The sequence below is a fragment of the Streptomyces sp. NPDC043908 genome, from assembly GCF_056435525.1.
The window spans coordinates 1-228992 of sequence record NZ_JBWKEI010000007.1; the positions used below are offsets into that span (position 1 = coordinate 1).

194 protein-coding genes, 1 tRNA gene and 1 pseudogene (1 of these 196 running past the window's edge) are annotated in these 228992 nt (G+C 73.6%); 76 read left to right on the forward strand and 120 right to left on the reverse strand.

Annotated features, from left to right (window positions below; all coding sequences use genetic code 11):
* The 15 genes from AC069K_RS16850 to AC069K_RS16920 form a co-directional block, all read right to left on the reverse strand.
* Positions 1-200, reverse strand: a 200-nt coding sequence (locus AC069K_RS16850) for a flavodoxin-dependent (E)-4-hydroxy-3-methylbut-2-enyl-diphosphate synthase (RefSeq protein WP_478616745.1), incomplete at its 3' end; no start/stop codon positions are given.
* A gap of 4 nt (positions 201-204) precedes the next feature.
* A complete protein-coding gene (gene hpnH, locus AC069K_RS16855; RefSeq protein WP_358834415.1) occupies positions 205-1227 on the reverse strand; it encodes an adenosyl-hopene transferase HpnH in 1023 nt (340 codons plus the stop codon).
* 5 nt (positions 1228-1232) lie between these two features.
* Positions 1233-1889 (reverse strand): phosphorylase family protein, encoded by a 657-nt coding sequence (locus AC069K_RS16860; protein ID WP_478616748.1) that lies wholly within the window; start codon positions 1887-1889, stop codon positions 1233-1235.
* On the reverse strand, positions 1889-3883 hold the full coding sequence (shc, locus tag AC069K_RS16865) for a squalene--hopene cyclase (RefSeq protein WP_478616751.1): 1995 nt from the start codon (positions 3881-3883) through the stop codon (positions 1889-1891). Before shc ends, AC069K_RS16860 begins: the two co-directional genes overlap by 1 nt.
* Positions 3884-3991: 108 nt before the next feature.
* Complete coding sequence (locus tag AC069K_RS16870) at positions 3992-5095, reverse strand: polyprenyl synthetase family protein (RefSeq protein WP_365099903.1); 1104 nt, start codon at positions 5093-5095, stop codon at positions 3992-3994.
* Positions 5092-6474 (reverse strand): hydroxysqualene dehydroxylase HpnE, encoded by a 1383-nt coding sequence (gene hpnE / locus AC069K_RS16875; protein ID WP_478616755.1) that lies wholly within the window; start codon positions 6472-6474, stop codon positions 5092-5094. The genes AC069K_RS16870 and hpnE overlap by 4 nt, the downstream gene beginning before the upstream one ends.
* A 136-nt stretch (positions 6475-6610) precedes the next feature.
* A complete protein-coding gene (gene hpnD, locus AC069K_RS16880; RefSeq protein ID WP_478616758.1) occupies positions 6611-7561 on the reverse strand; it encodes a presqualene diphosphate synthase HpnD in 951 nt (316 codons plus the stop codon).
* Positions 7558-8451, reverse strand: coding sequence for a squalene synthase HpnC (gene hpnC, locus AC069K_RS16885; RefSeq protein WP_365099897.1), 894 nt, complete (start codon positions 8449-8451; stop codon positions 7558-7560). The genes hpnD and hpnC overlap by 4 nt, the downstream gene beginning before the upstream one ends.
* 429 nt (positions 8452-8880) lie before the next feature.
* On the reverse strand, positions 8881-9684 hold the full coding sequence (locus tag AC069K_RS16890; RefSeq protein ID WP_478616761.1) for an ABC transporter ATP-binding protein: 804 nt from the start codon (positions 9682-9684) through the stop codon (positions 8881-8883).
* Positions 9677-10558: an ABC transporter permease gene (locus tag AC069K_RS16895; RefSeq protein WP_478616764.1), complete on the reverse strand. Its 882-nt coding sequence runs from the start codon at positions 10556-10558 to the stop codon at positions 9677-9679. The genes AC069K_RS16890 and AC069K_RS16895 overlap by 8 nt, the downstream gene beginning before the upstream one ends.
* Positions 10559-10657: 99 nt before the next feature.
* Positions 10658-11542 carry a glycosyltransferase family 2 protein gene (locus tag AC069K_RS16900; RefSeq protein WP_365099893.1) on the reverse strand — a complete coding sequence of 295 codons (885 nt, stop codon included), beginning with the start codon at positions 11540-11542 and terminating at the stop codon, positions 10658-10660.
* Complete coding sequence (locus AC069K_RS16905) at positions 11539-12318, reverse strand: CDP-alcohol phosphatidyltransferase family protein (RefSeq protein WP_358835495.1); 780 nt, start codon at positions 12316-12318, stop codon at positions 11539-11541. Before AC069K_RS16905 ends, AC069K_RS16900 begins: the two co-directional genes overlap by 4 nt.
* Entirely contained in the window at positions 12296-13357 is a 1062-nt protein-coding gene (locus tag AC069K_RS16910; protein WP_478616769.1) for an iron-containing alcohol dehydrogenase family protein, read from the reverse strand. The genes AC069K_RS16905 and AC069K_RS16910 overlap by 23 nt, the downstream gene beginning before the upstream one ends.
* On the reverse strand, positions 13345-14082 hold the full coding sequence (locus AC069K_RS16915) for a phosphocholine cytidylyltransferase family protein (RefSeq protein WP_365099888.1): 738 nt from the start codon (positions 14080-14082) through the stop codon (positions 13345-13347). The genes AC069K_RS16910 and AC069K_RS16915 overlap by 13 nt, the downstream gene beginning before the upstream one ends.
* Positions 14079-15932 (reverse strand): DUF5941 domain-containing protein, encoded by a 1854-nt coding sequence (locus AC069K_RS16920; protein WP_478617475.1) that lies wholly within the window; start codon positions 15930-15932, stop codon positions 14079-14081. Before AC069K_RS16920 ends, AC069K_RS16915 begins: the two co-directional genes overlap by 4 nt.
* Before the next feature lie 439 nt (positions 15933-16371).
* Here AC069K_RS16920 and AC069K_RS16925 point away from each other — a divergent pair, with 439 nt between their 5' ends.
* The gene (locus AC069K_RS16925; protein ID WP_478616773.1) at positions 16372-17313 is read left to right on the forward strand and encodes a cation diffusion facilitator family transporter; all 942 of its coding nucleotides are present in this window, start codon (positions 16372-16374) and stop codon (positions 17311-17313) included.
* A gap of 187 nt (positions 17314-17500) precedes the next feature.
* On the forward strand, positions 17501-18094 hold the full coding sequence (gene idi / locus AC069K_RS16930; protein WP_365099886.1) for an isopentenyl-diphosphate Delta-isomerase: 594 nt from the start codon (positions 17501-17503) through the stop codon (positions 18092-18094).
* On the opposite strand, the gene AC069K_RS16935 is transcribed toward idi, so the two are convergent.
* Positions 18069-18569 (reverse strand): ATP-binding protein, encoded by a 501-nt coding sequence (locus AC069K_RS16935; protein ID WP_365099884.1) that lies wholly within the window; start codon positions 18567-18569, stop codon positions 18069-18071. The two genes, idi and AC069K_RS16935, sit on opposite strands and share 26 nt — an antisense overlap.
* A 131-nt stretch (positions 18570-18700) precedes the next feature.
* Positions 18701-19369 carry an HdeD family acid-resistance protein gene (locus AC069K_RS16940; RefSeq protein ID WP_478616778.1) on the reverse strand — a complete coding sequence of 223 codons (669 nt, stop codon included), beginning with the start codon at positions 19367-19369 and terminating at the stop codon, positions 18701-18703.
* Positions 19370-19445: 76 nt separating this feature from the next.
* Here AC069K_RS16940 and AC069K_RS16945 point away from each other — a divergent pair, with 76 nt between their 5' ends.
* The 3 genes from AC069K_RS16945 to AC069K_RS16955 all read left to right on the forward strand — a co-directional run bounded on the left by AC069K_RS16945 (position 19446) and on the right by AC069K_RS16955 (position 23898).
* On the forward strand, positions 19446-20201 hold the full coding sequence (locus AC069K_RS16945; RefSeq protein WP_478616781.1) for an enoyl-CoA hydratase/isomerase family protein: 756 nt from the start codon (positions 19446-19448) through the stop codon (positions 20199-20201).
* 393 nt (positions 20202-20594) lie between these two features.
* Entirely contained in the window at positions 20595-21458 is an 864-nt protein-coding gene (locus AC069K_RS16950) for an SCO6745 family protein (protein WP_478616784.1), read from the forward strand.
* Positions 21459-21525: 67 nt separating this feature from the next.
* Positions 21526-23898, forward strand: a complete 2373-nt coding sequence (locus AC069K_RS16955) for a Tex family protein (RefSeq protein ID WP_478616787.1) — start codon at positions 21526-21528, stop codon at positions 23896-23898.
* Positions 23899-24060: 162 nt separating this feature from the next.
* On the opposite strand, the gene AC069K_RS16960 is transcribed toward AC069K_RS16955, so the two are convergent.
* The 6 genes from AC069K_RS16960 to AC069K_RS16985 form a co-directional block, all read right to left on the reverse strand.
* A complete protein-coding gene (locus AC069K_RS16960) occupies positions 24061-25389 on the reverse strand; it encodes a glycosyltransferase family 2 protein (RefSeq protein ID WP_478616790.1) in 1329 nt (442 codons plus the stop codon).
* A gap of 474 nt (positions 25390-25863) precedes the next feature.
* Positions 25864-26994, reverse strand: coding sequence for a non-hydrolyzing UDP-N-acetylglucosamine 2-epimerase (gene wecB / locus AC069K_RS16965; protein WP_478616793.1), 1131 nt, complete (start codon positions 26992-26994; stop codon positions 25864-25866).
* Between the two features lie 134 nt (positions 26995-27128).
* Positions 27129-27821, reverse strand: coding sequence for a response regulator transcription factor (locus tag AC069K_RS16970; protein WP_358836522.1), 693 nt, complete (start codon positions 27819-27821; stop codon positions 27129-27131).
* Positions 27818-28951: a PAS domain-containing sensor histidine kinase gene (locus AC069K_RS16975; RefSeq protein WP_478616796.1), complete on the reverse strand. Its 1134-nt coding sequence runs from the start codon at positions 28949-28951 to the stop codon at positions 27818-27820. The genes AC069K_RS16970 and AC069K_RS16975 overlap by 4 nt, the downstream gene beginning before the upstream one ends.
* A 67-nt stretch (positions 28952-29018) precedes the next feature.
* Positions 29019-30656 carry an ABC-F family ATP-binding cassette domain-containing protein gene (locus AC069K_RS16980; protein ID WP_478616799.1) on the reverse strand — a complete coding sequence of 546 codons (1638 nt, stop codon included), beginning with the start codon at positions 30654-30656 and terminating at the stop codon, positions 29019-29021.
* A gap of 130 nt (positions 30657-30786) precedes the next feature.
* Positions 30787-31806: an oxidoreductase gene (locus AC069K_RS16985; protein ID WP_365099864.1), complete on the reverse strand. Its 1020-nt coding sequence runs from the start codon at positions 31804-31806 to the stop codon at positions 30787-30789.
* Between the two features lie 64 nt (positions 31807-31870).
* Here AC069K_RS16985 and AC069K_RS16990 point away from each other — a divergent pair, with 64 nt between their 5' ends.
* Positions 31871-32803, forward strand: a complete 933-nt coding sequence (locus tag AC069K_RS16990; RefSeq protein WP_365099862.1) for an FAD-dependent oxidoreductase — start codon at positions 31871-31873, stop codon at positions 32801-32803.
* Positions 32804-32812: 9 nt separating this feature from the next.
* On the opposite strand, the gene AC069K_RS16995 is transcribed toward AC069K_RS16990, so the two are convergent.
* The gene (locus AC069K_RS16995; protein ID WP_478616804.1) at positions 32813-34087 is read right to left on the reverse strand and encodes a M14 family metallopeptidase; all 1275 of its coding nucleotides are present in this window, start codon (positions 34085-34087) and stop codon (positions 32813-32815) included.
* Positions 34084-36078 (reverse strand): Xaa-Pro dipeptidyl-peptidase, encoded by a 1995-nt coding sequence (locus AC069K_RS17000; protein ID WP_478616807.1) that lies wholly within the window; start codon positions 36076-36078, stop codon positions 34084-34086. Before AC069K_RS17000 ends, AC069K_RS16995 begins: the two co-directional genes overlap by 4 nt.
* 192 nt (positions 36079-36270) lie before the next feature.
* Between AC069K_RS17000 and AC069K_RS17005 the strand changes: the two genes are divergently transcribed.
* Both AC069K_RS17005 and AC069K_RS17010 read left to right on the forward strand, forming a co-directional pair.
* Positions 36271-37761 (forward strand): M1 family metallopeptidase, encoded by a 1491-nt coding sequence (locus tag AC069K_RS17005; protein ID WP_478616810.1) that lies wholly within the window; start codon positions 36271-36273, stop codon positions 37759-37761.
* Between the two features lie 172 nt (positions 37762-37933).
* Positions 37934-38962, forward strand: coding sequence for a LacI family DNA-binding transcriptional regulator (locus AC069K_RS17010; RefSeq protein WP_478616813.1), 1029 nt, complete (start codon positions 37934-37936; stop codon positions 38960-38962).
* On the opposite strand, the gene AC069K_RS17015 is transcribed toward AC069K_RS17010, so the two are convergent.
* Positions 38925-39833, reverse strand: a complete 909-nt coding sequence (locus AC069K_RS17015; protein WP_478616816.1) for an oxygenase MpaB family protein — start codon at positions 39831-39833, stop codon at positions 38925-38927. The genes AC069K_RS17010 and AC069K_RS17015 overlap by 38 nt on opposite strands.
* A 208-nt stretch (positions 39834-40041) precedes the next feature.
* Between AC069K_RS17015 and sph the strand changes: the two genes are divergently transcribed.
* Positions 40042-41031 (forward strand): sphingomyelin phosphodiesterase, encoded by a 990-nt coding sequence (gene sph, locus AC069K_RS17020; protein ID WP_478616818.1) that lies wholly within the window; start codon positions 40042-40044, stop codon positions 41029-41031.
* 98 nt (positions 41032-41129) lie between these two features.
* Positions 41130-41873: a MerR family transcriptional regulator gene (locus tag AC069K_RS17025; RefSeq protein ID WP_365099848.1), complete on the forward strand. Its 744-nt coding sequence runs from the start codon at positions 41130-41132 to the stop codon at positions 41871-41873.
* Positions 41874-41979: 106 nt separating this feature from the next.
* On the opposite strand, the gene AC069K_RS17030 is transcribed toward AC069K_RS17025, so the two are convergent.
* Genes AC069K_RS17030 through AC069K_RS17045 form a run of 4 tightly spaced genes read right to left on the reverse strand, consistent with a single transcriptional unit; the run spans position 41980 to position 47750 of the window.
* Complete coding sequence (locus AC069K_RS17030; RefSeq protein WP_478616821.1) at positions 41980-44172, reverse strand: 3-hydroxyacyl-CoA dehydrogenase NAD-binding domain-containing protein; 2193 nt, start codon at positions 44170-44172, stop codon at positions 41980-41982.
* A 50-nt stretch (positions 44173-44222) separates the two neighbouring features.
* A complete protein-coding gene (locus tag AC069K_RS17035; protein WP_365099844.1) occupies positions 44223-45437 on the reverse strand; it encodes an acetyl-CoA C-acetyltransferase in 1215 nt (404 codons plus the stop codon).
* 19 nt (positions 45438-45456) lie between these two features.
* The gene (locus AC069K_RS17040; RefSeq protein WP_478616826.1) at positions 45457-46599 is read right to left on the reverse strand and encodes an acyl-CoA dehydrogenase family protein; all 1143 of its coding nucleotides are present in this window, start codon (positions 46597-46599) and stop codon (positions 45457-45459) included.
* Positions 46596-47750: a CaiB/BaiF CoA transferase family protein gene (locus AC069K_RS17045; protein ID WP_478616829.1), complete on the reverse strand. Its 1155-nt coding sequence runs from the start codon at positions 47748-47750 to the stop codon at positions 46596-46598. The genes AC069K_RS17040 and AC069K_RS17045 overlap by 4 nt, the downstream gene beginning before the upstream one ends.
* Positions 47751-48055: 305 nt before the next feature.
* Here AC069K_RS17045 and AC069K_RS17050 point away from each other — a divergent pair, with 305 nt between their 5' ends.
* On the forward strand, positions 48056-49210 hold the full coding sequence (locus AC069K_RS17050; protein WP_478617478.1) for a saccharopine dehydrogenase family protein: 1155 nt from the start codon (positions 48056-48058) through the stop codon (positions 49208-49210).
* Here AC069K_RS17050 and AC069K_RS17055 read toward each other — a convergent pair.
* Complete coding sequence (locus AC069K_RS17055; RefSeq protein WP_478616831.1) at positions 49207-49920, reverse strand: endonuclease V; 714 nt, start codon at positions 49918-49920, stop codon at positions 49207-49209. The two genes, AC069K_RS17050 and AC069K_RS17055, sit on opposite strands and share 4 nt — an antisense overlap.
* Before the next feature lie 51 nt (positions 49921-49971).
* Between AC069K_RS17055 and AC069K_RS17060 the strand changes: the two genes are divergently transcribed.
* Entirely contained in the window at positions 49972-50274 is a 303-nt protein-coding gene (locus AC069K_RS17060; RefSeq protein ID WP_478616834.1) for a YciI family protein, read from the forward strand.
* On the opposite strand, the gene AC069K_RS17065 is transcribed toward AC069K_RS17060, so the two are convergent.
* A complete protein-coding gene (locus AC069K_RS17065; protein ID WP_478616837.1) occupies positions 50271-51371 on the reverse strand; it encodes a WD40/YVTN/BNR-like repeat-containing protein in 1101 nt (366 codons plus the stop codon). The genes AC069K_RS17060 and AC069K_RS17065 overlap by 4 nt on opposite strands.
* Before the next feature lie 245 nt (positions 51372-51616).
* On the opposite strand from AC069K_RS17065, the gene ssgD reads away from it, so the two are divergent.
* The 3 genes from ssgD (at position 51617) to AC069K_RS17080 (ending at position 55118) form a co-directional block, all read left to right on the forward strand.
* Positions 51617-52033, forward strand: a complete 417-nt coding sequence (gene ssgD / locus AC069K_RS17070) for a spore wall synthesis regulator SsgD (protein ID WP_358833179.1) — start codon at positions 51617-51619, stop codon at positions 52031-52033.
* A 294-nt stretch (positions 52034-52327) separates the two neighbouring features.
* The gene (locus AC069K_RS17075) at positions 52328-53968 is read left to right on the forward strand and encodes an ABC-F family ATP-binding cassette domain-containing protein (protein ID WP_478616841.1); all 1641 of its coding nucleotides are present in this window, start codon (positions 52328-52330) and stop codon (positions 53966-53968) included.
* 175 nt (positions 53969-54143) lie between these two features.
* Entirely contained in the window at positions 54144-55118 is a 975-nt protein-coding gene (locus AC069K_RS17080; protein ID WP_358833177.1) for an acyl-ACP desaturase, read from the forward strand.
* 75 nt (positions 55119-55193) lie between these two features.
* Here AC069K_RS17080 and AC069K_RS17085 read toward each other — a convergent pair whose 3' ends face one another.
* Together AC069K_RS17085 and AC069K_RS17090 are read right to left on the reverse strand one after the other, a co-directional pair.
* Positions 55194-56822 (reverse strand): GMC family oxidoreductase, encoded by a 1629-nt coding sequence (locus AC069K_RS17085; RefSeq protein WP_478616845.1) that lies wholly within the window; start codon positions 56820-56822, stop codon positions 55194-55196.
* Between the two features lie 216 nt (positions 56823-57038).
* A complete protein-coding gene (locus AC069K_RS17090) occupies positions 57039-57305 on the reverse strand; it encodes a WhiB family transcriptional regulator (protein ID WP_358833175.1) in 267 nt (88 codons plus the stop codon).
* A gap of 227 nt (positions 57306-57532) precedes the next feature.
* Between AC069K_RS17090 and AC069K_RS17095 the strand changes: the two genes are divergently transcribed.
* Positions 57533-58279 (forward strand): IclR family transcriptional regulator, encoded by a 747-nt coding sequence (locus tag AC069K_RS17095; RefSeq protein ID WP_478616848.1) that lies wholly within the window; start codon positions 57533-57535, stop codon positions 58277-58279.
* Positions 58280-58404: 125 nt separating this feature from the next.
* Here the strand turns inward: AC069K_RS17095 and ligD are convergent, their stop codons facing one another.
* Positions 58405-59430 carry a non-homologous end-joining DNA ligase gene (gene ligD, locus AC069K_RS17100; RefSeq protein ID WP_365099825.1) on the reverse strand — a complete coding sequence of 342 codons (1026 nt, stop codon included), beginning with the start codon at positions 59428-59430 and terminating at the stop codon, positions 58405-58407.
* Positions 59431-59495: 65 nt separating this feature from the next.
* On the opposite strand from ligD, the gene AC069K_RS17105 reads away from it, so the two are divergent.
* Entirely contained in the window at positions 59496-60566 is a 1071-nt protein-coding gene (locus tag AC069K_RS17105) for an ATP-dependent DNA ligase (protein WP_478616852.1), read from the forward strand.
* A gap of 7 nt (positions 60567-60573) precedes the next feature.
* Here the strand turns inward: AC069K_RS17105 and AC069K_RS17110 are convergent, their stop codons facing one another.
* Genes AC069K_RS17110 through AC069K_RS17135 form a run of 6 tightly spaced genes read right to left on the reverse strand, consistent with a single transcriptional unit; the run spans position 60574 to position 75769 of the window.
* A complete protein-coding gene (locus tag AC069K_RS17110; RefSeq protein ID WP_478616855.1) occupies positions 60574-61632 on the reverse strand; it encodes a class I SAM-dependent methyltransferase in 1059 nt (352 codons plus the stop codon).
* Positions 61633-61653: 21 nt separating this feature from the next.
* The gene (locus AC069K_RS17115) at positions 61654-62835 is read right to left on the reverse strand and encodes a glycosyltransferase (protein WP_365099819.1); all 1182 of its coding nucleotides are present in this window, start codon (positions 62833-62835) and stop codon (positions 61654-61656) included.
* Positions 62832-63710, reverse strand: coding sequence for an alpha/beta fold hydrolase (locus AC069K_RS17120; protein WP_478616858.1), 879 nt, complete (start codon positions 63708-63710; stop codon positions 62832-62834). The genes AC069K_RS17115 and AC069K_RS17120 overlap by 4 nt, the downstream gene beginning before the upstream one ends.
* A complete protein-coding gene (locus AC069K_RS17125) occupies positions 63704-64057 on the reverse strand; it encodes an acyl carrier protein (protein WP_478616861.1) in 354 nt (117 codons plus the stop codon). The genes AC069K_RS17120 and AC069K_RS17125 overlap by 7 nt, the downstream gene beginning before the upstream one ends.
* Complete coding sequence (locus AC069K_RS17130) at positions 64054-68562, reverse strand: beta-ketoacyl synthase N-terminal-like domain-containing protein (protein ID WP_478616864.1); 4509 nt, start codon at positions 68560-68562, stop codon at positions 64054-64056. The genes AC069K_RS17125 and AC069K_RS17130 overlap by 4 nt, the downstream gene beginning before the upstream one ends.
* Positions 68563-68575: 13 nt before the next feature.
* Positions 68576-75769, reverse strand: coding sequence for an SDR family oxidoreductase (locus AC069K_RS17135; protein ID WP_478616867.1), 7194 nt, complete (start codon positions 75767-75769; stop codon positions 68576-68578).
* 783 nt (positions 75770-76552) lie between these two features.
* Here AC069K_RS17135 and AC069K_RS17140 point away from each other — a divergent pair.
* Together AC069K_RS17140 and AC069K_RS17145 are read left to right on the forward strand one after the other, a co-directional pair.
* Entirely contained in the window at positions 76553-77803 is a 1251-nt protein-coding gene (locus AC069K_RS17140; protein ID WP_478616870.1) for a DUF6801 domain-containing protein, read from the forward strand.
* Between the two features lie 140 nt (positions 77804-77943).
* The gene (locus tag AC069K_RS17145; RefSeq protein WP_478616873.1) at positions 77944-78924 is read left to right on the forward strand and encodes a COG1470 family protein; all 981 of its coding nucleotides are present in this window, start codon (positions 77944-77946) and stop codon (positions 78922-78924) included.
* Between the two features lie 52 nt (positions 78925-78976).
* On the opposite strand, the gene AC069K_RS17150 is transcribed toward AC069K_RS17145, so the two are convergent.
* Positions 78977-80026, reverse strand: coding sequence for a DUF6801 domain-containing protein (locus AC069K_RS17150; protein WP_478616876.1), 1050 nt, complete (start codon positions 80024-80026; stop codon positions 78977-78979).
* Positions 80027-80289: 263 nt separating this feature from the next.
* Between AC069K_RS17150 and AC069K_RS17155 the strand changes: the two genes are divergently transcribed.
* Positions 80290-81720 (forward strand): DUF6801 domain-containing protein, encoded by a 1431-nt coding sequence (locus tag AC069K_RS17155; protein ID WP_478616879.1) that lies wholly within the window; start codon positions 80290-80292, stop codon positions 81718-81720.
* Here the strand turns inward: AC069K_RS17155 and AC069K_RS17160 are convergent.
* From AC069K_RS17160 to AC069K_RS17240, 17 genes are read right to left on the reverse strand one after another with little or no spacing between them, the layout of a single operon-like run.
* The gene (locus tag AC069K_RS17160; protein WP_478616882.1) at positions 81692-82939 is read right to left on the reverse strand and encodes an HTTM domain-containing protein; all 1248 of its coding nucleotides are present in this window, start codon (positions 82937-82939) and stop codon (positions 81692-81694) included. The two genes, AC069K_RS17155 and AC069K_RS17160, sit on opposite strands and share 29 nt — an antisense overlap.
* Complete coding sequence (locus AC069K_RS17165) at positions 82936-83802, reverse strand: DUF5819 family protein (RefSeq protein ID WP_478616885.1); 867 nt, start codon at positions 83800-83802, stop codon at positions 82936-82938. Before AC069K_RS17165 ends, AC069K_RS17160 begins: the two co-directional genes overlap by 4 nt.
* The gene (locus AC069K_RS17170; RefSeq protein WP_365099797.1) at positions 83792-84370 is read right to left on the reverse strand and encodes a hypothetical protein; all 579 of its coding nucleotides are present in this window, start codon (positions 84368-84370) and stop codon (positions 83792-83794) included. The genes AC069K_RS17165 and AC069K_RS17170 overlap by 11 nt, the downstream gene beginning before the upstream one ends.
* Before the next feature lie 5 nt (positions 84371-84375).
* Entirely contained in the window at positions 84376-85125 is a 750-nt protein-coding gene (locus AC069K_RS17175; protein WP_365099795.1) for a hypothetical protein, read from the reverse strand.
* A 14-nt stretch (positions 85126-85139) separates the two neighbouring features.
* A complete protein-coding gene (locus tag AC069K_RS17180) occupies positions 85140-85727 on the reverse strand; it encodes a hypothetical protein (RefSeq protein WP_478616888.1) in 588 nt (195 codons plus the stop codon).
* 18 nt (positions 85728-85745) lie between these two features.
* Positions 85746-86315: a hypothetical protein gene (locus AC069K_RS17185; protein ID WP_478616891.1), complete on the reverse strand. Its 570-nt coding sequence runs from the start codon at positions 86313-86315 to the stop codon at positions 85746-85748.
* Between the two features lie 11 nt (positions 86316-86326).
* Positions 86327-86839, reverse strand: coding sequence for a hypothetical protein (locus AC069K_RS17190; RefSeq protein ID WP_478616894.1), 513 nt, complete (start codon positions 86837-86839; stop codon positions 86327-86329).
* 4 nt (positions 86840-86843) lie between these two features.
* Entirely contained in the window at positions 86844-88103 is a 1260-nt protein-coding gene (locus tag AC069K_RS17195; protein WP_478616897.1) for an MCE family protein, read from the reverse strand.
* On the reverse strand, positions 88100-89248 hold the full coding sequence (locus AC069K_RS17200) for an MlaD family protein (protein ID WP_478616900.1): 1149 nt from the start codon (positions 89246-89248) through the stop codon (positions 88100-88102). The genes AC069K_RS17195 and AC069K_RS17200 overlap by 4 nt, the downstream gene beginning before the upstream one ends.
* Positions 89245-90291 carry an MCE family protein gene (locus AC069K_RS17205; protein WP_478616903.1) on the reverse strand — a complete coding sequence of 349 codons (1047 nt, stop codon included), beginning with the start codon at positions 90289-90291 and terminating at the stop codon, positions 89245-89247. Before AC069K_RS17205 ends, AC069K_RS17200 begins: the two co-directional genes overlap by 4 nt.
* Positions 90288-91352, reverse strand: coding sequence for an MCE family protein (locus AC069K_RS17210; protein WP_478616906.1), 1065 nt, complete (start codon positions 91350-91352; stop codon positions 90288-90290). The genes AC069K_RS17205 and AC069K_RS17210 overlap by 4 nt, the downstream gene beginning before the upstream one ends.
* A complete protein-coding gene (locus AC069K_RS17215) occupies positions 91349-92383 on the reverse strand; it encodes an MCE family protein (RefSeq protein ID WP_365099781.1) in 1035 nt (344 codons plus the stop codon). The genes AC069K_RS17210 and AC069K_RS17215 overlap by 4 nt, the downstream gene beginning before the upstream one ends.
* A gap of 40 nt (positions 92384-92423) precedes the next feature.
* Complete coding sequence (locus AC069K_RS17220) at positions 92424-93740, reverse strand: MCE family protein (protein ID WP_478616909.1); 1317 nt, start codon at positions 93738-93740, stop codon at positions 92424-92426.
* Positions 93737-94606 (reverse strand): MlaE family ABC transporter permease, encoded by an 870-nt coding sequence (locus tag AC069K_RS17225; protein ID WP_478616912.1) that lies wholly within the window; start codon positions 94604-94606, stop codon positions 93737-93739. Before AC069K_RS17225 ends, AC069K_RS17220 begins: the two co-directional genes overlap by 4 nt.
* 1 nt (position 94607) lies before the next feature.
* The gene (locus AC069K_RS17230) at positions 94608-95426 is read right to left on the reverse strand and encodes an MlaE family ABC transporter permease (RefSeq protein WP_365099776.1); all 819 of its coding nucleotides are present in this window, start codon (positions 95424-95426) and stop codon (positions 94608-94610) included.
* Positions 95423-96460: an ABC transporter ATP-binding protein gene (locus AC069K_RS17235; RefSeq protein ID WP_478616915.1), complete on the reverse strand. Its 1038-nt coding sequence runs from the start codon at positions 96458-96460 to the stop codon at positions 95423-95425. The genes AC069K_RS17230 and AC069K_RS17235 overlap by 4 nt, the downstream gene beginning before the upstream one ends.
* A 14-nt stretch (positions 96461-96474) precedes the next feature.
* Positions 96475-97971 (reverse strand): DUF6801 domain-containing protein, encoded by a 1497-nt coding sequence (locus AC069K_RS17240; protein WP_478616917.1) that lies wholly within the window; start codon positions 97969-97971, stop codon positions 96475-96477.
* A gap of 806 nt (positions 97972-98777) precedes the next feature.
* On the opposite strand from AC069K_RS17240, the gene AC069K_RS17245 reads away from it, so the two are divergent.
* Positions 98778-100061 (forward strand): PucR family transcriptional regulator, encoded by a 1284-nt coding sequence (locus AC069K_RS17245; protein ID WP_478616920.1) that lies wholly within the window; start codon positions 98778-98780, stop codon positions 100059-100061.
* Here AC069K_RS17245 and AC069K_RS17250 read toward each other — a convergent pair.
* Positions 99997-101901, reverse strand: coding sequence for an AMP-dependent synthetase/ligase (locus tag AC069K_RS17250; RefSeq protein WP_365099768.1), 1905 nt, complete (start codon positions 101899-101901; stop codon positions 99997-99999). The two genes, AC069K_RS17245 and AC069K_RS17250, sit on opposite strands and share 65 nt — an antisense overlap.
* 236 nt (positions 101902-102137) lie before the next feature.
* Between AC069K_RS17250 and AC069K_RS17255 the strand changes: the two genes are divergently transcribed.
* Positions 102138-103136 (forward strand): urea transporter, encoded by a 999-nt coding sequence (locus AC069K_RS17255; RefSeq protein WP_478616923.1) that lies wholly within the window; start codon positions 102138-102140, stop codon positions 103134-103136.
* Positions 103137-103205: 69 nt separating this feature from the next.
* A complete protein-coding gene (locus AC069K_RS17260) occupies positions 103206-105284 on the forward strand; it encodes an MDR family MFS transporter (protein ID WP_478616926.1) in 2079 nt (692 codons plus the stop codon).
* Between the two features lie 54 nt (positions 105285-105338).
* On the opposite strand, the gene phsA is transcribed toward AC069K_RS17260, so the two are convergent.
* The gene (phsA, locus tag AC069K_RS17265) at positions 105339-107174 is read right to left on the reverse strand and encodes an O-aminophenol oxidase PhsA (RefSeq protein ID WP_478616929.1); all 1836 of its coding nucleotides are present in this window, start codon (positions 107172-107174) and stop codon (positions 105339-105341) included.
* Positions 107175-107240: 66 nt separating this feature from the next.
* Positions 107241-107657 (reverse strand): YchJ family protein, encoded by a 417-nt coding sequence (locus tag AC069K_RS17270; RefSeq protein ID WP_478616932.1) that lies wholly within the window; start codon positions 107655-107657, stop codon positions 107241-107243.
* A gap of 179 nt (positions 107658-107836) precedes the next feature.
* Here AC069K_RS17270 and AC069K_RS17275 point away from each other — a divergent pair, with 179 nt between their 5' ends.
* Entirely contained in the window at positions 107837-109618 is a 1782-nt protein-coding gene (locus tag AC069K_RS17275; RefSeq protein ID WP_365099758.1) for a hydroxysqualene dehydroxylase, read from the forward strand.
* Between the two features lie 58 nt (positions 109619-109676).
* Here the strand turns inward: AC069K_RS17275 and AC069K_RS17280 are convergent, their stop codons facing one another.
* Positions 109677-109913 carry a DUF397 domain-containing protein gene (locus tag AC069K_RS17280; RefSeq protein ID WP_067166531.1) on the reverse strand — a complete coding sequence of 79 codons (237 nt, stop codon included), beginning with the start codon at positions 109911-109913 and terminating at the stop codon, positions 109677-109679.
* Entirely contained in the window at positions 109914-110774 is an 861-nt protein-coding gene (locus AC069K_RS17285) for a helix-turn-helix domain-containing protein (protein WP_365099756.1), read from the reverse strand.
* A 184-nt stretch (positions 110775-110958) separates the two neighbouring features.
* On the opposite strand from AC069K_RS17285, the gene AC069K_RS17290 reads away from it, so the two are divergent.
* Together AC069K_RS17290 and AC069K_RS17295 are read left to right on the forward strand one after the other, a co-directional pair.
* Positions 110959-111426, forward strand: a complete 468-nt coding sequence (locus AC069K_RS17290) for an ATP-binding protein (RefSeq protein WP_365099754.1) — start codon at positions 110959-110961, stop codon at positions 111424-111426.
* Positions 111423-111851, forward strand: coding sequence for a hypothetical protein (locus AC069K_RS17295; protein WP_478616937.1), 429 nt, complete (start codon positions 111423-111425; stop codon positions 111849-111851). The genes AC069K_RS17290 and AC069K_RS17295 overlap by 4 nt, the downstream gene beginning before the upstream one ends.
* 81 nt (positions 111852-111932) lie before the next feature.
* Here AC069K_RS17295 and AC069K_RS17300 read toward each other — a convergent pair whose 3' ends face one another.
* The 4 genes from AC069K_RS17300 to AC069K_RS17315 form a co-directional block, all read right to left on the reverse strand.
* The gene (locus tag AC069K_RS17300) at positions 111933-112847 is read right to left on the reverse strand and encodes a LysR family transcriptional regulator (protein ID WP_358836951.1); all 915 of its coding nucleotides are present in this window, start codon (positions 112845-112847) and stop codon (positions 111933-111935) included.
* Complete coding sequence (locus AC069K_RS17305; protein ID WP_478616942.1) at positions 112844-114025, reverse strand: glycine C-acetyltransferase; 1182 nt, start codon at positions 114023-114025, stop codon at positions 112844-112846. Before AC069K_RS17305 ends, AC069K_RS17300 begins: the two co-directional genes overlap by 4 nt.
* A gap of 39 nt (positions 114026-114064) precedes the next feature.
* Complete coding sequence (tdh, locus tag AC069K_RS17310; protein WP_478616945.1) at positions 114065-115093, reverse strand: L-threonine 3-dehydrogenase; 1029 nt, start codon at positions 115091-115093, stop codon at positions 114065-114067.
* 237 nt (positions 115094-115330) lie between these two features.
* On the reverse strand, positions 115331-116053 hold the full coding sequence (locus tag AC069K_RS17315) for an MmyB family transcriptional regulator (protein ID WP_478616948.1): 723 nt from the start codon (positions 116051-116053) through the stop codon (positions 115331-115333).
* 304 nt (positions 116054-116357) lie between these two features.
* Between AC069K_RS17315 and AC069K_RS17320 the strand changes: the two genes are divergently transcribed.
* From AC069K_RS17320 to AC069K_RS17330, 3 genes are all read left to right on the forward strand, one after another.
* Positions 116358-117035: a helix-turn-helix domain-containing protein gene (locus tag AC069K_RS17320; protein ID WP_358834187.1), complete on the forward strand. Its 678-nt coding sequence runs from the start codon at positions 116358-116360 to the stop codon at positions 117033-117035.
* Between the two features lie 98 nt (positions 117036-117133).
* Positions 117134-118408 (forward strand): VWA domain-containing protein, encoded by a 1275-nt coding sequence (locus AC069K_RS17325; RefSeq protein WP_365099748.1) that lies wholly within the window; start codon positions 117134-117136, stop codon positions 118406-118408.
* Entirely contained in the window at positions 118408-119169 is a 762-nt protein-coding gene (locus AC069K_RS17330) for a hypothetical protein (RefSeq protein ID WP_478616953.1), read from the forward strand. The genes AC069K_RS17325 and AC069K_RS17330 overlap by 1 nt, the downstream gene beginning before the upstream one ends.
* Positions 119170-119176: 7 nt before the next feature.
* On the opposite strand, the gene pcaDC is transcribed toward AC069K_RS17330, so the two are convergent.
* The 4 genes from pcaDC to AC069K_RS17350 form a co-directional block, all read right to left on the reverse strand.
* Positions 119177-120322: a bifunctional 3-oxoadipate enol-lactonase/4-carboxymuconolactone decarboxylase PcaDC gene (pcaDC, locus tag AC069K_RS17335; RefSeq protein ID WP_478616956.1), complete on the reverse strand. Its 1146-nt coding sequence runs from the start codon at positions 120320-120322 to the stop codon at positions 119177-119179.
* Positions 120309-120830, reverse strand: a complete 522-nt coding sequence (gene pcaG / locus AC069K_RS17340) for a protocatechuate 3,4-dioxygenase subunit alpha (protein ID WP_365099956.1) — start codon at positions 120828-120830, stop codon at positions 120309-120311. The genes pcaDC and pcaG overlap by 14 nt, the downstream gene beginning before the upstream one ends.
* Positions 120827-121603: a protocatechuate 3,4-dioxygenase subunit beta gene (gene pcaH / locus AC069K_RS17345; RefSeq protein ID WP_478616960.1), complete on the reverse strand. Its 777-nt coding sequence runs from the start codon at positions 121601-121603 to the stop codon at positions 120827-120829. Before pcaH ends, pcaG begins: the two co-directional genes overlap by 4 nt.
* A 149-nt stretch (positions 121604-121752) precedes the next feature.
* Positions 121753-122556 (reverse strand): CoA transferase subunit A, encoded by an 804-nt coding sequence (locus AC069K_RS17350; protein ID WP_365099741.1) that lies wholly within the window; start codon positions 122554-122556, stop codon positions 121753-121755.
* 188 nt (positions 122557-122744) lie between these two features.
* Between AC069K_RS17350 and AC069K_RS17355 the strand changes: the two genes are divergently transcribed.
* Complete coding sequence (locus AC069K_RS17355) at positions 122745-123212, forward strand: MarR family winged helix-turn-helix transcriptional regulator (RefSeq protein WP_358834194.1); 468 nt, start codon at positions 122745-122747, stop codon at positions 123210-123212.
* 22 nt (positions 123213-123234) lie between these two features.
* Here the strand turns inward: AC069K_RS17355 and AC069K_RS17360 are convergent, their stop codons facing one another.
* The 5 genes and pseudogenes from AC069K_RS17360 to AC069K_RS17380 form a co-directional block, all read right to left on the reverse strand.
* Positions 123235-124635, reverse strand: coding sequence for an FAD-dependent oxidoreductase (locus AC069K_RS17360; RefSeq protein ID WP_478616964.1), 1401 nt, complete (start codon positions 124633-124635; stop codon positions 123235-123237).
* A 177-nt stretch (positions 124636-124812) separates the two neighbouring features.
* The gene (locus AC069K_RS17365) at positions 124813-126870 is read right to left on the reverse strand and encodes a phosphocholine-specific phospholipase C (protein ID WP_478616967.1); all 2058 of its coding nucleotides are present in this window, start codon (positions 126868-126870) and stop codon (positions 124813-124815) included.
* 173 nt (positions 126871-127043) lie between these two features.
* Positions 127044-128732, reverse strand: coding sequence for a cytochrome bc1 complex cytochrome b subunit (gene qcrB / locus AC069K_RS17370; protein WP_478616970.1), 1689 nt, complete (start codon positions 128730-128732; stop codon positions 127044-127046).
* Between the two features lie 455 nt (positions 128733-129187).
* Positions 129188-129571, reverse strand: coding sequence for a hypothetical protein (locus AC069K_RS17375; RefSeq protein WP_478616973.1), 384 nt, complete (start codon positions 129569-129571; stop codon positions 129188-129190).
* Between the two features lie 145 nt (positions 129572-129716).
* A pseudogene (locus AC069K_RS17380) lies at positions 129717-130820 on the reverse strand (helix-turn-helix domain-containing protein).
* A gap of 265 nt (positions 130821-131085) precedes the next feature.
* Between AC069K_RS17380 and AC069K_RS17385 the strand changes: the two are divergent.
* The gene (locus AC069K_RS17385) at positions 131086-131568 is read left to right on the forward strand and encodes a hypothetical protein (RefSeq protein ID WP_365099729.1); all 483 of its coding nucleotides are present in this window, start codon (positions 131086-131088) and stop codon (positions 131566-131568) included.
* Between the two features lie 93 nt (positions 131569-131661).
* Entirely contained in the window at positions 131662-132324 is a 663-nt protein-coding gene (locus AC069K_RS17390; RefSeq protein ID WP_478616978.1) for a class I SAM-dependent methyltransferase, read from the forward strand.
* 170 nt (positions 132325-132494) lie between these two features.
* Here AC069K_RS17390 and AC069K_RS17395 read toward each other — a convergent pair.
* Positions 132495-132582: transfer RNA gene (locus tag AC069K_RS17395), tRNA-Leu, on the reverse strand.
* A 320-nt stretch (positions 132583-132902) separates the two neighbouring features.
* On the opposite strand from AC069K_RS17395, the gene AC069K_RS17400 reads away from it, so the two are divergent.
* Together AC069K_RS17400 and AC069K_RS17405 are read left to right on the forward strand one after the other, a co-directional pair.
* Positions 132903-134177, forward strand: a complete 1275-nt coding sequence (locus AC069K_RS17400; RefSeq protein ID WP_478616981.1) for a DUF2254 domain-containing protein — start codon at positions 132903-132905, stop codon at positions 134175-134177.
* Positions 134178-134292: 115 nt separating this feature from the next.
* Entirely contained in the window at positions 134293-134751 is a 459-nt protein-coding gene (locus tag AC069K_RS17405) for a peroxiredoxin (RefSeq protein ID WP_478616984.1), read from the forward strand.
* 61 nt (positions 134752-134812) lie between these two features.
* On the opposite strand, the gene AC069K_RS17410 is transcribed toward AC069K_RS17405, so the two are convergent.
* Positions 134813-135751 (reverse strand): beta-ketoacyl-ACP synthase III, encoded by a 939-nt coding sequence (locus AC069K_RS17410; protein WP_365099953.1) that lies wholly within the window; start codon positions 135749-135751, stop codon positions 134813-134815.
* 419 nt (positions 135752-136170) lie between these two features.
* Between AC069K_RS17410 and fdhD the strand changes: the two genes are divergently transcribed.
* Positions 136171-137019, forward strand: a complete 849-nt coding sequence (gene fdhD / locus AC069K_RS17415) for a formate dehydrogenase accessory sulfurtransferase FdhD (protein WP_478616987.1) — start codon at positions 136171-136173, stop codon at positions 137017-137019.
* A 131-nt stretch (positions 137020-137150) separates the two neighbouring features.
* Here the strand turns inward: fdhD and AC069K_RS17420 are convergent, their stop codons facing one another.
* Positions 137151-137606 carry a MarR family winged helix-turn-helix transcriptional regulator gene (locus AC069K_RS17420; protein ID WP_478616990.1) on the reverse strand — a complete coding sequence of 152 codons (456 nt, stop codon included), beginning with the start codon at positions 137604-137606 and terminating at the stop codon, positions 137151-137153.
* Between the two features lie 105 nt (positions 137607-137711).
* Between AC069K_RS17420 and AC069K_RS17425 the strand changes: the two genes are divergently transcribed.
* Positions 137712-138644 carry a quinone oxidoreductase family protein gene (locus AC069K_RS17425; RefSeq protein ID WP_478616993.1) on the forward strand — a complete coding sequence of 311 codons (933 nt, stop codon included), beginning with the start codon at positions 137712-137714 and terminating at the stop codon, positions 138642-138644.
* On the opposite strand, the gene AC069K_RS17430 is transcribed toward AC069K_RS17425, so the two are convergent.
* Positions 138628-139665, reverse strand: a complete 1038-nt coding sequence (locus tag AC069K_RS17430; RefSeq protein ID WP_478616996.1) for a bile acid:sodium symporter family protein — start codon at positions 139663-139665, stop codon at positions 138628-138630. The two genes, AC069K_RS17425 and AC069K_RS17430, sit on opposite strands and share 17 nt — an antisense overlap.
* Before the next feature lie 274 nt (positions 139666-139939).
* On the opposite strand from AC069K_RS17430, the gene AC069K_RS17435 reads away from it, so the two are divergent.
* Positions 139940-140809, forward strand: a complete 870-nt coding sequence (locus AC069K_RS17435) for a LysR substrate-binding domain-containing protein (RefSeq protein ID WP_365099714.1) — start codon at positions 139940-139942, stop codon at positions 140807-140809.
* Here AC069K_RS17435 and AC069K_RS17440 read toward each other — a convergent pair.
* On the reverse strand, positions 140784-141752 hold the full coding sequence (locus AC069K_RS17440) for an Lrp/AsnC family transcriptional regulator (protein WP_478617000.1): 969 nt from the start codon (positions 141750-141752) through the stop codon (positions 140784-140786). The two genes, AC069K_RS17435 and AC069K_RS17440, sit on opposite strands and share 26 nt — an antisense overlap.
* Before the next feature lie 114 nt (positions 141753-141866).
* Between AC069K_RS17440 and AC069K_RS17445 the strand changes: the two genes are divergently transcribed.
* Entirely contained in the window at positions 141867-143351 is a 1485-nt protein-coding gene (locus tag AC069K_RS17445) for an MFS transporter (protein ID WP_478617481.1), read from the forward strand.
* A gap of 242 nt (positions 143352-143593) precedes the next feature.
* Positions 143594-145393, forward strand: a complete 1800-nt coding sequence (locus AC069K_RS17450; RefSeq protein WP_478617003.1) for an AMP-dependent synthetase/ligase — start codon at positions 143594-143596, stop codon at positions 145391-145393.
* Between the two features lie 103 nt (positions 145394-145496).
* Here AC069K_RS17450 and AC069K_RS17455 read toward each other — a convergent pair whose 3' ends face one another.
* Positions 145497-146501 (reverse strand): chitinase, encoded by a 1005-nt coding sequence (locus AC069K_RS17455; protein ID WP_365099706.1) that lies wholly within the window; start codon positions 146499-146501, stop codon positions 145497-145499.
* Between the two features lie 299 nt (positions 146502-146800).
* Here AC069K_RS17455 and AC069K_RS17460 point away from each other — a divergent pair, with 299 nt between their 5' ends.
* Complete coding sequence (locus AC069K_RS17460; protein ID WP_365099704.1) at positions 146801-147643, forward strand: aldo/keto reductase; 843 nt, start codon at positions 146801-146803, stop codon at positions 147641-147643.
* A 97-nt stretch (positions 147644-147740) separates the two neighbouring features.
* Here the strand turns inward: AC069K_RS17460 and AC069K_RS17465 are convergent, their stop codons facing one another.
* Positions 147741-148736 (reverse strand): class I SAM-dependent methyltransferase, encoded by a 996-nt coding sequence (locus AC069K_RS17465; RefSeq protein WP_478617008.1) that lies wholly within the window; start codon positions 148734-148736, stop codon positions 147741-147743.
* Complete coding sequence (locus tag AC069K_RS17470) at positions 148733-149719, reverse strand: cupin domain-containing protein (RefSeq protein WP_478617010.1); 987 nt, start codon at positions 149717-149719, stop codon at positions 148733-148735. Before AC069K_RS17470 ends, AC069K_RS17465 begins: the two co-directional genes overlap by 4 nt.
* 104 nt (positions 149720-149823) lie before the next feature.
* On the opposite strand from AC069K_RS17470, the gene AC069K_RS17475 reads away from it, so the two are divergent.
* On the forward strand, positions 149824-150714 hold the full coding sequence (locus AC069K_RS17475) for an NmrA family NAD(P)-binding protein (RefSeq protein WP_478617013.1): 891 nt from the start codon (positions 149824-149826) through the stop codon (positions 150712-150714).
* Positions 150715-150884: 170 nt separating this feature from the next.
* Positions 150885-151763, forward strand: a complete 879-nt coding sequence (locus tag AC069K_RS17480) for a sigma-70 family RNA polymerase sigma factor (protein ID WP_478617016.1) — start codon at positions 150885-150887, stop codon at positions 151761-151763.
* A gap of 36 nt (positions 151764-151799) precedes the next feature.
* Here the strand turns inward: AC069K_RS17480 and AC069K_RS17485 are convergent, their stop codons facing one another.
* Positions 151800-152111, reverse strand: coding sequence for a 4a-hydroxytetrahydrobiopterin dehydratase (locus AC069K_RS17485; RefSeq protein WP_329402471.1), 312 nt, complete (start codon positions 152109-152111; stop codon positions 151800-151802).
* A gap of 78 nt (positions 152112-152189) precedes the next feature.
* Between AC069K_RS17485 and AC069K_RS17490 the strand changes: the two genes are divergently transcribed.
* Entirely contained in the window at positions 152190-153203 is a 1014-nt protein-coding gene (locus AC069K_RS17490) for an NAD-dependent epimerase/dehydratase family protein (protein WP_478617019.1), read from the forward strand.
* A 229-nt stretch (positions 153204-153432) separates the two neighbouring features.
* On the opposite strand, the gene AC069K_RS17495 is transcribed toward AC069K_RS17490, so the two are convergent.
* Together AC069K_RS17495 and AC069K_RS17500 are read right to left on the reverse strand one after the other, a co-directional pair.
* Positions 153433-154545, reverse strand: a complete 1113-nt coding sequence (locus AC069K_RS17495) for a sensor histidine kinase (protein WP_478617022.1) — start codon at positions 154543-154545, stop codon at positions 153433-153435.
* Between the two features lies 1 nt (position 154546).
* Positions 154547-155287 (reverse strand): response regulator transcription factor, encoded by a 741-nt coding sequence (locus AC069K_RS17500; protein WP_478617025.1) that lies wholly within the window; start codon positions 155285-155287, stop codon positions 154547-154549.
* 116 nt (positions 155288-155403) lie between these two features.
* Here AC069K_RS17500 and AC069K_RS17505 point away from each other — a divergent pair, with 116 nt between their 5' ends.
* Genes AC069K_RS17505 through AC069K_RS17515 form a run of 3 tightly spaced genes read left to right on the forward strand, consistent with a single transcriptional unit; the run spans position 155404 to position 157456 of the window.
* Positions 155404-156123, forward strand: coding sequence for a glycosyltransferase family 2 protein (locus AC069K_RS17505; protein WP_478617028.1), 720 nt, complete (start codon positions 155404-155406; stop codon positions 156121-156123).
* Positions 156120-156800 carry a TIGR04282 family arsenosugar biosynthesis glycosyltransferase gene (locus AC069K_RS17510; RefSeq protein WP_478617031.1) on the forward strand — a complete coding sequence of 227 codons (681 nt, stop codon included), beginning with the start codon at positions 156120-156122 and terminating at the stop codon, positions 156798-156800. The genes AC069K_RS17505 and AC069K_RS17510 overlap by 4 nt, the downstream gene beginning before the upstream one ends.
* Positions 156797-157456 carry a methyltransferase domain-containing protein gene (locus AC069K_RS17515; protein WP_478617034.1) on the forward strand — a complete coding sequence of 220 codons (660 nt, stop codon included), beginning with the start codon at positions 156797-156799 and terminating at the stop codon, positions 157454-157456. The genes AC069K_RS17510 and AC069K_RS17515 overlap by 4 nt, the downstream gene beginning before the upstream one ends.
* Before the next feature lie 62 nt (positions 157457-157518).
* On the opposite strand, the gene AC069K_RS17520 is transcribed toward AC069K_RS17515, so the two are convergent.
* Both AC069K_RS17520 and AC069K_RS17525 read right to left on the reverse strand, forming a co-directional pair.
* The gene (locus AC069K_RS17520; RefSeq protein WP_478617037.1) at positions 157519-157947 is read right to left on the reverse strand and encodes a hypothetical protein; all 429 of its coding nucleotides are present in this window, start codon (positions 157945-157947) and stop codon (positions 157519-157521) included.
* The gene (locus AC069K_RS17525) at positions 157947-159107 is read right to left on the reverse strand and encodes a molybdopterin-dependent oxidoreductase (RefSeq protein ID WP_478617040.1); all 1161 of its coding nucleotides are present in this window, start codon (positions 159105-159107) and stop codon (positions 157947-157949) included. Before AC069K_RS17525 ends, AC069K_RS17520 begins: the two co-directional genes overlap by 1 nt.
* A 112-nt stretch (positions 159108-159219) precedes the next feature.
* Here AC069K_RS17525 and AC069K_RS17530 point away from each other — a divergent pair, with 112 nt between their 5' ends.
* Positions 159220-160662 (forward strand): glycosyltransferase 87 family protein, encoded by a 1443-nt coding sequence (locus tag AC069K_RS17530; protein ID WP_478617043.1) that lies wholly within the window; start codon positions 159220-159222, stop codon positions 160660-160662.
* Between the two features lie 2 nt (positions 160663-160664).
* Entirely contained in the window at positions 160665-161468 is an 804-nt protein-coding gene (locus AC069K_RS17535; protein WP_365099675.1) for a helix-turn-helix domain-containing protein, read from the forward strand.
* Here AC069K_RS17535 and AC069K_RS17540 read toward each other — a convergent pair.
* Positions 161458-161838 (reverse strand): nuclear transport factor 2 family protein, encoded by a 381-nt coding sequence (locus AC069K_RS17540; protein ID WP_478617048.1) that lies wholly within the window; start codon positions 161836-161838, stop codon positions 161458-161460. The genes AC069K_RS17535 and AC069K_RS17540 overlap by 11 nt on opposite strands.
* Positions 161839-162229: 391 nt before the next feature.
* Here AC069K_RS17540 and AC069K_RS17545 point away from each other — a divergent pair, with 391 nt between their 5' ends.
* Positions 162230-163318: a type III polyketide synthase gene (locus AC069K_RS17545; protein ID WP_365099673.1), complete on the forward strand. Its 1089-nt coding sequence runs from the start codon at positions 162230-162232 to the stop codon at positions 163316-163318.
* A gap of 24 nt (positions 163319-163342) precedes the next feature.
* On the opposite strand, the gene AC069K_RS17550 is transcribed toward AC069K_RS17545, so the two are convergent.
* The 6 genes from AC069K_RS17550 to AC069K_RS17575 all read right to left on the reverse strand — a co-directional run bounded on the left by AC069K_RS17550 (position 163343) and on the right by AC069K_RS17575 (position 169836).
* On the reverse strand, positions 163343-164923 hold the full coding sequence (locus AC069K_RS17550; RefSeq protein WP_478617051.1) for an alpha/beta hydrolase: 1581 nt from the start codon (positions 164921-164923) through the stop codon (positions 163343-163345).
* 155 nt (positions 164924-165078) lie between these two features.
* Positions 165079-165225 carry a hypothetical protein gene (locus tag AC069K_RS17555; protein ID WP_365099669.1) on the reverse strand — a complete coding sequence of 49 codons (147 nt, stop codon included), beginning with the start codon at positions 165223-165225 and terminating at the stop codon, positions 165079-165081.
* 62 nt (positions 165226-165287) lie between these two features.
* Positions 165288-165626, reverse strand: coding sequence for a hypothetical protein (locus tag AC069K_RS17560; RefSeq protein WP_478617054.1), 339 nt, complete (start codon positions 165624-165626; stop codon positions 165288-165290).
* A 124-nt stretch (positions 165627-165750) separates the two neighbouring features.
* Positions 165751-167133, reverse strand: coding sequence for an amino acid permease (locus AC069K_RS17565; protein WP_365099665.1), 1383 nt, complete (start codon positions 167131-167133; stop codon positions 165751-165753).
* 66 nt (positions 167134-167199) lie between these two features.
* Complete coding sequence (locus tag AC069K_RS17570) at positions 167200-169326, reverse strand: phage holin family protein (RefSeq protein ID WP_478617484.1); 2127 nt, start codon at positions 169324-169326, stop codon at positions 167200-167202.
* A gap of 105 nt (positions 169327-169431) precedes the next feature.
* Entirely contained in the window at positions 169432-169836 is a 405-nt protein-coding gene (locus AC069K_RS17575) for a hypothetical protein (protein WP_365099663.1), read from the reverse strand.
* 267 nt (positions 169837-170103) lie between these two features.
* Here AC069K_RS17575 and AC069K_RS17580 point away from each other — a divergent pair, with 267 nt between their 5' ends.
* Both AC069K_RS17580 and AC069K_RS17585 read left to right on the forward strand, forming a co-directional pair.
* Positions 170104-170874 (forward strand): MBL fold metallo-hydrolase, encoded by a 771-nt coding sequence (locus AC069K_RS17580; RefSeq protein ID WP_478617057.1) that lies wholly within the window; start codon positions 170104-170106, stop codon positions 170872-170874.
* Positions 170874-171530 (forward strand): DedA family protein, encoded by a 657-nt coding sequence (locus AC069K_RS17585; protein ID WP_478617487.1) that lies wholly within the window; start codon positions 170874-170876, stop codon positions 171528-171530. Before AC069K_RS17580 ends, AC069K_RS17585 begins: the two co-directional genes overlap by 1 nt.
* Before the next feature lie 119 nt (positions 171531-171649).
* Here the strand turns inward: AC069K_RS17585 and AC069K_RS17590 are convergent, their stop codons facing one another.
* Both AC069K_RS17590 and AC069K_RS17595 read right to left on the reverse strand, forming a co-directional pair.
* Positions 171650-172864, reverse strand: a complete 1215-nt coding sequence (locus tag AC069K_RS17590) for an aminotransferase class I/II-fold pyridoxal phosphate-dependent enzyme (RefSeq protein WP_478617060.1) — start codon at positions 172862-172864, stop codon at positions 171650-171652.
* Positions 172865-172988: 124 nt separating this feature from the next.
* Positions 172989-173696 (reverse strand): ANTAR domain-containing response regulator, encoded by a 708-nt coding sequence (locus tag AC069K_RS17595; protein WP_365099657.1) that lies wholly within the window; start codon positions 173694-173696, stop codon positions 172989-172991.
* 71 nt (positions 173697-173767) lie between these two features.
* Between AC069K_RS17595 and AC069K_RS17600 the strand changes: the two genes are divergently transcribed.
* Positions 173768-174970: a PAS domain-containing protein gene (locus AC069K_RS17600; RefSeq protein ID WP_365099655.1), complete on the forward strand. Its 1203-nt coding sequence runs from the start codon at positions 173768-173770 to the stop codon at positions 174968-174970.
* Here the strand turns inward: AC069K_RS17600 and AC069K_RS17605 are convergent.
* Positions 174882-175715 carry an RNA polymerase sigma factor SigF gene (locus AC069K_RS17605; protein WP_478617065.1) on the reverse strand — a complete coding sequence of 278 codons (834 nt, stop codon included), beginning with the start codon at positions 175713-175715 and terminating at the stop codon, positions 174882-174884. The two genes, AC069K_RS17600 and AC069K_RS17605, sit on opposite strands and share 89 nt — an antisense overlap.
* Positions 175716-175966: 251 nt before the next feature.
* On the opposite strand from AC069K_RS17605, the gene AC069K_RS17610 reads away from it, so the two are divergent.
* Positions 175967-176446 carry a CBS domain-containing protein gene (locus tag AC069K_RS17610; RefSeq protein ID WP_478617068.1) on the forward strand — a complete coding sequence of 160 codons (480 nt, stop codon included), beginning with the start codon at positions 175967-175969 and terminating at the stop codon, positions 176444-176446.
* A gap of 7 nt (positions 176447-176453) precedes the next feature.
* Here the strand turns inward: AC069K_RS17610 and AC069K_RS17615 are convergent, their stop codons facing one another.
* Positions 176454-177044, reverse strand: coding sequence for a TIGR03086 family metal-binding protein (locus AC069K_RS17615; protein ID WP_478617071.1), 591 nt, complete (start codon positions 177042-177044; stop codon positions 176454-176456).
* Between the two features lie 74 nt (positions 177045-177118).
* On the opposite strand from AC069K_RS17615, the gene AC069K_RS17620 reads away from it, so the two are divergent.
* Positions 177119-178636, forward strand: a complete 1518-nt coding sequence (locus tag AC069K_RS17620) for a bifunctional phosphatase PAP2/diacylglycerol kinase family protein (RefSeq protein ID WP_358990148.1) — start codon at positions 177119-177121, stop codon at positions 178634-178636.
* 45 nt (positions 178637-178681) lie between these two features.
* Here the strand turns inward: AC069K_RS17620 and AC069K_RS17625 are convergent, their stop codons facing one another.
* The gene (locus AC069K_RS17625) at positions 178682-179443 is read right to left on the reverse strand and encodes an MBL fold metallo-hydrolase (RefSeq protein WP_478617075.1); all 762 of its coding nucleotides are present in this window, start codon (positions 179441-179443) and stop codon (positions 178682-178684) included.
* Between the two features lie 240 nt (positions 179444-179683).
* On the opposite strand from AC069K_RS17625, the gene AC069K_RS17630 reads away from it, so the two are divergent.
* Together AC069K_RS17630 and AC069K_RS17635 are read left to right on the forward strand one after the other, a co-directional pair.
* Entirely contained in the window at positions 179684-180493 is an 810-nt protein-coding gene (locus AC069K_RS17630) for a methyltransferase domain-containing protein (RefSeq protein WP_478617078.1), read from the forward strand.
* Between the two features lie 24 nt (positions 180494-180517).
* Positions 180518-180865 (forward strand): VOC family protein, encoded by a 348-nt coding sequence (locus tag AC069K_RS17635; RefSeq protein ID WP_358836090.1) that lies wholly within the window; start codon positions 180518-180520, stop codon positions 180863-180865.
* A gap of 100 nt (positions 180866-180965) precedes the next feature.
* On the opposite strand, the gene AC069K_RS17640 is transcribed toward AC069K_RS17635, so the two are convergent.
* The 3 genes from AC069K_RS17640 to AC069K_RS17650 form a co-directional block, all read right to left on the reverse strand.
* The gene (locus tag AC069K_RS17640) at positions 180966-182951 is read right to left on the reverse strand and encodes a DUF5107 domain-containing protein (RefSeq protein WP_478617081.1); all 1986 of its coding nucleotides are present in this window, start codon (positions 182949-182951) and stop codon (positions 180966-180968) included.
* A gap of 135 nt (positions 182952-183086) precedes the next feature.
* Positions 183087-183635, reverse strand: a complete 549-nt coding sequence (locus AC069K_RS17645; RefSeq protein ID WP_478617084.1) for a GNAT family N-acetyltransferase — start codon at positions 183633-183635, stop codon at positions 183087-183089.
* 69 nt (positions 183636-183704) lie between these two features.
* Positions 183705-184142 carry a YdeI/OmpD-associated family protein gene (locus AC069K_RS17650; protein ID WP_478617087.1) on the reverse strand — a complete coding sequence of 146 codons (438 nt, stop codon included), beginning with the start codon at positions 184140-184142 and terminating at the stop codon, positions 183705-183707.
* Positions 184143-184384: 242 nt separating this feature from the next.
* On the opposite strand from AC069K_RS17650, the gene AC069K_RS17655 reads away from it, so the two are divergent.
* Together AC069K_RS17655 and AC069K_RS17660 are read left to right on the forward strand one after the other, a co-directional pair.
* The gene (locus AC069K_RS17655; protein WP_365099638.1) at positions 184385-185125 is read left to right on the forward strand and encodes a GntR family transcriptional regulator; all 741 of its coding nucleotides are present in this window, start codon (positions 184385-184387) and stop codon (positions 185123-185125) included.
* Positions 185126-185158: 33 nt separating this feature from the next.
* The gene (locus AC069K_RS17660) at positions 185159-186250 is read left to right on the forward strand and encodes an adenosine deaminase (protein WP_478617091.1); all 1092 of its coding nucleotides are present in this window, start codon (positions 185159-185161) and stop codon (positions 186248-186250) included.
* Positions 186251-186294: 44 nt separating this feature from the next.
* On the opposite strand, the gene AC069K_RS17665 is transcribed toward AC069K_RS17660, so the two are convergent.
* Genes AC069K_RS17665 through AC069K_RS17680 form a run of 4 tightly spaced genes read right to left on the reverse strand, consistent with a single transcriptional unit; the run spans position 186295 to position 191433 of the window.
* Positions 186295-187248, reverse strand: coding sequence for a S66 peptidase family protein (locus tag AC069K_RS17665; protein WP_478617094.1), 954 nt, complete (start codon positions 187246-187248; stop codon positions 186295-186297).
* A complete protein-coding gene (locus tag AC069K_RS17670) occupies positions 187245-189266 on the reverse strand; it encodes a S9 family peptidase (RefSeq protein ID WP_478617097.1) in 2022 nt (673 codons plus the stop codon). The genes AC069K_RS17665 and AC069K_RS17670 overlap by 4 nt, the downstream gene beginning before the upstream one ends.
* Positions 189267-189281: 15 nt before the next feature.
* A complete protein-coding gene (locus AC069K_RS17675; RefSeq protein WP_478617100.1) occupies positions 189282-190607 on the reverse strand; it encodes a M20/M25/M40 family metallo-hydrolase in 1326 nt (441 codons plus the stop codon).
* Positions 190600-191433: a M55 family metallopeptidase gene (locus AC069K_RS17680; protein ID WP_478617103.1), complete on the reverse strand. Its 834-nt coding sequence runs from the start codon at positions 191431-191433 to the stop codon at positions 190600-190602. The genes AC069K_RS17675 and AC069K_RS17680 overlap by 8 nt, the downstream gene beginning before the upstream one ends.
* A gap of 190 nt (positions 191434-191623) precedes the next feature.
* Between AC069K_RS17680 and AC069K_RS17685 the strand changes: the two genes are divergently transcribed.
* Positions 191624-192475, forward strand: coding sequence for a lytic polysaccharide monooxygenase auxiliary activity family 9 protein (locus AC069K_RS17685; RefSeq protein WP_478617105.1), 852 nt, complete (start codon positions 191624-191626; stop codon positions 192473-192475).
* A gap of 28 nt (positions 192476-192503) precedes the next feature.
* Here AC069K_RS17685 and AC069K_RS17690 read toward each other — a convergent pair whose 3' ends face one another.
* The 4 genes from AC069K_RS17690 to AC069K_RS17705 all read right to left on the reverse strand — a co-directional run bounded on the left by AC069K_RS17690 (position 192504) and on the right by AC069K_RS17705 (position 199095).
* Positions 192504-193229 carry a class I SAM-dependent methyltransferase gene (locus tag AC069K_RS17690; RefSeq protein ID WP_365099624.1) on the reverse strand — a complete coding sequence of 242 codons (726 nt, stop codon included), beginning with the start codon at positions 193227-193229 and terminating at the stop codon, positions 192504-192506.
* A 105-nt stretch (positions 193230-193334) separates the two neighbouring features.
* A complete protein-coding gene (locus AC069K_RS17695; protein ID WP_478617109.1) occupies positions 193335-195782 on the reverse strand; it encodes a SpoIIE family protein phosphatase in 2448 nt (815 codons plus the stop codon).
* Between the two features lie 134 nt (positions 195783-195916).
* Positions 195917-198400 (reverse strand): MFS transporter, encoded by a 2484-nt coding sequence (locus tag AC069K_RS17700; protein WP_478617112.1) that lies wholly within the window; start codon positions 198398-198400, stop codon positions 195917-195919.
* A 251-nt stretch (positions 198401-198651) separates the two neighbouring features.
* Positions 198652-199095 carry an SRPBCC family protein gene (locus tag AC069K_RS17705; RefSeq protein WP_365099620.1) on the reverse strand — a complete coding sequence of 148 codons (444 nt, stop codon included), beginning with the start codon at positions 199093-199095 and terminating at the stop codon, positions 198652-198654.
* 165 nt (positions 199096-199260) lie between these two features.
* Here AC069K_RS17705 and AC069K_RS17710 point away from each other — a divergent pair, with 165 nt between their 5' ends.
* The 3 genes from AC069K_RS17710 (at position 199261) to AC069K_RS17720 (ending at position 201352) form a co-directional block, all read left to right on the forward strand.
* Positions 199261-200307: an Rv2578c family radical SAM protein gene (locus AC069K_RS17710; RefSeq protein WP_478617116.1), complete on the forward strand. Its 1047-nt coding sequence runs from the start codon at positions 199261-199263 to the stop codon at positions 200305-200307.
* Between the two features lie 104 nt (positions 200308-200411).
* Positions 200412-200813, forward strand: a complete 402-nt coding sequence (locus AC069K_RS17715) for a RidA family protein (protein ID WP_365099616.1) — start codon at positions 200412-200414, stop codon at positions 200811-200813.
* Complete coding sequence (locus tag AC069K_RS17720) at positions 200810-201352, forward strand: N-acetyltransferase family protein (RefSeq protein ID WP_478617120.1); 543 nt, start codon at positions 200810-200812, stop codon at positions 201350-201352. Before AC069K_RS17715 ends, AC069K_RS17720 begins: the two co-directional genes overlap by 4 nt.
* 15 nt (positions 201353-201367) lie before the next feature.
* Here the strand turns inward: AC069K_RS17720 and AC069K_RS17725 are convergent, their stop codons facing one another.
* Positions 201368-201943, reverse strand: coding sequence for an adenylosuccinate lyase (locus tag AC069K_RS17725; RefSeq protein ID WP_365099612.1), 576 nt, complete (start codon positions 201941-201943; stop codon positions 201368-201370).
* A gap of 394 nt (positions 201944-202337) precedes the next feature.
* Here AC069K_RS17725 and AC069K_RS17730 point away from each other — a divergent pair, with 394 nt between their 5' ends.
* The 9 genes from AC069K_RS17730 to pssA all read left to right on the forward strand — a co-directional run bounded on the left by AC069K_RS17730 (position 202338) and on the right by pssA (position 213159).
* Positions 202338-204122 (forward strand): 3-hydroxyacyl-CoA dehydrogenase family protein, encoded by a 1785-nt coding sequence (locus AC069K_RS17730; RefSeq protein WP_478617123.1) that lies wholly within the window; start codon positions 202338-202340, stop codon positions 204120-204122.
* A gap of 97 nt (positions 204123-204219) precedes the next feature.
* Positions 204220-205056 carry a TetR family transcriptional regulator gene (locus tag AC069K_RS17735; protein ID WP_365099941.1) on the forward strand — a complete coding sequence of 279 codons (837 nt, stop codon included), beginning with the start codon at positions 204220-204222 and terminating at the stop codon, positions 205054-205056.
* A 371-nt stretch (positions 205057-205427) separates the two neighbouring features.
* Positions 205428-206765 (forward strand): crotonyl-CoA carboxylase/reductase, encoded by a 1338-nt coding sequence (gene ccrA / locus AC069K_RS17740; protein WP_358833645.1) that lies wholly within the window; start codon positions 205428-205430, stop codon positions 206763-206765.
* 14 nt (positions 206766-206779) lie between these two features.
* A complete protein-coding gene (locus AC069K_RS17745; protein WP_365099607.1) occupies positions 206780-208792 on the forward strand; it encodes a protein meaA in 2013 nt (670 codons plus the stop codon).
* Positions 208789-209754: an HpcH/HpaI aldolase/citrate lyase family protein gene (locus AC069K_RS17750; protein WP_358833647.1), complete on the forward strand. Its 966-nt coding sequence runs from the start codon at positions 208789-208791 to the stop codon at positions 209752-209754. The genes AC069K_RS17745 and AC069K_RS17750 overlap by 4 nt, the downstream gene beginning before the upstream one ends.
* A 4-nt stretch (positions 209755-209758) precedes the next feature.
* Positions 209759-210271, forward strand: a complete 513-nt coding sequence (locus tag AC069K_RS17755) for a MaoC family dehydratase (protein WP_478617129.1) — start codon at positions 209759-209761, stop codon at positions 210269-210271.
* 2 nt (positions 210272-210273) lie between these two features.
* On the forward strand, positions 210274-211479 hold the full coding sequence (locus AC069K_RS17760; protein ID WP_188272373.1) for an acyl-CoA dehydrogenase family protein: 1206 nt from the start codon (positions 210274-210276) through the stop codon (positions 211477-211479).
* A gap of 185 nt (positions 211480-211664) precedes the next feature.
* On the forward strand, positions 211665-212321 hold the full coding sequence (locus AC069K_RS17765; RefSeq protein WP_358833649.1) for a phosphatidylserine decarboxylase: 657 nt from the start codon (positions 211665-211667) through the stop codon (positions 212319-212321).
* Positions 212308-213159, forward strand: coding sequence for a CDP-diacylglycerol--serine O-phosphatidyltransferase (pssA, locus tag AC069K_RS17770; protein ID WP_365099602.1), 852 nt, complete (start codon positions 212308-212310; stop codon positions 213157-213159). Before AC069K_RS17765 ends, pssA begins: the two co-directional genes overlap by 14 nt.
* Before the next feature lie 355 nt (positions 213160-213514).
* Here the strand turns inward: pssA and AC069K_RS17775 are convergent, their stop codons facing one another.
* On the reverse strand, positions 213515-214669 hold the full coding sequence (locus AC069K_RS17775) for a glycerate kinase (RefSeq protein ID WP_478617134.1): 1155 nt from the start codon (positions 214667-214669) through the stop codon (positions 213515-213517).
* A gap of 144 nt (positions 214670-214813) precedes the next feature.
* On the opposite strand from AC069K_RS17775, the gene AC069K_RS17780 reads away from it, so the two are divergent.
* The 5 genes from AC069K_RS17780 to AC069K_RS17800 all read left to right on the forward strand — a co-directional run bounded on the left by AC069K_RS17780 (position 214814) and on the right by AC069K_RS17800 (position 223622).
* Positions 214814-216523 carry a BCCT family transporter gene (locus AC069K_RS17780; RefSeq protein ID WP_478617137.1) on the forward strand — a complete coding sequence of 570 codons (1710 nt, stop codon included), beginning with the start codon at positions 214814-214816 and terminating at the stop codon, positions 216521-216523.
* A 90-nt stretch (positions 216524-216613) separates the two neighbouring features.
* Positions 216614-217018 (forward strand): CU044_2847 family protein, encoded by a 405-nt coding sequence (locus AC069K_RS17785; RefSeq protein WP_365099596.1) that lies wholly within the window; start codon positions 216614-216616, stop codon positions 217016-217018.
* Between the two features lie 3 nt (positions 217019-217021).
* Positions 217022-219277: a VMAP-C domain-containing protein gene (locus AC069K_RS17790; RefSeq protein WP_478617139.1), complete on the forward strand. Its 2256-nt coding sequence runs from the start codon at positions 217022-217024 to the stop codon at positions 219275-219277.
* Positions 219274-220227 (forward strand): AAA family ATPase, encoded by a 954-nt coding sequence (locus tag AC069K_RS17795; RefSeq protein WP_365099592.1) that lies wholly within the window; start codon positions 219274-219276, stop codon positions 220225-220227. Before AC069K_RS17790 ends, AC069K_RS17795 begins: the two co-directional genes overlap by 4 nt.
* Positions 220228-220229: 2 nt before the next feature.
* Complete coding sequence (locus AC069K_RS17800) at positions 220230-223622, forward strand: SAV_2336 N-terminal domain-related protein (RefSeq protein WP_478617142.1); 3393 nt, start codon at positions 220230-220232, stop codon at positions 223620-223622.
* A gap of 26 nt (positions 223623-223648) precedes the next feature.
* On the opposite strand, the gene AC069K_RS17805 is transcribed toward AC069K_RS17800, so the two are convergent.
* The 5 genes from AC069K_RS17805 to AC069K_RS17825 form a co-directional block, all read right to left on the reverse strand.
* Positions 223649-224146 carry a methylated-DNA--[protein]-cysteine S-methyltransferase gene (locus AC069K_RS17805; RefSeq protein WP_478617145.1) on the reverse strand — a complete coding sequence of 166 codons (498 nt, stop codon included), beginning with the start codon at positions 224144-224146 and terminating at the stop codon, positions 223649-223651.
* Between the two features lie 11 nt (positions 224147-224157).
* Positions 224158-225627 (reverse strand): AlkA N-terminal domain-containing protein, encoded by a 1470-nt coding sequence (locus AC069K_RS17810; protein ID WP_478617491.1) that lies wholly within the window; start codon positions 225625-225627, stop codon positions 224158-224160.
* Positions 225628-226149: 522 nt separating this feature from the next.
* Positions 226150-226689, reverse strand: a complete 540-nt coding sequence (locus tag AC069K_RS17815) for an O-acetyl-ADP-ribose deacetylase (protein WP_478617147.1) — start codon at positions 226687-226689, stop codon at positions 226150-226152.
* Positions 226686-228101, reverse strand: a complete 1416-nt coding sequence (locus tag AC069K_RS17820) for a phytoene desaturase family protein (protein WP_478617150.1) — start codon at positions 228099-228101, stop codon at positions 226686-226688. Before AC069K_RS17820 ends, AC069K_RS17815 begins: the two co-directional genes overlap by 4 nt.
* Before the next feature lie 144 nt (positions 228102-228245).
* Positions 228246-228992 carry the 3' portion of an inositol monophosphatase family protein gene (locus tag AC069K_RS17825; RefSeq protein WP_478617152.1) on the reverse strand. The gene runs 90 nt beyond the window's last position, so the window shows 747 of its 837 coding nt (coding positions 91-837); the start codon falls outside the window, past its right edge; the stop codon is at positions 228246-228248.

Here is a 228992-nt window from a genome sequence, read left to right on the forward strand (position 1 = left end):
GACGCCGTCAGCTCCGCGATCTGCTGCAACGTCGCCCCGACATCCGACGTCCGCGTCGTCGTCATCGACTGCACCGACACCGGCGCGTCACCGCCAACCGCCACCGACCCGACCTGGATGCGCCGCGAGGGGCGGCGCTTCGCCAGGAGCCGGGCCGGCGGCGCGGGGAGGCCCAGCGCGACGGGCTCTCCGGTCCTCATCACGTCACCCGCGGTTTCCCCGCACGGTCTCGCGGACCGCGCGCAGCGACTCCTTGAGCGACCCCATGGTCGCGAGGACGGCGGTGGGCTCGTAGCCGCAGTGCGCCATGCAGTTGGCGCACCGGTCGTCCTTGCCCCGGCCGTACTTGTCCCAGTCGGTGTCCTCGACGAGCTCCCGGTAGGTGGGGACGTACCCGTCGCTCATCAGGTAGCAGGGCCGCTGCCAGCCGAAGAGCGAGTAGTTGGGGATCGCCCAGGCCGTGCACGGGAAGTCCGCCTTGCCCTCCAGGAAGTCCAGGAAGAGCGGTGAGTGGTTGAGCCGCCAGCGGCGGCGGTTGCCGCCGGAGAACGCCTTCTTGAACAGCTCGCGGGTCTGCTCGACGCCCAGGAAGTGCTCCTGGTCGGGCGCCTTCTCGTAGGCGTACGCGGGCGAGATCATCATCTCGTCGACCTGGAGGTCGTCGTTGAGGAAGTTGAGCACCTCGATGATCGTCTGGGGGGTGTCGGTGTTGAAGAAGGTGGAGTTGGTGGTGACCCGGAAGCCGCGCCGCTTGGCCTCCTTGATCGCCGCCACCGCCTCGTCGAAGACGCCCTCCTTCGCCACCGACTCGTCGTGCCGCTCGCGCAGCCCGTCGATGTGCACGGCGAACGCGAAGTACGGGGACGGGGTGAACTTCTCCAGCTTCTTGCGCAGCAGCAGGGCGTTGGTGCAGAGGAAGACGTACTTCCTCTTCGCCACCAACTGCCGCACGATCTCGTCGATCTGAGGGTGCATCAGGGGCTCGCCGCCCGCGATGGAGACCATGGGGGCGCCCGACTCCAGGACGGCGCCCACGGCCTGGGCCACCGGCATGCGCTGCTTCAGGACCCCGGCCGGGTGCTGGATCTTCCCGCAGCCCTCGCACTTCAGATTGCAGGCGAAGAGCGGCTCCAGCTCGACGATCAGCGGGAACTTCTCACGCTTGCGGAGCTTCTGTTCAAAAAGATAGGTCCCGACCCTGATGGACTGGCGAAGCGGCATGGCCATCTGGCTCACCTCCTGGGGAGCGGCAAAGAACGGTGCCATTCAAAGAAAGCGGGAAGGACGGCACGGAGAACACGGAAAGCCGATATTCCACCGCGTACCGTGCCGATACGGACGAGTTCATGTTCCGGAGCGTCCACGACCACCCGTACGGCCGCAACCGGACGCTCTCCGGCCCCGACGGCGCTCCACAGCGTCGCCGCGGACTCCATGTCCACGGCGATCGCCCCGGTCGCGCGCAGCTCGGCCCGTTCGTGACCACGCACCACGTGGTCGGAGCCGATGAGCGGACCGGTGTGCACGGTGCGACCGGGCAGCGCCGCGCTCAGCGCCTTGGCCAGCACCTCCGTACCCACGCAGGCGGTCGTGCCGCGCGGGTCGCGGGTCTCTTCGGCGACGACCAGGTCCCCGGGGTGCATCCCCGGGGCCAGGCCGGCGCAGAACCCGGAGGCGATCACGGCCGCCTCCCGGTTCGCCGCCGTGCCCAGGCCGCGCAGTACGGCCCGTTCGGCGGCCCGGGGCCCCATGCCGCTGCGCAGCACGGTCACCACCTGGCCGGGCGTCCGGCCCCGGCCGCCGCTGCGCAGTGCCAGCTCCTCGATGGTGAGCGCGCAGGCGACGAGCAGCGGCACCGGTTCCGGGACGGCGGCGGGGTGTACGTCCATCACTTCCCCTTGCGGCCGTTGAGGGAGAACGGTTCTCCGTGGACATAGCGGCCGAGCGCGGTGAGCGGGAACACCTGGCGATAGAGGTGGTAGTTGATCGAGAAGTCCCAGGGGAAGCCGGTGCCGGTGAAGTACGGCTCGTCCCAGGAGCCGTCCGCCCGCTGGGTCGCGGCGAGCCAGGCCACGCCCCGCTCGACCGCCCTGCTCTCCCGCCGCCCCGCCGCGAGGAGCGCCAGCAGCGCCCAGGCGGTCTGGGAGGCGGTCGAGACGCCGTGCCCGATCCACTCCTCCTCGCGGTAGGAGCGCAGGTCCTCGCCCCAGCCGCCGTCCTCGTTCTGCACCGACTCCAGCCAGCCGACGGCCCGGCGGATCGCCGGGTGCGAGGCGGGCAGCCCGGCGGCGGTCAGCGCCGGGACCACCGAGCCGGTGCCGTAGACGTAGTTGACGCCCCACCGCCCGAACCAGGCGCCGCTCGCCTCCTGTTCGGCCAGCAGCCAGTCGATCCCGCGCCGGGCGCGCGGCTCGTGGGCGCGGCCCTCGACGGCCAGCATCTCCACGACGTGCGCGGTGACGTCGGCCGACGGCGGGTCGATGACCTCGCCGAAGTCGCAGAACGGCAGCCGGTTGGGGAACGGGCTGGTGTTGTCGGCGTCGAAGGCGCCCCAGGCCCCGTTCTTCGACTGCATCCCGAGCGTCCAGCGCGCGGCCCGGCGGATCGCCCCCTCGACCCGCTCGGGGTCGGGGTGGCGCACCCGGCGCAGCGCGAGGATCACCTCGGCGGTGTCGTCGATGTCGGGGTAGTTGTCGTTGTGGAACTCGAACGCCCAGCCGCCCGGCGCCAGTCCCGGTTTCTTCACCGACCAGTCGCCCGGCCGGACGATCTCCTCGCCGAGCATCCAGTCGACGGCCTTGACCAGGGCCGGGTGGTCGGCGGGCAGCCCCGCGTCGGCGAGCGCGATGGTGGCCAGGCACGTGTCCCACACCGGGGACTGGCAGGCCTCGATCATCCGGGAGCCGTCCTCGCGCCACACCGCGAACCGGTCCAGGGATTCGAGGCCGGCCCGCATCACCGGGTGCTGGAGGTCGTAGCCGAGCAGATGCAGGGCGATCACCGAGTAGACGGCGGGCGGCTGGATGCCGCCCCAGCACCCGTCGTTCTCCTGGCGCTCGACGATCCAGCGGGCGGCGGTGTTCATCGCGGCCCGGCGCAGCCGGCGCGGGGCGAGGCGGTGGTAGAGGTGCAGCGCCTTGTCGAGCCGCTGGAAAGCGCCGTCCCAGCTGGCGACCGGGGCCAGGGGCTTCGCCGGGTTGGGGTCGCGCGCGTCGGTGTGCAGTTCGTCGAGCGCGAAGGGCGCGGGCCGCACCGGCCGCTTGGCGGAGACCACGGTGAGCGGCACGATGGTTTGCCGGGCCCAGCAGCCGAAGTCGTAGATGTTCAGCGGGAACCACGAGGGCAGGAAGATCAGCTCCGGCGGCAGCTCGGGGAGGTCGTCCCACTTCCACCAGCCGAACAAAGCCAGCCAGATCCGGGTGAAGACCCGGCAGGCGGCGATGCCGCCCTGGCTCCTGACCCACGACGAGGCCCGCACCATGTGGGGGTCCTCGGGCCGGTCACCGGCGAGCCGCAGCGCCACGTACGCCTCGACGGTGGCGGAGAGCTCGGGCGGGCCGCCGTAGAACGTGGCCCAGGTGCCGTCCTCGCGCTGCTCGCCCCGGATGTGGAGGGCGGCCGCGGCGACCGTCTTCTCGTCCTGGATGCCGAGGAACTGACGCAGCAGCAGGTCCTCGGCGTCCATGGTGACGTTGGTCTCCAGGTCGCCCTTCCACCAGCCGAGGTCGTCCTGTCCGGCGAGCAGGTGCTCCACCGCCCGGTCCACCGCCCGCCGGGCGGCGTCGAGCACCTCGTCCGCGCCCGGTGGCGGCGCGGTCGTCCCACTGGCCGCGGCGGCGGGGGGCCGCGTGGCCCCGGCGCTTCCGTCGGTCGTCGCTGTCATGGCTTCCCCTTAATGCAAGTGCAGTGCTACTTCTGCTGTGCTGGGGTCTCCGTCGGAGCGGCCCGTGGCGGGCCCCTCCGGCGACGTCGCGTCATATGCGAATGGTGATCATCTCTTCCGTACGACGACGAAGTCGGCCAGGGCGGTCAGCTGCGCCCGCACCCGCTCGGGCATGTCGACGGTGCCCAGCGCCTCGATCGCCACGGCGTGCTGCCTGCGGGCCTCCTGCGAGGTCCACTCCCGGCCGCCGGCCTCCTCGATGAGGGCGGCCCGGGTGGCGAACTCCTCCTCGGAGAAGGTGTCGAAGTCGTTGCTCTTGGCGTCGGCGGCGAGCAGCTCGCCCAGCCGCTCGGAGGCCGGGCCGCCCGCCGCGAGGGCCGCCACCACCGGCAGGGACTTCTTGCGCTGGCGCAGGTCGCTCCAGGTCTGCTTGCCGGTGGCCTCCGGGTCGCCCCAGATGCCGAGGAGGTCGTCGACGGCCTGGAAGGCGAGGCCGAGGTGGTAGCCGTACGCCTCCAGCGTGTCGGCCGTGCGGTCGTCCGCGCCGCCGAGGACCGCGCCGATGGAGCAGGCGCAGGCGAGCAGCGCGCCCGTCTTGTTGCCCTCCATCTCCAGGCACTCCTCGACGGTGACCCGCTCGCGGTGCTCGTAGGAGATGTCCTGGGCCTGGCCGTCGATGAGCTTGCGGCTCGCGGTGGTCAGCCGGCGCGTGGCGCGCCCGGCCTCGACCGTGCCGAGCTCCAGGAGGACCTCGTTGGCCAGCGCGAACAGCGCGTCGCCGACGAGGATCGCCTGGGCCGGGCCGTGCACCTTCCAGACCGTGTCGCGGTGGCGGCGCTGCTCGTCGCCGTCCATCAGGTCGTCGTGGAGCAGCGAGAAGTTGTGGACGAGCTCGACCGCGACCGCGCCGGGCACGCCGACCTCGGGGCCGGCCCCGGCGGCCTCGGCGGACAGCAGGGCGAGGGCGGGCCGCACGGCCTTGCCGCCGTCGCCGTCCGCCGGGTTGCCCTGGGCGTCGATCCAGCCGAAGTGGTAGGCGGCGACGGTGTCCATGGGAGCGGCGAGCCGCTCCACGGCCGTGCGCAGCACCGGCGTGGACAGCGTCCGTCCGCGCTCCAGAAGCGCGGCGACGTCCACGGTGTCGACAGCCGAGTTCGCCGAAGGCACAGTCGCCACGGTCTCTCCTCTAGTTCCAGTGCTGCTAAGGGTCATGCCGCCTCCTGAAGCGGATGGACGTGGGAGCGGCCGAGTACGCCGAGGGCCGCGCCCGCGGCGCTGAACCCGCTGCGTACCGCGCTCTCCATCGTCGCGGGCCAGCCGGTGGCGGTCCACGCGCCGGCCAGGTAGAGACCGGGCGCACGCGTGTGCGAGCCCGGACGCAGCCGTCCGACGCCGGGGGTGGGGGCGAACGTCGCGGTGCGCTCCCGGGTCACGAAGAAGTCCCGTACACCCGCGCCGCGCGCGGCGGGCAGCAGCCGTTCGAGCTCGGGCAGATAGCGCGCGCGCAGCGCGGCCACCGGCTCGTCGATCTCGTCCCCGGCGGCCGACTGGGAGACCGCCAGGTACTGGCCGCCGCCGGTGAGCCCGGAGGACTCGGTGCGGTCGAAGACCCACTGCACGGGCGTGCCGAGCGCGGCGAAGAACGGCTGCCGCAGCACCTTGCGGTCGTAGACGACGTGCAGGTTGAGGATGGGGGCGGTGCCGATGTCGAGCAGCTTGCCGGGGTCGTCGAGGGCGCCGTGGGGCAGCAGGTCGTGCGCCTCGCGCTGCGGGACGGCGAGGACGACCGCCTCGGCGTCCAGCGTCTCGCCGCCGGCCTCGACCCGCCACACGCCGCTCTCGGTACGGGCGAGGGACTCGGCCTTGGTACGGGTCTCGACGCGGACCCCGGCCTCGGCGAGCGCCTTGCGGGCCAGCGTGTCGTGGAGGTCGCCCAGCGGTACGTGCGCCCAGCCGATGTCGGCGGCGCCCGGCTCGGAGAGCAGCCCGGTCTTGAAGACCATCGCGGCGAGCCCCAGGGAGGCGTGCGGCGCGGTCGCGTTCAGGGTCGCCACGCCCACCAGGTCCCACAGGGCCTCGACGGTACGGGCGGACTGCCCGTGGCGGCCGAGCCAGGTGGCGAAATCCACCCCGTCGAGCGCCGGGTCGGCGGGGTCGAGGCCCTTGAGCGCGAGTGCGGCGCGCCCGACCGAGGCCCGCTCGGCGAGCGAGAGGTGCGGATAGGTGGCGAGGCTGCCGGCCAGGTGCAGCGGCACCGGCAGCGCGGTGCGGCGCAGCCTGCCGAGCCGGGGTCCGCGCGGGTGGGCGACGTCCAGGACGGGCACGTCGAGGCGGCGCTGGAGCGGCGCGAGGTGGGCGCCGCCGATCCGGTCGAGGAACCAGCGGTAGGCGGTACAGCAGCGCAGATAGACGTGCTGGCCGTTGTCGACGGAGAGTTCGCCGCGCCGGAAGGAGAAGGCGAGGCCGCCCAGCCGGGGGCGGCTCTCGACCAGGGTCACGGCCAGGCCCGCGCCGGCCAGTTCCAGCGCGGCGGTGACGCCGGCCAGACCTCCGCCGACGACCACCGCGCGTTCGGGCTGCGGGGTTGTCATGCGCCCTCCCCTTCGGCCGGGCCGGCGTCGTGCGCACACCGGGCCGTCGCAGTCAGGGACGCCCCGGCCGGGGCCGGGGTTGCACGCCCGGGGCACGTAAAGCTGCTCGGCCGCACGTCCAGGTGCCCATGGGCCATCAGGCGCGCCTCCTGGCGGTCTGCCGGGAGACGGTCCGGGTGTCGAGCCCGGACAGCCCGCGTACCGCCACGTACGCCTTCTCCCTGCCGGGCAGCGAGACCCGGCCGCGCAGCACGGCCTCGGGGTCGCGCTCGATGCGGTCGAGCAGCCGGCGGTAGATTCCGGCCATCGCGGCGACGCACGCGCCGCTGCGCCGGTCGAGCATCGGCAGCAGCCGGTAGCCCTCGGCGAACAGGGCGCGGGCCCGGCGCACTTCGAAGTGGACCAGGCCCGCGAAGTCGGATCCTGCGGGTGGAGTCGAGGTGTGGAAGCCCGCGGCGCACCCGAACTTGGCCAGGTCGTCGGCGGGGAGGTAGGTGCGTCCGTTGCCCGCGTCCTCGCGAACGTCTCTGAGGATGTTGGTGAGTTGCAGGGCCAGGCCCAGCGTGTCGGCGTACTCCGCGGCGCGCTCGGCGCCCGGTGCGCCCGGTTGTGTACCGAACACGCCCAGGGAGAGCCGGCCGATCGCGCCCGCGACACACCGGCAGTAGGCCCTCAGGTCGTCCCAGGTCTCGTAGGTCTCGCCGTGCACGTCCATGAGGACGCCGTCGATGAGCTCGTCGAGCCCGTCCAGCGGGATCGGGAAGCGGCGCGCCGCGTCCGCGAGCGCCACGGCCACCGGGTCGGTGTCGTCCTCCTCGACCGCGCCCCCGGCGATCCGGCCGAGCAGCGCGCGGGTGTCCTCCAGGCGCTGCTTCTTGGCCTCGGGGGCCAGGGCGCCGTCACCGATGTCGTCGACGCGCCGCGAGAACGCGTAGAGCGCGGACATCGCGTGGCGCTTGTCGGTCGGCAGCAGCCGGATGCCGTACGCGAAGTTGCGCGCCTGCTGTCCGGTCACCGCCTCGCAGTAGCTGTACGCGGCCTGTACCGGCGCGGACGCGTGTGCGTGTGGATCCACGGTCCGGCTCACCCCTCTCTACGCGCTCTACGCAACACGGCTCCCACTTCGCGCAGCAGACTGGACTTGGTGGGCTTGGGCGGTCCAGGGAGCACGTCGTGGCCGGCGGCCGCCACCGCGTCGAGCGCGGCGCGGCCCCCGGCCACGAATCCGGCCAGCAGCAGCCTGAGTCTGCCGTGGACGCTACCCACCAGGGAGGTGCCTTCATTCAGGAGCCGTGCGGCGCGTTCCGCTTCGAACGCGACCAGGGCGCGCACCGACGCGCCCCCGCTCGGGGCGGCCAGATCGGCCTCGGTGACATGGAACCGCTTCATGTCCTCGGCGGGCAGATAGATCCGGTCCCGGCCGAGGTCCTCGGTGACGTCCTGGAGGTGTTCGACGATCTGGAGCGCGGTGCAGACGGCGTCCGAGCGGCGGACGCGCTCGGGGCTCTCGGTGCCGGTGATCGCCAGCACCAGGCGGCCGACGGGATTGGCGGACAGTGCGCAGTACGCGACGAGGTCGTCGTAGGTCTCGTACCGTGCGACCCGCTGGTCCTGCCGGTTCGCCGCGATGAGGGCGAGGAACGGGTCGGGGGTGAGCGAGCGGCGGCGGACCGTGGGCTGCAGGGCCCTGAGCAGCGGGTGGCGCGGGGTGGAGTCGAAGACGCGGCGCAGATCCGCCTCGAAGGCGTCGAGCATCACGAGCCGGTCGTCCGCGTCGGCCGGGGCGAGGCCGAGGTGGCGGGCGTCGGCGCCGCCGGGCGCGAGGTCGCCGTCGCCGATGTCGTCGACCAGGCGCGCGTAGCCGTACACGGCCATCAGGTCGTCGCGCCAGGCGCGGGGCAGAAAGAAGGGGGCCACCGGGAAGTTCTCCGCCGTGGCCTTGTCGAGCGTGGTGCGCGAGGGGGAGTCGGTGCGCACGTCCCGGACACCTGTCACCGGGGGCCGCCCGGTACGGGAACGGCGGAAGTCTCGCGCAGGTGGAGATTTCCCGTAGCCATTGCCGTCACATCTCCCGTTCTACACCGCCGACCCAAAACATCCCATTTCGGACACGCCGCCGAGCCTCCCGAGTGGAGAACGGCTCCCGCGCGGGGTGCCCGGGGCGGTACCGCCCATCCGTCACGATCAACACCGGTACAGCTTACGTTGTACAACGCCTGACAACACGTCGGGGTGTTGCGCGCATTACAAGAACACTTCAATCCGCGCCAACCTTCCCCCGGCCCGGGCGACTTGACGCAGCCTTGACGTTCCGGCCCGTCATGAGCACCGCCCCCAGGGACGCGAAAGCCCCCGCCGGGGTTGATCGACGGGAGCTCTCGACGGCGTACGGGCGGTGACCGGGTGTCAGCGGCCCGTCTCCTTCTGGTAGGCCTTGACGACCTCGTCGGTCGGCCCGTCCATCAGGAGCTCGCCCCGCTCCAGCCAGAGCACCCGGTTGCAGGTGTCCCGGATGGAGCCGATGCTGTGGCTGACCAGGAACACCGTGCCGGCGTGCTTGCGCAGCTCGCGGATGCGCTCCTCGGAGCGGATCTGGAACTTGCGGTCGCCCGTGGCCAGCGCCTCGTCGATCATCAGGACGTCGTGGTCCTTGGCGGCGGCGATGGAGAACCGCAGCCGGGCCGCCATGCCGGAGGAGTACGTCCGCATCGGCAGGGTGATGAAGTCGCCCTTCTCGTTGATGCCGGAGAAGTCGACGATCTCCTCGTACCGCTCCTTGATCTCCTCCCGCGACATGCCCATGGCCAGGCCGCCGAGGATGACGTTGCGCTCGCCGGTCAGCTCGTTCATCAGCGCGGCGTTGACGCCGAGCAGCGAGGGCTGGCCGTTGGTGTACACCTTGCCCTTGGCGGGCGGCAGCAGTCCGGCGATCGCCCGCAGCAGGGTCGACTTGCCCGAGCCGTTGGTGCCGATCAGGCCGATCGCCTCGCCGCGGTAGGCGGTGAAGGAGACGCCCCGCACCGCGTGCACCTTGCGCATGCCGCGCGACTCGCCGGCGTCCCGCCGCACGATCCGGCTGAGCGCGGCGGTGGCGCTGCCCCGCCCGCCGCCCCCGCCGTTGACCGTGTACACGATGTGCACGTCGTCGGCGATGACGGTCGGGATGCGCTCGCCGCTCGCGTCGGCGATGCGGATGTTGTCCTCAGCCACGGCCGTACTGCTCCTCTGCCTTCCAGAAGTACACGAAGCCCGCGGCGCCCACCACGAGGGCCCAGCCGGCCGCCAGGGCCCACACGTGCGGCGGCAGGTTGTGGGCACCGTAGCCGTCGATCATGGAGTACCGCGCCAGGTCCATGTAGACCGCGGCGGGGTTCACCTGGAGGACCTGGGCGAGCCAGTCCGGCTTGCCCTGGAGGACCACCTTGATGCTGAACATGACGCCGGAGGCGTACATCCAGGTCCGCAGGACGAACGGCATCAGCTGGGCGAGGTCCGGGGTCTTGCTGCCGAGCCTGGCCATGATCAGCGCCAGACCGGTGTTGAAGACGAACTGACACGCCAGGACCGGCACCATCAGCAGCCACGACGCCATCGGCATGGTCCCCGACGCGACCACCACGAGGACCAGGACGATCATCGAGAACAGCAGCTGCTGGAGCTGCTGGAGCGCGAAGGAGATCGGCAGCGAGGCGCGCGGGAAGTGCAGCGCGCGCACCAGGCCGAGGTTGCCGGAGATCGCCCGGACGCCCGCCATCACCGAGTTCTGGGTGAACGTGAAGACGAAGATGCCCGTCACCAGGAACGGGATGTACACGTCCGAGGGGATGCCGCGCTTGGCGTTCATCAGCACGCCGAAGATGAAGTAGTAGACCAGCGCGTTGAGCAGCGGGGTGGCCACCTGCCAGATCTGGCCGAGCTTCGCCTGGCTGTACTGGGCGGTCAGCTTCGCCTGCGAGAACGACAGGATGAAGTGGCGCCGCCCCCAGAGCTGGCGGCAGTACTCACGCAGCCCCGGCCGGGCGCCGCTCACCGCCAGGCCGTGCTTGGCGGCGAGTTCCGCCGGGGACAGAGTTGTGTCACTCACAAGAGGAAACTTTCGCTTTCAAAGAAGTACGCCCGATGGCCGTGGGCCGAAGTGCCCGGGGCCGGACGGCCACGCCCGATGTGCTCCGACCCGAGAGTGTCAGATGACGGGCGGCCGGCCCAGCCGGGTCAGCCGCCAGACCGTGCGCCACTTCATGGGGCGGCGCGGACCGCAGGGAGTGGTCCAGCCCTCCTTGAAGCCGCCGAACCACGCCTTGAGGGCGGGCCCGGAGGGCTTCCTGGCGAGCGTGAGCAGCATCCAGACCCCCAGGTAGACGGGGACCAGGAGGGCCGGCAGGTTGCGCCGGGCCAGCCAGACCCGGTTGCGGGCCACCATCCGGTGGTAGACCGCGTGCCGGGAGGGCGCCGTCGTCGGGTGGTACAGGACCATGTCCGCGCGGTAGTCGATCATCCAGCCGGCGTCCAGCGCCCGCCAGGCCAGATCGGTCTCCTCGTGGGCGTAGAAGAACTCGTCGGGCAGGGCACCGACCTCCGCGAGGACCCTCGTCCGTACGGCGTTGGCGCCGCCCAGGAAGGTCGTCACGCGCGAGGAGCGCATCGGGTCGGAGGCGCGCAGCCGCGGGACGTGGCGGCGCTGGGTGACCCCGGTCTCCGGGTCCGCGATGCGGAAGCTGACGATGCCGAGCCTGGGGTCCTCGGTGAACGCGCGGCGGCACAGCTCGGCCGTGTCGCTGTTGGCCAGCAGCCCGTCGTCGTCGAGGAAGAGCAGGATGTCGACCTCGGCGCCGGACGGGCCGAACGCCTCGATGCCGACGTTGCGCCCGCCGGGGATGCCCAGGTTCTCGGGCAGCTCCACGGTCCGTACGCCCTCGGGGACGTCCGGGACCGGGGCGCCGTTGCCGACCACCACGACCTGGACCGGGTCGCCGTCCTGCTTGGCGACCGAGTCGAGCAGCGCGCGCAGTTCCTCGGGGCGGTTGCCCATGGTGATGACGACCGCGCCGACCTTCAGCGGGGCGCTCACTTGAGCCTGCTGGAGGCGAGGATGGACACCAGGTGCAGCACGCTCTGGAGCAGCGCGATGCCCGCGAGCACCGCGACGCCGAGCCGCGAGAAGTACAGGTCGCCGCGGGCGTGGTCGACCAGCGCCAGGACCAGGATCAGCAGGGACGCCTCGATGCCGAGGATCAGCCGGTGGAACTTGAGCGCCCCGGCGGCCCGGCGGGCCAGCGCCATGCCGGAGGAGCGCGGCTCCGAGGCCGTCTCCTTGACCGGGGGCTTGCCCTGCTGGTGGCGGGCGACGCCGACCAGGTCGGTCTCCGACTTGATCATGACGGCGCCGAGCGCCGCGAGGGTGCCGAGGAAGGCCCAGAGCCAGTCGATCCGCCCCGAGCCCCAGATGTCGGCCGCCCGCAGACCGAAGCCGACCAGGACCGCCGCGTCGCACACGTAGGCGGCGACCCGGTCCACGTAGACGCCGGTCATCGAGTACTGCTTCTTCCAGCGCGCCACCTCGCCGTCGACGCAGTCGAGCAGCAGGTACAGCTGGACCATCACCACGCCGAGCACGGCGCCCCAGATCCCGGGGACCAGCAGGGCCGGGGCCGCGAGGGCGGCGGCGACGGTCATCACATAGGTGAGCTGGTTGGGCGTGACGCGGGTGGTCACCAGGTGCCGGTCGACGCGCAGGGAGACCTCGCGCATGTAGAGCCGGCCGCCCCAGTGCTCGCCGCTCCGCCGGTCCTTGACGCCCGGCGGGTGCACGACCGGGCGGAGTTCAGCTACCGATGGCTTTTGCATAGTCGGCGTAAGCGTCCTTGATCTGGTCTGCGGACAGGTTGAGGTGTTCCAGGATCGTGAAACGGCCCGGCCGGGTCTGCGGCGCGTACGCCACCGCCCGGACGAACTCGTCGGCGGAGAAGCCGATCTCCTGAGGGAGCACGGGCAGGCCGTGCCGCCGCAGCACCTGGGCGAAGAGGCCGGACTTCTCGGCGGCGCCGCGCAGGTGCATGGCGAAGGCGGCGCCGAGGCCGACCTGCTCGCCGTGGAGCGCGGAGCGCTTGGGGTACAGCAGGTCGAAGGCGTGGCTGATCTCGTGGCAGGCGCCCGAGGAGGGCCGGGTGTCGCCGCTGATCGACATGGCGATGCCGGAGAGCACCAGTGCCTCGGACAGGACGGTGAGGAACTCGTCGTCGCCGACGCCGCCGGGGTGGCGCAGCACGGACTCGCCCGCGGTACGGGCCATGGCCGCGGCCAGACCGTCCACCGGCTCGCCGTTGACCCGGTGCGACAGCTCCCAGTCCGCGATGGCGGAGATGTTGGAGATCACGTCGCCGACGCCCGAGCGGACGAACCGGACCGGGGCCTCGCGGATGACGTCGAGGTCGATGACCATGGCGATGGGTGTGGGCACCCCGTAGGAGCCGCGGCCGTTGTCGTTGTCGAGGATCGACACCGGCGAGCAGATGCCGTCGTGCGAGAGGTTGGTGGCGACCGCCACCATGGGCAGCCCGACCCGCGCCGCGGCGTACTTCGCCACGTCGATGATCTTGCCCCCGCCCAGGCCGACGACCGCGTCGTACCGCTTGCCCTTGATGTCGTCGCCGAGGCGCACGGCCGAGTCGATGGTGCCGTCCGCGACCGGGTACCAGTCGGCGCCCGGCAGCACCGGCGCCAGCTTCTCGCTCAGCGCCTGGCCCGAGCCGCCGCTGACCGCGATCGCCAGCTTGCCGGAGGCCGAGATCCGCTGGTCGGCCAGGAGGCCCGCCAGGTCGTCCAGGGCGCCCCGGCTGATGTCGACGACGACCGGCGACGGGATGAGCCGGGTCAGTACTGGCACGCGATCTCACGGCCCTTCGCGAGGTCGTCGTGGTTGTCGATCTCGACCCAGGAGACCTCGCCGATGGGCGCCACGTCGACGGTGAAGCCGCGGTCGACGAGCTCCTGGTAGCCGTCCTCGTAGTAGAGGTCGGGGTCGCGCTCGAAGGTGGCCTTCAGAGCGTCCGCGAGCTCCTCGGCCGCCTCCGGCTCGATGAGGGTGACGCCGATGTACTCGCCGGTGGCCGTCTCCGGGTCCATCAGCTTGGTGATGCGCCGCACGCCCCCGCCGGGCTCGGTGATCACCTTCATCTCCTCGTCGGCGAGGCGCTTGACGGTGTCCAGGGCGAGGATGATCCTCTTGCCGTCGCCGCGGGCGGCCAGCAGCGTCTTCTCGACGGAGACCGGGTGCACGGTGTCGCCATTGGCGAGGATGACGCCCTGCTTCAGGACCTCACGCGCGCACCACAGGGAGTAGGCGTTGTTCCACTCCTCGGCCTTGTCGTTGTCGATCAGCGTGAGCGTGACGCCGTAGGTGGCCTCCAGCTCCTCCTTGCGGGCGTACACGGCTTCCTTGCGGTAGCCGACGACGATCGCGACCTCGGTCAGACCCACCGCGGCGAAGTTGGCCAGGGTGAGGTCGAGGACGGTGGTGTCGCCGTCGACGGGCACGAGGGCCTTCGGGAGCGTGTCGGTGTAGGGGCGCAGACGCCGTCCCGCACCGGCTGCGAGTACGAGGCCGATCATGCCGTTTCTCCTTCGTCATGTACTGCGGGGGCTCCGGAGGACACCCAGAAGCGGATGGACTCCACGACCACCAGGAGCGCCAGGGCCACCGCGAGGGCGGTGAGCGCCAGGGTGAAGTCCGTGCCGCGGCCGGCGAGGGCCGCGGCGAGCACCGCGACCACCAGCGTCCGCCCCTCGTGGCCGCCGGCCAGGCGGACCAGCAGGCGCGGCGGCGCGCCGGAGCCGCCCTTGATGCGGTAGACCGTGTCGTAGTGATGGTAGGCGACCGCCGCCACCAGTCCGAAGGCCGCGGGCAGGGCCCCGTCCACCTCGGAGCGGGCGGCGAGGGCCAGGACCGTGCCGTACTCGGCGGCCCGGAAGAACGGCGGCACCAGCCAGTCCAGGGCGCCCTTGAGGGGCGCGGAGACCGCGAGACCGGAGGTGATCGCATAGAAGACCGCCGCGACGATCATCTGGCGGCTGCCGAAGGGCTGGGTGAGCGCCACGGCCACCAGCGCCACGGCGCCGGCCGCGGCCACCACCGGGGCGGTCCAGGCGCCCTTGATCCGCAGACGGCTCGCCGCCACGAGCTCGGCGAGCGGCCCGCTGTCGGCCAGCTCCGCGAGGGCCAGCGCGGCCCGGTCGGTACGGGTGGCGCGGCGGCTCAGCGAGCGCAGCACCCGCCCGGCCGTGGTGTAGCAGGCCGCGAACGCGCAGCCGATCAGCAGCGCGTAGAAGACGGTCCGGGGGGTCGTCACCGCGGTGAGCACGGCGATCATCGCCCAGCGCTCACCGATCGGCAGCACGATCATCCGGCGCACCCACACCGTCCAGCCGACGGAGTCGAGCCTGTCGGAGAGGGCGGCGGTGGGGCTGGTGTTGCCGTCCGCGCCGGTGCCCACGACGTGCGCCTCGTTGAAGGAGAAGTCCACGACGTGGCGGCAGGTCTGGAGGACCATCGCGCCGAGCGCGAGCGCCCACACGTCGTCGGTGCCGCCGCCGCGGGCCGCGCCGATCGCCAGGCCCGCGTAGTACGCGTACTCCTTGGCCCGGTCGAAGGTGGCGTCCAGCCAGGCGCCGAGCGTGGAGTACTGGAGCGAGTAGCGGGCGAGCTGCCCGTCGGTGCAGTCCAGGACGAAGGAGAAGAGCAGCAGCACGCCGGCCGCCACGAAGCCGGCGCGGGTGCCGGTCGCCGCGCAGCCGGCCGCTATCAGCGCGGTGAGCAGCGAGGCGGTGGTGACCTGGTTGGGGGTCAGGCCCCGCCGCGCGCACCAGCGGGCGAGGTAGCGCGAGTACGGGCTGATGCAGAAGGTGGTGAAGAACCCGTCGCGGGACTTCACGGCGTTGCGCAGCCGGACGGCCTCGTCGTCCACCGCGTCCACGGCCCTGCGGGCGGCGAAGGCGGCCTCCGGCCCGACGGGCACGGTGGCCACCAGCGAGCCGAGCTCGGGGCGGTGCACGGCGACGCCGCCGTCCTGGAGGGCGGTGGCGAGGCGGTCGGTGAGGACACCGGTGCCGGTGGCGGGGGCGTTGACGGCGACCGCCGCGCCCCCTTCGGCGACGGCGGCGGGCCCGGTCCGGTCCGCGAGGGCGCGCGCGAGCGCGGGACGGGCCTCCGCCTGGACGGCCAGGGCACCGGGGATCGCCGCCGCCGGGAACCGGGGGTCGGTCAGGGCGAGGCGCAGGGCGTGCGTGTGGCCCACGAAGGACGGGTCGACCAGGGCGACCCGCTCACCGGGCGGAACCTCGGCGAGCAGGCCGGGCAGGTCCTCGGGCCGCTGGGCGGACCGTACGTCGAAGCCCAGCGAGCGCAGCTCGGGCCCGAGCTGCGACCCGGGGACCGGCAGGCCGGTCAGGATGGCGGTCGACAGACGAACTCACTCCTTGGAGCTGGCATGGCTGATGTCCGGCACCGGCCCGGAACAAGCGGCGGGCGGCGTGTCGGCAGAGGCTATCGGGAGGCTATCGGATGCGGGGAACCGGGAGTTCATCGCCTGTTTACGCCCCGATCGGGCCCTGCGGCAGGGGGCTGCCGCGTGGATCATCATCGTCGATCAAGGCCGCGCCCCACAAACCGCCCCCCGCTCGCGGGGACCGGGGGCACGCGCCGTCGCCCGCGCCCGCGCACCGCTGTGACCTGCGAGGCCTGTACACGGCTCGCACACACCCGGCAGCGCGGACATTTCCGCAGGTCAGAGCAGATGACAACGGTGTTCAGTGCCGTGTTGCCCCATACCCCCCGCCCGTAGTTCACTGACCCTCCGTACGCAGATCGCACAACCATGCCAAGAGTCTGAGAGGTGGCCTTCCATGGGGGCTGGGCACGACCACGGGCACGCGCACGGCGGGCCGGCGCCGACCGGGACGGCCGCCGCGGCGTACAAGGGACGGCTGCGGGTGGCCCTGGGCATCACGCTGGGCGTGATGGTGATCGAGATCGTCGGCGGCCTGCTGGCGGACTCGCTGGCCCTGGTCGCGGACGCGGCGCACATGGCGACGGACGCCCTGGGGCTCGCGATGGCGCTGCTCGCCATCCACTTCGCCAACCGCCCGGCCGGCCACAACCGGACGTTCGGCTACGCCCGGGCCGAGATCCTGGCCGCGCTCGCCAACTGCCTGCTGCTGCTCGGCGTCGGCGGATACGTGCTGTACGAGGCGGTGCAGCGGTTCGTCGAGCCGACCGACACCTCGGGTGCGACCACGATCGTTTTCGGCCTGATCGGCCTGGTCGCCAACATGGTCTCGCTCTCGCTCCTGGTCCGCGGCCAGCAGGAGAGCATCAACGTCCGCGGCGCCTTCCTGGAGGTGCTCGCGGACGCGCTCGGCTCCGTGGCGGTGCTGGTCTCGGCCGCGGTCATCATGACGACCGGCTGGCAGGCCGCCGACCCCATCGCCTCGCTGGTGATCGGCCTCATGATCGTCCCGCGTACGGTGAAGCTGCTGCGCGAGACGCTGGACGTCCTGCTGGAGTCGGCGCCCCAGGGCGTCGACATGAGTGAGGTCCGGGCGCACATCGTGGCGCTGCCGGGCGTCGAGGACGTCCATGACCTGCACGCCTGGACGATCACCTCCGGGATGCCGGTGCTCTCGGCCCATGTGGTGGTCAGCCAGGAGGTGCTCGACTCGGTGGGCCACGAGCGGCTGCTGCACGACCTCCAGGGCTGCCTGGGTGACCACTTCGACGTGGAGCACTGCACCTTCCAGCTGGAGCCGAGCGGCCACGCGGCCCACGAGGCCCGGCTCTGCCACTGACGGCCGCCCACCGGGCGACATCTCGCCCGTATGTTCGATGGTTCCGCGCCGGTGCGGCTGGGCACGATCCCTTCTTCGGCGGTGTCGCACACCCGGCGCATTACGGACATGCGCTGCCCGTCGAAGTGCGGACACGCCGCTTTTGTACGGCAGACTTGGCAGCCGAGGACCGAAGCGAAGGATGGTTATGCCGACCACACCAGCCACTACGGCGAGCAGCTCGTCGAACGGGACCGCCGAAGAGATCATGCTCGAACTGGTCGACGAGAGCGGCACCACCATCGGCACCGCGGAGAAGCTCTCCGCCCACCGGGCACCGGGCCTGCTGCACCGGGCCTTCTCGGTCTTCCTCTTCGACTCCTCGGGCAAGCTGCTGCTCCAGCGCCGCGCGCTCGGCAAGTACCACTCCCCCGGCGTCTGGTCGAACACCTGCTGCGGGCACCCCTACCCGGGCGAGTCCCCCTTCGCGGCGGCGGCCCGGCGCACCCACGAGGAGCTGGGCGTCTCGCCGTCGCTGCTCGCCCAGGGCGGCACGGTCCGCTACAACCACCCGGACCCGGAGTCGGGCCTGGTGGAGCAGGAGTACAACCACCTCTTCGTCGGTCTGGTGCAGTCGCCGGTGCGGCCGGACCCGGAGGAGGTCTACGAGACCGCCTTCGTCTCGCCGCAGGAGCTGGCCGCGCTGCACGAGCGGGCGACCTTCTCGGCCTGGTTCATGACGGTGCTGGACGCGGCCCGGCCCGCGGTCCGCGAGCTCACCGGGCCTGCCGCGGGCTGGTGACGCCGCCCGGGGCCGGGGCCAGCGGCAGGGCCACCCAGATGATCTTGCCGCCGCTCGCCGTCTGCTCGACGTCGCAGGCCCCGCCCGCCTCGTAGGTGATCTCGCGGACCAGCAGCAGTCCGCGTCCGCCGGTCTGGCCGTAGTCGGTCTCCAGCGCCTTGGGGCGGTAGGGGTGGTTGTCCTCCACCGAGACCCGGATCCACTCGGCGCCGATGGCCACCTCCACGGCCACCTGCGGGGAGAGCAGGGCCGCGTGCTTGACCGCGTTGGTCACCAGCTCGGAGACGATCAGGAGCAGGCCCTGGACGAGGTCGTCGTGGACCGGCACGCCCTGGCGGTGGAGCAGGTCGCGCACGGCGTGCCGGGCCTGCGGGACCGAGGCGTCGACGGCGGGGGCCGTGAAGCGCCAGACCCCCTCGTACGGGAACGGCCTGGCCGGTGCGGCGTCGGGTGGCACGCTCCCGCGGATCTCCATATTCCGGCACCCACCCTCGCAGTCGGCTGTCAGGCTCTTGGTCAAGAGTGGGGAGTGACCTGGTCCGGACCGGCGGACTGAACAGAAGTCAGCGTGTATCGACGCCTTCTGATCGCCATCGCCCGCCGATGTCACTTTTCAAAGCGTGCCTGATCGCGATCTGACGGCTTTGCCAGGGCTTGCGGGGGTGTCTGCGATACGGACGCACTCCCCCGGGCGTCCGCGCCCGCCCGTGGTTCGGTGACCAGACCCACGATGTGCCGTCCGCCGATGCCGAGCGCGATCAGGCCGAGACCGTCGAAGAGCAGCGCGAGCGAGAAGAAGCAGCCGATCACATAACGGCTGCTGCTCGGCCAGCTGGCGAGGACGAGCACCCCGAGCAGCACGCCGAAGGCGCCCTGGACCAGCGTCCAGCCCATCTGCGGCCCGCGCACCACGACGCTGCCGGCGAGCCGGAACACCCCGCCGGTGAGGAAGAGGAGCGCGGCGAACATCGTCAGCGCCTCGGCCGAGCCCTCCGGGCGGCGGATGACCACCACACCGGCCGCGATGTTCAGGGCCGCGACCACCACGCCGAGCCAGAAGTAGTTGGCGCCGCGCGACTGGATCGCGTGGGCGAGCCCGACCACGCCGCCCACCAGGAGCAGCCAGCCGAACAGGAGCATCGACGTCAGGGTCGCCACGCCCGTGTAGACGAGGCCTACCAGTCCCGCGAGCGCGAGGACCGCGCCGAGGACGGTCAGTCGGCCGAAACTGCGGCGGAGCTTCCTGCTGTCACGTGCGGATGCGGGTGCAACCATCAGCGTCTCCTCGTGGCATCGCCGGGTCGGCCCCCTCTTGATCATAGGAGCGGTCCGCCCGGATAGCATCCGGCGCATGGAGCCGCAGCTGGAGCACACCGTGGCCGACGGCGTGGCCACCGTCGTCATCAGCAACCCCGCCAAGCGCAACGCGATGACCGCCGCGATGTGGCGGGCGCTGCCGCCGCTGCTCGACGGCCTGGCCGCCGACCGTGCCGTACGGGCGCTGGTGCTGACCGGCGCCGGGCCGACCTTCTGCGCGGGCGCCGACATCTCCTCGCTGCGGGCGCCCGGCCCGGACGAGGACCCCCGGTCGCTCGCGGTGGACGCCGAGGAGGCGCTCGCCGCCTTCCCCAAGCCGACGCTGGCCGCCGTGCGCGGCCACTGCGTCGGCGGCGGCTGCCAGCTCGCGGCCGCCTGCGACCTGCGCTTCGCGGAGGAGGGCGCCTCCTTCGGGATCACGCCCGCCCGGCTCGGCATCGTCTACGCCTCCTCCTCAACCCGGCGTCTGACCGCCCTGGTGGGACCGGCGACCGCGAAGTACCTGCTCTTCTCCGGCGAGCTGATCGACACGGCGCGGGCGCTGCGGACCGGCCTGGTGGACGAGGTGCTGCCCGCCGGTGAGCTGGACAAGCGGGTGGCCGGGTTCACCCGTGTCCTCGCCGCCCGCTCGCAGCTGACCCAGGCGGCCGCCAAGGAGTTCGCGAACGGCCGCACCGACCGGGACGCGTACTGGAACGAACAGGCCCGCGCCAGCGGCGACACGGCCGAGGGCGTCACGGCGTTCCTGGAGCGCCGTGCGCCGCACTTCGACTGGAGCGCGTCGGGCTGAGCCCGGACGGGGCCGGGGGGCGGGGCTGAGCCGGGCGGTCGGCCGAGCCGGACGGGGCCGAGCCGGGCGGTCGGCAAAGCCGGACGGGGCCAAGCCGGACGGGGCCGAGCCGGACGGGGCCGAGCCAAGCCAGGATGTACGGCTCCGAGGCGGGCTGGGCCGGGCCGAGCAGGGCCGGGCCGGGTGGGTCCGAGCCGGACGGGGCCTGAGATGGACGGGGCCTGAGATGGATTGGCCCGAGCGGGGCGTCGTCGCAGCTGGGTGCTGCCGCGTCGGGCGTCCGCGCCCCGCCAGGCCGCGTCGCGGGGTGGGGGCGCCCCGTGCCCCCGGCCCCGGCGCGCCCGTTTCCCCCCGGGGCTTCACTCCGTACCGACCAGTCGGTAACGTGCGGGTATGACGTCTCTCCCGCCCCGCGCCGGCCGCCACTGCCACAACTCCGTCAACCCGCTGCACTCGACGGTCTACTTCTCCCCCGACTACCACGACGAGCTCAAGCAGCTCGGCGTGGAGGACGAGCGCGCGGCCTACTTCGCCGGGCGCGCCGCCGCCCTGGGCGCGGTCGGACCCGGCACCATCACCGCCACCTTCTACAACTTCAACCACGAGCTGGTCGCCCGCCACGTTCCGGCCGTGTGGGACATCGCCTCCCCCGAGGCGATCCTCGACGCCCGGCTGCGGGCCGCCGACCGCACCCTGCGGCGCCTGCTCGGGGACGACGTCGTGGCCTCGCCGGAGATGGCCGAGGCCGCCCGCCTCGCGCTGCGCGCCACCGAGGGCTGCACCCGCCACGCCCGGCCGCTGTACGCCGCCCACGCCGATCTGCCGGTCCCCGAGGAGCCGCACCTGGCGTACTGGCACGCGGCCACGCTGCTGCGCGAGCACCGGGGCGACGGCCACCTGATGGCCCTGCTCGACGCCGGACTCGACCCGCTGGAGGCGCTGGTCAGCCACACCGCCACCGGCAAGGGCATGGCACCGCGCTGGGTGCTGGGCTCGCGCGGCTGGCGGCGCGCGGACTGGGAGGCGGCCGTCGCCCGGCTGCGCGAGCGCGGCCTCCTGGACGCCGGGGGCGAGTTGACCGAGGCGGGCACCGCACTGCGCGCCGAGATCGAGGACCGCACCGACCGGCTGGACCTCGCCCCGTACGAGCTGCTCGGCGCCAAGGGCGTGGACCGGCTGACCGAGCTGGCCCGGGGACTGCTGATGACGGCGGTGGCCGCGGGGGCGTTCCCGGCCGACCTCATCGGCAAGGGCTGACCCCCTGTTGTCGGTGCCGCCTGCCACAATGGCGCCTTCAGGCTCTGCGAGAAGGCGGTACGGGAACGTGACGACGTCCATCGAAGGCAGGATCGCCGAGGAACTCGGCGTACGGGAGCGGCAGGTGAAGGCCGCGGTCGAGCTGCTCGACGGCGGGTCGACCGTGCCGTTCATCGCGCGCTACCGCAAGGAAGCGACCGAGATGCTCGACGACGCCCAGCTGCGCACCCTGGAGGAGCGGCTGCGGTATCTGCGCGAGCTGGAGGACCGCCGCACGGCGGTCCTCGACTCCGTACGCGAGCAGGGCAGGCTCACCGAGGAGCTGGAGCGGCAGATCCGCGCCGCCGACACCAAGGCGCGCCTGGAGGACATCTACCTGCCCTTCAAGCCCAAGCGGCGCACCAAGGCGCAGATCGCCCGCGAGGCGGGCCTCGAACCGCTGGCGCAGGGGCTGCTCACCGACCCGTCGGTGGAGCCGCTCACCGCCGCGGCCGCGTTCGTCGACGCGGACAAGGGCGTCGCGGACCCGGCCGCGGCCCTGGACGGCGCCCGCGCCATCCTCACCGAGCGGTTCTCCGAGGACGCCGACCTCATCGGCGAGCTGCGCGAGCGCATGTGGACCAAGGGCCGCCTGGTGGCGAAGGTGCGCGCGGGCAAGGAGGAGGCGGGCGCCAAGTTCGCCGACTACTTCGACTTCACCGAGCCGTTCACCGCGCTGCCCTCGCATCGGGTCCTGGCGATGCTGCGCGGCGAGAAGGAGGACGTCCTCGACCTCGTCCTGGAGCCCGAGGGCCCGCAGGACGCGGAGACCCCCGGCCCCTCGGCGTACGAGAACATGGTGGCGCGCCGCTTCGGCGTCGCGGACCGGGGGCGCCCGGGCGACAAGTGGCTGGCCGACACCGTCCGCTGGGCGTGGCGCACCCGGATCCTGGTCCACCTCGGCATCGACCTGCGGCTGCGGCTGCGCACGGCCGCCGAGGACGAGGCGGTGCGGGTCTTCGCGTCGAACCTGCGCGACCTGCTGCTCGCCGCCCCGGCCGGCACGCGCGCGACGCTGGGCCTGGACCCCGGGTTCCGTACGGGCGTGAAGGTGGCCGTCGTGGACGCCACGGGCAAGGTCGTGGCGACGGACGTCATCCATCCGCACGTCCCGGCGAACCGGTGGGACGAGGCGCTCGCCAAGCTGGCCCGGCTCGCCAAAGAGCACGCGGTCGAGCTCGTCGCCATCGGCAACGGCACGGCGTCCCGCGAGACCGACAAGCTCGCCGGGGAACTGATCGCCAAGCACCCCGAGTTGAAGCTCACCAAGGTGATGGTCTCCGAGGCGGGCGCCTCCGTGTACTCGGCGTCGGCGTTCGCCTCGCAGGAGCTGCCGGACATGGACGTGTCGCTGCGCGGCGCGGTCTCCATCGCCCGCCGCCTCCAGGACCCCCTCGCCGAGCTGGTGAAGATCGACCCCAAGTCGATCGGCGTCGGCCAGTACCAGCACGACCTCTCCGAGGTGAAGCTCTCGCGCTCGCTGGACGCGGTCGTGGAGGACTGTGTGAACGGCGTCGGCGTGGACGTCAACACCGCGTCCGCGCCGCTGCTCTCGCGCGTCTCGGGCATCGGCGCCGGACTCGCCGAGAACATCGTGGCGCACCGCGACGCCAACGGCCCGTTCCGCTCCCGCAAGGCGCTCAAGGACGTGGCGCGCCTGGGTCCGAAGGCGTACGAGCAGTGCGCGGGCTTCCTGCGCATCCGCGGCGGCGACGACCCGCTGGACGCCTCCAGCGTGCACCCCGAGGCGTATCCGGTGGTGCGCCGGATGGTGAAGACGACGGGCAGCGAGGTCGCGGCGCTGGTCGGCAACACGGCGGTGCTGCGGTCGCTGCGGCCGGACGACTTCGTGGACGACACCTTCGGTCTGCCGACGGTGACGGACATCCTGCGCGAGCTGGAGAAGCCGGGGCGCGACCCGCGGCCCGCCTTCAGGACGGCGACCTTCAAGGAGGGCGTCGAGAAGATCGGCGACCTGGAGCCGGGGATGGTCCTGGAGGGTGTGGTGACGAACGTGGCGGCGTTCGGCGCGTTCATCGACATCGGGGTGCACCAGGACGGTCTGGCGCATGTCTCGGCGCTGTCGGACAAGTTCGTGAAGGACCCGCGCGAGGTGGTCAAGCCGGGCGACATCGTCAAGGTGAAGGTCCTGGACGTGGACGTACCGCGCAAGCGGATCTCGCTGACGCTGCGGCTCGAGGACGAGACGACGGCGAACGCCTCGGGCGGCGGGCCGAAGCGGGAGCGGGGTGCGCGGCCGCCTCAGCAGCGTCAGCAGCAGCGGCGCGGGGGCGGTGACCGGGACCGCGGCGGCCGCCCGGCGCCGCCGCCCCCGGCGAACGGGGCGATGGCGGACGCGCTGCGCAAGGCGGGGCTGCTGGACCCGAAGGGGCGTCGCTGACGGCTCGACGGACGGTTACCTGCGGTGACCTCGGCCGCGGGTCCGCTGTGGCCGGCCGCGCGGTTCCCCGCGTGTCCTGAGCAGCACGGTGACCTCGGCTCCGGGTTTGCTGTGGCCGGCCGCGCGGTTCCCCGCGTCCCTTGGGAGGCGCGGGGGGATGGGTTACGCCTCCAGGGCCACCGGGCCCGTCGTGGACGGTTCCGCGTTGCGGCGGGTCTTGGCCCACCCGTTGCGGCCCCGGGCCGTGCGGACGAAGGCGCGCGCCGAGACCACGAAGAGGTGGTACGCGTACAGCCATAGCGCCACGCCCCACACCAGCGCCGTCAGGCGGGACGCGTCCGGGGCGTGGTCGCGCCGGTAGACCGGCCCCCACAGCACGAACGGGCCGATGGCCAGGGCCGCGAGCACCGGGGTGAGCGGCCACAGGACGAGCGGGCCGAGGCCGCCCAGGACCAGCATCGCCGCGGTCAGCGCGAGCGTCAGCAGATGCGCCACCGGCTGGCAGAAGGTGTACAGCGTCTCCAGCACGCCCCGGCCCCCGTAGTGCCGTGACGAGACGATGCGCGGGGCGTAGCGCACGCACTGGAGGTTGCCCTGCGCCCAGCGGGTGCGCTGGGTGAGCAGGCGGCGGGCGTGCGGCAGGCCCTCCTGGGAGACCCAGGTGTCGGCTATGTGGGTGATCCGGTAACCCGCGAGGATCATGTGGAGGCCGAGCTCGTAGTCCTCCAGGAGCGCCCCGCGCTGCCACGGGCGGCGCTCGGCGTCGGCTATCCGGTCGAGCGCGGAGAGCCGGGTGAACTGGCCGTTCCCCCCGAGGCCGACCGAGCCGGTGCGGACGCGCAGCAGCTGCATCCCGGCGTTGGAGACGGCGAACTCCATGTCCTGGACGCGGACCAGGAGCCGCGCGAAGGCGTTGGCGGCCCGGCCGCGCCCGGGCAGCGGACGCGGGTCGTCCACGTTCCGCATCCGCACACCGACCTGCACCCCGCCGATCCCCGGGTCCCCGAACGCGGCCGGGCCCGAGACCAGCTCCAGGGCGCGCGGGTCGAGCCGCCCGTCGGCGTCCACCACGCACACCACGACCCGGTCGCGGTCGGCGTCCTCGGCCAGGAACTCGCCGAGCTGGTCGTACGCGGCGTTCAGCGCGTCGCCCTTGCCGGTACGGGCGTGGGGGCGCACCCGGCGTACGAGGTGGACCCGGCGGTCGTCCTCCGCGAGCGCGGCGACGATCAGCCCGGTCCGGTCGTCGCTGTCGTCGTCGACGACCCACACGTGCGCGGCCGGGAAGTCCGCGCGCAACTGCCTGACGGTGGCCCCCACGACGGCCTCCTCGTCCCGGCAGGGCACGAAGAAGTGCCAGCCGAGAAGGGCGGGGTCGCCGGCCTCGGTCCGCCCCCGGTTGAGGTAGGCGTGCCGGGCCCCGGCCCAGTAGAGGAGGAAGCAGGCGAGGAGGAGGAAGGGGAAGAGATAGAGGAACAGGCTGTCCAGCATGGGGCTTTCCGGTGGGTCGGGAAGGGGGTGGAGGGGGGGCGGTTCGGGGGCGCGGGGCGGGCACCTGGGCGGCGTCCCGGGGCGCGGGGACCGGCGCGTGCGGCCGACCGCGACCGCCGGCGAACGGCCGGTGCGGTCCGCACGACGCGCTCGCGGTCCCGACGACGCGGCCCCGCTGAAGGGACGCGGGCAACCGTGGGGGGCTGCCCTCGCAGGCGAGGCGAACCGCGCGTGCGGACCGCGACCCGCTGACTAACGGCCGGTGTGGTCCGCGCCACGCGCTCGCGGTCCCGACGACGCGGCCCCGCTGAAGGGACGCGGGCAACCGTGGGGGGCTGCCCTCGCAGGCGAGGCGAACCGCGTGTGCGGCCCACCGCGACCGGGGACGCGCGGCCGACGCTGCCCGTGCGCTCGCGGTCCGGGCCGCCCCGTGAAGGGGCGCGTGCGGCTCCCCGCCGGGGCGCGGGCGGGTCGTTACGCCGCCGCGTGCAGCCCGGGTGCCGCGGTGGTCACCGCCTCCAGCAGCCCCACGATCCGCCGCGAGGCGCCCCCGTCCCCGAACGGGCTGGGCAGTGCCGCCAGACGCGTGCGACCGGCGGTGCCCAGGGCCAGCCCGGCGCGCGCGGCGCGTCCCAGCGCGGGCCCGAAGGACACCAGGGTCGCGAAGTCACCCATCGCCTCGGGCCGTTCGGTCGAGTTGCGGACCACCACCAGCGGCCGTCCGAGCACCGTGACCTCCTCCTGGACGCCCCCGGAGTCGGAGACGAGCAGCGCCGCGTGTCGCGCGAGGGCGAGGAACTCGCGGTATCCGAGCGACCGTGTCACCCGCAGCGGCGCGAGCAGCCCGGCCAGCCCCGCCGCCTCGACGCGGGCCCGGGTCCGCGGGTGCAGCGGCAGCACCACCGGGACGTCCGCCGCGAGCGCGGCCAGCTCGGTGAGGATCGCCCGCAGGGCCGCCGGGTCGTCGGTGTTCTCGGGGCGGTGGACGGTGGCCAGGACGAAGCCGTCCTCGGCGAGCCCCAGGTCCGCCAGGTACGCGGCCCGTTCCCCGGCCTCCGGGAGCTGTCCGCGGACCGCCTCGACCACCGTGTTGCCGGTGACCTCCACGCGCTCGGGGTCGACCCCCTCGGCCAGCAGGTTGTCCCGGTTCTGCGGGGTCGCCGCGCACAGCACGTCCGCGAGCCGGTCGATCAGGACGCGGTTGTGCTCCTCGGGCATGTTGCGGTCGTGGCTGCGCAGCCCGGCCTCGACGTGGACCAGCGGGATCGACCGGGCGTTGGCGGCGAGCGCGCCGGCGAGGGCCGCGTTGGTGTCGCCCTGGACGACCACCGCGAGCGGGGGCCGTGCCAGGAACAGCGCGTCGAGCTGGGCCAGGGCCGCCGAGATCTGTACGGCGCGGGGGCGGCCGCCGATGCCGGTGAGGTGGGTGGGCTCGGGGATGCCGAGGTCGGTGAGGAAGCGGCCGGAGAGCTCCTCGTCGTAGTGCTGTCCCGTGTGCACGACGTGCGCGGCGGGCCCCAGCAGCCGGATCAGCTCGGTGAGCTTGACCAGTTCGGGGCGGGTGCCGAGGACGAGGGCGATGCTGCGGGGCGGCAGTGCGGGCACGAGGACTCCAGGGAGGGACCGACCGGGACGTCCCCAAGGTCGCCTTCGCCCGTTGCCGGGACGGATCGCAGTCGGTTGCTCCAGGGTTGCGAAACCGGATATTCCCGTAATTCGGGACTTTCGGCCCGCGCGGCTCAGGGGCCTTGGTCCCCCCGGTAGCGGTAGCCCATCCCCCGCACCGCCTCGATCGGGTCGCACTCCACGCCGCCCGCCCCCTGCTGGAGCTTGCGCCGCAGGCGGAGGACCGCGAACTTCACCCGGTCCCGGCCGATGCCCTGCGGATCGTCCCAGACCTGGTCCAGGAGCTGGTCGGTGGTGACCACACGGCCCCGGTTGCGGACCAGGAGCTGGAGCAGGCGGTACTCGATGTCGCTGAGGCGGACCTCCTCGCCGTGCCACAGGGCGGAGCGGCGCTCGGGGACCAGGCGCAGCGCGTCGTCCTGGGCGGCGCCCGCCCAGCGGGCGGGGGCGGCGCGGCGCAGCAGGGCCTCGACCCGGGCGAGCAGCTCCTCGTTGCCGAACGGCTTGGGCAGGTAGTCGTCCGCCCCGGCCCGCAGGCCCCGCACCCGGTCGCTCTCGGCGCCGCGCGCGGTGAGCAGCAGGACCGGCAGGTCGGTCATGTCCCGGGTGCGCTCAAGGACCTGCCAGCCGTCGAGCCCGGGCAGGCCGATGTCGAGGAGCATCAGGTCGGGGCCGTCGGCGAAGAGGCGGCGCAGCGCCTCGCGGCCGTCGGCGGCGGCCGCCACCTCGTATCCGGCCCGGGTCAGCAGCACCCGCAGCGCGGTCGCCACGTCGGCGTCGTCCTCGACGACGAGGATCCGCGTCACGGCGCTTGCCCCGCGTCCGCGGGCCCGGCGACCGGCAGTCGCAGGGTGAACAGCGCTCCCCCGCCGGGTGCCTCCGCGACGCCGAGCTCACCGCCGTGGCGGCGCACGATGTCCCGGCTGAAGGTCAGGCCGAGTCCGGTGCCGGGGTAGCCGCCGCTCTCGGCGTTGGGGGCCCGGAAGAAGCCGGAGAAGACCTCCTCGCGGTAGGCCTCGGGCACCCCGATCCCGGTGTCGGCGACCGTGATGCGCCAGACGTCGCCCTCCGGGGCGGCCCCGATGGTGACGCGGCCGCCGGGCGGGGTGAACTTGGCGGCGTTCTCCAGCAGGTTGGCCAGGACGCTCTCCAGGCGGTGCTCGTCGCCGTGGAGCGGCGGCCCGGGAGCGCAGTCGAGGACGGTGAAGAGCCCGGCCCCGGTGAGCGCGGGCATCCGGTCGTGCACGGCGTGCTCCAGCATCCGCGCGATGTCCACCTCGCCGAACTCCAGCCGCAGCCGGGGCTCGCGCATCCGCGTCGTGTCCAGCAGCGTGGTGATCACGGCCGCCATCCGCCGGGCGTTGCGGTCGATGGCGTCGAGGAAGGCGCGGCGGTCGGCGTCCAGGGGGCCGCAGGCCGGGTCCGCGAGCAGCTCGCAGAAGCTGATGATGGAGGTCAGCGGGGTGCGCAACTGGTGCGACGCCGAGGCCAGGAACTCGTTGCGCTGGCGGGCCAGCTCGGTGAGCGCCTCGTTGTCGCGCCGCAGGGCGTGCTCGCGGCGCTTGTCCTCGGTGATGTCCTCGGCGGTCCACAGCGACCCGAAGGGCCGCCCGTCGGCGTCGTACAGCGGCTCCACGTCGCGGCGGATGACGCGGCCGTCGGTGAGGCCGATCTCGGCGGCCCGGTGGATACGGCGGCGGGCGATGGCGTGGGTGCTCTCCACGGCCCAGGCGGGGCGGTCCGCGAAGGTGTCGCAGACCGCCTCGACGACGGGTCCGAGCGGCGCGCCGGGCTCGTACGGAACCCGGCCGGCCAGGGCGAACATCTCGACGAAGCGGCGGTTGACGGCGACCACGTGCTCGTCGCCGCCCTGCACGATCGCCGCCCGGGGCAGCGCCTCCAGAACGGCCTGCAGCCGGTCGCGCTCGCGGTCCACCCGCTCACCGTACGCGCGGACCGCCCGCCGCTCGCGCGACGCGCGCGGCCCGTCGCCCGGTGGCGCCCTACTGCTCGGTGACCTTGCCGTCGGCGACCTCGACGCGCCGGGTGGTGCGGACCGCGTCCAGCATCCGCCGGTCGTGGGTGACCAGGAGCAGGGTGCCGGTGTAGGAGTCGAGTGCGGACTCCAGCTGCTCGATCGCCGGGAGGTCGAGGTGGTTGGTCGGCTCGTCGAGGACGAGCAGGTTGACGCCCCGGCCCTGGAGCAGCGCGAGCGCGGCGCGGGTGCGCTCGCCGGGCGAGAGCGAGCCGGCGGGGCGCAGCACGTGGTCGGCCCGCAGCCCGAACTTGGCGAGGAGGGTGCGCACCTCGGCCGGTTCGGTGTCGGGGACGGCCGCGCAGAACGCCTCCAGCAGCGGCTCGTCGCCGACGAAGAGGCCCCGGGCCTGGTCGACCTCGCCGACGACGACGCCGGAGCCGAGCACGGCCCGTCCCGCGTCGAGCGGGATGCGGCCGAGGAGGGCGGCGAGCAGGGTGGATTTGCCCGCGCCGTTGGCGCCGGTGATGGCCACGCGGTCGGCCCAGTCGATCTGGAGGGTGGCGGGGCCGAAGGTGTAGTCGCCGCGCCGGATCTCCGCCTGGCTGAGGGTGGCGACGACGGCGCCCGAGCGGGGCGCGGTGGCGATCTCCATCCGCAGCTCCCACTCCTTGCGGGGCTCGTCGACGACGTCCAGGCGCTCGATCATGCGCTGGGTCTGGCGGGCCTTGGAGGCCTGCTTCTCGCTGGCGTCGCTGCGGAACTTGCGGCCGATCTTGTCGTTGTCGCCCGCCTTGCGGCGGGCGTTCTTGACGCCCTTGTCCATCCAGCCGCGCTGCATCAGGGCCCGGCTCTCCAGGGCCGAGCGCTTGTCGGCGTACTCCTCGAAGCCCTCGCGGGCGTGCCTGCGGGCGGTGGCCCGCTCCTCCAGGTACGCCTCGTAGCCGCCGCCGTAGAGGGTGATCTGCTGCTGGGCGAGGTCGAGTTCGAGCACCTTGGTGACCGTGCGGGTGAGGAACTCGCGGTCGTGGCTGACCACGACCGTGCCCGCGCGCAGGCCCTTGACGAAGGACTCCAGGCGCTCCAGACCGTCGAGGTCGAGGTCGTTGGTGGGCTCGTCGAGCAGGAACACGTCGTAGCGCGAGAGCAGCAGCGAGGCCAGTCCCGCGCGGGCCGCCTGGCCGCCGGAGAGGGCCGTCATCGGCTGGTCGAGGCCGACGGTGAGGTTGAGGGTGGCGGCCACCTCCTCGGCGCGCTCGTCGAGGTCGGCGCCGCCGAGGTCGAGCCAGCGCTCCAGGCTCTCGGCGTACGCGTCGTCGCTGCCGGGCGCCCCCTCGACCAGGGCCTGGGTGGCGGCGTCCATGGCCTCCTGGGCGGCGGCCACGCCGGTGCGGCGGGCCAGGAAGGCGCGCACGCTCTCGCCGGGGCGGCGGTCCGGCTCCTGCGGCAGGTGTCCCACGGTGGCGCCGGGCGGGGAGAGCCGCAGCTCGCCCTCCTCCGGGGTGTCGAGTCCGGCGAGCAGGCGGAGCAGGGAGGACTTCCCCGCGCCGTTCGCCCCGACGAGGCCGATGACGTCACCGGGGGCGACGACGAGGTCGAGCCCGGCGAAGAGCGTGCGGTCGCCGTGGCCGGCGGCGAGGTCCTTGGCGACGAGAGTGGCAGTCATGAGGACACCGATCCTACTGGGCCCGCCGGCACCGGCCGACGGATCGGGGCGCGGTCCCGGGGCCGCCGCGCCCGCCCGGCCGCCCCGCCCGTGGGCGGGCCCCGCTCCCCCGCTCCGCGAGGGGACCGTGTCAGCGCACCACCGCCGTGGTGATCACACCGCCCGTGGTGCGGGCCACCAGGAAGGCCTCCCCGCGCAGGGCGCGCTCGTCCAGCGGGATGCGGTGCGGGCCGGGGTCGAGGACCGCGTCCAGGACCTCCTGGGCGTGGACGCGGCGCAGCCGGTCCAGACGGTAGGCGGTGAGCCGGACACGGCAGGTCGCGCCGACCGCGAGCCGGGCCTCGTCCGGGGAGGCGGACAGATAGGTGAGCCGGCGCTGGGCGAGCGGGGTGCGGTCCAGGGCCTGTTCCACCTGGGCCACCAGGAGGGGGACGACGGGGGCGAGGCCCGTCACGTACACGGGGTGTGCCCGGGCGCGGGTGAACGCGGCGCGCACCGCCGCGCGTTCGGTCTCGGACACCGCGCGGCCGAAGGTGACCGCCCCGTAGCCGCGCAGCTCCTCGTCGATCACGTCGGTCACGTCGTGGGCGATGTCCGCGCCGATGCCGATCGAGCGCAGGGCCGCGGCGAGCTTGCCGAGGACGGTCGCGCGGGCCCCGACCAGCAGGACCCGGCGCCGGGGCGGCTCGTCGCCCAGCAGCCGCTCCAGGGCGGCTCTGTACTCCTCGCCGCGGAAGCGGAACGGCCCTATCCCGTGGTAGCCGTTGAGCACCAGGTCGGGCACGGGCTCGGTCTGCCAGGCGAAGTCCCGCCAGATGATGTCGTCCCCGGAGCGCTCGATCACGGCGGTGACCGCCCCGCACGCCAGGTCCTCGCACTCCGGGCAGGCATACACCACGTACCGCCCGTCGGCCAGGGGCGGTTCGGTCTCCAGGAGCAGGCTGCGCACCTGGGCGCCGAGGACGGCCGGCGGTACGTCCGCCGCGAGCGGGGAGACGGCGTCCAGGTCGGCGAGTCGGAGCAGCAGCGGCCGGCCGTCGACGACGAAGTCCAGGAAGTCGCGGTGCACTTGGGGCCGACCGGCGGCCCCCGCGACATCGCCCGCCCGCATCGCGGGGGCGAGGGCGAAGGTCGCATACGCGGCAGACATGTGCTGAGTATTCCCCTCTGCGGCTGATCCGAGCACGGTGTCACCCATCCGCTACCGTCCCTTCATGAGCGAGCAGATGATCGTGCTGGGCGGCGGTGTCATCGGTCTGACCACGGCGGTGGTCCTTGCGGAGTCGGGCCGCCGGGTGCGGGTGTGGAGCAGGGATCCGGCCGGGGCGACGACCTCGGCGGTCGCGGGGGCGCTGTGGTGGCCGTACCGCATCGAGCCCGCCGGACGCGTCGGCGACTGGGCACTCGCCTCCCTGCGGGTGTACGAGGAGCTGGCCGCCGATCCCGGCCACACCGGCGTGCGGCTGGTGGAAGGGGTCCAGGCGGGCGTCCGGCTCGGTGAACTGGGGCCCTGGGCGGCCGAGGTGGCGGGGCTGCGCGAGGAGGCGCGGGGTGTACGGGCCCGCATACCCCTGATCGACATGCCGGTCCATCTGGCGTGGCTGCGCGGACGGCTGGAGGCGGCGGGCGGGACGGTCGAGACGCGGACGGTCGAGACGCTGCCCGACGCGCCGGTGGTGGTCAACTGCACGGGTCTTGGCGCCCGTACGCTCGTCCCCGATCCCCTGGTGCGGCCGGTGCGCGGCCAGTTGGTGGTCGTGGAGAACCCCGGGGTGGTCGAGTGGTACACCCGCGTCGACCACTCCGCGGGCGAGACGACGTACTTCTTCCCGCAGCCCTACGGGCTGTTGCTCGGGGGGACCGCGCAGGACGACGTGTGGGACCTCACCCCGGACCCGGCCGTCGCGCAGCGGATCGTGGAGCGGTGCGCGCGGGTGCGTCCGGAGATCGCCGGGGCGCGGGTGCTCGCCCACCGGGTGGGGCTGCGCCCGGTGCGGGACACCGGGGTGCGCGTCGAGGCGGAGTCCACGGCGTCCGGCGGGCTGCTGGTGCACAACTACGGGCACGGCGGCGCCGGGGTCACCGTGGCCTGGGGGTGCGCGCGGGAGGCGGCGGCACTGGCCGCCTCCCGCGCTCCCCTCCGGTGAGAACCCGTCTCAGCATCGCTGTACGGGTTCGGCCGCCGTCAGCCCGTACGGGGCACGGGCGTCCAGCAGCAGGGGCACGAGCGCCCGCAGCGGCTGGCGCAGCGGGACGAACGCGCCGTCTCCGGACCGCCGCGCCCGCACGCCGTGCAGGGCGAGGCGGTCCTTCACCTCGGCGTACCGGGCGGCGGTGAGGCGGTAGCCGCAGGGCGGGTCGGTGAGGGTCTGCGCGGGCGTGGCGGGTTCGTTGTCCGCGCCGCCGAGGTAGACCGGCCCCCGGTCGCGGTATCCCGCGAGGCGGGCGGCCGTGGTCGCCGCCTCGACGCCGGCCCGGCGCTCGGCCGTGAAGTCCAGCAGGCCGCGCAGTCCGGTCAGTTGGGAGGCGACCCGGCGCCGGTTGTTGAGCGCCGGGTCGGCCTTCTCGGCGTCGGTCGCCGGGTCGACGCGGCTCTCGATGAGCAGGCCCACGGCGTGCTTGAGGCCCGCCGTGTTGCGCAGGATGCGCTCCTGGCCGTCGCCCGCGACCTGTTTGACCGGCTCGCCGGTGACCGGGTCGGTCCAGATGCCGTAGGTGCCGGTGGAGAAGCCGTCCGCGCGGGCGGCCCGCCGTACGTACGCCCGGGACAGCGTCCTGGCCTCCTCGTGCACCGCCGGGGCGGTGTTGAGGTTGCGCGGCCACAGGTCGAACAGGTCCTTGTCGTAGTACCCGGGGGTGGCGCCGTACTCGTGCAGGTCGTAGACGACGTCGGGCTGTACGTCGCGGAGCACGGCGGCAACGGCCCGTGCCTCGGCGGTCCGCAGGGCGATGTGGTCGCGGTTGACGTCGACGCCGTCGGCGTTGACGCGGGTGTCGGCGGCCCGGCCGTCGGGGTTGGCGGTGGGCACGACGTAGAGCGTGGTGTGGGCCGGCAGCCGCCGGGCGGCGCGGTCCTCGGCGTAGGCGAGGTCGCGGACGGTGGCAAGACACGCCTCGCGGCCCGCCGGTTCGTCGCCGTGCTGGCTGCACACCAGCAGGATCCGGTGGGCGGTGTGCCCGCTGCCGACGCGGACCAGCCGGAGCGGGCGCCCCTGGGTGGTGGTGCCGATCCGGGTGACCGAGGCGCGGTGGCCGCCCCGGGCGACGGCCGCCAGGAAGTCCTGCTCCTCGGCCTCACTGGTCCAGCGCGCCCCGGCGCTCGTCTCGAAGCCGGTACGGGGCGGGCTCGCGGTCGCCCGCGCCGGGGCGGTCACCAGGGGTACGGCGAGCGCCGCTCCGGCGAGGCCCAGGAGCAGCGTCCGGGCCCTCACCGGGCCCCCGGGACCGGGCGCGCCGGGCGCGGGACCGCGACCCCGGCCGGGTGCGGGACCTGGGGAGCGACGGAGTGCGGGGCGCCGGTGGTGGCCCGCCGGAACGCCCCCGTACCGCCGAGGAGCGGCAGTTTCGCCGAGGTGCGGGCGAGATCGAGGGTGAGGGTGGGGCGGCTCGCGGGCGGGTCGATGAGGTCCCGGTCGGTGCCCGCGACGATCAGCGCCAGGCGGTGGCCGGCCGGGACGACGTGGTCGGTGGCGTGCAGGTCGAGGGTGATGGTGTACGCCCGGCCGGGCGTCAGCGGCTGTCCGGTGCCGCCGGCGTAGTTGCCGAGGTCGGCCCAGCCACGGCTGACCACGGTGAGGTCGACGGCCTTGGTGTCGGCGCGGGTCGCCTTGAAGCAGGCGCTGTCCCCGGCCGTGCTCTCGCCCCAGCAGGTGCGGTCGGTGCCCGTGAGGATGCCCTCGCCGTCGCCGCCGTAGTCGCGGATGGTGTCGGGGCCGAGGTCGGCCAGGACCGCCGAGAGGTGGGCGCTGGTGGTGCTCGGGGTGGCGGTGACGGTCACCGTGGAGGAGCCGGAGAGCCGCAGGTCGCGTGTGAGCGGCCCGGTCGTGAACCCGGCCTTCTCCGGGGTGGAGCGGTCCACGGCCGCCGCCCAGGCGGCCTCGCCCAGCCGGGGGTCGTCGGTGAACGTCTCGGTCGCCCCGGTGGGCGCGGGCTTCAGGGAGAGGCCGCCGACTCCGGGCGCGGGGCCCGTCACTGGGCGCAGCACGGCGTCACGGGTGCCGGCCGGGGGCCAGGTCCGGTCGGTGGACCACTGGTCGGGGTGGCGTTCGACGTCCGCCATCGGCGCGCGCTCGATGCCGTTGTCGTAGCCGAGGAGGTAGTGGTCGAACCACTGGTGGAGGGTGGCGACCCAGTCGGCGCGGCGGTAGTCGAAGGGGTCGACGTGTCCGGTCTGGGAGAGCCAGATCTTGCGTTCGACGCCGTGCGCGGCCAGCGCGTCCCACCACTGGCCGAAGTTCTTGGGGCGGACGTTCAGGTCCTGCATGCCGTGCACCACGAACACGCTCGCCTTGACCCGGCCCGCGTCCGCCACGTAGTCGCGCGCGCTCCACAGCGGCGTCCAGTCGCCGGTGCGCGGGGCGCCCTCGACCAGCTTCCGCTGTACCGCGTCGCAGTTCGTCCGGGCCGCGGGGCTCTCGACGTAGTGGGAGAGCCAGTCGGGCCCGGAGTCGTAGAGCGGGGCGCCCTTGACGAAGTAGTAGTCGTACCAGGAGGAGATGGAGCTGATGGGGACGATGGTCTTCAGGCCCTCGACGCCGGTGGCGGCCACTCCGTTGGCTATGGTGCCGTCCCAGCTCTTGCCGATCATGCCGGTCCTGCCGTTGCTCCAGCCCGCGTTCGCCCGCTGGTTCCCGGTGCGGGTGGTGTAGGCGGGGGCGCGGCCGTTCAGCCAGTCGACGACCGCCTTGGCGGACTGGATGTCGGACGGTCCTCCGATGTCGACGCAGCCGTCCGACCGATTCGTTCCGGCCAGGTCGACGCCGACGAAGGCGTAGCCGCGCGGTACGAAGTAGTTGTCGTAGAAGAGCGGCATCTGGACGACGTTTCCGCGCGCGTCGTACGTCTTGAGCTGGCTCTCGTTGCCGCGCCCGCAGCAGGCGTAGTACGGCGAGGCGTCCATGATGACCGGGATCCTGCGGCCCCGGTCCGCGGGTTCGCGGGGGCGGACGATGTCGACGGCGACCCGGTCGTTTCGGCCGTCGCCGTCCGCGTCGAGCCGGGTGTCGACCCAGACGGACTCGCGTATCGCGTTCGCGTACGAGTAGACGGGTGCGCTCTCCCCGGGGCGGGCCGCCTGGGCGCCCGCCGGGGAGAGGAACAGGGCCGTCAGGGCGGCCGCGACCGCCACCACGAGCAGGCGCGCCCGACCGGGCGCCCGGAGCGATCTGAACCTCGTACGACTGGACCGCGCAGGTATCGGCATGGAAGCGGACGGTACTCGCGTCAACTCCCGTGCAAAAGGGGGCAGGTACGGTCGGGAAACGACCGGTGGCGAGCAGCACTCCATGTCGGCGCGATGGCGATCGTGTGACAGCAGGGGCCATGGACATGACTTGCCGGACGTGCGCTGAATAGGGTCCCAAGAGATCGTTCACCCCGACGACTTGGAGCACTCGTGCACCGCAGAATCCTCGCCCCGGGCGTGCTCGCCGCGTCGCTGCTGCTGGCGATCCCGGCATCGGCCGCCGACTTCACTCCGGGCGCGCCGGGTATCGGCGACCCCTACTACCCGAGCAGCGGCAACGGCGGTTACGACGTTTCCCACTACGACCTGCGGCTGAAGTACCAGCCCGCCACCGACCTCCTGGAGGGCACGGCGACCCTCCTCGCCACCACCACCCAGGACCTCTCCCGCTTCAACCTGGACTTCGGGCTCGCGGTGAGCGAGGTGCGGGTCAACGGCACCTTGGCGAAGTACGCCAGGACCGGCGCCCAGGAGCTGGAGATCACCCCGGCCGCGCCGCTGGCCCGGGGCCGGTCGGTCTCGGTGGTGGTGAAGTACGCGGGCAAGCCGTCCGAGCTGAGCATCGACGGGTACACCGCCTGGCACCGCACCCCGGACGGCGGGGTGGCGGCGCAGGAGCCCGACTCGGCCGTGTGGTGGTTCCCCTCCAACGACCACCCGCTGGACAAGGCCACCTACGACGTGTCGGTGCTGGTCCCGGACGGCACCCAGGCGATCAGCAACGGCACGCTCCAGTCGCAGAGCTCCAAGCTCGGCTGGACCCGCTACAACTGGCGCTCCAACAAGCCGCAGGCGAGCTATCTGACGACGCTGGCGATCGGCAAGTTCGACGTCACCACGGACACCACCGCCAATGGTCTGCCGGTGATCAACGCCTACAGCAAGGACCTGGGCGACAACGACGGCGCCGCGCGCGCCAGCGTCGAGCGCACCAAGGAGGTCACCGAGTGGCTGAGCGGCGTCTTCGGCCCGTACCCGTTCAACTCGGTCGGCGGCTATGTGCCGAACGTGACCACCGGATTCGCCCTGGAGACGCAGACCCGGCCGTACTACAGCCCCCGGCAGTTCGCGAACGGCGCCAACGTCTCGGTCGTCGTCCATGAGCTGGCCCACCAGTGGTACGGCGACAGCGTCTCGGTGAAGGGCTGGAAGGACATCTGGAACAACGAGGGCTTCGCCCGCTACGCCCAGTGGCTCTGGTCGGAGAAGGAGGGCGAGGGCACCGCGCAGGAGCTCGCGGACTACGTCTACGCGCAGCACCCGGCCGACGACCCGTTCTGGAAGGTCCGGCCCGGCGACCCGGGTCCGGAGAACCAGTTCGACCTCGCCGTCTACGACCGGGGCGCGCTCGCCCTCCAGGCGCTGCGCAACGCGGTCGGCGACGAGGGCTTCTTCGCGCTCCTGAAGGGCTGGCCCACGGCCCACCAGTACGGCAACGCCACCGTGGGCGACTTCGTGCGGTACGCGGAGAAGATCACCGGCAAGCCGCTGGCGGGCCTCTTCGACACCTGGCTGTACCAGCCCTCGAAGCCCGCGGCCCCGGCCGCCAAGAAGGCCAAGGTGGCCGCCGGTGTGCCGCTGGCGCAGCCGAAGTCCTGGAAGAAGATCGCGGCGACGAACAGCCTCCACGACCACCACTGAGGCCTCCGCCGGCCGCGCGTGACGCGACAGCGGGCCCTGGCCCCTCGCGCGAACCCCGCGCCCCTCCGGGGGCGCGGGGTTCGCGGGTTCACGCACCCGTGGCCGGGCTCTGCGCGCCGCATACGCTGTGCGGGGCACCACGCCACCGCCGCGCGTACGAGGAGCGTCCGCCGTGATCGAGCAGCACCCGGGCTCCCGCCCCACGCTGGAGGCCGTCGCCGCGCGCGCCGGCGTCTCGCGGGCCACGGCCTCCCGGGTCGTCAACGGGGGCGCGGGCGTCCGGCCGCCGCTCGCCGACAAGGTGCGCCGGGCGGTCGAGGAGCTGGGGTACGTGCCCAACCACGCGGCCAGGACCCTGGTCACCCGCCGCACCGGCGCCGTCGCCGTGATCATCCCCGAGCCGGAGATCCGGATCTTCTCCGACCCGTTCTTCTCCGAGCAGATCCGGGGCATCAGCAGGGAACTCACCGCGCACGACACCCAGTTGGTGCTGCTCCTGGTGGAGGGGCCGGGCGACTACGACCGGATCGCCCGTTATCTCGCGGGCGGCCACGTCGACGGGGCGCTCGCCTTCTCGCTGCACACCGACGACCCGCTGCCCGCCATCGCCCGCAGGACGGGGATGCCGACGGTGTACGGGGGCCGTCCCGGCTGGCCGGTGGCGCCGGGCGAGGAGCCCGTCCCGTACGTCGACGCCGACAACCGGGGAGGTGCCCGCCGGGCCGTGCGCCATCTGCTCGGGCTCGGCCGGACCCGGATCGCCCATATCGCGGGCCCGCGCGACCAGACCTCGGCGACGGACCGCCTGCAGGGGTTCCACGACGTGCTGCCCGGCGCCGGGCTGGTCGAGGAGGGCGCCTTCACGGCCGGGAGCGGGGCCCGGGCGATGGCCCGGCTGCTCGACCGGTGCCCGGACCTGGACGCGGTGTTCGCCGCGAACGACCTGATGGCCTCGGGCGCGCTGCGGACCCTGCGCGAGCGGGGGCGCCGGGTGCCCGAGGACGTGGCCCTGGTGGGCTTCGACGATCTGCGCGGGGTGGCCGAGACCACCGACCCGCCGCTGACCACGGTCCGCCAGGACATCGAGGGGATGGGCCGGCTGATGGCCCGGCTGCTGCTGCGGGGCCCGGACGCCGGGACGGGGATCCCCCCGGCGCCGGTCATCACGGAGACGGCGCTGGTCGTACGGGCGTCGGCCTGAACCGCCGCGGCCCGGCGCCCCGGGACCGCGCCCTCGCCTCGCGGGCGAGCGGAAGGTAGCGCAGCCGCTCGGGCAGGACGGGCACGACGGCCCGCACCACACGGCCGAACCGGCGCAGCCGCCGCTCCTGTGCGTCGGTCCACTCCAGGCCCAGCGCCTCGCGGGCGTCCGGCGGCAGGAACCCGAGGGTCACGAACCGCCGGAAGCGCGCGATACGGGGCAGCAGGACCGGCCAGAGCAGCCGGAGCAGCAGCCGGACGGGGAGCGGGCCCCGGTCGGGGGCGGGGACCCGCACGTCGACGGATATGAGCTCCTCCACGACCGTGTTGGTGGCGATCTCGTCGGCCAGCACCTTGCGGTAGTACGGCCAGAACTCCTCGATGGTCTGCGGCATGTCCCGGTCGTGGATGCCCAGGACGCGTCCGACCTGGAGCCACTCCGCGTACATCAGCCGCTCCTGGGCCTCGGTGAGGGGGCGGTTCAGATACTTCTGGGAGTGGGCGAAGACCGGGTAGCCGGTGGCGTGCACCCAGGCGTAGTTGGCGGGGGTCAGGGCGTGGTAGCCGCGGCCCCGGGTGTCGGTGCCCTGAATGGTCCGGTGCAGCCGGCGCAGCCGCCGCCCCTCCTCGGCGGCCGCCTCGCCGCCGTACACCCACAGCTGGAGCGAGCGCAGCGACCGCTCGCCGCGCCCCCAGGGGTCGGTGCGGAACACGGAGTGCTCGTCGACCCCGGCGCCCACGGCCGGGTGCGCGACCTGGAGGGTGAGGGCGGCGGGCAGCGTCAGGAGCATCCGCACGTCGCCGGCGAGGCTCCACAGGACACCGCCGGGCACAGGCGGGGCGGGGACGGACGGCGTGCGGCTCTCGATCATGTATCCAGAGTTACCAGATGACAGATCACACAATTCCCCACCTGTCACAACACGGGGTCGCGGCCGGAGCGCCCCACACGTCGGAGCATGATCGCCCCCGCGTTCCGACCCCGGCAAGAAAGGCGCCACCAGACGGTTACCCCGAAGTAACTGTGGCTGGTTTGATGTGCGCGCCAGTCCAACCCCCACCCCACCCACGGGAGTTCCAGTGCCGCACTCCGCGCTCCGCCGTGTCCCCGGCGCGGCCCTCGCCGCCGCGCTCACCGCCGCCGCGCTGGCCGCCGCCACCCCGTCCGCCTCGGCCGCCACCGCCGCCGCGGACGCGCCCCGGCTGAAGGTGCTCACCTACAACACCTTCCTCATGAGCACCGGCCTCTATCCGAACTGGGGCCAGGAGCACCGGGCCCAGGCGATACCGGCCGCGCCCTTCTTCCGGGGCCACGACGTGGTGGTCCTCCAGGAGGCGTTCGACAACGCCTCCTCGGACGCGCTGAAGCGGACCGCCGCCGCCCAGTACCCGTACCAGACGCCCGTGGTCGGGCGGAGCAAGGACGGCTGGGACGCGACGAGCGGCTCGTATTCCTCCACCACCCCCGAGGACGGGGGCGTCACCGTGCTCAGCAAGTGGCCGATCCTGCGCAAGGAGCAGGTGATCTTCAAGGACGCGTGCGGCGCGGACTGGTGGTCCAACAAGGGCATCGCGTACGTCGTGCTGAACGTCAACGGCGCCAAGGTGCACGTCGTCGGCACGCACCTCCAGTCCACCGACTCCGGCTGCGGCGCGGGCGAGGCCGCCAGGGACCGCTCGCTCCAGCTCAAGGCCGTCAAGGCGTTCCTGGACGCGAAGAACATCCCGGCCGGTGAGGAGGTCATGCTCGCCGGTGACCTCAACGTCGACTCCCACAGCTCCGAGTACGCCTCGATGCTCGCCGACGGCGGACTGGCCGCGGCGGACTCGCGCACCGGCCACCCGTACTCGTTCGACACCGTGGAGAACTCGATCGCCGCCTACCGCTACCCCGGCGAGCCGCGCGAGGACCTGGACCACGTCCTGCACTACCAGGGGCACGTCCGTCCCTCCGGCTGGAACAACACCGTGGTCAAGGAGCAGTCGGCACCCTGGACGGTGAGCAGCTGGGGCAAGAGCTACACCTACACCGACCTCTCCGACCACTACCCGCTGGTCGCGGGCGGCTGAGCCTGCGGACGGGCCGTTCCCCGGGTGGGTGACAACAGTGATGAGACAGCAATACTGTTGCGTCGCAGTCCGCGCACCCGGGGAAACGAGGCACCGCCATGGCGACGGAGACCGAGGAGCCGACCCTGACGGTCGACGAACTGGCCGCGCGGGCCGGGGTCACCGTGCGCACCATCCGTTTCTACAGCACCCGCGGTCTGCTGCCGCCCCCCGCGATCGGCCCCCGGCGCGTCGGCCTCTACGGCCCGGCGCATCTGTCCCGGCTCGCGCTGATCGAGGAGTTGCAGCACCACGGGATGACGCTGGCCGCGATCGAGCGGTACCTGGAGCAGTTGCCGCCCGGCCTCAGCGCGCACGATCTGGCCATCCACCGGGCCGTGGTCGCCTCCTGGGCGCCGGACGCGGCCGAGGAGACGACCCGGACCGAGCTGGAGCGCAGGGCGGGACGGGCGCTGTCCGACACCGACCTCGACCGGCTGGCCGCGATGAACGTCCTCGAGCGGACCGAGGGCGGCGGCGACGCGTTCCTGGTCGACCCCGGGCTGCTGGCGCTCGGGGTGCAGTTGCTCGACGTGCCGATCGCGCACGAGACGATCCTGGCGGCCCGGACGGTGCTCCTGGAGCACACCCGCTCGGCCGCGCACGAGCTGACGCGGCTGTTCCGGGACGAGGTGTGGAACCCGTACCGGGAGCGGGAGTCGGACCCCGACCACGTGGCGGCGATGCGGTCCCTGTCGGCCCATATGCAGCCCATGGTGGTGCAGGCGCTGGTCACCGCCTTCCAGCGCTCGCTCAGGGAGGAGCTACGGGCGGCGTTCCGCGCGGAGAGCCAAGCGGACTGACGGGCGGACCGGCGGACTGGCGGGACCGCGGACTGGCGGGACGGCAGGACGGTCGACGGGCGGGCGGACCGGCGGGCGGGGATCGCCTCCCCCGCCCGCCGCCCCCTCATGCGTCGGTGAACGTCTCGCCCTTCTCCGCCTTCTCCACCAGCAGCGCGGGCGGCAGGAAGCGGTCGCCGTAGCGCTCGGCCAGCTCGCGGGCGCGGGCCACGAAGCCCGGCAGACCGGTCGCTCCCCCGGGGCCGCCCACGTAACCGTTGATGTACTGGATCACTCCGCCCGTCCAGGCGGGGAAGCCGATGCCCATGATGGAGCCGATGTTGGCGTCGGCGACCGAGGTGAGCACGCCCTCCTCGAAGAGGCGCACGGTGTCGAGCGCCTCCGCGAAGAGCATCCGCTCCTTCATGTCCTCGAAGGGGACGTCCGCGCCCGGCTTGGCGAAGTGCTCGCGCAGCCCCGGCCACAGCCGTACGCGCCTGCCGTCGCCGTCGTACTCGTAGAAGCCCGCGCCGCCGCTGCGCCCGGGGCGGCCGAACTCGTCCACCATGCGGTCGATGACCGCGTCCGCCGGGTGGCCGGGCCAGACGCCGCCCGCCTCCTCGACCGCGCGCCGCGTCTCGTCGCGGATCTTGCGCGGCAGGGTCAGGGTCAGCTCGTCCATCAGGGAGAGCACCTTGGCGGGGTAGCCCGCCTGGCCCGCCGCCTGTTCGATGGAGGCGGGCTCGACGCCCTCGCCGAGCATGGCGACGCCTTCGTTGATGAACTGGCCGATGACGCGCGAGGTGAAGAAGCCGCGCGAGTCGTTGACCACGATCGGGGTCTTCTTGATCTGGCGGACCAGGTCGAAGGCGCGGGCCAGGGCCTCGTCGCCGGTGCGCTCGCCCCGGATGATCTCGACCAGCGGCATCTTGTCGACGGGCGAGAAGAAGTGCAGCCCGATGAAGTCGGCCTGGCGCGTCACGCCCTCGGCGAGGCCGGTGATCGGCAGGGTCGAGGTGTTGGAGCAGAGCAGCGCGTCCGGCTCGACGATGTCCTGGATCTCCTGGAACACCCGGTGCTTGAGCTCGGTGCTCTCGAAGACCGCCTCGATCACCGCGTCGCAGCCCGCCAGGTCCCGCGCGGTGGCAGTGGGGGTGATGCGGGCGAGCAGCTCGTCGCGCTGGGCCTCGGTGGTGCGGCCCCGCGAGAGCGCCTTGGCGAGGAGCTTCTCCGAGTACGCCTTGCCCTGGTGGGCGGCGTCCAGCGAGACGTCCTTGAGGACGACCTCGATACCGGCCCGGGCGCACGCGTAGGCGATGCCCGCGCCCATCATGCCGGCGCCGAGGACGGCGACCTTGCGGACCGGGCGCGCGGGGATGCCCTGGGGGCGGTTGGCGCCCGAGTTGACGGCCTGGAGGTCGAAGAAGAACGCCTGGATCATGTTCTTCGCGGTCTGCCCGGTGACCAGCTCGGTGAAGTAGCGGGCCTCGATGGTCTGGGCGGTCTCGAAGTCGACCTGGGAGCCCTCGACGGCGGCGGCGAGGATGTTGCGCGGCGCCGGGTAGGGGGCACCGTTCAGCTGCTTCTTGAGGTTGGCCGGGAAGGCGGGGAGGTTGGCGGCGAACTTCGGGTTCGACGGGGTGCCGCCCGGGATGCGGTAGCCCGGCACGTCCCAGGGCTGCTGGGACTCGGGGTGGGCGTCGATGAAGGCGCGGGCCTTGGCGAGCATCTCCTCGGGCGTGGCGGCGACCTCGTGGACCAGGCCGTTCTCCAGCGCGCGGCGCGGGGAGTACTGGGTGCCCTGGAGGAGCACCTTGAGGAGCGCGTCCGCGATGCCCATCAGCCGTACGGTACGGGTGACACCGCCGCCCGCCGGGAGCAGGCCCAGGGTGACCTCGGGCAGGCCGATCTTGGAGCCGGGGGCGTCGAGGGCGACGCGGTGGTGGCTGGCGAGGGCGATCTCGTAACCGCCGCCGAGCGCGGCGCCGTTGATGGCGGCGACGACCGGCTTGCCCAGGGTCTCGATGCGGCGCAGCGCCTTCTTGATCGCCATGCCGGTCTCGAACGCCTGCCGGGCGTTCTCGGGGCCGACCTGGATCATGTCCTTGAGGTCGCCGCCCGCGAAGAAGGTCTTCTTGGCGGAGGTGTAGATGATGCCCCGGATGGAGTCCTTCTCGGCCTCGGCGCGCTCCGCGATCGCCGCGATCGACTCCTTGAAGGCGCGGTTCATCGTGTTGGCGGACTGGTCGGGGTCGTCGAGGACGAGGGTGACGACGCCGCTCTCGTCCTGTTCCCAGCGGATGGTGGTACTCGTCGACATGACTGCCATGTGATGGTGCTCCGTAACGGGATTGGCCGGGAAGAGGACGGTCAGAGACGCTCTACGACGGTGGCGATGCCCATCCCGCCGCCCACGCAGAGCGTGGCGAGGCCGTAGCGCCGGTCGCGGCGCTCCAGCTCGTCGACGAGGGTGCCGAGGATCATCGCGCCGGTGGCGCCGAGGGGGTGGCCCATGGCGATGGCGCCGCCATTGACGTTGATCTTGTCGAGCGGCAGGCCCATGTCCCGGGCGAAGCGCAGCACCACGCCGGCGAACGCCTCGTTGATCTCGACGAGGTCGATGTCGTCGATGGTGAGCCCGGCCTTGGCGAGCGCCTTGCGGGTGGCGGGGGCGGGACCGGTGAGCATGATCGTCGGCTCGGAGCCGGAGACCGCCGCGGAGACGATGCGGGCGCGCGGGGTCATGCCGTAGCGCTCGCCGACCTCGCGCGAGCCGATGGCGACCAGGGCGGCGCCGTCGACGATGCCGGAGGAGTTGCCCGCGTGGTGGACGTGGTCGATCTTCTCCACCCAGTGGTACTTCTGGAGCGCCACCGCGTCGAAGCCGCCCATGTCGCCGATGGCGGCGAACGACGGCTTGAGGGAGGCGAGCGAGTCGGCCGTGGTGCCGGGGCGCATGTGCTCGTCGTGGTCGAGGACGACCAGGCCGTTGCGGTCCTTGACCGGGACGACGGACCGGGCGAAACGGCCGTCCTTCCAGGCCTCGGCGGCCCGTTCCTGGGAGAGCGCCGCGTACTCGTCGACGTCGCGGCGCGTGAAGCCCTCGACGGTGGCGATGAGGTCGGCGCCGATGCCCTGGGGGGCGAAGTTGGTGTCGAAGTTGGTCATCGGGTCGGCGAACCAGGCGCCGCCGTCCGAGGCCATCGGCACCCGTGACATCGACTCGACGCCGCCCGCGAGCACCAGGTCCTCCCAGCCCGAACGGACCTTGGCGGCGGCCATGTTGACCGCCTCCAGGCCCGAGGCACAGAAGCGGTTCTCCTGGACTCCGGCGACGGTGTCCGGCAGCCCGGCGGCGATCGCCGCGATGCGGGCGATGTCGGAGCCCTGGTCGCCGACCGGGCCGACCACGCCGAGGACGATGTCGTCGATCGCCGCCGGGTCGAGGTCCGAAAAGCGCCCCCGCAGCTCGTGGATCAGTCCGACGACCAGGTCGATCGGCTTGGTGCCGTGCAGGGAGCCGTTGGCCTTGCCCCGCCCGCGCGGGGTGCGGATCGCGTCGTACACATACGCTTCGGTGCTCACGGAAAAGCCTTTCAGAGGGTTAGCCGAGCAGGGAACGACCGATGATCTCCTTCATGATCTCGGTCGTCCCGCCGTAGATGGTCTGGACGCGTCCGTCCGTGAAAGCCCTGGCGACGCGGTACTCGCTCATATAGCCGTAACCGCCGTGCAGTTGCAGACAGCGGTCGGCGGTGCGCTTCTGGAGCTCGGTGGCCCACCACTTGGCCATCGAGGCGTGCACGGCGTCGAGCTCCCCGTTCGAGTGATCCTCGATGCAGCGGTCGAGGAACGCGCGGGTGACGGCGCACTCGGTGGCCAGCTCGGCGATCTCGAAGCGGATGTGCTGCTTGGTGGCGAGCGGGCGCCCGAAGGCCTCGCGCTCCTTCACGTACTGGGTGGTGATCTCCAGCAGGTGTTCGGCGGCGGCGATCCCGGCGACGGCGATGGCCATGCGCTCCTGCGCCAGATTGGTCATCAGATGGACGAAGGCGCCGTTGAGCTCCCCGAGGAGGTTCTCCTTGGGGACCCGCACGTCGGTGAAGAACAGCTCGGCGGTGTCCTGCGACTTCTGGCCGATCTTGTCCAGGTTGCGGCCCCGCTCGAAGCCCTCCATGCCCCGCTCCACCACGAGCAGGGACAGGCCGTGGGCGCCGCCCTCGGGGGTCGTCCTCGCCACGACGATCACCAGGTCCGCGAGGATGCCGTTGGAGATGAACGTTTTGGATCCGTTGAGCAGCCAGTACGCGCCCCGGTCCTCGGCGCGGGTGGCGATGCCCTGGAGGTCGGATCCGGCGCCGGGCTCGGTCATGGCGATCGCCGTGATCAGGGAGCCGTCGCAGAAGCCGGGCAGCCAGCGCCGCTTCTGCTCCTCGGTGGCGAGCCCGGTGAGATAGGGCCCGATGATGTCGTTGTGCAGCCCGATCGCCAGGCCCGAGGTGCCCGCGCGGGTGAACTCCTCGGCGAGGACCGCGCTGTAGCGGAAGTCGGCGGTGCCGCCGCCCCCGTACTCCTCGTCCACGGCGAGCCCGAGCAGGCCCTGGCGTCCGGCGGCCAGCCAGGCCTCGCGCGAGACGATGCCGTCCTTCTCCCACTGCTCGTAGTGCGGCAGGACCTCCTTGGCGAGGAAGGTGCGGACGGTCTCGCGGAAGGCGTCGTGCTCGGCGGTGAAGATCTGCCGTTTCAACGGTCGTTCTCCTTGGTGGGCTCGGCGTTCCCGGTCCCGGCGAGCTCCGGCACGCCCCAGTCGCGGGCGACCTCGGCGGTGTCGGCGCCGGGCCGGGCGGGCGGACGGCGGACGGCGCCGGGGGTGGCCGAGAAGCGGGGCGCGGGCGCCGGCTGGGTGAGGCCGCCGTGCTCGACGAAGGTGGCGCGGGCGGCGAGGTGGGGGTGGGAGGGAGCCTCGCGCAGCGAGAGCACCGGCGCCACGCACGCGTCCGACCCGGCGAAGACGGCCGTCCACTCCTCGCGGGTACGGGTGCGGAACCGCTCGGCGATGGCGGTGCGCAGCTCCTCCCAGCGGGCGAGGTCCTTGCGGGCGGGGGCCACGGCGTCGAGCCCGAGCAGCTGGATGAACTCCTCGTAGAACTGCTGCTCAAGGGCGCCGACCGCCATGTACTGGCCGTCGGCGGTCTCGTAGGTGCCGTAGAACGGGCAGCCGCCGTCGAGGAGGTTGGCGCCGCGCCGGTCCTGCCAGCCGCCGGCCGCCAGCATGCCGTGGATCATGGTCGCGAGGTGGGCGGCGCCGTCCACGATCGCGGCGTCCACGACCTGCCCCTCGCCCGTGGCGCGGGCGTGCTGGAGGGCGGCGAGGACGCCGACGACGAGGTAGAGCGAGCCGCCCGCGTAGTCGCCCACCAGGTTGGCGGGGACCGTCGGCCCCTCGTCCGGCCGGCCGATCATGCCGAGGGTGCCGGTGACGGCGATGTACGCGATGTCGTGCCCGGCGCGGGCCGCGAGCGGTCCTTCCTGCCCCCAGCCGGTCATCCGTCCGTAGACCAGAGCGGGGTTGCGGGCCAGGCACTCCCCGGGCCCGACGCCGAGGCGTTCGGCGACACCGGGGCGGTAGCCCTCGACGAGGATGTCGGCCTTCTCCACCAGGTCCAGGACGCGCGCGGGGCCGTCCGGCGCCTTCAGGTCGATCAGTACGGAGCGCTTGTTGCGGTTGGTCAGGTCGTACGCCGGGTCGATGGCCAGGCCCGGGCCGCCCGGGCGGTCGACCCGCACCACGTCCGCGCCGAGGTCGGCCAGGAGCATGGCCGCGAACGGGCCGGGCCCGATCCCCGCCAGCTCGACCACGCGCACCCCGGTGAGCGGGCCGTTCCCCGAACCTGTCATCGAGCCCCCAGCACTGTGACACAACTGATGTAACAGCAGTGATGCTAAGAACACGTTCCACTCCGCACAAGCCCCCTGCGCGAGCAAGCGCTTGGTTTTCGCCGAGCGGACTTCGGGCGGACTTCCCGCCGTCCTTGATCACCCACGGCACCGCTTCTCACGCTAGCCTCAGCCACCGACAACGGCGCGGGAGCGCGGCCGGGGCAGAAGCGGAGGGCAGCTCCTTGGAAGACGCAGAACGTGCAGAGCGGGCGGAACGGACGCGGCCGGAACGGGAGTCCCGGCGGGCGGCGCGGCCGTACGACATCGTCCTCTTCGGGGCCACCGGGTTCGTGGGCACCCTCACGGCGAAGTACCTGGCCGCGCACGCGCCCGAGGGGTGCCGCTGGGCGCTCGCGGGGCGGTCCGCCGCCAAGCTGGAGGCGCTGCGCGAGGAGCTCGCCGCGATCGACCCGGCGTGCGCCTCTCTGCCCCTGATCACGGCGGACTCCGCCGACCCCGACGCGCTGCGCGCCCTCGCCGGGTCCGCGCGGGTGGTGGCCACCACGGTCGGCCCCTACGTCTGGTACGGCGAGGGCCTGGTCGCCGCGTGCGCCGAGGCGGGGACGGACTACCTCGATCTGACCGGCGAACCGGAGTTCGTGGACACCATGTACGTACGCCATGACGCGCGGGCCCGGGAGACCGGCGCGCGGCTGGTGCACGCCTGCGGCTTCGACTCGGTGCCGTGCGATCTGGGCGTGTACTACACGGTCCAGCGGCTCCCCGCGGGCGTACCGCTGCGGGTGGACGGGTTCGTACGCTCCAACGCGATGTTCTCCGGCGGTACGTTCGCCTCCGCGCTCACCGCGATGGGCCGCGGCGCGCAGCAGCTCAGGGCGGCCCGGGAGCGGCGGCTGCACGAGCCGCGCCTGGTCGGGCGCCGGGCCAGGGCGCCGCTAGGCACCCCGCACTTCAGCCGGGAGACCGGCGCCTGGGCGCTGCCGCTGCCGGTCCTGGACCCGGTGGTGGTGGCCCGCTCGGCGTCGGCGAGCGAGCGCTACGGCCCCGACTTCCGCTACCGCCACTTCGCCGCGGTGCGGCGGCTGCCGACGGCGCTCGGCGCGGTGGCCGGGGCGGGCGCGGCGCTCGGCGTCGCCCAACTGCCCGCCGCGCGACGGTGGCTGATCAGCCGTTACGAGCCGGGCAGCGGACCCGGCCAGGAGCGCCGCGACCGCAGCTGGTTCTCGCTGCGGTTCGTCGGCGAGGGCGGCGGGCGCCGGGTGTTCACCGAGGTGTCGGGCGGCGACCCGGGGTACGACGAGACCGCCAAGATCCTCGCCGAGGGGGCGCTCAGCCTCGCCTTCGACGAACTGCCGGACCTGGCGGGGCAGTTGACGACGGTCACCGCGATGGGTGACGCCCTGCTGGCCCGGATCCAGCAGGCCGGCATCCGCTTCCGGGTGGCCGACGCCCGCTAGGGCGTTTCCCGTGCGGGCCGGAGCGCGGTGCGCAGTGCCTCGCGGCACAGCGCGTCCGCGCGCCGGGTCGACTCCGGCAGCCGGTAGCGCGGGGTGAGCCGGAGGGTGTGGGCGCAGGCGTTGTCCAGGCTGACCCGGTGGCCGACGGAGACGAACACCGGCTTGACGCCGTCGCGGGTGCGCAGCGCCCGGCCCACCTCCTCGCCGTCCGCGCCCACCAGCGCCGAGGCCTCCCCGCGCCGGGCGCCGGGCTCCTCGTGGGTGAAGGCGAACGGGTTCTTGGCGACGCCGATCACCGGGAGCCCGGTGAGCACGCCGAGGTGGGAGGCGAGGCCGAAGCGGCGCGGGTGGGCGAGCCCGTACCCGTCGCAGACCACCAGGCCGGGACCGGTGCTCAGGGCGCCCAGCGCCGCCAGGACCGTGGGGATCTCCCGGAAGGCGAGCAGCCCCGGCACATACGGGAAGGCGACCCGGCCGACCGCGGTGGACTCCTCGACGACCTCCAGGGTGGCCGCGTCCAGGACGACGGCCGCCGCCGCGACGACGTCCCGCTCGTCGTCGTACGCCACGTCGACCCCCGTGACCAGCCCGGTGCCGGGCGGCGGGCCGGGCTCGTCGAGCACGACGCGGCCGCGCAGTCCGTCCTGCACGGCCAGCGCCGCTGCCTCGTCGGCGGGCCAGTCCTCGGGGATCTCCGTGAGCGTCACCATGCCCTCACCCTAGGGTCTGCGGGAGAGGGGGCCGGGAGTAGCCTGCCGATCATGTTCATACTGGACCTGACCTACACGGCTCCCCTGGCCCGCGTCGACGAACTGCTCGACGCCCATGTCACCTGGCTGAACGCACAGTACGAGGCGGGTGTGTTCATCGCCTCCGGCCGCAAGGAGCCCCGCGAGGGCGGGGTCATCCTGGCCGTCGGGGACGACCGCGCGGCGATCGAGGCGCTCACGGCGACCGACCCCTTCAGCGTCAACGGCGTGTGCGCGTACCGGATCACCGAGTTCCTGGCGACCAAGGTGGCCCCGGGACTCGACGCCTACCGGCAGGAACTGCCCACGGGCTAGCCCCGGTGCCCCCCGTGCGCCTGCCGGGCCGCCCGGCCCTTCTCCCCCGCCGCCCAGCAGCCGCCGTCCGGCGCGCAGTCCACGGTGTCGTACGAGCCGGTGTCGACGGTCCGCCAGGTGCGGCCCCCGTCGGTGGTCGCGTCGGTGCCGGTGGGGCCCACCGCGAGCGCGGCCGACCGGCTGTGCGGCAGCCAGGCGACGCCGGAGCGGTAGGCGGCGACCGGGGCCGCGGCCGGGAACCAGGTACGGCCGCCGTCCCGGGTGACCTCGGCGGCGCGGGGCGAGGGCTGTCCGGCCCGGTAGTCGCCGCCGACCGCGATCCCGTGCGTACGGTCGCGGAAGGCGAGCCCGAAGACACCGCGCGCCGCGTCACCGGCCGGGATCGCCGAGGCGGTCGCCGTCCAGGTCATCCCGCGGTCCGCGGAGTGCAGGACGCGGGCGGTCGTGGCGCCCCCGGTGGCGAGCCACACATCGCGCGGGCCGGAGCCGGCCAGGCACTGGCCGCTCGCCGCGAACGAGGCCTCGCCCGGCAGCGCCCGCGGCATACCGGCGGCCGGCAGCACCTTCCAGGAGCGGCCGCCGTCGGCCGTGGACAGGAGGCGGTACCTGCCGTCGACCGGGTCGGAGACGGCCAACCCGTGGCGGTGGTCGAAGAAGGTGAGGCAGTCGTAGAAGGCGCGGGGGTCGGGGTTGCGGAACGACTCCTTCCAGGTGATTCCGCCGTCCTCGGTCCGGTAGACCCGGGACGCCTCGCCCTCCCCGATGGCGAGCACCACGGCCCTCCGTCGGTCGAAGGCCTCCACGTCCCGGAACTCCAGCCCGTCCGCGCCGGGAGGGGACACATCGCGCCAGGTGCGCCCGCCGTCGGTGGTGCGCAGCACCGTGCCCTTCGAGCCGGCCACCCACGCGGTGCTCCGGCTGACCGCCGAGAGCCCCCGGAACCGGGCGTCCGTACCGGTCGGTGTCGGCTGCCAGGCCGGTGCCGGGCGGTCCCCGTCGTGGCCGTGCGCCTGGGCCGGCGCCGTCAGCGCGCCCGCCAGCGCCGCCGCGCCGAGCCCCACCGACAGCATGCGTCTCGTCTTCCCCATGAGCTTCATGGCGCTGGAAGCTAGTCGGCCCCGGGAGGGCCGTCCAGAGGGCGAAATTCGACCGTATCGCCATCAATCCGGAGCTCGTTGGACAGCGCGCGGGACCCGGCGGTGACGCACCGGTAAGTGACGCACACGTAGCGATCAGGTGACACAGCTCACCCCCGGCTCGTGTGCACGCACCCGTGTCTTCTGCCGTCTTCGTGAGCAGCAGGAAGAGAAGTACCCGGTCGTGAGGTTAGGGGAACAGGGCGTTGTCCACTGTCATCGAGCAAGCCGTCGAGGCCCGCCTGATCGCCTCCGACCCGCGGGTCCAGACCGTCCCCGCGACGCTGAGCTACGACCGCGAGGACCCGTTCGCCGTGCGGATGGTCTTCCCCGCGCCCGCCACCCTGGAAGGCGTGGAGGTGTGCTGGGCGTTCTCGCGCGAACTGCTGGAGACGGGGGTGGAGACCTCCGCGGGCATGGGCGACGTGCGGGTCCGGCCGTACGGGTTCGACCGTACGGTCGTGGAGTTCCACGCGCCGGAGGGCACCGCGATGGTGCACATCCGCACCTCGGAGCTGCGCCGCTTCCTCAAGCGCACCCAGCTGATGGTGCCCGCGGGCCACGAGCACCACTACCTCGACCTCGACGGGGACCTCACCGCGCTGCTGCGCGACGCCTGCTGACCCGGGCGGCCCGCCCCGCCCCGCGCGCCCGCGCCGTTAAATCGTTTGCGGCCGACGGGCGCCCCGTCGTACGTTCTTCTCGGCCCTGTCGTCGTCGATCGGAGTAGGACGTTGCTCGTCTGAGGCACCTGAGACACCGTTTCGCGCACTCCCTTCCGTGTCGCGCGCGCGGTGTGACCTGCCTCCGAGCCGTCCTCCACGACCAGGGCCCTTCTTCTTTTCCCCCGCTGCCCTGACACCGGTGTCTCAGTTCCCGTTGCCCCCGCCCCTCTTCCGCGCAACAGGGAGACATCCATGTCTACGTACTCCGCGTCCTCGACGCACATCAGCTGCTTCGACCTCTCCTTCACCTGGCCCGACGGCACGGCCGTCCTCGACGGCCTCCAGCTCGCCGTCGGCCACGGCCGCACCGGGCTGATCGGCCTCAACGGCTCCGGCAAGTCGACGCTGCTGCGGCTGCTCGCCGGCGAACTCGCCCCCACCGGAGGGCGGGTCGTCGTCACGGGCGAGATCGGGTACCTGCCGCAGAACCTGACCATGGCCACCGGGATGCGGGTCGACGAGGCCCTCGGCATCGACCGGGCACGGGCGGCGCTGCACGCCATCGAGGCGGGCGACACGAGCGAGGAGCACTTCACGGCGGTCGGCGACGACTGGGACGTGGAGGAGCGGGCCCGGGCCGCGCTCGGACAGCTCGGCCTCGACGGCGTCGGCCTCGACCGGACCATCGGGGAACTCTCCGGCGGCGAGTCGGTGCTGCTGCGCCTGGCCGCGCTGCTGCTGCGCCGCCCCGACGTCCTGCTGCTCGACGAGCCCACCAACAACCTCGACCGGCGGGCCCGGCGCCGGCTCTACGACGCGGTGGCCGCCTGGCCCGGGGTGATGGTCGTGGTCAGCCACGACCGTGAACTCCTCGACCTGGTCGACCAGATCGCCGATCTGCGCGAGGGCGAGGTCTCCTGGTACGGCGGCAACTTCTCGGCGTACGAGGAGGCGCTGGCCGTGGAGCAGGAGGCGGCCGAGCGGATGGTGCGCACGGCCGAGGCCGACGTCCAGCGCCAGAAGCGCGAACTGACCGGCGCGCACGTCAAGTTGGCGAGGCGTCAGCGGTTCGCCCAGAAGAGCTATGAGAACAAGCGGGTCCCGAAGATCATCGCCAACGGCCGCCGGAGCGAGGCCCAGGTGTCGGCGGGCAAGCACCGCATCCTCCAGACCGAGCGCCTCGCCCAGGCCCGGGACCGGCTGAACGAGGCCGTGGAGGCGGTCCGGGACGACGACGAGATCCGCGTCGAACTCCCGTACACCAAGGTCCACCCGGGCCGGAGCGTGCTGACCCTGCGCGAGCTGCGCCTGCCGTACGCGGAGCGGGCGTTGGGCAGTCTGGACATCCACGGGCCGGAGCGGATCGCGCTCGTCGGCCGCAACGGGGCCGGCAAGACGACCCTGCTGCGCACCCTGGCCGGGCAGCTCGCCCCGGCGGCCGGGGAGGCGGTGGCGCACGTGCCGCTGCGGTTCCTGCCGCAGCGCCTGGACGTGCTGGACGACGAGCTGAGCGTGGTGGAGAACGTGGCGCGGTACGCGCCGGGCGCCACCGCCAACGCGGTCCGGGCGCGGCTGGCCCGCTTCCTGTTCAAGGGGGCCCGGGCGGACCGCCCGGCCGGGACGCTCTCGGGGGGCGAGCGCTTCCGGGCCTCGCTCGCCGCGCTGCTGCTCGCCGAGCCCGCGCCGCAGCTGCTGATGCTGGACGAGCCGACGAACAACCTGGACATGGCGAGCGTACGGCGGCTCACCGAGGCGCTGGCCGCCTTCGAGGGGGCGCTGATCGTCGCCGGGCACGACGTGCCGTTCCTGGAGTCGATCGGCGTCACCCGGTGGCTGCTGCTCGACGGTGAGCTGCGCGACACCACCGTCGAGGAGGTGCGCGACGGCCAGTAAGCATGTCGGACTTGTCTCTTTCCGACCCGCCCTGAGCTGTGTGAACTACGCAGGGTAGCGGTATGGGGGGAAGGCGGGACTTGGCTCGGGGCCTACCGCGCGCTTAACCTACGGTCTCGTAACCTACGTAGGCGTAGGTACCCGTCCCCCTTCCCCGTCCCCCTGGAGCACCCTCGTGACGATCACCTCCCCCCACCTCGGCAGTTCGGACGTGTGGACCGACGCCCGGCTGCTGTACGCGTTGGAAGAGGTCGTCGAGAAGGAGCTCAACCGGCACCTGAAGGTGGCCAAGGACTGGATGCCGCACGACTACGTGCCGTGGTCGGACGCCCGCAACTTCCCCGGCCTCTTCGAGGACGGCGAGGCGTGGGAGCCGCAGCAGTCCAAGGTCACCGACATCGGCCGGATCGCGCTCGTGGTGAACCTCCTCACCGAGGACAACCTGCCCAGCTACCACCACGAGATCGCCAGCCTCTTCGGCCGGGACGGCGCCTGGGGCACCTGGGTGCACCGCTGGACCGCCGAGGAGGGCCGGCACGGCATCGTGATGCGCGACTACCTGCTCGCCTCGCGCGCCGTGGACCCGGACCAGCTGGAGCGGTTCCGCATGGCGCACATGGCGGAGGGCTTCGAGTCCGACAACCGCCACTCGATGCTGCACTCGGTGGCGTACGTGGCCTTCCAGGAGCTGGCCACCCGCATCTCGCACCGCAACACCGGCCACCAGTCGGGCGACCCGGTCTGCGACCGCATGCTGGCGCGGATCGCGACCGACGAGAACCTGCACATGGTCTTCTACCGCAACCTGCTGGGCGCGGCCTTCGAACTCGCCCCCGACCTGACCATGCGGGCGGTACGCGACGTGGTCGTGGACTTCCGGATGCCCGGCCACAACATGCCCGGCTTCGAGCGGGCCGCCGCGCAGATGGCGATAGGCGAGATCTACAACCTGCGCATCCACCACGACGACGTGCTCCAGCCCGTGCTGCGCTTCCTGAAGGTCCTGGACATCGACGGCCTGGGCCCGGAGGGGCTGAAGGCGCAGGAGGAGCTCGGCCTGTACATGGGCGGTCTCGACGCGGAGGCGAGCAAGTTCGACGAGAAGCTCGCCGCGCGCAAGGCGCGGCTGGTGGCCCGCGGCAAGGCCTGACGGCCCCCGCGCGCCCCGGCGCACGCACGGCTCCGGCGCTTCCTCACGTACCTCCCCGAGAGCTGCCGCGCGCCCTCACGTGCTCCGTGACGGCCGGGTCGCGTCCTGGCGGATCAGCTCCGCCGCCTTCTCCGCGAGGGCGACCGTCGGGGCGTGCGTGTGGCCGCGGGTGATCCGCGGCATGACGGAGGCGTCGACCACCCGCAGCCCCTCGGTGCCGCGCACCCGCAGGCGGGGGTCGGTGACCGAGGCCGCGTCGGTGCCCATCCGGCAGGTGCCGACCGGGTGGTACAGCGACTCGGCCGAGGCGCGCACGGCCGCGGCCAGCGTCTCGTCGTCGACCACCCCGGGGTAGGGCGCCAGCGGCCCCGAGGTGTGCTCGGCCAGCGCCGGGGTGGCCAGCAACTGCTCCGCCCGGCGCACCCCCACCAGCAGCCGGCGCAGGTCGTCCTCGGCGCTCAGATAACCGGGGTCGATCCGCGGCGGGGCGGCGGCGGACGGCCCGGCCAGCTCGACGCGGCCCTCGCCGTCGGGCTGGAGCAGGACCACCCCGACGGTCAGGCCGTGCTCGGTGGGCGGGGTGAGCCCGTGGCCGACGAACGGCACCGGGGCGAAGACCAGCTCGATGTCGGGCGCCACCAGGTCCGGCCGGGTGCGCACGAACGCGACCGCCTCCGCCAGGTTGGAGGTCAGCGGGCCCCGGCCGCGCAGCAGGAAGCGCCCGAGGTTGGGGAGCGTGTCCGCGCCGGTGAGCGTGACGGGCCGGGGGCAGCGCACGGTCACGGCGTACGCGAGATGGTCCTGAAGGTGCCGGCCGACGTCCCGGGAGGCCACCCTGACCTCGACCCCCGCCTGCCGCAGGTGCTCCGGGTCGCCGATGCCCGAGAGCATCAGCAGCTGCGGCGAGCCGATGGCGCCCGCGCTGAGGATCACCTCGCGGCGGGCGGTGAGGGTGCCCGCGGCGCCCTGTGTCCTGACCCCGGTGACCCGGCGGCCCTCGAACTCCAGCCCGTGCACCCGGGTGCGGGTGAGCACGTCCAGGTTGGGGCGGTGCGCGGCCGGCCGGAGGTAGCCGTCGGCGGCGCTCCACCGGCGCCCGTCGCGCTGGTTGACGGGGGTCGTCGCGTATCCGGAGTGGTCCGGGCCGTTGAGTTCCCTGAGCCCCGTCAGGCCCCGGTCGTGGCAGGCGGCGAGAAAGGCGAGGGTGAGGGGGCTGGGGTCGCGCAGGGGCGAGATCCACAGCGGCCCGCGGGTGCCGTACACCGAGTCCTGGGGCGCCGGGCCCGTCCAGCGCTCGGCCCGGCGGAAGTACCGTACGAACGCGTCGTACGCCCACGCGGGCCCGGCCGCCTCGCCCCAGGCGTCGTAGTCGGCGCGGTGGCCGCGGACCCACATCATGGCGTTGATGGACGAGGAGCCGCCGAGGGTGTGGCCGCGCGGCCAGTAGAGCGCGCGCCCGCCCAGCGCCTCCTGGCCGACGGTGGTGAAGTCCCAGTCGTAGGCGGTCTTGAAGAGTCTGGGGAAGGCGGCCGGGACACGGATGCCGGGGTTGCGGTCGCGCGGCCCGGACTCGACGAGCGCGACCCGGACGCCGGGGTCCTCGGAGAGCCGTGCCGCGAGCACACAGCCCGCCGACCCCGCTCCCACCACGATGTAGTCGTACGCGCGCTCCGCCGTGCCCGCTCTCCGCACCACGCCCCCCATGCCGTGCCCCCGGCTCCCCGACCCGCCCAGCATGACCGGCCGGGGCCTCACGTGCCAGGGTTTGTGGGGCATGCTGCACCGGAACCGACCGGATCCGGTGGGCGGCGCCGGGGGCGGAAAGGGGGGTGCGGACGCGCGGCCCGCCCCCGAACGGGCACGCGCGTCCGCCGGAGGAACCCGGCCGTTCCTGAGCCGGCCGGGTTCGTGGCTCGCCCCTCAGGCCCGGCCGCGCCGCAGCCCGCGGCTGCGCTGGAGCTGGAGTCTCTCCTGCTCGGAGAGGCCGCCCCAGACGCCGAACCGCTCGTCGTTCGCCAGCGCGTACTCCAGGCAGGCCTGGCGCCCTTCGCAGCCGCCGCAGAGCTGCTTGGCCTCGCGCGTCGAGCTGCCGGGGGCCGGGAAGAAGAACTCGGGCCCCGCCTGGGCGCACAACGCGGTCTCCTGCCAGGCGAACTCCGGCCCGGCGACGGTGGTGTTGATCGACATGACATCCATGCTGGCGGGGCCGGATCAACGTCCGGTCAATGATCGTTGAACGCCCTCCGCCGCCCGCGTCAAGCGATCTTGCCCCGACGCCCGGTCTTTGGCCGATTAGGGCCTGCCGACCACGGCACGTGAGCGGTTCCGGCCGCCTTCCCCGTTGCCCTGAGCGACCAGAACACCCGGCCGTAGTGTGGAGCCCTTCGTCGATCACGACCCGTCAGGGAGCCGATATGACCGAGGCCACCACGGTGCGCACCCCGACCGGCGCGCAGGCCGTGCAGCGCGCCCTGGAGGTGCTGCACTCCTTCCACGACAACGGCCCCGACCTCAGCGCGTCCGATCTCTCCCGGCGCCTGGGGTTACCCGTCTCCACCGCCCACCGGCTGGCCCGCACGCTCGTCGGGGCGGGCTTCCTGGAGCAGGACGTGCGCACCGCGCGCTACCGGCTCGGCCCCGCCATGACCGAGCTCGGCCGCCTCTCCTACCACCAGCGCGGACTCCATCTGGCCGCCCCCGAGCTCGCCGACCTGGCCGCGCGGACCGGCGCCGTCGCCGACCTCGCGCTGCGCAGCGGCCCGCACGCGGTGATCGTCGCGGGCGGCCCGGTGCCCCCGATGGCGGGGCTGCGCCGCCCGCTGCGCTCGACCGCGCCGGGCCGGGTCCTGCTCGCCTGGCCGGGCCCGGACGAACACGCGGCTCCGGGCGAGGAGTTGGCGGACGTCCGGGCCGACGGCTTCGCGCGCGAGGAGAGCGAGACGGTCCCGGGCGCGTACGGCGCCGCGTACGGGACGCGCACCCTGGCCGTGCCGGTCCTCGACCGGGCCGGCCACGCCCGCTTCGCCCTGTCGCTGCGGGCCGCGCCCTCGGTGATGACGGACGAGCGCGCCGCCTGGTTCCTGGCGCAGGCGCGCGCGTGCGCCCAGGCGCTGGAGATACTCCTGCTGCCCCCGGCCGAGCGCCGGCCGCCCACGGCGTAGCGGGGCGATACGGGCCGGGCCGAGCCGCGTTGAGCCGGGCCGGGTTGAGCCGCGCCGGGGCGGGCCGCCGGGCCGGGGTCGGGGCGTGGGGCCTCGCGGGGCGGGCGGAACCCTCGCCCCGCGCCCTAGGCGTCCTTCTTCCTGGCCCGGCTCGGCTGCACCCGCAGGGGCTCCCCCGGCATCTTGGGATAGTCCGGCGGATACGGCAGGTCGCCCAGCCGGTGGTCGTGCTCGTCGCGGGCGGCCAGTTCGAGGAGCGGCTCCAGGCCGAAGGCGTGGTCCTCCATGTCCGCGTGGACGTCCCCCGCCTCGGCGTACCGCGCGGGCATGGTCCGCAGGTCGAAGTCCTCGGGGCGGACGGCGTCCAGCTCCTCCCAGCGCAGCGGCGCGGAGACCGGGGCGTGCGGTTTGGGGCGGACCGAGTAGGCGGAGGCGATGGTGCGGTCGCGGGCCGTCTGGTTGTAGTCGACGAAGATCCGCTCGCCGCGCTCCTCCTTCCACCACGCGGTGGTGACCTTGCCCGCCATGCGCCGCTCCAGCTCCCGCCCGACGGCGATGGCGCAGCGGCGCACCTCGGTGAAGGTCCAGCGCGGCTCGATGGGGACGAAGACGTGGATGCCCCGGCCGCCGGAGGTCTTGGGCCAGCCCCTGATGCCCGACTCCTCCAGCAGGGCGCGCAGTTCGTGGGCGACCGGGACGGCGTCGTCGAAGCCGGTGCCGGGCTGGGGGTCGAGGTCGATGCGGAGTTCGTCCGGGTGGTCGGTGGCCTCGCGCCGCACCGGCCACGGGTGGAAGGTGAGGCAGCCCAGATTGGCGGCCCACAGCACGGCGCCGGCCTCGGTCGGGCAGATCTCGTCGGCGTGGCGGCCGCTGGGGAAGGAGATCCGGGCGGTCGGGATCCACTCGGGCAGGTTCTTGGGGGCCCGCTTCTGGAAGAAGGACTCGCCGTCCACGCCGTCCGGGTAGCGCTCCAGGGTGGTGGGGCGGTCGCGCAGGGCGCGGGTGATCCCGTCGGCGACGGCCAGGTAGTACGTGGCCACGTCCAGCTTGGTGTAGCCGCGCTCCGGGAAGTACACCTTGTTCGGGTTGGACAGCCGGACGGCCCGTCCGGCCACGTCCAGCTCCACGGCCTCGCCCTTGCTCGTGCCCATGCAGGCCACGGTAGGCGCGTGCCGTAAATGGCGCATATCGGACTGATCCGGCGAGAATCTACGGTATGGATCTGCCGGTGATGCCACCTCTGAAGCCGATGCTCGCCAAGTCGGTGGCCAGGATTCCGCCCGGGATGCAGTACGAGGCGAAGTGGGACGGCTTCCGCGCGATCGTGCACCGCGACGGCGACGAGATCGTCATCGGCAGCCGCAACGGCAAGCCGCTCACCCGCTACTTCCCCGAGCTCGCCCGGGCCCTGAAGGAGCGGCTGCCCGAGCGCTGTGTGGTGGACGGCGAGATCGTCATCGTCCACGGGGGCCGCCTCGACTTCGACCGGCTCACCGAGCGCATCCACCCGGCCGACTCCCGGGTGACCCTGCTGGCCGAGCGCACCCCCGCCAGTTTCATCGCCTTCGACCTGCTGGCGCTGGGGGACGCGTCGCTGCTCGACACCTCGCTGAGCGAGCGCCGGGCGGCCCTGACCGGGGCCCTGGAGGGCGTCGCCCCGCCGGTGCACCTGGCGCCCGCCACCACCGACATCGAGCAGGCCCGGGAGTGGTTCGAGCGGTACGAGGGCGCCGGGCTCGACGGGGTGGTGGCCAAGCCGCTGGACCTGCGCTACCGCCCGGACGCCCGGCTGATGTACAAGATCAAGCACGAGCGCACGGCCGACGTGGTGGTGGCGGGCTACCGCTTCCACAAGAGCGGACCCGTCCTCGGCTCCCTGCTGCTGGGCCTGTACGACGGCTCGGGCGCCCTCCAGCACGTCGGGGTCTGCGCGGCCTTCCCGATGAAGCGCCGGGCCGAGCTGATCGAGGAGCTGGCGCCGCTGCTGATGGACGACCCGGTGGGCGGCGGGCACCCGTGGGCCGCGTGGCTGGACGAGGCCGCCCACGCGGGCGCGCGGCTGCCGGGCGCGCAGAGCCGCTGGACCGGCAAGAAGGACCTGTCGTGGGTGGCGCTGCGGCCGGAGCGGGTGTGCGAGGTGGCCTACGACCACATGGAGGGCGACCGCTTCCGGCACACCGCCCAGTTCCGCCGCTGGCGCCCGGACCGGTCCCCCGACAGCTGTACGTACGCCCAGCTGGAGGAACCGGTCTCCTACGACCTGGCGCAGGTACTCTCCGGCGGCTGAACGGCGCTCACCCGTCCCGGCGGGCGATGACCCGGTACGCGTTGGAGAACCGGGTCCGCCGCAGCAGCGGGTTGAGCAGCTGGTCCAGGGCGAACACCGCGACCAGCCCCGGCACGGCCGCCCACACCAGCGTGAACCGCGCGGCCCGCGCGGCGGGGCCCGGCCTGCGGGGCCGCCAGGGGGCGTCGTCGCGCGGCAGCAGCCGGTCGAACAGGAACCAGGCGGCGCACACCAGGTCGGCCGGGATGTGCGCGTCGCGCCGCTCGGCCACCTCGACGGTGAAGCCCAGCTCGCGCAGCCGGGCGCACAGGTTCGCCATGGGGACCATGTTGAGGTGCTGGGGCTGGAACCAGGGCAGCCAGCGCCGGCCGAGCAGCCGCCCGGAGAGCGACTCGGGGTCGGGGACCTCGATCAGCAGCCGTCCGCCGGGGGCCAGCGCCGTGTGCGCGGCGGCGAGTTCACGGTGCGGGTCGGGGGTGTGCTCCAGGTAGTGGAACATGCTGACCGTGTCGTACCGGCCGGCCATCTCCTCGGCCAGCTCCACGAACAGGCCGCGGTAGGCCTCCTCGACCCGGCCCTCCTTGGCCGCGACCTCGACGCTCTCCCCCATGTCGAGTCCGTCGAACCGGGTGTCGGGCAGCACCTCCTTGGCGGCGGCGCAGAAGTGGCCGAGCGAGGTGCCGACGTCCAGCCACCGGCGCGGCGCGGCGACCCGGCGCAGCGCGCGGGCGCTGCGGCGGAAGCGCTTCCTGCTGCCGTTGCCCTCGAACATCTTGGCCGTGGTCTCCGCGCCGAGGCCGTCGTAGAAGTCCCGGTAGTAGAAGTCCAGGCCCTCCTGGCTCAGCCGCGGGTTCTGGAAGACGTGCCCGCAGCCCCGGCACTCGTCCAGGACGAAGTGGCCGGGCTTGCCCTGGATGAGGTCCGTGGTGCGGAACTTGCGGCGCAGGTCGCGGCCCAGGCACCACGGGCAGTCGGTGCGCGGCGGGAGGAAGAAGCGGGCCGTGCCACGGGCCAGCTCCTCCTGGTACGACGGGCGGAGACCGGAGATCCGTTCGCTGTCGGGCATGTGCGTCCCTTTCTACGGGGGCTACCGGGTCTGTTCGGCGGCGAGCTTCTCCAGATGGGTGGCGGCGGCCGACTCGCCGCCGGCGGCGCGGAAGGCGTCCCGGATCCGCCGGGCCGCCTCCCGGTGGCCCGGCCCGGTCACCACCGCGTCCAGGGCCGCGCCGATCTGCTCGCGCCCCGCCCGCGCGAACTTCACCCGCACCCCGGCCCCGGCGCCCACCACCTGGGCCGCCACGACCGGCTGGTCGTCCCGGATCGGGGCGACCACCAGCGGTACCCCGTGCCACAGCGCCTCGGTGACGGTGTTGTGGCCCGCGTGGCAGACCACCGCCGACATCCGCTCCAGCAGCGCGACCTGCGGCAGCTCCGGGGCGACCAGGACGCCGGGTCCCGGCGGCACCGCCCCGAGCAGTCCGCCCGGGTCGCAGACCACCGCCCGCAGCCGTCCGGCGCGGGCGCGCACCGCCGCGACGCTCTCGGCGAGGAAGCGCCCGCCCGCGTCGGTGTTGGCCGTGCCGAGGGTGATCAGCACGGCCGGTGTCCCGGGTGCCAGGTCCAGCCACTGCCGGGGGAGGCCGTCGGTGGCCGAGCGCCGGGCGGCCAGCGCTGGGCCCACGAAGCGCAGATCGGTGTCGGGGGTGGTGTACGGGCCGGTCAGCTCGGGGGTGGTGAAGGCGAGGGTGAGGAGCGGGGAGAAGCGCGGATCGTGGCCGGCGGCCGGGTCTCCGATGCGCTGCCGCAGCTCGTGCAGGAGCCCGGTGAGCCAGCTGTGCACGCCGGGCATCCCGGCCATGCTGTCGGTGAGCTCGGCCGAGGTGGTCGAGGAGGTGGCGAAGGGCACCCCGAGCCGTTCGGCGACCAGGGCGCCCGCCACGGTCTGCTGGTCGGCGACCACCACGTCCGGCCGGAAGGCGGTGACCGCCGCCGCCACCCCGGGCGCCATCGCCTCGGCGAGCGGGCCGAGGAACCGTGCCCAGAGGAACTTCAGGGCCGCCACCCCGCGCAGCTCGGGCGGCCGTCCGCCGATGCCGTCGGGGCCCGCGCACGCGTACACCACCGGCCGCTCCGGCACGAGCCGCTCCACGACTTCCGGGCGGCCCGCCCAGGCCACCTCGTGGCCGCGGGCGCCGAGTTCCGCGGCGACGGCGGCGGCCGGGTTGACGTGGCCCGTCAGCGGCGGCACCACGAACAGGAAGCGGCTCACCGGACCGGCCCCGGTCCGCCCGGCGCCGAGGCCGCGGCGGCGGGCCCGGGCAGGGCGACGGGGTGGTCGCGGATCCAGCTCAGGGCGAGTTCACCGACCGCGTCGGACGCCTCGACCAGGACCGAGTGCTTCTGCCCGGGCACCACCGCGACCCGGCAGCGCGGCAGCAGCGACCGCAGTCGGGCGGCCTCGGCGGCCACCAGTCCCTCCTGGCCGTTGATGAGCAGGACCGGGCAGCGCACCCGGCCCAGTTGTCCGTCGGTGAGGACCCGCCCGCCGGGGATGTCCTCGGCGATGGTGGTGGAGCGCACCAGGCGCCCGGCGGCCTGGCCGAGCCGGCGGATGTGGGCGTCGTGGCGGGCGTCGCCGGTCCGGGTCGAGGAGAGCGTGCCGTACTGCTCGGTGAACCACAGCAGCGCGTCGTCCTCCGGCATGCCCACGGCGTGCCGCAGGGCCGCCGCCATGGTGTCCGACCAGGTGCGGCTGGCGGGCCCGGACTCGATCACGGTGACGGTGGCGACGCGTTCGGGCCGGTGCACGACGTAGTCGAGCGCGACCGTGCCGCCGAAGGAGTTGCCGACGAGGTGGACCGGGTGATCGATGTCCAGCTCGTCCAGCAGGGCGTCGAGGTCGGCGGTGAAGTGCTCCAGGGTGTAGCCGGTGGGCGGGCGTTCGCTGCGGCCGTGCCCGCGCAGGTCGTACATGACGGCCTCGTACCCGGCGGCGGCGAAGACCGGGCCGAGGGTGAAGTAGTAGCTGGCGAGGCTGTCGATGAAGGCGCCGTGGATGAACACGGCCGTCCCCCGCGGCGGGCGGTCCCTGGGGGCGAGCCGCTGGACGTGCAGCCCGAGGCCGTTGGCGCGGATCATCACCATCGCGCGGCTCCCGTTCCGGGGGCCTCGCCGAGGCACCGCACCACATGGGCGACGAGCCGGCCGACGGTGAGCGCGATGATCTCGTCGATCTCCAGACCGGCGACGAACTCGGCGAAGTTGACCCGTTCCCCGTACCGCTCCTCCAGGTGTCCGGAGAGCATGACGAGGTCGATGCTCTCCAGCTCCAGGTCGTCCCCGAAGAGGGTGTCGGGGCGGATCTCGGCGGGGTCGGGGGCGTAGTCCCCGAGCACCGTCACGATCGCCTGGGCGATCTCGGCCAGGACGGTCTCCTCGTCGGGGGGCGGGGCGAGCGGGGCGGGGGCGGGCGGCCGTTCGCTGGTGGTCACGGGGCACTCTCCTCGGTGGGCGGCTCGGACGTGGTCCAGGCCACGACATGGGTGTCGGTGACGAGGGCGCAGGGGACGTGGTGGCGGCGGCCGTCGACGGTGACGGTGAGGGCGTCGGGGGCCGCGCCGGTCACCTCGAAGGCGTGCGGCCGGCTGCCGAGCCCGGTCCCCGCCGCCTTGGCGACGGCCTCCTTGGCCGCCCAGAAGCGCGTGAACCACCGCGCCTGGGACTCCCCTGTCGCGGCCACGAGCCGCGCCAGGAGGGCGCGTTCGCGGGGGCCGAGGGCGACGCGGTGGGTCTCGGGGGTGCGGTCGGCGATCTCCTCGACGTCGATGCCGACGCCGTACGGATACGGGCCGGGTCCCGGCGGGCGTACCAGCGCGACCGCAAGATCGCCCCGGTGGGCCAGGGACAGCTCCAGCGGCGGGAGGGTACGGCCGTGCCGTCCCACCGCGCGCGGCCGTCCCGACGCCTCGTTCACGATCTCGATCTCGGCCGGGAACACCGCGCCCTCGCCGTGCTCCCACAGCCACCGCCGTACCGCGTCCTTGGCGGCGATCCGGCCGAGCAGCCACTGCCGCCGGCCGCGCGGCGGCTTCGTCGTGTACGCCTCGCGCTCGGCCCGCCCCAGCTGCATCCGCATGAGCAGGTCGCGGGAGGCCGGGTCCGGCCACTGGTCCCGCAGCAGGCACCAGCCGCCGGGCCGGGCCTCGGCGAGGGCCAGGTGCTCGGGGTAGCCGCCGGACCTGCGCGCGTCGAGCCCGGAGAAGCGGCGGTCGCGCCAGCCGGTGAGCTCCGCCCACACCGTGCCGTCGGGCAGGGTCAGCCGGGCGTCGGCGAGGAGGGTGTCCTCGGTGAGCGAGGTGATGACCGCGTGGCAGCCGACGGGGGTGCCGACGGGCGGGTGCGGCCCGAAGAGCCGCGCCCGCTCCAGGGCCACGGGGAAGACCACGGTCCGGGAGGCGTGGGTCGCCATCAGCCAGTAGCCGAGGAGTTGGCCCACGTTGTCCAGGAGCGCGCCCGGCGCGGGCGGCGTGGTGATCGTGCCCCGGACGTGGCCGGGCCCGATCCCCGTCAGCGCGGTGACGCCCTGGAAGGCGGGCCCGTGGAACATCCACCGGTCCCGGTACAGCTCGGCCGCCGTGTGGTCCGGCGGGCGCTCGCCGGCGGTGTCCAGCGGCGGGGCGGGCGCCGGGGCGGGGTGGCCGGGGGCGAGCTCGACGGTCGCGCGGGCGTACGGGCCGAAGGCGACGGCCCAGCGGCCGGGGCCCTGCGGCCGGGCGGTGACGGTCACGTCCACGGCCGGGATGGCGTTGACCCACTTCTCCAGCCGGACGTCGTGCACGGCGACGGCCCGCTGCCCGGGCGCGGCCCGTTCGGCGGCGGCCATCACGTGGTGCAGGACGGTGGTGGCGGGGACGACCGGATGCCGGTCCGCCGGTTCGGGCCAGCCCGGCCGCTGCGGGAAGAAGCAGTGGTCGAGGAGGTAGGGCATGGTCTCGGTGGAGACGCGGATCCGGGTGCGGTGCTCGGGGGGCGGGGCGGTGGCGCCGCTCGCGGACTGCCCGCCCGGGCGGAGGCCGCCGGGGCCCGGAACGCCGGTCGCCCGCGGTGGGCCCGCCGCCTCCAGGACGGCCGTGACGCTGTCCGCGGTCTCCCGCAGCAGCGCGTCCAGCTCGGCGGCGACGGGGTGGCTCCGGGCGACCGCCTCCCCCAACCCGCCTGCGGAACGCGGGACTTCGACTCCTTCTGTACGAGGGCGCAGTTCGTCCCGTAACGCGTGCAGGCGGTGCGGGTCGAGCGGGACCAGCGCGGCGGTGAGGTCGAGGGGGATGGGGGCGGACCGCGGCCTGTCCGGCGGGGTGGCGGGGCGCGCCGCGCCACCCGGGCGGCGGGGCTTCAGCGCATACCCCTCGGCCCACAGCCCCGTCTCCACCCGCAGCAGTTGCGCCAGTCCGCCGCGCCGGGGCGAGTTGGCGGAGAGGGCGAGGTGGTCGCGGGTCTTGAGGGTGTCGTCGATCAGGGAGGTGAGCCGGCCGGTGCCGGCCTGGACGAAGGCGCGGAAGCCCGCCGCGTACAGGGCCTCGACGAGCGGCCGGAACCGCACCGGCTCCAGGAGGTGGCGGACGAACAGCGCGCGGACCTCGTCGGGACCGGCCGGGAAGGGGGCCGCCGTGGTCCCGGACCAGACCGGGACCCGCTGCGGCAGGATCTCCGCCGCGTCCACGCCCCGCCGCAGCGGACCGAGGTACGGGGCGAGCATGGGGGTGTGGAAGCCGGAGCGGAAGGGGAGCACCTGGCAGATCACGCGCTCGGCCCGGAGCTTCGCGGCGAACTCCTCGACGGGCTGCTCGGGTCCGCACACCATCGACTGGCCGGGTGAGTTGTCGTGCGAGAGGACCAGGCCGGGCCAGTCGGCGAGCGCGCGGTCCACCACGGCCGCCGGTGCGCCGACCGCCGCGAACGCCAGGCCCGGCACCTTCAGCGAGTCAGGGTCGAAGGAGGCGAAGAAGTCGTCGGCCCTGTCGGCGGCGAACATCCCGCCCGCGATCATCGCGGTCCACTCCCCCACGCTGTGCCCGGCCACCCCGTCGGGCTGGACGCCGAGCGCCCGCAGGGCCTCGTCGAGGACCCGGCCGACGCGCAGCACCCCGAGGCCGTGCCGGGCGACGTCGGTCGCCCCGGAGTACGTACGGCCGGGCAGCCGCAGTCCGTAGTGCTCGGCCACCTCGTCCACCCGGGGCGCGAACTCGGCCTCCAGACCGGGGAAGACGAACGCCACCTTGCCGCCCCCCGACACCCCGAGCAGCGGGCGCGGCGCGAACCACACATCGCCGCGACCGCGCCAGGGGCGGCCCTGGGCCACCGCGCGACGGGCGAGGGCCAGCCGTTTCGCGGTCGGGTCGACGATGCCGAGGCGGGCGGCGGCGGGTGTGTCGGGTTCGTACGGGGAGGGCGCGCCCCGCTCCCGTACCGTCGTGTCGTCCGCGTCCAGGAGCCGCGCCAGGTCCTGCGGGGTGGCTGCGGTCAGACGCAGCACCCGTTCCGGTTCGTGTACGGCCGCGCGGCGGGGGGCGGACACGGTGTCCGGCGCCTGTTCCAGGATCACGTGGGCGTTGATCCCGCCGAACCCGAAGGCGTTGACGGCGGCCCGGCGCAGCGGCCCCTCCCAGGGGCGGGCGGCGGGCGCGGGACGGAACCGGGTGCGGGCGAGGGCGGGGTGCGGGTCCTCGCAGTGCAGGGTCGGCAGCAGGGTCGCGTGGTGCACGGCGAGGGCCGCCTTCACCAGCCCGGCGACGCCCGCCGCGGGCATGCAGTGGCCGATCATCGACTTCACCGAGCCGATGACGGGGGCGGCCGTACCGTCCGCGCCCGGACCGAACACCTCGGCCAGGGTGGCGAGTTCCGCCGCGTCGCCCGCCGGGGTGCCGGTGCCGTGGGCCTCCAGGAGGCCGAGGGAGCCGGGATCGCGGGGGTCGAGGCCGGCCGCCCGCCAGGCCTGGCGGACCGCGCGGGTCTGACCGCCCGCGTCGGGGTTCATCAGCCCGGCGGCGCGACCGTCACCCGCGACTCCGGTGCCGCGGATCACGGCGTACACGCGGTCGCCGTCGCGTTCGGCGTCCGCGAGGCGCTTGAGCGCGACCACGCCCGTGCCCTCGCCGATGAGGATGCCGTCGGCCGCCGCGTGGAAGGGGCGGCTGCGCTGGCTCGGCGAGAGGGCGCGCAACTGGGCGAAGACGCTCCACAGGGTGATGTCGTGGCAGTGGTGGACCCCGCCCGCCAGCATCAGGTCGCAGCGCCCCGAGGCCAGTTCGCCCACGGCCTGGTCGACCGCGATCAGCGAGGACGCGCAGGCGGCGTCCACCGTGTACGCCGGGCCCCGCAGGTCGAGGCGGTTGGCGATCCGCGAGGCCGCCAGGTTGGGGACGAGTCCGATCGCGGACTCCGGGTGCTCGGGCCCCAGCGTCTCGGTGAAGGCGGCCCGCACCCGGTCGAGCTGGCCGGGGCCGAGGTGGGGCAGGAGCTCACCCAGGGTGCGGGTCAACTGGTGGGCGGTGCGCACCCGTTGGTCGAGGCGGACCAGGCCGGGTCCCAGGTAGCCGCCGCGGCCGAGGACCACGCCGACCCGGGCGCGGTCAGGGAGCCGTTCCTCGCCGCCCGCGTCGGCGATCGCGCGGGCCGCGACCGAGAGCGCGATGAGCTGGTCGGGCTCGGTGCCCGCGACCGAGCTCGGCATGAGACCGAAGCGGGCCGCGTCGATCGCGGCGAGGCCGTCCACGAAGCCGCCGCGCCGGCAGTAGATCCGGTCGGCGGCGCCGCCCGGGTCGCCGGGCCGGTAGTACACCGGGTCCCAGCGCCCCTCGGGCACCTCCCGTACGGCGTCGACCCCGTCGACGAGGTTGCGCCAGTACGCGTCCAGGTCCTCGGCGCCGGGCAGCAGGACGGCCATCCCGACGATCGCCACCGGGACTTGACGCCCTCTCACATCGCTTGCGCCTGACATCTGTTCGGCCATGTCACCAGCCCGATGCCGTGTAGACGACGGAGGTGGCCGACGCGTCGCCCCAGGCCAGCTCCCGCAGCAGGGCGAGCGCCCCCTCCTCGCGGTCGATGAGGGCGACCCCGCGCCGGGCGTACTCCCGCGCGAGGTGCGGGGTGACCATGCCGCCGTGCTCCGCCGAGGGCGCCCACGGCCCCCAGTGCACGGTCAGCGCCCGCCGCCCGGTGCGCCGCGCCCACCGCTCGCCGAGGACCGCGAGCGCGTCGTTGGCGGCGGCGTAGTCGCCCTGTCCCCGGTTGCCGAGTACGGCGGAGACGCTGCCGAACAGCACTGCCGTCCGGGGGCCGTGGGCGAGCTGGGACGCGGCGTCGAGCAGCGCCCGGGCGCCGTCCACCTTCGTGGCGTACACCCGCCGGAACGACTCGGGGTCCTTCTCCTCGATGAGCCGGTCCTCGATGACGCCCGCCGCGTACACCACCAGGTCGACGCGCCCGTGCTCGGCCTGGATCTCCTTGACGGCCTGGGCCACGGCCGCGCCGTCGCGCATGTCGGCGACGCGGTACGCGGCCGGGCTGCCGAGCCGCTCCAGCCGGTCCAGGGTGCGGGCGACCTCGCGGGCCGCCAGCACGTTCCCGGCCTCGCGGGCGATAGCGGCGGGGGTCAGCTCGCCGCGGGCGGCCAGCAGCGCCCGCAGCGCGGTCGCGTCGGCGGCGCCCGCGAGCTCCGGGTCCTCGGGTCCGGCGGGAAGCGGGGTCCTGCCGAGGAGTTCGATCCGGCAGCGGGAGGCGGCCGCGAGCGTCAGCGCGACGTCCGCGGTGATGCCGCGTGCGCCACCCGCGAGCAGGACGACGCTGTCACGGCCGAGCCCGAGGGCCGCCGCTTCGGCGGCCCCGTCCCCGGCGGGCCCGGCCCCCGTCCGCGCCAGGGCGCCGAGGGGCCTCTCCACGAGCGTGTGGCCGTACCGCCCGGCGGCGGTGCGCGCGACGACGGGGGCGCGGTCCTCGGCGTACAGCTCGGCCAGCAGGAAGTCGGCCCGCCGCGCTGCCGTTTCGGCCGGGTCGAGGTCGACGACCCGGGCGATGACGTCCTCGTACTCGCGCCCGATGGTCCGGAACAGGCCGGGCAGCCCGGCCCCCGCCTCCTCGCCGGCGCCGGGTGCGGTCCTGCCGCAGATCAGCACGCGCGGCCCCAGGCGCAGGGCGGCGCGGACGACCTCGAAGGCGCCGGGGAGCAGCGGCGGACCGCCGTCGGAGGGGGCCGCGGGGACGACGGCGCCCAGGTGGAAGACCCCGTCGAGAGGTCCGTCGGCGGCATCGAGCCGCCGGTCCGCGTCGTGAACGACGACCTCGGCGCCCCGCTCCACCAGCCGGGCCGCCAGCTCCTCGGCGGTCGCCCCGCCCCCTAGCAGGGCGAAGCGTTGGCCCCTGAGGGAGGTGTCGGGTGGGGTGGACGGCAGGGCGAGAGGGGTCTCCTCCAGGAGGAAGCGGCGCGGGGCCACACCGTGGATGGGCTCGGGCTCGGGTGCGGGTTCAGGTGCGGATGCGGGTGCGGATGCGCGTACCGGTACGGGTCGGGCCTCGGCCGGGGTGGCGGGCGCCGGGGCGGGGGCGTGGGCGGGCACGGCGGGCGCGGGCGTCGGGGCGGCGGGCGCGGGCGTCGGGGCGGGCGCGTCTGCGGAACCCTGCGCCGCCCCGGCCGGCGTCTCGTGCCCGGCGATCCACGCCGTGATCGCGGCGACCGTCCGGGCCCGGGACAGCTCCTCCATCTCCGCGTCGTCGAAGGTGCGGGTCCCGGCGAGGTGGCGGGCCAGCTCGCCGACGATCTCGGTGCGTTTGATGGAGTCGATGCTCAGGTCCGCTTCGAGGTCGAGGTCGGGTTCGATCATGTCGACCGGGTAACCGGTGCGTTCGCTGATGACGGTGAGCACGGCCTGCTCGACGTCCACGACCACCGGACGCGGCTCGTCCACGGACGCGGTCTCCTCGGCCACGGCCACGGGTGCGGCCGCCTGCGCGACGGTTTCCGTACGAGCAGGAACGGGCGGCGGGGACGCGGCGGGGCCCGTCGCCCCCAAGTGGGTCAGCAGGACGTCCCGTTGGGCGGCGACCAGCTCGCGCGTGGTGCGCAGGAAGTCCGCGATGAGCTCGTGCTGTGCGTCGCCGTCTCGCGTCACCGTGCTCGTCTCCAGACTGACCCGTCGGGCCGGTCGCAGGGCTCCGGGCAGCAGGTCGCCGGACCGGGTGCGCACGAGCTGGCCGTCCACGGTCCAGCCGGGCGGTTCGGGCCGCTCCGTCACCGCGCCCCGGCCGTGGAGGAGCCGCCCGGCGTGTACCGGCACACCGGCGACCGCGAGCCGGGCGAGCGACTCCAGCAGTCCCCGCAGCCCGGCGCCGGGCCGTGGCTCGCAGGCGACCGCCACGTGCGGCCGGTCGCCCAGGATCCGGCCGACCAGACCGGTGAGCACGGTGCCCGGGCCGGCCTCGACGAAGACCCGCGCCCCCGCCGCGTACATCGCCTCGACCTGGTCGGCGAAGCGCACCGGGGAGCCGATCTGCGCGGCCAGCTCGGCGCGTACGCCGTCCGGCGCGGCCGGGTAGGCGGCGGCCGTCCGGTTGGCCCACACCGGGAACTCCGGCGCCCTGACGGTGTGCCGGGCCAGGGCCGGGGCGAACCGTTCGCCCGCGCCCGCGACCAGCGGGCTGTGGAAGGCGCAGGCGACCGGGATGCGCCGGACGTCGTGTCCGGCGCTCCGGAGGTGGTCCATCGCCTCGTCGACGAGGGCGGTGGGGCCGGAGACGACGGTCTGGTGCGGGCCGTTGCGGTTGGCCGCCACCACCCGGCCCTCCAGCCCGGCCGCCGCGAGGACGCGTTCCACGTCGGCGGGGGCGGCGGTGACCGCGGCCATGGTGCCGGGGTCGTCCCCGAGCGAGCCGAGGATGGCCTCGGCCCGGCGGGAGCTGAGGTCGAGCAGCGCGTCCGGGGTCAGGGCCCCGGCGGCGGCGAGGGCCACCAGCTCGCCGTAGGAGTGTCCGGCCGCCATGTCGGGGCGTACGCCGACGGACTCCAGTACGCGACTGACCGTCAACCCGACGAGGCCCAGGGCGGGTTGCGCCATCCTCGTATCCTTCAGCGCCTCCTGCTGGCGCTCGGCCACGTCCGGGCCGAAGGCCCGCGGCGGATAGAGCGCGGAGACGTACGCCCCGCCCTGCCGCACCGGACGCGCGGCCTCGGGAAAGGCGACCAGCAGCTCGGCGAGCATGCCGGGGCGCTGGCTGCCCTGCCCGGGGAAGAGGAAGGCGACTTTGGGGGCGGTTCCGCCGCCGGTTTCGGGGGCGGCGGCGCCGTCGGCTTGGGGGGCGAACATGCCGCCGGCTTGGGGGGCGACGCCGCCGAGGGCTTCGCGGACGACGCCACCAGGGGCTTGGAGATCCGCGCCACCAAGGGCTACGGGGGCGACGCCACCAGGAGCTTGGGGATCGGCACCGCCGAGCGCTTCGGGGGCGCCGCCGCCAGGGGCTTCGGGAGCGCCGCCGCCAAGGGCTTCGGGGGCGCCGCCCTCAGGGGCTTCGGGAGCCACGCCCCCAGGCGTGTCGTGGCTGCCGGTCGGGGGCGTGGCCGCCAGGTACACCCCCCGCCCCCGCTCCCCCGCCGCCGCCTTCCGCAGCAGCCCGCGCAGGTCCTCCACGCTCTCCGCCACCACCGCGATCCGCACCGCGCCCGGCCGGCTCGCGGCGCGTCGGGCCGCTGTCAGCGCCACGTCCCGCAGCCTCGGTCCGGCGCCCGGTGCGTCCGGTTGCCCCAGCTCGCCCAGCAGCCACTCCGCCTCCCGGCCGGCCGCCGCCGTGTCCGTGGCGCGGAACAGGAACAGTTCGGCCGGCCACGTCTCGTACCCGCGGTCCGGGGGCGCGGTTTCGGCGTGGGCGGTGAGCACCGCGTGGAAGTTGGTGCCGCCGAAGCCGAAGGCGCTCACCCCGGCGATCCGTTCGGCCGCCGGGGCCGCCCACGGCCGGGCCTCGGCGTGGAAGGCGAAGGGGCTGGTCCCGGGCGACCATGCGGCGTTCGGCTCCTTCAGGTGGAGGGTCGGCGGGGTGATGCCGGTGTGCAGGGCCATCGCCGCCTTGATCAGGCCCGCCAGACCCGCCGCGCACTTGGTGTGGCCCAGCTGGGACTTGACGGAGCCGAGGGCGCAGCCGCCGGGCGCCGCGCCCGCCTCGGTGAACACCTCGGTCAGCGTGGCGAGTTCGGTACGGTCGCCTACCACGGTCCCGGTGCCGTGCGCCTCGACCAGGCCGACCCGGGCGGGCGAGATCCCGGCCGCCCGGTAGGCCCGTTCCAGCGCGGCCCGCTGGCCCTCGGGCCGGGGCGCGGTGAGTCCGAGGGAGCGGCCGTCGCTGGCGCTGCCGACGCCCTTGACCACGGCGTACACGCGGTCGCCGTCCCGCTCGGCGTCGGCCAGCCGCTTCAGCGCGACGCACGCCACGCCCTCGCCGAGCACGGTGCCGTCGGCGGAGGCGTCGAACGTACGGGAGCGACCGCTCGGCGAGAGTGCGCGGACGGAGGAGAAGAGCAGGTAGTCGTTGATGCCGTTGTGCAGGTCGGCGCCGCCGCAGAGCACCATCTCGCTGGTGCCGGAGGCGAGTTCCTTGCAGGCCACGTCCAGCGCGGCGAGCGAGGAGGCGCAGGCCGCGTCGACGGTGTAGTTGGCGCCGCCGAGGTCGAGGCGGTTGGCGATGCGGCCCGCGATGACGTTGGCGAGCATGCCGGGGAAGGAGTCCTCGGTGAGCTTGGGCAACTGGTCCTCGACGGCGGGCGGAATCTCCCCGAGGTAGGCGGGCAGGACCGTGCGCAGGGTGGTGGCGCCGGACAGGTCGCTGCCGGACTCCGCGCCGAAGACCACGGACGTACGGGAGCGGTCGAAGGGCCGGTCGCCGTACCCGGCGTCGTCCAGGGCCCGCCGCGCGGCCTCGAGGGCGAGGAGCTGTACGGGTTCGATGCTGCCGAGCGAGGCGGGCGGGATGCCGTAGGCGAACGGGTCGAAGGGGATCGGGGGCAGGAAGCCTCCCCACCGCGACGCGGTGGTGCCCGGGCGCTCGCCGGTGGGGTCGTGGTAGATCTCCTGGTCCCAGCGGTCGGCGGGGACCTCGGTGACCGCGTCGCGGCCGCCGACGACGTTCGCCCAGTAGGTGGCGAGGTCGGGGGCCTGCGGGAACATGCAGGCCATGCCCACGACGGCGATGTCCAGCGGCCGCGCGGCGGGTTCCTCGGCCGCCACCCCGGCCGCCTGCCCGGCCGGGCGCGGGGTGCCGCGCAGCTCGGCCGCGCGTCGCTCGGCGAAGGCGGCGGCGCCCCGGCTCACGGCGTCGTGCAGCGCGCCCACGGTGGTGGCCGCCGAGCGCAGCACGGCCACCTCCCCGGCCATGAACATCCCCGCGGCGAGCTGGCGTTGCTCGGAGACGGGCCTGAGTTCCGTTCCGTCGCGCTCGACGCCCTTGCTGGCGATCCGCAGCCGGCCGATGTTCAGCCGCTCCAGCTCCTCCCAGGCCCGGCGGTCGGGGGTGCCGTCGGCGCGCAGGCGGGCACGGGTGGCCGCGTAGTCGGCGGTGTACGGGCTGGCGACACAGCGGGTGGCGTGGCCCGGGGCGCTCTCCAGGAGCGCGGTGGCCCCGGCGGCGATCACCTGGCGCTGGAAGACGGGCTGGATCGCGCCGCACGCGACCGCCTCGGCCGTGAAGAGGTAGGCGGTCCCCATCAGGACGCCGACCGCGACCCCGCGCGCCGCGAGCGGGGCGGTGAGCGCGGCGGCCATGGCCGAGGAGCGCTCGTCGTGGATACCGCCCGCGAGCAGCACCTGGAAGTCGCCCGCGGCGCCGGGTGCGCGCGCCACGTACTCCTCGACCACCGCCAGTTGCGCCTCCCAGAGCGGAAAGCTGTTGCGCGGCCCGACGTGTCCGCCGCATTCGGCGCCTTCGAAGACAAACTTACGCATGCCCATGTCAATGAACTGGCTGAGCAGCGTCGCCGACGGCACGTGCAGGAACGTCCGGATGCCGGCCGCTTCCAGGTCGGCCGCCTGGGAGGGGCGGCCCCCGGCGATGATGGCGTGGGTGGGCCGGACGGCCCGTACGGCGGCCAGTTGCTCCGCCCGCAGGCGGCTGTCGGTGAAGCCGAGGATGCCCACGCCCCAGGGCCGTTCGCCCAGTTCGTCGCGGGTGCGTTCGAGGAGGGCGCGGCTCTGCTCGCCGTCGGAGAGGGCGAGCGCCAGCATCGGCAGCGCCCCTTCCCGCGCCACGGCGGCGGCGAAGCCCGCCCGGTCGCTGACCCGGGTCATGGGGCCCTGCACGACCGGCAGCCGGGTGCCGAGCGCCCGCGCCAGGGGGGAGCCGGCCGCCAGGGTCCGGGCCGCGGCCGGATCGGTGGCGGCGGTGAGGATCGCCTCGCGCACCCCGCGTACGGCACCGGCCACGGTGCCCCACCGGTCGGCGAACACGGCGGCGAGGAACCCGTCCTGCCCGACAGGCAGGTGGAGACCGGTGCGGGGGTTGCGCAGCGCCCGCTCCCCGTCGACGACGGTCGTCTCGGACCCGTCCATCGTCCGCAGCGCGGCGGCCGCCTCGTCCGTGATCCCGGACTCCGCGAGCAGCGCCAGCTGGGTGTCGAGGACGACCCCGGCCGCGCCGCCCGCCACGGCGGCCGCCGCCGTACGCGGGCCGACACCCCCGCAGGCCCATACGGGCAGCTCGTACGCCGGGTCGGCGAGCAGCGCCTGGAGCAGGACGAAGGTGCCCAGTTCACCACCGCGGCCCCCGCACTCGCTGCCCCGCGCCACGAGCCCGTACGCGCCGTCGGCCGCGGCCCGGCGCGCCTCGTCGCGGTCGCCGGCCTCGGCCAGAACCCGGGTCCGCGCGCCCAGTTGGCCGGTCTTCCAGTCGGCGCCGGGGGCGAGCAGCACCACGGGCGGCAGGGCGCCGCCGCACTCCTCGGCCACTTCCTCGGGCGTCAGCGCGCAGGAGGGCCCGACCCGGACGCCGAAGGCGCCGGACGTCCAGCGGTGTGCGCACGCGAGGGCTTCTCTGGCCCGGCGGTCGCCCGTCCCGAGATCCAGCACTCCGAGCCCGCCAGCCCGGCGGACCGCGGCGACCGGGCGCGGGTCGGGCACGCCCAACGGACTTAATACGATGACAAGTTCAGGGTTCGGCGCTACGGGCGTCATGAACACTCCGAATCAGACCGATGGTGCCGCGAGGGGGGTGACGGCAGCGGAGAGCGCGGGGGCGGTGGGGCCGCCGGACGGCCGGGGGGTGGGCCGTCCGGTGACTCCGGGCCGTCGGTGGAGCTCGTGCCACTGCCGGGAGGTGCGCTGATACGGGGACGTGCGCTGGTGCCGGAGTTCTTACCGCTGCCGGGAGTTGCGGTGGTGCGGGGTCGCACGGTGGGGCGGGGACACGCGAGGGCGCCCCGGGGCGATGAGGGCAGGCGTGGTCTCTTGCGGGCCGACACGCTCGGCTGCCGTTCGGCCGGGGCCGACCATACCGACCGGGCGGAGCGGCTGCCAGGGCGCCTCACGCCCCGCCGCGCCGTCCTCGGCCGTCCCGGCTTCCCCATGGGCTCCACCTTTCCTGACGTTCCGTCATATCTGACGTGTCGTCATATTGCAATCGCGCCGAAGCCGCAACGGCCCCCGCCGGACACCCCTACGGGGACGCGGCGCCGGGTACGGACAGACCCCCGGTCGGCCTCCGGGATTCCGGAATGCCATTTTCCCTTTCACCCTTTTCTTCCGGCGGTATTCCAGAATGTGTCACGCAGGTGAGCATGTGTGCGGCAGAGACAAGAAAGGGCATGGCCGTACTCACCGCGGTGACAAGAAACGGGAATGACCGGGACCCTGGACAGCCTTGCATATCCGGCGCCTTGACCGTCTCCCTACTCACAAGTAGTTTACGCATCCGAAACGCGGAACTTCCCTGTCCGTACAACACACAAGAGGTACCTCATGGGAGCTCGGCAAAGGAAGTCCGGGGCGCGAACCGCCCTGGCCGTCACCGCCGTCGGCGGTGTCGTCGCGGGATTTCTCGGCTTCGCGGGAGCCGGGGCCGCGCAAGCCGCACCGGCGAAACTCGTCCAGCAGTACGAGTGCGTATTCCCGCTGATCGGCAACGACCCGATCGAGGCCACCATCACGGCCGAGATCCCGACCGAGATCGAGGCGGGCACGCCGTCCCCGGCATTCGCGGTCAACGCGGCCACGAAGGTCAGTTCGCGGGCGGCGCAGGGTCTCGGTCTCGTCGGCGGCAAGACGCTCGAAGGCATGGCGAGGGCGAGCGTCACGGTATACACGCCGGACGGCCCGCTCTCCGGAATCGGGGTGGAGAACACGGTCGAGAAGACCGGCATTCCGAGCCCGCCGGCCGACTTCACGGTCAACGCCAGGGGCAGCGCCCCTTCGCTCACCTTCAACACCCCGGGTGACGCGCGGATCGAGGTGGACGGGATCGGTCTGCACGACATGATCGTGCGCGATGCCAACGGCAAGCCGATCCAGCTGGTCACGGGCAAGGACACGTTCGACGCGCCGTGCACGCTGAAGTCGACGCAGAAGGTCCTCGCGAGCTTCAAGGTCGTGCCGAAGAACCCCACCAACCCCACGAACCCGACCGACCCGACGAACCCAACGAACCCGACCGACCCCACCAACCCGACGAACCCTACGAATCCCACCAACCCGACTGACCCGACCAACCCGACCAACCCGACCAACCCCACCAACCCCACCGCGCCCTCGGGTTCGACTGCCCAGCAGAACCTGAGCACCCAGGTGAAGGCGGCGGCCGGCACGCTCTCCATGAGCCAGCCCGGTGACAACGTGGCCCTGTCCGCCGTGGACCAGGGCGTGGGCGGCGTCTCCAGCGGCAACCTCCAGACCGTCACCGTCAAGGACGAGCGCAACGGCGCCAGTGGCTGGTCGCTGACCGGCAAGGTCACCGACTTCACCGGTACGGCCGGCTCGATCACGGCCGACAAGCTGCGCTGGAAGCCCTCGTGCGTCTCCGCGCCGGGCTCCAAGAGCAACTGCGTGGCCGGGACCGAGGGCCCCGTCGGCACCGTGGGCGCCACCCTGGCCGGAGCGCCCGACGGCCCCGCCACCGGCGGCCGGTTCACCGTGGACAGCGCGCTCTCGCTCGACATCCCCGCGACGACCGCCGCGGGCGACTACAAGGCCGTGCTCACCCTCACCCTGACGTGAGTCGCGCCTCCCCCGGGCCGGTCGCACCCAGCGGCCGGCCCACTTCCGTCCCCGCTTCCGTCCCCGCTTCCGCTCCCGTTCGCTTCCGTCCCCGTTTACTTCCGGCCCCGTCTGCTTCCGGCCCCATGAGGGGGAACCGTATGAGCCACCGCAGCACTCCTCGGCGCCCGGCGCCGCTCCTCGTCGTCCTCGGGCTGCTCGCGCTCTTCGCCGCGCTGCCCGTGCCGTCCGCGCACGCCGCCGACAACGGCCGCTGGTCGGTGTTCCCGGTGCGCCGGGGTGCGCCCGAAGCCCCGGCCCGGGCGTACTTCCGGATGACCGCCGACCGGGGAGCCACCGTCCGCGACAAGGTCACGATCAAGAACCTCGACGCCCGGACGGCAACCTTCCAGTTGTACGGGACGGACGGTTACAACACCCCGCGCGACGGCGGTTTCGCCGTACGGAACAAGGCCGAGCGGATGACCGGCGTGGGGGCCTGGACGCGTCTGGACCGTACCGAGGTGACCGTTCCCGGCGGTGGTCAGGTCACCGTCCCGTTCACGCTCACCGTGCCCGCGGGCGCCGAGCCCGGCGACCACCCCGGGGCGATCGTCGCGCTGGACACCCGTCTGGGCCGCTCGGACGGGAACGGCGTCGCGGTCCAGCAGGCCGTCGGCGCCCGCGTCTACCTGAAGGTGAACGGCGCCCGTGTACGCGGGCTGCGGATCGACGACGTGCGCTTCCGCTACTCCGCCCCGCTGGTGCCGGGGACCGGCCGCGCCGCGACCATCTCGTACGCGCTGGTCAACAGCGGGAACGTGATGCTCTCGCCGCAGGTCACCCTGCGCGCGAAGGGGGTGTTCGGACATACCGCCTTCGAACCGCCGGGCCGGCGGCTGCCCGCCGAACTGCTGCCGGGCCAGCGCGTCGAGGTGACCCAGAAGTGGGTCGGTCCACCCCTCGTGGACTGGGGGAACGTCGAGGTGACGGCCGCCGACACGACGGGTGACCTGGTCGAGAGCGCCGAGGTCGGCTACGCCACGGTGAACTGGACGGTCGTCGCCCTCACCGGGCTCGTCCTGGCCGGTGGGGCGGTGTGGCTGGTGCTACGACGACGTGCGGCGGCCCGGGCGGAGTGAGCGGGGGGCTGTACGCGCAGGCCGTACGCGCAGGGGCCGTGGCGCGGACGGCTCACGCGGCGGTGTCGTCGCTCTCGCCCCTGATGCGGCGCGGCGCGTAGTGGAACGCCACGATGCCCGCCGCGCCGAGCACTCCGGCCCCGGTGAGCAGCCAGCCCGCGGTGGCGGCGCCGGTGCCCGCCAGGCTCCCGCCGCCGCCGCGGTGACCGTTGACGTGGGTGACCAGGCCGGTGCCGCCGGAGGTGCTGGTCGTGCCGGTCGTACCGCCGGTCGTCCCCGGTGGCGGGACGGACGCGCCGCCCGGACCGCCTCCGGTCGCGGTGGGGCCCGCGGTGCCACCGGGGCCGGTGGGGCTCGGGCCGGTCGGGGTCGGGCCGGTCGGCCCCGGTCCGGCCGTCGCGGAGCCGGTCGGGGAGGGGCCGGTGGGGGTGCCCGGGCCGGGGGGCGTGGGGCCCGTGGGGTCGGCGCCGGTGATGGTGAACCGGTGCAGCGTCTTGTTCTGGTCGGCCGGCTTGAGCGTGCACGGCGCTTCGAACACGTCGCCGTAGGGCGGCAGCCGGACGACCCTGCCCGCCGCGTCCCGGGCCGTCAGCTTCAGCGTGAGGGCGTTGACGTCGATGGTGGCCGCGCCGGGCCTGCGGAAGGAGAGGGAGGGGGCCGCGCCGGATGCCTTGACCGCGAAGTCCCTGGGCGGACTGGGGATTTCGGCCTTCGCCACGGTGGTGTCCACGCCGACGTCGAGCTGGTCGCCGCCCGGCAGGTTCACCGTGGCACTGGCCAGGGCGACGCCCTCCACGCTCTTCGCGCCCACGAGCCCGAGGCCCTGGGCCGCCCGTGAGCTCACCGTCGACAGCGCGTCGATCCGTATCGCGCCCGTCTGGGTGTTGACCGGGACAGTGGCGGGCAGTTCGGCGGTGATCGCCACGGTGAGCGGATCCGCCCCGATCAGCGGAAACGCGCACGTGTACGTCTGCGAGAGCCGCGCCTCCACGGCCGCCGCGCCACCCGCCCCGTACGAGAGGAGCGCGCCGCCCGCCAGCGCGAGGGCCGCCGGAGCTCCGAACGCGTATTTCACCGTGGACCTGCTTTTGGGGACTCCCATACTCCCAGGAAAGTACTGAGTCGGGGAAGTGCGGTCAACGGCCCTTTCACGCCCGTTCCCCCTACGCCCGAATCACGTCCGAATCACGTCCGTACGCAGGGAAGAACACGCACCGGACAACGAAAAAAGACCGCCCGATTCATCAGGCTCTGCCAATTAGCAATTCACGGTCGTCGGGTACCGATTTTCACCTTGACCCCCACCTTACCGCTCAGTAGTTTCCGGTCCGGAAACGATGGTTTCACCACTGCGAGAGGCAACTCATGGGAATGCAGAGGAAGCGGACCAAGGGGACACTGTCCACGCTGGCCGTCACCGCGGCCATCGGTGTGGTCGCCACCACGGTGTCGGTCACCGCGGCCGGGACGGCGACGGCGGCACCCGCCCAACTGGTGCAGGACTACTCCTGCGTCTTTCCCCTGATCGGCGCCGATCCGATCAAGATCACCATCACGGCCGACATCCCGTCCGAGATCCCGAAGGGCCAGGCGACCCCGGCCTTCGAAATCGACGCGAACACGTTGGTGAGCTCCCGGGCCGCGCAGGGCCTCGGACTGGTCGGCGCCAGGACCCTGGAGGGCAAGGCGACCGCCGACGTCACGGTGAACACCCCGTCCGGACCGCTCTCCGGGATCAAGGTCGAGAACGACGTGGCCAAGGGCAACATCCCCAGCCCGCCCGCCGACTTCGCGGTCATGGCCACCGGCCACGCGCCCTCGCTGACCTTCGACCGGACCGGCGACGGCAGCATCGACGTCAACAACATCTCGCTGCACGACATGATCGCGCGGGACGCCAACGGCAAGCCGGTGCAACTGGTCACGGGCAAGGACACGTTCGACGCGGCGTGCACCCTGACGTCGACGGACAAGACGCTGCACCGCTTCAAGGTCGTCGAGAACGACCCCACGAACCCGACCAACCCAACGGATCCCACGAACCCCACGGATCCTACGAACCCGACCAACCCCACGGATCCCACGAACCCGACTGACCCAACCAACCCGACCGACCCGACCGACCCGACCAATCCAACGAACCCCACCAACCCGACGGATCCCACCAGCCCCACCAACCCGACGAACCCAACCGATCCGACCAACCCCACGAACCCGACCGACCCCACGAACCCGACCGACCCCACGAACCCGACCAACCCCACCAACCCGACGAACCCCAACCCGCCCATCCACCTGAGCTACGGCCTCACCGGTAGCTCGACCATCAAGGCCGCGAACGGGACCGCCGCGCTGGCCGGGGGGATCGAGGCGGACTTCGACCTCGCCTCGGGCACGTACAACGCCGATCTGACGCTGAACCCGACCTCCGGGAAGTTCTCGATCCTCGGGTTCCTCCCGGCGACCGCGAAGATCGAGTTCCAGCAGGTGGGCCGGACGAACGGCACGCTCAACACCGCCGGTGACCTCACCACCAGGTCCAGCATGTACGTGAAGCTCCCGGAGATAGCCGTCTTCGGCATCCCGCTGGGCGGCGGCGCGGACTGCAAGAGCGGCACCCCCGCCGACGTCAACCTCACCTCGGACGGCAGGTTCGACCCGTTGAGCGGCGGCAAGCTCAAGGGCACCTACACCCTGCCCCCGCTGAAGAGCTGCGGGATGCTCAACGACGTCCTGAGCGCCTTCACCTCGGGCCCCGGCAACACGATCAGCATGACGCTCGCCAAGAAGGGGTGACCCCGGCCTCTCCCTCCGAGCGGGCCGCCAGGCCGGCCTCCGCGCCCCGGGCGTCGGGGGCCGGCCGTCTGTCACGCGTCAGGCGCCGCCGCAGCGCGCCCGCCCGCTCCCCCGCCGCCACCAGGAACCCGGTCGGCAGGAACACCAGGTCGGCCGCGATCATCGAGAGGGAGAAGTACGGCAGTCCGAGCAGCAGCCCGATGCCGATGTGCTCGGCGAACAGCAGCGCCAGCAGCACGTTCTTGACCCGCCGGTCGAGCAGGCTGAACGGGAACGCGACCTGGACGAGCACGGTTCCGTACGTCAGGGCGAGGACGGTCAGGGCGTGCGAGGAGAGGGCGTGGGAGAGCGCGGGGTACGGCTCCAGCCAGTCCAGCCCGGCCGACCAGTACACGGCGGTCCCGTCCTGCCAGGGCGCGCCCTGGATCTTGTACCAGCCGGCCGACGCGTACAGCAGGCACAGCTGGATCATCATCATGACCACCGCGCCGTTGTGCAGCAGATGGCCGATCAGCTCCAGGGTGCGACGCGCTCCCGGGCGGCCGCGCAGCCCGCGCCACACCGCCTGGCCCGCCCAGCAGCCCCACAGCAGCAGCGCCCAGCCGCCGCCGAGCAGGCCCGGGAGTGTCACCCAGAGGAGGACCAGGCCGCAGCCCGCCCACAACGCCACGCCCGTACGGTCCCGGTCGTCCGGGTCCGGGTCCGGGCTCGGGCCGGGGCCCGGGGCGCGTTCGCGTCGGCGTGCGTCCAGCGACCACACCTGGGCGCACCGGGTGAAGACGAGGTAGACCGCGGTGATGCGGAAGATGGTGTCGCCCGCGTTGAGCACGTTCTCGTTGCGGTGGTCGAGGGAGAGGACGGCGACGAGGAAGAGCAGGGAGGTCGTCCGGGTGCGCCAGCCGAGCAGCAGCGCCACCGCGACGGCCGCCGAGAGCAGGTAGAACACCTCGAACCACAGCTCGCTCCCGGACCAGCGCAGCACGCTGAACGCATGGCTCCGGTCGAGCGCGTGCTCCGCGAGGCGCCAGCTCCAGGGGGCGTCCGGCCCCCAGATCCGCCGGCGCCGCCAGAACTCGTGGACGAGCAGCAGCAGCCAGATGCCGGCCATTCCGATGCGTACGGCCGCGCTCTGATGGGCCCACACGCGCGGGTCGCACGCCCGCCCCAGCATTCGGTCGAGCGTCGACTCCGCCTTGCCGACGGCTGGTTGAGGTCTCATGACGTACGTCCCTCGGCGAAGTCGGCGGCGCCCACCGGCCACCACGGGTGGACGCGCACCACCGGGGCGGTGCGGGGGGCGTGTGTCTTCCAGGGCGGGGGCGGGACGGTGGTGTCGGTCGAGCGGAACTGGATCCGCTCCACGTGCGCGCCCGGCGGGGTGGCGGGCATCCGGGACAGGGCGAGGCGCTTGAGGTACTGCTCACTGTCGAGCCCGGCCAGGCCGATGGGCCGCTGCTGGGGGTCGTGCGTGGCGAGCATCCTCGTCCAGGCGGTGGCGAGTTGCTGGCGGATGCGGCTGGGCAGGGGGTTGCCGCGCAGCTCGGCGAGGTCCCGCGCGGTCAGGTCCCGCCAGGGGCCGGTGCGGGTCGTGCCGTCCGCCTCGCGCAGTTCGACGCGGGCGGCGACCGCCGTCATGGTGCGGGTGATGTCGGGCGCGAAGAGCTGCCAGCTCTGGGAGAACTCGGGGGCCATGTACGCGTTGACCGTGTCACCGATGGCGTCGGTGGCCGCGTTGCGGGGGGCGAGGTGCAGGAAGGTGGCACCGGTGTGCACGAGGAGCCCGACGGCGACGGCCCCCGCCGCGACGAGCACGGCGAGCCGCTGCCCCGCCGACAGATCGCGCAGACTCTCGCGCGGGTCGGGGCCGAGGCGCTCGGGGCCCAGGCGCTCGGATCGGAGGGGCTCGGGTCGGCCGTGCTCGCGTCGCAGGTGCCCGCGTCGGAGGTGCTCAGGTTCGAGGTGCTCGGGGTCGAGGCGCTCAGGTCCGAGGCCCTTGGTACCGCCGCGCGCGGACCCGGGACGCTCGACCCCGGAGCGCTCGGACCCGGAGCGTCCCGTACCGCCGTCCGCTTCATGAACCATCGCGCGTCCCCTCCCCGCCCCCGGCCGCCCTGACGGCCGCCGTGCAGTCCGGGTTGTCGTCGAACGCCTTCCTCAGCTTCGGGTCCGTCCGGAGGTCGTCGGCGGGCCCCTTGTAGGCGCTCACCGCCTTCAGGGACGAACCCGCCGCGTCCAGCGCCGACTTCAGCGACCTCTCGTCCGTGACCCTGGCCCGGGAGAGCGTGGTCACCGCGGCGCCCACCGACGTACGCGCCCGGTCCAGCCGGGCGAGAGCCGTGTCCAGGGTGCTCGCGCCGCCGTCGACCGGTGGCGCTCCGTCCTTCTGAAGGTCCGTGCGCAGTGCCCCGAGCCGCTGGGAGAGCGCGGTGAGGAAGGTGACCATCTGGTCCTTGGCCCGTACCGGTTGCGTCCGGTCGACTGTGGGCGCCGCGAGTCCGGCCCCGCTGTCGGCCAGGTGCGCGCAGACGCCGCCCGCCCAGTCCACCTCCGGCGGCGGCTGCGCCGAGGAGCCGCACGCGGTGGCCGGCAGAGCGACGGCGGTGAGCAGCGCGAGGCGCGCCGACGCCCGCTTCAGCTGTCGGGGGAACACGGCTCTCACTCCTTGCCCTGGCCGGTCGGGGCGCCCGGGGCCCGCTGGAAGGTGTCGAGGGAGGCGATCCGCCAGATGCCGTCGCGGCGGACCGCGTCGACGGCGAACATGGCGGCGGCGACGGTGGTGCCGCCGCCCTTGCCGGTCCGGGTACTGGCCTGGTCGGCGAAGACCAGGACGCGGGCCCGGTCCCCGTCGACGACCTCGACGCCGCTGTCGGTGACCGTGGTGGTCAGCACGAGTTTCTGCTGGGGTCCCTGCTCGCGGACCGGCCCCATCAGGCCCCGGTACTGCGTGACGGCCGCGCCGGTCAGCCGGCGCGCGGCCGCCGCCTCGGTCCTGGCGGGGTCGGTGTGGTCGTACGAGAAGATCCCCTGCACGGCCTCCTCCACCGCGCCCTTCACCTCGCTGGTCCGGGCGGTGTCGGCCAGCGCGGTGTTGCGGCCGGCGCCGTCCTCCTCGCCGTGTCCGCCCCGGGCGTACGCGAGGACGGAGAACGCGGCGAGCAGCACGGCCAGGGCGGCGAGGGCCGTGGGCCAGAACAGGAACCGGTTCCCGGCCCCCGGCCCGGTCGCGGGCCGGGGGCCCGGTCCGGTCCTTCCGCGGGCGGTACGCCCGGGGGCGGGTCCGGCCCGGTGGTGCCCGGGCGGGGCCGGTACCGGATCGGCCGCCCCCGGGCCGTCCGGCCGGGAGGTGGGCGGGCGGGCCGCGGCCAGGCGGCGCTGCCGGTTGACGAGGTGGCGGGTGGTCGACATCGCGGGCCTCCGGATCAGCTGCCGCTGGGGGTGAGCGTACCGGCGGACGGGGTGGTGGAGGGGGCGGCCGCGTCGCCGACCGGGGCCTGGCCCAGCCGGCTGAGTTTCCAGCCCTCCGGGGTGCGGGTGAGTTCGCCGAGCATCCGGCTGTCCTTGGTGCTGGTCCGGTGGTCGGCGGCGACCACGGTGACGCGGGTCGCGACCATCACCCGGGCCCGGCCCGCCCGTTCGTCGAGTTCGGTGACCGCGCCGGAGAGCACCTTGGCGGTGGTCGTGGTCCCGGCCTTCTCGACCTGCTGCGCGAACTGCTTCCTGCTGTCCTTGAGTTCCTTGAGCAGGTCGCCGGTGGCCGACTCCTCCCAGAGGTCGAGGCCACGGGTCAGATCGCCGTGGTCGAGGGTGTTCATGTTCTGCACGCCCTGCTCACCGGCTTGCAGCACCTCGTCCCTGGTACGGGCGAACGCGGCCCGCTCGTCGTGGGCCCGCGCGTACCAGGAACTGCCCGTCCATACCGCGAACGCGCAGGCCAGCGCCGCCGCGAGCCCGGCCGCGGCCGTCAGCGGCGGCCGTCCGCGCGCCGCCAGAATTGTCCTCCGTGCCATGGCACCTCCCCTCTCGCCCTAACGGGCCTTGATCGCTGTGATCCGCCAGTGGCCGCCCTCACGCGCGGCGGACACCGAGAGCTGTGCGGCCACCGTCGTCGCGCTGCCGCCGCGCCGCGCACTGGTCTGGTCGAGGAAGAGCAGCAGCTCCGCGCGGGTGGCCGTGAGCCGGGTCACCCCGGCCCGGGTGACCCGGGTGGTGAGCGTCAGCCGCTGTTCCGTCACCCGCCGGCGGACCTGCGCGAAGAGCGCGTCGTACTCCTTCGCCGCCCGCCCGCGCAGAGTTGCGCGCGCGTCGTCGCGGGTGCGGGTCAGGGTGGCCGGGTCGTAGCTGAACACGCGGGCCGCCGCCGTCCCCACCTCCGCGAGCACCTCTTCGGTCGCGGCGCGGTCGGTCAGGGCGTGGTTGGCGGCGGCCGGGGAGCGCCCGGACTGCGCGGCGAGCAGCAGCAGGACGGCGCTCGCCGCCAGCAGGGCCGCGACGAGCAGCGGCAGCAGGAAGCGGCGCGGGCGGCGGTCGGGGGCCCGGTCGTCGGCGGGGGCCCCGTTGTCGGCGGGGGCCGTGGGCTGCTCCTCGGTCGTGGTCATCGTCGCCTCCCTCAGCCCGTCCCGACCGCGACGGCGGTCAGGGAGGTGAGCTTCCAGCCGTGGCCCGTGCGCGCGAGGCCCGCCTCGAAGCGTTTGCGGTCGGTGGCCGGGGCGCCCGTGCGGGGGCGCGCCTCGACGCGTACGGTCGCGATGAGCCGGGCCGTGCCGGAGCGCGCGTCGAGCTCGGTGAGGGCCGCGTCGGTGACCTCGGCGCGGGTCGTGGTGCCCTGCTCCTTGAGGACCTGGGCGCTCTTGGCGCGGGTCGCGCGCAGTTCGTCGCCGAGCGGGCCGGTCGTCGCCTCCAGCCAGCCGGCCAGGTCCGCGTCGACGTCGTGGGCGTCGAGGGAGTTCAGCCGGGCGAGGTGGCGGCGGCCGTCGGCGAGCGCCGCGTCGCGGCTGTGCGCGTACGCGAGATCGGCGTCGCCCCTGGCGCGGGCGTACGTCCACCCGGACACCCCGCACAGGGCCAGGGCGAGCACCAGCCCCAGGGACAGAGCGAGCCGTCGTCCTCTCATGCCTCTCATGCCCTCACTCCCCCAGCCCCAGCAGCCCGGCGAGGTCCGCGGGGCTGCGCGGCGGTACGGAGGGCGCGCCCAGTACGCCCGTTGCCCCGGCGGAGCCCGCCGTCGAACCCGACAGCGAGCCCGACAGCGAGCCCGGCACGGCCGGGGCGGGCACCGGGCTTCTGGGGGCGTTGCCCGAGCCCCGGACGTTCTGGCCGCTCGCGGCCGGGGAGGTGCAGCGCGCCCCGGTGCTGACCCGGGTGCCCGGGGAGGTGTCGAGGCCGTCGCGGTAGGGGGTGCCCTCGTACCCCCTCGTACAGGGCAGGGGCTTGAAGAAGGTGGTGACCATGCCGAAGTCCACGCCGTCCGGGCCGACCGCGCTGGAGCCCGCGGCGGCCACCCGGGGCAGCCGCACCATCAGTTCCTCGGTGCCGTGCTGCCGGGTGACCAGGAGTTCGGAGGTGGTGGTCAGATTGGCGAGCAGCACGCTCAGAGCCGGGTCGGTGTCCCGCAGCAGCGCGGTGAACTCCTCGGCGGTGTCCGGTGTTTCCTCGATGACGCGGCGCAGATCGGAGTCGGAGTCCTTCAGGCGCCGGGCGAGGGTGCGGGCGCCGGTGGCGAAGGAGGTGAGGGCGCGGGTGCTGTCGGCCTGGGTTCTCAGCACGGTCTCCCCGTCGGTGAGCAGTCGGGTGGTGGCGGGCAGGGCCTGGTCGGCGGCGTTGAGGAACTGGCCGCCCGCGTCCAGGAGCACCTGGAGGTTGGTGCCCTGGTTGGCGAAGGCCTTGCCGAGTTCGTCGACGGCCGTCCGCAGTTCGTCCGTCGGCACCGAGGCGGCCAGGGAGTCGACGCCGGTCAGGAGCCGGGTGATGGGGGCGGGTGTGCTGGTGTCCCGGCGGGCGATGGTGTCGCCGTCGCGGAGGTAGGGGCCGCGGTCGGTGCGGGGGGCGAGGTCGAGGTACTGCTCGCCCACCGCCGACAGACCGGCCACCTTGGCGTCCAGGTCGGCGGGGATCGGCGGGGTGCCGTCGTCGATGTCGAGGCGCGCCTCCACCCCGTCCCGGGTCAGCGCGATGCCGCGGACCCGGCCGACGTCGACTCCCCGGTAGGTGACGCCGGATCCGGTGAACAGCCCGCCGGTCTCGGCGAGTCGGACGCGTACGGTGTACGAGCCGGGCGCGCCGACGAGGCGTCCGAGGTCCGCGTAGGTCACCGCGATGTAGCCGAGCACCAGCGCGCCGAGCAGCAGGAAGGCGAGGTTCTTGATGTGGGTGCCGAGGGTGATCACCGGGTACCGCCTTCCCCGACGGAGGGCAGCGGCAGGGTGTTCCCGGGGGACGCGGGCGTGCCGTGCTCGGGCAGGATCATGGTGCCGGGGGCGGCGGCGACCTTGAGGTACACGTTCAGGTAGTCGCCCTTCACGCCGCTCAGCACCTCGTCGGTGAACGGGTAGGTCATCAGGACCTGGAGCGAGGCCGGCAGGTTCCGGCCCGCGTCGGCCAAACCCTTCAGGGTGGGGGCGAGCGCGCGCAGGTCGGCCACCAGGTCGGCCCGGGTGCGGTCGACGGTGGCGACGGCCGTCGTGGAGAGCGTGTCGAGGGACCTGAGCATGGTGACGAGCGAGCCGCGCTGGTCGCGGAGGACCGTGAGGCCGGGGCCGAGCCGGTCCAGGACCGTGCCGATCCGGGCGTCCCGGCCGGCCACGGTGGACGCCAGGCGGTCGAGGGCGCCGAGCGCGTCGGTGAGGTCGCCGCGGTGCGCGTCGAGGTTCTTGGCGAAGGCGGCGATCCGGGTGAGGACGGAGCGGGCCGAGGACTGGCGGCCGTCGAGGGCGCGGTTGAGCTCGCGGGTGATGGTGTTGATCTGCTGGACTCCGCCGCCGTTCAGCAGCATCGACAGGGCGCCGAAGACCTCCTCGACCTCGGCGTTGCGGTTGGTGCGCGCGAGCGGGATGACGGCGCCGTCCGCCAGCGGCGCCGGGTCACGTGGGGCGGAGGCGGCGCGGGGGCCGGTGGTGGCGTCGAGGTCGGGGCGGGGGGCCAGGTTCTCGGGGGCGACGAGCTGGACGTACTTCTCGCCGAGCAGGCTGGACTGCTCCAGGTTGGCGTGGGCGTCGGCGGGCAGGCGCACCTTGGCGTTGACCCGCATGGTCACCCGGGCCAGCCAGTCGTCGCCGCCCACCGTGATCTTCTCGACCCGGCCGACGGGAACGTCGTTGACCTTCACCGCGGACTGGGGGAAGAGACTGGTGACGTCCGTGAAGACGGCGGTGACGCGGTACGGGTGGCTGCCGAGGTCGGCGCCGCCGGGCAGCGGCAGGTCCTCGATGCCCCGGAACGACGGCGGACCGAGCCCGCCGGGCACGATCGCGAGCCCGGTGACGACGGCCGCCGCGCACAGCGCGAGCCCGGCCCGTGCCGCGCCCCGCCTCATCGCCCGGCCCCCGGTGTGCCGTTCCCGTACGTCTCGGCGGCGGGCAGCGGCAGCACGCCCAGTTCGTTGAGGTCGGCGCGGCCGTCGATGGTGCGGGTGGCCGGGTTGTAGGCGTTCTCCAGGTTGGCGGCGGCCAGCGGCAGGGTGTCCAGTGCCTCGCCGAGGGAGGCGCGCTGGTCGACGAGCGAACGGGTGAGGGTGGCGAGCCGGTCGACCTGCTGCTTGAGCCTGCCCCGGTTGTCGCGGATGAAGGTCTTCACCTGGCCGAGGGCGGTCCCGAGCTGGCGCAGCGCGGCGGCGAGGTCGTCCTTCTCGCCCGCGAGGAAGGTGGTGACGTCGGAGAGCTGCCGCTCGGTGGTGCGGACCGTGCCGTCGTTCTCCTTCAGCATGGTGATGAACGACTGGAGCTGGCGCACGGTCCTGACCAGGTCGGCGCTGGAGCCGCCGAGGACCTTGGCGGCGCCGCCGAGCTGCTGGACGGTACGGCCGACGGCGTCGCCGTTGCCCCGGAGGTTCTTGGCGGCGGTGTCGATCAGGCCGGAGAGCGCGCCCTCGCTGTTGGCGCCCTTGGGGCCGAGGGCGTCGACAAGGCCGCTGACGCTCCTGGCGAGTTCGTCGACCTCCATGGGGGTCGCGGTCCGCTCGCGCGGGATGACCGCGCCGTCCGCGAGGACCGGTCCGCTGCCGCTGTAGGCGGGGCTGAGCTGCACGAAGCGGCCGGAGACGACGCTGGGGGCGACCACGACCGCCTGGACGAGCTGGGGGATCCGTACGCCCTTGTCCACGCGCAGACTCATCCGCACCCGCGTGCCCTCGGGGCGGATGCGGCCGACGCTGCCGACCCGTACGCCCAGGACGCGCAGGTCCGACCCTTCGTGCACGCCGACCGTCCGGTCGAAGTAGGCGGTGAGGCGCAGCGAGCCGTCGTCGCCCAGGACGCGCACGGCGACGGCCGAGACGGTGGCCGCGACCAGCAGGACGAGGGCGACGCCGAGGACGAGGACCCGGCGCGTCCGGGGCGGCGTGATGCGTGGAGGCCTCAACTGCCGCTTCCCTTCGCCGGTTTCGGTGGCATGCAGCCGCGGGGCGGTGTGGTGCCCGGGGGCAGGTACGACCTGGGGACGAGGCCGCACAGATAGCTGTCCATCCAGTGGCCGTTGCCGAGGGTGTTGCCGACCATCCGGTAGTACGGGCCCGCCTGCGCCAGGATGCGGTCGAGGCTCGCCTTGTTCCTGGAGAGCACCGCCGTGACGCGGCCCAGCGAGTCGAGCGCGGGGCCGAGCCGGGCCCGGTTGTCCGCGACGACGCCGCTGAGCTGGACGCTCAGGTCCTGCGCACCGGTGAGCAGTCCGTGGATGGCGTCCCTGCGGTGGCCGACCTCGGCGAGGAGGCGTCCGCCCTCGGTGAGCAGGTCGCGCACCCGGTCCTTCTTGCCGTCCAGGGTTCTGGTGACCTGGTCGGTGCCCTTGAGGAGCCGGGTGATCTGCTCGTCGCGGCTCGCGATGGCCAGCGACAGATCGGCCAGACCGGTGACCGCCCGGTGGACGTTCGGCGGGGTGCCCCGGAACGTGGCTTCGAGCGTCTCGAAGCTCTTGGCGAGGGTGCGCGTGTCGAGTTCCCCGACCGTCTCGCCCAGTCCGCCGAGCGCGTCGAGCACGTCGTACGGGGAGGTCGTGCGGGTGATGGGGATGCGCCGGTGCGGGTCCTGGGCGCCGGTGCCGCGCGGGTCGACCGCGAGGTATTTGGAGCCGAGGAGCGTCCTGATGGCGATGCCGACGGTGCTGGCGTCGCCGACCCAGGCGTCCTTGACGGTGAAGGCCACCTTCACCTTGGGCCCGTCGAGCCCGACCGCCTTGACCTCGCCGACCTTCACGCCCGCGATCCGGACCTCATCACCCGGGTGCAGTCCGGCCGACTCCTTGAAGTCGGCGGTGTAGCGGGTGCCGCCGCCGACGAAGGGCAGCGCCTCGACGTCGTAGACGAGCAGTCCGACGAGGGCCATGGTGAGCAGCCCGACGACGGCGATCGCCACGGGGTGCCGTTCGGCCAGGGGTCTGCGGGCGGGCTTCGGGGGGCGTGGGCCACGGATGCGTACGGGGGTCATCGGCGGCACCTCTGGTCCTTGAGCGCGAGGCCGGTGGGGGGCGGGCTGCCGTCGTCGGTGGTGACGCCGGTGACCCTCGCCTCGCAGAGGTAGAGGTTGAGCCAGCTGCCGTACGAGGCGGCGCGGGTCAGGGCCCGCATCTTGGCGGGGGTGCGGCGCAGGAACTCCTCCAGCAGCGGGCCGTTGTCGGCGAGGGTGGCGGAGACCCGGCCGAGCTGGTCGACGCTCTCGCGCAGCGGCGCTCTGCCCTCGTTCAGCAGTCCCGCGGTGCTGGTGGTCAGCGCCGCCAGTGAGGTGACCGCCTGCCCGATGGGCCTGCGGTCGCCGGAGAGGCCCGAGACCAGCTCGTCGAGGGTGTCGATGAGGCCGGTGAGCCGGCTCTCGCGGGTGTTGACGGTCCGCAGCACGGTGGTGAGGTTGTCGACGACCGATCCGATCACCGCGTCCTTCGCGGCCAGCGTGCTGGTGACCGACCCGATGCTGGTGACCAGGCTGTCCACGGTGGGGCCCTCGCCCTGGAGGACCTGGACGACCGAGCCGGCCAGCTTGTTGGTCTCGGCCGGGGAGAGCCCCTGGAAGAGCGGCTGGAAGCCGTTGAAGAGCTGGGTGAGGTCGAGGGCGGGCGAGGTGCGGCGCGGCGGGATCGTCCCGCCCGGCCGCAGCGGCGGCTCTCCGACCGGGCCGGTGCCGCGCTCCAGCGCGACATAGCGCTGGCCGACCATGTTGAGGTACTTGATCGCCGCGGTGCTGGAGGCGGGCAGGGTCCGGCCCCGCCGGACGGAGAACCGCACCTGTGCGTACCGGCGTTGGACGATCTCGACGGACTCGACCCGCCCGACCTCGACGCCCGCGATCCGGACCGAGTCGCCCTCGCCGAGCCCGGTGGCGTCGGTGAACCACGCCTTGTACGTGTCCTTGTCGCCCACGCCCGTGTCGCTGATGCTCAGGGCGAGCACGGCGGTGGCCACCACGGTGACCAGGACGAAGACCGCCGACTTGATCAGCGGCCCGGTGAGGGGCGCGCGGTTCACCTCGTCCTCACCTCTGTCCTCCTCCCGTTGGTCTCCGCGTTCACCGCAGCCTCACGTCCGTGCCGCGCAGCACCGGTCCCGCGAGCACGCTCGACCAGTCGGGCAGGGTGTCCGGGGTCCGCCTCTCACCGGCCGCGAGCACCTCGTTCACCAGGGTGTTCTCCTGCGGCGAGTTGGCGACGCCGAGGCCGCCGCCGACCGTCGCGAGGGGCGCGGCGGCGCTGGTGGGGGCCCGCCCGGACGCCGGGCCGCCGCCGTAGGGCACCGGGTAGCAGGCGGGGCCGCCGGTGGCGGTGTAGCGCGGGGTGTCGTGGCCGGGCCGGTAGGCGCCCCGGTCCGGGACCACCGTCACGTCCACGTGCAGCCCCGGCTCGTCGGTGCCCTTGCCCAGCGCCCGGTCCATGGCGGGGACGAAGTCGGCCAGGGTCTTGAGGGTGCAGGGGAAGGCGGGCGCGTACCGGCCGAAGATCTGGAGGGAGGGGCGGCTCGCGGCCGTGACCCGGATGAGGTTGTCGCGGTTCTGCCGGATCCAGGTGGTGAGGTCCCTCGACGAGGTGGTCACCGATCCGTACACCGCCGCCAGTCGCCGCTGCTCGGCGGCGAGGGTGGCGCTGGTGGTGGTCGCGTCGTAGAGCGCGTCGACGATGTCGGGCGCCGCCCGCGCGTACCCCTCACCGACCCGGACGAACTCCCTGACGTCCCGGTTGAGTACGGGCAGCAGCGGGTTGAACTCGCCCAGATAGCCGTCGAGTTGCTCCAACGTGGCGCCGAGCCGGTCGCCGCGTCCGCGCAGCGCGTCCGCGACCGCCGTCAGCGTCGCCGACAGCTTCTGCGGCTGTACGGCGGTGAGCACCGGCAGCAGGTGGTCGAGCGCCGTCTCCAGCTCGACGGCGTTGCGGCTGCGGTCCTTGGGGATGACGCTGCCCGGGGCCAGCGGCCGCGCGGAGGGCCGCGCGGGCGGTACGAGCGCCACATAGCGCTGGCCGAAGAGCGTGGTGGGCAGCAGCTGGGCCGACACGTCCGAGGGCACCCGGCGCAGTTGCCCCGGTTTCATGGCGAGGGTGAGCCGGGCGGTCCCGCCGTCGGTGTCGATCTTCTCGACCCGGCCGATCACCACTCCCCGCAGCTTCACGTCCGCCTGCGGCCGCATCTCGTCCCCGACCGCACCGGCCTCCACGACCACGCGGGCCGTGTCCTCGAAGTCGTGGTGGTAGAAGGCGAGCGAGAGCCAGACCAGGGGCACCGGCAGCAGCAGGTAGAGCAGCCCCGCCAGTCTGCGGCGGCGGGCGAGCACGGTGTCCGCCGGGCGCGCCTTCACCGGCGCCCTGGCCGGCCTCTGCCGCATGGGCGCGCTCATCCCGCCACCTTCACCGTGGTCGTGGCGCCCCACAGCGCCAGGCTGAGGAAGAAGTCGGCGACGCTGATCAGCACGATCGCGGTCCGCACCGACCGGCCCACGGCCACGCCGACGCCGGCCGGGCCGCCCGTGGCGCGGTAGCCGTAGTAGCAGTGCGCCATGAGCACCAGGACGCTGAAGACCAGCACCTTGAGGAAGGAGAGCAGCACGTCGGTGGGGGCGAGGAAGAGGTGGAAGTAGTGGTCGTAGGTGCCGGTGGACTGGTTGTTGAAGAGGACGGTCACCATCCGGGACGCCAGGAACGACCCCAGCAGCCCGATCCCGTACAGCGGGACGATGGCGACCGCGCCGGCCACGATCCGCGTCGAGACGAGGTACGGCAGGGGCCGTACGCCCATGCTCTCCAGGGCGTCGACCTCCTCGTTGATGCGCATCGCGCCGAGCTGCGCGGTGAAGCCGGCGCCCACCGTGGTGGAGAGGGAGAGCGCCGCGACCAGCGGGGCGATCTCGCGGGTGTTGAAGTACGCGGAGACGAACCCGGTGAAGGCGTCGGTGCCGATCTGGCTGAGCGCCGCGTACCCCTGGAGGCCGACGACGGTGCCGGTGAAGACGGTGATGCCGATCATCACGCCGACCGTGCCGCCGATGACGCCGAGACCGCCGCTGCCGAAGGTGACCTCGGCGAACAGGCGCTGGACCTCCTTGGGGTAGCGGCGGAGCGCGCGCGGGATCCACAGCAGGGCGCGGACGTAGAAGAGGAGTTCGTCGCCGGGACGGTCCAGCCACGCCAGCCATCCGCTGGGCTCGCGCGGGCCGGGTCCGGTGTCCTCGCGGGCGCGGCCCCGGGCCCGGTCCAGGAGCGCCATGTCAGAGCCCCTTCGCCGGGACGAGCCGCAGGTACAGGGCCGTCAGCACCATGTTGACGAAGAAGAGGATCAGGAAGGTGAAGACGACGGACTGGTTGACGGCGTCGCCCACGCCCTTCGGCCCGCCCTTGGGGTTCAGGCCCCGGTGGGCGGCGACCACTCCGGCGATGAACCCGAAGAGCACCGCCTTGAGTTCCCCGATGAGCAGATCGGAGAGCTGGGCGAGCGCGGAGAAACTGGCGAGGTACGCGCCCGGGGTGCCGTGCTGCACGATCACCGCGAAGAAGTAGCCGCCGAGCGTCCCCACCACCGAGACCAGGCCGTTGAGCAGCAGCCCGACCGACATCACCGCCAGGACCCGGGGGACCACGAGCCGCTGCACCGGGGAGACGCCCATGACCTCCATGGCCTGGAGCTCCTCGCGGATCGTCCGCGCGCCCAGGTCCGCGCAGATCGCCGAGCCCGCGACCCCGGAGATCAGCAGCGACACGATCAGCGGGCTCGCCTGCTGGACCAGGACGAGCACGCTCGCGCCCCCGGTGAAGGACTGGGCCCCGAACTGCTGGATGAGCGCGCCCACTTGGAGGGCGATGACCGCGCCGAACGGGATCGTCACCAGCATCGCGGGCAGGATGGTGACGCTGGCGATGAACCAGAACTGCTCGACGAACTCCCGCGCCTGGAACGGCCGCCGGAAGGTCAGCCGTACGACGGTGAGGCCCAGCGCGAAGAGCCTGCCGGTCTCGCGCAGCGGGTGGAGGACGCGCAGCGGCGGCCGGGGCGGCGCTCCGACGGGCCCGGACTCGGTGGGGGCGCTCATCGCAGTCCCCCGCCCTCATAGGTGTGCAGGGGCCTGGTCCGTACGAGCGTGGTGTCGAGGCCGCCCGGCGGCGCGCCCCGCAGGTCGGCCTCGACAGCCGCGCGGGCGGCGGGCGCCAGCTCGTCGAGGAGCGTGCGCACCCGGGCCCGGCGGCGCTGGACCGCGCGGCGCGGCGGCAGGCCGGGGGTGGGCTGGAGCTGCGGGGCGAGGGTGCACCGGGCGGCCGGACCGGTCGGGGCGTGCGCGGCCTCCTCGGCGAGGGTCGCCCGGTCCTTCTCCTCCGACATGCCGATGGGTCCGGCCCTGCGCCCGTTGAGGAACTGCTCGACGACCGGCTCGTCGCTGGTCAGCAGCACCTCGCGGGGGCCGAAGGCCACCAGCTCGCGGCAGAACAGCATCCCCATGTTGTCGGGGACGGTGGTGGCGATGTCGATGTTGTGGGTGACGATCAGCATGGTCGCGTCGAGCTGGGTGTTGATGTCGATGAGGAGCTGGGAGAGGTAGGAGGTGCGGACCGGGTCGAGGCCGGAGTCCGGCTCGTCGCAGAGGATGATCTGCGGATCCAGGACGAGCGCCCGGGCGAGCCCGGCCCGTTTGCGCATCCCTCCGGAGATCTCGCCCGGCAGCTTCCGCTCGGCGCCCACCAGCCCCACCACCTCCATGCGCTCCATGACGATCCGGCGGATCTCCGACTCCTTCTTCCTGGTGTGCTCGCGCAGCGGGAAGGCGATGTTGTCGAAGAGGCTCATCGAGCCGAAGAGCGCGCCGTCCTGGAAGAGCAGCCCGAAGAGCTTGCGGGCCTCGTAGACGTCCCGCTCGCGGCTGTTGGCCATGTCGACGCCGTCGACCAGGACCCGGCCCCGGTCCGGCCGGAGCAGTCCCACGATCGCCTTCAGGAACACCGTCTTGCCGGTGCCGGAGGGGCCGAGCATCACACTGATCTCCCCGGCGGGCAGGGTGAGGGTGACGTCCTGCCAGATGGTCTGCCGTCCGAAGGCCTTGGTGAGCCCCTCGACGACCACGTCGATTCCCATGGCTTCGCGGCTCCTCAGCGCGGGGGCAGTTCGGGGACGGGCGGGGCGCTCCCGGCGCCCGCGAGCTGCCCCTGCCGGATGCGGACGGCGTTGTCCGGACCGGAGAGGGCGGCGGTGAACAGCGGCGACAGGTCCTCGCCCCGGTTGCCGCAGCCGGCGAAGGGCGGGATGGTGATCCGGCCGTCGAGGATGCCGCCGGTCAGGAAGTTGTACGCGCCGCTCAGGACGGTGTCGAACGGCCGCACGGTGCGGCAGCGCGGCCCGACGTCCAGTGGTACGCCGTTGACGGTCACGTCGTGGACGCGCAGGTACTGCCGGTAGGCGATGGTGGTGATGAACGTCTCGCCGCGCCGGACGTTGACGACGGTCACCGGCTCCGGTTCGAAGGTGACCTGCGCGCTGGTGGGCTGGAAGCCGAAGGTGAGGAAGGTGGAGGAGGCGTCGGGGAAGCGCAGCAGCCCCACCGAGTCCGACTCGTCGTAGTCGGGGGCGCTGACCGTGCGCTTGCCGAGGTTGAGGTGCATCGGGCCGGGGGTGCCGTGCGGATCGTTGACGACCATCGCGCTGCCGAGCTTGTGGACGGTGGCGTAACCGACGGCCACCACGCAGAGCGAGGCGCCCAGCCGCCCCTCCACGGCGCCGGGCGGTGGCTTCGGCAGCCGGCTCGGGTCGAGCTCCCCGGCGGGCGGGTCGGCCGGGCAGACGGGCGCGGGGGCGAGCGGCGCGGGGCCGACCTGGATCGCTGCCCCGCCGGGCCGCGTGGCGGGGGCGGTGGAAGGCGTCGTGGGGGCGGAGGTGGGGTCGGGGGCGGCGCTCGGGGCCGTGGGCTCGCTCACCGTCCAGGCGGCGAGCCGGGGGCCCGGCGGGCTCGCGGGGGTGCACCGCAGCTCCAACGGCGCGGCGGTGACGGGGGGTCGTGCGGCAGCGGGCGACGGGGCGGGAGCCGGGGTCGACGGGGGCACGGACGAGGGGTCCGGGGCCGGTCCCGCAGGGGAGGCGGGCGCGGTCGCCGACTGGAGGAGCAGCGTCAACTCCCGTGCTCCCAGCACCACTTCCCCCGTCCTGCCCAGCGTGATCGCCGGCACCTCACCCGTGAACACCGGCCGCAGCCCGTCGGCCCCCGGGGTGACCGGCGCGGTGAGCCCCGCCCAGTCGGCGCGGGCCGTCGCCCCGTTCTGGGCCACCTCCACGGCCAGCCGGGCGGTTCCGGTGACCGCCGTGGTGCCCGGGGGAAGGAGCGCGGCGGTCACCTCGGGGGTCAGCTCGGGGCGTACGGAGAACCGCTCGGTGCGCAGCGGCTGCCCGGGGCGGCCGTCCGTCGGGTGGGCGCCGAGGAAGCCCACGGTGACGGCCCGGCGCACGGGGCCCGCCCCGCAGTCGTAAACGGCCTCGACAGCCGTCTCCCGATTCCGCGCGATTGTCCCCGATGCCGGAACAAGACCGAGGAGAAGCACGATGGCGCCCAGCGCGGCGGCGATAGCGGCACCACGCCGGTCGAATGCACCGCCCATGGCTTGGCTCCTGTGAATTGGGGTTCTGCGGGCGCCGGGAACGGCCGATGTCGCCGTGACGTTACGTACGGGTAACCCCGTGCCGCAATACCGCTTCCGCGCGAATCTCCGCTCTCCGCGCCCGTCGGCGTTTATTTGTCACCGGCGCCACAATTCCGGGTGCCCGCCTTGTCAACGGCGGCACAGAACTGGGAAGCACAGAACCGGGAAGCGCGGATCCGGGAAGGCACGGGGAGCCGGAAGGCATGGGGAGCCGGAAGGCACGGGAGCCCGGGCGCACGCGACAGCGGGGCCCCGCGGTCCGGGGGGACGGACCGCGGGGCCCCGCCTGGATCCGCAGCCCTGGGGCGTGGGCCGCGCCACCGGGGAGCGGGTGGTGACCCGCCGTGAGGGGGCGGCGAGTGCCGTCTGCCCCGGGGCACCGAGGACGCTACGCGGGCGGAATCGGAGCGTGCAATACCCGACGGCCGAATCCGGCCGCCCGGTCTTCCGCCCGCCACGCGCACGCAGGTTATTGCGCCTCGGTGGCCCGCGCCCGGAAATTCGTCCGCGGGTCAACGTTTTCAGCCGTGTTCCGGCCGTCCCATTGCCCCTTCCGCGCCGGGGCGAGCATCTTTGTGTCCGGCCGCAACGAGAACCCGTCACGGGGCACACATTTCCCCCGTACGTACGGGTGCCCTCGGGAGCGGGCTGGTCTATGTTGCAGATGTTGTGAGTTGACGTCGGCCCCGCAGAAGGCCCACGGTGCGTCGCCCACCCGAGCCGAACGTCGAGCCGTACGTCCCGGCCAGTGAAAGGGACAGCGCATGCCGAACGCCCTCCACGCATCGGCCTCCTCGGAGCAGCTGGGTCCGATCCCCCGGGAGCTCGCCACCATCATGTGGCCCGAACTCCCCGCCCTGCTCGACGAGATCAAGACCGAGGTCGTCCGCGCGTACCCGGAGTTCGCGGAGGTCTTCGCGGGCCCGCACGGGCGGTTCGTGCACGCGGCGATCGAGCAGAGCCTGACCATCTTCGTGGACCAGGTGGTACGGCCCTCGGTGCCGTCGCCGCTGCGGGACGAGATGATCCGTACGTTCGGCCGGTTCGCCGCCTCCCGGGGCGGCAGCCTGGACACCCTGCGCGGCACCTTCCGGGTCGGCGCCCGGGTCGCGCTGCGCCACACCAAGAAGCTGGGCAAGCGCTACAACCTCTCCCCCGTCTTCATGCTCTCCTTCGCGGACACCCTCTTCGCGTACATGGACCAGTTGGAGGCGCTGGCCAGCGAGGGCTACCTCCAGGCCAGATCGTCGGCCGAGGACAACCAGGACGAGCTGCGCAGGAAGATCCTGCGGCTGATCGCCTCCGGCAGCGGCACCCCCCGGGCCACGCTGGTCGAGCTGGCCGAACGGGCGGGCTGGCGGCTCCCCGAGGAGCTGACCCTGGTCGCGTTGAGCGCCGGCGCCCACCCCGCCCGCACCGCCCTGCACGGCGACGTGCTCATGGACCTCGGGGACCCGCAGCCGTATCTGCTGGTGCCGGGCGCCCTGCACGCGGAGCGCCAGGCGTCCCTCGTCCAGGCGCTCGGCGGGGCGCGCGCGGCGGCCGGGCCCACGGTGGGGCCGGCCGGGGCGGCCGACTCGCTGCGCTGGGCCCGCCAGGCGCTCGGTCTCGCGCTGGCCGGGGTCATCACCGAGGAGCCGGTGGTGCACAGCGCGGACCACCTGGTCACGCTGCTGCTGATGTCGGACCCGGCGCTCGTGGAGCTGCTGGCGGCCCGGGAACTGGCCCCGCTCCAGGGCCATACGGAGACCCGCCGCGAGCGGCTGACCGAGACCCTGCGGGCGTGGCTCGCCACCCGGGGCACCGCCGCCCAGATCGGCGAGGTGCTGCACATCCACCCGCAGACCGTCCGCTACCGCATGCGCAACCTCGACGCGGCCTTCGGACCCCGGCTGGCCGACCCGGAGCGCCGCTTCGCCACCGAGATCGTGCTGCGCGCGATGCGGCTGCGCGAGCGGGCCGACCCCTTACCGGGCTCCTCGGTCACCTCCGCCCGTACAACTCCTCGATCTCGCGGGCGTACGCGGCGGCCACCGCCCGCCGCCTGACCTTCAGGGACGGGGTCAGCAGCCCGTTCTCCTCGGTGAACTCCCCCGCCACCAGCCGGAACCGGCGGATCGACTCGGCCCGCGAGACCGCCGCGTTGGCGTGGTCCACGGCCTTCTGGACGTCCGCGACGAGCTCCTCGTCGTCGACCAGGTCGGCGACCGGGGTGTCCACCGGCCGCCCGCGCACGGCCAGCCAGTGTTCCAGCGCCTGCGGGTCGAGGGTGACCAGCGCGGCGACGTACGGGCGGTTGTCGCCGACGACCACGCACTGGCCGACCGGCGGACGGCCGCGCAGCCGGTCCTCCAGGACGCTGGGCGAGACGTTCTTGCCGCCGGAGGTGACCAGGATGTCCTTCTTGCGGCCGGTGATGGTGAGGTAGCCGTCGTCGTCGAAGCGGCCGAGGTCGCCGGTGGCGAACCAGCCGCCGTCCAGGACGGCGTCGGTGGCGGCCGTGTCGTTCCAGTACCCGCCGAACACGATCGGCCCCTTGACCAGCACCTCCCCGTCGTCCGCGATCCGTACCGCGGTTCCGGGCACGGGCAGTCCGACCGTGCCGGGGCGCGGGCCGAGCGGCGGGGTGATGACGGCGGCGGCGGAGGTCTCGGTGAGCCCGTAGCCCTCGTGGACGAGGATGCCGGCGGCGTAGAAGAACAGGCTCAGCTCGCGGTCGAGGGGCGAGCCGCCGCTGATGGCGTGCCGCAGCCGGCCGCCCAGCTCCTTGCGGACACGGCGGTAGACCAGCAGGTCGTAGAGCGCCCAGGAGAGCCGGAGTCCGGGGCCGGGGCCCTTCCCCCTGCCCAGGAGGCGGTCGAGGGACGCCTCGCCGTAGCGTACGGCGGTCCGGTGGGCGCGGTCGAAGGAGGCGGCGCGGCCCATGCGCTCGGCGGTGGCCCGCCCGGTGTCGTGGATCTTCTCGAAGAGATAGGGCACACCGACGATGAAGGTGGGCCTGAACTCCCGTAGCTGCGGGCGCAGTTCCTCGGGCTTGACGCTGGGCCAGTGCCCTATCTCGATGCGGGCCAGCAGGCAGCCGATCTGGAGGCTGCGGCCGAGGATGTGGGCGAGCGGCAGGAAGAGCAGGGTGGAGGCGGGCCGGCCGCCGGCCGACTTGAAGACGGGGTGGGCGAGCTCGGCGGTGTTGGCGGCCTCGGTGTAGAGGTTGCCGTGGGTGAGCACACACCCCTTCGGCCTGCCGGTGGTGCCGGAGGTGTAGCAGAGCGTCGCCAGGGTGTCGGGGCCGACCGCGGCACGCCGCTTGTCGAGCTCCTCGTCGCTCACACCCCGTCCGCTGACGGCGAGTTGGGCCAGGGCGCCGTCGTCGATGACGAAGACCCGGCGGCCCTCGGTGGCCGCGCCGGCCGTCCGCACCTCGGCCCCGCTCTCCGCGATCAGCATCCCGGCCCCGGAGTCGGCGAGGATCCAGTCGATCTGCTCGGCCGAGGAGGTGGCGTAGACGGGCACGCTCACCCCGCCCGCCGCCCAGATCGCGAAGTCCAGGACGGCCCACTCGTAGCGGGTGCGTGACATCAGGGCGACGCGCCCGCCGGGTTCGAGCCCGGAGGCCATCAAACCCTTGGCGGTGTCGGCGACTTCACGGGCGAACGCGGCGGCGGTGACCGGCTGCCAGCGCCCGCCGCGCCTGCGGCGCAGCGCCACCGCGTCCGGTGCCTCGGCGGCGTTGGCGAACGGGATGTCGGCGACGCTGCCCGTCCCGGGCGCGGCGAGCGGGGCGACCCGCACCTCGCGCACCTCACCGCCCTCGCGCACCAGCTCCACCCGGGCGGGCCCGGTGGGGTCACCGCGCCGGACGGCCGTCCTCAGGTCTTTCCGTACGCCCATGCGTCGACTCCTCTGCTCGCTCGGGGCGGAGTGGTACGGAGTGCTCGTCGGTGGTACGAGAGATGACTGACCCGCCAACTTACCCTCGCGTAACCAGAAATCAATCCCACCGGATCCACCGAGCCGGACCGGCGATCGTGGGAGGTTCCGACCAGGGCGCACCTCTTGCCCCGGCCTGCCCCGCCCCCCGTACAGTGCCCTGGGCCGTCCGGGCCCCGGGACGGGAGGGACGAGGAGTGGGGCAGGAGCGCGCCGCGCGGTGGCGGCGGTTCACCGTTCACGTCCTGCGGGGGCAGGCCCAGGTGGACTTCGTGCCGAGCGCGGTGACCGGGGCGGTGTTCTCCGTCGGACTCTTCGTGGCGGGCTGGCACTACGGGCTGTACGGGCTGCTCGGCACCGCCGTCGGCACCGCCACCGCCCGGCTCCTGGGCGTCGAGCGGGCCAGGATCGCCACCGGACTCGAAGGGTTCAACGCCTGTCTGGTCGCCGTCTGCTGCGCGGTCGGCCTGGGACCGGCGCACCCGTCCACCGCGCTGCTCGCGGCCGGCGGCTGCGCGGTGGTGACCGTGGTCGCCGCGGCCACCGCCACCGTGCTGCGCACCTGGGGCCTGCCGCCGCTGACGCTCCCCTTCTGTCTGACGGCGAGCGCGATGACGCTGGCGGCGCCGGGCTTCCGCGGGGTGTGGCACCACGGCGACGGCCCGGCCGCGCTCGCCCGTGCCGCCGAGGGCCCGGCCGCGCCGGGGGCGGGCGACGTGGTGCACGGCTTCTTCGCCAACGTCGCCCAGATCTTCCTGGTGCCCCAGTGGTACGTGGGGCTGATCTTCCTCGCCGGGATCTTCCTCGCCGACCGGCTCGCGGGCGCGATGGCCTGCGCGGGCAGCGCCGTCGGCGTCCTCACGGCCTGGGCGCTGGGGGCCCCGGCGGAGCGGATCGCGGACGGCACGGCGGGGTACAACGCGGTGCTGGTGGCGATGGCCCTGTGCGGGGCGCTGCTCGCCCCCGACCGGTTCAGCCTCGGCTTCGCGGTGGCCGGGGCGGCGGTCGCGACGGTCCTCGGCCCGGCGCTGGGCGCGCTCCTGGCCCCGGCCGGAGGGCAGGCGCTGACCTGGCCGTTCGTCCTGACCACCCTGATGTTCCTGGCGGCGGTCCCGGCGCTGCCGAGGCTGCGGTGCGCGAGGGCGGCGGCGACCGTCGAGGGGCCGGACGCGACCGGCGCCGCCGTCCCCGGCTGAGCCCTCCCGCGCTCACCCGTACGGCCCGCACCGCATGCGTCCCACCTGCGAGGGTGTGAGGGTGCCCGTGTGAGCACAACCAGCGACACCGCGCCCCCGGCGGCCTCCGCGCCGCCCGTGCTGGACGTCCGCCGGCGGAACATCGTGTTCGCCACGATCATGCTCGGGATGCTGCTGGCCGCGCTGGACCAGACGATCGTGGGCACCGCGCTGCCGACGATCGTCTCCGACCTCGGCGGCGCCGCGCACATGTCCTGGGTGGTCACCTCCTACCTCCTCGCGGAGACCGTCGCGACGGCGCTCGTCGGCAAGTTCGGCGACCTCTTCGGCCGCAAGGTGGTCTTCCAGGTCTCGGCGGTCGTCTTCATCACCGGCTCCTTCCTGTGCGGCCTGGCGACCAACATGTCGCTGCTCATCGCCTGGCGGGCGCTCCAGGGCATCGGCGCCGGCGGTCTGATGGTCACCTCCATGGCGCTGATCGCGGACGTCATCCCGCTGCGCGAGCGCGGCAAGTACCAGGGCGCGATCGGCGCGGTGTTCGGCGTCTCCACGGTCATCGGGCCGCTGCTGGGCGGCCTTTTCACCGACCATCTGACCTGGCGCTGGGCGTTCTACGTGAACGTGCCCATCGCGGTCCTGGTGGTGGTCGCCGCAGCCCGCACCATCCCCTCCGTCCGCTCGGTCGCCAAGCCGGTCATCGACTACCTGGGCATCGGGCTCGTCGCGGCCGGGGCGAGCGCCCTGATCCTGGCGACGAGCTGGGGCGGCAACGAGTACGCCTGGTCCTCGCCGGTCATCCTCGTCCTCTTCGGGGGCGGTGTGGCCGCGCTGGCGCTGTTCTGCCGGGCGGAGACCCGGGCCGCCCAGCCGATGCTGCCGATGCGGCTGTTCCGCAACCCCGTCTTCACGGTCTGCTCCGTCCTCAGCTTCATCGTCGGCTTCGCGATGCTGGGCGCGATGACGTTCCTGCCGACCTACCTCCAGTACGTGGACGGCGACTCCGCGACCGTCTCGGGCGTGCGCACCCTGCCGATGGTGATCGGCCTGCTGATCGCCTCGGTGTTCAGCGGCACCGTGGTGAGCAGGACCGGGCAGTACCGCATCTTCCCCGTCGCGGGCGCCCTGGTGATGGGCGTGGGGCTCTATCTGCTCTCGCTGATGGGCCCGGACAGCGGCGCCTGGCCGGAGTCCCTGTACATGTTCGTCCTCGGCGTCGGCATCGGCCTGTGCATGCAGGTCCTCACCATCGCCGTGCAGAACACCGTGGACTACGCCGACCTCGGCACCGCCACCTCCGGGGTGACCTTCTTCCGTACGCTGGGCAGCTCCTTCGGCACGGCGGTCTTCGGCACCATCTACGCCAACACCCTCAAGCCCAACCTGGCGGACGGGATCGCCGCCGCCGCGCGCGCGGGCGGGGGCGACCCGGCGGCGCTCGCCCGGGCCGCGCAGTCGCCCGAGGGCCTGAAGTCGCTGCCGCCGGCCGCCGCGGAGCCGATCGTCCAGGCGTACGCGGACTCCCTGCACACGGTGTTCCTGTGGACCGTGCCGGTGGCGGCCGCCGGCTTCCTCGTGGCGCTCTTCCTCAAGCAGGTCGAGCTGCGCGACTCGGCCCGCTCCTCCTCCACCGACATGGGCGAGGGCTTCGCACAGCCGTCGGCCGGCGACTCGCAGAAGCTCCTGGAGCTGTCCGTCGGCAAGATCGTGCGCGGCGCGGGCCCCGACACCGCGCGCCGGATCGTGGCCCGCTCCGACACGCGGCTCGACATGGCGGGCGCCTGGGCGGTGATGCAGGTGGAGCTCTTCACCAGGATGGTCGGGCACGCCCGCCTCGGCCTGATCGCGGGCCGCCGCCATCTGCCGCCCGAGGTGCTGGTGCCGGTCTTCCAGCGGATGGTCGACGAGGGGTTCCTGACCCGCGAGGGCGCCTACTTCTCGCTCACCGGCGCGGGCCGCCGCGAGGTCGACACGATCGGCGCGTCCTGGTCGGACTGGCTGAACGAGCAGTTGGAGCGGGACCGGGGCCGCCCGCGCAGCGCCGAGCTGCGGGCCGCCGCCGACACCATCGCCAAGCGGCTGCTCGCCGAGGACCTGGCGAGCGGCCTGCCCCCGGCCGACCGCGAGACGGTGGGCGCCGCCAGGCCCTGACCCGGCCGCGCCCCGGCCCCGTCGCCCGCCCCCAGAAGGAGCAGCCCCCGTGCCTCAGCCCGTGTGCCCTCCATGGCCGTCGTGGCCGCCGTGCCCGCCCGCGTGGTCGAACTTGAGCGCCTCGGCGGGCGCGACCACGAACGGCCGCATCATGCCCATGTCCTCGTGCTCCAGCAGATGGCAGTGGTACATGAACCGCCCGTACGCCCCGTCGAAGCGGCCGAGCACCCGCACCAGCTGCCCCGCGGGGACCCGGAAGACGTCCTTGAAGCCGCGCTCGTTGGGCGCCAGCGGGATCACGCGGCCCGCGTCGTAGGCCACCGGCGCCCGGGTGCCGCCGAGCTTCTGGTCGAACCCGTCCACGGTGTACGCGTCACGGCCCATCAGCTGGAAGTCGGCCAGGTGGATGTGCATCGGGTGGACGGGCCCGCCGAGGTTGAGGAAGCTCCACTGCTCGAAGGCGCCCTCGGCGAGGGTGAACCCGAGGCCGTCGTTGAAGGTCCGGGCGATGCGCCGGTAGGTCTTGACCGTGCCGTCGGCGCCCCGCAGCCGGATCACGCCGTCCGTCGGCTCGGCGGGGGCGTCGGTGACCTCCGCCATCTCCCAGATCTCCGGGTGGCCGCGGCCCCCGACGGTGCCGGGCGGGGTGAGCACGACCAGGCGGTGGCCGTGGTGCAGCTGCCCGTGCTCGTACCGCCGGAAGGAGCCGGAGAGCACCTGCGGCAGCACGAAGCCGTCGTGCTCGTGGCACGCGCGGACGCGGAACTCCATGACGTGCGGGTAGCGGACGTTGTTCACCGGGTCGGGCACCCCGGCGGGCTTGCCCGCGCCCTTGTTGACCAGGCGCAGCCGGCGGCCCGCCAGCTCCCGGAAGTCGATGAGCAGGTCCATGCGCTCGGCGGGCGCGACGGTCAGCGCGGGCAGGGCCGCGTCGAAGCCGATCGGCACCGGGGCGGGCAGCAGTCCGCCGTCGCTGCCGATCTGGTGGAGCACCCCCGGCACCGGGTTGTCGTCCTCGTCGAGGAGCACCAGGTCGTAGATGCGGGCGTTGGAGGCGTTGACGAGCCGGAAGCGGTACCAGGCGGCGTCGGTGTCGAGGTGGGGCCAGATGACGCCGTTGACCGTGGTGAAGGGGCCGGTGAAGGGGGCCGTGACCGGCCGGCCCGTCTCGGCGTTCTTCGGGTCGACGACGATCGTCTTGTGCAGCAGCCGCCCGTCGAGGCGTCCGCCCTCGTCGGTGTCGAGGTTGCGGTCGGCGAGGATCAGCGGGATCTCCCGCTTGCCGTGCGGCAGCCGCAGCGCGTCCTCCTCCTCGTCGCGCACCAGATACGTGCCGACGAGCCCGGCGTAGACGTTGAACCGGGTGATGTTCATGGCGTGGTCGTGGTACCACCACTGCACGGCCTGGTGGTCGTTGGGGTACTCGGCGAGCTGGGCGTCGCCCTCGCCCACCGCGTTGTCGGCCCAGCCGTCGTTGCCGCCGCCGGTCTGGGCGCCGTGCAGATGCGTCACGGTCCAGGCGGGCAGCGCCGCCACGTCCGCGCTGGGCTCGGCGTCCCCGCGGCCGGGCTCGGAGGTGGCGGGCGGGGTGCCCTGCGGGCGCAGCGGCACCTCGACGGCGGCGACGGGGTACGCGCTGCCGCGCGGCACCCGGTTGGTCCAGGCGATCCTGACGCGCTCCCCGCGCCGCACCTCGATGGTGGGGCCGGGCACGGTGCCGTCGTACCCCCACATCAGGGTCGGCGGCAGCTGGCTGTGCAGGCGCACCCAGGTGGGGCGCACGGCGATCTCGGTCTCCCGGCGCACCTCGCCCCGAGCGGGGCGCAGCACCTTCGGGACGGGTAGGCGATCGGTGTACGGGACGAGTTCGTCCCCGGCGATGTCGGACATGTTCTCCCCCTGATCCCGGCCATCGCGGCCGTTCACGGGAAAAGACGCCGAAAGCCGCGATCCGGTTCAGCCCGTGAAGATCGCGTCCAGATACACCCAGGCACCGTCGTACCGGACGAATCGGCTCCGCTCGTGCAGCGAGCCCTCGCCGCCGCCCTCGGTGTAGTGGGCCCGGAAGGTGACCTCGCCGGTGGTGTGGAAGGCGGTGCCGTCCTTGGTGTCCAGGATCTCCAGCCGGGTCCAGCGCATCCCGGGGTCGAAGTCGACGGCGGCGGGCCGCTGGTCGGGGTGCCAGGTCCGCAGCAGGTACGGCTCGTCGTGGACCGCGAAGGCGCTGAAGCGGGAGCGCATCAGGGCCTCGGCGGTGGGCGCGGGCTGCCCGGCGTGGTAGCGCCCGCAGCACTCGGCGTACGGGGCGGGGAGCCCGCAGGGGCAGTCCACGGGGGGCTTGGGGCGGGCGGGGCGGGGGGTGCGACGGGCCATGCCCCTATCTGACCACATCCGCCCGTGGCCGCCCCCGTACGGCCGCGCGGCCCGGGCGGGGCGGCGGCAACTGCCGTACGCCCGGGAAACACGGGGCTCGATTGTCTCTTCCAGGCTGACCGCCACGACCGTATGCTCCTGCGCCGACGTGACCGTTACCACCGGTAATAGGGGGCACCATGGAGCGTTCGGGCAGCACGAGGCGCACGTTCGTCGCGGGGACGGCGGTGGCGGGCGCGGCGACCGCCCTGGGGCTCGACGCGGCGGTCCCAGCCGCCGCGGCCGGTCCGGGAGCCGCCGCGGCGGCCGGGCGGTCGGTGGTGGTGCTCGGCGGCGGCGTGGCCGGTCTGACCGCCGCCCATGAGCTGGCCGAACGCGGCTTCCGGGTCACGCTCTACGAGCGGCGGGCGCTCGGCGGCAAGGCGCGCAGCATGGACGTCCCGGACAGCGCCCGGGGCGGGCGCGGCCCGCTCCCGGCCGAGCACGGCTTCCGGTTCATCCCCGGGATCTACCACAACCTGCCCGACACGATGCGGCGCATCCCGTTCGCGGGCAACGCGCACGGCGTCTGGGACAATCTGGTCGCGCCCAAGGAGATGATGTTCGCGCGGACCGGCTACGAGGACCTGCGGCTGCCGCTGCCCTGGTCCGGCAGCCCGCAGCCGCTCACCCTGGACGCGCTGCGGCGCGCCCTCACCGGGGTGCTCGGCACCTTCCAGCGGCTGCCCGCGCGCGAGGTCGCGTACTTCGCGGACCGCCTCCTCACCTTCCTGACCAGCTGCGACGAGCGCCGCAACACCCAGTGGGAGGCCACGCCCTGGTGGACCTTCACCCGGGCGGGGCAGATGAGTCACGAGTACCAGCGCATCCTCGCCGTCGGCGTCACCCGCAACATCGTCGCCACCAAGGCCGAGGAGGCCAGCACCCGCACGGTGGGCTCGCTCCTGGAGGCGTTCGTCTTCAACGCGCTCGGCCGGGGCGCGGACGGCCCCCTGGACCGCATCCTCAACGCGCCCACCAACGAGGCCTGGATCGACCCCTGGGTCGCGCATCTGCGCACCCTCGGCGTGGAGTTCCAGGTCGGCTGGACCTTGCGGGAGTTCGCGTACGACGGCTCGAAGGTGACGGGTGCGGTGGTCGAGGACCCGGGCGGCGCGCTCCGCACGGTGAGCGCCGACCACTACGTCTGCGCGCTACCGGTGGAGCACGCCCGGCGCACCTGGAGCGCCGCGATGCGCGCGGCCGACCCGCAGCTGGCCCGCTGCGACAAGCTGCGCACGGACTGGATGACGGGCATCCAGTTCTATCTGACCGAGCGGCCCGACGGGGTGCACGGCCACTTCGACTGCATCGACTCCCCCTGGTCGCTCACCGCCATCGCCCAGGCCGAGCACTGGCCGCACCACGACTTCCGCGCCGACTTCGGCGACGGGACGGTGGCGGACTGCCTCTCGGTGGACATCTCCGAGTGGGACAAGCCCGGGACGCTGTACGGGAAGACCGCCAAGCAGTGCACCCGCGAGGAGGTCGCCCGCGAGGTGTGGGCGCAGCTGAAGGCGTCGGTCAACGACACCGGCAGGGCCGTGCTCAGCGACAGCAGGCTGCACTCGTGGTTCCTGGACCCGGGCGTCTCCGGTATCGGCACCCCCGAGCCGAGGAACGAGGACGAGCTGCTGATCCACCCGGTCGGCACGTTCCACCACCGCCCCTCGGCGGGCACCGGGATCCCCAACTTCTATCTGGCGGGCGACTACGTGGCCGTCCCCATCGACCTCGCGACGATGGAGGGCGCCAACACCTCGGGCCGCCTCGCCGCCAACGCGCTCCTCGACCGGACCGGTTCGAGCGCCCCGCGCTGCTCGGTGACCCCGCTCTACAGCGCCCCGGAGCTGGAACCGCTCAAGCGCGACGACCGGTTCCGCCACCGGCTGGGGCTGCCCAACGTCTTCGACGTGGGCTGACACGGCTCGGCCGCCGCCCCGGCCCCGAGGGGAGCGCGGGCGGCGGCCGTCGGGTGGATCACGTCAGCAGGAAGTCGGCCTGGCCCGACTTGGCGCCGAGGATGAACGCGGCGATCTCGTTGCTGGTGTAGATCAGAGCGGGGCCCTCCGGGTCGGCCGACTGGCGCACCGCGACCCGGCCGTCGGCCAGCTTCATGGCCTCGACGCAGTTGCCGCCGTTGCCACCGCTCCACGGCTTGTGCCAGCCCTCGGTCCCCAGCTCGCGGGCCGGCATGCCGTTGTATATGTGATCCATTCACAGCTCCTCGCGGAGATCCGCCAGGATCTCCTTCGTGCGTCGTGCAGTCGCGGCCTGGGCCGCCATGCGATCCATGACTTCGAGATGGGTCGCCACCTCGGGGCGCGCGTCGAGGTAGACGGCGCCCGTCAGGTACTCGCTGTAGACCATGTCCGGCAGCTCCGGCACGGCGAATCGGAAGAGGACGAACGGGCCGTAGGTCCCCGGGTGGTGCCCGGTCGCGAACTCCGCGAGCTGGATCGTCACGTGGGGCAGCTCGGCCGCTTCGAGCAGCCGGTCGAGCTGGCCGCGCATCACGTCACGGCCGCCCACCGGCCGCCGCAGCACGGTCTCGTCCATGATCACCCAGAACCTGGGGGCGTCGGCCCGGGTGAGCAGCGACTGGCGCTCCATGCGCAGCGCCACATGCCGTTCGATGTCGGCCTGCTTCGTCTGCCCGAGCGCCCCGCTGACCATCACCGAGCGCGCGTACTCCTCGGTCTGGAGCAGACCGGGGACGAAGTGCGGCTCGTACGTCCGGATGAGCGAGGCGGCGCCCTCCAGGCTCACGTACATGCTGAACCAGTCGGGCAGGATGTCGTGGAAGCGCTGCCACCACCCCGGCTTGTTGGCCTCCTCCGCGAGTTCGATGAAACGGTCCGTCTCCTCGTCCCCGACGCCGTACGCCTTGAGCAGCAGCTGGACGTACGGGATCTTCAGGGCGACCTCGGCCGTCTCCATGCGGCGGATCGTGGCGGGGGCGACCCGGAGTACCTTGGCCGCCTCCTCGCGCCGCAGGCCCACGCGCTCGCGCAGGTCCTGCAGGCGTCTGCCCAGCACGACCTGCCCCACGGTCGGGGCGGACCGGGGTTCACTCACGTCAGACCTCCCCTAACCCTGTTGCCGAGCAGTGTGCCATGCCACCTCAGCCCAGAACACAGCACTCTGCATTTTTCAGAGTGCCCCTTGCCAAGTGTCACGGATGGGTGGAAGGTAGGTCGGTGAACGCCAGCACACGCGGCTGTCGCGAGCGACGCCGCCACCCCACTGTGAGGACCCGGTCGTGGCCCCTGGTAATGCGCTCGTCCCGCAGCTCATAGGCGCGGCCTCCACCCTGTCCGTCCCCGACGCCCGCCGGTACGCCTTCGATCTGGCGGCCCGGCCCGAATCCGCCGCCGCCGCCCGCCGCCACACGGCCGAGATCACGCTCCGCTGGGGCCTCGGCGAGGAGGTCGGCGACGCCGCGGCCCTGGTGGTCTCCGAACTCGTCACCAACGCCGTCGTCCACACCGCCGGCACCCTGGTCTCCTGCGAACTCTCCTTCGCCACCGGCCACTTGACGGTCGCCGTCCGCGACCAGGGGTACGGCGCGGGCGGGCCCACGCTGTGCGACGCCGACGACGGCGAGGAGCGCGGCCGGGGGCTGCTGCTCGTCGACGCCCTCAGCGTCGCCTGGGGCTGCCACGACGTGCCGCGCGGCACCGGCCGGATCGTCTGGGCCCGGCTCGGGGCGGGCCGTACATGCCGATGAGCACACGCACACTTCTGTCCAGAGGCGGCCGGGATGAGGCTGGGGGGCCTCGGGGGCCCGGCTCGCGAGGGGGCGCCGGAGCGACCGGCGGCAGCACACTGGTGCTGCCGCCGTCGCTCCCGGCGTCGGCGGGCTGCGACGCGGTCGCGGTACCCGCCTCCTACGGCTTCCGGGTCCTGGCGCGGCTGCCCCGCTCGGGGTGCGTCTTCGCGGACGCGGACTGCTGGTGGTGGATCGTCCCTGCGGGCTCGGACCACGAGCTGACCTGGCCGCGTCCGGCGCGCTACGCGCCGGACGCCAAGGTTCCGCCGCACCCGGGGCGACGCTTGATCCACCGGCCCGAGGGCACCAGCCCTTATACGCCCCCCATCCCGCTCTACCTGGTGGTATGCCAGCTGACTGGAACGGCACCGGCATGGACCTAGCCTCTTCGACCGCCCTTCGCGCCGACCCCGGGTGGGACCTCGCGCCCCGCCCCCGCGGACCCGAGCTCCCCGCGGCCGGGCTCAGCCCGTCGTCAGACCTTCCGCCGCCCGCGCCAGGGCGTCCAGGACCGGGCTGATCAGCGGGTGGTGCTCGGCGCCGCTGCGTACCGCCGCGAAGACGCGACGGGTCGCGGCGGGGCCCGCCACGGGCCGCACCACGGTGTCCTTCCGCTCCATGCCGCGCAGCGCCGAACGCGGCACCAGCGCCACCCCCGCCCCCGCGTCGGCCAGCGCCACCACGGCCCGGAAGTCGTCCGAGGAGTGGATCAGGCGCGGCTCGAAGCCCGCCAGCTCACAGGCGAGGAAGACCACGTCGTGGCAGGGGTTGCCGGGGTACGGGCCGATCCAGTCGTCCTCGGACAGCGCCGAGAGCCGTACCTCCGGCGCGTGCGCCAGCGGGTGTCCGGCCGGGAGCACCGCGTCGAAGGGCTCCGCGTAGAGCGGGACCCGCACCAGGCGCCGGTCGTCCGCCCGGGGGGCGCCCCGGTACTCCACCGCCAGCGCCAGGTCCGCCTCGCCGTCCAGGACCATCGGCAGCGACGCGTCGCCCTCGGCGTCGCGCACCCGGACCCGGATCGCGGGGTGCGTCCCGCGCAGCCGGGCCAGCGCCGGGGCCAGCACCTCCGCGATGCCCGTGGCGAACGCCGCCACGGTCACGTCGCCGGCCGCGCCGCCCGCGTACGCCGCCAGCTCCGCCTCCGCCCGCTCCAGCTGCGCGAGGACCGCGTTGGCGTGCTCCAGCAGGATCTCGCCGGCCGCGGTGAGCCGTACGCCCTTGCCGCTGCGGGTCAGCAGGGTGTGGCCGGTCTCCTGCTCCAGGGCGGCGAGCTGCTGGGAGACAGCGGACGGGGTCAGATAGAGCGCTGCGGCCGCGGCGGTCACCGTACGGTGGTCCGCCGCGGCGCGCAGGATGCGGAGCCGGCGCGGGTCGATCACCCCGCCATTGTCGCCCGGGCGTCGACGAACGCCGCCACCGCCCGCTCCACGTCCTCGGTGGAGTGCGCTGCCGAGAGCTGGACCCGGATGCGGGCCTGGCCCATCGGGACCACCGGGTAGGAGAAGCCGATCACGTAGACACCGCGCTCCAGGAGCAGCTCGGCCATCCGGGCGGCCTCGGCCGCGTCGCCGATCATGACCGGCGCGATGGCGTGGTCGCCGGGCAGGATCTCGAAGCCCGCCTCGGTCATCTTCGTCCGGAAGAGCGCGGTGTTGGCGGCGAGCCTGTCGCGCAGGCCGCCCGCCGACTCCAGCAGGTCGAGGACCTTGAGCGAGGCGGCGGCGATCACCGGGGCCAGCGAGTTCGAGAAGAGGTACGGGCGCGAGCGCTGGCGCAGCAGGGCGACGATCTCGGCGCGGGCCGCGACATAGCCGCCGGAGGCGCCGCCGAGGGCCTTGCCGAGGGTGCCGGTGATGATGTCGACGCGGTCCATCACGCCGTGCAGCTCGGGCGTGCCGCGGCCGCCGGGGCCGACGAAGCCCACGGCGTGGCTGTCGTCGACCATGACCATCGCGTCGTAGCGGTCGGCGAGGTCGCAGATCTCCTGGAGCGGGGCGACGTAGCCGTCCATGGAGAAGACACCGTCGGTGACGATGAGGCGGCGGCGCGCGCCCGACGCCTCCTTGAGCCGCGCCTCCAGCTCGGCCATGTCGCGGTTGGCGTACCGGTGCCGGGCGGCCTTGGACAGCCGGATGCCGTCGATGATCGAGGCGTGGTTGAGGGCGTCGGAGATCACCGCGTCCTCGGGGCCGAGGAGGGTCTCGAAGACACCGCCGTTGGCGTCGAAGCAGGACGAGTAGAGGATCGTGTCCTCCTGGCCCAGGAACGCCGAGAGCCGCGCCTCCAGCTCCTTGTGGACGTCCTGGGTGCCGCAGATGAAGCGGACCGAGGCCATGCCGTAGCCCCAGCGGTCGAGCGCCTCCTTGGCGGCGGCGACCACCTCGGGGTGGTCGGCCAGGCCCAGGTAGTTGTTGGCGCAGAAGTTCAGCACCTCACCGGTGGGGACGGCGACCGAGGCGTTCTGCGGGGTGGAGATCACCCGCTCGGGCTTGAAGAGACCGGCTTCGCGGATCTCGTCGAGGGTGTTCTGGAGGTCGTCGCGGACGGACGCGTACATGCTTCGGGCTCCTAGATGCCGAGTGGCTGGCGAGGGGACTCAGGCGGTCCAGTCGAGGATGATCTTGCCGCTGCGGGCGGTGGCGGCCTCGTCGAAGGCCGCGTCGAAGTCCTGGTACGCGTAGCCGCCGGTGATCACCGGGCTGAGGTCGAGGCCGCCTTCGAGCAGCACCGTCATCGCGTACCACGTCTCGAACATCTCACGGCCGTAGATGCCCTTGACCGTGATCATCGAGGTGACGATCTTCGACCAGTCGACGGCGAACTCCTGCGCGGGCAGACCCAGCATCGCGATCCGGCCGCCGTGCGTCATGTTGTCGATCATGTCGCGCATGGCCTCGGCGCGGCCGGACATCTCCAGGCCGATGTCGAAGCCCTCGCGCAGGCCCAGCTGCCGCTGCGCGTCCGCGATGGAGGACCGCGCCACGTTCACCGCGAGCGTGGCGCCCGCCTTGCGGGCCAGCTCCAGGCGCTCGGGGCTGACGTCGGTGATCACGACGTTGCGGGCGCCGGCGTGCTTGGCCACGGCCGCGGCCATGATGCCGATCGGGCCCGCGCCGGTGATCAGGACGTCCTCGCCGACCAGCGGGAAGGAGAGCGCGGTGTGCACGGCGTTGCCGAACGGGTCGAAGATCGCGGCGACGTCGAGGTCGACCGGGGTGCGGTGCACCCACACGTTGGCGGCGGGCAGCGCCACGTACTCCGCGAAGGCGCCGTCGCGGCCCACGCCCAGGCCGACGGTGGAGCGGCACAGGTGGCGGCGGCCCGCCAGGCAGTTGCGGCACTTGCCGCAGACCAGGTGGCCCTCGCCGCTGACCAGGTCGCCGACCGCGATGTCCTGGACGTCCGCGCCGACGGCCGCGACCTCGCCGACGAACTCGTGGCCGAGGACGCGGGGGGTCGTGACCGCGCCCCGCGCCCAGCCGTCCCAGGAGCGGATGTGCAGGTCGGTGCCGCAGATTCCGGTGCGCAGCACCTTGATCAGCACATCGCCGGGGCCGGTCTCCGGCTCCGGGACGTCCATGAGCCACAGTCCGGGTTCGGCGTGCTGCTTGACAAGGGCCTTCATGGGGGCGGCTCCCGGGACGTACAAAGAGGGCGAAAAGGCCATGGTTCCATGGCTGATCACCAATCTGCCGATCAGGAGCCGTTCGCGTCCATCGAGGATTTCTTAAGCGGACCAACAGACGAGCTTCACGCGCCCCTGGCGCACTCCCCTTTCACCCGGGCCACCCGGGTGCACCGGCGCCACCGCGGCGCCGCACGGGGCGGCCCCGGCCGCGCGGGCCGGCGCGGCGGGTTCCCGTCAGCTTCCGGCGGGTGCCGGGTCCGCGCGGACGACGCTCAGATGGCCCCGGCGCCGGGCGGTCACCCCGTTGCGGGGCGCGCTCCTGGGCTCGTGCGCGCGGGGCGCGGGGCGGGGGGCCTCGCGGCGCAGGACCAGGGTGACCCGGCGCAGGCCGAGCTCGCCCAGGGTGCCGGAGGACTCGTCGAGGACCCGGCACTCCACGGCGTCCCAGCCGGGGTCCGGGTGGCGCACCGCCCGTACGGCGCCGTCGTGGTCCACGGCGGCCGCCCCGACCATCCGCATCCAGTGCGGCAGGCCCTGCTGGTAGGCCGCGCTCATCAGCGGGTCGTCGGCGATCTCGCGGCGCACGGCGCGCAGTTCGGGGTCGTGCGGGTCCTCCTCCAGCGCGTTCGAGAGCTGGGCGAGCATCGGCAGGCACCAGCTCGTCTCGTGCTGGGCGAGCACCGAGCCCGCGTGCGGGTGGAAGAGGACGAAGCGCAGGAAGTTGTCGCGCGGCATCGCGGTGGGGTGGGGTCCGACCGCCCGGAAGAGCGTGTCGTAGGCGGAGTTGGCGTGCACGACGTTCCAGCCGCGGTCGACGAGGAACGACGGCAGGTCCGTCGCGTCCATCATCGCGATGTGGTCGTCGACGTAGGCGCGCGCCTCGGCGTCCCACTGGCCGGTGGCGGGGGCGGCGGTGTCCCGTACCTCCTTCGGCACGGGGCCTGTTGACCTGTTCACCAACGGTTCTTTCGCCATCGAGAACGCGACTCCTCTTGCAGGCACGCGGTGCGCCTGCCGTCCTCCGCGTCCTCGTGGCCCAGCGGCCTGATGGCACAGAGGTCGATCTTCGCACCGTGCTGCGATCCTGCTCCCGTCCGCAAGAGAATGTCAACCATCGTGGCATTCCGGCCCGAGAACGCCTCAAATACGCCACAGCTGTGGCAAGTTCTGGTTCTCCCCGGCATGAGCAAGTAGCCTCCCGACATATTCACTGTGTGTCCGAGCTGTGTGGAGCACCTCGTGTGATCTAGGAGAATGACTGGTGACGGACGGCTTCTCGGATCCGGGACCGGCGGCCACGGGCCCGCTGGGGGACATCGCCGCCCGCGTCGGCGACCTGGCCCGCAAGCTCGGAATGAGCCAGGCAGAGGTCTTCGACGTCCACCAGCTCTCCGACGCCTCGGGGGTCCCGGCCGAGGTCGTCCAGGCGCTGCTCGACGGCCGGGAGGCCGGTGAGCCGGACGTGCAGGCGCGGTTCCTCCAGCGGTTCGCGGCGCTGCGCCGCTCGCGGCTGAAACCCAATGGCCGCCCCTACACCCAGCAGGAGATCGCCGCCGGCGCCGGGATGTCCCGGCAGCAGGCGGGCGCGCTCATCAACGGCGACCGGCGCCCCACCATGGAGCACTGCGACGCCATCCAGCGCTTCTTCAAGGTCCACGCGGGCTATCTCACCGCCGAGGACAGCGAGGCCCTCGCCGACGCCCTCCTGCGTACCGAGCAGGAACTGCTGCACGCCTTCGCCGCCCGCGAGCATGACCGGGAGCGCGAACTCGACGCGCTCGCCCCCGACGGCCGGGACCCGCTGGAGCGGCTGCTCCAGGACCACGGGGTGCGCGGCATCGCCTGGCGCGCCGCCCAACTCCCCACGGACAAGCACCGGGACAAGGTCACCGAGTGGCTGGACATGCTCCTGGAGAGCGTCAAACGCGTCGATCCCTGACGGCCGGCCCCCGTCCGGCCGCGGCGGGCCGGGCACCGCGGCGCCGGATTCGCCCCGCTGGATTTGGGCGAGCATACGATCTTCCATAGGATCCGGCGATGATCACCAGAAAACGGCTGGCGGCCGGGGTGGGCGCGCTGCTCGCCACCCTCGCCACCGGTATCCTCCCGGCCGACGCGGTCGCGGCCGACGGGCCGCCCGCGCAGAAGGCCGCACCCAAGGTCGAGTTGGTGCTGGACGTCAGCGGCTCCATGCGGGCCCGCGACATCGACGGCCAGTCCCGGATCTCCGTCGCCAAGCAGGCCTTCAACGACGTACTGGACTCGGTCCCCCCGGAGGTCGAGCTCGGCATCCGCACGCTCGGCGCCAACTACCCGGGCAACGACCGCAAGGTCGGCTGCAAGGACACCCGCCAGCTGTACCCGGTCGGCCCGCTCGACCGCACCGAGGCGAAGACGGCCGTGGCCACCCTCGCCCCGACCGGCTGGACACCGATCGGCCCGGCGCTCCAGGGCGCGGCGCAGGACCTCAAGGGCGGTGAGGCGACCCGCCGGATCGTGCTCATCACGGACGGCGAGGACACCTGCGCCCCGCTCGACCCGTGCGAGGTGGCGCGCGACATCGCCGCCCAGGGCATCCACCTGGTCATCGACACGCTCGGCCTCAACCCGGACGCCAAGACGCGCGACCAGCTGACCTGCATCGCGCAGGCGACCGGCGGCACCTACACCTCGGTCAAGCACAAGGACGAGCTCAAGGACCGCGTCAAGCAGTCGGTGGACCGCGCCGCCGACCCCGTGATCGTCCCGGTCGCCACCGGCGGCGCCGCGAGCTGCGCGAGCGCGCCGCAGCTCAAGCCCGGCCTGTACACCGACCGTGAGACGTTCGGCGAGCACCGCTGGTACAAGGTCGACGTCAAGCCCGGCCAGGAGCTGCGGGCCGCCGTCAGCGTCGGCGCCGACCGCGCCGTCAACAACGACTACGGCGTCCTGCTGCGGGCCGTCACCCGGCACGGCCGGGAGATCGTCCGCGGGTCCGAGGCGGGCGACGGCCGCACCGACCTGATCTCGACCGGTCTGCGCTATCCCAGGCCCGAGGCGAAGGACGACGACGACAAGGACGCCGTCGAGACGGTGTGCCTCCAGGTCAGCAACTCCTTCTCGGCGCCCCCGTCGGTGAAGACCACGCCGGGCATGCCCGTCGAGCTGACCGTGGACGTCGTCGACGGCCCCGACGGACCGTCCGACGTCGCCGCCTTCGGCCTCGGCCGCGGCTGGTGGCTGCTGGGCGTCCTGGTGCTCGCCGGCTTCGTCGCCGGTCTGCTGTGGGGCTGGATCTCGCGCTGGCGCGTCGCCGTCTGGAGGACCAACTGATGCGTATCCCGAGGATGCTGACGGCGGCGCTGCTCACCGGCGCCGCGCTGCTCGCCCCCGCCGCCCCGGCACTGGCCGGCACCCCGTCGCCCGCGCCGAGCAAGTCCACCGGCGCGCCGACCCAGGCGGGCACCACCTTCCGTACGGCGACACCGGTCGAGCAGGGCCAGCGGGCCACGGCGACCGCCTCCAGCGGTGACTACCTGTACTGGGTCTTCCCCGCCGACGCGGGGCAGCGCCCCACCGTCGACGCCACGGTGACGCTGCCGTCGTCCGGCCGCCAGGCCGCGACGACGTGGCGGATCGACGTGTACGACGGGCTGCGCCGCCGCCAGCCGTGCATGTACGGGGCGCAGTCCCGCACCGCGGCGCCGGACGCCACCGCGGTGACGCTCTCGTGCACCCTGCGGCCCGTGGTGGCCTGGGCGGACGCCTGGGCCAACGACCCGCTGCCGGGCAGCTACTACGTACGGCTGACCGCCGTCGGGCTGCCCGCGTCCGAGCGGGGTCTGCCGGTCAAGGCGGAGATGAAGCCCCGCACGGTGAAGGCGGGCGGTTCGCACGCCGTGGACGGCACCCTGTCCACGCCGCTGGGCGCGGGCGGACCGAAGACCGAGCCGGAGGACGGCTGGTCCTCCGGCTGGTGGACCGACCGCTGGATCTGGACGGCGCTCGGCGGCGTGCTCGCGGCCCTCGCCGGGGTCGGCGGGTACGTACTGACCCGCGGCCGGGGCCGTCCCGCGCACGTCCCCCGGGGCTGACGGCCCCTCACTCCGCCTGCGCCGCGGGCTCGGCCAGTACCCGCTGGGCCACGGCGAAGGCGGAGTGGGCGGCGGGCACCCCGCAGTAGACCGCGGTCTGGAGCAGGGCCGCGCCGATCTCGTCCGGGGTGAGCCCGCCGCGCCGGGCGGCCCGCACGTGCAGGGCCAGCTCGTCCCAGTGCCCGCGGGCCACCAGCGCGGTCAGCGTGATCAGGCTGCGCTCGCGCCGGCTCAGCGTGGGGTCGCCCCAGATCTCCCCCCACGCGTACCGGGTGAGGAGGTCCTGGAAGCGTGTGGTGAAGGCGTCGGCGCGGGCCTCGGCCCGGTCGACGTGGGCGTCCCCGAGGACCTCGCGGCGGATCGCGGCGCCCCCGGGGGCGGGTGGCGCGAAATGGCCGCGCAGCGCGGCCAGTACCGCCTCGGGGCGCTCCACCGGCGCCAGGTGCGAGGCTCCGGCGATCTCCACGAGCGAGGCTCCCGGCAGGGCGTCGGCGAGTTCCCGCGCGTGCGCGGGCGGGGTGACCGGGTCGGCCCGCCCGGCGACGACGAGCGTCGGCGCCGCGATCTTCTTCAGCTCCGTCCGCAGATCGAACCCGGACAGGGCGTCGCAGGCGGCCGCGTAGCCGCGCGGGTCGACGGCACGCAAGGACGCGAGCGGCCCGGGAGCCTCGAAGCCGGGGGTGAACCACCGCCCGGCGGCGCCCGCCGCGACCGGCGCCATCCCCTCCCGGCGCACGACGGCGGCCCGCTCGTGCCACGGTTCGCGGCCCCCGAAGTCCGCCGAGGCGCACACCACCGCCAGCCGGTCCACCCGGTCCGGGTGGTGCGCGGCGATCCACATCCCGACCGCCCCGCCGAGCGAGACCCCCGCGTACGAGAAGCCGCGTACGCCCAGCGCGTCGGCGAGGCGCAGGACCAGGCGGGCGAAGTCGCCGACATTGGCGCCGGCGGCGATCGGGGCGGTGGGCGAGCCGCCGTGACCGGGCAGGTCCCAGCGGACCACCCGGTGGGTGGCGGCGAGTCCGGGGGCGACGCCGTCCCACACGGCGGCGGTCGTGCCGAGGGCGGGGCCGAGCAGGAGCACCGGGGCGCCCGCCGGGCCGTCGCAGCGGTGGTGGAGGAGACCGGGGTCCCCCGCGTCAGCGGAACTCAAGGAACACCGTCTCCTTCGCGCCCTGGAGGTGGATGTCGAAGCGGTGGCCGCGCGCCCCGGGGTCGGGCACCGCCAGCAGGGTGCGGCGCAGCTCGGGCTCCAGGGAGTCGAGCAGCGGGTCGGGCGCCTCGCTCAGGTAGACCCGGGTGAACAGGTGGTGGAGCAGGCCCCGGGCGAAGACCGCCACGCAGAGGTAGGGGACCCCGCCGGGCGCGAGGGTGCGCAGGGTCCAGTGGCCCGCCGCGTCGGTGGGGACGCGTCCGAAGCCGGTGAAGTCGACGCCGTTGCGGCCGAGCGAGCCGGGCCGCCCTCTGCGGGAGCCGTCGGGTCCGGGCTGCCAGAACTCCAGGAGTGCGTCGGGCACCGGGGCGCCCTCGCCGTCGTAGACGTGGCCGTGGAGCGTGAGGGTGTCCGGGTGGCCGGGCGGGGCCATCGCGGCGCCGCCCGGGAAGGGCAGGGCGTGGCCGTAGAACGGGCCGATGGTCTGGGAGGGGGTGGGGGGCCTCATCGCGCCTCCCCCTCGAACGAGGTGGCGCGGGGCCCGTCGAGCACGATGTCCCAGCGGTAGCCCAACGACTCGTCGGGGACGGAGAGTTCCGGGTCGTACGCCGCCACGAGGCGCCCGCGCGCGGCCTCGTCGGGGACCGCGAGCAGGATCGGGTCGTGGTCGAGGAGGGGGTCGCCGGGGAAGTACATCTGGGTGATCAGCCGCTGGGTGAAGGCGGTCCCGAAGAGCGAGAAGTGCAGGTGCGCGGGCCGCCAGGCGTTGTCGTGGTTCTGCCAGGGGTAGGCGCCCGGCTTGATGGTGGTGAAGGCGTAGCGTCCGTCGGTGTCGGTGAGGCAGCGGCCGAACCCGGTGAAGTGGGGGTCCAGCGGCGCGCGGTGCCGGTCGAGCCGATGGGCGTACCGTCCGGCGGCGTTGGCCTGCCAGATCTCGGTGAGCTGGCCCGCGACGGGCCGTCCCTCGCGGTCCACGACCCGGCCGCTGACCGTGATGCGCTCCCCCAGCGGTTCGCCCCGGTGGTGGGCGGTCAGGTCGTGGTCGAGCGGGCCGACGTCGGTGGCGCCGAAGACCGGCCCGTACAGCTCCACGGCCTCCGGGTCGCGCACCGGCAGCGGCGGGCGGCGGGGGTGGCGCAGCCGGCTGCCGACGTACGGCGGGAAGTCGCGCGGCGGGTGGTCGGCGTCCCGGACGGCGGCGCGGACGTCGGCCGCCCCGGTGGCGATGACATGCTGATCGAGCCCGTCGGGCGCCGTTCCGTCGTGCTGACGTGCTGCCATCCCTACCTCTTTCCGGCCGTTGTGAGGGCGTGCGTCCCCTTCGGCTCCGTCACCGGCCGGGCGGGCACGTCCGCGCGCCCGCCGGGGCCCGCGCCGCGCCGGCCTCCCTCGGCACAGCGCCCGCGGGTCCGCCCCGGCGGGCCCGTCGCTCATCCGGTCACACACTCCCTGAGCCACTGCTGGAACATCTCGCGGTCCCGCGAGACGCGGTCCCATTCCCGGTAGTAGTCGTTGTCCCGCTCCGAGTACCCCGCCGCGTACGAGGGATGGGCGCCACCCGGCACCCAGGCGACGGCGTCGACGACCCACCCCGGCAGCACCACGCCTCCCGGTCGCGGGTCCAGCTCCTCGACCAGCTCCTCGACGGTGACGAGGACCCGGTCGGCCGCGAGGACCGCCTCCTTCTGCACCCCGGCGAGCCCCCAGAGCTGGACGTTGCCCTCCCGGTCGGCCTGCTGGGCGTGGATGACGGTGACGTCCGGGTTGACCGCGGCCACCGCCGCCAGCTCCTGCCCGGTGGAGGGGCAGTCGATGGTTGACAGCGTTGTCGTACGCCGCCCGAGGTCACTGCCCCGATAGCCGTTGAGAAGGGCCAACGGCAGCCGGGAGGCGCCCGCCGCATAGCGGTTGGCCATGCCCGCGTGGCTGTGCTCGTCCAGCTCCAGGGGCCGCGGCCAGCCGTTCTCGACCGCGTCCCGGAAGCGGTGCAGCGAGCCGACGCCCGGGTTGCCGCCCCAGGAGAACACCAGCTTCCTGGCCAGCCCCGCCCCGATGAGCTGGTCGTAGATCACGTCCGGGGTCATCCGCACCAGCGTGAGATCGGTGATGCCCTGCCGGATGACCTCGTGGGCCGCCGCGAACGGGATGAGGTGCGTGAACCCCTCCATGGCGACCGTGTCCCCGTCGTGGATCAGGTCGGCCACCGCCTCGCGCAGCCCTCGGATTTCGGCCATTGCTTCCCCCTGCCCTTCGCTTCCCCGTAGCGGTAGGGTCAGTGTTTAGTCAGTGCACTGAGTACCTACCGCTCCCGAAGCTAACGGGACGACTCGGGCGGGTCAACACCCACCGGGCGCTGAACACTTGACCGTACGCGGTTGACCGAAAGCGCTCGCTACGAGCGGCAGCACGAGAGGAACCGGCCGTGTCCGCAGTCGACTTGAGCAGCCACCCCGGACATCTGGCCCGGCGGCTCCAGCAGGTCCACCACCTGCTGTGGAACACGATGGTCTCCGAGCAGACCACCTCCCCGCAGTTCGCCGTCCTCAACACCCTGGTCGCCTCGCCGGGTCTGGACCAGCGCAGCGTCGGCGAGCGCGTGGGCCTGGACCGGTCGACGATCGCGGAGGTCGTCAGCCGGCTCACCCGGCGCGGTCTGCTGCGCAAGACGCGCGACCCGCGCGACGGCCGGCGCTCGCGGCTCGCCGTCACCGACGAGGGCCGCGCGGCGCACCGCGAACTCACCGCCCGCACGGCCCGGATGAACGAGGTCTTCCTCGCCCCGCTGGACCCCGCCGAGCAGGGCGTCTTCCTCGACCTGCTGCGCCGGGTCGCGGACGCGGCGGAGGGCCTGGGCCGTGCGGCCGAGGAGGCGGAGGCCGAGGCGAGCTGACCGGGCGCGGACGGCGCAGGCGCTAATCCTCCCGCTGTCGCGGTGGCTCCTGCGGGGCCGGTCGTACGGGGCCGAAGAGCACCGCCTTCGCGATGCCGGGCGCGAACAGCGCGGACACCGGCTCGCTCAGATACAGCACGTCGCGGAAGACCCTGCCGACCGCCGGGTCGCCGGGCGCCCGGGCCTCCACCCGCCCCAGGTACCAGCCGGAGATCCGGTCGGCGAGGGTGCTGCGCGCCGCGCTGCCCGTCGCGGTCGGCATGTTCTTGTCCGACCCGGCCGAGATGTCCCAGGCCTGCCGCGAGGCGTCCAGCATCGCCTTCTGCACGCGCCGGGTCGTCGGTGTACGGCGCGTGTCGGCCAGCGCGTCCCGCAGGGCGACGGCGCAGAGGGCGGCGACCGTCATGCCCTGGCCGTAGATCGGGTTGAAGACGCACTGGGCGTCCCCCGTGACCAGGAACCCGGCGGGGCGCCGGCCCGGACGGTCGTAGCGGCGGCGGATGTTCGCGGTGGTGCGGTAGGCGAGCGCGGGCGTCTCGGCCTTGGCCGCGTCCAGCCAGTCACGGGTGATCGGGTGCGGGAGCCGCTCGGAGAACTCGGTGAACCCCCGGTCGTCCAGCGGGGGTTCGGCGCCGCGCAGCCCCGAGAGCGTGACCAGCCACCGGCCGCCCTCGGCGGGCAGCACCACGGCGCCGTACGTCTGGCCCGGGTTGGGCACGATGAAGTGGGGCTCCGCGTCGCTGTCCTCGCCCGTGCGGTAGACGCGGGTCGCGTAGGCGAGGCCGGTCTCCAGGGTCTCCTCGGCTGCCGGTTCGGCGCCGATCGCGGTCAGCCAGTCGCCGGCCCGGCTGCCGCGCCCCGAGGCGTCGACCACCAGGTCCGCGGCCAGCCGCCGGGGCTCACGGCCCACGGCCGCGGCGCCCCGCTCGCGCAGCAGCACGCCCCGCACCCGGGTGGCATCCCCGGCCAGGCCCACGGTCTCGGTGCCCTCGACGAGGTCGATCCGGGGGTTCGCCAGTACCCTGCGGCGCACCAGCCACTCCAGCAGGGGCCGGGTCGGGCAGATGAAGAAGGCGGTCTCCTCCGTGCGGCGGAACCAGCGGCCCCCCTGCCACTGCACGATGTCGCTCGGAGCGCCGACGCGGGGCGCGCCGTGCGCCATCAGCTCCTCGCAGAAGCCCGGCAGCAGGGCGTCGTACGCCCGCTGGCCGCCCGGGATCAGCACATGGGTGTGGCGGCTCTGCGGCACCCCGCCACGCGCCTTGGGGCCGTCGGGCAGCCGGTCGCGCTCGACGATGGTCACCCGCTCGGCGTGCTCCGCGAGCACCTGGGCCGCGAGCAGTCCCGCCAGGCTTCCCCCGATGACGACGGCCTGCCGTCCCCCGCTCCTGGCCGCACCCGTCCCGTTCACCGTCTCCAGCAACGTACTCCCCCTGTCCGCTCTGGTCCGTGGCCGACCAGTATGACCCGTCACCGTGCCCGCGAAGGGGCGGAGTCGTACGATATGGCCCGATCCGGCCGCTGGTTCGGCGCGGGCGTCGCTCTGGACGCGGGCCGGGCCGCCCCCGCGGGGACGGCCCGGCCGTAGGGGTCCGATCGGTCAGACGGTGAGGATCGCCGGGTCGCTGACGCCCGCGGCTCCCGTCTCCACGTGCCCGGCGAACCGCCGCAGGAACACGGCACTGGAGCTGGACACCACGGACACGTCGTACCAGCGCCTGCTCGACGTCAGGTCGACCGTGTACGTGACGGTCGCGCCGGGCCGGACGGTCAGCGCCTGGGAGGCGCCGCCGTATCCGTCGGTGACCGTCAGGCGCGCGCTGGTCGTGCCCGCGTTGGTCAGCGTCAGGTCGAGGTTGCCGGTGGCCGCGTTGTGCCGGGCGCTCACCTCGGGGCCCGCGGTCTTCCCAGGGTTGCGGAAGGTGCGCAGGAACCCGTTGGGCCCGAAGACCGTGAGGTCGGTGGTGCCCTTGGAGTAGGCGGTGTTCCAGGTGTCCGCGAGCGTCCTGCCCGCCTCGGTGGTGTACGTCCACGGCCCGTCGGTGCGGTTCGGGGAGGTCACCAGGAACTGGGCCCCGGCCGCCGCGCCCCCGCTGAAGGTCAGGGTGAACCGGCCCGTGGAGGCGTTGGCCGTGCCGTCCACGTACGGCGCGTACCGCAGCGGCCTGGTCCTGCGTGAGCCCCGCTCCTGCCGGGGCACGCTGCCGGTCGTGGGCGGCACCGGCACGTAGTCCGGGTGGCGGTCGCGGTCCGGCGGCACATAGGCGGCGGTGGAGGGCAGGGCCGCGGGCGCGGTGGTGGACCTGCCGAAGTCGAACGCCGAGGTCAGGTCGCCGCAGATGGCCCGCCGCCAGGGCGAGATGTTGGGCTCGCGGACACCGAAGCGGCGCTCCATGAAGCGGATGATCGAGGTGTGGTCGAAGGTCTCGGAGCAGCTGTAGCCGCCGGTGGACCAGGGCGAGACGACGATCATCGGGACGCGCTGGCCCAGCCCGTAGGGGCCCGCCGCGTGGCTGAGGTCACCGGCGTAGTAGTCGGCCGAGGTGGGGACCGTGGACAGGCCCTGGTTGGCCGAGGCGGGCGGGAACGGCGGCACGACGTGGTCGAAGAAGCCGTCGTTCTCGTCGTACGTGATGAACAGCGCGGTCTTCGCCCACACGTCGGGGTTGGAGGTGAGCGCGTCGAGCACCTGCGAGATGTACCAGGCGCCGTAGTTCGCGGGCCAGTTGGGGTGCTCGGTGAACGCCTCGGGCGCGGCGATCCAGGAGACCTGCGGCAGCTTCCCCGCCTTCACGTCGGCCTTGAGGACGTCGAAGAGGCCCTGCCCCGCCTTGGCGTCGGTGCCGGTGCGCGCCTTCTCGTAGAGCGCGTCGCCGGGTTTGGCGTTGCGGTAGCTGGTGAAGTACAGCAGGGAGTTGTCGCCGTAGTTGCCGCGGTAGGCGTCGTTGATCCAGCCCCAGCCGCCGGCCGCGTCCAGGCCGTCGCCGATGTCCTGGTAGATCTTCCAGGACACCCCGGCCTTCTCCAGGCGCTCGGGGTAGGTCGTCCAGCCGTACCCCTTCTCGTCGTTGCCCAGCACGGGCCCGCCGCCGGTTCCGTCGTTGCCGGTGTACCCCGTCCACATGTAGTAGCGGTTGGGGTCGGTGGAGCCGATGAACGAGCAGTGGTACGCGTCGCAGATGGTGAAGGCGTCGGCGAGCGCATAGTGGAACGGGATGTCCTCGCGGGTGAGGTAGGCCATCGTGGTGGGCGTCTTGGCGGGCACCCACTGGTCGTACTTGCCGTTGTTGAACGCCTTGTGGCTGCCGGCCCAGTCGTGGTTGAGGTCCTGGATGAACTGGAGGCCGAGCTTGTCGGCCTTGGGCCGGAACGGCAGTACCTCCTTGCCGCCGCCCTCCTGGTGCCAGACCGACTTGCCGCTGGGGAGCGTGACCGGCCGCGGGTCACCGAAGCCGCGGACGCCGTTGAGCGAGCCGAAGTAGTGGTCGAAGGAACGGTTCTCCTGCATCAGGACGACGATGTGCTCGACGTCCTGGATGCTGCCGGTGCTGCCCTGGGCCGGGATGGCGGCGGCGCGGGCGATGCTGTCGGACAGCATGGTGAGGGCCGCGGTGCCGCCGGCGAGCTGCATGAACCGGCGCCGATTGAGTTCAGCCATGAGTGAGGTGACCTCTGCAAGGGTGTGGGGACAGAAGCGACTGGGAGTGGAGTGTTCCAAGAACAGCGAGCCATGCGGAAGACCTGGTGGCGGATCCGTGTCACGGGGCGGTACGGAACACGAACAGGACCCCGCCGCGTGCGACGGGGTCCTGTTGAGGGGGCCGGGACGGCTCAGCGCGGCTGCTGCTCCTGCTCCTCGTGCCCGGGGAGCTGGCCGTGTCCGTGGCCGGAGTTCTGGATCTGCCGGTACTCCTCGGCGGTGGCCTTGGGGATGTGCGAGCCGGGCCCGTACAGGGCCTTGGCGAGCTTGGCGCGCAGCCGCTGGGAGCGGGTCACCTGGCGGCGGACGCCGTTCTCGTCGACCTCCGGGCCCAGTTCGTAGGGCGCGGGCTGCTCGTGGTGGGTGAGCTTGTAGAGCTGCCCCTGGTCGAGCGGCTCGTGCACCTCCACGTACTCGCCGTGCGGCAGCCGTTTGATGATGCCGCTCTCCCGGCCGTGGAGCGCCTTCTCGCGGTCACGGAGCTGGAGTCCCTGGCAGATGCGCTTGGTGACGACGAAGGTGAGCACCGGTCCGGCGAAGAAGGCGATGCGGACGAACCAGGTGATCGAGTTGATCGAGAGATGGAAGTGGGTGGCCCACAGGTCGTTGCCGCCGCCGATCAGGCACACGAAGTACATGGCCAGCCAGGCCGTGCCGAGGCCGGTGCGGACGGGGTGGTTGCGCGGCCGGTCCGCGATGTGGTGCTCACGCTTGTCGCCGGTGACCCAGGCCTCGATGAACGGGTACGCGCCGATCGCGGCGAGCAGCAGCGGGAAGAGCGTGAAGGGGATCAGGACGCCGAGGGCGAGCGTGTGGCCCCAGGCGTTGATCTCCCATCCCGGCATCACCCGGATCAGCCCCTCGGAGAAGCCCAGGTACCAGTCGGGCTGCGCGCCGGTCGAGACGAGGTCGGGCCGGTAGGGGCCCATCGCCCACACGGGGTTGATGGTCGCGACCGCGCCCATGATGGTCAGCAGCCCGAAGACCAGGAAGAAGAACCCGCCGGCCTTGGCGGTGTAGACGGGCATCAGGGGCGCGCCCACCACGTTCTTCTCGGACCGGCCGGGCCCGGCGAACTGGGTGTGCTTGTGGTAGAAGACCAGGATCAGATGGGTGACGACCAGCCCCAGGATGAGCCCCGGCAGCAGCAGCACGTGCGCCGAGTAGAGCCGCGGGATGATGTCGTGCCCGGGGAACTCCCCGCCGAAGAGGAAGAAGGAGATGTACGTACCGATCACCGGGATCGACAGGATCGCGCCGTCGGCGAAGCGGATGCCGGTGCCGGAGAGCAGGTCGTCGGGGAGCGAGTAGCCGGTGAGACCGGTGATGAGGGCCGTGAAGAGGATGGTCCAGCCGAACAGCCAGTTCAGTTCGCGCGGCTTGCGGTAGGAGCCGGTGAAGAACACGCGCATCATGTGCACCAGCAGACCGGCGCAGAAGACCAGCGCCGACCAGTGGTGGACCTGACGTATCAGCAGACCGCCGCGCACGTCGAAGCTGATGTCGATGGTGGACTCGTAGGCCCTGGTCATCCGGACGCCGCTGAGCGGGGTGTACGAGCCGTGGTAGACGACCTCCACACCGCTCGGCTCGAAGAACATCGTCAGATAGATGCCGGTGAGAATGAGGACGAGAAAGCTGTAGAGGCAGATCTCCCCGAACATGAAGGACCAGTGGTCCGGGAAGATCTTGCGCATCTGGGTCCGGGCGATGGAGTAGATCCCGAGCCGCCCGTCCGCCCAGTCGGCCAGCCGCTCCCCCTTCGCGGGTTCCGCCGGCCGCTCGGTGTCCTCCGTGCCGCTCCTGATGTCGGTGCTCATGCGTCTCCCCCTCAGGCGTTCCATCCCTCAAGGCCTGTAACAGGGTAGACATCCGAACACCCGGGCCAACAGCCCCTACCCGGACGCGCGTTGGGTGAGCCGGACCACGCGGGCGGGACGCCGCCGGCCGGTCAGCCGACCCGGCGCCGGTCGCGCGCGACGAACTCCCAGGTGGGCTCGGCTGCGGATGCGGCGGCGGGGGTGGCTGCTGCGGCGTCGGCTGCGGGCATGACGATGGCGTTCAAGTGTCGCTCCCCTGAGAGGTGTTCGGGATCGGAGTGAGGGGTGGGGGGTGGGTGACGTAACGACGGCGGCTCGCGACGCGGACCCGAGAATACCAACCGGAGGGTCTACTTCACTAGCGGAGACGCACGGAAACTGAGCGACGAAATGCCGTACATGACCACATAAAGGGATGTTCCCTCTTCAACAAAACAGGCAGAGGGGTCGGATATTCACTCGGCCACGGGCAGCGCGGCCAGCACGTCCGGGGGGAGGGGATACCGCGCGGCGAGGGCGGCGATGATCTGATGGGCCACGTCCCGGTCGGCCTCCGGATCGGCCACTTCCGCCCCCGGCCCTTCCTCGCCGCCCGCGAGGAGCGCGCGCAGCTCGTCCCGTACGGACTCCTCGGAGACCCCGTACGTCCGCGCGTCGGCGAGCTGCTCGTCGACATAGCGGTGAACCCGTTCGAGGACGGCCTTGACGGACCCCCCGTCGAACTCGGCCCTCACGACGACCCCGCCGGCGCCTCCCTGCCCGTCCTCGGGCGCCGCCAACAGGGCGACCACGGCGTCCTTCACGTCGAGACGGGTGAGAAAGACACTGACGACGGTCATCGCTGCTGCTCCTTGCCTATGGGGGCACGTGTGACGGCGCGCGGGACGGGGCGCCGGGCCTGGACCGTGTGTATCGCATCCGGCTATAGGGACACTTGCCCGGGCAGGCGGCGACCCGGTACGGCGGTGGGCTCGAGTCCCCGGACTACGCCCTGATCTCACCCATGAGCATGCGGAGGGTCAGAGAGTGCTTCTCGGGCGGCAGGGCGTCCATGGCCCCTTGCGCGTATGCCAGACCCCCGGCTCGGTCGCCGGACCGGGCCAGCATCAAACCCCTGTGGAGTTCGAGGTGGGTGGCGAAGCGAGGGAGCGTCGGCGGGAGCTCCCGGCGCGCCTCCTCCTGGGCCTCCACCGCTCCCCTCTCATCGCCGAGCCGGGCCAGCAGCAGAGACCGGAACACGTTCAATCGCCAATAGGGAACGCCGTAGTCGGAGGTTTGTTCGTACGACCCCGTCCTGTCGAAGAGATGCCTGCCCCGCGTGTCCAACTCGATGGCTGTCACATGGTCCCCTCGGATGGCCGCCGTATGCGCCTTCCCGTAGACGGCGTTCAGCAGTCCCAAGGATGGTCGTTCCGAGATGGCCATGGCTTGATCAGCGATCACATCAGCCACCGGCAGAGACGCCCCCTCGTAGCCCAGGGCAATCGCAGCCCGGCCACGAACCCAAACCTGTGCCGACTCGTCCCCCGACTCGTCGGCAGCCTTGGCCGCCATGCGGTACCAGTGGACGGCCTTGGAGCCGTCCGAGCCGGGGAACGTCTTGGCGTACAACGTCATGAGCCGTGAGGCCACCGACCAGAGGCGGGGGTTGTCGAGTTGCTGCTGCACCACGACCAGCTCTCCGGAGACACGTCGTTGAATGTCAGCTGCGCCCAGAGACATGTACTCCGTGCCATAGATGGCCAGCTTGCTCTCCTAGTCGTCCACGGACGGGCCGCCACGAAGGCGGGCAGCAAACCCGACGGACAAGAGGTCTGAAGCCACCAGAGGGGCTATGGCGGCTCCGGCAACGTCAGTGAGGAAGGTACGCCGTTCCAACTCGTTCTCCAGGACAGCCAGGGGGACGTCCAGAACTGCCGACAGCGCCCGGAGGTAGAAGTTCCCGGGCTCATGCTTGGAACATTCCCAGCCGCTCACGTACTCCCGGCCGAGCGTCGTTCCGAACTGGTTGTTGATTGCCGACGCCAAGCGCCCTTGCGACCAGCCGCGCGCTGAACGTAGCTCCCGGATCAGCTCCCCGATGCCCATGGGACCATCTTGCTCCTACGAGTGCCACCGGGCAGCCAAGGCCCAGCAGGCTGAGGCGACTTGCCACTGCGCATCACACTGGGTGGCCCCGCTCAGGTGCCCGACGCTGTACGCACCCCACCCTGCTCCCGACCGGTGAAGCGGCCAGGGAGGGAGCGTGAGACAACGGCCCGGCCGGTCGCACACCACCGCGAAACGGAATCGGTCGGTCGGTCGGGACAGCAAGTGCAGTGCACCACTCCACAGCAGCAGGAGGAAACGCACCATGAGCACAGCAGTTCAGACCCGGACGCGTAATCCGCGCGTCATCCTGAACGCGGTACAGGAACGCGTGCCGCATCTGGTCGAGGAGGAGGGCGTGGCCGACCTGTGGGAGCGAGAGGTAGCACTCCTGCTCCGGGACAGCGTGGCCATTCGCAGCCTGGCCGAGCGCATCCTCGGTCAGGGGATCGCGTACCTGATCACCGCCATGGAACGTCACGGAGTGGACATGGGCGTCGGCAAGACCGTGGACGTAGGCGTGCATCAGCTCATCCTCGACACGCCGCTCTACTTCGCATTGTGTGAGGAGTACAACGGCGGGCGGTACAAACACCACGCTCCGCTGATCGAACGTCGCCGGGACGGCACCGTGATGCGCACGGCCGAACTGTTACGCGAGAACGGTTTCGCGGTGGACGACGAGCTGTGGGAGGTAGACGCCTCCGACTGCTCCCCGTGTGACGACAAGGTCCCCGACAGCCACTGACGCGGGACTGGAGTGCCTCCGCACCCGACCTCCGCACCAGGGGCGGGGGCACCCTCTCGCCCGCCCGATACACCCGACACAGAGGAAGCCCTGTTGCCCGCACGACACGACATCAACAGCGAACGCGAGCTCTGGGACACCTTCGCAGAAAGCACCAAGGACAAGGTGTTCGCATCTGATCCGGTCTTCTGCTGGACGCAGTACGCCGGGCACGGGCCGGGCCCCGAACTGCTCGGAGCCCCGGCAACCGCGCTGGAAATCGGCTGCGGCACGGGGCGGGCGCTCGCCTACCTCGCACAGCAGGGCGTGAAAGCAACGGGAGTGGACCTTTCACCCGTCATGGTCGCGAACACCACTGAACGCTGGGGCCCCTTGGGAGCACGCTTCGTCTGCGCGGAAGTGCTGGACCACCTGAGCCGCACAACTGAGTCGTACGACGCCGTGTACTCGATCTTCGGGGCGGTCTGGTTCACCGATCCGGCCAAGCTACTGCCTCTGATCGCCGCGCGGTTGAATCCGGGTGGCGTGCTTACGTTCTCCCACCCTCCGGCCATCCCCGGCGCGTACGGCCCCCAGGGGATGTACAAGGGAGGGTTCGCGGGAAAGGCCATGTACACGTACCGGTACAGCCACACGCCCCGGAAGTGGGGGAACCTCCTGCTCAGGGCTGGGTTCAAGGATGTAGAAGCCCAGGTTCTCGAGGCCCCGAAGGAAGATCACATCGGAACGCTCATTGTCCGCGCGGCAGTGAGCTGAACGGAAGAAGAGCAAGGACACCCCCGGCCCGATGGGGCCGGGTCGTTTTTGTTGGCCGGCTGAAGCAGAGCGAGGAAGAGGGTCCCGAGTCTGACCAGGAGACTCGCTCACTTGTTGGTCACGCCGTGCCCCAGAAACGCAGAAAACCCCAGATCAACTGGGGTTTTCGCTGGTGTCCGAGGGGGGACTTGAACCCCCACGCCCGATAAAGGGCACTAGCACCTCAAGCTAGCGCGTCTGCCATTCCGCCACCCGGACAAGGTGTCTGTCTCGCGGGGTCGTGCCCCGCGGCGACAGAGATAACTCTACCAGGGGTTCGAGGTGGTGTTCACCCGCATATTGCGTGGTCAGGCGAGTGGTGGGCCTTGGCTTGGCTGGGGTGTCGGGGTGTCTGGGCGGTGGTCGGTGGGGTGGGGGCCGAGCGTGGTCCTCCGGGTGCTCAGCGTGACCCGCCTCGGCGCCGGACGGGGGCCATGCGGGTGCCCGTACGGGGTCGGCGGGCGTCGGTCGGGGGTGGCCGGGGGGTGCGGGCCTAGCCTCGGGGGGTGGGTTCTGACGGGCGGTATCGGCGGCCCCGGATGCTCTCTCCGTTGCGGGAGCATCTGCGGGACACCTTCTGGTTCGCGCCCAGCGCCGCGCTGGCGCTGATGTGTGTGCTGTGGCGGCTGGCGTACTGGCTGGACACGGCGGTCGTCGACGAGCTCCAGGAACAGGGGGAGTACGACGCGGTCGGTGATCTGATCGGTGTCGTCGACGATCTGAAGACCGTGATCACCACCGTCAGCTCGGCCATGATGACCTTCATCGGCGTGGTCTTCAGCATCTCGCTGGTCGCCGTGCAGATGGCGAGCGGCCAGTTCACCCCCCGCGTGGTGCGGATCTTCGTACGGTCGCGGATCACCAAGCTGACCTTCGCCGTCTTCCTGGCCACCTTCGCGCTGTCGCTGCTGGTGCTCACCTCGTACAGCGGGGAGACCGATCCCCGGCTCGTGGAGAGCGTGCCGTTCACGCAGAGCCTGCTCACGATCGCCATGGTCACGCTGAGTCTGGTGCTCTTCATCGCGTACGTGAACACCACCCTGCGGCTGATGCGCGTCGGCCATGTCGTCGACCGGATCACCGTCGAGGCGTTCCGGGTGGTGCACAAGATGCCCCGGGGAGCGATGGGCGGGGAACCGCTGCCGGGAGAGAGCGGGCAGGTGGGGCACAGCGGGCGGGCCGGTGTGCTGCGGGACGTGAACATCGCGCGGCTGGTGCGCGCGGCCCGGCGGCAGGGCGTCGTGCTGCGGCTGATCCCCCGGATCGGGGACTTCGTGGTGCCGGGCACGCCGGTGCTGGCGGTGCACGGGGGGCGGGCGCCGTCGCGCGGGGCGCTCGGGTACACCGTGTCGGTGGGGGTGGAGCGCACGTTCCACCAGGACCTCGCCTTCGGGCTGCGGCAGCTCTGCGACATCGCGCTGCGGGCCCTCTCCCCCGCCGTGAACGATCCGACCACCGCCGTGCAGTGCCTCGACCGGATCGTGCAGCTGCTCGCCGAACTCGCCCACCGGCCGCTCGGCGCCGTGGGACACCGTGACCGCAAGGGCGTCGTCCGGCTGGTGCAGCCGGTCCCGTCCTGGGAGGACCTCGTCGACCTGGGCTTCACCGAGATCCGGGCGTACGCCGTCGGCAGCCCGCAGGTCACCCGGCGGATCGTGGCGGCCCTCGACGAACTGCTGCGGCTGGCTCCCGAGCAGCGGCGCCCGCCCCTCGTACGGCACCGCGCCCTGCTCGTCCACGCCGTGGAACGCGATGTTCCGGAGGCGGCGGAGCGGGCTTTCGCCCTGGAGGCGGACCGGCAGGGGATCGGGTAGCCCGCGTCGCGGCCCGTAGCCTCCCCCCGTTACGGGGGACGGGCCGGCCGCTTCGCGTCAGCCGTTCCGCTTTGCGGCCCCGCCGCGCCCCCGCCCCGAGTGGTTGACTGCGCGCATGAGAATTGGCGACACGGTCGACGACTTCAAGCTCCCCGACGAGACCGGCACCCCGCGCACCCTCTCCGGGCTCGCGGCCGACGGCCCCGTGGTGCTCTTCTTCTATCCGGCGGCCTTCACCCCGGGCTGCACCGCCGAGGCCTGCCACTTCCGTGACATCGCCGGGGAGTTGCGGGCGCTCGGGGCCCAGCCCGTGGGGATCAGCGCCGACGAGGTGGAGCGGCAGGCGGAGTTCGCGCGGAAGCACTCCTTCGGCTATCCCCTCCTCTCGGACGCCGACGGTGCCGTACGGGAGCTGTTCGGGGTCCGGCGGGGGCTCAGCATCGCCCCGACCAAGCGCGTCACCTTCGTCATCGACAGGGATCTGCGGGTGCTGGAGATCGTCAGGAGCGAACTCCGGATGAGCGTCCACGCCGACCGGGCACTCGCCGCCCTGCGCAAGCGTCGCGGCGTCTAGAGGGGTCGCGGGACCGGAGGGGGCGGCGGGCCGGGGCTGCGCCTCGCCCCCGCCCAGGCCCTCACGGGCAGCGGATGACTTGCCCCGCGTACGACAGGTTGCCGCCGAAGCCGAAGAGCAGGACCGGGTCGCCGGTGGCGATCTCGCCGCGTTCCACCAGCTTGGACAGGGCCATCGGGATGCTCGCGGCCGAGGTGTTGCCGGAGTCGACGACATCGCGGGCGATCACCGCGTTGACCGCCCCGATCTTGCGGGCCACCGGCTCGATGATGCGGAGGTTGGCCTGGTGCAGGACGACGGCGGCCAGTTCCTCGGGGGTGACCCCGGCGCGCTCGCACACCCGGCGGGCGATCGGCGGCAGTTGGGTGGTGGCCCAGCGGTAGACGGCCTGGCCCTCCTGGGCGAAGACCGGCGGGGTGCCCTCGATCCGTACGGCGTGGCCCATCTCGGGGACCGAGCCCCACAGCACCGGGCCGATCAGCTCCTCCCGCGAGGCCTCCACCACGGCCGCGCCCGCGCCGTCGCCGACCAGGACGCACGTGGTGCGGTCGGTCCAGTCGGTGATCGCGGTCATCTTGTCCGCGCCGATGACCAGGGCCCGGGTGGACGAGCCGGCCCGGACGGCGTGGTCGGCGGTGGCCAGCGCGTGGGTGAAGCCCGCGCAGACGACGTTGAGGTCGAGGACGGCGGGCGCGCCCATGCCGAGGCGGGCGGCGACCCGGGCGGCGGTGTTCGGGGAGCGGTCCACGGCGGTGGACGTGGCCACCAGGACCAGGTCGATGTCGGCGGGGGTCAGCCCGGCGGCGGCCAGCGCCTTGGCGCCGGCGTGCGCGGCCAGTTCGTCGACGGGCTCGTCCGGCCCGGCGACATGGCGGGTGCGGATGCCGACCCGGCTCCTGATCCATTCGTCGCTGGTCTCGACCATGGCGGCGAGCTCGTCGTTGGTGAGCACCTTGGCGGGCTGGTAGTGCCCGAGCGCGACGACGCGTGAGCCTCGCATGCCGGTCATGCCTCGGTTTCCCCTCGTAGAACATCAGGAGCCCACCAGTCTTCGTGGCTACCGACCGGTACAGGGGCAAGAGATCCCACAGGCTTCCCGGCGTGCCTTTGGAGCCTTGTGTCAGCTCCCGTGGTGCGCCCGTCGCCCGCCCGCCTGCCCGTCCGCTCGCGAAGGGCGCCGGCCCGGGCACGCCGTGCGAACCGGCACGGGCACGGGCATCAGCGTCGGCGCCCGGCGGAGCCCGCACTCCCCGTGCAGGACAATGAGGGCGTCGGGAACGAGGTGGTCGGGGCCGCCTCACCGCAGGACGGCCGGTGGCCCGCGGCAGCCTCTGCCTCACGGGCCGCTCCCGCCGGCCTCCCGCACCTACCCAGTGCCGGTCCGTCACGGAAGCCGGCCGGAAACGAAGGAATCGCGTCATGGGACGGGTCACCGAGCGCCGCCGCGTCATCCGCATCCGGGACGGGGCCGTCTCCGCCCGTCCGGACACGCTGGTGGCCGAGGAGCCACTGGAGATCCGGCTGAACGGACGACCGCTCGCCATCACCATGCGCACCCCCGGCGACGACTTCGCACTGGCGGCCGGGTTCCTGGTCAGCGAGGGGGTGCTCGCGGCGGCCGACGACGTGCAGGCGATCGTCTACTGCGCCGGGGCGACCGCCGACGGCGTCAACACGTACAACGTGGTGGACGTGAAGCTCTCCCCGGGCGTCGAGGTCCCCGACATCACGCTGGAGCGGAACGTGTACACCACGTCCTCGTGCGGGCTGTGCGGCAAGGCCAGCCTGGACGCCGTACGGACGCAGGCGCGCTTCCCCATCGCCGACACTCCCCCGGTCCGGGTGACGCCCGAGCTGCTCGCGAGCCTGCCCGACCGGCTGCGGGCCGCCCAGCGGGTCTTCGACCGGACCGGCGGGCTGCACGCCGCCGCGCTCTTCTCGCCGGACGGCGAGCTGCTCGACGTACGGGAGGACGTGGGGCGGCACAACGCGGTGGACAAGCTGGTGGGACGGGCGCTCCAGGACGGGCGGCTGCCGCTGTCGCAGGCGGTGCTGCTGGTGTCGGGGCGGGCCTCGTTCGAGCTGGCGCAGAAGGCCGTGATGGCCGGGATACCGCTGCTCGCCGCCGTCTCGGCGCCCTCGTCGCTGGCCGTGGACCTGGCCGCCGAGACGGGTCTGACCCTGGTCGGCTTCCTCCGGGGCGCCTCCATGAACGTGTACGCGGGCGAGCACCGGATCGCCCTGGAGGTCCCGGCCGCACGGGACTGACGGGGCCACCGGGCGCGGGCGTACCGTGCCCGACCGGCCGGAGCCGCATCCACCCCCTCCGGCTTGCCGCTCCAGCCGCCTCTCGCGTACTCCAGCCGCCTCGCCGGTTCCGGCCGCTCCGGCAACTCCCTCTACTCCGGCTCCTCCACGCCGATCCGCCGCAGCAGCGCCATCAGCTGCTCGCGCTCGGCCGCGCTCAGCGGCGCGAGGAGGGCGTCGTTGGCCTGCTCGGCCGCCGCCGCGCAGCGCGCCAGCATGGCCTCGCCCCCGGAGGTGACCGTCACCGCGTTCTTGCGGCGGTCGCGGGGGTCGGGCTCCCGTACGACGTACCCCTCGGCCTGGAGGTCGTTGAGGACGCCGACCAGGTCCTTGGGGTCGAGCGCGATCCGGCGCCCGAGTTCGGCCTGGGCGAGCGGGCCGTACTCGGAGACGGCCGCCAGCACGGCGTGGTGCCACATCTTGGCGCCCTCGCTCCCGATGGCCCGCGCCACCATGCTCCGGCCCCGGGCGGCCACCCGGCCCAGGACCCAGCTGGGCAGCGCCTGGATGCGCTGGAGGGCGGGAAAGGGGTCGGTGTGCTCGGACATGGCGCCGACCCTACCCGCAAACCATTGGACTTCCCAACGATTCTCCGATTACCGTTGGGGCCACCAACGAATTCCGTTGGGAACCCCTACCTGTCGGGAGAGTCCATGCGCCGAGTCCGCTTCGAGGTCAACGGCGGCCCCGAGGTCCTGTTCACCGAGGACGTGCGGGCCCCCGCGCCCGGCCCCGGCGAGCTGCTGGTCCGCACCGAGGCCATCGGCGTCACCCTGCCCGTGGTCCGCAAGGTGCGCGACGGGAAGGAGCCGTTCCCGCTCGGCGGCGAGGTCGCGGGCACCGTGGCCGCGGTCGGCGAGGGGGTCACCGCCTTCGCCCCGGGCGACCGGGTGACGGGGCTCTGCTTCTCGCACGGGTACGCCGAACTGGCCGTCCTGCACGCGTCCATGACCTCCCGCGTCCCCGGCCACGCCACGTCCGTCGAGGCCGTCGCGCTCGTCCGCAGCGGCCTGGTGGCCCGGGGCGCCTACGAGTCGGCGCGGGCGCGGCCCGGTGAGTCGGTGCTGGTGACGGCGGCGGCGAGCGCCGTCGGGCAGCTCGCCCTCCAACTGGCCCGGGCGGGCGGCGCGAGCCGGGTCGTGGCGGCGGTGAGCTCGGCCGACAAGGCCGCTTTCGTACGGGACAAGGGCGCCGACGAGGTCGTGCTGTACGGCGACGCGTCCTGGGGCGAGCCGGTCGACGTCGTCCTCGACGGCGTGGGCGGCGAACTGCTCACCCCCGCGGTGAAGGCGCTCGCCCCGGGCGGCCGGCTGGTCGCCTTCGGCTCGGGCGGCGGCACGGTCGAGGTCTACGACCTGCTGGTCGGCGGGAAGTCGGTGATCGCCTTCCAGATGGCGATGCTCGCGCGCGACAGGCCCGAGCTGTACGCCGCCTGGCGCGAGGAGCTGTGGGAGCGGCACCGCGCCGGGAAGCTGCGCGCGGCCGTCCACGCCGAGTTCCCGCTGGAGGAGGCCGCCCGCGCCCATGAAGTCATCGACGCGCGGCGCAACCTGGGCAAGGTGGTGCTCGTCACCGGCGGCGCGTGAGGGCGGCGGGCGGCGCGGCGCCCGGCGCGTCCGGTTCCCCCTCCTCCAGCGGATCGCGGGCCCGGCGCCGGGCGATGACCGCGCAGACGATCAGCTGCGTCTGGTGGAAGAGCATCAGCGGCAGCGCCGCCAGGGCCGCCTGGCCGCCGAACAGGACGCCCGCCATGGGCAGCCCGGCCGCGAGGCTCTTCTTCGACCCGGCGAACTGGATCGCGATCCGGTCGGCCCGGCCGAATCCGAGCCACCTCGCCCCGTACCAGCTGAGCGTGAGCATCACGGCCAGGAACACCGCCTCGACCGCGAGCAGCGCGCCGAGGCGGCCCGGGCTCACCCGGTGCCAGATGCCGCGGACCATGCCCTCGCTGAACGCGGTGTAGACGACCAGCAGGATCGAGCCGCGGTCCACCAGACCCAGCACCCGGCGGTACCGGGCCAGGAAGCCCGCCAGCGGACCCCGCAGCAATTGCCCGCAGGCGAACGGGACCAGGAGCTGGAGGGCGATCTTCAGTACCGAGTCCGCCGAGACGCCCCCCGCCCCGCCGCCCAGCAGCAGCGCCGCCAGCAGCGGGGTCACGACGATCCCCGCCAGGCTGGAGAAGGAGCCCGCGCAGATCGCCGCGGGCACGTTGCCGCGCGCGATCGAGGTGAAGGCGATGGAGGACTGGATGGTGGAGGGGACCAGGCACAGGAACAGCAGGCCGCGGAAGAGGTCGGGGGTCAGCACCACCGGCACCAGGACCCGCGCGGCCAGGCCCAGCACCGGGAAGAGCACGAACGTACAGGTCAGGACCGTCGTGTGCAGCCGCCAGTGGCGCAGGCCGTCGAGCGCCTCGCGGGTGGAGAGCCGGGCCCCGTACAGGAAGAAGAGCAGGGCGACGGCCCCGGTCGAGGCGCCGCTCGCCACATGCGCGGCGGAGCCGGAGACCGGGAACAGCGCGGCCAGGGCCACGGTGCCGACCAGCGACATGATGAACGGGTCGACCGGCAGCCAGGACGGCGGCCGGGATGCGCGGCGGGTCATCTGCTCCACGGGATCTGTGCGGGGGCGGTACGGGGGTTGTGCGGGGCTGTGCGCGGACTGGTGCTCGGCTCTGTGCGCGGGCCCCGGCGGTCAGGTGCCGCCCGGGCTCTCGTCCGGGCGAGGGGCGCGGCCGTACGGCCGGGGGCTACCCGTCCGCGTACGGACGGCTGCCGGGCTCCGCACCGGCCTCCTCCCGATCATTCACCCTTCACCGCCCATCGGGAATCCCGTACACCGCTCTGACTGTCATCGCGTTCCGCGATAACCTGCCGCCGTGTACGAGCCGCACCAGCTCCGGACCTTTCTCGCCGTCGCGCAGACGCTGAGCTTCACCCAGGCCGCGCGGCGGCTGGGGCTGCGGCAGTCCACCGTCAGCCAGCACGTGCGGCGGCTGGAGGAGGCGACCGGGCGTCCGCTGTTCAGCCGGGACACCCACAGCGTCCGGCTCACCCAGGACGGCGAGGCCATGCTCGGCTTCGCCCGGACCATCCTGGCCGCGCACGAGCGGGCCGCCGCCTACTTCACCGGGACCCGGCTGCGCGGGCGGCTGCGGTTCGGCGCCTCCGAGGACTTCGTGCTCACCCGGCTCCCGGAGGTCCTGGAGTCCTTCCGCCGCGACCATCCGGAGGTCGACCTGGAGCTCACGGTCGAGCTGTCCGGCACCCTGCACCGGCGGCTGGAGGCGGGCCGCCTCGATCTGGTATTGGCCAAACGGCGCCCCGGGGACACCCACGGCGAGCGGGTCCGGCAGGACGTCCTCTGCTGGATCGGCGCGCCGGGGCTGCGCCTGGACCCGGGCCGGCCGGTGCCGCTGATCCTCTTCCCGCCGCCGGGCATCACCCGCGCCCGGGCGCTTGAGGTCCTGGAGGAGCACGGGCGGCCGTGGCGGATCGCCTGTACCAGCGGCAGTCTGAGCGGCCTCGTCGCGGCGGCCCGCGCGGGGCTCGGCGTGATGGCGCACACCCGGGGGCTGGTCCCGCCCGGGCTCGTACCGCTGCCGGCGCGGGCGGGGCTGCCCGAGCTGGGGCCGGTGGACTTCGTCCTGCTGCACGGACGGCGCCGCCCCTCGGCGCAGGAGGCGGCGGACGCGCTCGCGGCGGCGATCCTGGCGAGCGGTCTCAGCCCGCGTACGTCAGCCGCTTGACCTGGCGCAGTAAAGGGGCGGTCTCGACGTGCCGGACGCCGTCCAGCGTGCCGAGCTTCTCGCTGAGGTAGGTGTAGAGCCCGGCGGCGTCCCGGCAGATGACGACGGCGACGAGGTTGGCCGGGCCCGAGGTGGCACCCGCGAAGGCCACCTCCGGGTGGGCGGCGAGGGCCGCGCCCACGGTGGCCAGCGCCGAGGGCGCCACCGTGATCCACAGCAGCGCCCGGCTGCGGAAGCCGAACAGGGTCGTGTCGAACTCGACGTCGACGAACACGGCCCCCCAGCGCAGCAGCTGGTCCAGGCGCCGCTTGACGGCGGACTCCGAACGCCCGGTGGCCTTCTGGAGCTCGGGGTAGCCCGCGCGGCCGTTGCGGGCGAGCGCGGCGATCAGGGCCTCGTCCGACGCGTCGAGCCGGATCGGCCCGTCCGGGGGCCGCACCGGCTCGGGCATCAGCGCGGCCCGCTCCTCGGCGGTGAGCGCCGAGTCCTTGGTGAACCAGCCGAGCGGGCCGCCGTAGAAGCGGTGGAGCAGTTGGTGGGCGCCGATCTCGACGATGCTCGGGGTGCGCGGCAGCTTGCCGAGCAGCAGCGCCTCGTGGTCCTCGGGCCGACGCGTCTCGGTCGTGCACACCACCTCGGTGCCGCCCGAGGTCAGCCCGATCCAGGCGGTGTCGGGGCGCCGGGCCAGCGCCGTCGCGATGGAGATTGAGGCGTCCGGGGTGCAGCGCAGCCGCAGCATCCAGCGGGTGTGGCCGAGGCGCTCGGTGTCGCGGGCCCCGACGAGGCGCAGCCCGCCCTCCGCGTACAGCCTGCGGTAGCGGCGGGCCACGGTCTGGTCGGAGACGCCGAGCACGGCGGCGATCCGGCTGAACGGGGCCCGGGCGTCCAGGACGAGCGCGCTCACCAGGCGCTGGTCCAGTTCGTCGAATTCGGTTGAATCCATCGGTCGGCCCCTGTGCGATGTCGGATTCCTGCGTGCTGGGCGAACTGGGTGGAACTTCGGTCCGGCCGCGACCGATCGTACGGGACGACGAACGAAGGAAGCCGGAGGAATGTGATGCGTAAGTGGGGGCCGCTGGTCGCCGTGAGTCTGGGAACGTTCATGCTGCTGCTGGACGTGACCATCGTGACGGTGGCGCTGCCGGACATGGCGAGTTCTCTGGACGCCTCGCTGTCGGGTCTGCAGTGGGTGATCGACGTGTACGCGCTGGCGCTGGCCGCGCTGCTGCTCGGCGCCGGGGCGGGCGCGGACCGCGCCGGGCGCCGCAAGTTCTACGCGGCGGGCACGGTGCTCTTCGCGGGCGCCTCGCTCGCCTGCGGCCTCGCGGACGACGCGGGCACCCTGATCGCGATGCGCGCGCTCCAGGGGGTGGGGGCCGCCGCGATGTTCGCGACGACGCTGCCCCTGCTCGGCGCCGCCTACCAGGGCCGCGACCGCTCGGTGGCGCTCGGGGTGTGGGGCGCGGTCAACGGCGCCGCCGCGGCGCTCGGCCCGATCCTGGGCGGGCTGCTCACCGAGGGGTTCGGGTGGCGGTGGATATTCTTCGTCAACCTTCCGGTGAGCGCCGCCGCGGTGTGGCTGACGCTGCGGGTGGTCCCGGAGTCGAAGAACCCGGCGGGCGGGCGCACCGACTGGGCGGGCACGGCCCTGTTCGCGCTCTTCGCCGGAACCCTCACCTACGGGGCGGTGAACGCGGGCTCCGACGGCTGGGGCGCCTCCCGCACCCTGCTCTCCTTCGCCGTGGCGGTGGCCGCCCTGCTGGTCTTCGTCGTGGTGGAGAGCCGCACCGAGCGGCCGCTGATGGATCTGTCGCTGCTGCGGCGCCCGGCCTTCGTCGGCGTCCTGGTGGCCGCCCTGGCGCTGAACTCGGCCGCCTTCGGTGTGCTCCCGTACACCTCGATCTGGCTCCAGACGCTCCTGGACATGAGCCCGGTCACGGGCGGCCTGGCGCTGGTGCCGCTGGCGCTGGCCTCGTTCGTGACCTCGGCGCTCGGCGGCCGGTTCCTGCACGGCGTCTCGCAGCGGCTGCTCATCTGCCTCGGGCTGCTGCTCGTCGCCGTCGGCCTGTTCGGGCAGTCGCTGCTGGACGCGGGCTCGGACTGGACGGCGCTGGTGGCCGGTCTGGTGGTGACCGGTGTCGGAGTGGGTCTGGTCAGCCCGGCGCTGGCGTCGGCCGCGCTCGCCTCCGTGCCGCAGCGCAGCAGCGGGATGGCGACCGGCGCGATGAACACCGTGCGCCAGCTCGGCTACGCGGTCGGCATCGCGGTGTTCGGCACCCTCGCCACCTCCCGGATGGCCGACTCGCTGCACAGCACGCCCGAGGCCCGGGCGCTGGCCGGCGGGGCGGCCGGGTCGCTGCGCGGCCGGGTCCCCGACGAGGCCCTGCACTCCGCGTTCGCCTCGGGTCTGAACGGCGCCTCGGTGGCGGCCGGGGTACTCGCCCTGGTGGCCGGGCTCGCGGTGTTCGCGCTGGTACGGACGCCGCCACCCGCGCCCGCGCAGGTACGGACCAACGCCGCCGTGCCGGTAGAGCGGGCGTGACCAGGACGTACAGATTCCGTGGAGAAAAGACGGCCCGCTCCTGACTCCAGGGTCAGAAAGCGGGCCGCTCGACCCGGGCGGGGCCGGTTCCACGGTGCTGACCTGTGGTGATGCCGATCACTGCCGCACTTGACCGTATTCCTTGACGCCCCTCCCGCCGGGACCCCGGGTGGGGTACCGTCACCGGCGCTGTGCGGAGCGCCACAAGGAGCAAGGTATTGCGCGAGTTCACTGTCCCACCCATGGCGACGGCGCCTCACGTCGGCGGGCTGGCGGACGTGGTGTTCGACCACGCCCTGGACGATCCGGACCGGGTCGCGCTGGCCCGCAAGGACGCGGCGGGCCAGTGGCAGGACGTGAGCTCGGCGCGCTTCCGCGACGAGGTGCTGGCGCTCGCCAAAGGGCTGATCGCGGACGGTGTGCGGTTCGGGGACCGGGTGGCCGTGATGTCGCGGACCCGCTACGAGTGGACGCTCTTCGACTTCGCCCTGTGGTCCATCGGCGCCCAGCCGGTCCCCATCTACCCGACCTCCTCCGCCGAGCAGGTCTTCTGGATGCTGCACGACTCCGAGGTCACCGCCTGCGTGGTCGAGCACGAGGACCACGCCATGACCATCGGCTCGGTCGTGGACCGGCTGCCGCACCTCAAACGCCTGTGGCAGCTGGACGCCGGGGCGCTGGGCGAACTCCTGGTGGCGGGCGCGCAGATCGACGACGACGTGGTGCACCGCCACCGGCGGGCGGTCACCCCCGAGTCGACCGCGACCGTCATCTACACCTCCGGCACCACCGGCCGCCCCAAGGGCTGTGTGATCACCCACGCCAACTTCATGTTCGAGGCGGACACGATGGTCGCCCGTTGGGAGCCGGTCTTCCACTCGCGCCCCGGCGACGAGGCGTCCACGCTGCTCTTCCTGCCGCTGGCGCACGTCTTCGGCCGGATGGTGGAGGTGGCGGCCGTCCGCGGCCGGGTGAAGCTGGGCCACCAGCCCGCGCTCTCCGCCTCCGCGCTCCTGCCCGACCTCCAGTCGCTGCGGCCCACCTTCATCCTGGCCGTCCCGTACATCTTCGAGAAGGTCTTCAACGCCGCCCGCCGGCGCGCCGAGGCGGAGGGGAGGGCGGGCGCCTTCGACAAGGCCGTCGACATCGCGGTGAAGTACGCGGAGGCGATGGAGCAGAAGGCCTTCGGCCAGGGGCCGGGCCCTTCGGCGGCGCTGCGGATGCAGCACCAGTTCTTCGAGAAGGTCGTGTACGGCAAGGTCCGCGAGGCGATGGGCGGTCGGGTGCGGCACGCCATGTCCGGCGGCTCCAGCATGGGCCGCCGCCTCGCGCTGTTCTTCGCGGGCGCGGGGGTGACGATCTACGAGGGGTACGGTCTGACCGAGTCCACGGCCGCCGCCACCGCCAACCCGCCCGAGCGCACCCGGTTCGGCACGGTCGGCCAGCCGGTGCCGGGCACCACCGTGCACATCGCCGAGGACGGCGAGGTGTGGCTCCACGGCGGCCAGGTCTTCTCCGGCTACCTCAACGAGCCCAAGGCGACCGAGCGCGTCCTCAAGGACGGCTGGCTGGCCACCGGTGACATCGGCGCCCTCGACGAGGACGGCTATCTGACCATCACCGGCCGCAAGAAGGAGATCCTGGTGACCTCCGGCGGCAAGAGCGTCTCGCCGGTGGCCCTGGAGGAGCGGGTGCGCGCGCACCCGCTGGTGGCCCAGTGCATCGTCGTCGGCAACGACCGCCCCTACATCGCGGCCCTGGTCACCCTCGACCAGGAGGGCGTCGACCACTGGCTGGCGATGCGCAACAAACCGTCGATGACCCCCTCGGAGCTCGTACGCGACCCCGACCTGGAGACCGAGGTGCGGCGCGCGGTGGTCGCCGCCAACACCCTGGTCTCCCAAGCCGAGCAGATCCGCACCTTCCGGATCCTCGCCCATCAGTTCACCGAGGAGCACGGTCTGCTCACCCCGTCGCTGAAGCTCAAGCGGCGGGCCATCGAGGAGGCCTACACGGTGGAGGTGGACGCCCTGTACCGCTGAGCCGTCGCGGTACAGGGCGGGCCGCCCCTCTCACGGAGGGTCCCGCAGCCGGAACACCCGGAAGTGGCCGCTCGTCCAGTCCTCCTCTGACGGAGGACGCCCCTCAGCCGGTGTACTGGACGACGATCCTGGTGAAGGCGTAGGGGGCCTGGGAGACTCCGCTGCACGAGTCGCCGCTGCCGCCGCCCGAGCCGCACTGCCGGTCGCGGTTGACCGACCAGAAGGAGAACCGCGCGATGTGGTGCTGCCGGGCGTAGCCGAGGATGGTCTGGAAGTCGCCGGTGGTGACGGTCTCGCCCGCCTCGTCGGTCCTGCCGTTCATGGAGGACACCCCGATGTGGCGGTAGGCGGTGTCGTCGCCGTAGCCGTACGCGCTCTTCACCGCGGCCTTCAGCCCTTCGAGGGCGCTCACGGTCGCGGAGCCCATGGAGCCGCTGTGGCCGCCGAAGTCGAACGGCATGATCACCCAGCCGTCGTTGGCGAGCCCCGCCGCGGCGCCCTTCTTGATGAGGTCCTTGCCATTGGCGTCCGGGCCGCCGGGCGTGGTGCCCATGGTCACGTAGGTGACGATGCCGGGGTTGGTGTTCTTGACGATCTTCAGTGCGTCGACGACCCGCTTGCGGACCGTCGCGTTGGAGAACTCGGTGTCCTCGATGTCGATGTCCAGCGCCTTGAGGTGGTACGCGTTGATCACCTTCTGGTAGGCGCCGGCCAGCGCGGAGGCGCTGGAGCACTTCTCGCCGAGCTTGTTGCCGCTCCAGCCGCCGACGGAGATGACGACGTCTCCGCCCGCGCCCCGGATGGCGTTGACGGCGGACTGGTCCGAACCGCCGGTCAGCGGCCGCGTCCCGTCCCACTTCGGGTTGCAGCCGCCGTCGGAGAGGATGAACGCGAGGGTGAACCACTTCACACCGGTGGCGGCCATGACGTCGGTGGGCTTCTGCGGACTGCCCCAGCCCAGGTACTCGTAGGGCGCGGCGGCCATGGTGCCCGCGGCGAGCGGCGGGGAGGCGGCGGCCCTGGAGCCGGAGGCGACCAGGGGCAGGACGAGGCAACCGAGGCCGGCGGCGACCGCGGCGGCGCGGCGTCGGGGAGCGGCAGCGTGCATGGGGGGTCCTTCCGAGGGGGGAGAGTTAGGAAAGATTCCTAACCATCACTGCATAGCAGTGGATGGAGGGGCCCGATGTCAATGGCCCGGGTCGAACCAACCGCCCTTGCCCGCCGAGGAGTTGGGCGGTTTGTGGGGGGAGCGCCCAGGATCGGCCCCTGCCGGCCGCAGGGCCGAGGACCCGGGAAGGCCGGATCTGGAGCACGGAATTCCCGGCTGTCGGCAGCGTGGGGAATGGTTCGCTCCGGCCACTCGTTGAGGTGATGAGTACCAACCGACGACGTAAGGATCGACCGCTCGTGAGCAAGGTCCCCTCCATCACCCTCAACAACGGCGTCGAGATGCCCCAGCTCGGGTTCGGTGTCTGGCAGGTGCCGGACGACGAGGCCGCGCAGGCGGTCGAGACCGCGATCGAGACCGGGTACCGGTCGATCGACACGGCCGCGGTCTACGAGAACGAAGCGGGCACCGGCAAGGCGATCGCGGCTTCGGGAGTGGCCCGCGAGGAGCTCTTCGTCACCACCAAGCTGTGGAACAGCGCCAACGAGACGTGGACGCGCGACGGCGTCCTGCGCGAGTTCGACGCCTCCCTGTCGAAGCTGGGCCTCGACTACGTCGACCTGTACCTGATCCACTGGCCGCGCGCGGTGCGCGAGGACTACGTATCGATCTGGAAGGCGTTCACCGAGATCGCCGAGAGCGGCCGCGCCAAGGCGATCGGCGTCTCCAACTTCCAGGCGCCGCACCTGCGCAGGATCATCGACGAGTCGGGCGTGACCCCCGCGGTCAACCAGGTCGAGCTGCACCCGCAGCTCGCCCAGGCCGAGCTGCGCGCCTTCAACGCCGAGCACTCCATCGCGACCGAGGCCTGGTCGCCGCTGGGCCAGGGCAAGGGCCTCCTGGAGGTCCCGACGATCGTGGCGATCGCGCGGAAGTACGGGAAGACCCCGGCGCAGATCGTGCTGCGCTGGCACCTCCAGCTCGGCGTCATCGCCATCCCGAAGTCGGTGACGCCCTCGCGCGTCGCCGAGAACTTCGACGTGTTCGGCTTCGAGCTCGACGCCGAGGACATCGCGGCGATCGCCGCGCTCGACGAGGGCAAGCGGCTGGGGCCGGACCCGGACGAGTTCGACGCCAACTGAGCGCGCCCAGGGGCCGTATCGCCCCGTGACGTGACGTAAGTCCGCGGCTCAGGACGGTCGCCGTCCTGAGCCGCGGACTTCGCGCCGTGCGGGAGCCTCAGTCCGCGCGGCGCGCCGTGTGGATCGACCTCGCCGTCAGCAGGAACACGTCCGGGCGCCGCGCGAGACCCGCCTCGTCCTCCGGGTCCATCAGCCGCCGCAGCACCGCCGCGTCCTCCGGTGACAACTCCTCCCCCACCGTCTCGGCGGTCCTGGCGAACGCGTACACCACCTGCTCCCGCACGTCCGGCTCCAGCGGCGCCGGGAAGTCGACGAGGAAGCTCCGCCCGGCCGGGGAGACAAGCCCCACGGACGTCAGCAGCGCCCCCCAGTCCTCGGTCTCCTCCTTGGCGTCCGGCAGCTCCGCCCGCATCCGCGCGAACCGCTCGTCCACCAGCACGTCGATCCTGGCCTCCAGGCCCGGCCGCCCCATACCGATGTCGCGGGGCAGCCGGCGCGTGGGCAGCCCGCCCTCCGCGAGGGCCACCGTGCCGCCCGGCCGCAGCAGCCGCGCGAACCCGGCGAGCGCGGCCCGCTGGTCGCCCAGGTGGTGCAGCGAGTTCCCCGCCCAGACGAGGTCCGCGTCCCCCAACTCCCCGAAGCCTTCCGGGAGTTCGGCCTCGATGGTACGGATGCGGTCACCGAGGCCCAGGCGCTCCGCGCGGGCCAGGGCGTGGCCGAGGAGCGCCCGGTTGCCGTCGACGGCGACGACCTCCGCGCGCGGGAACGCCTGGGCGAGCAGACACGTCACCACACCGGGGCCGCTGCCGATGTCGAGGATCCGGCGCACCTCGGGGCCGCCGGAGCGCTGCCCGGCGATCCAGTCCGCGGCCTCCCGGTAGGCGCCGGAGAACAGTTCGGCCTCGCCCACCAGGAGCGGGAGCAGCGTCTCCCAGTCGAAGTCCGCCCAGCCGCCTCCGTGCCCGTGACCGTGTCCGTGCCCCTGGCCGCTCCCCCGGCCGGTCCCGTGGGTGTGGCCCGGGCCGTCTCCCCGGCCGCCGCGGTGGTTGTCGTCGTGGCTGTTCCGGCCGTCGTGGCCGCGCGAGTCGCTCATGGCTCCACCCTGCCCCCGGCCGTCGCGGTCGCGGGAATTCCTTTGCCGTTTCGGCAATTCGTCCGGTGTTCCTGCGGGCTGACGCCCCGGACGCGTTTGAAGGCGGCGCTCAGCGCGAACGCGCCCCCGTACCCGACCTGCCGCGCGATCGCCTCGACCGTCGCGTCGCTCTCGCGCAGCAGATCCGCCGCGAGCGCGAGCCGCCAGCCCGTGAGGTACGCCATCGGCGGCTCCCCCACCAGCTCACCGAAGCGCCGGGCCAGCCCCGCCCGGGAGACCCCGCACCGCGCGGCGAGCGCGGCCACCGTCCACGGATGCGCGGGCTCGTTCTGGAGCAGCCGCAGCGCGGGCCCCACCACGGGGTCGCCCATGGCCCGGTACCAGGCGGGCGCATAGGCCCCCGGCCGGTTGAACCAGGCCCGCAGCACCGCGATCAGGAGCAGGTCGAGCAGCCGGTCCAGAACGACGCTCTGGCCCGGCTCGTCCCGGGATATCTCCTCGTCGAGCAGCGGCATCACCGAGCGGTTCCACTCCTCGGCGGTGAGCACCAGCAGCGGCGGCAGCGCGTCGAGCAGCCGCCCGCTGATCTCCCCCTCCATCAGATACGTACCGACGAGCATGGTGGCCGAACCGTCGGCGGCGTTGCCCCAGGTCCGTACGCCCAGCTCCATCGACTGCGCCAGCGGCTCGCCGCGCAGCGTGGTGCACACCCCGCCGGGGCCGATCCTGGCGGACGGCTCGGCGTCGGGGGCGTGGGCGACGGTGTACGGGTCGGGGCCGCGGGCGACGACGATGTCACCGGGGCGGACCAGGACCGGCGGCCCGGCGTCGGGCACCACCCACGCCTCGCCGCGCGTCGTCGACATCAGGCAGATGGGCGCCCGGTCCTCGATCCGTACGGACCACGGCGGTTCCATCACCATCCGCAGCAGAAACGCCCCGCGGGCGCGCGGCCCGTCGAGCAGTCCGGAGAGTGCGTCCATGGGGCGGAGCCTAGTCGGCGGCGCAGCGGGGCAGTAGACGCAGACGTATGCGGATGAGCCCTTGGAGCATGGAGAGTCCAGACCGCGCCGACGAAGCTGGACGCATGACGAACACAGCGCGCAACTCCAGCCAGAACAGCAGCCAGGACGCCGGTCGCCACATCGACCCGAATACCCGTCAGACCGTGCTCGTGACCAACGGCACCGGCAAGACCGGGCACCGCGTCGTCGAACGCCTCACCGCGCTCGGCGTGCCGGTCCGCGCCGGGTCGCGCGGCGGCGAGGTGCCCTTCGACTGGGCGGACACCTCGACGTGGGGGCCCGCGCTCGCGGGTGCCGACTCCGCCTATGTGACGTACGTCCCGGACCTCGCCGCACCCGGCGCCGTCGAGGCGATGGGGACCTTCGGGGAACTCGCCGCCCGCCACGGTGTGCGGCGCCTGGTGCTGCTCTCGGGCCGGGGCGAGCCGGCGGCGGTACACGCGGAGGAGGCGCTGCGCGCGGCGGGCACGGACCTCACGGTGGTCCGCGCCGCGTTCTTCGCCCAGAACTTCAGCGAGGGCGCCCTGACGGACGGGGTGCTCGCGGGCGAGATCCCGTTCCCCGCGGGCGACACGGCCGAGCCGTGGGTGGACGCCGGTGACATCGCCGACGTCGTGGTCAAGGCCCTCACCGAGGACGGACACGCGGGCCTCGTCCACGAGGTGACGGGCCCTCAGCCGCTGACGCTGGCGCAGGTCGCCGCGGTTCTGTCGGAGGCGGCCGGGCGGCCGGTGCGGTACGTGCCGGTGAGCGAGGCCCAGTACGCGGAGCTGCTGATGCGGTACGGCCTCATCGAAGGGGAGGCCCGGTGGCTCGCCGAGCTGTTCGCGACGCTGCTGGACGGGCACAACTCCTCGGCCACGGACGGCGTCAAGCGTGTCCTCGGCCGTGAGCCCAAGGCGTTCGCCGACTTCGCGCGGGACGCGGCGGCGGACGGTGACTGGCGGGGCTGACCACCGGTCTTTGGCCAGGTGACCGAAACATGCCGTGACCAACACCACGCCCTCCGTGAGCGGCCGATTACCGCAATCGGGACCTGCCGTCGGGTAGCCGCCATTCCTTCGCACTAGGTTTTCGTCTGTCACCGCATTGACGACACGCCGCGACGAAGGAAGCTGAACCGATGGACGAGAACGAATCCCTGGCCGAGCGCTTCGAGGAGAACCGCCCGCGCCTGCGGGCGGTCGCCTACCGGATGCTCGGCTCACTGAGCGAGGCGGAGGACGCCGTCCAGGAGGCGTGGTTGCGGGCGGCCGGCTCCAGCGACGGCGTGGAGAATCTGAGCGCCTGGCTGACCACCGTCGTCTCACGGGTCTGCCTCGACATGCTGCGCTCGCGCCAGGCCCGCCGCGAGGATCCCCTCGACGTCCACGTGCCCGACCCGATCGTGGACCGCCCGGACCGGGTGGACCCCGAGCACGAGGCGCTGCTCACCGACTCGGTCGGGCTCGCCCTGCTCGTCGTGCTCGACACGCTGGCCCCGGCGGAGCGGCTGGCGTTCGTCCTGCACGACATGTTCGGCGTCCCCTTCGAGGAGATCGCGCCCATCGTGGACCGCGCCCCGGCGGCGACCCGGCAGCTGGCCAGCCGGGCCCGCCGCCGGGTGCAGGGCCGGGCCGTTCCCGACCCCGACCTGAACCGGCAGCGCAAGGTCGTCGACGCCTTCCTCGCGGCGGCGCGCGGCGGCGACTTCGACGGGCTGCTCGCCACCCTCGACCCGGACATCGTGCTGCGCGCGGACTACGGTCCGGGCTCGCTCACCCCGTCCAAGACCGTGCTCGGCGCCCACGCGGTCGTCCAGAACGCGCTGTCCTTCGCGCAGTACGCCAAGTTCGCCCGTCCGGCGCTGGTCAACGGTGCCATGGGCGTGGTCAACGCCCCGGAGGGCCGGACGATGGCGGTGCTCGGCTTTACCGTCCGGGACGACAGGATCGTCGAGATCAACATCCTCGCCGACCTGGAGCGGCTGGCCCGGGTCGACCTGGCGGCGCTGGACGCGTGACCCCGGCGCCTCCCGGGGCCCGCGCGCCCCGGGAGGTCAGCCCGCGCCGTGCCCGGGGGCGATCGCCTCGACGCGGTGGGCGAGCTCGAAGTCCTTCTCCGTCACCCGGCCCCCGGCGTCATGGCTGTTCACCGTGAGGGCCACCGTGTTGTAGCCGAGGGTGAGATCGGAGTGGTGGTTCAGTTCGTCCTGGATCTGCGCGATGTGGATGACCATCGCGGTGGCCGCGAAGTGCGAGGCAAGGCGGTAGGTGCGGGCGAGGCGCTCCTCGCCGTCCGGGAGCGACCAGCCCGGCAGTTCGCGCAGGCGGTCCTCGATGTCCTTCTGCGACAGCGGCTCTACGGGCATGACCGGACTCCTTACGAGGTGGTGACGGTACGGGGTGGAGCGCGGCATCCGCGGCTCCGTCTCCGTAGCGTCGCCCTTATGCGTGTACTTGTCACGGGAGGCGCGGGCTTCATCGGCTCGCGGATCGTCCGGGCCCTCTCCGCCCGGGGCCATGAACCCGTCGTCCTCGACCGCGCGCTCCGGCCCGGCGACGACGTCCGCGACCGCGACGCCGTCGCCCGGGCGCTGCGCGGCGTGGACGCCGTCTGCCACCAGGCGGCGATGGTCGGCCTCGGCACGGACTTCTCCGACGCGCCCGACTACGTGTCCTGCAACGACCTGGGCACGGCGGTCCTGCTCGCCGCGATGGCCGAGGCCGGGGTGGCGGACCTGGTGCTCGCCGGGTCGATGGTGGTGTACGGGGAGGGGCGCTACGCGTGCCCGCGCCACGGGCCCGTACGCCCCGGGCCCCGGCCGTACGAGGAGCTGGCGGCGGGCCGCTTCGAGCCCCGGTGCCCGCGCTGCGGCGCCGAGCTGGAGCCGGGCCTGGTCGGCGAGGACGCGCCGGCGGATCCGCGGAACGTGTACGCGACGACCAAGCTGGCCCAGGAGCATCTGAGCGCCGCCTGGGCGCGCGCCACCGGCGGCCGCGCGGTGTCGCTGCGCTACCACAACGTGTACGGGCCGGGGATGCCGCGCGACACCCCGTACGCGGGGGTCGCGTCCTTCTTCCGTTCGGCCCTCGCGCGCGGCGAGGCGCCCCGGGTCTTCGAGGACGGCCGCCAGCGCCGGGACTTCGTGCACGTGCGCGATGTGGCGGCGGCGAACGCGATGGTGCTGGAAGCGCTGCGCGAGCGCCCGCCGGGGGCCCTGACCGCGTACAACACCGGCAGCGGGACGCCGCACACGGTGGGTGAGATGGCGCAGGCACTGGCGGCGGCGTACGGCGGGCCCGCGCCGGTGGTGACGGGCGAGTACCGCCTCGGCGACGTCCGCCACATCACCGCCGACTCCTCGCGGCTGCGCGAGGAGCTGGGCTGGCGGGCGGAGGTCGGGTTCGCGGAGGGGATGACGGAGTTCGCCCGCGCGGAACTGCGACCGGCGGCGGGCTGAGCGCTGGGGGGCCACCCGGGGGGTGGGGGGGGCGGTCAGGAAGGGGTCGCCGGGGAGCGGGAGGCGGGGGCCGGTCAAGAAGGAGCCGCCAGGAGGGCGGGGGGGCGGGAAGGCGCCGCCGGGATGCGGGGGCCGTCAGCAAGGGGCCGCCGGGAGGCCCGGAGGCGGTCAAAGAGCCGCCGGGAGGCCCGGGAGCGGTCAGGAAAGAGCCGATGGGACGCGGGGGCCGTCAGGAAGGGGCCGCCGGGAGGGTCACCTCGAAGCGGCAGCCGCCGTGCACGTTGTGGACGGCGGCGCTGCCCGCGTGGGCCTCGACGATGCCCCGCACGATGGCGAGGCCCAGGCCCGCGCCGCCCGGCGGGGTGCGCGCCTCGGTGCCGCGCCAGCCGGTGTCGAAGACGCGGGTGAGGTCGTCGTCGGGGATGCCGCCGCAGCCGTCCGTCACCGACAGCACCACCGACTCGGCGCTGGCCTCGGCGGCGACCGCGACCGTGCCGTCGGCCGGGGTGTGCCGGATGGCGTTGACCAGCAGGTTGGCCAGGACCCGGGTCATCTCCTTGCCGTCCACCTCCACCGGGACCGGCTCGACACGGTCGCCGACGAGCCGGACGCCGTGTTCGCGGGCGAGCGGGTCGGCGCCCGCCAGCGCGTCCCCCACCAGGTCGTGGACGGACATCCGGGCCGGGTTGAGGGCGAGGGCCCCGGCGTGGATGCGGGACAGCTCGAAGAGGTCGCCCACCATTGCGTTGAGGCGCTCGACCTCGGTCCGGATCTGCCGGAAGTAGCGTTCGGGGTCCTTGGCCATGCCGTCCTCCAGCGCCTCGGCCATCGCGCGCAGCCCCGCGAGGGGGGTGCGCAGGTCGTGCGAGATCCAGGCGACGAGTTCGCGGCGGGAGGTCTCCAGGGCGCGTTCGCGCTCACGGGAGGCGGAGAGGCGGGCGCTGGTGGCGGCCAGTTCACGGCTGAGCGCGGCGAGTTCCGCGGTGGCCGGTCCCTCGGGCGCGGCGAAGCTGCCGCCCTCGCCGAACGAGCGGGTGGCCAGGGCCAGTTGGTGGCTGCTGGTGACGACCCGGCGGCCCAGGACCAGCGCGGTGGCGAGCGAGACGGCCGCGGCCATCGCGATGACCAGGGTGACGACCTTCAGGTCGTGGGAGGACAGGAACATCTCCCAGGCCACCGCGAGGGTCCCGGCGAGCATGGCGCTGACCGCGACGGCGGCCACCACGGCGAGCGAGGCGGTCACCGAGCGGTGGCGCAGCAGGCGCAGCGCGAGCGCTCCGAGCAGGCCCGCGGCGGCGGCGCCGAGGAACGCGTACACGGCGATGAGCAGGACGTCCTTCATCTCAGACCTCCTCCCCCGCGTGCCATGCGTGGCTCGGCCCGGCGCCGTCGTCCGGTGCCTCGAAGCGGTATCCGACGCCCCACACCGTCTGGATGAGCCGCGGCTTGGCGGGGTCGTCCTCGACCTTGCCGCGCAGCCGCCGCACATGGACGGTGACGGTGGACAGGTCGCCGAACTCCCAGCCCCACACGTCGCGCATCAGCCGCTCGCGGGTGACGGCCTCGCCGGGGTGGCTCATCAGATAGGCCAGGAGGTCGAACTCCCGCAGGGTGAGGGCGAGTTCGGTGTCCCCCTTGACGGCGCGGCGGGCGGCCGGGTCCAGGACGATGCCCGCCCGCCGCACCGGCGGCCCCGGCCGGACGCCGGCGGCCCGGGCGCGGCGCAGCACCGAGTCGACGCGCAGCACCAGCTCGCGGGGGCTGAACGGCTTGGTGACGTAGTCGTCCGCGCCGATCTCCAGGCCCAGCACGCGGTCGTCCTCGTCGCCGCGCGCGGTGAGCATGATGACCGGTACGGGCCCCGCGCCGCGCAGCACGCGGCAGACCTCCAGACCGTCCATGCCCGGCAGCATCAGATCGAGGACGACGAGGTCGGGGCGGCGCGCACCGGCCGCGCGCAGGGCGGCGGGGCCGTCGCCGACGTGCTCGACCTCGTACCCGGCGCGTTCCAGGTATCCGGTGACCACCTCGGCCACGGTCGGGTCGTCGTCGACGACGAGGATGCGGGACCGGTCACTGTGCATGGCCACAGCGTCGCACCCGGCGGGCGCCGCCGTCGCCACCCGGATGGCGGACGCGGGGCGATGTCCCTGTTTCGTAAGAACCCGAAGTCCCGGTTTGTCCGCCGCGGCTTCGTACCGTGAGGGGCGTGACCGACTCGATTCCCACGACGGTGGACGTCGTACTGCCCTGCCTCGACGAGGCCGAGGCGCTGCCCTGGGTGCTGGCCCGGATTCCCGAGGGGTGGCGGGCCGTCGTCGTCGACAACGGCTCGACGGACGGCTCGGCGGAGCTGGCCCGCGCGCTCGGCGCGACCGTGGTGCACGAGGCCCGGCGCGGTTTCGGCGCGGCCTGCCACGCGGGCCTGCTCGCGGCGCGCGCCGAGTACGTCTGCTTCTGCGACTGCGACGGCTCGCTCGACCCCGGGCTGCTGGCGCCCTTCGTACGGGAGGTGGCCGCCGGGGACGCCGACCTCGTCCTCGGGCGCCGCAGGCCCACCGCGCCCGGGGCCTGGCCGCCGCACGCGCGGGCCGGGAACCTGGCCCTGTCCCGGATGCTGCGCCGCCGCACCGGGCTGCGGCTGCACGACCTGGGCCCGCTGCGGGCGGCCCGGCGGGTGCCCCTGCTCGCCCTCGGCGTCGCGGACCGGCGCAGCGGCTATCCGCTGGAGACGGTGGTGCGCGCGGCGGACGCCGGGTGGCGGGTGCGCGAGCACGACGTGCCGTATCTGCCGCGCACCGGCAGGTCGAAGGTGACCGGCACCTGGCGGGGCACCTGGCAGGCCGTACGGGACATGCGCTCGGTGCTCGCGCTGCCGCCCGCCCCGCCGCGGCCCGCCACGACCGCGGACACCCGGTGACGGCGCAGGGCGCGCCGGTCGCCCTGCTGGTGATCGCCAAGGCGCCGGTGCCGGGCCGGGTCAAGACCCGGCTGACCCCGCCGTACTCGCCCGAGCAGGCCGCGCGCATCGCCGGGGCCGCGCTCGCCGACACGCTGGACGCGGTGCTCGCCGCACCGGCCCGGCGCCGGATCCTGGTCCTGGACGGGGCGCCGGGGCCGTGGCTGCCGCCAGGTATCGAGGTCGTCCCGCAGGGGGCGGGCGGTCTCGACGAGCGGCTGGCGGCGGCCTTCGCGCTCGACTCCGGCCCGGCCCTGCTCGTCGGCATGGACACCCCGCAGCTGAGCCCGGCGCTGCTGGCCCCGGCGCTGGGCGGCTGGGCGCCCGGCGAGGCGTGGTTCGGCCCGGCGGCCGACGGCGGCTTCTGGGCGCTGGGCCTGACCGCCCCCGATCCGTCCCTGCTGCGCGGGGTGCCCATGTCCGTACCCGAGACGGGCGCGGTCCAGCGGCGGCGGCTGGACGACGCGGGACTCACCGTGCGCGAGCTGGCGCCGCTGCGGGACGTGGATACGGCGGCCGACGCGGCGGAGGTGGCGGCGCTCGTCCCCGGCGGCCGGTTCGGGCGGGCGGTGGCCGCGTGCCGGGGCGGCGCCCTCGCGACGGCCGCCGGGGCGGGGCGGCGGGGCGCCGCGCGATGACCGCGACGACCGTGCCCGCCGCGCTCGCCTGGCGGGCCGATCCGTACACCGACGCCCTGCGCAGCGGGCGCGGGCCGCTGTTCCTGCACCGCCGGGACGGGTGGCTGCTGCCGCTGGAGGTGGAGCGGTGGTGCGCGGCGCCGGACCCGGCCGACCTCACCGTGCTGCGGCGGTGCCGGGGTGCCGTGCTCGACATCGGGTGCGGGCCCGGGCGCCTGGTGGTGGCGCTGGCCGCGCTCGGTACGGCCGCGCTCGGCGTCGACGTCAGCCCCGAGGCGGTCCGCCGCACCCGGCGCTCGGGCGGCAGCGCCCTGTGCCGGTCGGTCTTCGACCCGCTGCCGGGCGAGGGCCGCTGGCGCACCGCGCTGCTGCTCGACGGCAACATCGGCATCGGCGGCGACCCGGCGGCGCTGCTCGCGCGCGCGGCCCGGCTGGTGGACGCGGGCGGGCAGTTGATCGTGGAGGCGGCGCCCCTCGACGTGGACGAACACGTCGAGGTACGGGTGGCCGACGGACGCGGCGCCTTCGGGGCGGCCTTCCCCTGGTCGCGCCTGGGCACCGCAGCCCTGCTGCGGTACGCGGAGACCACCGGCTGGCACCCGGCCGAGCGCTGGACAGCGGCCGGACGCCCGTTCCTCGTACTGCGCCGGGGGTGAACGCGGGGCCGGACCCGCCTCCGTGGGGCACGCGGGAGGGTACGGAGGCGGGGCAGCGTCCGTCAGGGGTCGGGTGGGGAGGCCGGGGGCTCTGCGCGGCGGGCGCGTCCGCGCCACACGTTCTGCGCGGCCGCCACCAGCGCCCCCGCGACCGCGACCACCGCCAGCAGCACCAGCCAGTTGCGGACGTAGTCCAGCGGCAGCACCGTCGCGTTGGTCACCGGGCCCGGCCGCAGGATGTCCGGCAGGGCGATCGCCGTGAGGCAGCCGCCCGTCACCAGGGCCGCCCGCAGCGGGCCGCGCGCCCGGGGCCGGGCCGCCACCACGCCCAGGCCGACCAGCAGCACCAGCGGCGCGACGAACCCGTCGTGCAGCACGACCGCCCCGGCCAGCCACACCGCCACGTCCCACGCCCCCTGCGCCCACACCAGCGACACGCCGAGCCCCATCAGCGCGAGCCCGAGCGCGCCCACCGCGTACCGCCCCGCCATCACCGCACCTCCAGTCGCGAGACCCACTTGGTCTGGAGCACGCCGGGCCGGTTGGGGGCGATGATCCGGGCCGGATAGCCGTGGTCGGGGGTGAGCACCTGTCCGTTGAGCCGGAGCGCGAGGAGGGTGAGCGGGTCGCGCGCGTAGGTGCGGCCCATGTCCATCACCCGGTAGGCGCCGTGCCGTTCGAGCGAGACGACCCGCAGCGCGGCCCCGGGCGCCCCGGCCCGCTCCATCAGGTCCCTGATCCGTACGCCGGTCCAGTGCGCGTTCTTGCTCCACCCCTCCACGCAGGCGATGGGCAGCTCGACTTCGTACTGCGGCAGCGCGGCCAGCTCGTCGAGGCTCAGCTCGTACGGGCGCGGCCCCGCCACCGTCAGCCGCCAGGCCGCCGTGTCGACCCGGGTCGTCCCGGCCGCCGCCGCCGTGCGGTTGACGGGCAGGCCCAGCGGGCCGTGGTCGGGGTGGCGCGGCGCCAGCAGGTCGAGGGACTTGAGCGGGGTCACGGACTGGCCGACCGTGGTGACGGTCACCGCGCCGACCGCGACCGCCAGACCGGTGAGGAGCGAGCGCCGGTCGAGCGCGTTCTCCGGCTCGCCCGGCAGCGCGCGCGTGGCGGGCGAGCGCCGCCACCAGTACGCCCTGATGTCCGGCCACTTGACGGCGAGGTGCAGCAGCAGCGCGCCGGTCAGCAGCCAGGCGACCGCGAAGTGCACGGGGACGAAGCTGAACGGCCAGGGGTACCACTGCACGGTGTTGAGCAGCCCGGTCAGCAGCTCGAACATCGCGCCGGCGACGAGCACCGCAACCGAGAGCCGCTCCAGCGCGTGCCGTACGCCGGTGAACGCCGGCCACACGAACAGCTTCGGGTAGACGGTCCACAGCTTGCCGAAGAGCAGCGGGATCGCGGCGATGCCCACCCCCACGTGCAGGCCCTGGGTCATCCGGTAGCCCCAGCCGGGGCGGGCGGGCAGCTCGTTCGCCAGCCAGCCCGGCGGGTGCTGGAGGTAGTGGCTGAGCACCCCGGTGACCATGCAGACGAGCACGGCCGCGCCGAGCAGCCAGCCGATCGCCGTCGTGGTGCGCCTGTCGTGCAGCGCGCCCCGGAACGACGGCAGCAGCGTGGACGGCGGCGGGGGGAACGGACGTCGTGGCCTCATGTCCCCATGACATCCCCTGACCGCCCTGAACAGGGCGCCTGACACCTTACGGTTCCCGGACGCGTGGCGGGTTGGGCCGTCCGGGCGCCCGCCGGCCTGCGAATGTGGTCGGGTGATCGCTCCGCGAACCGCCGCCGCCCCGACCGCCCCGCCCGCCGCCGCGCCCGGCGCGCTGCGTCGCTCGGCCCCGGCCGCCGTGCTGCTGGCCGCGCTGACCGCCGTGCTCGTGTGCACGTCCGTCGAGGGCGGCCGCCCCGTCCGCCCCGGCACGCTCTCCTGGTGGTATCTGGCCTGCTGGCTGCTGTTCGCGGCGGCCGCCCGGTCGCTGCGGCGGGTCCCGGCGCGCCACCGTGCGGGCCTGGTCCTGGCGGGCGGGGTGCTGGTCGCGGCGACCGGTCTGGCGGCGCCGCCGACCACCAGCACGGACATGTTCCGCTATGCCTGGGACGGCCGGGTGCAGGCGGCCGGGATCTCGCCCTACGACCACGCCCCCGCCGACCGGGAGCTGGCGTCGCTGCGCGACGACTGGCTGTTCCCCCGGGGCACGGCGTGCCGGGGTCCGGACCGGGCCCGGTTCGGCGAGGCGGACCGCTGTACCCGCCTCAACCGCCCCAGGGTGCACACGATCTACCCCCCGGTGGCGGAGGCGTACTTCCTGGGTGTCCACGGCCTGTCCCCCTCGGCCGCCCGCCACAAGCCGTTGCAGATGGGCGGCGCCGTGCTGGCGGTGGCCACCACGGGTGTGCTGCTGCTCGTCCTGCGGCGGCGCGGCGCCGACCCGGCGCGGGCGGCGTACTGGGCGTGGTGCCCCGCGGTGCCGGTCGAGGCGGTGAACAACGCGCATGTGGACGTGCTGGCGGTGCTGTTGGCCGTGGCGGGACTCGGCGCGGTCGCGGCGCGGCGCGCAGCGGCCGGCGGGGTCCTGATCGGCGCCGGGATCGCGGCGAAGATGCTGCCCGCCGTGGTGCTGCCGGGCGCCCTCGCGGGCGTGCTCGCGGGGCGCCGCCCCGACTGGCGGCGCGCGGCGGCCGTCCTCGTCCCGGCGGCGCTGTGCGTGGCGCTCTCCTATCTGCCGTACGTCCTGGTCTCGGACTCCTCGGTCTTCGGCTATCTGGGCGGGTACGCCAAGGAGGAGGGGTACGACGACGCGTCCGCCCGCAGCCGGTACGGACTGCTGCGGCTGGTCATCCCGGACGCCTGGGCGCTGCCCGCGGCGCTCCTCGTCATGGCGCTCGTCGTCCTGTACGTACTGCGCCGGGGCGACCCCGAACGGCCCTGGTCCGGCGCGCTGTTGGTGCTGGGCTGGGCGTTCTGCCTGATGACCCCCGGCTACTCCTGGTACGCGCTGCTGCTCGTCGCGCTGGTGGCCCTGGACGGCCGCTGGGAGTGGCTGGTGGTCGCCGCGGCGGGGGCCGTCTGCTATGTGACCGCGCGGGCCGTGCCGGACTCCTTCGACACGGTCAGGACGAGCGCGTACGCGGTGGCCGCGGCGGTCGCGCTGGCCGGGTGGGGGGTGCGGCGCCGGGCGCTGTCAGTGGCCCGGGTTAGTGTCTGACCATGACGACAACTGCCGCGACCGACACGGGAGTAGGGCCGCTGCTGCGCGGCTGGCGCGAGCAGCGCAGGATCAGCCAGCTGGAGCTCGCCCTGCGCGCCGACTCCTCGGCGCGGCACATCAGCTTCGTGGAGACCGGCAGGTCCCGCCCGAGCCAGGAGATGGTCCTGCGCCTCGCGGAGCACCTGGATGTGCCGGTCCGCGAGCGCAACGCCCTGCTCCTGGCGGCGGGTTACGCCCCGCGGTTCACCGAGACGTCCCTGGAGGACCCCTCCATGGGCGCCCTGCGCGAGGGCATGGAGCGCCTGCTGCGGGGGTACGAGCCGTTCCCGGCGCTGATAGTCGACGGCACGTACACGGTCCTGGCGGCGAACCGGGGCATCGCGATGCTCCTCGAAGGCGTGCCGGAGCGGCTGCTCGTCCCGCCGCTCAACGCGATGCGCCTGACCCTGCACCCGCAGGGCCTGGCGCCGCGCATCCGCAACCTCCGCCAGTGGCGCGGACACCTGCTGGAGCAGATGGAGCGTCAGATCGCGCTCCTGCGCTCGGACGCGCTGCGCGAGCTGTACGAGGAGGTCGCGGCGCACCCGGTTCCGGAGACGGCCGAAGAGGACACCTCCGAGCGCGCCGACTGCCCCTTCGCGCTGCCGCTGCGCATCGAACACCGGGGCACGGTCCTGTCGTTCCTGTCGACGATCGCCACGTTCAACACGCCGATGGACGTGACCGTCTCCGAGCTGGCCATCGAGACGTTCCTGCCGGCCGACCCGGAGACGTTCGCGTACCTCCGGTCGCTCACGCCGTAGGCGGTACGCGGTCGAGGAAGCCCGCGACGGTGGCGATCCGGCCGTCCCCGGCGAGGGTGACCACATCGGATCCGGCGACCGGCGCGGACCCGTCCGCGACCGACACCAGCTCCCAGCGGAACCGGGCCACGTCGTGGTGCCCGTCGACCGCGCCCTCCAGACGGAAGACGTAACCGGGGAACTGGGCGTGGGTGCCGCCGATGACCGCCGCTATGGCCTCGTGGCCGGTGACGTCGGACAGGGGGTCGGTGTAGCCGCCGCCCTCGCTCCAGGCGGCCTCGACGGCCTTGGCCAGCTCCTCGGCCGAGCCGGTGGCGTTCCACGCCTCGAAGTAGCGGGCGACGGCGGTCTCGTAGCGGTTCTCGGACAAGGGAATCAGCCTCCGTGGAAGTGGATCGGGAAGACAGGTACCGGGGTGGAAGCCGGGCCCCGGCCGGAGTGCGCCGCCCGGGACCCGATGGCTCCACCTTGCCGGGCGGGGGTGGCGGGGGTCGATTACCGCCCAGGTAATGCCGTCCGGAGGGCGGTCCGGGTGGGGCCGGCCGGCCCGGTCCGCCCCGGGTCGTCGCGGGCCCGTCCCGGGGGCCCGTCACCCGAGTGACCTACCCGGTCCGTAATATCCCTCTAATCGGTTAAATGCCCCCTTCGAGGACATGCCCATGATCACGCTCGGGGATACGTCACAGGCACACGTCCGCACACCCCTGGAGCACCCGCGTGGAAACCGCAGGCGTCCGCCCGGCAGGAGACAAGGAAGTTCCATGGCCACCCTGTGCCGCCCCTCAGTAGCCGTACCCGACCATGTGATCACGCAGGAGGAGACGCTCGCCCTTGCCCGTGAGACCCACGCCGACCACCCCCAGCGGGACCTCGTCCTGCGCCTCATCCAGAACACCGGGGTCCTCACCCGCCACCTCGTGCAGCCCATCGAGGACACCCTGCGCCACCCCGGCTTCGAGGAGCGCAACCTGCTGTACGAGGCGGAGGCCAAGGCCCGGGTGCCCGGGGTCGTCCGGCAGGCGCTCGCCAATGCCCAGGTGGAGCCGCAGGAGATCGACCTGATCGTCTACGTCTCCTGCACCGGCTTCATGATGCCGTCGCTGACCGCCTGGCTGATCAACACCATGGGATTCAGGACCGAGACCCGGCAGCTGCCGATCGCCCAGCTCGGCTGTGCCGCGGGCGGCGCCGCGATCAACCGCGCCCACGACTTCTGCACCGCCTATCCGCGGGCCAACGTACTGATCGTGTCCTGCGAGTTCTGCTCGCTCTGCTACCAGCCGACCGACATCGGCGTCGGCTCGCTGCTCTCCAACGGTCTGTTCGGCGACGCGATCTCCGCGGCCGTGGTGCGCGGCGAGGGCGGCACGGGCGTACGGATCGAACGCAACGGCTCGCACCTGGTGCCCAACACCGAGGACTGGATCTCGTACGCGGTGCGTGACACCGGGTTCCACTTCCTGCTCGACAAGCGCGTCCCCGGCACCATGGAGATGCTCGCTCCCGCGCTCAAGGCGCTGGTCGCCCAGCACAGTTGGGCCATCCCGGACATGGACTTCTTCATCGTGCACGCGGGCGGCCCGCGCATCCTGGACGACCTGTGCCACTTCCTGGAGCTGCCGCCGGAGATGTTCCGCTTCAGCCGGGCCACCCTCACCGAGCGGGGCAACATCGCCAGCTCCGTGGTCTTCGACGCGCTGGCCCGGCTCTTCGACGAGGGGGGCGCCGCCGACGGGGCGGGCGGCCTCATCGCGGGTTTCGGCCCCGGCATCACGGCCGAGACGGCGATCGGGCGCTGGGTCGCGGCGGCCCCGGTCCCGGCTGCGATGGCGGCGGCGATGAGCACCTGAGACCCGCCGCGCCCAGAGCCCGCCTCAGCGCTGCGAGGGCGTCTCGCGGGCGCAGGACGTCCCCGCGGCGGGCAGGACGCCGTCGAGCAGGAAGGCGTCCGCCGCGTCCCGGACGCACTGCGAGGCGGTGTAGCCGCCGTGCCCCTCGCCCTCGTAGGTGAGGACCACGCCCTTGCCGAGGCGCCGGGCCGTCTCCGCCGCCCACGGGTAGGGGGTGGCGGGGTCGCCCTTGGTGCCGATGAGCAGGGCGGGGGGCGCGCCGGTGCGGTGGATCGAGCGGATGTAGTCCGTACCGGCGGGCCAGCCCGTGCAGGAGATCGCCGCGCCCACCTGCTCGGGGCCGAACATGGGGCTGGCCTTGGCGAACCTCGCCTCCAGTGAGGCGAGTTCCGCGGCCGGGTCCTTGGCGCGCACCGGGTCGTCGGCGCAGTTGACGGCGAGGAGCGCCTCGCGGCTGTTGTCGTCCTCGGTGCGGCCGCTCCGCGCGTCCTTCCCCGCGAACTGCCGGGTGATCTCCTCCAGGAGCGCCGGGTCGCCCCGGTCGTGGAGGGCCGCGATGCCCCGCGCGAGCGCCGGCCACAGCTGCTCGGCGTAGAGCGCGTCGGTGAGGGCGGTCCGCAGGTCGGCGGAGGTGAAGTCGGCGCCGGAGGCGGTTTTGGCGCCGGCGCGGTCCAGCCGGGCGACGGTCGCGTCCAGCGTGCCGGCCGCCCGGGCGCTGCTCGCTCCGAGCGGGCAGCGGGCGCCCCGGGCCGCACAGTCCGAAAGGAAGGCGTCCAGAGCCTTCTGGAAGGCCGTGGCCTGGGCGAACGCGGACCGGGCGGCGTCTGCCGTCAGCGAGTCCACGGCGTCCAGGACCATCCGGCCGGTGCGCCGGGGGAACTGCGCCGCGTAGACCGCGCCGAGCCGGGTGCCGTAGGAGATGCCGAAGTAGTTCAGCTTCCGGTCGCCGAGCGCCCCGCGCAGTACGTCCAGGTCGCGCGAGGCGTTGATGGTGCCGACGTACGGCAGGAGCTTGCCGGTGGTCCTGCGGCACCCCTCGGCGACCGCCCGCAGCTCCTCGACGAGCTGGGCCCTCCCCTCGGCGTCATCGGCCGGAACGCTGCCGGAGGAGCCCTCGATGACCTCCTCGGCCTCGGCTCCGCAGCGGACGGGGGCACTGCGGCCCACCCCGCGCGGGTCGAAGGTCACCAGGTCGTAGGCGGGTGCCAGGCGCGCGGTGTCGGCCATGAAGTCGCCGAGCCCCTTGAGGCCGGACTCCCCCGGGCCGCCGAAGTTCAGCACCAGCGACCCCTTGGGGGCGCCGGCGCGGGCCGGGGCCGCCCCGGTGCCCGTGCCGGTGGGGCCCTCGCCCGACTCGGCCGCCCGCACCCGGGCCACCGCCAGGGCGATGGTGCCGTCCTCGGGCCGGGCGTAGTCGATGGGCACGGTCAGCTCGGCGCACTCCATGCCCTTGGGGGCGTCCTTGACCGTGCAGCCGCCCCAGACCAGGCGCTGGGAGTAGAAGCGGCTCAGATCGGGCTGGGCGCCGTCCGCCGCGGCCGGGACCGCCAGGGCGAGCAGCGCCATCGCCGCACCGGCCGCGCCCGCTGTCGTACCTCCGCGCATGGCAGACCTCTCGGTCGGGTGTTCCCGGAGCAAACGTAAGCCGCCGAACGGAGTACCGCACGACGGACCGCCCGCTGTCGTCACCCTCCGTGAGAACAGCAGGTCACCAAGGCGGTGGCCAGGAACGGGCCACCGCCCTGCCGTGGGGGTCCCGGCTACTCGCCGTGCGGGTCGGCCGGAGGTCGGCGCGGCTCCTCGCGGGGTTCGGGGTCCTCGCGTTCGGGGGTCGCGGTGGCCGGTCGGATCCGGGCGGCCTCGGCGCGCAGCATCGCGTTGAGCGCCGCGAAGGGGTCGATGGGCATGGCTGAACCACCTCGCTGTGCTGGTGAGTTGACGTACCGCTGGTTCGTTCCGCACGGAACGCTCAGCAGCGCAGCACCACACAGCGCACCCCGTCGGGGGAGGCGGGCCGACCGGGACCGCCCCGGGCCGCCGCGGACCGCCCGGGTCCGGCGGGTCGGGGGGCCGCCGGCGCGGAGCGGGTGTCCGGCGCCGGGCGGCTCGGGCGGGCCGCCGTCCGGGGCGCGGGGGCGGCCTCGTCGGGCTGCTCCTCGCCCACCGGGCCCGGCACCATCGTGGAGGCGGCCGCCCGGTCCACGGGCGGCCCCGCCGCCTCCGCCCCCGGCGCCGCCCCGAGCAGCGCGGCCACCACGAGCAGCACCACGAGGGTGCGGCGCAGGGTGGCGGGGAGAGCGGGCGGCATGCCACAACCCTGCCCGCGAACGACCGTGACCTGCTCGGATCCGGGCGAGATCCCCTCTCCCGGGTGAATGTCCGTCAGCGCGTGAACTCGTCGGACCGGCGGGCCAGTCGGGCGCCCGTCCCGGTCATGCCCGGACGCTCTCCCGTACCGCCTGCTCGGGCAGCTCCGCCGCGTCCTGGCCCGCGGCCTGCTTGCGGGCGGCGAGGACGGCGTACACCAGCACGCCCGCGAAGAGGAACAGCACGCCCTGGTAGACCGCCTGGTAGCCGGAGCCGGCGACCAGCCAGAGGGAGAAGGCGGCGGCGAGCGCGGCGAGCAGGCCGTCGCGGACGAGCCGGCCGCGGTGGACGCGGTCGGCGCGGCCGGAGGCGAGGAAGTAGATCTGGGCGGCCGTGGACAGCAGATAGGGGACGGTCGCCGTGAAGGTGGTGACCAGGACCAGCATCTCGAAGACGCCCTTCGAGCCGGCCGTGTAGTTGTAGACGGTCAGCGACGAGGCGAGGACGACCGTGACCAGGACGCCCACGGTGGGCACGCCGCGGTTCTTTCGCGCGAAGGCCCGCGGGAACAGTCCGTCGCGGGCGGCGGCGTACGGGGTCTGGGCGCTCAGCAGGGTCCAGCCGTTGAGGGCGCCGACCATGGACACCAGGGCGGCGACGGCGACCGCGGTGCCGCCCCAGGCGCCGCCGAACATGGCGTTCACGGAGTCGGTGAAGGGGGCGGTGGAGGTCACCAGCCGGTCGTGGGGCACGGTGCCGAAGACCGCGAGGGTGCCCAGGAGGTAGATCAGGGCGGCGCCGAGGGTGCCGAGGATGGTGGCGCGGCCGACGTTGCGGCGCGGGTCGCGGACCTCGCCCGCGCTGACGGCGGCCGACTCGACGCCGAGGTAGCTGAAGAGCAGGATCGCCGCGGAGGCGGAGACGGCGCCCATCGCGCTGTGGTCGTCGGCCTGGAGGGGGCCGAGGTTGGCCGGGTCGAAGAAGAAGAGCCCGCCGACCGCCACCAGCAGCAGGGGCGCGAACTTCAGGACGGTGGAGACCAGTTGGACCGCGCCCACGTACCGGGTGCCCGCGAGGTTGGCGAGCGCGGGGAGCCACTGGAGGGCCAGGGCCGCCGCGATGGTGGCCGCCTTGTCGCCGTGCAGGGGGACCAGCACGTCGAGGTAGCCGACGGCCGCCACGGCGAGCGCCGCGTTGGAGACCCAGGTGGTGATCCAGTACGACCAGGCCGCGAGGAAGCCCGCGAAGTCGCCGAACGCCTCGCGCGCGTAGACGTAGGGGCCGCCGGTCCGCGGCAGCCGCTGGGCCAGACGGCCGAAGACCAGGGCCAGCGCGATCGCGCCGACGGTCAGGACCGCGAAGGCGAGCAGGCTGATGGTGCCGAAGGGGGCGACGGACGCGGGCAGCAGGAAGATGCCGCCGCCGATGATGTTGCCCATGACCAGGGCGGTCGCCACCGGCAATCCGAACTGCCGGGCATGCCTGCTCTGGGTGTCCTGCGTGGTCATGGGGTGGTGCGCCTCTCTCCGTGCCAAAACCCGTTCATGGTCGGGTACGGAGGGCCCCGCTCAAAATCACGCGGATTTGTCCGGTACGGCCGCCCCCTCAACCGGAAAAGGTCCTTCCGCTTCTGCCTCGGGCCGCGGAATCTGCGGGCCGGCCGAAACCGGCACCTGCGGCCCCATGCACTCGCGCAGCCACCGCCGCAGCACCCGGTGCACCTGCTCGGCGCCCACCAGCAGGTCCCCCTCGGCGACCGGCGCCGACAGCACGCGCGGCCACAGCAGGAAGGCGTGCGCCTGCTCGCCGCCGAGCCCGCCGTGCGAGCCGATCTGCTCCTCGAAGGCGTGCACCTCGCCGGTGACCGGGTCGTACATGGAATTGATCATGATGTCGGCGGTGTGCGGGAAGGTGTCGGTGCGCCGCACGGCCTCGGCGGCGCCCGGCCCGAACCCGGTCAGCGGGCCGCTGCCGTCCCGCAGTTCACCGATCGGCACCTCCTGGAGGCGGTCCGCGTCCGCCCCGCCGATGACGACCGCGCCGTGCTCCTCGCTGCGCACCAGCAGGAAACCGATGCCGGGGTGGCCGGCGAGGGTGCGCAGGAGCGCGGGGTGGCGGCGGTCGATCTCCTCGCGGCTGAGCCGCCCCGCGGTGCCGGGGAAGGAGACGAGGCCGAGGTTGCCGGAGGCGAGCACGACCGGGTCGGAGGCGGGGCCCGGCTCCCCGTTGCCCGCGACCGGCCGGTGCAGCGCGACCCGCACCGCGTCCCGCGCCTCCGCGCCGCTCCTGGTGCGCCCGGCGCCGCGCGGCACGGGCAGCCCGCACCCGGCCCGCACCAGGTCCTTCAGGGTCAGTCCGTAGGCACCCGCGAAGGTCTCCCCCGGGCTCTGCCCGTGGTCGGACAGGAGCACGATCCGGTACGCGCGCGGGGCGTGCTCGGCGACCTTGGCGAGCAGCGCGATCGACCGGTCAAGACGTTCCAGGACCTTGCGGGCGTCCCGGCCGCGCGGCCCGGAGTGGTGGGCCACCTCGTCGTACGCCACCAGGTCGGCGTAGACGGCGGTGCGCCCGGCGAGCATGTCGCCGATCACCGCGGCGACCACCACGTCGCGTTCGACGACGGTGGCGAAGGCCCGGATGAACGGGTAGAGCCCGCCGCGCCGCACCCGCGGCGTCTCGCCGCGCAGCCGGGCGCGGGTGGACTGGCCGATCTCCCGGCCGACCTCGGCGACGAAGGAGAGCGCGGTGCGCACGGCGTTGGCCGGGTCGGAGAAGTACGCGAAGTAGCCCGCCCGGGAGCGGTTGCGCGGGCCGCGCCGGGCCGCCATCGACAGGACCAGGGCGAGCTGGTCGGCGCCGCCGGAGAAGAGGTTGCCCCGGCTGGCGCCGTCGACGGTGAGCAGTCCGGCGTCGCCGGTGCGCTCCACCGCGCGGCGCTGGAGTTCGACGGCGCAGGCCGGGCGGTTGGAGACCATCAGCTCGCCGGTCTCCTTCTCGTACCAGCGGAACGCGGGCACGTCGAAGGTGGAGCCGTGCAGGATGCCGAGCTGGCTGGCGCCGGTCTGGCTGGACCAGTCGGTGCGCCAGGGGGTGAGCCGGTGGGTGCGCTCCAGCCAGCCGGCCACCGTCGGCATCAGACCGGTGCCGACCGCGTGGCACAGCACGTCGTGGCCGACGCCGTCGAGCTGGAGGAAGACCGTGCCGGGCGTCTCCTCGCCCGGCCGGTCGTCACCGCGTCTGCGGCGGCGCCGGTCGGCCAGGCGCGAGAGTCGGCGCCGGTAGGCGTTGTCGTCGCGGACCGCCAGCGCGGTGGACGTCGCCGAGGCGACGGCCGACATCACCGCGGCCACCACCACCGCGGTCTCCGGCTGGGCCGCGCCGCGCCCGCTGGGGATCAGGCTCAGCGCGATCAGCAGCAGCGAGCCGTTGAGGAAGAACACCAACAGGCCCAGGACCAGGGCCGGGACCAGCAGGAAGGCTCGCACCACCAGCGGCCACACCAGGGCGCTGAGCAGACCGAACGCCCCAGCCCCCCAGACCGCGGTGAGCGCGACGCGGGTGATGCTGTCGCCGCCCGCGGACTTCAGCCGGAAGTCCGGGAGGATCCCCGCGAGCGCCATCATCGTGAGGGTGGACACCGCCCACACCACGACCACCCGCACCAGGGCGCTGCCCGCCGTTCGCCATCGCCCCGCACTCACGCCGCTCGTCACTGCCTCTCCGCCTGGCCCGTTCACCCCCAGCGTGTCACAGGGGCGGGTCGTGGCCGACGCGATGGACCGGCGGCGCGGAGCGCGGGGTGGGCGTCAGCAGCCGTCGTAGCCGGCGGTGGGCATCGAGAGCCTGCGGTGGATGTGGGCCTTCTTGGCCGCGTCGTAGTCCGGTTCGACCAGCCCGGCCGTCTCCAGCCGCACCCCGCGCCGCTCGCACTCCGCGGAGAAGTCCGGTACGGACGTCAACGCGCGCGCCAGGACGCGTTCGTTGGGCGCGACGAAGAGGTCCACCTGGCCCGCCTCCACGTCCGTCCACAGGCCCTCGTGGTCGGGGCGCAGCCCGTAGAAGAGCAGCTGCCGGGTGACGACGTATCCCTTGTCGGCGGCCCAGCGCGCGCACATCTCGTGCTGGCTGCGGGTGTCCACCAGGAAGGGGTCGAGGTCGAGTTCCTCCAGCGGGGTCAGACTGGCGATCGCCGCCACTCGCACGTCACCCATGACCGACCCCCATGCCCTTCGTCGTGGTGCCGACCCTACTCCTGGTTCACGGCGGCGAGGAGTAGCCGCATGAGTGGCAGATCTTCCAGCCGTCCTGGGTGACCGCGAGTATCCCGCCGCAACGCGGGCACTGCTCCGAGTGCATGATCATGCCGGGCCTTCCCTTCGTGACCGATGAGTACCCCGGGCCCCGTCCGGTGCGCCCCCCGACACATAGGCTCGTACACAACAGCGCGCACGGTGGTTTTCGAGCGGAGGAGATTTCGGGTGCCGGTGGAGATCACCTGGTGGGGTCATGCCACCTGCACGGTCGAGGACTCCGGCGTGCGGGTGCTCACCGACCCGCTCTTCGCCCGGCGGCTGGCGCATCTGCGCAGGCGGCAGGGGGCTCTGCCGCCGCCCGATGCGGCCGTCGCCGACGTCGTCCTCGTCTCGCATCTGCACGCCGACCATCTGCACCTGCCCTCGCTCGCCCGGCTCGCCCCCGGGACCCGGCTGGTGGTGCCGCACGGCGCGGTCGCGGCCGTGCCGGGGCTGCGCCGACTCGGGCTGCGACTGACCGAGGTGCGGCCCGGGGACCTGGTCGAGGCGGGCGAGGTGCGGATACGGGTGGTGAGCGCACGGCACGACGGGCGCCGGCTGCCGTTCGGGCCGCACCGGGCGCCCGCGCTCGGCTTCGTCATCGAGGGCCGGGCGCGCACCTACTTCGCCGGGGACACCGGGCTCTTCGACTCGATGGCCGAGGAGGTCGGGCCGGTGGACGTGGCGCTGCTGCCGGTCGGCGGCTGGGGCCCGTTCCTGGGCCCGGGCCATCTGGACGCGGGCCGGGCCGCCGAGGCCCTGGCGCGGCTCGACGCGCGGGCGGCGGTCCCGGTGCACTACGGCACGTACTGGCCGATCGGGCTCGACGGGGTGCGCCCGCACGAGTTCCACGCGCCCGGCGACGACTTCGTCCGCCACGCGGCCCGGCTGGCGCCCGGGGTGACGGTGCACCGCCCGGCGCACGGCGAGAGCGTACGGCCCGGGGCCACCCGGTGATCGCGGCGTTCCTGGCACGGGCGGCGGCCCAGGTGCCGCCGGAGCCGACCCAGCAGGCGCTCGGCTATCCGTCCCTGTTCATCCTGGTGGTCCTCGGCTCGCTGGTGCCGGTGGTGCCGACCGGGGCGCTGGTGTCGACGGCGGCGGTCGTCGCCTTCCACCAGACTGCGTGGTTCTCGCTGCTGCTGGTCTTCGGGGTGGGCGCGCTGGCCGCGTTCCTGGGGGACGTCGGCCTGTACTGGCTGGGGCGGCGCGGGGTGCGCTCGCGCGGCGGGTCGCGGTGGCTGGCGGCGCTGCGGGGCCGGGCGGCCCCGGACCGCCTGGCGCAGGCCGAGGAGAAGCTGAACCGGCACGGGGCGGCGGTCCTGGTCCTGTCCCGGCTCGTCCCGGCGGGCCGGATCCCGGTGATGCTGGCGTGTCTGCTGGGAGGGATGCCGCTGCGCACCTTCGTCCGCGGCGACGTGCCCGCGTGTGTGGCCTGGGCCGGTGCGTACGGCCTGATCGGCATCCTGGGCGGCTCGCTCTTCCCGGAGCCGTGGCAGGGCGTGGTGGCGGCGGTGGCGCTGACGGTGCTGATCGGCGCGGCCCCGGCGGTGTGGCGCAGGGTGCGGCACGGCACGCCCGCCGAACCGGCCGAGGCGCCGCACCCCGAGTAGCGGGCGGGCGGGGGGCGGGAGGGGCGCCGTGGAACCATGCGGTTCGGCGTCCCGCCCGCCCACCACCGGTCCGGGCCCCCTGACCGGCACCTGGCGCTCGCGCTGGGGCAGCCGGGTACTCACAGCCCGGCGAGGGCCTCCGCGAACGTGGTCAGGGCGTGGCGTACATGCGGCAGTCCCAGCGGGTCCGGTGCCTGAAGGGTTCGCGCGGCCTCCTCCTCGGTCGCCCCGAGCAGCGGTCCCGTGGCGAGCCGGGCGCGCAGCGCGCCCAGTTCGTCGCCGAAGCGGTGGCCGCCGGGGGCGGGGGCGCCCAGCCGGGCGGTCAGGTACTCCTCCAGCTCCATCGAGTCGGTGACCCCGCGCGCGGCCAGCCGGCTCCGCAGCCCGCCGAAGTCGGCGTAGAGGTGGCGGCCCGCCTGCGGGGGCCGGGCGAAGGCCCCGGCGGCGAGGACCGCGCGGTGGGCCTCGGTGGCGAGGGCGCCGTGCAGGACCGCGGCCCGGCGCATCCGTACCGCCACCGGGTCGGGCTCGCCCAGGGCGTACGCCGCGGCCTCCGCGACCGGGCCCGCCACCACCGAGCCGAGCGCGGTGAGGACGTCGAGGGTACGGGCCCGGCGCTGGGCGCCGTGCTCGGTGCCGGGGAAGCGGGCCACGGCGGCGGGCCACCCGGCGGGGGTGAGCGCGCCGGACAGGTCGGACAGGACGGTGACGTCGTCGGGGCACATCTCGGCGGGGCTGAACAGGACCGTCTCGTGCGGCCGGTGCAGGGTGTCGCGCCAGGTCTCGTCGCTGATGATGTGCAGTCCCTCCCCCACGGCCGCCTCGCACGCCTCCCGTACGGTCTCGGGCGGCGCGACCGTCGCGGCCGGGTCGTCGGCGACGGAGAGCACCAGGACCCGGGGCAGCCCGCCCTCGGTGCGCACCCGGCGCACGGTCTCCAGCAGGGCGTACGGATCGGGCACCCCGCCGCACTCCGCCGGGGTCGGCACGTGGAAGGCGGGCCGCCCGAGGAGCCGGGCCTGCGGGGTCCACCAGGCCGGGCAGGGGCGGGGCAGCAGGACGTCGCCGCCGAACGAGGCGAGCAGGGCGAACAGGAGCGGCTGGGCGCCGGGCGCGGCGGCCACCAGGTCCGGGTCGCAGCGCAGTCCGCGCCGGTGCCAGTAGCCGCAGGCGGCGCCGCGCAGTTCGGGTCCGCCGCCCGGGGGCTCGGGCCGGGTGCGCCCGGCGGCCTCCGCCAGCACCTCGGCGAGCCGGGGCAGGACGGGCAGCCCGGTGCCGGGGGCGGGCGGTCCGTACCGGACGGGTCCCCGGCCTTCCGCCACCGTCCCGTGCATGCGCCGCCTCCTTCGCACCGTGCGGTCCGCCGTTTCGGCCCTTGAGCCCTTTATACGGAGGTTTGCTCCGCAGCGCCGCTCCTCATGCCCGCCCGGCCGTTCTCGATCCGGTGCCGACGTCCGTTCAGGAGAGGCGGGTGAGGGCGGAGAGCTCGTCCTCCAGACCCCGGCCCTTGGTCCGCACCACGCCCTCGGCGACGTCGGACAGCTTGCGGTTGGCGTGCTGCGAGAGGGTGCGCAGCAGCGCGAAGGCCTTCTGCGCGTCGCAGCCCAGGACGTGCATCACGATGCCGCTGGCCTGGTCGATCACCGGGCGGGTGCGCAGCGCGGCCTCCAGCTGCTCCACCTCGGCCAGCGCCGCGCGGTAGCGTCGGTCGCGGGCGATCCCGGCCGTCGCCTCCTCGCCGAGGATGCTCACCGGGCCGCTCACGGCGTCGTCGAGCGCGCCGGGACGGAAGCTGTAGAGGCTGAGGGTGACCTCGATGCCGCCGCGGCGGAACGGAAGGGTCACACAGGACCGTACGCCCGACTCCAGGGCCACGGCGCGGTAGCCCGGCCAGCGCTCCTCCGCCAGCAGGTCTCCGGTGTCCACCGGGGCGCCGACGTCCAGCGCGGTCGGGATGGGCCCCTCGCCGCACTCCAACTGGACGCTCACCAGCGGTTCGAGGTCGGGGTGCGTGGCGGTGACACGGCGCTCGGGACCGCTGTCGGCGAGGGTCGCGACGGCGCCGCAGGAGGCGGGCGCGCAGCGCACCGACTGCTCGGCGAGCCGGGAGAGCCGGCCCACGGGCGAGACGGGGTGCGGTCGTTGGTGTTCCGGCTCGGAGAACATGGGAAAACCTCCTGAACCGCGCATTCCCCGCGCCGGGACCGGGAAACGGCGCCAGCGGCTAACTTGCTGCTATGACGCAGACGGTGGACGAGTTCGGCGAGGAACTGGCGGACTTCGTCAGACGGGTGGGCGAGCTGCGCACCGCGCGCTCCCAGGACGCCGGGGAGCAGCTCACCCTCCTCGACGCCGCGCTCTTCGAACTCCAGCACGTGGCCGACCAGTTGTGGCCCCGCTACGAGCGGTGCGTCGCCGACGCCGCGGGTGCGGCCGGGTCCCCGGGCGACCGGCAGGAGCGGCTGCTGCTGAAGGCGCTGTTCCAGCGGCTGCCGCTGCCGGTGGCGCTCGTCGACCGCGAGACGGTGGTGCGCAGGCTGAACTTCGCGGCCACCCATCTGACGGGGGCCCGCGCCGGTTACGCGACCGGACGGCCGCTGGCCGCCCTGCTGATGCCGGGCGACCGCGCCGCGTTCCGCTCCCAGGCGGCGGCCGTGGCCCGCGGCGAGGGCGACCGGGGGCTGACCGTCCGCCTCCAGCAGCGGCCCGCGGAGCCGCTGTTCGTCACGCTGTCCGCGCTGCGTCCGCCGGACGAGCCGCAGCCGGCCGTCCTGGTGGTCTTCCAGCCGGGAATGTCGCCGCCCGCCCCTGCCGCCGTCCCGGTGCCCGAGGTGCCCGATCTCACCGAGTCGACGCGGCACGCCCGGCTGATGGATCTGGTGGACACGATGGCGGGGGCGCTGCTGCGGCTGCCGCCGGGGAATGGCGCCGAGGTGCTGGAGACCGCTGCCCGGGTGCTCTGCGGGCGCTTCGCCCAGTGGGTGATCGCCGATGTGGTGGAGGACGGGCTGCGGCGCGTCGCCGTGCTGGGCCCGGCCGCCGAGGAGGACGCCGGACTGCGCCGGGCACTCGCGGGGCAGGACCCGGCCCGCGCCCCGCTGGTGGCCGAGGCCGCCCGGGCGGGGGTGACCGCGCTCCAGCTCCAGCCCGAGGACACCGACGGGTTCGGCCACGACGCCGCGGGCACGGCGGTCCTCGCCCGCGCGGACGTGACGTCGCTGCTGTGCGTACCGCTCGGCGCGCCCGGCCCCGTACAGGGGGTGCTCACCCTCTTCCGTACGGGTGCGGCCCGCCCGTTCTCGATGGCGGAGGCACAGGCGGTGGACGTGATGTCCCGCCATGTGGCGCTGGCTATGCGGCGTCCCGCTCCGCCGGAAGGTGAGCGGCCGGGGTCTGCTCCCGCAGGGCCTGATCCCGCAGCCGAGTGCAGCAGCGGGTGATCAGCCGGGAGACGTGCATCTGGGAGATGCCCAGGTCCTCGGCGATGCTGCTCTGTGTCATGTCCCGGAAGAAGCGCATGTAGAGGATCTGGCGCTCGCGCGGCGGCAGCCGGCGCAGCCCGGGCTTGACCGACTCGCGGTCGACGACGACGTCGAGCGCCGGGTCGGGCGCGCCCAGGGAGTCGCTGAGGCTGTACCCGTCCTCGGTACCCGGCAGTTCGGCGTCGAGGGAGAGGGCGGAGAAGCTGTCCAGCGCTTCGAGACCGGCCTTGACCTCGTCCTCGGTCATCCCGGTGTGCGCGGCGATGTCCGCCACGGAGGGATTGCGGGAGCCCCCGCTCTGCATGAGCTCCTGGCGGGCGGCGCGGACCCGGCCGCGCAGGTCCTGGACCCGGCGCGGCACGTGCAGGGTCCACATGTGGTCGCGGAAGTGGCGCTTGAGCTCGCCGGTGATGGTCGGCACCGCGAAGCTCTCGAACGCGGCGCCGCGCTCCGGGTCGTAGCGGTCGACGGCCTTGACCAGGCCGAGGGCGGCGACCTGGCGCAGGTCGTCGAGGGCCTCGCCGCGGTTGCGGAACCGGCCGGCCAGCCGCTCGGCCATCGGCAGCCAGGCGCGGACGAGCTCCTGGCGCAGCGCGTGCCGCTCGGGCCCGGGGGGCAGGGCGGCGAGACGGAGGAACGCGTCGGCGGTGTCGGGCGCGTCGTCGTGCGAGTGCTTGGCTGTGGCAGGTGCGTACGTACGCATGCGGACAGCTCCCTGGGGACGGTGTAATCGGATGGTGGTCACCGCTGGGAAGGGGCTGTGCCGGGGGCCGCGGCCGGAGCACGGGCACGCCCGGAGCGGACAGCCGCTCCCACGGACGTGCCTCCGGTCCGAAGCACGACGTGCGCCTGCCCGGGGTCCCGCACTCCAAACCCCCCGGATTTCGGGCATGGCCGTCGTGGGCGGGGGTACTGCGCCAGGACCGATCCGGCACGGAGGAAGGGCGGACAGCGATGGCACGGTACGTCCGTGAGGTCATGACGGCGGGTGTCGCGGCCGTACGGCCCGACGCCTCACTGGTCGAGGCGGCCCGGCTGATGCGCGCCCAGGACGTCGGGGACGTGCTGGTGGCCCGGGGCGACCGGCTGATCGGGGTGCTCACCGACCGGGACATCGCGGTGCGCGCGGTGGCCGAGGGGGTCGATCCGCTGGCGGTCAGCGCCCAGTCGGTGTGCACCCGGTCCTCGGTGACCGTGCGCCCCGACGACGAGCTGGCGACGGCGCTGCGGCTGATGCGGCGGCACGCCGTGCGGCGGCTGCCGGTGGTGGAGGGCGGCCGGCCGCTGGGGCTGGTGAGCCTGCGGGACGTCACCGCGCACCAGGACTGCCGCCCGGAGCCCCCGCGGAGCGGCCCGGCGGCGGCGCCCCGTCCCGCCCGGGTGCCCCGCCAGGGCCGCTGGGACGACCGGCCGAGGCCCCCTCACCTTCCCTGATTCGCCGTCAGGCGGTACGGCCCAGCATCGCGAGCAGCCGCGTCTGGGCGTCGGCCCCCTCGGGCACCGCCACGGGCGCGGCGAACAGGCTCGGCGGCAGCTGGTCGGCGTAGCCGCCGAACTCCCGGCTCGCCGCGTCCACCAGCGCGTCCGGCAGCCGCTCGGCGGCGCCGATGGCTCGCGCCAGGTCCCAGGAGTGCACCACGGCGTCCGCCGTCAGCTGCGAGCAGTACGCGGCGGCGGGCGTCCTGCCGTACGAGAGGTCGACCGTGCCCTCCAGCGCGCCCGGCGCGGCGAAGGCGGCCTCCGCGGCGGCCCGTACGGTCTCCCAGACGTCCGCCGGGTCCTCGCCGAGGACGTCGCCGTCGAAGGCGTCCCCGACCTCGGCGATGGTGCGGCCCTGTTCTACCAGCGGCGGCACCCACAGCTGCTCGACGGCCAGATGGTTGACGAGGTCACGCACGGTCCACTCGGCGCACGGCGTGGGCAGGTCCCACTGCCCGGGCCGGACGGCGTGGACGTGGGAGCCGAAGAGGGCGACGGCCTCGCGGTGGAGGCCGAGGAGCCGGGCGCGGTCCGCGGACGCAGGGGAATCCATGAGGCCACTGTGTCCGACGGGAGCCGACGGCTCAAGCACGGATTGCGCTGTCCGCGGGCGGGTACCCATGGTCCATGTCTTTTCCGTCCCAGCCGTCCGTGCCACCCCCCGTCGAGCGTTCGTTCTGGACCGGCGGCCTGCCCCGCCGCCTCAGCGACCGCGACCGCGAGCTGTTCCAGGTGGCCGCCGGCCGCAACTGGCCCGGGGCCCGCGCGGTGTTGCCGCGGCTGAGCCGGGCCGCCGACCACGGGCTGCTCTGGTTCGGCGCCGCCGCCGCGATGGCGGCCACCGGCTCGCCCCGGGCGCGGCGGGCGGCGCTGCGCGGGGTGGCCTCGCTCGCGCTCGCCTCGGCGACCGTCAACACGGTGGCCAAGCGCTCGGTGCAGAGGCCCCGGCCGATACTGGAGCTGGTGCCGCTGGTGCGGCAGTTGAAGCGCCAGCCGATCACCACGTCCTTCCCGTCCGGCCACTCCGCCTCGGCGGCGGCCTTCGCGACCGGGGTCGCCCTGGAGTCGCTGGGCTGGGGCGCGCTGGTGGCCCCGGTCGCGTTCTCGGTGGCCGCCTCCCGGGTGTACACCGGGGTGCACTATCCGGGTGACGTCGTGGTGGGCGCGGCCCTCGGCGTCGGCGCGGCCTTCGCGGTCCGCGGCCTGGTCCCCACCCGGCGCCAGCTGCCCGCGCCCGGGCGCCCGTACACGGAGGCGCCCGCGCTGCCCGGCGGGGAGCATCTGGTGGTGGTGGTCAACGAGCGCTCCGGCACGGCCGCCGCCAAGGCCTCGGCGGTGCGCGACGCGCTGCCGCTGGCCGAGGTGATCGAGTGCGCGCCCGAGGACCTGGAGGCGACGTTCGACAAGGCGGCCCGGCGCGGCCGGGCGCTCGGGGTGTGCGGCGGCGACGGCACGGTGAACCGGGCCGCGGTGGCCGCCGCCCGGCACGGCGTGCCGCTCGCGGTGTTCCCCGGCGGCACCCTCAACCACTTCGCGTACGACCTGGGCATCGAGGAGGTCCAGGACACCGCACGCGCGCTGGAGGCGGGCGACGCGGTCAAGGTGGACCTGGGCCGGTTCACGCCGGGCCCGGACGGCACGGCCGCCGGGTACTTCGTCAACACCTTCAGCCTCGGGGTCTACCCGGAGCTGGTGCGGCTGCGCGAGCGCTGGTCGCCGCGGATCGGCGGCTGGCCGGCCGGGGTGCTCGCGGCGTTCGAGGTGCTGCGCGGCGAGCGGCCCCTGGAGGCCGAGGTGCACGGCAAGCCGCACGCGCTGTGGCTGCTGTTCGCGGGCAACTGCATCTACCAGCGCCTCGGCCCGGCCCCCGCCCACCGCTACGACCTGGCCGACGGACTGCTCGACGTGCGGGTGGTGCACGGCGGCAGGCTGCCCGGGCTGCGGCTGCTGGCGGCCGCGCTCGCCGGACCCCTCAGCCGCTCCCCCGTCCACGCGGCCCGGCGGCTGCGCCGACTGCGCATCGGCGCCCTCGCGCCGCGCACCCCGGTGGCGTACGACGGGGAGGTCGCCCACATAGAGGGTGAGCTGACGGTCGACAAGCTGCCCGAGGCGCTGACGGTGTACCGGCCGCCGGTCCGCGCGTGAGGCGCGGGCCGGGCGGTGAGGCGGGCCGGGCGGTGAGGCGGGCGTCTAGTCGGTGAACGTCGCCCCGGGCTTGAGCAGCCGCAGCCGCTCGCCGAGCCCGGCGGCGGCGAACGCCTCGGTCAGGGAGTCCGCACCCTCGCTGAAGTGGCCCCAGTGCTCGAAGTGGAGCGGCACGACATGGCGGGCGCCCAGGATCTGGGCGGCCTCGGCGGCGGCCTCGCTGGTCAGGGTCAGCGGGGCGCCGTCGAGGAGCGCGGTGCGCGCCGCCCCGGCGAAGAGCACGGCCACGTCGACCGGCCCGAAGCGCTCGGCGATCGCGCGGACGTGGTCCAGCGAGGCGTTGTCGCCGCTGATGTAGACGGTGGGCACCGCGTCGCCGTGCAGGACGAAGCCGGTGACCTCGCCGGTCACCGCCTCGGCGCCCTCGGGCCCGTGGAGCGCGGGCACCCCGGTGATCCGCAGCCGTTCACCGAGTTCGTACGTCCGCCAGGTGGGCAGCGCGGTCACGGCGTCCCCGAGCCTGGTGTGGGCGGCCGCCGTCGACAGGACGAGCGGCACCCCGGCCAGATAGGCGCGGCCGGACTCGTCGAGGTTGTCGGGGTGCTGGTCGTGCGAGAGCAGCACCGCGTCCACGGCGCCCATCTCACCGGCCTCGACGGCCGGTCCCGCCGTCTTGACGAGCTTGCGGCCCGGTCCGATCGGATAGTCGCCGGGCGCGTCGAAGGTCGGGTCGGTGACCAGCCGGAAACCGCAGATCTCCACGACGGCGGTCGGGCCGCCCACGTACCGGATCGCTACCTCACCCATGGTGCCCTCCCAAGTGGTCTTCCTTGCTCGGCAGGGGTAACGCACCCGACGCTACGGGGTGTTCCACCCCTGCGGTAGTACGGACCGCGCGGAGCGCGCCCGCCCCGGAGCGCGCCCGGCGGACTGGACCGCGCGGTCCATATGGTGAAACACAGGTCTCACCATGCGACATGGCGGCGTACGGTGGCCGTACCGACCGCACAGGTCGGACAGCTCCGACAGGGAGAGAGGGAGCCGGTCATGCCCCAGGAGACCGCCGTCTACACGCACGGCCACCACGCGTCCGTCCTGCGCTCGCACACCTGGCGCACCGCGGCCAACTCCGCCGCCTACCTCGTCGGTGAACTCCGGCCCGACGCGCGGATCCTGGACATCGGCTGCGGCCCCGGCACCCTCTCCGCCGACCTGGCCGCGCTGGTCCCGGACGGGCACGTCACGGCGGTCGACGCGGCGCCCGGCATCGTCGAGCGGGCGCGGGCGTACGCCGAGGAGCGCGGGCGGTCCAACATGGCGTTCGCGGTCGCGGACGTCCACGCCCTCGACCACCCCGACGCCTCCTTCGACGTCGTCCACGCCCACCAGGTGCTGCAACACGTGGGAGACCCCGTCCGGGCCCTGCGCGAGATGCGCCGGGTCACCCGTCCGGGCGGTCTGGTCGCGGTCCGCGACAGCGACTACGCCTCCTTCACCTGGTACCCCGAAGTCCCGTCCCTGGACGCCTGGCTGGAGCTCTACCACCGCGTCGCCCGGGCCAACGGGGGCGAGCCGGACGCGGGGCGGCGGCTGCGGTCGTGGGCGCGCGCCGCCGGGTTCACCGACCTCACCTGCACCGCCTCGGCCTGGTGTTTCGCCACGTCCGACGAGCGCGCGTGGTGGAGCGGGCTGTGGGCGGAGCGCACGGTGGCGTCCACGTACGCACGGCTCGCGGTGGACGGCGGCCACACCACCGAAGCCGGTCTCGCGGAGATCGCCGAGGGGTGGCGGGAATGGGCCGCCGCCGACGACGGATGGTTCATGGTCCCCCACGGCGAGATCCTCTGCCGCGTGTGACGGTCACCAACTAGGCTCGTTCGTATGGAGATCCTCGGAACCACTTTGCGCGTCTGCGTCGACGATCTGGAGACCTCGGTGGCCTTCTACGAAGGCCTCGTCGGAAGCAAGGCCCTGCGCTTCGAACGCGGCGGGGTCTCGGTCGCGGCGGTCGGCTGCTTCCTGCTGATGAGCGGTCCGGAGTCGGAGCTGGAGATCCTGCGCAAGGTGTCGGCCACGATCGCCGTCAAGGACCTCGACGACGCCTACCGCGCCCTGACCGGGGTGGGCGCCCGCGTCATCGCGGGCCCGGTCCCCACCCCGGTGGGCCGCAACCTGATCGCGGTCCACCCGGACGGCTCGGTGTTCGAGTACGTCGACCACCGGGGGTAACCGGCCCACCGGGGCGCAAGGTTGTGGTGCGAGGGCGCGACAGCGCCCGTCACGGGGGCGGCGCCGGCGCGGCAAGCTCCCCGTACTCCGAAGCGCCCCCTCAGCAGGACGGCGGCCGCGTCCGGTACGCGTACGCGTACCGGTCCGGCAGCGGGTCGTCCGTGATCCGCGACCACACCTCGGCCAGCGCCTCCGCGCCCTCGCGCAGGTCCGCCACCTCGAACCCCGCCTCGAAGACGGCCCGCGCCCCCGCCGGCTCCCCCTCGGCCAGCAGGATGCGGGCCTCCAGGAGCCGGAACGCCCCACGCGCCCGTACGGGGTCCCGCAGCCGGTCCCAGACCGCGCGGGCGGTGTCGGGCCGGTCCGCCGCGAGCAGGGCCGTGATCGCCTCGCGGCCCAGCGCGGCGGTCGCCGCCACCCAGTGCTCCCCGTCCCGCCGCTCCTCGCACAGGTCGTCGAACGCCTCGGCGTACAGGTCGGCGGCCCGGTCCGGGTTGCCCGCGAGCCGGTCCGCGACCGCGAGGCAGCGCAGCAGCGGCCAGCGCGAGGGCGCGAGCGGCAGCCCGCGCTCCCAACTGCGCACCGCCTGCGCCCGGTCTCCCGCGTGCCACTGCGCGACCCCGAGGTGGTACTCGGTGAGCGGGGACGCGGGCGCCGTCTCCAGCATGTCGCGCCAGTGCGGCGCCACCAGGGTCGGGCCCGGCGGCACGACCCGGCGCGGCTCGGGCAGCGCGCCCGCGTGCAGCAGCGCGAGCCAGGGCGCCTGCTCCTCGCCGAGCGTCGACTCGGGGAACGGCGTACCCGGCAGCTTCAGGTTCCCCCGCAGCACTTCGAGCGCCCCCCAGCCGGACCCGGTGGCCAGGGAGGTGGTGGGCTCGGCGTCGGCGTACGGGCGCCAGGCCGCGTACGCCTTCTCGACGGTCGCGCGCGGCAGCGCCGTCTCCAGCCGGCGCGCCACCTCCTCGCGGGCCGCCCGCCAGTCGTCGCCGTGCACCCGCCCGGGATCGGCGGCGAGCGGTCCGTACGCCTCCAGCCAGGCGAACTCCCCGCCCGCCTCCAGCGGTACGTGCTCCAGCTGGGTGCGGGCCAGGCCCGCCTGGATCTCGGCGTAGCCGGCGGTGCCGGGCTCGGTGAGCCACTCCTGCCAGCGCCGCCCGACCCGGCCCGTGCCCCACAGGAACAGTTTGCGTCCCCGCAGCAGGTCGGTCGACGTCTGCACCAGACCCTGTCCGGACGCGTCGAGCGAGGCGATCCAGCGGCGGGCGCCGTCGGGCACCTCGTAGAAGTAGTCGGCGGGGTGCTCGCCGCGCAGCGGGTACGTACGGTCGGCGCCGTCCCACTCCGGGACCGGCACCCGCCGCAGGGTGCGCGCGTACCCGAAGTGCCAGGCGCTGTCGGCGGGGGCGAGGACGCGGGTGCGCGTCCCCTCCTCCACGGCGGTGTTGGACCACCAGTAGACGGGCGCGGTCCGCTCGTGCGGGTTGCGCACGCGGACGCCCACGTACAGGAAGTCGGAGTCCTCGGGCAGCCAGAGGTCCACCTGGAACGGCAGGTCGCGCAGCCGCTCCCACTCCCACAGCCGCAGCATCTCCCCGCCGTCGGGGGCCGGGACGACGGCCGCGTGCACGGGGGCGAAGGCGAGGGTGGAGTGGCCGGTGGCGCCGATGTTCCACTCGATCCCGCCGGAGAACCAGGCGCCGTTCAGGGCGAAGTCGGCGGGCTGGAGGACGGGGTTGACGTAGAGGAGTTCGCGGCCGGTCGGCTTGTGGAGGAGGGAGCGGATCCGGCCGCCGAGGCCGGGCAGGACGGTGACGCGCAGCCGGGAGTTCTCCAGGACGAGGGTGTCCAGGTCGGAGGGGGTGCGCTCACGGCCGTAGCCGTCGAGGATCCGTACCGGCAGGACCGTGCTCAGCGGCTGGTGGCCGATCTGGCGGGCCATGTCGCGCGGCATGTCCTCGCGGACGCGCCCGGCCGGGTCGCCGAGGGTGTGCACCTCGTCGAGCGGCCGGAGCGCGGGCAGCGGGTTGGGCTGCCCCAACGGGGCGGCGGGCAGGGTCAGTACGGAACGTCGCACGGTCGTGGCCAAGACACCCTCATTCCCTCGCGCGGTCGGCCGCCCCGTCCCCGCGGCCGCCCCGTGACCATGGAACACGGCGGGCGCCGCGCTGACCAGAGGAGCCCCTGGTCAGGATTGCGCAAAGGCCGCCGCCCGGGCGGGGATTCAGCGGGGTTCGACCATCTCCGCCGTGATCGCCCAGCGCTGGTGGTCGCGCCAGGCGCCGTCGATGAAGAGGAAGTCGGGCGAGAAGCCCTCCAGGCGGAATCCGGCGCGGCGCACCAGGGCGATGGAGGCGAGGTTGCCCGGCTGGATGTTGGCCTCCAGGCGGTGCAGTCCGAGCGTGGCGAACGCGTACCGGGTGACCACGTCCAGCGCCTCGCTCATCAGCCCGCGCCCGGCGGCGTGCGCGAAGGCGCCGTAGCCGAGGGCGCCGCTGAGGAAGGCGCCCTGGACGACGTTGTTGATGTTGATGAACCCGGCGATCCGGTCGTCCTCGGGGGTGCAGACGAGGAACCCGTACCGGTTCGGGTCCGCCAGCAGCCGCTCCGCGTAGACGGCATACGCGTCGGGTTCGGTGGGCGGGAACAGCCACGGCGCATGCAGGGACCGGCTGGCCCGGGCAAGCGCGGTGAACTCCTCCGCGTCCCCGAGCGCGAAGGACCGAAGACCCACACGGGGGCCCCGGGCGAGATACACGATCTTGTCGAGCACGGGGTCAGGGTACTGGGGAAGGGGGGTGAGGCGGCGCGGCGGGGCGCGTAAGGCGGGCGGCCCTCGGGGTCACTTGCCGCGGAGCGACTCCACCAGTTTGTCGATGCGCCGCTGCCGCGTCTCGGGGCTCTTGGCGCTCTCGATCTCCCCGACCTGCTTGCGCTTGAGGCTGAAGGCCATCCGCTCGTACGCCCCGCGCAGCGCGGGGTCCGCGTCGAGGACGGCCGCGAGGTCGTCCGGCGCCTCGACCACCCGCGGCTCGTCGTCGAGGCGCAGCTCCACCTCGATCTCCTCGCCCAGGTCGACCCCGCTCGCCTCGCGGTTGGCCGCGCTGATGCCGATGAGGATCTGTCCGCGCATGGCGGCGACCCTGGTACGCCAGGAGTGGCCGTTGATCCCGACCACCACCGGGGGCCGCTTGCCCTGCCCCAGCTCGTCGATGACGTCCTGCGGCACCTCGACGCCCAGCGCGTTGCCGGACGGGATGACCGTGGCCTTGAACTTCATGCTCGCACTCCTCGTCCGTACCGTCTGCCGTGTCAACGGGCCAGGATATACCGGGAGTTGCACGCCGACCGGCCGTTCCCGCGCCGCGCCGGCAGGTCGCGCCGCTCCTCCCGTACAGGATGGGCGGATGCCGTACGGCACGGGCGCCGGAGCGGGCCGTACGGGTGAGGGGCGGGTCCGGCCGGGGCACCGACCCCCCGGCCGCCTTGTCAGACAAGTGGAGGCCGGGCCATGCTTGCGCCATGGCAGTCAGCGGACAGCAGCGCAGGCCGGTCGTCGCCCTGTACGAGCGGATCGCCGACGCGATCCACGACGGCACCTACCCGCCGGGCTCCACCCTGCCCTCGGAGCCGAGGCTCGCGGGCGAGCTGGGAGTGAGCCGTCCGGCGCTGCGCGAGGCGCTGCTGCTGCTCCAGGAGGACGGGCTGCTCTCGGTGCGCCGGGGCGTGGGGCGGACGGTGAACGACCGGCCGCCCCGACGCGGCTTCGAGCAGCTCCAGCCGCTGGAGGAGCTGCTCGGGGCGGGCGGGCCGGTACGGGTGCGCGCGCTGCTGCGGAGCGTGGAGGAGCCCACCGACTTCACCACCCAGCACCTGCTCCCCGGCGCCGGGGCCGAGCTCCGGTTCTGGGAGACCGTGCTGGTCGGCGAGGGTTTGGCGGTGGCGTTGTGCCATGAGTGGGCCGCGCCCCAGGACGTGCTCGAACGGCTGCACCCCGCCTTCGCCGCCGCCCTGGCCGACGAGCCCGCCCGCTCCATGCTGGCGGTGCTCATGGACGCCTCCCGGGGCGTACCGCTGAGCGCGCACAGCGGGGTGACGGCGACCCTGCTCGGGCGCCGCAGGGGCGAGCAGCTGGAGCGCCCGGCGGAGACCCCGGCCGTCCTGGTCACGCAGGTCGTCCGGGTGGAGGGCACCCCCGTCCTCGCCGCCAAGCACATGCTCCCGAGCGGCGCCCCGGCCCTGCCGGTGCTCCACGGCGGCTAGGCCGGGCCGACCCAGGCTGTACACTCCCCGGTCATGCACTTGTCTGACAACTCCTCCGCCCAGCCCGTCGCCGACTGGATACGCCGCGCGCCCAAGGCCGTCCTCCACGACCACCTCGACGGTGGTCTGCGTCCCGCCACGATCGTCGAGCTGGCCCGCGCCTGCGGCTACGAGGGTCTGCCGACCGAGGACCCGGCGGCGCTCGCGGTCTGGTTCCGCGACGCGGCGGACTCCGGTTCGCTGGAGCGCTACCTGGAGACCTTCGCCCACACCTGCGCGGTGATGCAGACCCGTGAGGCGCTGGAGCGGATCGCGGCGGAGTGCGCCGAGGACCTGGCGGCGGACGGGGTCGTCTACGCGGAGGTGCGGTACGCGCCCGAGCAGCACCTGGAGCGCGGGCTCACCCTCGACGAGGTCGTCGAGGCGGTGAACGCGGGCCTGCGTGAGGGCGAGCGCCGCACCGGCGGGCGGATCACCGTGCGCGCCCTGCTCACCGGGATGCGCCACACCGACCGCTCCCTGGAGATCGCCGAGCTGACCGTGGCGCACCGCGACCGCGGGGTGGCCGGGTTCGACATCGCGGGCGGCGAGATCGGCAACCCGCCGGCCCGCCACCTCCCCGCCTTCCAGCACCTGAAGCGGGCGAACTGCCACTTCACCATCCACGCGGGCGAGGCCGTCGGCGCCGAGTCGATCCACGAGGCCGTGCAGATCTGCGGCGCCGAGCGCGTCGGGCACGGTGTGCGGATCACCGACGACATCACCGTCCATGAGGACGGGACGGCCGACCTCGGCCACCTCGCCTCCTACCTGCGCGACAACCGCATCGCCCTGGAGGTCTGCCCGACCTCCAACCTCCAGACCGGCGCGGCCAAGGACTACGCCTCGCACCCGATCGACCTGCTGCGGCGCCTCGGCTTCCGGGTCACCCTGAACACCGACAACCGGCTGGTCTCCGGCACCACCATGAGCGAGGAGTTCCAGCACATGGTGGACGCCTTCGGCTACGGGCCCGAGGTGTTCGAGCAGTTCACCGTCGCCGCCGTCGAGGCCGCGTTCCTGCCGCTGCCGGAGCGCCGCCGCATCATCGACGAGCTGGTCCGCCCGGGGTACGCCGCCCTCTAGCGACGGCTGCCGCGTCCCCGGCGCGCACCTTCGTCCTACGGCACCTACACCAGCGCGGGCACCTCCAGAGTGAGCGTGCCCGCGTCGGCGTCGAGCACCGCGGGCACCCCCAGCGGCATGGTGAGCGAGGGGGCGCAGTGGCCGAAGCCGAAGTGCTCCACCACCGGCACGCCGAGCGGGGCGAGCCGGTCGGCCAGCACGGCCCGCACCTTCTCGTACGGTCCGCACGCCTCCCAGGAGCCGAGCACCACCCCGGCCACCCCGTCCAGCCATCCCGAGCGCAGCAGCTGGGTCAGGATGCGGTCGATCCGGTAGTCCTCCTCGCCCACGTCCTCCAGGAGCAGCAGCCCGCCGCGCACCGAGGCCAGGGCGTCCGGGGTGCCGAGGCCGGCGGCGAGCAGGGCGAGACAGCCGCCCACCGTGGTCCCCCGGGCCCGGCCCGGCACCATCGGGCGCGCACCGTCCGCTCGGAGCGTGCGGGCCGCCTCGGGGGCGAAGAGGGTGGTGCGCAGGGAGCGCTGGGTCGGGTCGTCCTTGAGGAACGTCTCGGCCGAGACCATCGGCCCGTACAGCGTGGAGAGCCCGAGGTGCGCGGCGAACGCGTCGTGCAGCGCGGTCACGTCGCTGTAGCCGACGAACACCTTGGGCCCGGCGGCCCGCATCGCGCTCCAGTCGACCAGGTCCACCATGCGCTGTGCCCCGTACCCGCCGCGCGCGCAGAGCACCGCGTCGACCGACGGGTCGCACCACGCCTGCTGGAGGTCGCGCGCCCTGGCGTCGTCGCCGCCCGCGAGGTAGCCGAACTCCGGGTGCCGGTCGCGGACATGGGGCAGCACGACCGGGTCGAGGTCCCAGCCGCGCAGGATGTCGAGCCCCGCGTCGAGCCGCTCGCCCGCCACCGGACCGCTCGGGGCCACCACCGCCACCCGGGCGCCCGGGCGCAGTCGCGGGGGCCGGGTGAGGGGCACGGGGGCGGGGGCGGGGTGCGCGGGCGTCACTTGTCCAGCTCCAGGAGGGGGATGTCGGGCCGGTCGATACCGAACGTCTGGGCGTACAGGGAGAGTTCGGCCTCCAGGGCGCGGATCAGCGTGTCCGCCCGCCGGAAGCCGTGGCCCTCGCCCTCGAAGGCGAGATAGGCGTGCGGTACGCCGCGGCCGGCCGTCCGAGCCAGGAACCGTTCGCACTGGGCGGGCCGGCAGATCGGGTCGTCGAGGCCCTGGAGCAGCAGGAACGGCGTGTTGATCCGCTCCGCGTGGGTGATCGGCGAGCGTTGCGCGTACCGCCCGGGGAACGCGGCGCGGGGGCCGATGAGGGATTCCATGTACCGCGACTCGAAGTCGTGCGTCCCCTCCGGGGAGGACCAGTCGGTGAGGTCGAGGACGGGGTAGAGGACGGTGCCGCAGGCGTAGACGTCGGTGGTGGCGAGGGAGAGCGCCGCGGTCCAGCCGCCCGCGCTGCCGCCCCGGACGGCCAGGCGCCGGGGGTCGGCGGTGCCCTCGTCGGCGAGCGCGCGCGCCACGGCAGCGCAGTCCTCGACGTCGACGACGCCCCATTGCTCGCGCAGCCGGTCGCGGTACTCCCGTCCGTACCCCGTGGAGCCGCCGTAGTTGACCTCGGCCACGCCGATGCCGCGCGAGGTGAAGTAGGCGATCTCCAGATCGAGGACGAGGGGCACCTGCCCGGTCGGGCCGCCGTGCACCCGGATCACATACGGCGGCAGCTCCTCGGCGGGCGCCACCCGGCCGGGGTGGTGCGGCGGGTAGACCAGGGCGTGGATGTCGCGGCCGCCGGGGCCGGTGAAGGTGCGGATCTGCGGTTCCGGGTAGTACGCGGGGTCCACCACGTCCTCGTGGGGGCGGCCGACCACCCGGGTGCGGCCCGAGCGGGTGTCCAGCTCGACCACCTCGGCCGCCGTGCGCGGGCTGGCGCCGACGCCGACGACCCGGCTGCCGTGCGCCGCGAGCGTCGCCTGCCAGGCGGTCCAGGGGCCGGCCGCGTCCACCACCTCGCCGCTCTCCGGGTCGAGTATGCCGAGCGCGGTCGCGCCCCGGCCGTGGATCACGGCGATCAGACCGCTGTCCAGGGGCTGGAACCAACGGCGGCCGATCTGCCAGAGCGGACCGCCGAACTCCTCCTCGCGGGGACAGAGCGCCACGGCCGTGCCCGCGTGGTCCGCGGGGTGGGAGGAGAGCGGGTCCGCGGGCGCCGGATCCATCCGGTAGAGGTTCCACCAGCCGGTGCGGTCGGAGGAGAACAGCAGCCGGCCGTCGGGCGCCCACTCCACCTGGGCGAGGGACTCGCCGGGGCCGCCCGCGACGGGGTGCGCCCCCGTGAGGACGCCGTCCTCCCCCAGCTCCGCGAGGATCAGCTCGGTGCCGTCCCACGGCATGTTCGGGTGGTCCCAGGCGAGGTACGCCGCGCGGGAGCCGTCCGGGGAGAGCCGGGGGCCGGTGACGAAGCGGTGGCGCCCGTCGGAGAGCTCGCGCACCCGGCCGCGGTCCTCGGCGGCCGAGCCGTCGAGCGGTACGGCCGCCAGCACCCTGCGTACGTCGGTCGGAGCGTCGCCGGTGAACTCCTCCAGGACGCACCACACTTCGCCGCGCCCGGCCACGAGGACGGGGTCGGCCCAGCGCAGCCCCTCCCCGACCGCCGACAGCGGGGTGAGCGGCCTCGGCTCCCCCGGCCCGTCCGGCTCGTACACGTACAGCCGCTGGTCCGGGAAGTGGACGAAGACCACGAGCGGTCCCCCGGTGTCCCGCGCCGCCGCGGCCCACGGCACGCCGCCGTACTCAATGACCCGGCTGCGTACGTTCCACGGAGAGGGCAGCAGCGACCGGGCTGTGCCGTCCGCCCGGCGGCGGACCAGGGCGCGGCGGCCGCCCTCGGTGGGGCGGGGTTCGGTCCACCACACCTCCTCGCCGACGATGCCGGCGAAGTCGGGCGAGCCGTCGTGGGTGGCGGCGAGCTCGGCGTCGATGGGCGACGGCCAGGTTCCGTAAGGCCCGATGGGCACCATGTCTTCCAACTCCCCCTAAGCGGAACGCAGATAGTGGTCGAGGACCCGCACGCCGAAGTGGAGGGCGTCCACCGGGACCCGTTCGTCGACGCCGTGGAACAGCGCCTGGTAGTCGAAGCCGGGCGGCAGCCTCAGCGGCGAGAAGCCGTACCCGGTGATGCCGAGCCGGGAGAACTGCTTGGCGTCGGTGCCGCCGGACATGCAGTACGGCACGACGTGCCCGTCGGGGGCGAACTCCTCGACGGCCGCGCGCAGTTTGGCGTACGTGGGGGTGTCCACCGGGGCCTGGAGGGCGACCTCCTTGTGGTGGAACTCCCAGTCGACGTCCGGGCCGGTGAGCCGGTCGAGCGTGTCGCGGAACTCGTCCTCCGTGCCCGGCAGGAACCGCCCGTCCACATACGCCGTGGCGTGCCCCGGGATCACGTTGATCTTGTAACCGGCTTCCAGCATCGTCGGGTTGGCGCTGTTGCGGACGGTCGGCTCCACCAGCGCGGCGGCCGGGCCGAGCTTGCCGAGGAGCGCGTCCACGTCGAAGCCGCGGGCGGCCGGGTCGGCGTCGATCCCGTACAGCGCGGCGAGCTCGCTCAGGGCCGCCCGGACGGTCGGGGTGATCCGGACCGGCCAGCGGTGCTCCCCGATCCGGGCGACCGCGGCGGCCAGCCGGCTGACGGCGTTGGCCGCGTTCACCTTGGAGCCGTGGCCGGCCCGTCCGTGCGCGGTGAGCTTCAGCCAGCCGGTGCCGCGCTCGCCCGCCGCGATCGGGTACAGCTGCAGGCGGGGGCCGGCGTGGAAGGTGAACGCGCCGGACTCGCTGATGCCCTCGGTGCACCCCTCGAAGAGGCCGGGGTGGTGGTCGGCGAGGAAGCCGGAGCCGTCGACCGCGCTGGCCTCCTCGTCCGCGGTGTAGGCGATGACGATGTCCCGGCGGGGGCGCACGCCGGCGCGCGCCCAGGCCCGGACGACCGTGAGGACCATCGCGTCCATGTTCTTCATGTCGACGGCGCCCCGCCCCCACACCACGCCGTCGCGGACCTCTCCGGAGAACGGGTGCACGCTCCAGTCGGCCGGTTCGGCGGGCACCACGTCGAGGTGGCCGTGGACCAGGAGCGCGTCGGCGGAGGGGTCGGTGCCCTCGATGCGCGCCACCACGTTGGTGCGGCCCGGCGTCCGCTCCAGCAGGGTGGGCTCCAGGCCGGTGGCGGCGAGCCGCTCCGCCACGTACTCCGCGGCGGGGCGCTCGCGGCAGTCGCCGCCCCCGCGGTTGGTGGTGTCGATCCGGATGAGCTCGGAGGTGAAGGCCACCACCTCGTCCAGCGCGGCCGTGTCGATGTGCTCAGCCATACTGCTCCTCCACCGCGGCCGAGACGATCGTGGTGACCGCCTTGAAGGTGCGGATGCCCTCGTACATGGTGTCGCTGGTGTAGGCGACGCGGCGCTCACCGGTGCGCTCCGCGCCCGGGACCACCGTGGCGGCCCCCGCCAGGTGCTCCGCGTCGAACTCGATCTCGACGGTGAACGGCCCGCGCCGGACCGGGTCATGACGCCCCGCCAGGGCCGCCGCCTCCTTCGCGGCCGCCCTGATGTCGGCGGCGGTCCGCGCGGGGGTGCGGCACACCGCCGCGTACCGCGAGACGTGGTCCTTCACCGCCACCTTGCGCGCCCCCGGGGCATACCCCTCGGCGTCCGCGCAGGTCAGGTCGTCACCGGTGACCAGGACCACCGGCACCCCGTACTCCGCGACCACCCGGGCGTTGAGCAGTCCCTCACTCGCCCGTGTCCCGTTCAGCCAGACGCCCGTGAGGGAGTTGGCGAGATAGGTGTGGGCCAGGACGCCTTCGGTGCCCGCCCCGGTGTGGTACCCGACGAAGGCGATGCCGTCCACGTCGCCGTGCTGCACGCCCTCGACCATCGACAGCGACTTGTGGCGCCCGGTGAGCATCTGCACGCGCTCGTCCAGCCGCTCCAGCAGCAGATTGCGCATGGACCAGTGCGCCTCGTTGACGAGGACCTCGTCGGCACCACCGTCGAAGAATCCCAGCGCCGCGGCATTGACGTCCGACGTGAACAGGGCACGACACCGCTCCCACTGCGGAGCACCCGGCAGCACGTCACCGGGCCAGGTGACACCGGTGGCGCCCTCCATGTCGGCGCTGATGAGGATCTTCATGCCACGAAACCGTACGCGTCGCGGAACGCCCTCACCAGCCCTGTGGACAACCACCGGCGCGTGTCCTGCCGCGCGCCCTCGGCCGGTCCCCGCCGCACCCAATTGGTGCAGACCTCTTGCATGTTGGTCCAGACCAATGCCAGCCTCTGGTCCGAACCAGCTGAGGAACCAGCTGAGAAGGAGCCGCCACATGTCCGTACGACGTACAGCAGCCGCCCTCGGTGTTCTCGGTGCGGCGTCCGCGTCACTGCTCTCCGTCGCCGGGTCGCCCGCCTCCGCGCACGGTGCCGTGTTCAACCCGGTCAGCCGGGTCGCCGCCTGCTACGCGGAAGGCCCCGAGACCCCCAAGTCGCAGGTGTGCAAGGACCTGGTCGCCGACTCCGGCACCCAGCCGCTCTACGACTGGAACGAGGTCAACATCGCCAACGCCGACGGGCACCACCAACAGCTCATCCCGGACGGCAAGTTGTGCTCGGCCAACCGGGAGAAGTACCGCGCGCTGGACTGGGCCCGTACCGACTGGCCCGCCACCGGCGTCTCGGCGGGACCCTTCGGGTTCAGGTTCCGGGTGACGGCCCCGCACTCCGGGACCATGACGCTCTACATCACCAAGGAGGGCTTCGACCCGACGAAGCCCCTGAAGTGGTCCGACCTGGACTCCCGGCCGGTCGCCACGTACGCCACGACCCGGATCTCCACCGACGGCTCGTACACCTTCACCGGGAACCTGCCCGCCCGCACCGGCCGCCACGTCATCTACAAGGTGTGGCAGCGCAGCGACAGCCCGGAGGCGTTCTACAGCTGCTCCGACGTCGTGTACGGCCAGGCCGCGCAGGGCGCCGCCCAGCCGGCCGCGCCCAGTCAGCGCGCCATCGACGCGGGCGCCGCCAAGTCCACCGTGAGCCACCACGGACACGGCGGCGGGGCGGCGCCCAAGGACTCGTTCGCCCTCGGCACGGCGGCGCAGCCCGTCGCGGCCGCCTCCCTGGCGGGGGTCCTGGCCGGCGGCGTCCTGCTGCTGCGCCGGCGCAAGGACTCCTGACCCGCGGCGGATACGGGCGCGCCGGCCCTCACCCGGCGCGCCCCACCACCCACCACGTGGAGGGCAGCGCGATCCGGGTGCCGTCCGGGCGGTACTCGGTCGTGGTCAGGGGCAGTTCGCCGCGGGCCAGGACCGTCAGCCCGGCCGCGCCCAGCAGCTCGGGCACGGCCGCGTCGGCCACCTCGCCCGGGGTGAGGCCGTGGGCGAAGACCGGGCGCAGCTTCGGCGGCGCCCCCGCCGGGTCCTGGGTCAGGCCCGCCAGGACCTGCTTGGCCGCCTCCGCGAGCTCCACCAGCAGGGCCCGCCCGCGCGTCCCGACCAGCGTGGCGACGGCGTCGGCCAGGGGCCCGCGGGCGGCCGGCTCGCACTGGTGCAGCACCCCGCGCACATACACGTTGGCGTCGCCCAGGCGCGCGTGCAGGTCCTGGACGGCCTTCTCGTCGGTCGCGTCCAACTGCTCGAACCGGGCGCGCCCGTCCGGGTCCTGGCTTCTGGCCCGCTCCACCGCGGCCGGTGAGAGGTCGACGCCGACCACGCTGTCGTAGCGGTCGGCGAGGAAGCGGGTCTGGGTGCCGTTGCCACACCCCAGGTCGACCATCGGCAGGGCCAGATCGGTGAGATGGGGCTCGAAGAGGGCGAGGTGGGGACCCGCCGTGAGAGCCGGCTCGGCGTCCCAGAACACCGCGCCCGTCTCGTCGGGCGCCTCGTTCCAGAACCCTTCCCAGGCGTCCTTGTACCGACTCGTCACGCTCATGACCGACTCCCCAGGCTGGCACGCACAGTGTCAAGATCGGTCTATCGCTCCGGAGGCACGCCGACAAGGACCCGGCGCAATCCTTCACGCCCCGTTCGAGCCGGTTCAGCGCCTCGTGCGCCCCCTGGACGGCAACGGCACCTCGAACCACACGGTCTTGCCCCCGCCCGTACGGCTCGTCCCCCACTCGCGGGCCAGCCGGCTCACCACCCGCAGTCCCCGCCCCGCCTCGTCCAGCGCTCCCGCGTGCAGCAGCATCGGCAGCGTGTGGTCGTCGTCGACGACCTCGCAGCGCAGCGTCTCCGCCCGCACCATCCGCAGCCGTACCTGATGGCTGTGCGCGTGCCGTACGGCATTGGTGACGACCTCGCTGACCAGCAGCTCCACGGTCTCCACCAGATCCTCAAGGCCCCAGTCGCGCAGCCGGCCGACGACCAGGCGCCGGGACCGTGCCACCTCGCGCGCGTCGATGGCGAGCGACCACTCGGACACGTCCTCGCGCGCGATGCCGTTGAGCCGGGCCATCAGGAGGGCGACGTCGTCCTTGCGGCCGCCCCGGATGTTGAGGGCGCGGATGATGGTGTCGCAGGCGTCGTCCATGGAGGCCGCCGGGTGCGCGGCGGACTCGCAGAGGGTCGCGAGACCCACGCCGATGTCCTCCCCGCGCACCTCGACCAGGCCGTCGGTGCACATCACCAGCCGGTCGCCCGGCTCGACGCGCAGCCGCACGGTCTCGAAGGGCACCCCGCCGACGCCGATGGGCGCCCCGGTCGGCAGCTCCAGCAGCTCGCTGCGGCCGTCGGCGGCGCGGACCAGGACCGGCGGCACATGGCCCGCGTTGGCCAGCAGGAGCTCGCCCTCGATGGGGTCGTACACCGCGTAGAGGCAGGTCGCCAGATAGTGCTCGCCGAGCCGCTGCGCGAGGTCGTCCAGGTTGCGCAGCAGTTGGGCGGGCGGCAGGTCCAGAGCCGCCATGGTCTGCACGGCGGTACGCAACTGGCCCATCATCGCCGCGGAGTTGAGGCCGTGGCCCATGACGTCGCCGACCACCAGGGCTATCCGGGAGCCGGGCAGCTTGATGGAGTCGAACCAGTCGCCGCCGACCCGGCCGAGCAGGGTGCCGGGCAGGTAGCGCGTGGCGGTGTCGCAGCCGGTCATCTGCGGCGTGACCTGCGGCAGCATCGAGTCCTGGAGGGTCTCGGCGACGCTCTCCTGGTAGGTGTACATACGGGCGTTGTCGAGGACGAGCCCGGCGCGGGCGGCGAGTTCGGCGCCGGTCACCCGGTCCATGTCGTTGAACTCGGCCCGCTCCGCGTGGCGCAGCAGGATCATGAACCCGAGCACCACGTTGCGCGCCTTGAGGGGAACCACCAGCATCGACCGGCCGTTGATCAGAGGCCGGATGTCGCGCTTTTCGAACTGCGAGGCGATGGCGGTGCCCATCTGCTCGCTGATGCGCGGGACGAGCACGGGCTCGCCGGTGGTCATGCACTGGAAGAAGGGGGTGTGCGCGGGGAACGGCATGGACTCGCCCACGGGGACGACGTCGTCCCACCGCCCGGGTGCGTCGACGTGTTCGAGGGCGACCCGGTGCCACAGGGTGGTCTCGTCCGGCGGCCCGTCCGGGAACCCCTCACCGGCGATGACCTGTTCGCGCAGATAGGTGCCCGCGACATCGGTGAAGCGCGGCACGACGGCGGCGCTCACCTCCTGGATGGTGCGGGACAGATCGAGGGAGGAACCGATGCGGCCGCTGACCTCGTTGAGGAACTCCAGCCGCTCGCGCACGGCGGCGTACTCGAGGTCCTGCGCGAACTCGGGCTCGGGCGCGGGCGCCGTCCCGACGGCGGCCGGGGCCTGCTCGGCGCCCTGCACGACCCTGCGCCCGGGGCGGCGGGGCACACCCCAGTCGGGCGTCACGGGCGCCCGGTCGTGCTGGCTGAACTCCAGGACGGGATAGCCCAGTTCGAGCACCTGCGAGACGATCCGGGAGCTCTCGCCGACGCTCATGCTGGGCAGGATCTCGGGCAGCCGCCGGGCCAGCTCGTCCGCGCCCTGGAACTCGGTGTGCAGCGCGAAACCGGGTGCTATCCGCTCCACACCGCCCCGGCCGGGCCCCGGGTGGCCGGCGTGCAGCAGCGCCGCGTCCGCCGCCAGCACCAGAAGCCGCCCGGAGCCGGGCCCGACCAGCGGATACGCCCACCAGAGCACGTCGACGCGGGGCCGCCCGGGGTCCGAGAGGGCGGCTCGCCCGGCCGTGGGGTAGGAGGTCAGGCCGTTGAGCGAGGCGTCCAGCGCCGGGCCGAACATGTCGTAGGCGTCCAGGTCGCCCAGCGCGTCGCCGGACCGGTCCTCGTCCAGCGCGCCGGAGACCGGCAGCAGGTCGAGGGCGGGACGGCCCACCGCCTCCTCGCGGGTGGGCCCGAACAGCCGGCGCGCACCGGTCGACCAGTGCGACACCAGCCCGTCGCCGTCCACGACGATCACGGCAAGCGGAATCCGTCCGGCCACGGCGGACTGCCGGGGCAGCGTCGGCGGAGTGCCACTGTCCATGGGTGGAGGCTCCTTCCCCGCCGCAAGGATCTGCGGCTGTGCCACCTACCGTACGGCCATGCGAAGGCCCCGCGCGGGGCAACGCCGGAATACGGCGTACGCCCGCGTGTACCGGGCACTTGGTTGAAGAATAGTCAGTCCTCGTGGCCCAGTTGGAGGTCCCGCTCGGTGCGGCCGCCACCGGCGACCTGAAGCACCGTGGCCACCGGCGGATACCCGGCCGCGATCACGGTGTACTCGCCGGAGGAGAGGTCGACGAAGCGGAAGGTGCCGTCGGGTCCGGTGGTGAGGGTGTCGACCACGTTCCCGGCCGCGTCGAGCAGCGTCACGCGCGCGTCCTCGACCGTCCGTCCGCCGCTCGCCCTGACCGTGCCGCGCAGCACGGCGCCGCCCGCGAGCTCGATGTCCTGGCGGGTCTCGCGCGAGGACTGGACGCTGACGGGGAGGGCCGCCGGCCGGAAGGCGGGGGCGCTGGCGGCCAGGGTGTACTCACCGGCCACCAACTCGCTGATCACGTAGGCGCCTTCGCGCCCGCTGCGGGTGGTGGCGACGACCTCGCCCCGTACGTCGGTGAGGGTGACGGCCGCGTCCCGTACCGGGGTGCCGTCGGCGGTGACCACCGACCCGGCCAGCCGTCCGGCGCCGCCGAGGACCACGTCGAGCTCGACCGGGCGCTCCCCCACGGTCACCGAGACGGCCTGCGGCTGGTGCCCTCCGGCCGCCGCGATCAGGACGTAGCTGCCGGCGCCCGGAACGCTGAGCGCGTACCGCCCGTCCTCGCCGCTGCCGCCGCGCCCCACCTGCTGTCCGCGCACGTCGACGAGGGTGAGCGCGGCGCGCGGCACGGTGGTGCCGTCGCTGTGCTGCACCGTGCCGCAGACCGGGACGCCGCTGTGGGCGGGGGCGTGGGGCGTACGCGCCTGGGGCACGGGGGTCGCGTCGACGGCGGGGGCGTTCTGGGACACCAGCGGTTTCTCCTTGAGGAAGAAGGCGAGCAGGAGGCCGAGCACCAGGACCGGCACCAGGTAGAGGAAGATCCGCGGCATGGCCTCGGCGTAGGCGCGGATGTAGCCGTCGCGCAGGGCGGGCGGCAGGCTGTGCACCAGCTGCGGGGTGATCGACTCGGGGTCGGGGAGGCGGGTGCCCGCGGGGAGCTGCTCGGTGAGGGAGTGGGCGAGGCGGTTGGTGAACAGGGTGCCGAAGACGGCGGCCCCCACGCTGCCGCCGATCTGCCGGAAGTAGTTGTTGGCGCTGGTGGCGGCGCCGAGGTCGGCGGGGTCGGCGGCGTTCTGCACGGCGAGGACGAGCACCGGCATCACCAGGCCGATGCCGATGCCGAGGACCGCCATCCAGACGCTGTAGTCCAGCCGGGGCGTGTCCGTCTCAAGGCGGGAGAGCAGCCCCATGCCGACGGCGGCGACCGCGCTGCCGAGGACCGGGTAGATCTTGTAGCGGCCGGTGCGGCTGATGAGCTGGCCGGAGATGATCGAGGCGGCGACGATGCCGCCCATCATCGGCAGGACCAGCAGCCCGGACTCGGTGGCGCTGGCGCCGTCGACCATCTGGAGGAAGGTCGGCAGATAGCTGGCCGCGCCGAAGAGCGCGACGCCGATGACCGCGCCGACCAGTCCGGAGACGGCGAAGACCGGGTCGCGGAACAGCCGCAGCGGGATGACGGGTTCGCGCGCGTGGTTCTCGGCCACGACGAAGAGCAGGGTCGTACCGAGGGCTCCGGCGGCCAGCCCGAGGATGACGCGCGAGTCCCAGGCGTACTCCGTCCCGCCCCAACTGGTCAGCAGCACCACGCAGGTCGAGGCGGCGATGAGCAGGAGCGAGCCGAGGACGTCCAGGCGCGGGCGGGCGGCGGGGCGGGGCAGCTGGAGGACGACGGCGATGACGGCGAGGGTGACCAGGCCGAAGGGGACGTTGATGTAGAAGCACCAGCGCCAGGAGGCGTGGTCGGTGAAGAACCCGCCGAGCAGGGGCCCGGCCACCGAGGCCAAGCCGTAGACGGCGCCGATCAGGCCCATGAAGCGGCCGCGCCTGCGGGGCGGCACGATGTCCGCGATGATCGCCTGCACGCCGATCATGAGCCCGCCGCCGCCGACGCCCTGGACGGCGCGGAAGGCGATGAGCTCGTCCATGGTCCGCGCCCAGCCGGCCAGCGCCGAGCCGATCACGAAGACGACGATGGCGAACTGGAAGACGGGTTTGCGGCCGAAGAGGTCCCCGAGCTTGCCGTAGACGGGCAGCCCGATGGTGGAGGCCAGCAGATAGGCGGTGACGGCCCAGGACACCTTGTCGAGGCCGTGGAGATCACCGACGATCTTCGGCAGCGCGGTCGCCACGATCATCTGGTCGAGGGCCGCGAGCAGCATGGTGAGCATCAGCCCGGCGAAGACCAGCCGGACCCGGCGCGCGCTGAGCGCCACGGGAGCCTCGGACGGTCCGGCGGGCGGTCCGTCAGGCGGTCCGGCGGGCGGCGCCGGATCGGCCGGGACGGCCGCCGCCGTGTCGGAGAACTCCGGGACCGGCTCCCGCACGGCCCGCCGTGCCCGCCGCCGCTCCCCCGAAGGCCCGCCCCGCGCCGGGTCCTTCACCAGAGTGATCCCACCCACGTCTGCTCCCCTCGTCGCGCCTGATTCGGCTGCGCGGCGTACATACTGCGCATCGGGCGCTAATAGGGAGCAAGCGGAAGAGCGGCGGCGCGCGGGCGCACAACTGGCCCTGGAAGGGGGCGCGTCCACCGCCCCATCAGCGTGTTTCAATCGGCCCGGCGCGCGCGGGCGCACCACCGGGCCGCCGCGAAAACCACTCGAACCGGTGACCGCGACCGGGAGTGCTCAACGGCGGCCCGAGGGCCCGGGGCCTACTTCTCGACTTCGGCGGCAAGCTTGCCGAGCACGGTGTCGTGGATGCGGTTGAGACCCTTGGGGGCGAAGGTCTTCTCGAAGAAGCCGCCGATGCCGCCCGCGCCGTTCCACACGCTGCTGACGACGACCTTGGAGCGGCCCTCGCCGGCCGGGGTGACGGTCCAGGTGGTGACCATGGAGGAGTTGCGGTCCTTCTCCACGAGCTGTCCCTCGGTGGGCTCGGAGACCTCCAGCAGGCAGTCGCGCACGCGCTTGCTGGTCGCCTGGAGCTTCCAGTGGACGAGGGTGCCCTCGCCGTCGCCGCCCTCGCGCACCTCGTACTCGCTGAAGTGCTCGGACAGGAGCTTCGGACGGCTGTCCTTGTAGTCGGCCACGGTGTCGAACACCGTCTCCGGGCTCGCCGCGATGATCCGCTCCGTGGTGGCCTCGACCTGCGCCATGGCTCTTCCTCCAGCACTCGTGACATCCGGGGGGTGCGCCCGGATTCGGGGTGGGCAAAGCCAATCACCTCGGGGACGGGCCCCCAAAATCGGGGTTGCTGCGATCATGGGAACGCATGTTCTATTCTGGGGTCAGTGCTACGGACGAGGCCCGAGGAGGCGTGTATGCGCTGGGACAATCTGGCCGAGAACGATCCGGCACCGCCCGGAGCGGGCCGCGCGGCCGCGCTGTTCGACGCGGACGCGGTGGTCACCCGTACCTTCGACACCCCGGAGTTCCGCGGGATCACCTTCCACGAGGTCCGCGCGCGTTCGATCGTCAACCGGGTGCCCGGGGCGTCCCGGATGCCGTTCGAGTGGACCGTCAACCCCTACCGGGGCTGCACCCACGCGTGCGTGTACTGCTTCGCCCGCAAGACGCACAGCTATCTGGACCTCGACACCGGCCTCGGCTTCGACTCGCAGATCGTGGTCAAGGTCAACGCGCCCGAGCTGCTGCGCCGCCACCTCTCCTCCGGCCGGTGGCAGGGCGCGCACATCGCCATGGGCACCAACGTCGACTGCTACCAGCGCGCCGAGGGCCGCTACCGGCTGATGCCGGGGATCATCGAGGCGCTGCGCGACCACGCCAACCCGTTCTCCATCCTCACCAAGGGCACGCTGATCCTGCGCGACCTGGAGCTGCTCCAGCAGGCCGCGCAGGTGACCGAGGTGGGCATCTCCGTCTCCGTGGGGTTCGTGGACCACGACCTGTGGCGCACGGTGGAGCCGGGCACGCCCGCTCCCGAGCGCCGCCTCGACGTCGTACGGACGCTCACCGACGCGGGCATCGGCTGCGGGGTCCTGATGGCCCCGGTGATCCCCTTCCTGGGCGACCACCCCGACCAGCTGCGCGCCACGGTCCGCGCGATCGCCGCCTCGGGCGCCACCTCGGTGACCCCGCTGGTGCTGCACCTGCGCCCGGGGGCGCGCGAGTGGTACATGGCGTGGCTCGCCGAGCACCACCCCCATCTGGTGCGGCGCTACGAGCGGCTGTACGCGGAGGGGGCGTACGCGCCGAAGTGGTACCAGCGAAGGATCACCCGGCACGTACACGAGCTGGCCGACGAATTCGGCATCGGCCCGGCGCACCGGGGCGCGGCCCGGCGCATTCCGCGGCGCGTGGAGCCGGAGCCGGACCCCTCCGGCCCGACGCAGCTCACGCTCCTCTGACCGGAATCCGGTGGACCCGGAATCCGATGCGCCCGAATTCCCATAGGCCCGAATTCCTATGGGCCCGTTGACCCGTTGTCAGAGGTGTGGTTCAGGATGGAGGCATGACTTCGCTCACGCACATCGCCACCCCGGACGGCCTCGCGCCCGGCGTCAACTACAGCCATGTGGTGTGGGGCACCGGCCGGTTCATCGCGATATCCGGCCAGTGCGCCCTCGACGAGAAGGGGGACGTGGTCGGCGAGGGCGACCCGGTCGCCCAGGCGCGGCAGGTCTTCGAGAACCTGCGCCGCTGCCTCCAGGCGGCGGGGGCGACCTTCGAGGACGTGGTGAAGCTGACGGTCTTCGTCACCGACATCGCGTATCTGCCCGCGGTCCGCGAGGCGCGGGACGAGCACCTAGACGGCGGGCGGCTCCCGGCGGCCTCGGCGGTCCAGGTGGTGGCGCTCTTCCGCCCCGAACTGCTGATGGAGATCGAGGCGTTCGCGGTGGTCGCCGACCGATGACCGCCGGTCCGCACGTGCGGGACATGACCGCCGCCGACTGCGAGGCGGTCGCGGCCGCCCGCGTCACCGGCTGGCGCACGGCCTACCGGGGCCTGGTGCCGCAGACGTACCTGGACGCGCTCAGCGTGGAGCGGGACGCCGAGCGCCGCCGCGAGCAGCTGGCCCGGGGCGACGGCTCGGTGGTCCATCTGGTCGCCGAGCAGGCGGGCGAGGTGATCGGCTGGGGATGCGGCGGACCGTACCGGGAGGAGAGCGGCGCGAGGACGGCGGACGGCGAGGTGTACGCGCTGTACGTGCGCCCCGACCACTGGTCCACGGGCGCGGGCCGGCTGCTGCTCGCCGGGCTGACCGCCCGCGTCGCCGCCCAGGGGCATCCGCGGCTGCTGCTGTGGGTCCTCAAGGCCAACGACCGGGCCCGGCGCTTCTACGAGCGCGCGGGCTTCGCCCCCGACGGCGCCGAGGAGGACTTCGTCGCGGACGGGATCGCCGTACCGGAGGTGCGGTACGTCAGGCGGCTCACGGAAGGCGGTGTGCGATGAAGCCCCCGGAGGGCGTCAGCCGATGCGCCTGAGCGCCACGGCCGCGGCCGAGGCGAGACGGGGGCGGGCCAGCGCCGTCTGCAGGACCTCCACCGCCCGCTTGTCGCCCAGCTCCCCCAGCCCCTCCACACAGGCCAGCGCCACCCGCCAGTAGGGAGTGTCGGGCGAGAGCAGCGGGCGCAGGGTGGTGATCAGCGCCGGTACGGCCTCGGGAGCGCGCAGCGCGGTGAGCAGGCGCACGGGGTGCAGGGCGTACGCCGTGCGCAGCCGGTTGGTGGCGAGGGCGGCGGCGGCCCGGGCCGTGCGCGGGTCCCCGAGCCGGGCCAGGGCGTGCGCCGCGGAGACGCAGCGCGCGGGGTCGCGGTGGTTGAGCAGCAGCACCAGCGACTCGAAGGCGCGCCGGTCGCCCGCGCAGCCGAGCCGGAAGGCCGCGATCTCCCGGGCCCACAGGGGCCGTTCGCGCTCGGTGAGGACGGCCGCGAGCTCGTCGTGGTCCCGGGTCGAGAGCAGCCGCTCGTACGCCGGCACCGCCTCCGACGCCCTGGCCTCGTCCCGCAGCCGGTCCGCCAGCGACCGCAGCTCCTCGTCCATGCGGGAAGCGTAGTGGGCCCCCGCCCGACCGGAAGGGGTCCGGCGGCGGGCACCGGGGGCGCCCGGCCGTGTGCGCCGGGGCGAGCCAGATCACACGCACTCGCCACCCCCGCCCTATGGCGCGCTCGTTACTCACCGGTTAACCTCATGTGAGCGGGCACCCCCCGCAGACTCCGGTGGCCTGGTGACGCAGCCACCGAGAGTGTTCGTCGGTTCGGCAGTTTCACGGCGTGGCCCCGGGACCGGGTCCGCCGGCCCCAGCACCACCACGACACCTCTCCGCACGCCGTGCGCCCTTGCCGCGCACCCGCGTCCTCGCGGACGCCGTCGCGACAGCCGGATCGCCGGTCGCGTGCGCCCTCTCCTCAGTCGTCACTCACCCTGGAGTCCCGTGATGGACACCCCCCTGAACACCGTCGCCGTGGTCGGTCTCGGCACCATGGGCACCGGCATCGCCGACGTGCTCGCCCGGGCGGGCCGCGAGGTCATCGGCATCGACATCAGCGAGCAGGCCGCCCGCCGGGCCGTGGCCTCCCTGGAGGCGTCCACCGCCCGGGCCGTCGCCCGCGGGCGCATCACCGAGGAGGAGCGGCGCGACGTCCTCGCCCGGTTCCGCACCTTCACCGACCTCCAGGCGGCGGCCGACGCCGAGCTGGTCATCGAGGTCGTGCCGGAGTCGTACGAGCTCAAGCAGCAGGTGTTCGCCGCGCTCGACACGATCGTCGCCCCCACCGCGATCCTGGCGACCGGCACCAACGCCCTCTCGGTGACCCGGCTCGCCGCCGAGTCCGCGCACCCGGAGCGTGTCCTCGGGCTCCACTTCTTCAACCCGGCACCCGCGATGAAGCTGGTCGAGGTGGTCTCCTCGGTCCTGACCGCGCCGCCGGCCGTGGAGGCGGTCACCCGGCTCGCGCTCGACCTCGGCAAGGAGCCGGTCGCGGTCGGCGACCGCCCGGGCTTCGTCGCCGACGGGCTGCTCTTCGGCTACCTCAACCAGGCCGCCGCGATGTACGAGTCGAAGTACGCCTCCCGCGAGGACATCGACGCCGCGATGAAGCTGGGCTGCGGACTGCCGATGGGCCCGCTCGAACTGCTCGACCTGATCGGCATCGACACCGCCCGCACGGTCCTGGAGGCGATGTACAGCGACTCACACGACCGGCTGCACGCCCCCGCGCCCATCCTCGGCCAGCTCACCGAGGCCGGCCTGACGGGCCGCAAGGCGGGCCGCGGCTTCTACACCTACGAGGCCCCCGGCAGCGCCACGGTGGTGGCGGACGCGCAGACGCCCGCCACGATCGCGGCGGGTACCGGCGGCGGCCGGGAGATCCGCTCGGTGGGCGTGGCCGGGTCCGGCACCATGGCCTCCGGCATCGCCGAGGTCTTCGCCAAGGCCGGGTACGCCGTGGTGCTCGCCGCGCGCGGCCTGGAGAAGGCCGAGGCCGCCAAGTCCCGTATCGCCAAGTCCCTTTCGCGCTCTGTCGACAAGGGGCGGATGACGCCCGAGGCCCGCGACGAGACGCTCTCGCGCATCACCCCGGCCGGCGCCCTGGAGGCGTTCGCGGACGTGGACCTGGCGGTGGAGGCGGTCGCCGAGGACCTGGGGGTCAAGCAGCAGCTGTTCGCGTCCCTGGACAAGATCTGCAAGCCGGGCGCGGTGCTCGCCACCACCACCTCCTCGCTGCCGGTCGTCGCCTGCGCCCGCGCCACCACGCGCCCGCAGGACGTCATCGGCATGCACTTCTTCAACCCGGCCCCGGCCATGAAGCTGGTCGAGGTGGTCCGTACGGTCCTGACCTCGGACGAGGTGCACGCCACCGTCCGCGAGGTCACCGCGAAGATCCGCAAGCACCCGGTGGACTGCGGGGACCGGGCCGGGTTCATCGTGAACGCGCTGCTCTTCCCGTACCTCAACAACGCGATCAAGATGGTCCAGGAGCACTACGCCTCGCTGGACGACATCGACGCGGCGATGCGGCTCGGCGGCGGCTACCCGATGGGCCCGTTCGAACTCCTCGACGTGGTCGGCCTCGATGTGTCCCTGGCCATCGAGAAGGTCCTGCACGCCGAGTTCCGCGACCCGGGCCTCGCGCCCGCCCCGCTCCTGGAGCACCTGGTCGCGGCCGGCTGCCTGGGCCGCAAGACGGGCCGTGGATTCCGCGAGTATGCCCGGCGCTGAGCCGTGGGGCTCCCTGGGCCACCCGCCGGGGGAGGGCTGGGGCGGCCTGCTCGATCCTTCGGGCGGGCCGCCCCCGCGAGCGCGACTCGCCGCGCATATGCAGTACGTTCGGTCCATGCCCCAGCCCGCTGCCTCCTCGAAACGGCCGACCCGAGCGTCCGCCGCGCCCGACGCCCCGGAAAGTGCCGCCGGCAGCCGTGCGGCCGCCCAGCGGCTCAAAATGCGCCGTGAGCTGGCGGCGGCGGCGATGGAGCTCTTCTCGGCCAAGGGGTACGAGGCCACGACGGTCGACGAGATCGCGGCCCGCGCCGGGGTGGCCCGGCGCACCTTCTTCCGCCACTTCCGCTCCAAGGAAGAGGCGATCTTCCCCGACCACGACGACACGCTGGTGCGGGCGGAGGCGGTCCTCAACGCCGCTCCCCCGCACGAGCATCCGCTGGACACGGTGTGCCGGGGGATCAAGGAGGTCATGAAGATGTACGCCTCCTCCCCCTCCGTCTCGGTGGCCCGCTACAAGCTGACCCGCGAGGTGCCGACCCTGCGGGAGGCCGAGATCGCCTCGGTGGCCCGCTACGAGCGGCTCTTCACGCGCTATCTGCTGGGCCACTTCGACGAGCACGACCACCAGCCCGGCAACGACGACCCGCTGCTCGCGGAGGTGGCCGCCTCCGCGGTCGTCACCGCCCACAACCACGTGCTGCGGCGCTGGCTGCGGGCCGGCGGCCAGGGCGACGTGGAGACCCAGCTCGACCACGCCTTCGCGATCGTCCGGGACACCTTCGGCTCCGGGATCGGCGCGGGGCGCACCGCCCGGCCGAAGGCCCCCGCGGCCTCGGTCTCCACCAGCGACGAGGTGCTGGTCGCGGTGGCGCGTACGGACGCGTCGCTGGACGAGATCATGCACTCGATCAAGAAGGCGCTCCGGCAGCGCTGAGCTGTCCGGAAAGTGAAGGCCCGTCCCTGTTCGGGGGCGGGCCTTCCGCGTTTCCGGCGGGCGGTTCGATCGATCATCGCTCATCGGTGCAGGTCATTACGCAATTGAGAGAAATTGTTGGCACGCAGTGTCTTGCCGACTGGCACCGCGTGCCATACGTTGATGTTGTCCGGGCGGCCGGCGTGCAGAGACCTCTCGTACGCCGGCTGTCCCCGCAAGCTTCCCCAGCGAGCGCGCCCGGACGCCTGCGTCACAGGCACCCTCCGCGCCCACCAGGCGCAGCCGATCCCGTAGTACCGCCGAACCGACGGCACACCTCCACAGCAGCAGTCCCCTCAGCGTTCCCAACGCGCTTCGCCGGAGGCAACACCGTGAAGGAAATCCTGGACGCGATTCAGTCGCAGGAAAGCACCGCCGCAGACATCGCGGCTCTGCCCATCCCCGAGTCGTACCGCGCGATCACCGTGCACAAGGACGAGACGGAGATGTTCGCCGGGCTCGCCACCCGGGACAAGGACCCGCGCAAGTCGATCCACCTCGACGAGGTGCCGGTCCCCGAACTGGGCCCCGGCGAGGCCCTGGTGGCCGTCATGGCCTCCTCGGTCAACTACAACTCGGTGTGGACCTCGATCTTCGAGCCGGTGTCGACGTTCAGCTTCCTGGAGCGCTACGGCAGGCTCAGCGAGCTGACCAAGCGCCACGACCTGCCGTACCACGTCATCGGCTCGGACCTGGCGGGCGTCGTCCTGCGCACCGGCCCCGGCGTCAACGCCTGGCAGCCCGGTGACGAGGTCGTCGCGCACTGCCTCTCCGTCGAGCTGGAGTCCAGCGACGGCCACAACGACACGATGCTCGACCCCGAGCAGCGCATCTGGGGCTTCGAGACCAACTTCGGCGGCCTCGCCGAGATCGCCCTGGTCAAGTCGAACCAGCTGATGCCCAAGCCGGACCACCTGAGCTGGGAGGAGGCCGCGGCGCCGGGCCTGGTGAACTCCACCGCCTACCGCCAGCTCGTCTCCCGCAACGGCGCCGGCATGAAGCAGGGCGACAACGTCCTGATCTGGGGCGCCAGCGGCGGCCTCGGCTCCTACGCCACGCAGTTCGCCCTCGCGGGCGGCGCCAACCCCATCTGTGTCGTCTCCAGCCCGGAGAAGGCGGAGATCTGCCGGTCCATGGGCGCCGAGGCGGTCATCGACCGCAACGCCGAGGGGTACAAGTTCTGGAAGGACGAGCGCACCCAGGACCCCAAGGAGTGGAAGCGCTTCGGCAAGCGCATCCGCGAGTTCACCGGCGGCGAGGACATCGACATCGTCTTCGAGCACCCCGGCCGCGAGACCTTCGGCGCGAGCGTCTACGTCACCCGCAAGGGCGGCACGATCACCACCTGCGCCTCGACCTCCGGCTACATGCACGAGTACGACAACCGCTACCTGTGGATGTCGCTGAAGCGCATCATCGGCTCGCACTTCGCCAACTACCGCGAGGCGTGGGAGGCCAACCGCCTCATCGCCAAGGGCAAGATCCACCCCACCCTCTCCAAGGTCTACAGCCTGGAGGAGACCGGTCAGGCCGCCTACGACGTGCACCGCAACCTCCACCAGGGCAAGGTCGGCGTCCTCGCCCTCGCCCCGCGTGAGGGCCTGGGCGTCCGCGACCACGAACTCCGCGCCAAGCACCTCGACGCCATCAACCGCTTCCGCAACATCTGAGCCCGGAGCGACACATGACTGAGCGTCACAAGGACCGGCCCTGGCTCATGCGGACGTACGCCGGTCACTCGACCGCCGAGGCGTCCAACGAGCTCTACCGGCGCAACCTCGCCAAGGGTCAGACCGGTCTGTCGGTCGCCTTCGACCTGCCGACGCAGACCGGCTACGACCCGGACCACATCCTCGCCCGCGGCGAGGTGGGCCGGGTCGGGGTCCCGGTGTCCCATCTGGGTGACATGCGGCGGCTGTTCCAGGACATCCCCCTGGAGCAGATGAACACCTCGATGACCATCAACGCCACGGCGATGTGGCTGCTGGCCATGTACCAGGTGGTCGCCGAGGAGCAGGGCGCCGATGTCACCCGGCTCCAGGGCACGACGCAGAACGACATCGTGAAGGAGTACCTGTCGCGCGGGACGCACGTCTTCCCGCCCGGTCCGTCGCTGCGGCTGACCACCGACATGATCACCTACACGGTCAACCACATCCCCAAGTGGAACCCGATCAACATCTGCAGCTACCACCTCCAGGAGGCCGGGGCCACCCCGGTCCAGGAGATCAGCTACGCGATGTCGACCGCGATCGCCGTGCTCGACGCGGTGTTCGCGTCCGGGCAGGTGCCACAGGACCGCAAGGGCGATGTGGTGGCCCGGATCTCGTTCTTCGTGAACGCGGGCGTCCGCTTCGTCGAGGAGATGTGCAAGATGCGGGCGTTCGGCCGCATCTGGGACAAGGTCACGCGGGAGCGGTACGGCATCGAGGACGCCAAGCAGCGCCGCTTCCGCTACGGCGTCCAGGTCAACTCCCTCGGGCTGACCGAGGCGCAGCCGGAGAACAACGTCCAGCGCATCGTCCTGGAGATGCTGGCCGTGACGCTGTCGAAGGACGCCCGCGCGCGGGCCGTCCAGCTCCCCGCCTGGAACGAGGCGCTCGGTCTGCCGCGCCCCTGGGACCAGCAGTGGTCGCTGCGCATCCAGCAGGTCCTCGCCCACGAGAGCGACCTGCTGGAGTACGAGGACATCTTCGCCGGGTCGCACGTCATCGAGGCCAAGGTCGACTCGCTCGTCGAGGAGTGCCTGGCGGAGATCGAGCGCATCCAGCAGATGGGCGGCGCGATGGCGGCCGTCGAGTCCGGCTACCTCAAGTCGCAGCTCGTCTCCTCGCACGCCGAGCGCCGGGCCCGGATCGAGAGCGGCGACGAGAAGATCATCGGCGTCAACTGCTACGAGTCCACCGAGCCCAGCCCGCTCACCTCCGACCTGGACACCGCGATCATGACGGTGGACCCGGCGAACGAGGCCCGGGTGGTCGCGGGGCTCCACGAGTGGCGCGACAACCGGGACGAGGCGCGGGCCTCGGAGGCGCTGGCGGCCCTGAAGAAGGCCGCCGCCGGGTCGGAGAACCTGATGACCGCGACCCTGGAGTGCGTCCGCGCGGGCGTCACCACGGGCGAGTGGTCCTGGGCGCTGCGGGACGTCTTCGGCGAGTTCCGCGCGCCCACCGGCGTCTCCTCGGCGCCCGTCGCCGTCACCGCCGAGGCGGGCACGCCGCTGGCGCTGGTGCGCGAGAAGGTGACCCGTACGGCCGATGAGCTCGGCTCGGGCCGGCTGCGCCTGCTGGTGGGCAAGCCGGGCCTGGACGGTCACTCCAACGGCGCCGAGCAGATCGCCGTACGCGCGCGTGACGCCGGCTTCGAGGTGGTCTACCAGGGGATCCGGCTCACCCCCGAGCAGATCGTCGACGCCGCGCTGGCGGAGGATGTGCACTGCGTGGGCCTGTCGATCCTCTCCGGCTCGCACTCCGAGCTGGTCCCGGACGTGCTGACCCGGCTGCGCGAGGCCGGCGCGCCCGACATCCCGGTGATCGTCGGTGGGATCATCCCGCCGGCGGACGCCGAGGAGCTGTGCACGGCGGGTGTGGCCGCCGTGTTCACCCCGAAGGACTTCGGCATCACGGAGATCATCGGCCGTATCGTCGACGAGATCCGGAAAGCGAACAAGCTCGACCCTCTGGAGGTCCCCGCATGACCAGCTCTGTCAACCGTCTCCGGCCGCGCCGTTCGTGCCTGGCCGTCCCGGGCTCGAACCCGCGCTTCCTGGAGAAGGCGCAGGGCCTCCCCGCCGACCAGGTCTTCCTGGACCTGGAGGACGCCTGCGCGCCGCTCGCCAAGCCGGAGGCCCGGCACACCATCGTGAAGTTCCTGAACGAGGGTGACTGGACCGGCAAGACCCGGGTCGTCCGGGTCAACGACTGGACGACCGAGTGGACGTACCGCGACGTCGTCACCGTCGTCGAGGGCGCGGGGCACAACCTCGACTGCATCATGCTGCCGAAGGTCCAGGACGCCCAGCAGATCGTGGCGCTCGACCTGCTGCTCACGCAGATCGAGAAGACCATGGGCTTCGAGGTCGGCAAGATCGGCATCGAGGCGCAGATCGAGAACGCCCAGGGCCTCAACAACGTCAACGCCATCGCGCAGGCCTCCCAGCGGGTCGAGACGATCATCTTCGGGCCGGCCGACTTCATGGCGTCCATCAACATGAAGTCGCTGGTCGTGGGCGAGCAGCCGCCCGGGTACCCGGCGGACGCGTACCACTTCATCCTGATGAAGATCCTGATGGCGGCGCGGGCCAACAACCTCCAGGCGATCGACGGCCCCTACCTCCAGATCAAGAACATCGACGGCTACAAGGCGGTCGCCCAGCGCGCCGCCGCCCTGGGCTTCGACGGCAAGTGGGTGCTGCACCCCGGCCAGGTCGAGGCGGCCAACGAGGTCTTCTCGCCCTCCCAGGAGGACTACGACCACGCCGAGCTCATCCTCGACGCGTACGAGTACTTCACCTCCGAGGCCGGCGGCAAGAAGGGCTCGGCGATGCTCGGCGACGAGATGATCGACGAGGCCAGCCGCAAGATGGCGCTGGTCATCTCGGGCAAGGGCCGGGCGGCCGGTATGCAGCGCACGTCGAAGTTCGAGATCCCGGAGGCGTAACACCATGCAGTTCGGCCGCACCTACGAAGAGTTCACCGTCGGGGACGTGTACAAGCACTGGCCTGGCAAGACGGTGACCGAGTACGACGACCATCTGTTCTGTCTGCTCACCATGAACCACCACCCGCTCCACATGGACGCCAACTACGCCGAGAACACCACCGACTTCGGCAGGAACGTGGTGGTGGGCAACTACATCTACTCGCTGCTGCTCGGTATGAGCGTCCCGGACGTGTCCGGGAAGGCCATCGCCAACCTGGAGATCGAGTCGCTGCGGCACGTGGCGCCGACCTTCCACGGCGACACGATCTACGGCGAGACGACGGTCCTCGACAAGACGCCCTCGAAGTCCAAGAACGACCGGGGCATCGTCTACGTGGAGACCAAGGGCTACAAGCAGGACGGCACCCTCGTCTGCGTCTTCCGCCGCAAGGTGATGGTCCCCACCGAGACGTACATCAAGGAGCGCGGCGGCGAGCAGCCCGGCCGCCCCCAGCTCAAGCAGCAGGAGAAGTAGCCATGGCCCGTCTCGCGCAGACCGCCGGTCTGACCGACGTCCAGCAGGAAATCCTGGCCACCGTCCGGGACTTCGTCGACAAGGAGATCATCCCGGTCGCGACCCAGCTGGAGCACAAGGACGAGTACCCGACGCAGATCGTCGAGGGCCTCAAGGAGCTCGGCCTGTTCGGGCTGATGATCCCCGAGGAGTACGGCGGTCTGGGCGAGTCGCTCCTGACGTACGCCCTGTGCGTCGAGGAGATAGCGCGCGGCTGGATGTCGGTCTCCGGCATCATCAACACGCACTTCATCGTGGCGTACATGCTCAAGCAGCACGGCACCCAGGAGCAGAAGGACACCTTCCTGCCCCGGATGGCGCTCGGCGAGGTGCGCGGCGCGTTCTCGATGTCGGAGCCCGCGCTCGGCTCGGATGTGTCGGCGATCACGTCCAAGGGCGTCAGGGACGGCGACGAGTACGTCCTGAACGGTCAGAAGATGTGGCTCACGAACGGCGGAACGTCGTCGCTGGTGGCCGTTCTGTGCCGAAGTGACGAAGGACACCCCGAGGGCACCGCGCCCCACAAGTCGATGACGACCTTCCTGGTGGAGAAGGAGCCCGGCTTCGGCGAGGTCCGTCCGGGTCTGACCATCCCCGGCAAGATCGACAAGATGGGTTACAAGGGCGTCGACACGACCGAACTCATCATGGACGGACTGCGCATTCCGGCCAATCGGGTCCTCGGCGGGGTCACCGGCCGAGGGTTTTACCAAATGATGGACGGCGTCGAGGTCGGCCGCGTCAACGTCGCGGCGCGTGGCTGCGGTGTCGCTCAGCGTGCCTTTGAGCTGGGTGTCTCGTATGCCCAGCAACGTCATACTTTCGGCAAGGCGATCGCCCAGCACCAGGCGATTCAGTTCAAGCTGGCGGAGATGGCTACCAAGGTGGAGGCCGCTCATGCCATGATGGTCAACGCAGCACGCAAAAAGGACTCCGGGGAACGAAACGACCTGGAAGCAGGGATGGCGAAGTACCTCGCCTCCGAATACTGCAAGGAGGTCGTGGAGGACGCCTTCCGTATCCACGGTGGCTACGGCTTCTCGAAGGAGTACGAGATCGAGCGCCTGTACCGCGAGGCGCCGATGCTGCTCATCGGTGAAGGTACCGCCGAGATCCAAAAAATGATCATTGGACGTCGGCTTCTCGAAGAGTACCGATTCCAGGGTTGATTGTCGCTTTTAGGTCGGTTCGGCCGCGAAGAAGATCACACCCTGTAGGCGCTGCCCGAGGGCTTCCGGCCGACCGACTGGGCTTCTGGCTTTCCCAGTTGCGGCTCGCAACCGATAGCATCGCTGGTAAACCAGCCGCCGTCCCCCACTTGCCAGCGCGGCATCATCCGCTACGAAGGTCATCCATGCCCCACAGCCAAACCTCTGCATCTCGCGACGGTTTCCTCCAGGGACGTCTTGCTCGCGGAGCATCGCCGTGGCTTCTGCCGACCGTCGCCACCGCAGCCCTCAGCCTCGCCCGCGCGCGCCGCTCCGGCGCCGCCAAGGCCGTGGCCGTACCCGCCACCGCGCTCGCGGCGGGCATGCTGTGGTTCTTCCGCGACCCCGAGCGCGAGATCGCATCCGGGCGGGTCATCTCCCCCGCCGACGGTGTGGTGCAGAGCATCATGCCGTGGAAGGACGGACGCACCCGCGTCGCGATCTTCATGAGCCCGCTGAACGTCCACGTCAACCGCGCGCCCCTGACGGGCACGGTGACGTCCGTCGAGCACGTGCCCGGCGGGTTCGTTCCGGCGTTCAACAAGGAGAGCGAGAACAACGAGCGCGTTGTCTGGCACTTCGACACCGAGCTCGGTGACATCGAGATGGTGCAGATCGCGGGTGCTGTGGCGCGGCGGATCGTCCCTTACATCCCCCAGGGCACCAAGGTGGAGCAGGGCGAGCGCATCGGTCTCATCCGGTTCGGCTCCCGCGTCGACATCTACCTTCCGGAGGGGGTCGAGGTCGCGGTCGAGGTCGGCCAGAAGACCACTGCGGGGGTGACTCGAATTGACCGTGATTGATCCTGACACCCAGACCGACTGGGTGCCGGGCACGGACGCCGGCGACGACGCGGAGGAGATGCCTCTCTCCCTGCGGCTGTCGATAGCGGACACCCTCACGCTCGGTAACGCGACCTGCGGGTTCATGGCGGTGTACTTCACCACCACCGGAATCCTCATCCCGCACCTGTCGGGCAGCGCCGAGACCGGCATGGCGCGGCACTCCGCCGCGACCGCCGTGATCCTGATGCTGCTCGCGGCGATCTTCGACCTCTGCGACGGCCTGGTCGCGCGGAAGCTGCGGAGCTCGCCGATGGGCGCCGAGCTGGACAACCTCTCGGACCTCATCAGCTTCGGGCTCGCCCCGGCGTACTTCGTCCTGGTCTACGGCATGGTCGCCGACGACGCCCACCAGCGCGTCGCGGCCGTGGCGGCGATCACCGTGCTGCTCGCGGTGGTGCTCAGACTCGCGCGCTTCTCGTGCGTGACGATGAAGGACGGCATGTTCCAGGGCATGCCGAGCCCGTTCGGCGCGCTGACCGTCGTCTCGATCGTGCTGCTGGAGCTGCCGTTCGTGCCGACGCTGCTCGCCGTCATAGGAGTGGCGTGGCTGATGGTCAGCCGGGTCGAGTACCCCAAGCCGCGGGGCATCCTCGCGGTGGCCATGCTCAGCTGGATCGTGGGGGCGATGGGGCTGCTGGCGGCGTGGGCGTTCGAAGCGCCGGGCGGTCAGCTGCTGCTCCAGACGGGCTGCGTGCTCCAGGTCGTGCTGGGCGCGGTGATTCCGCTGTTCGCCACGGCCCGCCGGGTGAACACGATCCGCGACAACCGCCGCGAGGCGCGGGCGGCGCAGCCGTAAGGGCCGGCGGCGCGGTGTGGGGCCCTGGACCGTTTCGGTCCGGGGCCTTTCGCATGCGCGGGGCGGGGTGGGGTGCGATCGATTCGCCTGCGGGCCGTCTGTGGCTGGTCGCGCAGTTCCCCGCGCCCCTCTTGGCCTTCAGGGGCGCGGGGAACTGCGCGAGCAGCACGGTCCGCAGACGAACGATGACCTTTCGCCTGCGGACCGTGGATGGCTGAGCGCGCAGTTCCCCGCGCCCCTAGGTGGTCAGGGGCGCGGGGAACTGCGCGAGCGGCCCAGCACGGTCCGCAGGCCAAAGAAAACCCTCCGCGGCCACGGACCCGCGCCCCTGGTGGGCGGCTCGCGGGCGGAACGGTCAGGTCAAGAAGTCCCTGGCGATGCGCTCCGCGCTGCGCTCAAGCAGCGGGCCCGCTTGCGCCATGCAGCGGGCCGGGTCAGGCTCCAGGTCCGTCAGGGCGTACGCGCGGCGGATACCGGCCCGGCCGAGCGCCGCCGGGGGCAGGGCCAGGCGGCCGCAGACCGCGACGACCTCCACGCCCGCCGCCCGGGCCGCCGCCGCCACCCCAGCCGGCGCCTTGCCGTGCAGGGTCTGCTCGTCCAGCGACCCCTCACCCGTGATCACCAGCGTGGCCCGGTCGAGCGCCTGGGCGAAGCCCAGGACGTCGAGCATGACCTCGATACCCGGCCGGAAGGTCGCCCCGAGGGCCACGAGCGCGCCGTAGCCGATGCCGCCCGCGGCCCCGGCGCCCGGGGCGAGCGCGGCCTCGGCCGCACGGCCCCCCAGGGACGCCTCCAGGACCTCGGCGTAGTGGCCGAGCGCCGCGTCCAGGGACGCCACGTCCTCGGGCGTGGCGCCCTTCTGCGGGCCGTACACCGCGGGCGCGCCCTTGGGCCCGGTCAGCGGGTTGTCCACGTCGCTGGCCAGGACCAGGTCGACCGAGGCGAAACGGGGGTCGAGACCCGAGAGGTCCGCCGTGGCCAGCGTCGCCAGCGGGCCGCCGCCGGGCGCCACGGGCTCGCCCGCCGCGTCCAGGAACCGGGCACCCAGCGCCGCGAGCATGCCGGCCCCGCCGTCCGTGGTGGCGCTGCCGCCGACCCCGAAGACGATGGTGCGTGCCCCCGCGTCGAGCGCGGCCAGCAGCAGCTCGCCCGAGCCGTACGTGGTGGCGGTCAGCGGGGCGAAGACGCCCTCGGGGAGGTGCTGGAGGCCGGACGCCTCCGCCATCTCCACCACGGCCACCCCGTCCCGTACCGCGAAGGCCGCGGTGACCGGGGTACCGAGGGGGCCGGTGACCCGGGCCTCGCGGCGGGTGAACCCGGCCGCGACCGCCGCCGCGACCGTGCCGTCGCCGCCGTCGGCGACCGGCAGGGTCTCCACCGCCAGATCGGGGACGACCCGCCGCAGCCCGGCCGTCACCCGCTCCGCGACCTGTACGGCCGTGAGCGAGCCCTTGAACTTGTCCGCCGCCACCAGCACGCGCGCGGTCTCCAACACTGCTCCGTCCGTCACCTTGCTAATCCCTTGCTGTCGAACAAGCAGTCGCGCCGCTGCCGACCCTATCCGCCGGGCGCGCGCCTGCCCATAGGCGTCCTGCACGGCGGGACGGCGTGCCACGCCACGAAACCTCCATATCGCGGACCATAGTGGGGCGCCATGAGCACGGATCCGATCGACCGTTCCGGCCCCGGCGGCCCGCCCGCCGAACCCGGGGACCCGGCCCCCGACCTCACCGTCGTGGCGATCGGGGTGGCCGCCGTGGTGGCCGTGGTCGCCTGGGCCGCGCTCGGCGAGCACTCCTTCGACAGCGCCTCCGCCACGGCCCTGGCCTGGGTGCTCGCCAACTTCGCCTGGCTGTTCGTGATCGCCGCCGACGCGTTCCTCGTCCTGTGCGTGGTGCTCGCCATCAGCCGGTACGGGCGGATTCGGCTCGGCCCGGACGACTCCGGGCCGGAGTTCACCAACCTCGCGTGGATCGCGATGATGTTCAGCGCGGGCATGGGCATCGGGCTGATGTTCTACGGGGTGGGCGAGCCGCTCACGCACTACCTCACCCCGCCGCCCGCCTCCGGCGCCGCGCCCCGCACCGGCGACGCGGCGCGCACGGCCCTGGAGTACTCGTTCTTCCACTGGACGCTCACCCCCTGGGCGATCTACGGCATGGCGGGCCTCGCCCTGGCGTACGCCGGTTTCCGCAAGGGCCGCGGCAACCGGCTCTCCGCCGCGTACGTCCCGCTGATCGGCGCCCGGCGCGCGGACGGCTGGCCCGGGCGCTGCATCGACCTGCTCGCCGTCTTCGCCACCGTCTTCGGCACCGCGACCAGCCTGGGCCTCGGCGCTCTCCAGGTCGCCAAGGGGCTGGAGATCACGGCGGGCGTCGAGGACTCCACGGGCACCGAGCTGGTCATCATCGGCTCGCTGTCGGCCGCGTTCGTGCTGTCGGCGTTCTCGGGCCTGCACAAGGGCGTCAAGTGGCTCTCCACGCTGAACATCGTGCTGGCCGCCGCGCTGATGCTGTTCGTGTTCCTGCTCGGGCCGACTGTGTACGTCCTGGACACGGTCCCGGCGTCCGTCGGCGGCTATCTGCACCGGCTGCTGCCGATGGCCAGCCGCACCGGCGCCTTCACCGACCGGGCCTGGCTGGGCGCGTGGACGATCTTCTACTGGGCGTGGTGGCTGTCGTGGGCGCCGTTCGTGGGGACCTTCATCGCCCGTATCTCGCGCGGCCGTACCGTCCGCGAGTTCCTGGTCGGTGTGCTGCTCGTCCCGAGCGGCGCGACCGTCCTGTGGTTCTGCGTGATGGGCGGCACCGCGATCCGCCTGGACTCGACGGGGGCCGCCGACCTGGCGGGCAAGGTGAAGGACGGCGCCGAGGCGTCCCTGTTCGCGATGCTGGAAGCGCTGCCCGTCGGCACGGTCACCTCCTGCCTCGCGATGGTCCTGGTGATGACGTACTTCGTCACCAGCGCCGACTCGGCCTCGCTGGTGATGGGCTCGCTGACCAGCCGGGGCTCGCTGCATCCGCCGACCTGGCTGGTCGTGCTGTGGGGGGTGCTGATGGCGGCGGTCGCGGCGGTGCTGCTCGTCGCGGGCGGCCTCACGTCCCTCCAGACGGCGACGATCCTGGTGGCACTGCCGTTCGTCCTGGTGATGCTGGGGGTGTGCTGGGCGCTGCTGAGGGAACTGCGCGAGGACCCGGGCGCGGGCCCCGCACGCGGCCACGCCCCGCACGGCGTACGGGACGCGGTACGGGCCGTGGTGGGCGACGCCCTCGACGAACGGGGACCCACCCGCCACCCCCGCCTGCGCCGCGCCGCCGAGTCCCGCAGGGCCGACGACGACCCCTCGGGGGGCGGCTCCCGGTAGGGGCGCGGGAAACCGCGCCCCCGGCGGACGCGCGCGCCCGGTTCCGTCAACTCTGCTGCTCTCGCGGCCCGTTGGCCGCACAATGTCCCCGTGCCGCATGACGACTACGTGGAACTCATCCTCGACGACGGCGCCCGGGTCAGAGTCGGGCTCACACCCGTGGGCGTGCCCCGGACGGCCCCGGATGACGATCTGCCGGGCGGGGTCGGCGGGGGGACGCCCGTCGGGCGCGGCGAGCGGGTCGCCGCGCTCGCCACGGACACCCTCGCGGCCGTGCTGAGACCCCTGGGGCCCGTCCTCCAGCAGGTGCACGACGCCGTACGGGGCATCGCGGACCCGCCCGACTCGCTCGCGGTCGCCTTCGGCCTCCAGATCGGCCACGACCTCAAGCTCGGCATCGTCGGCGCCAACGGCCAGGCCAGCATGACCGTCCAGGCCACCTGGCAGCTGCGCCCCGACACCTCCGCCGGCGGCACGGACCCGGGCGGCAACTGAGCCGTGGGCTGGTTCAAGGCGCCGGACACGGATCCGTCGGCCGACGCGCGCGGCGCGCTGGTGCGGGTGCTCTCGGCCGACCGGGGACGCACCGCGGGCGCGGGCGTCTACCTCGCCGACCGCAGACTGCTGACCTGCGCGCACGTCGTCAACGCGGCGCTGGGCGTACGGATGCTGAGCCCGCGCGACCCGGGCTCCGTCACCCTCGACGTCTCCTTCCCCGCGGTGGCCGCGGGCGGCGCGGGCGACCGGCAGGCCCGGCTGGTGGCCTGGGTGCCGCCGCGCGCCGCGCACCACCAGGGCCCGGTGGCCGACGGCTCCCTGGAGTGGGGCGGCGACCTGGCCGTACTGGAACTGGACGAGGAGCCTCCGCCCCCGGTGGGCCCGGTGCGCTGGCAGGACATGCGGGCCGGACAGCTGGTGCGGGCCTGGTACGGCGGCGGCCAGCCGTTCTCGTACGCGGACGTCCAGGTCGGTTCGTGCGACGGGCGGATCGGCTATCTCGACGGGCGGCTCTCCGGCGCGGCCGTCGACGACGGGTACAGCGGCGGGCCCCTGTGGTCGCCCGCCGACGGCGCGGCCGTGGGCCTGGTGATGGGCAGGATCACCCCGCCGGAGGGCACGTTCGACACCCAGCACACCGTGCGCCGCAGCTGGGGCCTGACCTGGCAGTCGGTCCGGCAGGAGCTGGCGCGGGTGGGCGCGGCGCCGGACCCGGTGCTCGGGGCGCGCGAGGGCGCGGGCGCGGCCGGCGACGACGCGGTGCGGGACATGATGGTCGGCCCGCTGCACGCCCTGCTGGGCGATCCGGCCGTACGGGCGGCGCACTCCACCGCGCTCGGCGCGGCCCTCGGGCTGCGCACCCGCACGGACGGGACGGCGCCGTCGGTGGAGGAATTGGCGGTGGTGCTGTGCACGGTCGAGCGCGCGCTGCCCACGCTCGCCGAGTCGCTCGCGCCCTCCCTGGAGGGGGTGCGGGACCGCGCCGGTCTCGACCGGCTGCTGGCGCTCGGCCGGCTCACCGACGCGGCCGGGCTGCTCTCCGTCGCCGAACACCGGGCGCTGCTGGTGAAGTGGGACCACCTCGCCCGCCGGGATCCGGGGCTGCTGCCCCGGGCGGCGACGGCCGCGCTGCCCTATGTGGAGCTGCCCCGTTCGCTGACGGCCGCGCGGCTCGCCCCCGAGGACGTGCCCGGGGCGGTCCGCGAGCTGGAGGAGTGGCCGGGCGACGGCTCGCCGGTGCCGCACGAGACACCCCGGCTGCCCGCCCTGCTGCGGGTGGTGGAGTACGCGGCCGCGGAGACCGGCGGCATGGCCTGCGAGGCGCTCCGGGAGTGGAGCGGGCGGGTCGCGGCCCGGCTCGGCATCCATCCCTCGGCCCTGGGCGAGCGCCGGGCGGACGCGGCACGCTGGTCGGACCGCTCGGCCGGCACCGGGGTGCGCGTCCTGGTGGAGCTCGGCCGCCACCCCCAGGACCCGGACGGCCACTACCGGTGCGCGGTGTGGCGGATGCGCGCGGACGGCACGGCCGCCCGTACCGCCACCGGCGCCGAACGCCCGCGCACCGGGCGGGAGATCGCCCGGCTGGTGCGCGAGGTGGCCGGGGGCGCGGAGAGCGCCGGGCAGAACGTGGCGCTGGTCGCGGTGTCCGTCGCCCCGGACGCGCTGCACCTGCCGGTGGACGAGTGGGATGGGGCCGGCGCCGACGAGTTCTTCCCGGCGCGGCTGGGCGAGGACTTCCACCTGGTGCTGCGCTGCCCGCAGATCCGGCGCCGTTCGCGCACCGGCGCGGGCGACCTGAAGCGCCGCTGGGGCGCCCGCCACCAGAGCGAGCCGCTCGTCGCGGACCACCGGATCTCCGACGAGATGGAGCTGATCCGGCTGCTCAAGACAACCCACTACGACGCCGCGCGCGTCATAGTGCACGGGCCCCCCGCCGGCCGGACGCGGCTGCTGCACTTCTGTCTGGCCATGGGGGTCCCGATCGTCCTGTGGGACCGGGCGGCCGTGGAACCGGCCGACACCTCCCGCCTCGACGGGGCCACGCCGTACGGTCCCGTCGACGAACTCCCCGAACGCGTCCGGCACTTCCGGGTCCGCGCCTACACGGACCCCGAGGTGCCCGCACGGCCGGCGCTGGTGTGGGAGGACGCCGAGCTGCCGCTCCCCGACGAGCTGCAGCTCGCCGACCCCTCGCAGGGGCCGGACGCGCCGGAAGCAATCGCCCGCCCCTCGGACGGAACGGAACAGGCGACATGACGGAGAACGACGGGTGGCGGCTCTTCCGCGGCGACCGCACCCCCCGGGAGGTGGACTTCCCCGAGGCGCCGCCGTGGCGCCAGTTCGCGGGCGGCGCGCCCGGCACCCGGGTGCGCCACCGCCCGTATCTGATCGGCCGCACCGAGGCCGACGTGGTGAGCGCCGCGCTGCATCTGCGCCGTCCGCTCCTGGTCACCGGTCACCCCGGCACCGGCAAGTCCTCCCTGGCGCACGCCGTCGCGCACGAACTGTCGCTGGGTCCGGTGCTCCAGTGGCCGGTCAACAGCCGGTCGGTGCTCAAGGACGCGCTGTACGGCTACGACGCCATCGGGCGGCTGCGTGAGACGCATCTGCGCCAGGAGCACGGCTCCCCCGAGCCCGACATCGGCACCTTCGTCCGGCTGGGCCCGCTGGGCACCGCGCTCGTGCCGCGCGAACGGCCCCGGGTCCTGCTGGTGGACGAGCTCGACAAGGGGGACGTGGATCTTCCCAACGACCTGCTGACGGTGTTCGAGGAGGGCGAGTTCGAGATCCCCGAGCTGTCCCGGCTGCCGGAGGCGCAGTCGGAGGTGCCGGTGCTCACCCATGACCCCGACGGCGACCGGGTGACGGTCCGCCGGGGGGTGGTGCGCTGCCGCGAGTTCCCGGTGGTGGTGATCACCAGCAACGGCGAACGGGACTTCCCGCCCGCGTTCCTGCGGCGCTGCGTCCGCCTGGACCTGCCGGACCCGGACGAGGAGCGGCTGCGGGACATCGTGGCCGCGCACCTGGGCGACGGGGCCCTCGACGGCGTGGACGACCTGCTGCACGCCTTCCTGAACCGCCGGGCGCCGGGCGAGCTCGCCACCGACCAGCTGCTCAACGCGGTGTTCCTGCGCAAGGGCGGGGTGAACCTGAACGCCGAGGGCCTGCTGGACGCCGTGCTCCACCGGCTGGGCGGATCGGTCTAGCCGTGCCGCGCGCGGAGCCCTCGGACGCCCTGGCCCGGCTCGCCGCCCTGGTGGGCCACGAGCTGTCCACGCACGAGCTCCTGGACACCCTGTGGCTGGCCGCCCGGCTGCCGCGCGGCTCCGCCGCCCCGCTGGCGAGCGCCCTGGCCCCGGATCCGGCGCGCGTGCCCGGCCCGGCGGCGTGGGAGGAGACGCGGACACCGCCCGAGGGCACGGTGGTGCCCCCGGACGGGCGGTCCGACGCAGGCACGGGGGCCGGGGAGGGCGAGGGCTCCCAGCCGCCGCTCCCCACCCAGCTGCTGGGCGCCCTGCACGCGGCGGCCGCCTCCCGCAGCGCCCCCGAGTTCACCGAGGCAGCCGCCGCCCCGCCGCCGGCCCACGGCACCGGGGCGCTGCCGGTGCGGGTGCCCGAGGAGAAGGCGCTCGGCGACGGCGAACTGCGGCTGAGCCGGTCCCTGCGGCTGCTGAAGCAGCCCCGTCCGGGCTCGCACTTCTGGGAGTTCGACGAGGAGGCGACGGCCACCGCGATGGCCGAGAGCGGCCTGCCCGACGTGGTGCTGCGGCCCGCGCGGCGGCGCTGGCTGGACCTCACCCTCCTCATCGACGACGGTCTGTCGATGCTCCTGTGGCGCCGGCTCGCCACCGAACTGCGGTCCGTCTTCGAGCGGCTGGGCGCCTTCCGGGACATCCGGGTGCACGGCCTGGACGCGCGCTCGCCCGACGCGCCGGGCCTGCGGGTGCGCCCCTTCGACCCCGGCGGCCCGCTGCTCTCCCCCGCCTCCGCCGCCGACCCCTCGGGCCGGACCCTGGTCCTGGTGATCAGCGACGGGGTGGGGGCCTGCTGGCGGGACGGGCGGATGCACGGCGCGCTGGAGCGCTGGGCCCGCCAGGGGCCTACGGCCGTGGTGCACGCGCTGCCGTCCCACATGTGGGACGCCTCGGGCATCCGCTCGGAGCAGTGGTCGGTGACCACGCGGCGGCGCGGCGCGGCCAACCACACCTGGGAGGTGACCGACCCGCTGCTGCCGCCGGGCCTCGGCGACCGCTTCCCCGGAGTGCCGGTCCCCGTACTGGAGCCCTCGCCCCCGGCCGTCGCCGCCTGGGCGCGGCTGGTGGCCTCGCCGGGGGCCGGTGCGGAGCTGCCGCTGCTGGCGCCGCCCGGCGCGCGCGGTCTGCGGGGCGAGGCGGCGACCCGGGGCGCGGACCCGGCCGACGCGGTCCTGCGGTTCCGGGACGCGGCGTCCCCGCAGGCGTACCGGCTCGCCGCCCACCTCGCCGCGATCTCGCCGCTGACGGTGCCGGTGATGCGCCTCGTCCAGGCGGCCGTGCCGTGGCGCTCCGACACCGCGCACCTGGCCGAGGTGTTCCTGGGCGGGCTGATGCGCCGGGCCGACCCGCCGGGGGCCGCCCTGCCCGCCCAGCACCGCCGGTTCGGCTTCCTCGACGGCGTCCAGGAGATCCTCCTCGACACCGCGTCCCCCATCGACCTGCTGCGCACCACCCGGGCGGTCACCGACCGCCTCGCCACGCTGGTGGGCCGCTCCCCCGACTTCCCCGCCTGGCTCGCCCACCCGTCGGGGACGGGCGAACTCCTGCCGGGGACACGGCCGTTCGCCTGGCTGGAGGACCGGCTGCTGACCCATCTGGGGGCCCGGCCGATGACGCCGGTGCGGGCGGCGCCGCCGGACGCGTCGCCGTACGAGGACGCGCGGCTGCCCTCCGTGCTGGAGGCGGCCCCCTCCTGGCAGCCGCTCCAGATGCTGGACCTGCGCACCCTCGGCCCGTACACCCTGCGGATGCGCGACGAGTCCGGCGGCAAGGCGGTCGCCTACATCGGCGAGGACATCGACGGCGAGCAGGTGCTGCTGCGGGTCGCCCGCTCCCCCGACTCGCCCACCGCGCGCGAGAGCCTGGCCACCGAGCGGCGGGCGCTGCGCCGGATGGACGGGGTGTACGCGCCGGCCGTGATCTCCTCCGACCTGGACGAGATGACCGCGACGCCCTGGATCGCGCTGCGGTTCACGCCCCTCAGCACCGGGCTGCCCGCCCCCACCCTGAGCGCGGTGATGCACGCGGCCGGCCCCCTGCACGACTCGCCGCTGCTGGCGTGGCTGGGCTGGAGCCTGGCCCGCGCGGTGGCCCGCTGCCACGCCAAGGGGCTGGTGCACGGCGCCCTGACGCCCGGCACCGTCCTCGTCACCGAGCGGACGCTGCACATCATCAGCTGGACCTCGGTGCGCATCGACGGCGCCTCCAGCGCGTCCCTGCTGACCGTGCCCCCCAGCTCGCCCTACCGCGCCCCGGAGGTCACCTCGTGGGGGGAGTCGCGGATCGCGGCCGGTGACGTGTACTCCGTGGGGGCCATCCTGCTGCACGCGGTGACCGGGAGGCAGTGGCGGCGGTACCAGTTCGACCTGCTGCGGCACGATCCCGAGTTCCGCCGGCTCGACGACGGTCTGCGCGAGCTGCTGATGCGCGCGGTGGCCGAGGAGCCGGAGGCCCGGCCCACCGCGCGCGAGCTGGCGGAGGCGTTCGGCGCGCTGCTACCGGTGCCGGTGGAGTGGGAGGACGAGAGCGAGGAGGAGTTCGCGGACGAGCCGGGAGAGCAGGAGTCCGACGACCACGAGGAGTGGATCCGTACGATCCGGGCGCCGCTGCGGCACCCCCTGCGGATCGCCGTGGTCGGGGTGAAGGACCGGGCCGGGTGCACGACGACCGCCACGGTGCTGGGCGCGGTGCTGGCCGAGCAGCGCCAGGAGCCGGTGCTGGCCGTCGACACCGACCGGCACGCGGGCACCCACATCCACATCGCCCGGCGGGTCTACCGCTCCACGGAGGCCCGGCTGACCGAACTCGCCGGATCGGGGGCGGAGGTGCGGCACTTCGACGATCTGCGGGTGTTCCTCTCGCAGCACCGGTCGGGTCTGATGGTGCTGGCCAACGACTCGGTGACGCATCCGCCGACCGCGGACCAGTTCTCCGACTCCCAGTACCGCGAGGTGACGGAGGTGACGGGGCCGTACTTCCAGGTGACGCTCGCCGACACGGACAAGTTCCCGCAGGGCGTCCTGGAGCTCGCCAACCGGGTGGTGATCGTCTCCCGCGCCGACCCGGCCGGGGTGACCCAGGCCCAGCGGGCCGTGGACCGGCTGGTGGCGATGGGCCGCCCCGACCTTGTGTCGGAGTCGGTCCTCGTCCTCAACCACAGCCGCCCGGCGGCGGGCTGGGCCCTGGACGCGGCCACCCTGCGGGGTCTCGGCTCGCGCTGCCGGGGCGTGGTCATGGTGCCCCGGGACGGCCATCTGACGACGGGCAGCACGGTGGAGCTGTCCTGGCTGGCGCCGGAGACGTACAAGGCGTTCCTGCGCCTGGGGGCTCTGCTCGTGGCCGACTGAGCGACTGAGCGAGCCAGGACGAGCCCTCAGAAGAGGGCGTCCTCCGGCGCCCCCTTCTCGAAAGCGAGCAGCCGCTGCTTGCGGTCGAGGCCGCCGCCGTATCCCGTCAGACCGCCGCCGGAGCCGATCACGCGGTGGCAGGGGACGATGATGCCCACCGGGTTCCTGCCGTTGGCCAGGCCCACGGCGCGGGAGGCGCCGGGTTTGCCGAGCGCCAGGGCGAGTTGGCCGTAACTGCGCGTCTCGCCGTACGGGATGCGGCGCAGCTGGTCCCACACCGCGCGCTGGAAGTCGGTGCCGCGCAGATCGAGTTCCAGGTCGAAGGCGGTGCGTTCGCCCGCGAAGTACGCGTCGAGCTGGCGGATGACCTCGGGGAACGGGCCGCCGCCGTCCAGCTCGCCGAAGGTCTCCTGGGGCGGGCGGTGGCGCTGGTTCTCCATGTACAGGCGGCTGAGGACGCCGTCCTCGGCGACGAGGGTGAGCGGCCCGTACGGGCTGTCGGTGACGGTGTGGGTGGTGGTCATCGTGAACGTCCTCATACGGGGAGGTGGTTGATGGGGTGGTCGTCGGTCGCCCAGAGGTACTGGACGGCGTAGGCCCGCCAGGGGCGCCAGGCCGCGGCGCTCGCGGTGAGCGCGGCGGGCGAGGACGGCAGGCCGAGCGAGCGGGCCGCGCGGCGCACGCCGAGGTCGGAGGGGAGGAAGGCGTCCGGGTCGCCGAGCGCCCGCATCGCGATCACCTCGACGGTCCAGGGGCCGAAGCCCGGCAGCTCCAGGAGCTGGGCCCGGGCCCGGTCCCAGTCGGTGTCGACGCCCAGCGCGAGGCTGCCGTCGGCCAGGCCCGCCACCAGCGTGGTCAGGGTGGTACGGCGGCTGCGCGGCAGGGCGAGGGACTCCGGGTCGAGACCGGCCAGGGCCCGCGGGGTGGGGAACAGATGGGTCAGCCCGCCGCCCGGGTCCTCGACCGGCTCGCCGTGCGCGGCCACCAGCCGGGCGGCGTGGGTGCGGGCGGCGGCGGTGGAGACCTGCTGGCCGAGCACCGCCCGTACGGCGAACTCCGCCACGTCGACCGTACGCGGCACCCGGCGTCCGGGGGCCTTGTCGACCAGCGGCGCGAGCAGCGGGTCGGCGCGCAGCCGGTCGTCGACGGCGACCGGGTCGGCGTCGAGGTCCAGCATCCAGCGGCAGCGGCTGATGGCGATGGTGAGGTCGCGCAGATCGGTGAGCGAGAGCAGACAGCCGATGTGGTCGGGGCCGGGGGTGAGTTCGACGATGCCGTGCCCGTACGGGAGGGACAGCGTGCGGCGGTACGCGCCGCCCCGCCACTCCTCCACCCCGGGCACCGCCGTCGCCGCCAGATGGCCGAAGAGGTTGTCCGGGTTGAGCGGGGCGCGGTACGGAAGCCGCAGGGCGATCGAGCCCGGCGCCCGGCTGGCGATGCCGCGCGCGGCGCGGGCGCGCAGCTCGGTGGGGGCGAGCGCGAAGACCTCGCGGACGGTGTCGTTGAAGGTGCGCACCGAGGCGAAGCCCGCCGCGAAGGCGACGTCGGCCATCGGGAGCGCGGTCGTCTCGATGAGGATCCGGGCGGTCTGGGCGCGCTGGGCGCGGGCCAGGGCGAGCGGTCCGGCGCCGAGCTCGGCGCGCAGCTGGCGCTCGATCTGGCGGGCGCTGTACCCGAGCCGCGCGGCGAGCCCGGACACGCCCTCCCGGTCGACGACGCCGTCCCGGATGAGCCGCATGGCACGGGCGACGGAGTCGGCCCGGGCGTTCCACTCCGGGGAGCCGGGCGTGGTGTCCGGCCGGCACCGCTTGCAGGCCCGGAAACCGGCCTGCTGGCAGGCGGCGGCGCTCGGATAGAAGGTCATGTTCTCGACCTTCGGCGGCACGACGGGGCAGCTGGGGCGGCAGTAGATACGGGTGGTGAGAACGGCGGTGAAGAACCAGCCGTCGAAACGGGCGTCCTTGGACTGGACGGCCCGCACGCAGCGCTCGGCATCGGTGTACATGGCCGCGGGGGCCGCCGGGGCCGCCTGGGCAGCGGCGGAAGCGGGATTCATGGGTCCAGCATCGGTTACGGGGTGGGGGTGCCGCTGGCAGGAATCCGACATGGAGGTTGGGGGGTGGTGGGGGGGTGGTTGTTCGTGTGCGGGTGGGTGGTGGGTTGCTCGCGCAGTTCCCCGCGCCCCTAGGGGGTGGGGGCGGGGGTGGTGGGTCGTGTGCGGGCCGGTGGTGGGCTGAGCGCGCAGTTCCCCGCGCCCCTGGGGGTGGGGCCGGGGGCAACCGTCGTCCTCGGGCCCCTGGGGGGTGTGGCCGGGGGCAACCGGGACCAGTGCCCGGGCCTTGAGGGGCGCGGGGAACTGCGCGACCAGCCCCCACCGACCCGCAGACGAACCCCAACGCAACCCCGCCCCACCCCAACCCCCCAGGGGCGCGGGGAACTGCGCGACCGGCCCACCACCCACCCGCAGACGAACGCCGGGCAGAAAAGCCACCACGGGGCCGCAGCCGAGCAACCGCCCCCGAACCCCCTACCCCAACGCCCCCTCGAACGCCCGATACGCCTCGTCGTCGAACAGCACGAACCGCACCTCCTCCACACCCCCGGCCCCGCCAGCCCCCGCCGCCTCCCGAACGGCCCGCACCGCCACCCGGGCCCCGTCCTCCAGCGGCCACCCGTACACCCCCGTGGAGATCGCCGGGAACGCCACGGTCCTGGCTCCCAACTCCCCGGCCAGTCTCAGCGATTCCCGGTAGCAGGAGGCCAGCAGCTCGGACCGGTCCTCGTCCCGCTGCCACACCGGCCCCACGGTGTGGATCACCCACCGCGCGTCCAGCCGCCCCGCGGTCGTGGCCACGGCCCGGCCGGTCGGCAGGCCCTTGCCGTAGTGGGAGGCCCGCAGCCGCCGGCAGTCGGCGAGGATCTCGGGGCCGCCCCGCCGGTGGATGGCCCCGTCCACCCCTCCCCCGCCCAGCAACGACGAGTTCGCCGCGTTCACGATCGCGTCGACGCTCTGTGCGGTGATGTCCCCCCGGACCAGCACGATGGACACCCCGCCCGGGCCCGTCACTTCCTGTCCGCCTTCCGCAGCGACCGCCACACGGCCTTCGCCGCGTTATGCCCGGACATGCCGTGGACGCCCGGCCCGGGCGGCGTGGCGGAGGAGCACAGGAACACCGACGGGTGCCGCGTCGCGTACGGGAACAGCGACAGCGTGGGCCGCAGCAGCAGTTGCAGCCCCCGCGCGGCCCCGCACGCGATGTCCCCGCCCACATAGTTCGCGTTGTGCGCGGCGAGCTGCGGCGGCCCCGCCGTGGCCCGGGCGAGCACGCGGTCGCGGAAGCCCGGCGCGAACCGCTCGATCTGCCGCTCGACGGCGTCCGTGAGGTCGCCGTCCCACCCGTTCGGCACGTGTCCGTACGCCCAGAACACGTGCTTGCCGTCGGGCGCCCGCGAGGGGTCGACGAGGCTGGGCTGGGCCGTGATGAGGAACGGCGTCCGGGGCGCGGTGCCCCCGGACGCCTCGCTCAGCGCGGCGCCGATCTCCCGGCTGGACGGTCCGATCTGCACGGTCCCGGCCCGGCGCGGCTCCGCCGCGGTCCACGGCACGGGCCCGTCCAGCGCGTAATCGATCTTGAAGACCCCGGCGCCGTACCGGTATCCCTCGTACGCCCGTCCCAGCCCCGCGATCCGGGCGAGCGCGGTGGGCGAGGTGTCGAAGACGTACGCGCGCGCGGGCGGCAGGTCATCCAGGCGCTTGACCTCGAAGCCGGTGTGGACCGAGCCGCCGAGGTCGCGCAGGTACGCCGCGAGCGCGTCCGCGATCGACTGCGAGCCGCCGCGCGGCAGCGGCCAGCCGTTCTCGTGCGCGGCGAGCGCGAAGACCAGGCCGACCGCCGAGGTCGCCAGCCCGTTCAGCGGGGCGATGACATGGCCGACGAGCCCGGCCAGCAGCGCGCGCGCCCGGTCGTCCCGGAAGCGGCGCATCGTCCAGGTGTAGGGCGGGAGTCCGTCGAGGCCGAAGCGGGCGAGGCCGAGCGGATCGCGGGGCAGGGCGGTCAGTGGCAGCGACATGAAGTCGCGGACCAGGACGTCCCATTTTCCGAGGTAGGGCGCGACGAGGCGACGGTACGTGCCCGCGTCGCGCGGTCCGAACGACGCGGCGGTCTCGGAGACCGAGCGGGCGAGCACGGCCGCGGTGCCGTCGTCGAACGGGTGCGCCATGGGCAGTTCGGGGTGCAGCCACTCCAGCCCGTACCGGTCGAGCGGCATCCCTCGGAAGGCCGGGGAGCCGATGCCCAGCGGGTGCACGGCGGAGCACGGGTCGTGGCGGAAGCCGGGGAGGGTGAGCTCCTCGGTCCTGGCACCGCCCCCGATGGTGTCCTTGGCCTCGAAGACCTCGACGGACAGGCCGCGCCTGGCCAGTTCGACCGCGGCGGTCAGTCCATTGGGCCCCGCCCCCACGACGACGGCATCGAGCATCGACGGCACCTTGGACTCCTCACGCCCTTGTGGCCAAGACACCCAGCATATTCCGGTCCGGCGGCGCACCGGTCCGGGGTGGGTGCGGTCCCGGCCGGGACGCGGTCCGGGCGACGACGGTGTCCGGGAGGACCCGGCGCCCGCTCACTCCCCCGCCAGCAGCCTCCGCACCCGCTCGGCCGTCGCCGCGTCCCGGGCTGCCGTGAACGGCAGTGCGTTGCCCCCGGTTATCCGGTACGGCTGTCCCGTCAGCGTGGTGTGCGCGCCGCCCGCCTCGGCCACCAGGAGCAGGCCCGCCGCATGGTCCCAGGCGAGCTCCCAGGAGAACGCGACCGCGTCGAGCTCGCCGCGCGCGACCGCCAGGTATTCGAGCCCGGCCGAGCCGCAGGGGCGCGGGCGCACGCCTTCGGTGCGCAGGCCGAGCAGGGCGCGCTTCTGGTCCTCCGTCGTGTAGTCCGGGTGGGAGGTGGCGATGTCGATCACCGCGCCGGGCGCGGGCGCCCCGGACCGTATCGCCTCGCCGTTGACGGTGGCGCCCCGCCCGCAGACCGCGACCGCCATGAGGTCGAGCGCCGCCCCGTACGTCCACGAGGCCAGCACCTCGCCCCGGTGCGCGAGCGCCACCAGGGTGCAGAAACCCTCCTCGCCGCGCACGAACTGCCGGGTCCCGTCGACGGGGTCGACGATCCACACCGGTGCGTCGCCGCCCAGCGCGTCGTACGACGACGGGTCGGCCGCGACGGCCTCCTCGCCGACGACGACCGATCCGGGCAGCAGCACGGGCAGGGCCTCGGTGAGGAACTCCTCGGCGCGCCGGTCGGCGACCGTCACCAGGTCGTGCGGACCGCTCTTCTCCAGGACCTCGTGCGCGGCGAGCTGGCGGAAGCGCGG

Bases quoted from the DNA above. Each gene is read 5' to 3' on its own strand.
- AC069K_RS17520 (WP_478617037.1), bottom strand. From the start codon at position 157,947: ATGGCGGGGCGGTACGCGGTGGGCGCGCTCGGGCTCGCGCTGATGGGG.
- AC069K_RS17605 (WP_478617065.1), bottom strand. From the start codon at position 175,715: ATGCGTACGTACGCACCTGCCACAGCCAAGCACTCGCACGACGACGCG.
- AC069K_RS17820 (WP_478617150.1), bottom strand. From the start codon at position 228,101: ATGCTCGATGCCGTCGTCGTGGGGGCGGGGCCCAATGGACTGACCGCC.
- AC069K_RS17750 (WP_358833647.1), top strand. From the start codon at position 208,789: ATGACCAGCTCTGTCAACCGTCTCCGGCCGCGCCGTTCGTGCCTGGCC.
- AC069K_RS16860 (WP_478616748.1), bottom strand. From the start codon at position 1,889: ATGGACGTACACCCCGCCGCCGTCCCGGAACCGGTGCCGCTGCTCGTC.
- AC069K_RS17185 (WP_478616891.1), bottom strand. From the start codon at position 86,315: ATGACCACGACCGAGGAGCAGCCCACGGCCCCCGCCGACAACGGGGCC.
- AC069K_RS17180 (WP_478616888.1), bottom strand. From the start codon at position 85,727: ATGGCACGGAGGACAATTCTGGCGGCGCGCGGACGGCCGCCGCTGACG.
- AC069K_RS17090 (WP_358833175.1), bottom strand. From the start codon at position 57,305: ATGTCGATCAACACCACCGTCGCCGGGCCGGAGTTCGCCTGGCAGGAG.
- AC069K_RS16940 (WP_478616778.1), bottom strand. From the start codon at position 19,369: ATGGTTGCACCCGCATCCGCACGTGACAGCAGGAAGCTCCGCCGCAGT.
- AC069K_RS17110 (WP_478616855.1), bottom strand. From the start codon at position 61,632: ATGCCCGACAGCGAACGGATCTCCGGTCTCCGCCCGTCGTACCAGGAG.
- AC069K_RS17375 (WP_478616973.1), bottom strand. From the start codon at position 129,571: ATGACCGTCGTCAGTGTCTTTCTCACCCGTCTCGACGTGAAGGACGCC.
- AC069K_RS17420 (WP_478616990.1), bottom strand. From the start codon at position 137,606: ATGTCCGAGCACACCGACCCCTTTCCCGCCCTCCAGCGCATCCAGGCG.
- AC069K_RS17475 (WP_478617013.1), top strand. From the start codon at position 149,824: ATGACGAACACAGCGCGCAACTCCAGCCAGAACAGCAGCCAGGACGCC.
- AC069K_RS16915 (WP_365099888.1), bottom strand. From the start codon at position 14,082: ATGATCGGCCTCGTACTCGCAGCCGGTGCGGGACGGCGTCTGCGCCCC.
- AC069K_RS17710 (WP_478617116.1), top strand. From the start codon at position 199,261: ATGCGCTGGGACAATCTGGCCGAGAACGATCCGGCACCGCCCGGAGCG.
- AC069K_RS17400 (WP_478616981.1), top strand. From the start codon at position 132,903: ATGCTCTCTCCGTTGCGGGAGCATCTGCGGGACACCTTCTGGTTCGCG.
- AC069K_RS17330 (WP_478616953.1), top strand. From the start codon at position 118,408: ATGCGTATCCCGAGGATGCTGACGGCGGCGCTGCTCACCGGCGCCGCG.
- AC069K_RS17140 (WP_478616870.1), top strand. From the start codon at position 76,553: ATGGGAGCTCGGCAAAGGAAGTCCGGGGCGCGAACCGCCCTGGCCGTC.
- AC069K_RS17600 (WP_365099655.1), top strand. From the start codon at position 173,768: ATGACGCAGACGGTGGACGAGTTCGGCGAGGAACTGGCGGACTTCGTC.
- AC069K_RS17105 (WP_478616852.1), top strand. From the start codon at position 59,496: ATGGATCTGCCGGTGATGCCACCTCTGAAGCCGATGCTCGCCAAGTCG.
- AC069K_RS17485 (WP_329402471.1), bottom strand. From the start codon at position 152,111: ATGCCCGTAGAGCCGCTGTCGCAGAAGGACATCGAGGACCGCCTGCGC.
- AC069K_RS17470 (WP_478617010.1), bottom strand. From the start codon at position 149,719: ATGGACGCACTCTCCGGACTGCTCGACGGGCCGCGCGCCCGCGGGGCG.
- AC069K_RS17655 (WP_365099638.1), top strand. From the start codon at position 184,385: ATGGCAGTCAGCGGACAGCAGCGCAGGCCGGTCGTCGCCCTGTACGAG.
- AC069K_RS17305 (WP_478616942.1), bottom strand. From the start codon at position 114,025: ATGTACGCGTCCGTCCGCGACGACCTCCAGAACACCCTCGACGAGATC.
- AC069K_RS17555 (WP_365099669.1), bottom strand. From the start codon at position 165,225: ATGCCCATCGACCCCTTCGCGGCGCTCAACGCGATGCTGCGCGCCGAG.
- hpnE (WP_478616755.1), bottom strand. From the start codon at position 6,474: ATGACAACCCCGCAGCCCGAACGCGCGGTGGTCGTCGGCGGAGGTCTG.
- AC069K_RS16945 (WP_478616781.1), top strand. From the start codon at position 19,446: ATGGAGCCGCAGCTGGAGCACACCGTGGCCGACGGCGTGGCCACCGTC.
- AC069K_RS17385 (WP_365099729.1), top strand. From the start codon at position 131,086: ATGAGCACAGCAGTTCAGACCCGGACGCGTAATCCGCGCGTCATCCTG.
- AC069K_RS17465 (WP_478617008.1), bottom strand. From the start codon at position 148,736: ATGAGCGACTCGCGCGGCCACGACGGCCGGAACAGCCACGACGACAAC.
- pcaH (WP_478616960.1), bottom strand. From the start codon at position 121,603: ATGGCAGCACGTCAGCACGACGGAACGGCGCCCGACGGGCTCGATCAG.
- AC069K_RS17240 (WP_478616917.1), bottom strand. From the start codon at position 97,971: ATGGGCGGTGCATTCGACCGGCGTGGTGCCGCTATCGCCGCCGCGCTG.
- AC069K_RS17060 (WP_478616834.1), top strand. From the start codon at position 49,972: ATGTTCATACTGGACCTGACCTACACGGCTCCCCTGGCCCGCGTCGAC.
- AC069K_RS17560 (WP_478617054.1), bottom strand. From the start codon at position 165,626: ATGCCGCCCGCTCTCCCCGCCACCCTGCGCCGCACCCTCGTGGTGCTG.
- shc (WP_478616751.1), bottom strand. From the start codon at position 3,883: ATGACAGCGACGACCGACGGAAGCGCCGGGGCCACGCGGCCCCCCGCC.
- AC069K_RS17130 (WP_478616864.1), bottom strand. From the start codon at position 68,562: ATGTCAGGCGCAAGCGATGTGAGAGGGCGTCAAGTCCCGGTGGCGATC.
- AC069K_RS17065 (WP_478616837.1), bottom strand. From the start codon at position 51,371: ATGAAGCTCATGGGGAAGACGAGACGCATGCTGTCGGTGGGGCTCGGC.
- AC069K_RS17615 (WP_478617071.1), bottom strand. From the start codon at position 177,044: ATGGATTCCCCTGCGTCCGCGGACCGCGCCCGGCTCCTCGGCCTCCAC.
- AC069K_RS17220 (WP_478616909.1), bottom strand. From the start codon at position 93,740: ATGAGCGCGCCCATGCGGCAGAGGCCGGCCAGGGCGCCGGTGAAGGCG.
- phsA (WP_478616929.1), bottom strand. From the start codon at position 107,174: ATGTCCGACATCGCCGGGGACGAACTCGTCCCGTACACCGATCGCCTA.
- AC069K_RS17495 (WP_478617022.1), bottom strand. From the start codon at position 154,545: ATGAAGGACGTCCTGCTCATCGCCGTGTACGCGTTCCTCGGCGCCGCC.
- AC069K_RS17325 (WP_365099748.1), top strand. From the start codon at position 117,134: ATGATCACCAGAAAACGGCTGGCGGCCGGGGTGGGCGCGCTGCTCGCC.
- AC069K_RS16960 (WP_478616790.1), bottom strand. From the start codon at position 25,389: ATGCTGGACAGCCTGTTCCTCTATCTCTTCCCCTTCCTCCTCCTCGCC.
- AC069K_RS17015 (WP_478616816.1), bottom strand. From the start codon at position 39,833: ATGATCGAGAGCCGCACGCCGTCCGTCCCCGCCCCGCCTGTGCCCGGC.
- AC069K_RS17680 (WP_478617103.1), bottom strand. From the start codon at position 191,433: ATGAAGATCCTCATCAGCGCCGACATGGAGGGCGCCACCGGTGTCACC.
- AC069K_RS17690 (WP_365099624.1), bottom strand. From the start codon at position 193,229: ATGAGCGTGACGAGTCGGTACAAGGACGCCTGGGAAGGGTTCTGGAAC.
- AC069K_RS17295 (WP_478616937.1), top strand. From the start codon at position 111,423: ATGAGCACACGCACACTTCTGTCCAGAGGCGGCCGGGATGAGGCTGGG.
- AC069K_RS17760 (WP_188272373.1), top strand. From the start codon at position 210,274: ATGGCCCGTCTCGCGCAGACCGCCGGTCTGACCGACGTCCAGCAGGAA.
- AC069K_RS17720 (WP_478617120.1), top strand. From the start codon at position 200,810: ATGACCGCCGGTCCGCACGTGCGGGACATGACCGCCGCCGACTGCGAG.
- AC069K_RS16925 (WP_478616773.1), top strand. From the start codon at position 16,372: ATGGGGGCTGGGCACGACCACGGGCACGCGCACGGCGGGCCGGCGCCG.
- AC069K_RS17675 (WP_478617100.1), bottom strand. From the start codon at position 190,607: ATGGCTGAGCACATCGACACGGCCGCGCTGGACGAGGTGGTGGCCTTC.
- AC069K_RS17500 (WP_478617025.1), bottom strand. From the start codon at position 155,287: ATGCACAGTGACCGGTCCCGCATCCTCGTCGTCGACGACGACCCGACC.
- AC069K_RS17545 (WP_365099673.1), top strand. From the start codon at position 162,230: ATGGCCACCCTGTGCCGCCCCTCAGTAGCCGTACCCGACCATGTGATC.
- AC069K_RS16980 (WP_478616799.1), bottom strand. From the start codon at position 30,656: ATGACTGCCACTCTCGTCGCCAAGGACCTCGCCGCCGGCCACGGCGAC.
- AC069K_RS17405 (WP_478616984.1), top strand. From the start codon at position 134,293: ATGAGAATTGGCGACACGGTCGACGACTTCAAGCTCCCCGACGAGACC.
- AC069K_RS17235 (WP_478616915.1), bottom strand. From the start codon at position 96,460: ATGGGAATCGACGTGGTCGTCGAGGGGCTCACCAAGGCCTTCGGACGG.
- AC069K_RS17695 (WP_478617109.1), bottom strand. From the start codon at position 195,782: ATGGACAGTGGCACTCCGCCGACGCTGCCCCGGCAGTCCGCCGTGGCC.
- AC069K_RS17135 (WP_478616867.1), bottom strand. From the start codon at position 75,769: ATGACGCCCGTAGCGCCGAACCCTGAACTTGTCATCGTATTAAGTCCG.
- AC069K_RS17725 (WP_365099612.1), bottom strand. From the start codon at position 201,943: ATGGACGAGGAGCTGCGGTCGCTGGCGGACCGGCTGCGGGACGAGGCC.
- AC069K_RS16990 (WP_365099862.1), top strand. From the start codon at position 31,871: ATGAGCGAGCAGATGATCGTGCTGGGCGGCGGTGTCATCGGTCTGACC.
- AC069K_RS17755 (WP_478617129.1), top strand. From the start codon at position 209,759: ATGCAGTTCGGCCGCACCTACGAAGAGTTCACCGTCGGGGACGTGTAC.
- AC069K_RS17445 (WP_478617481.1), top strand. From the start codon at position 141,867: ATGCGTAAGTGGGGGCCGCTGGTCGCCGTGAGTCTGGGAACGTTCATG.
- AC069K_RS17660 (WP_478617091.1), top strand. From the start codon at position 185,159: ATGCACTTGTCTGACAACTCCTCCGCCCAGCCCGTCGCCGACTGGATA.
- AC069K_RS17165 (WP_478616885.1), bottom strand. From the start codon at position 83,802: ATGGTTCATGAAGCGGACGGCGGTACGGGACGCTCCGGGTCCGAGCGC.
- AC069K_RS17230 (WP_365099776.1), bottom strand. From the start codon at position 95,426: ATGAGCGCCCCCACCGAGTCCGGGCCCGTCGGAGCGCCGCCCCGGCCG.
- fdhD (WP_478616987.1), top strand. From the start codon at position 136,171: ATGGGACGGGTCACCGAGCGCCGCCGCGTCATCCGCATCCGGGACGGG.
- AC069K_RS17160 (WP_478616882.1), bottom strand. From the start codon at position 82,939: ATGAGACCTCAACCAGCCGTCGGCAAGGCGGAGTCGACGCTCGACCGA.
- AC069K_RS17190 (WP_478616894.1), bottom strand. From the start codon at position 86,839: ATGAGAGGCATGAGAGGACGACGGCTCGCTCTGTCCCTGGGGCTGGTG.
- AC069K_RS17515 (WP_478617034.1), top strand. From the start codon at position 156,797: ATGACCGCGACGACCGTGCCCGCCGCGCTCGCCTGGCGGGCCGATCCG.
- AC069K_RS17795 (WP_365099592.1), top strand. From the start codon at position 219,274: ATGACGGAGAACGACGGGTGGCGGCTCTTCCGCGGCGACCGCACCCCC.
- AC069K_RS17000 (WP_478616807.1), bottom strand. From the start codon at position 36,078: ATGCCGATACCTGCGCGGTCCAGTCGTACGAGGTTCAGATCGCTCCGG.
- AC069K_RS17735 (WP_365099941.1), top strand. From the start codon at position 204,220: ATGCAGTACGTTCGGTCCATGCCCCAGCCCGCTGCCTCCTCGAAACGG.
- AC069K_RS17780 (WP_478617137.1), top strand. From the start codon at position 214,814: ATGAGCACGGATCCGATCGACCGTTCCGGCCCCGGCGGCCCGCCCGCC.
- AC069K_RS17705 (WP_365099620.1), bottom strand. From the start codon at position 199,095: ATGGCGCAGGTCGAGGCCACCACGGAGCGGATCATCGCGGCGAGCCCG.
- AC069K_RS17715 (WP_365099616.1), top strand. From the start codon at position 200,412: ATGACTTCGCTCACGCACATCGCCACCCCGGACGGCCTCGCGCCCGGC.
- AC069K_RS16950 (WP_478616784.1), top strand. From the start codon at position 20,595: ATGACGTCTCTCCCGCCCCGCGCCGGCCGCCACTGCCACAACTCCGTC.
- AC069K_RS17280 (WP_067166531.1), bottom strand. From the start codon at position 109,913: ATGGATCACATATACAACGGCATGCCGGCCCGCGAGCTGGGGACCGAG.
- AC069K_RS17480 (WP_478617016.1), top strand. From the start codon at position 150,885: ATGGACGAGAACGAATCCCTGGCCGAGCGCTTCGAGGAGAACCGCCCG.
- AC069K_RS17225 (WP_478616912.1), bottom strand. From the start codon at position 94,606: ATGGCGCTCCTGGACCGGGCCCGGGGCCGCGCCCGCGAGGACACCGGA.
- AC069K_RS17610 (WP_478617068.1), top strand. From the start codon at position 175,967: ATGGCACGGTACGTCCGTGAGGTCATGACGGCGGGTGTCGCGGCCGTA.
- AC069K_RS17440 (WP_478617000.1), bottom strand. From the start codon at position 141,752: ATGGATTCAACCGAATTCGACGAACTGGACCAGCGCCTGGTGAGCGCG.
- AC069K_RS17650 (WP_478617087.1), bottom strand. From the start codon at position 184,142: ATGAAGTTCAAGGCCACGGTCATCCCGTCCGGCAACGCGCTGGGCGTC.
- AC069K_RS17030 (WP_478616821.1), bottom strand. From the start codon at position 44,172: ATGTCGACGAGTACCACCATCCGCTGGGAACAGGACGAGAGCGGCGTC.
- AC069K_RS17430 (WP_478616996.1), bottom strand. From the start codon at position 139,665: ATGACCCGCCGCGCATCCCGGCCGCCGTCCTGGCTGCCGGTCGACCCG.
- AC069K_RS17055 (WP_478616831.1), bottom strand. From the start codon at position 49,920: ATGGTGACGCTCACGGAGATCCCCGAGGACTGGCCCGCCGACGAGGCA.
- qcrB (WP_478616970.1), bottom strand. From the start codon at position 128,732: ATGAGCACCGACATCAGGAGCGGCACGGAGGACACCGAGCGGCCGGCG.
- AC069K_RS17635 (WP_358836090.1), top strand. From the start codon at position 180,518: ATGGAGATCCTCGGAACCACTTTGCGCGTCTGCGTCGACGATCTGGAG.
- AC069K_RS17670 (WP_478617097.1), bottom strand. From the start codon at position 189,266: ATGGTGCCCATCGGGCCTTACGGAACCTGGCCGTCGCCCATCGACGCC.
- AC069K_RS17210 (WP_478616906.1), bottom strand. From the start codon at position 91,352: ATGACCCCCGTACGCATCCGTGGCCCACGCCCCCCGAAGCCCGCCCGC.
- AC069K_RS17150 (WP_478616876.1), bottom strand. From the start codon at position 80,026: ATGGGAGTCCCCAAAAGCAGGTCCACGGTGAAATACGCGTTCGGAGCT.
- hpnH (WP_358834415.1), bottom strand. From the start codon at position 1,227: ATGGCCATGCCGCTTCGCCAGTCCATCAGGGTCGGGACCTATCTTTTT.
- AC069K_RS17730 (WP_478617123.1), top strand. From the start codon at position 202,338: ATGGACACCCCCCTGAACACCGTCGCCGTGGTCGGTCTCGGCACCATG.
- AC069K_RS17745 (WP_365099607.1), top strand. From the start codon at position 206,780: ATGACTGAGCGTCACAAGGACCGGCCCTGGCTCATGCGGACGTACGCC.
- AC069K_RS17350 (WP_365099741.1), bottom strand. From the start codon at position 122,556: ATGGCCGAAATCCGAGGGCTGCGCGAGGCGGTGGCCGACCTGATCCAC.
- AC069K_RS17200 (WP_478616900.1), bottom strand. From the start codon at position 89,248: ATGAGGCGGGGCGCGGCACGGGCCGGGCTCGCGCTGTGCGCGGCGGCC.
- AC069K_RS17075 (WP_478616841.1), top strand. From the start codon at position 52,328: ATGTCTACGTACTCCGCGTCCTCGACGCACATCAGCTGCTTCGACCTC.
- AC069K_RS17085 (WP_478616845.1), bottom strand. From the start codon at position 56,822: ATGGGGGGCGTGGTGCGGAGAGCGGGCACGGCGGAGCGCGCGTACGAC.
- AC069K_RS16905 (WP_358835495.1), bottom strand. From the start codon at position 12,318: ATGCAAAAGCCATCGGTAGCTGAACTCCGCCCGGTCGTGCACCCGCCG.
- AC069K_RS17270 (WP_478616932.1), bottom strand. From the start codon at position 107,657: ATGGCCCGTCGCACCCCCCGCCCCGCCCGCCCCAAGCCCCCCGTGGAC.
- AC069K_RS17805 (WP_478617145.1), bottom strand. From the start codon at position 224,146: ATGACCACCACCCACACCGTCACCGACAGCCCGTACGGGCCGCTCACC.
- AC069K_RS16935 (WP_365099884.1), bottom strand. From the start codon at position 18,569: ATGGAGATCCGCGGGAGCGTGCCACCCGACGCCGCACCGGCCAGGCCG.
- AC069K_RS17490 (WP_478617019.1), top strand. From the start codon at position 152,190: ATGCGTGTACTTGTCACGGGAGGCGCGGGCTTCATCGGCTCGCGGATC.
- AC069K_RS17630 (WP_478617078.1), top strand. From the start codon at position 179,684: ATGCCCCAGGAGACCGCCGTCTACACGCACGGCCACCACGCGTCCGTC.
- AC069K_RS17025 (WP_365099848.1), top strand. From the start codon at position 41,130: ATGGCGACGGAGACCGAGGAGCCGACCCTGACGGTCGACGAACTGGCC.
- AC069K_RS17120 (WP_478616858.1), bottom strand. From the start codon at position 63,710: ATGGTGATGATCCGCGCCAACGGCCTCGGGCTGCACGTCCAGCGGCTC.
- AC069K_RS17455 (WP_365099706.1), bottom strand. From the start codon at position 146,501: ATGCACGCTGCCGCTCCCCGACGCCGCGCCGCCGCGGTCGCCGCCGGC.
- AC069K_RS17250 (WP_365099768.1), bottom strand. From the start codon at position 101,901: ATGGGCGTACGGAAAGACCTGAGGACGGCCGTCCGGCGCGGTGACCCC.
- AC069K_RS17575 (WP_365099663.1), bottom strand. From the start codon at position 169,836: ATGGGTGACGTGCGAGTGGCGGCGATCGCCAGTCTGACCCCGCTGGAG.
- AC069K_RS17525 (WP_478617040.1), bottom strand. From the start codon at position 159,107: ATGAGGCCACGACGTCCGTTCCCCCCGCCGCCGTCCACGCTGCTGCCG.
- AC069K_RS17765 (WP_358833649.1), top strand. From the start codon at position 211,665: ATGCCCCACAGCCAAACCTCTGCATCTCGCGACGGTTTCCTCCAGGGA.
- AC069K_RS17155 (WP_478616879.1), top strand. From the start codon at position 80,290: ATGGGAATGCAGAGGAAGCGGACCAAGGGGACACTGTCCACGCTGGCC.
- AC069K_RS17550 (WP_478617051.1), bottom strand. From the start codon at position 164,923: ATGCGCGGAGGTACGACAGCGGGCGCGGCCGGTGCGGCGATGGCGCTG.
- AC069K_RS17450 (WP_478617003.1), top strand. From the start codon at position 143,594: ATGGCGACGGCGCCTCACGTCGGCGGGCTGGCGGACGTGGTGTTCGAC.
- AC069K_RS17275 (WP_365099758.1), top strand. From the start codon at position 107,837: ATGGAGCGTTCGGGCAGCACGAGGCGCACGTTCGTCGCGGGGACGGCG.
- AC069K_RS17425 (WP_478616993.1), top strand. From the start codon at position 137,712: ATGCGCCGAGTCCGCTTCGAGGTCAACGGCGGCCCCGAGGTCCTGTTC.
- AC069K_RS17245 (WP_478616920.1), top strand. From the start codon at position 98,778: ATGCCGAACGCCCTCCACGCATCGGCCTCCTCGGAGCAGCTGGGTCCG.
- AC069K_RS17590 (WP_478617060.1), bottom strand. From the start codon at position 172,864: ATGCACGGGACGGTGGCGGAAGGCCGGGGACCCGTCCGGTACGGACCG.
- AC069K_RS17620 (WP_358990148.1), top strand. From the start codon at position 177,119: ATGTCTTTTCCGTCCCAGCCGTCCGTGCCACCCCCCGTCGAGCGTTCG.
- AC069K_RS17625 (WP_478617075.1), bottom strand. From the start codon at position 179,443: ATGGGTGAGGTAGCGATCCGGTACGTGGGCGGCCCGACCGCCGTCGTG.
- AC069K_RS17175 (WP_365099795.1), bottom strand. From the start codon at position 85,125: ATGTCGACCACCCGCCACCTCGTCAACCGGCAGCGCCGCCTGGCCGCG.
- AC069K_RS17410 (WP_365099953.1), bottom strand. From the start codon at position 135,751: ATGCGAGGCTCACGCGTCGTCGCGCTCGGGCACTACCAGCCCGCCAAG.
- AC069K_RS17145 (WP_478616873.1), top strand. From the start codon at position 77,944: ATGAGCCACCGCAGCACTCCTCGGCGCCCGGCGCCGCTCCTCGTCGTC.
- tdh (WP_478616945.1), bottom strand. From the start codon at position 115,093: ATGAAGGCCCTTGTCAAGCAGCACGCCGAACCCGGACTGTGGCTCATG.
- AC069K_RS17045 (WP_478616829.1), bottom strand. From the start codon at position 47,750: ATGACAGGTTCGGGGAACGGCCCGCTCACCGGGGTGCGCGTGGTCGAG.
- AC069K_RS17685 (WP_478617105.1), top strand. From the start codon at position 191,624: ATGTCCGTACGACGTACAGCAGCCGCCCTCGGTGTTCTCGGTGCGGCG.
- AC069K_RS17810 (WP_478617491.1), bottom strand. From the start codon at position 225,627: ATGTACACCGATGCCGAGCGCTGCGTGCGGGCCGTCCAGTCCAAGGAC.
- AC069K_RS16870 (WP_365099903.1), bottom strand. From the start codon at position 5,095: ATGACCCTTAGCAGCACTGGAACTAGAGGAGAGACCGTGGCGACTGTG.
- AC069K_RS17535 (WP_365099675.1), top strand. From the start codon at position 160,665: ATGACGACAACTGCCGCGACCGACACGGGAGTAGGGCCGCTGCTGCGC.
- idi (WP_365099886.1), top strand. From the start codon at position 17,501: ATGCCGACCACACCAGCCACTACGGCGAGCAGCTCGTCGAACGGGACC.
- pcaG (WP_365099956.1), bottom strand. From the start codon at position 120,830: ATGAGGCCCCCCACCCCCTCCCAGACCATCGGCCCGTTCTACGGCCAC.
- AC069K_RS17595 (WP_365099657.1), bottom strand. From the start codon at position 173,696: ATGTTCTCCGAGCCGGAACACCAACGACCGCACCCCGTCTCGCCCGTG.
- AC069K_RS17365 (WP_478616967.1), bottom strand. From the start codon at position 126,870: ATGGCTGAACTCAATCGGCGCCGGTTCATGCAGCTCGCCGGCGGCACC.
- ligD (WP_365099825.1), bottom strand. From the start codon at position 59,430: ATGGGCACGAGCAAGGGCGAGGCCGTGGAGCTGGACGTGGCCGGACGG.
- AC069K_RS17095 (WP_478616848.1), top strand. From the start codon at position 57,533: ATGACCGAGGCCACCACGGTGCGCACCCCGACCGGCGCGCAGGCCGTG.
- AC069K_RS16985 (WP_365099864.1), bottom strand. From the start codon at position 31,806: ATGTCTGCCGCGTATGCGACCTTCGCCCTCGCCCCCGCGATGCGGGCG.
- AC069K_RS17565 (WP_365099665.1), bottom strand. From the start codon at position 167,133: ATGACCACGCAGGACACCCAGAGCAGGCATGCCCGGCAGTTCGGATTG.